The organism is Thioclava nitratireducens (assembly GCF_001940525.2).
Classification (GTDB): Bacteria; Pseudomonadota; Alphaproteobacteria; order Rhodobacterales; family Rhodobacteraceae; genus Thioclava; species Thioclava nitratireducens.
The window spans coordinates 2,888,364-3,109,484 of record NZ_CP019437.1 but is presented as its reverse complement, the minus strand read 5'-3'; the positions used below and the strand labels follow the sequence as shown (position 1 = coordinate 3,109,484).

General features: G+C 65.1%; 219 protein-coding genes, 4 tRNA genes, 1 other RNA gene, 7 pseudogenes and 1 riboswitch (2 of these 232 running past the window's edge). Of the genes and pseudogenes, 114 read left to right on the top strand and 117 right to left on the bottom strand.

Going from position 1 to position 221,121, the window contains the following annotated elements; all coding sequences use genetic code 11:
* The 4 genes from urtE to BMG03_RS14865 form a co-directional block, all read left to right on the top strand.
* Positions 1-246, top strand: the end of a protein-coding gene (urtE, locus tag BMG03_RS14880) for an urea ABC transporter ATP-binding subunit UrtE (protein WP_075776995.1). The gene continues 450 nt to the left of window position 1, outside the view; the window shows 246 of its 696 coding nt (coding positions 451-696); the start codon falls outside the window, past its left edge; its stop codon occupies positions 244-246.
* 322 nt (positions 247-568) lie between these two features.
* On the top strand, positions 569-1,042 hold the full coding sequence (locus BMG03_RS14875) for a c-type cytochrome (protein ID WP_075776933.1): 474 nt from the start codon (positions 569-571) through the stop codon (positions 1,040-1,042).
* An 86-nt stretch (positions 1,043-1,128) separates the two neighbouring features.
* Entirely contained in the window at positions 1,129-1,623 is a 495-nt protein-coding gene (locus BMG03_RS14870; protein WP_075776932.1) for a DUF6647 family protein, read from the top strand.
* A gap of 167 nt (positions 1,624-1,790) precedes the next feature.
* On the top strand, positions 1,791-2,354 hold the full coding sequence (locus BMG03_RS14865) for a CHAP domain-containing protein (protein WP_075776931.1): 564 nt from the start codon (positions 1,791-1,793) through the stop codon (positions 2,352-2,354).
* Positions 2,355-2,379: 25 nt separating this feature from the next.
* Here BMG03_RS14865 and BMG03_RS14860 read toward each other — a convergent pair whose 3' ends face one another.
* On the bottom strand, positions 2,380-2,781 hold the full coding sequence (locus BMG03_RS14860; RefSeq protein ID WP_075776930.1) for a hypothetical protein: 402 nt from the start codon (positions 2,779-2,781) through the stop codon (positions 2,380-2,382).
* 27 nt (positions 2,782-2,808) lie between these two features.
* A complete protein-coding gene (locus BMG03_RS14855) occupies positions 2,809-4,011 on the bottom strand; it encodes a pyridoxal phosphate-dependent aminotransferase (RefSeq protein ID WP_075776929.1) in 1,203 nt (400 codons plus the stop codon).
* Positions 4,012-4,094: 83 nt separating this feature from the next.
* Here BMG03_RS14855 and BMG03_RS14850 point away from each other — a divergent pair, with 83 nt between their 5' ends.
* The 5 genes from BMG03_RS14850 (at position 4,095) to BMG03_RS14830 (ending at position 7,071) form a co-directional block, all read left to right on the top strand.
* Positions 4,095-4,472, top strand: a complete 378-nt coding sequence (locus BMG03_RS14850) for a helix-turn-helix domain-containing protein (RefSeq protein ID WP_088720111.1) — start codon at positions 4,095-4,097, stop codon at positions 4,470-4,472.
* Complete coding sequence (locus BMG03_RS14845) at positions 4,472-4,747, top strand: FAD assembly factor SdhE (protein ID WP_075776927.1); 276 nt, start codon at positions 4,472-4,474, stop codon at positions 4,745-4,747. Before BMG03_RS14850 ends, BMG03_RS14845 begins: the two co-directional genes overlap by 1 nt.
* A gap of 131 nt (positions 4,748-4,878) precedes the next feature.
* Positions 4,879-5,388 carry a MarR family winged helix-turn-helix transcriptional regulator gene (locus BMG03_RS14840; protein WP_075776926.1) on the top strand — a complete coding sequence of 170 codons (510 nt, stop codon included), beginning with the start codon at positions 4,879-4,881 and terminating at the stop codon, positions 5,386-5,388.
* A 103-nt stretch (positions 5,389-5,491) separates the two neighbouring features.
* Positions 5,492-6,664, top strand: coding sequence for a serine hydrolase domain-containing protein (locus BMG03_RS14835; protein WP_075776925.1), 1,173 nt, complete (start codon positions 5,492-5,494; stop codon positions 6,662-6,664).
* Between the two features lie 17 nt (positions 6,665-6,681).
* Complete coding sequence (locus tag BMG03_RS14830; RefSeq protein ID WP_075776924.1) at positions 6,682-7,071, top strand: DUF2237 family protein; 390 nt, start codon at positions 6,682-6,684, stop codon at positions 7,069-7,071.
* Positions 7,072-7,074: 3 nt separating this feature from the next.
* On the opposite strand, the gene epmA is transcribed toward BMG03_RS14830, so the two are convergent.
* Positions 7,075-8,115: an EF-P lysine aminoacylase EpmA gene (gene epmA, locus BMG03_RS14825; protein ID WP_075776923.1), complete on the bottom strand. Its 1,041-nt coding sequence runs from the start codon at positions 8,113-8,115 to the stop codon at positions 7,075-7,077.
* Between the two features lie 99 nt (positions 8,116-8,214).
* Between epmA and efp the strand changes: the two genes are divergently transcribed.
* Positions 8,215-8,784, top strand: coding sequence for an elongation factor P (gene efp, locus BMG03_RS14820; protein WP_075776922.1), 570 nt, complete (start codon positions 8,215-8,217; stop codon positions 8,782-8,784).
* A gap of 70 nt (positions 8,785-8,854) precedes the next feature.
* Here efp and BMG03_RS14815 read toward each other — a convergent pair whose 3' ends face one another.
* Positions 8,855-9,745: a DMT family transporter gene (locus BMG03_RS14815; protein WP_075776921.1), complete on the bottom strand. Its 891-nt coding sequence runs from the start codon at positions 9,743-9,745 to the stop codon at positions 8,855-8,857.
* Entirely contained in the window at positions 9,742-10,566 is an 825-nt protein-coding gene (locus BMG03_RS14810) for an alpha/beta fold hydrolase (RefSeq protein ID WP_075776920.1), read from the bottom strand. The genes BMG03_RS14815 and BMG03_RS14810 overlap by 4 nt, the downstream gene beginning before the upstream one ends.
* 63 nt (positions 10,567-10,629) lie before the next feature.
* On the opposite strand from BMG03_RS14810, the gene BMG03_RS14805 reads away from it, so the two are divergent.
* Entirely contained in the window at positions 10,630-11,220 is a 591-nt protein-coding gene (locus BMG03_RS14805) for a hypothetical protein (protein WP_075776919.1), read from the top strand.
* Positions 11,221-11,227: 7 nt separating this feature from the next.
* On the opposite strand, the gene BMG03_RS14800 is transcribed toward BMG03_RS14805, so the two are convergent.
* From BMG03_RS14800 to fabA, 5 genes are all read right to left on the bottom strand, one after another.
* Positions 11,228-11,899, bottom strand: coding sequence for a haloacid dehalogenase type II (locus BMG03_RS14800; RefSeq protein WP_075776918.1), 672 nt, complete (start codon positions 11,897-11,899; stop codon positions 11,228-11,230).
* Between the two features lie 51 nt (positions 11,900-11,950).
* Positions 11,951-12,730 (bottom strand): pyrroline-5-carboxylate reductase family protein, encoded by a 780-nt coding sequence (locus BMG03_RS14795; RefSeq protein WP_075776917.1) that lies wholly within the window; start codon positions 12,728-12,730, stop codon positions 11,951-11,953.
* Positions 12,731-12,997: 267 nt separating this feature from the next.
* Entirely contained in the window at positions 12,998-13,786 is a 789-nt protein-coding gene (locus BMG03_RS14790) for an enoyl-ACP reductase FabI (RefSeq protein WP_075776916.1), read from the bottom strand.
* Positions 13,787-13,814: 28 nt separating this feature from the next.
* Positions 13,815-15,044 (bottom strand): beta-ketoacyl-ACP synthase I, encoded by a 1,230-nt coding sequence (gene fabB / locus BMG03_RS14785; RefSeq protein ID WP_075776915.1) that lies wholly within the window; start codon positions 15,042-15,044, stop codon positions 13,815-13,817.
* 31 nt (positions 15,045-15,075) lie between these two features.
* Positions 15,076-15,585, bottom strand: coding sequence for a bifunctional 3-hydroxydecanoyl-ACP dehydratase/trans-2-decenoyl-ACP isomerase (fabA, locus tag BMG03_RS14780; protein WP_075776914.1), 510 nt, complete (start codon positions 15,583-15,585; stop codon positions 15,076-15,078).
* 163 nt (positions 15,586-15,748) lie between these two features.
* On the opposite strand from fabA, the gene irrA reads away from it, so the two are divergent.
* A complete protein-coding gene (gene irrA, locus BMG03_RS14775) occupies positions 15,749-16,174 on the top strand; it encodes an iron response transcriptional regulator IrrA (protein ID WP_075776913.1) in 426 nt (141 codons plus the stop codon).
* 86 nt (positions 16,175-16,260) lie between these two features.
* Here the strand turns inward: irrA and BMG03_RS14770 are convergent, their stop codons facing one another.
* The 7 genes and pseudogenes from BMG03_RS14770 to BMG03_RS14740 form a co-directional block, all read right to left on the bottom strand.
* On the bottom strand, positions 16,261-17,208 hold the full coding sequence (locus BMG03_RS14770; RefSeq protein ID WP_075776912.1) for an AEC family transporter: 948 nt from the start codon (positions 17,206-17,208) through the stop codon (positions 16,261-16,263).
* Positions 17,208-18,009: pseudogene (locus BMG03_RS14765) on the bottom strand (MBL fold metallo-hydrolase). The gene BMG03_RS14770 and the pseudogene BMG03_RS14765 overlap by 1 nt, the downstream one beginning before the upstream one ends.
* On the bottom strand, positions 18,006-18,824 hold the full coding sequence (locus BMG03_RS14760; RefSeq protein WP_075776910.1) for a TatD family hydrolase: 819 nt from the start codon (positions 18,822-18,824) through the stop codon (positions 18,006-18,008). The pseudogene BMG03_RS14765 and the gene BMG03_RS14760 overlap by 4 nt, the downstream one beginning before the upstream one ends.
* A 22-nt stretch (positions 18,825-18,846) precedes the next feature.
* Complete coding sequence (locus BMG03_RS14755) at positions 18,847-19,971, bottom strand: DNA polymerase III subunit delta' (RefSeq protein ID WP_075776909.1); 1,125 nt, start codon at positions 19,969-19,971, stop codon at positions 18,847-18,849.
* A gap of 111 nt (positions 19,972-20,082) precedes the next feature.
* Positions 20,083-20,697 (bottom strand): dTMP kinase, encoded by a 615-nt coding sequence (gene tmk, locus BMG03_RS14750; RefSeq protein ID WP_075776908.1) that lies wholly within the window; start codon positions 20,695-20,697, stop codon positions 20,083-20,085.
* A gap of 6 nt (positions 20,698-20,703) precedes the next feature.
* Complete coding sequence (locus BMG03_RS14745; protein ID WP_077701284.1) at positions 20,704-21,879, bottom strand: D-alanyl-D-alanine carboxypeptidase family protein; 1,176 nt, start codon at positions 21,877-21,879, stop codon at positions 20,704-20,706.
* A 15-nt stretch (positions 21,880-21,894) separates the two neighbouring features.
* The gene (locus BMG03_RS14740) at positions 21,895-22,860 is read right to left on the bottom strand and encodes an SPOR domain-containing protein (protein WP_075776993.1); all 966 of its coding nucleotides are present in this window, start codon (positions 22,858-22,860) and stop codon (positions 21,895-21,897) included.
* A 182-nt stretch (positions 22,861-23,042) separates the two neighbouring features.
* Here BMG03_RS14740 and BMG03_RS14735 point away from each other — a divergent pair.
* The 3 genes from BMG03_RS14735 to BMG03_RS14725 all read left to right on the top strand — a co-directional run bounded on the left by BMG03_RS14735 (position 23,043) and on the right by BMG03_RS14725 (position 23,921).
* Positions 23,043-23,132: transfer RNA gene (locus tag BMG03_RS14735), tRNA-Ser, on the top strand.
* 247 nt (positions 23,133-23,379) lie between these two features.
* Positions 23,380-23,685, top strand: coding sequence for a DUF4342 domain-containing protein (locus BMG03_RS14730; protein ID WP_075776907.1), 306 nt, complete (start codon positions 23,380-23,382; stop codon positions 23,683-23,685).
* A gap of 47 nt (positions 23,686-23,732) precedes the next feature.
* Complete coding sequence (locus BMG03_RS14725) at positions 23,733-23,921, top strand: hypothetical protein (protein ID WP_075776906.1); 189 nt, start codon at positions 23,733-23,735, stop codon at positions 23,919-23,921.
* Positions 23,922-23,982: 61 nt separating this feature from the next.
* On the opposite strand, the gene BMG03_RS14720 is transcribed toward BMG03_RS14725, so the two are convergent.
* Both BMG03_RS14720 and BMG03_RS14715 read right to left on the bottom strand, forming a co-directional pair.
* A complete protein-coding gene (locus tag BMG03_RS14720) occupies positions 23,983-25,059 on the bottom strand; it encodes an alcohol dehydrogenase family protein (protein WP_244270957.1) in 1,077 nt (358 codons plus the stop codon).
* Positions 25,060-25,161: 102 nt separating this feature from the next.
* On the bottom strand, positions 25,162-27,456 hold the full coding sequence (locus tag BMG03_RS14715; RefSeq protein WP_075776905.1) for an arginine/lysine/ornithine decarboxylase: 2,295 nt from the start codon (positions 27,454-27,456) through the stop codon (positions 25,162-25,164).
* A gap of 398 nt (positions 27,457-27,854) precedes the next feature.
* On the opposite strand from BMG03_RS14715, the gene minC reads away from it, so the two are divergent.
* The 3 genes and pseudogenes from minC to minE all read left to right on the top strand — a co-directional run bounded on the left by minC (position 27,855) and on the right by minE (position 29,765).
* Positions 27,855-28,610 carry a septum site-determining protein MinC gene (gene minC, locus BMG03_RS14710; RefSeq protein ID WP_075776904.1) on the top strand — a complete coding sequence of 252 codons (756 nt, stop codon included), beginning with the start codon at positions 27,855-27,857 and terminating at the stop codon, positions 28,608-28,610.
* Positions 28,607-29,448 (top strand): annotated as a pseudogene (minD, locus tag BMG03_RS14705) (septum site-determining protein MinD). Before minC ends, minD begins: the two are co-directional and overlap by 4 nt.
* Positions 29,445-29,765, top strand: coding sequence for a cell division topological specificity factor MinE (gene minE / locus BMG03_RS14700; RefSeq protein ID WP_075776902.1), 321 nt, complete (start codon positions 29,445-29,447; stop codon positions 29,763-29,765). The pseudogene minD and the gene minE overlap by 4 nt, the downstream one beginning before the upstream one ends.
* Positions 29,766-29,770: 5 nt before the next feature.
* Here minE and BMG03_RS21270 read toward each other — a convergent pair whose 3' ends face one another.
* From BMG03_RS21270 to BMG03_RS14685, 5 genes are all read right to left on the bottom strand, one after another.
* Positions 29,771-30,196, bottom strand: coding sequence for a hypothetical protein (locus BMG03_RS21270; RefSeq protein WP_341865713.1), 426 nt, complete (start codon positions 30,194-30,196; stop codon positions 29,771-29,773).
* Complete coding sequence (locus BMG03_RS21265) at positions 30,193-30,684, bottom strand: EamA family transporter (RefSeq protein ID WP_341865712.1); 492 nt, start codon at positions 30,682-30,684, stop codon at positions 30,193-30,195. The genes BMG03_RS21270 and BMG03_RS21265 overlap by 4 nt, the downstream gene beginning before the upstream one ends.
* Before the next feature lie 132 nt (positions 30,685-30,816).
* A complete protein-coding gene (locus BMG03_RS20795; protein WP_157771600.1) occupies positions 30,817-30,981 on the bottom strand; it encodes a hypothetical protein in 165 nt (54 codons plus the stop codon).
* Entirely contained in the window at positions 30,978-32,096 is a 1,119-nt protein-coding gene (locus BMG03_RS14690; RefSeq protein ID WP_075776991.1) for a YeeE/YedE family protein, read from the bottom strand. The genes BMG03_RS20795 and BMG03_RS14690 overlap by 4 nt, the downstream gene beginning before the upstream one ends.
* Positions 32,097-32,110: 14 nt before the next feature.
* On the bottom strand, positions 32,111-33,052 hold the full coding sequence (locus BMG03_RS14685) for a sulfurtransferase (protein ID WP_075776900.1): 942 nt from the start codon (positions 33,050-33,052) through the stop codon (positions 32,111-32,113).
* Positions 33,053-33,401: 349 nt separating this feature from the next.
* On the opposite strand from BMG03_RS14685, the gene BMG03_RS14680 reads away from it, so the two are divergent.
* The 5 genes from BMG03_RS14680 (at position 33,402) to BMG03_RS14660 (ending at position 40,415) form a co-directional block, all read left to right on the top strand.
* The gene (locus BMG03_RS14680; RefSeq protein WP_075776899.1) at positions 33,402-35,030 is read left to right on the top strand and encodes an FGGY-family carbohydrate kinase; all 1,629 of its coding nucleotides are present in this window, start codon (positions 33,402-33,404) and stop codon (positions 35,028-35,030) included.
* Positions 35,031-35,164: 134 nt separating this feature from the next.
* Positions 35,165-35,899, top strand: a complete 735-nt coding sequence (locus BMG03_RS14675; protein WP_167733397.1) for a DeoR/GlpR family DNA-binding transcription regulator — start codon at positions 35,165-35,167, stop codon at positions 35,897-35,899.
* 99 nt (positions 35,900-35,998) lie between these two features.
* Positions 35,999-36,931 (top strand): ribokinase, encoded by a 933-nt coding sequence (gene rbsK, locus BMG03_RS14670; protein ID WP_075776897.1) that lies wholly within the window; start codon positions 35,999-36,001, stop codon positions 36,929-36,931.
* 103 nt (positions 36,932-37,034) lie between these two features.
* Positions 37,035-38,042, top strand: a complete 1,008-nt coding sequence (gene deoC / locus BMG03_RS14665) for a deoxyribose-phosphate aldolase (RefSeq protein WP_206184223.1) — start codon at positions 37,035-37,037, stop codon at positions 38,040-38,042.
* 12 nt (positions 38,043-38,054) lie between these two features.
* Complete coding sequence (locus BMG03_RS14660) at positions 38,055-40,415, top strand: aldehyde dehydrogenase family protein (protein WP_075776896.1); 2,361 nt, start codon at positions 38,055-38,057, stop codon at positions 40,413-40,415.
* Between the two features lie 159 nt (positions 40,416-40,574).
* Here the strand turns inward: BMG03_RS14660 and BMG03_RS14655 are convergent.
* The 4 genes from BMG03_RS14655 to BMG03_RS14640 form a co-directional block, all read right to left on the bottom strand.
* Positions 40,575-40,649: transfer RNA gene (locus BMG03_RS14655), tRNA-Glu, on the bottom strand.
* 27 nt (positions 40,650-40,676) lie between these two features.
* Positions 40,677-40,751, bottom strand: a tRNA-Glu gene (locus BMG03_RS14650).
* A 171-nt stretch (positions 40,752-40,922) separates the two neighbouring features.
* Entirely contained in the window at positions 40,923-42,665 is a 1,743-nt protein-coding gene (gene recJ, locus BMG03_RS14645; protein ID WP_075775728.1) for a single-stranded-DNA-specific exonuclease RecJ, read from the bottom strand.
* A 54-nt stretch (positions 42,666-42,719) separates the two neighbouring features.
* Positions 42,720-43,421, bottom strand: coding sequence for a DUF599 domain-containing protein (locus BMG03_RS14640; RefSeq protein WP_075775727.1), 702 nt, complete (start codon positions 43,419-43,421; stop codon positions 42,720-42,722).
* A gap of 81 nt (positions 43,422-43,502) precedes the next feature.
* On the opposite strand from BMG03_RS14640, the gene BMG03_RS14635 reads away from it, so the two are divergent.
* The 6 genes from BMG03_RS14635 (at position 43,503) to BMG03_RS14610 (ending at position 49,738) form a co-directional block, all read left to right on the top strand.
* Positions 43,503-44,936 (top strand): FAD-linked oxidase C-terminal domain-containing protein, encoded by a 1,434-nt coding sequence (locus BMG03_RS14635; RefSeq protein WP_075775726.1) that lies wholly within the window; start codon positions 43,503-43,505, stop codon positions 44,934-44,936.
* A gap of 74 nt (positions 44,937-45,010) precedes the next feature.
* Complete coding sequence (locus BMG03_RS14630; protein ID WP_075775725.1) at positions 45,011-46,090, top strand: FAD-binding protein; 1,080 nt, start codon at positions 45,011-45,013, stop codon at positions 46,088-46,090.
* Positions 46,090-47,367, top strand: coding sequence for a glycolate oxidase subunit GlcF (gene glcF, locus BMG03_RS14625; protein ID WP_075775724.1), 1,278 nt, complete (start codon positions 46,090-46,092; stop codon positions 47,365-47,367). The genes BMG03_RS14630 and glcF overlap by 1 nt, the downstream gene beginning before the upstream one ends.
* Positions 47,368-47,436: 69 nt before the next feature.
* A complete protein-coding gene (locus BMG03_RS14620) occupies positions 47,437-48,234 on the top strand; it encodes a trypsin-like serine peptidase (RefSeq protein WP_075775723.1) in 798 nt (265 codons plus the stop codon).
* 5 nt (positions 48,235-48,239) lie between these two features.
* On the top strand, positions 48,240-49,121 hold the full coding sequence (locus BMG03_RS14615; RefSeq protein WP_075775722.1) for a trypsin-like serine peptidase: 882 nt from the start codon (positions 48,240-48,242) through the stop codon (positions 49,119-49,121).
* Positions 49,122-49,273: 152 nt separating this feature from the next.
* A complete protein-coding gene (locus tag BMG03_RS14610; protein WP_075775721.1) occupies positions 49,274-49,738 on the top strand; it encodes an Hsp20 family protein in 465 nt (154 codons plus the stop codon).
* A gap of 69 nt (positions 49,739-49,807) precedes the next feature.
* On the opposite strand, the gene BMG03_RS14605 is transcribed toward BMG03_RS14610, so the two are convergent.
* Positions 49,808-50,272: a hypothetical protein gene (locus BMG03_RS14605; protein WP_075775720.1), complete on the bottom strand. Its 465-nt coding sequence runs from the start codon at positions 50,270-50,272 to the stop codon at positions 49,808-49,810.
* Positions 50,273-50,370: 98 nt separating this feature from the next.
* Positions 50,371-50,712, bottom strand: a complete 342-nt coding sequence (locus tag BMG03_RS14600) for a winged helix-turn-helix domain-containing protein (RefSeq protein ID WP_075775719.1) — start codon at positions 50,710-50,712, stop codon at positions 50,371-50,373.
* 152 nt (positions 50,713-50,864) lie between these two features.
* Here BMG03_RS14600 and BMG03_RS14595 point away from each other — a divergent pair, with 152 nt between their 5' ends.
* The 3 genes from BMG03_RS14595 to BMG03_RS14585 all read left to right on the top strand — a co-directional run bounded on the left by BMG03_RS14595 (position 50,865) and on the right by BMG03_RS14585 (position 53,777).
* Positions 50,865-52,055: an MFS transporter gene (locus BMG03_RS14595; RefSeq protein ID WP_075775718.1), complete on the top strand. Its 1,191-nt coding sequence runs from the start codon at positions 50,865-50,867 to the stop codon at positions 52,053-52,055.
* 9 nt (positions 52,056-52,064) lie between these two features.
* Entirely contained in the window at positions 52,065-52,679 is a 615-nt protein-coding gene (locus tag BMG03_RS14590; RefSeq protein WP_075775717.1) for a glycosyltransferase family 29 protein, read from the top strand.
* Between the two features lie 75 nt (positions 52,680-52,754).
* A complete protein-coding gene (locus BMG03_RS14585) occupies positions 52,755-53,777 on the top strand; it encodes an aspartate-semialdehyde dehydrogenase (RefSeq protein WP_075775716.1) in 1,023 nt (340 codons plus the stop codon).
* A gap of 235 nt (positions 53,778-54,012) precedes the next feature.
* On the opposite strand, the gene BMG03_RS14580 is transcribed toward BMG03_RS14585, so the two are convergent.
* From BMG03_RS14580 to BMG03_RS14570, 3 genes are all read right to left on the bottom strand, one after another.
* The gene (locus BMG03_RS14580; RefSeq protein WP_075775715.1) at positions 54,013-54,843 is read right to left on the bottom strand and encodes a C40 family peptidase; all 831 of its coding nucleotides are present in this window, start codon (positions 54,841-54,843) and stop codon (positions 54,013-54,015) included.
* Positions 54,840-56,264, bottom strand: a complete 1,425-nt coding sequence (locus tag BMG03_RS14575; RefSeq protein ID WP_244270956.1) for a leucyl aminopeptidase family protein — start codon at positions 56,262-56,264, stop codon at positions 54,840-54,842. Before BMG03_RS14575 ends, BMG03_RS14580 begins: the two co-directional genes overlap by 4 nt.
* 85 nt (positions 56,265-56,349) lie before the next feature.
* Positions 56,350-56,694: a hypothetical protein gene (locus tag BMG03_RS14570; protein WP_077701282.1), complete on the bottom strand. Its 345-nt coding sequence runs from the start codon at positions 56,692-56,694 to the stop codon at positions 56,350-56,352.
* A gap of 203 nt (positions 56,695-56,897) precedes the next feature.
* On the opposite strand from BMG03_RS14570, the gene BMG03_RS14565 reads away from it, so the two are divergent.
* The gene (locus BMG03_RS14565; protein WP_075775714.1) at positions 56,898-57,548 is read left to right on the top strand and encodes a carbonic anhydrase; all 651 of its coding nucleotides are present in this window, start codon (positions 56,898-56,900) and stop codon (positions 57,546-57,548) included.
* Positions 57,549-57,685: 137 nt separating this feature from the next.
* The gene (locus BMG03_RS14560) at positions 57,686-58,378 is read left to right on the top strand and encodes a hypothetical protein (RefSeq protein ID WP_075775713.1); all 693 of its coding nucleotides are present in this window, start codon (positions 57,686-57,688) and stop codon (positions 58,376-58,378) included.
* Positions 58,379-58,409: 31 nt separating this feature from the next.
* On the opposite strand, the gene BMG03_RS14555 is transcribed toward BMG03_RS14560, so the two are convergent.
* The gene (locus BMG03_RS14555) at positions 58,410-60,011 is read right to left on the bottom strand and encodes a DUF4139 domain-containing protein (RefSeq protein ID WP_075775752.1); all 1,602 of its coding nucleotides are present in this window, start codon (positions 60,009-60,011) and stop codon (positions 58,410-58,412) included.
* Between the two features lie 174 nt (positions 60,012-60,185).
* A riboswitch (TPP riboswitch) is annotated at positions 60,186-60,290 on the top strand.
* Between the two features lie 36 nt (positions 60,291-60,326).
* Here BMG03_RS14555 and thiB point away from each other — a divergent pair.
* The 3 genes from thiB to BMG03_RS14540 are packed head-to-tail and all read left to right on the top strand — an operon-like array spanning position 60,327 to position 63,536.
* Positions 60,327-61,319, top strand: a complete 993-nt coding sequence (thiB, locus tag BMG03_RS14550; RefSeq protein WP_075775712.1) for a thiamine ABC transporter substrate binding subunit — start codon at positions 60,327-60,329, stop codon at positions 61,317-61,319.
* Positions 61,295-62,857 (top strand): thiamine/thiamine pyrophosphate ABC transporter permease ThiP, encoded by a 1,563-nt coding sequence (locus BMG03_RS14545; RefSeq protein ID WP_075775711.1) that lies wholly within the window; start codon positions 61,295-61,297, stop codon positions 62,855-62,857. The genes thiB and BMG03_RS14545 overlap by 25 nt, the downstream gene beginning before the upstream one ends.
* The gene (locus BMG03_RS14540; RefSeq protein ID WP_075775710.1) at positions 62,841-63,536 is read left to right on the top strand and encodes a thiamine ABC transporter ATP-binding protein; all 696 of its coding nucleotides are present in this window, start codon (positions 62,841-62,843) and stop codon (positions 63,534-63,536) included. The genes BMG03_RS14545 and BMG03_RS14540 overlap by 17 nt, the downstream gene beginning before the upstream one ends.
* A gap of 124 nt (positions 63,537-63,660) precedes the next feature.
* Here BMG03_RS14540 and BMG03_RS14535 read toward each other — a convergent pair whose 3' ends face one another.
* Positions 63,661-64,791, bottom strand: a complete 1,131-nt coding sequence (locus BMG03_RS14535; RefSeq protein WP_075775709.1) for an S-(hydroxymethyl)glutathione dehydrogenase/class III alcohol dehydrogenase — start codon at positions 64,789-64,791, stop codon at positions 63,661-63,663.
* Positions 64,792-64,864: 73 nt separating this feature from the next.
* Here BMG03_RS14535 and BMG03_RS14530 point away from each other — a divergent pair, with 73 nt between their 5' ends.
* The 5 genes from BMG03_RS14530 (at position 64,865) to BMG03_RS14510 (ending at position 68,231) form a co-directional block, all read left to right on the top strand.
* The gene (locus tag BMG03_RS14530; protein ID WP_075775708.1) at positions 64,865-65,230 is read left to right on the top strand and encodes an I78 family peptidase inhibitor; all 366 of its coding nucleotides are present in this window, start codon (positions 64,865-64,867) and stop codon (positions 65,228-65,230) included.
* Between the two features lie 5 nt (positions 65,231-65,235).
* Positions 65,236-65,538: an I78 family peptidase inhibitor gene (locus tag BMG03_RS14525; RefSeq protein ID WP_075775707.1), complete on the top strand. Its 303-nt coding sequence runs from the start codon at positions 65,236-65,238 to the stop codon at positions 65,536-65,538.
* A 286-nt stretch (positions 65,539-65,824) separates the two neighbouring features.
* On the top strand, positions 65,825-66,172 hold the full coding sequence (locus BMG03_RS14520; protein ID WP_075775706.1) for a DUF2794 domain-containing protein: 348 nt from the start codon (positions 65,825-65,827) through the stop codon (positions 66,170-66,172).
* A gap of 107 nt (positions 66,173-66,279) precedes the next feature.
* Positions 66,280-67,380 carry a chorismate synthase gene (aroC, locus tag BMG03_RS14515; protein WP_075775705.1) on the top strand — a complete coding sequence of 367 codons (1,101 nt, stop codon included), beginning with the start codon at positions 66,280-66,282 and terminating at the stop codon, positions 67,378-67,380.
* A gap of 230 nt (positions 67,381-67,610) precedes the next feature.
* Entirely contained in the window at positions 67,611-68,231 is a 621-nt protein-coding gene (locus BMG03_RS14510) for a TetR/AcrR family transcriptional regulator (protein WP_075775704.1), read from the top strand.
* Between the two features lie 21 nt (positions 68,232-68,252).
* Here the strand turns inward: BMG03_RS14510 and BMG03_RS14505 are convergent, their stop codons facing one another.
* The 7 genes from BMG03_RS14505 to BMG03_RS14475 form a co-directional block, all read right to left on the bottom strand.
* Positions 68,253-69,035: an NYN domain-containing protein gene (locus tag BMG03_RS14505; RefSeq protein WP_075775703.1), complete on the bottom strand. Its 783-nt coding sequence runs from the start codon at positions 69,033-69,035 to the stop codon at positions 68,253-68,255.
* A 91-nt stretch (positions 69,036-69,126) separates the two neighbouring features.
* Positions 69,127-69,474: an antibiotic biosynthesis monooxygenase family protein gene (locus BMG03_RS14500; RefSeq protein WP_075775702.1), complete on the bottom strand. Its 348-nt coding sequence runs from the start codon at positions 69,472-69,474 to the stop codon at positions 69,127-69,129.
* A 77-nt stretch (positions 69,475-69,551) separates the two neighbouring features.
* Complete coding sequence (locus BMG03_RS14495) at positions 69,552-70,352, bottom strand: cytochrome c1 (RefSeq protein ID WP_075775701.1); 801 nt, start codon at positions 70,350-70,352, stop codon at positions 69,552-69,554.
* Positions 70,353-70,372: 20 nt separating this feature from the next.
* Positions 70,373-71,689: a cytochrome b gene (petB, locus tag BMG03_RS14490; protein WP_075775700.1), complete on the bottom strand. Its 1,317-nt coding sequence runs from the start codon at positions 71,687-71,689 to the stop codon at positions 70,373-70,375.
* A gap of 12 nt (positions 71,690-71,701) precedes the next feature.
* Entirely contained in the window at positions 71,702-72,262 is a 561-nt protein-coding gene (gene petA, locus BMG03_RS14485) for a ubiquinol-cytochrome c reductase iron-sulfur subunit (protein ID WP_075775699.1), read from the bottom strand.
* Positions 72,263-72,632: 370 nt separating this feature from the next.
* Positions 72,633-73,346 (bottom strand): response regulator, encoded by a 714-nt coding sequence (locus BMG03_RS14480; RefSeq protein WP_075775698.1) that lies wholly within the window; start codon positions 73,344-73,346, stop codon positions 72,633-72,635.
* Positions 73,346-73,843, bottom strand: coding sequence for a MarR family winged helix-turn-helix transcriptional regulator (locus tag BMG03_RS14475; RefSeq protein WP_075775697.1), 498 nt, complete (start codon positions 73,841-73,843; stop codon positions 73,346-73,348). The genes BMG03_RS14480 and BMG03_RS14475 overlap by 1 nt, the downstream gene beginning before the upstream one ends.
* A 152-nt stretch (positions 73,844-73,995) precedes the next feature.
* Between BMG03_RS14475 and BMG03_RS14470 the strand changes: the two genes are divergently transcribed.
* On the top strand, positions 73,996-74,865 hold the full coding sequence (locus BMG03_RS14470; protein ID WP_075775696.1) for a branched-chain amino acid aminotransferase: 870 nt from the start codon (positions 73,996-73,998) through the stop codon (positions 74,863-74,865).
* 87 nt (positions 74,866-74,952) lie between these two features.
* Here the strand turns inward: BMG03_RS14470 and BMG03_RS14465 are convergent, their stop codons facing one another.
* The 13 genes from BMG03_RS14465 to BMG03_RS21050 all read right to left on the bottom strand — a co-directional run bounded on the left by BMG03_RS14465 (position 74,953) and on the right by BMG03_RS21050 (position 84,476).
* Positions 74,953-75,138, bottom strand: coding sequence for a hypothetical protein (locus tag BMG03_RS14465; protein ID WP_075775695.1), 186 nt, complete (start codon positions 75,136-75,138; stop codon positions 74,953-74,955).
* A gap of 103 nt (positions 75,139-75,241) precedes the next feature.
* Positions 75,242-76,183: a DMT family transporter gene (locus tag BMG03_RS14460; RefSeq protein WP_075775751.1), complete on the bottom strand. Its 942-nt coding sequence runs from the start codon at positions 76,181-76,183 to the stop codon at positions 75,242-75,244.
* A 46-nt stretch (positions 76,184-76,229) separates the two neighbouring features.
* A complete protein-coding gene (gene queG / locus BMG03_RS14455) occupies positions 76,230-77,270 on the bottom strand; it encodes a tRNA epoxyqueuosine(34) reductase QueG (RefSeq protein WP_075775694.1) in 1,041 nt (346 codons plus the stop codon).
* Positions 77,271-77,352: 82 nt separating this feature from the next.
* Positions 77,353-78,018 (bottom strand): FtsZ-binding protein FzlA, encoded by a 666-nt coding sequence (fzlA, locus tag BMG03_RS14450; RefSeq protein ID WP_075775693.1) that lies wholly within the window; start codon positions 78,016-78,018, stop codon positions 77,353-77,355.
* 226 nt (positions 78,019-78,244) lie between these two features.
* Positions 78,245-78,844: a recombination mediator RecR gene (gene recR, locus BMG03_RS14445; protein WP_075775692.1), complete on the bottom strand. Its 600-nt coding sequence runs from the start codon at positions 78,842-78,844 to the stop codon at positions 78,245-78,247.
* Positions 78,845-78,848: 4 nt separating this feature from the next.
* A complete protein-coding gene (locus BMG03_RS14440) occupies positions 78,849-79,193 on the bottom strand; it encodes a YbaB/EbfC family nucleoid-associated protein (RefSeq protein ID WP_075775691.1) in 345 nt (114 codons plus the stop codon).
* A gap of 128 nt (positions 79,194-79,321) precedes the next feature.
* Positions 79,322-81,052, bottom strand: a complete 1,731-nt coding sequence (locus BMG03_RS14435) for a DNA polymerase III subunit gamma/tau (protein ID WP_075775690.1) — start codon at positions 81,050-81,052, stop codon at positions 79,322-79,324.
* A 63-nt stretch (positions 81,053-81,115) separates the two neighbouring features.
* Positions 81,116-81,796, bottom strand: coding sequence for an MBL fold metallo-hydrolase (locus BMG03_RS14430; RefSeq protein WP_077701279.1), 681 nt, complete (start codon positions 81,794-81,796; stop codon positions 81,116-81,118).
* Positions 81,793-82,026 carry a hypothetical protein gene (locus tag BMG03_RS14425; protein ID WP_077701278.1) on the bottom strand — a complete coding sequence of 78 codons (234 nt, stop codon included), beginning with the start codon at positions 82,024-82,026 and terminating at the stop codon, positions 81,793-81,795. Before BMG03_RS14425 ends, BMG03_RS14430 begins: the two co-directional genes overlap by 4 nt.
* A gap of 105 nt (positions 82,027-82,131) precedes the next feature.
* Positions 82,132-82,228: signal recognition particle sRNA small type (gene ffs, locus BMG03_RS14420), an RNA gene on the bottom strand.
* A 152-nt stretch (positions 82,229-82,380) separates the two neighbouring features.
* Positions 82,381-83,427 carry a YeeE/YedE family protein gene (locus BMG03_RS14415; protein WP_075775688.1) on the bottom strand — a complete coding sequence of 349 codons (1,047 nt, stop codon included), beginning with the start codon at positions 83,425-83,427 and terminating at the stop codon, positions 82,381-82,383.
* A 42-nt stretch (positions 83,428-83,469) separates the two neighbouring features.
* A complete protein-coding gene (locus tag BMG03_RS14410) occupies positions 83,470-83,778 on the bottom strand; it encodes an ArsR/SmtB family transcription factor (RefSeq protein ID WP_075775687.1) in 309 nt (102 codons plus the stop codon).
* 212 nt (positions 83,779-83,990) lie between these two features.
* On the bottom strand, positions 83,991-84,476 hold the full coding sequence (locus tag BMG03_RS21050) for a thioredoxin domain-containing protein (protein WP_233243116.1): 486 nt from the start codon (positions 84,474-84,476) through the stop codon (positions 83,991-83,993).
* Between the two features lie 111 nt (positions 84,477-84,587).
* On the opposite strand from BMG03_RS21050, the gene BMG03_RS14400 reads away from it, so the two are divergent.
* From BMG03_RS14400 to BMG03_RS14355, 10 genes are all read left to right on the top strand, one after another.
* The gene (locus BMG03_RS14400) at positions 84,588-85,325 is read left to right on the top strand and encodes a cytochrome c biogenesis CcdA family protein (RefSeq protein WP_233243118.1); all 738 of its coding nucleotides are present in this window, start codon (positions 84,588-84,590) and stop codon (positions 85,323-85,325) included.
* 25 nt (positions 85,326-85,350) lie between these two features.
* The gene (locus BMG03_RS14395; RefSeq protein ID WP_075775686.1) at positions 85,351-85,905 is read left to right on the top strand and encodes a thioredoxin family protein; all 555 of its coding nucleotides are present in this window, start codon (positions 85,351-85,353) and stop codon (positions 85,903-85,905) included.
* 234 nt (positions 85,906-86,139) lie between these two features.
* Entirely contained in the window at positions 86,140-86,616 is a 477-nt protein-coding gene (gene soxX, locus BMG03_RS14390; RefSeq protein WP_075775685.1) for a sulfur oxidation c-type cytochrome SoxX, read from the top strand.
* A 37-nt stretch (positions 86,617-86,653) separates the two neighbouring features.
* Positions 86,654-87,076 carry a thiosulfate oxidation carrier protein SoxY gene (gene soxY / locus BMG03_RS14385; protein ID WP_075775684.1) on the top strand — a complete coding sequence of 141 codons (423 nt, stop codon included), beginning with the start codon at positions 86,654-86,656 and terminating at the stop codon, positions 87,074-87,076.
* A gap of 28 nt (positions 87,077-87,104) precedes the next feature.
* Entirely contained in the window at positions 87,105-87,431 is a 327-nt protein-coding gene (gene soxZ / locus BMG03_RS14380) for a thiosulfate oxidation carrier complex protein SoxZ (protein ID WP_075775683.1), read from the top strand.
* Between the two features lie 114 nt (positions 87,432-87,545).
* Positions 87,546-88,406, top strand: a complete 861-nt coding sequence (gene soxA / locus BMG03_RS14375) for a sulfur oxidation c-type cytochrome SoxA (protein WP_075775682.1) — start codon at positions 87,546-87,548, stop codon at positions 88,404-88,406.
* Positions 88,407-88,561: 155 nt separating this feature from the next.
* Positions 88,562-90,253, top strand: a complete 1,692-nt coding sequence (gene soxB / locus BMG03_RS14370) for a thiosulfohydrolase SoxB (protein ID WP_075775681.1) — start codon at positions 88,562-88,564, stop codon at positions 90,251-90,253.
* A gap of 59 nt (positions 90,254-90,312) precedes the next feature.
* Positions 90,313-91,623: a sulfite dehydrogenase gene (soxC, locus tag BMG03_RS14365; RefSeq protein ID WP_075775680.1), complete on the top strand. Its 1,311-nt coding sequence runs from the start codon at positions 90,313-90,315 to the stop codon at positions 91,621-91,623.
* Positions 91,604-92,728, top strand: coding sequence for a c-type cytochrome (locus BMG03_RS14360; RefSeq protein ID WP_075775679.1), 1,125 nt, complete (start codon positions 91,604-91,606; stop codon positions 92,726-92,728). The genes soxC and BMG03_RS14360 overlap by 20 nt, the downstream gene beginning before the upstream one ends.
* Positions 92,729-92,922: 194 nt before the next feature.
* A complete protein-coding gene (locus BMG03_RS14355; RefSeq protein WP_075775678.1) occupies positions 92,923-94,158 on the top strand; it encodes a glycerate kinase type-2 family protein in 1,236 nt (411 codons plus the stop codon).
* A 232-nt stretch (positions 94,159-94,390) separates the two neighbouring features.
* On the opposite strand, the gene BMG03_RS14350 is transcribed toward BMG03_RS14355, so the two are convergent.
* The 3 genes from BMG03_RS14350 to BMG03_RS14340 all read right to left on the bottom strand — a co-directional run bounded on the left by BMG03_RS14350 (position 94,391) and on the right by BMG03_RS14340 (position 96,133).
* Positions 94,391-94,984: a retropepsin-like aspartic protease family protein gene (locus BMG03_RS14350; RefSeq protein ID WP_075775677.1), complete on the bottom strand. Its 594-nt coding sequence runs from the start codon at positions 94,982-94,984 to the stop codon at positions 94,391-94,393.
* Between the two features lie 71 nt (positions 94,985-95,055).
* Entirely contained in the window at positions 95,056-95,700 is a 645-nt protein-coding gene (locus BMG03_RS14345) for a MarC family protein (RefSeq protein ID WP_075775676.1), read from the bottom strand.
* Between the two features lie 40 nt (positions 95,701-95,740).
* On the bottom strand, positions 95,741-96,133 hold the full coding sequence (locus BMG03_RS14340) for a helix-turn-helix transcriptional regulator (RefSeq protein WP_075775675.1): 393 nt from the start codon (positions 96,131-96,133) through the stop codon (positions 95,741-95,743).
* A 187-nt stretch (positions 96,134-96,320) separates the two neighbouring features.
* Between BMG03_RS14340 and BMG03_RS14335 the strand changes: the two genes are divergently transcribed.
* The 4 genes from BMG03_RS14335 to BMG03_RS14320 all read left to right on the top strand — a co-directional run bounded on the left by BMG03_RS14335 (position 96,321) and on the right by BMG03_RS14320 (position 98,939).
* Positions 96,321-96,548: a twin-arginine translocase TatA/TatE family subunit gene (locus BMG03_RS14335; protein WP_075775674.1), complete on the top strand. Its 228-nt coding sequence runs from the start codon at positions 96,321-96,323 to the stop codon at positions 96,546-96,548.
* 77 nt (positions 96,549-96,625) lie between these two features.
* Positions 96,626-97,240 carry a Sec-independent protein translocase protein TatB gene (tatB, locus tag BMG03_RS21215; RefSeq protein ID WP_075775673.1) on the top strand — a complete coding sequence of 205 codons (615 nt, stop codon included), beginning with the start codon at positions 96,626-96,628 and terminating at the stop codon, positions 97,238-97,240.
* Entirely contained in the window at positions 97,237-98,100 is an 864-nt protein-coding gene (tatC, locus tag BMG03_RS14325) for a twin-arginine translocase subunit TatC (RefSeq protein WP_075775672.1), read from the top strand. The genes tatB and tatC overlap by 4 nt, the downstream gene beginning before the upstream one ends.
* Positions 98,097-98,939 (top strand): ATP-binding protein, encoded by an 843-nt coding sequence (locus BMG03_RS14320; protein ID WP_075775671.1) that lies wholly within the window; start codon positions 98,097-98,099, stop codon positions 98,937-98,939. Before tatC ends, BMG03_RS14320 begins: the two co-directional genes overlap by 4 nt.
* Positions 98,940-98,978: 39 nt before the next feature.
* Here the strand turns inward: BMG03_RS14320 and BMG03_RS14315 are convergent, their stop codons facing one another.
* The 3 genes from BMG03_RS14315 to rocF all read right to left on the bottom strand — a co-directional run bounded on the left by BMG03_RS14315 (position 98,979) and on the right by rocF (position 102,339).
* On the bottom strand, positions 98,979-100,289 hold the full coding sequence (locus BMG03_RS14315; protein WP_075775670.1) for an NAD(P)/FAD-dependent oxidoreductase: 1,311 nt from the start codon (positions 100,287-100,289) through the stop codon (positions 98,979-98,981).
* Between the two features lie 68 nt (positions 100,290-100,357).
* On the bottom strand, positions 100,358-101,413 hold the full coding sequence (locus BMG03_RS14310) for an ornithine cyclodeaminase (protein ID WP_075775669.1): 1,056 nt from the start codon (positions 101,411-101,413) through the stop codon (positions 100,358-100,360).
* Positions 101,413-102,339, bottom strand: a complete 927-nt coding sequence (rocF, locus tag BMG03_RS14305; RefSeq protein ID WP_075775668.1) for an arginase — start codon at positions 102,337-102,339, stop codon at positions 101,413-101,415. The genes BMG03_RS14310 and rocF overlap by 1 nt, the downstream gene beginning before the upstream one ends.
* A 121-nt stretch (positions 102,340-102,460) precedes the next feature.
* On the opposite strand from rocF, the gene BMG03_RS14300 reads away from it, so the two are divergent.
* On the top strand, positions 102,461-102,886 hold the full coding sequence (locus BMG03_RS14300) for an Lrp/AsnC family transcriptional regulator (protein WP_075775667.1): 426 nt from the start codon (positions 102,461-102,463) through the stop codon (positions 102,884-102,886).
* A gap of 50 nt (positions 102,887-102,936) precedes the next feature.
* Here the strand turns inward: BMG03_RS14300 and BMG03_RS14295 are convergent, their stop codons facing one another.
* The 7 genes from BMG03_RS14295 to gltX all read right to left on the bottom strand — a co-directional run bounded on the left by BMG03_RS14295 (position 102,937) and on the right by gltX (position 109,978).
* Positions 102,937-104,130 (bottom strand): LysM peptidoglycan-binding domain-containing M23 family metallopeptidase, encoded by a 1,194-nt coding sequence (locus BMG03_RS14295; protein WP_075775666.1) that lies wholly within the window; start codon positions 104,128-104,130, stop codon positions 102,937-102,939.
* A 54-nt stretch (positions 104,131-104,184) separates the two neighbouring features.
* Positions 104,185-104,841: a protein-L-isoaspartate(D-aspartate) O-methyltransferase gene (locus BMG03_RS14290; RefSeq protein ID WP_075775665.1), complete on the bottom strand. Its 657-nt coding sequence runs from the start codon at positions 104,839-104,841 to the stop codon at positions 104,185-104,187.
* Positions 104,838-105,623, bottom strand: a complete 786-nt coding sequence (gene surE, locus BMG03_RS14285; protein ID WP_075775664.1) for a 5'/3'-nucleotidase SurE — start codon at positions 105,621-105,623, stop codon at positions 104,838-104,840. Before surE ends, BMG03_RS14290 begins: the two co-directional genes overlap by 4 nt.
* Before the next feature lie 135 nt (positions 105,624-105,758).
* A complete protein-coding gene (locus BMG03_RS14280; protein WP_075775663.1) occupies positions 105,759-106,433 on the bottom strand; it encodes an SDR family NAD(P)-dependent oxidoreductase in 675 nt (224 codons plus the stop codon).
* A gap of 223 nt (positions 106,434-106,656) precedes the next feature.
* Positions 106,657-107,019 (bottom strand): DUF1284 domain-containing protein, encoded by a 363-nt coding sequence (locus BMG03_RS14275; RefSeq protein ID WP_088720176.1) that lies wholly within the window; start codon positions 107,017-107,019, stop codon positions 106,657-106,659.
* A 189-nt stretch (positions 107,020-107,208) separates the two neighbouring features.
* Positions 107,209-108,504, bottom strand: a complete 1,296-nt coding sequence (gene gltA, locus BMG03_RS14270; protein WP_075775661.1) for a citrate synthase — start codon at positions 108,502-108,504, stop codon at positions 107,209-107,211.
* 79 nt (positions 108,505-108,583) lie between these two features.
* Positions 108,584-109,978, bottom strand: coding sequence for a glutamate--tRNA ligase (gene gltX / locus BMG03_RS14265; RefSeq protein WP_075775660.1), 1,395 nt, complete (start codon positions 109,976-109,978; stop codon positions 108,584-108,586).
* Positions 109,979-110,091: 113 nt separating this feature from the next.
* Between gltX and BMG03_RS14260 the strand changes: the two genes are divergently transcribed.
* Positions 110,092-112,215: a ComEC/Rec2 family competence protein gene (locus BMG03_RS14260; RefSeq protein ID WP_077701277.1), complete on the top strand. Its 2,124-nt coding sequence runs from the start codon at positions 110,092-110,094 to the stop codon at positions 112,213-112,215.
* 109 nt (positions 112,216-112,324) lie between these two features.
* Here the strand turns inward: BMG03_RS14260 and lexA are convergent, their stop codons facing one another.
* The 6 genes from lexA to BMG03_RS14230 form a co-directional block, all read right to left on the bottom strand.
* Positions 112,325-113,041 (bottom strand): transcriptional repressor LexA, encoded by a 717-nt coding sequence (lexA, locus tag BMG03_RS14255; protein ID WP_075775659.1) that lies wholly within the window; start codon positions 113,039-113,041, stop codon positions 112,325-112,327.
* Between the two features lie 91 nt (positions 113,042-113,132).
* On the bottom strand, positions 113,133-114,317 hold the full coding sequence (locus BMG03_RS14250; RefSeq protein WP_075775747.1) for a molybdopterin molybdotransferase MoeA: 1,185 nt from the start codon (positions 114,315-114,317) through the stop codon (positions 113,133-113,135).
* A gap of 2 nt (positions 114,318-114,319) precedes the next feature.
* Positions 114,320-114,805: a cyclic pyranopterin monophosphate synthase MoaC gene (moaC, locus tag BMG03_RS14245; RefSeq protein WP_075775658.1), complete on the bottom strand. Its 486-nt coding sequence runs from the start codon at positions 114,803-114,805 to the stop codon at positions 114,320-114,322.
* Complete coding sequence (trpC, locus tag BMG03_RS14240; RefSeq protein ID WP_075775657.1) at positions 114,802-115,599, bottom strand: indole-3-glycerol phosphate synthase TrpC; 798 nt, start codon at positions 115,597-115,599, stop codon at positions 114,802-114,804. The genes moaC and trpC overlap by 4 nt, the downstream gene beginning before the upstream one ends.
* Positions 115,596-116,618, bottom strand: coding sequence for an anthranilate phosphoribosyltransferase (trpD, locus tag BMG03_RS14235; protein WP_075775656.1), 1,023 nt, complete (start codon positions 116,616-116,618; stop codon positions 115,596-115,598). Before trpD ends, trpC begins: the two co-directional genes overlap by 4 nt.
* Positions 116,619-116,626: 8 nt before the next feature.
* Positions 116,627-117,220 (bottom strand): anthranilate synthase component II, encoded by a 594-nt coding sequence (locus BMG03_RS14230; RefSeq protein WP_075775655.1) that lies wholly within the window; start codon positions 117,218-117,220, stop codon positions 116,627-116,629.
* A gap of 181 nt (positions 117,221-117,401) precedes the next feature.
* Here BMG03_RS14230 and BMG03_RS14225 point away from each other — a divergent pair, with 181 nt between their 5' ends.
* Positions 117,402-119,285 carry a divergent polysaccharide deacetylase family protein gene (locus tag BMG03_RS14225; RefSeq protein ID WP_075775654.1) on the top strand — a complete coding sequence of 628 codons (1,884 nt, stop codon included), beginning with the start codon at positions 117,402-117,404 and terminating at the stop codon, positions 119,283-119,285.
* Between the two features lie 36 nt (positions 119,286-119,321).
* Here BMG03_RS14225 and trpE read toward each other — a convergent pair whose 3' ends face one another.
* From trpE to fabI, 7 genes are all read right to left on the bottom strand, one after another.
* Complete coding sequence (trpE, locus tag BMG03_RS14220; RefSeq protein WP_075775653.1) at positions 119,322-120,833, bottom strand: anthranilate synthase component I; 1,512 nt, start codon at positions 120,831-120,833, stop codon at positions 119,322-119,324.
* A gap of 11 nt (positions 120,834-120,844) precedes the next feature.
* A complete protein-coding gene (locus tag BMG03_RS14215) occupies positions 120,845-122,686 on the bottom strand; it encodes a peptidylprolyl isomerase (RefSeq protein WP_077701276.1) in 1,842 nt (613 codons plus the stop codon).
* A 64-nt stretch (positions 122,687-122,750) separates the two neighbouring features.
* On the bottom strand, positions 122,751-123,932 hold the full coding sequence (locus BMG03_RS14210; RefSeq protein WP_075775652.1) for an aminotransferase: 1,182 nt from the start codon (positions 123,930-123,932) through the stop codon (positions 122,751-122,753).
* A 170-nt stretch (positions 123,933-124,102) separates the two neighbouring features.
* Positions 124,103-124,621 (bottom strand): DUF2127 domain-containing protein, encoded by a 519-nt coding sequence (locus BMG03_RS14205; protein ID WP_075775651.1) that lies wholly within the window; start codon positions 124,619-124,621, stop codon positions 124,103-124,105.
* Positions 124,622-124,624: 3 nt separating this feature from the next.
* Positions 124,625-125,131: a xanthine phosphoribosyltransferase gene (gene gpt / locus BMG03_RS14200; protein ID WP_075775650.1), complete on the bottom strand. Its 507-nt coding sequence runs from the start codon at positions 125,129-125,131 to the stop codon at positions 124,625-124,627.
* Between the two features lie 11 nt (positions 125,132-125,142).
* Positions 125,143-125,760 carry a LysE family translocator gene (locus BMG03_RS14195; protein WP_075775649.1) on the bottom strand — a complete coding sequence of 206 codons (618 nt, stop codon included), beginning with the start codon at positions 125,758-125,760 and terminating at the stop codon, positions 125,143-125,145.
* A gap of 1 nt (position 125,761) precedes the next feature.
* A complete protein-coding gene (gene fabI, locus BMG03_RS14190; RefSeq protein WP_075775648.1) occupies positions 125,762-126,583 on the bottom strand; it encodes an enoyl-ACP reductase FabI in 822 nt (273 codons plus the stop codon).
* Positions 126,584-126,748: 165 nt separating this feature from the next.
* Here fabI and pdxH point away from each other — a divergent pair, with 165 nt between their 5' ends.
* From pdxH to BMG03_RS14145, 9 genes are all read left to right on the top strand, one after another.
* Entirely contained in the window at positions 126,749-127,372 is a 624-nt protein-coding gene (pdxH, locus tag BMG03_RS14185; RefSeq protein ID WP_075775647.1) for a pyridoxamine 5'-phosphate oxidase, read from the top strand.
* A gap of 121 nt (positions 127,373-127,493) precedes the next feature.
* On the top strand, positions 127,494-128,048 hold the full coding sequence (locus BMG03_RS14180) for a cold-shock protein (protein WP_240496975.1): 555 nt from the start codon (positions 127,494-127,496) through the stop codon (positions 128,046-128,048).
* Positions 128,018-128,509, top strand: coding sequence for a DUF192 domain-containing protein (locus tag BMG03_RS14175; RefSeq protein WP_075775646.1), 492 nt, complete (start codon positions 128,018-128,020; stop codon positions 128,507-128,509). The genes BMG03_RS14180 and BMG03_RS14175 overlap by 31 nt, the downstream gene beginning before the upstream one ends.
* 40 nt (positions 128,510-128,549) lie before the next feature.
* Positions 128,550-128,626: transfer RNA gene (locus BMG03_RS14170), tRNA-Pro, on the top strand.
* A gap of 523 nt (positions 128,627-129,149) precedes the next feature.
* On the top strand, positions 129,150-132,809 hold the full coding sequence (locus tag BMG03_RS14165; RefSeq protein ID WP_075775645.1) for a vitamin B12-dependent ribonucleotide reductase: 3,660 nt from the start codon (positions 129,150-129,152) through the stop codon (positions 132,807-132,809).
* 129 nt (positions 132,810-132,938) lie between these two features.
* Positions 132,939-133,184, top strand: a complete 246-nt coding sequence (locus BMG03_RS14160) for a hypothetical protein (protein WP_075775644.1) — start codon at positions 132,939-132,941, stop codon at positions 133,182-133,184.
* Positions 133,185-133,195: 11 nt separating this feature from the next.
* Positions 133,196-133,720 (top strand): ImmA/IrrE family metallo-endopeptidase, encoded by a 525-nt coding sequence (locus BMG03_RS14155; protein ID WP_075775643.1) that lies wholly within the window; start codon positions 133,196-133,198, stop codon positions 133,718-133,720.
* Between the two features lie 249 nt (positions 133,721-133,969).
* Complete coding sequence (locus BMG03_RS14150; RefSeq protein ID WP_075775642.1) at positions 133,970-134,584, top strand: HD domain-containing protein; 615 nt, start codon at positions 133,970-133,972, stop codon at positions 134,582-134,584.
* 94 nt (positions 134,585-134,678) lie between these two features.
* Positions 134,679-135,020 (top strand): zinc ribbon domain-containing protein YjdM, encoded by a 342-nt coding sequence (locus BMG03_RS14145; RefSeq protein ID WP_075775641.1) that lies wholly within the window; start codon positions 134,679-134,681, stop codon positions 135,018-135,020.
* Between the two features lie 456 nt (positions 135,021-135,476).
* Here BMG03_RS14145 and BMG03_RS14135 read toward each other — a convergent pair whose 3' ends face one another.
* Together BMG03_RS14135 and BMG03_RS14130 are read right to left on the bottom strand one after the other, a co-directional pair.
* Positions 135,477-136,502 carry an SH3 domain-containing protein gene (locus tag BMG03_RS14135; RefSeq protein ID WP_075775639.1) on the bottom strand — a complete coding sequence of 342 codons (1,026 nt, stop codon included), beginning with the start codon at positions 136,500-136,502 and terminating at the stop codon, positions 135,477-135,479.
* Between the two features lie 74 nt (positions 136,503-136,576).
* Positions 136,577-137,968 (bottom strand): oligosaccharide flippase family protein, encoded by a 1,392-nt coding sequence (locus tag BMG03_RS14130; protein WP_075775638.1) that lies wholly within the window; start codon positions 137,966-137,968, stop codon positions 136,577-136,579.
* 198 nt (positions 137,969-138,166) lie between these two features.
* Here BMG03_RS14130 and BMG03_RS14125 point away from each other — a divergent pair, with 198 nt between their 5' ends.
* From BMG03_RS14125 to BMG03_RS14105, 5 genes are all read left to right on the top strand, one after another.
* A complete protein-coding gene (locus BMG03_RS14125) occupies positions 138,167-139,405 on the top strand; it encodes a Coenzyme F420 hydrogenase/dehydrogenase, beta subunit C-terminal domain (RefSeq protein ID WP_077701274.1) in 1,239 nt (412 codons plus the stop codon).
* Entirely contained in the window at positions 139,402-140,565 is a 1,164-nt protein-coding gene (locus BMG03_RS14120) for a polysaccharide pyruvyl transferase family protein (RefSeq protein ID WP_077701273.1), read from the top strand. The genes BMG03_RS14125 and BMG03_RS14120 overlap by 4 nt, the downstream gene beginning before the upstream one ends.
* Positions 140,565-141,425: a glycosyltransferase family 2 protein gene (locus BMG03_RS14115; protein WP_077701272.1), complete on the top strand. Its 861-nt coding sequence runs from the start codon at positions 140,565-140,567 to the stop codon at positions 141,423-141,425. Before BMG03_RS14120 ends, BMG03_RS14115 begins: the two co-directional genes overlap by 1 nt.
* A gap of 133 nt (positions 141,426-141,558) precedes the next feature.
* Positions 141,559-143,700, top strand: coding sequence for a right-handed parallel beta-helix repeat-containing protein (locus BMG03_RS14110; RefSeq protein WP_075775637.1), 2,142 nt, complete (start codon positions 141,559-141,561; stop codon positions 143,698-143,700).
* Positions 143,700-145,100, top strand: a complete 1,401-nt coding sequence (locus BMG03_RS14105; protein WP_075775636.1) for an O-antigen ligase family protein — start codon at positions 143,700-143,702, stop codon at positions 145,098-145,100. Before BMG03_RS14110 ends, BMG03_RS14105 begins: the two co-directional genes overlap by 1 nt.
* Here the strand turns inward: BMG03_RS14105 and BMG03_RS14100 are convergent.
* The 3 genes from BMG03_RS14100 to BMG03_RS14090 form a co-directional block, all read right to left on the bottom strand.
* Positions 145,097-146,080, bottom strand: a complete 984-nt coding sequence (locus BMG03_RS14100) for a glycosyltransferase family 2 protein (protein WP_075775635.1) — start codon at positions 146,078-146,080, stop codon at positions 145,097-145,099. The genes BMG03_RS14105 and BMG03_RS14100 overlap by 4 nt on opposite strands.
* Positions 146,081-146,091: 11 nt before the next feature.
* Positions 146,092-146,652, bottom strand: a complete 561-nt coding sequence (gene ilvN, locus BMG03_RS14095) for an acetolactate synthase small subunit (RefSeq protein ID WP_075775634.1) — start codon at positions 146,650-146,652, stop codon at positions 146,092-146,094.
* Between the two features lie 86 nt (positions 146,653-146,738).
* A complete protein-coding gene (locus BMG03_RS14090) occupies positions 146,739-148,484 on the bottom strand; it encodes an acetolactate synthase 3 large subunit (RefSeq protein ID WP_075775633.1) in 1,746 nt (581 codons plus the stop codon).
* A 549-nt stretch (positions 148,485-149,033) separates the two neighbouring features.
* Between BMG03_RS14090 and BMG03_RS14085 the strand changes: the two genes are divergently transcribed.
* The 4 genes from BMG03_RS14085 to BMG03_RS20560 all read left to right on the top strand — a co-directional run bounded on the left by BMG03_RS14085 (position 149,034) and on the right by BMG03_RS20560 (position 151,871).
* Positions 149,034-149,606 carry a TRAP transporter small permease subunit gene (locus tag BMG03_RS14085; RefSeq protein ID WP_075775632.1) on the top strand — a complete coding sequence of 191 codons (573 nt, stop codon included), beginning with the start codon at positions 149,034-149,036 and terminating at the stop codon, positions 149,604-149,606.
* Positions 149,606-151,357, top strand: coding sequence for a TRAP transporter large permease (locus tag BMG03_RS14080; protein ID WP_075775631.1), 1,752 nt, complete (start codon positions 149,606-149,608; stop codon positions 151,355-151,357). The genes BMG03_RS14085 and BMG03_RS14080 overlap by 1 nt, the downstream gene beginning before the upstream one ends.
* A gap of 76 nt (positions 151,358-151,433) precedes the next feature.
* The gene (locus tag BMG03_RS20890; protein WP_166504604.1) at positions 151,434-151,604 is read left to right on the top strand and encodes a hypothetical protein; all 171 of its coding nucleotides are present in this window, start codon (positions 151,434-151,436) and stop codon (positions 151,602-151,604) included.
* 99 nt (positions 151,605-151,703) lie between these two features.
* A complete protein-coding gene (locus tag BMG03_RS20560) occupies positions 151,704-151,871 on the top strand; it encodes a hypothetical protein (RefSeq protein ID WP_157771598.1) in 168 nt (55 codons plus the stop codon).
* A gap of 76 nt (positions 151,872-151,947) precedes the next feature.
* Here the strand turns inward: BMG03_RS20560 and BMG03_RS14075 are convergent, their stop codons facing one another.
* From BMG03_RS14075 to BMG03_RS14055, 5 genes are all read right to left on the bottom strand, one after another.
* Positions 151,948-153,060, bottom strand: a complete 1,113-nt coding sequence (locus BMG03_RS14075) for a TRAP transporter substrate-binding protein (RefSeq protein WP_075775630.1) — start codon at positions 153,058-153,060, stop codon at positions 151,948-151,950.
* Between the two features lie 292 nt (positions 153,061-153,352).
* Complete coding sequence (locus tag BMG03_RS14070; RefSeq protein ID WP_075775629.1) at positions 153,353-154,450, bottom strand: TRAP transporter substrate-binding protein; 1,098 nt, start codon at positions 154,448-154,450, stop codon at positions 153,353-153,355.
* A 234-nt stretch (positions 154,451-154,684) separates the two neighbouring features.
* Positions 154,685-155,515 (bottom strand): arginyltransferase, encoded by an 831-nt coding sequence (locus BMG03_RS14065; protein ID WP_075775628.1) that lies wholly within the window; start codon positions 155,513-155,515, stop codon positions 154,685-154,687.
* Positions 155,516-155,654: 139 nt separating this feature from the next.
* Positions 155,655-156,110, bottom strand: coding sequence for a DUF2852 domain-containing protein (locus tag BMG03_RS14060; protein WP_075775627.1), 456 nt, complete (start codon positions 156,108-156,110; stop codon positions 155,655-155,657).
* A gap of 126 nt (positions 156,111-156,236) precedes the next feature.
* Positions 156,237-156,704 (bottom strand): YbaK/EbsC family protein, encoded by a 468-nt coding sequence (locus tag BMG03_RS14055; protein ID WP_075775626.1) that lies wholly within the window; start codon positions 156,702-156,704, stop codon positions 156,237-156,239.
* 126 nt (positions 156,705-156,830) lie between these two features.
* Between BMG03_RS14055 and BMG03_RS14050 the strand changes: the two are divergent.
* Positions 156,831-159,604, top strand: a pseudogene (locus tag BMG03_RS14050) ([protein-PII] uridylyltransferase family protein).
* A gap of 15 nt (positions 159,605-159,619) precedes the next feature.
* A complete protein-coding gene (locus BMG03_RS14045) occupies positions 159,620-159,886 on the top strand; it encodes a hypothetical protein (RefSeq protein WP_075775741.1) in 267 nt (88 codons plus the stop codon).
* Between the two features lie 8 nt (positions 159,887-159,894).
* Here the strand turns inward: BMG03_RS14045 and eda are convergent.
* Both eda and edd read right to left on the bottom strand, forming a co-directional pair.
* Positions 159,895-160,535: pseudogene (eda, locus tag BMG03_RS14040) on the bottom strand (bifunctional 4-hydroxy-2-oxoglutarate aldolase/2-dehydro-3-deoxy-phosphogluconate aldolase).
* Between the two features lie 133 nt (positions 160,536-160,668).
* A pseudogene (edd, locus tag BMG03_RS14035) lies at positions 160,669-162,473 on the bottom strand (phosphogluconate dehydratase).
* Positions 162,474-162,713: 240 nt separating this feature from the next.
* Here edd and BMG03_RS14030 point away from each other — a divergent pair.
* From BMG03_RS14030 to BMG03_RS14000, 7 genes are all read left to right on the top strand, one after another.
* Complete coding sequence (locus tag BMG03_RS14030) at positions 162,714-163,922, top strand: RSP_2647 family RNA methyltransferase (protein ID WP_075775622.1); 1,209 nt, start codon at positions 162,714-162,716, stop codon at positions 163,920-163,922.
* Positions 163,922-164,464: an RSP_2648 family PIN domain-containing protein gene (locus BMG03_RS14025; protein WP_075775621.1), complete on the top strand. Its 543-nt coding sequence runs from the start codon at positions 163,922-163,924 to the stop codon at positions 164,462-164,464. Before BMG03_RS14030 ends, BMG03_RS14025 begins: the two co-directional genes overlap by 1 nt.
* A gap of 64 nt (positions 164,465-164,528) precedes the next feature.
* Positions 164,529-165,029 (top strand): DUF2478 domain-containing protein, encoded by a 501-nt coding sequence (locus tag BMG03_RS14020; RefSeq protein WP_075775620.1) that lies wholly within the window; start codon positions 164,529-164,531, stop codon positions 165,027-165,029.
* Positions 165,030-165,135: 106 nt separating this feature from the next.
* On the top strand, positions 165,136-166,590 hold the full coding sequence (gene zwf / locus BMG03_RS14015; RefSeq protein ID WP_075775619.1) for a glucose-6-phosphate dehydrogenase: 1,455 nt from the start codon (positions 165,136-165,138) through the stop codon (positions 166,588-166,590).
* Positions 166,587-167,258 (top strand): 6-phosphogluconolactonase, encoded by a 672-nt coding sequence (gene pgl / locus BMG03_RS14010; RefSeq protein WP_075775618.1) that lies wholly within the window; start codon positions 166,587-166,589, stop codon positions 167,256-167,258. The genes zwf and pgl overlap by 4 nt, the downstream gene beginning before the upstream one ends.
* A 16-nt stretch (positions 167,259-167,274) precedes the next feature.
* A complete protein-coding gene (gene pgi / locus BMG03_RS14005; protein WP_075775617.1) occupies positions 167,275-168,882 on the top strand; it encodes a glucose-6-phosphate isomerase in 1,608 nt (535 codons plus the stop codon).
* Between the two features lie 113 nt (positions 168,883-168,995).
* Positions 168,996-169,316: a hypothetical protein gene (locus BMG03_RS14000; protein ID WP_075775616.1), complete on the top strand. Its 321-nt coding sequence runs from the start codon at positions 168,996-168,998 to the stop codon at positions 169,314-169,316.
* Here BMG03_RS14000 and BMG03_RS13995 read toward each other — a convergent pair.
* Entirely contained in the window at positions 169,313-169,738 is a 426-nt protein-coding gene (locus BMG03_RS13995) for a DUF1489 family protein (RefSeq protein WP_075775615.1), read from the bottom strand. The two genes, BMG03_RS14000 and BMG03_RS13995, sit on opposite strands and share 4 nt — an antisense overlap.
* Positions 169,739-169,897: 159 nt before the next feature.
* On the opposite strand from BMG03_RS13995, the gene BMG03_RS13990 reads away from it, so the two are divergent.
* Positions 169,898-172,162, top strand: a complete 2,265-nt coding sequence (locus BMG03_RS13990) for an adenosylcobalamin-dependent ribonucleoside-diphosphate reductase (protein ID WP_075775614.1) — start codon at positions 169,898-169,900, stop codon at positions 172,160-172,162.
* 109 nt (positions 172,163-172,271) lie between these two features.
* Here the strand turns inward: BMG03_RS13990 and BMG03_RS13985 are convergent, their stop codons facing one another.
* The 6 genes and pseudogenes from BMG03_RS13985 to BMG03_RS13965 all read right to left on the bottom strand — a co-directional run bounded on the left by BMG03_RS13985 (position 172,272) and on the right by BMG03_RS13965 (position 176,618).
* Positions 172,272-173,405 (bottom strand): ABC transporter permease, encoded by a 1,134-nt coding sequence (locus BMG03_RS13985; protein ID WP_075775613.1) that lies wholly within the window; start codon positions 173,403-173,405, stop codon positions 172,272-172,274.
* Positions 173,402-173,758, bottom strand: a complete 357-nt coding sequence (locus BMG03_RS21260) for a hypothetical protein (RefSeq protein WP_341865736.1) — start codon at positions 173,756-173,758, stop codon at positions 173,402-173,404. The genes BMG03_RS13985 and BMG03_RS21260 overlap by 4 nt, the downstream gene beginning before the upstream one ends.
* Positions 173,759-173,833: 75 nt before the next feature.
* A pseudogene (locus BMG03_RS21255) lies at positions 173,834-174,273 on the bottom strand (ABC transporter ATP-binding protein); the annotation flags it as partial.
* Between the two features lie 98 nt (positions 174,274-174,371).
* Positions 174,372-175,325, bottom strand: a complete 954-nt coding sequence (locus BMG03_RS13975; RefSeq protein ID WP_075775611.1) for an HlyD family secretion protein — start codon at positions 175,323-175,325, stop codon at positions 174,372-174,374.
* A complete protein-coding gene (locus BMG03_RS13970) occupies positions 175,318-175,974 on the bottom strand; it encodes a TetR/AcrR family transcriptional regulator (protein ID WP_075775610.1) in 657 nt (218 codons plus the stop codon). Before BMG03_RS13970 ends, BMG03_RS13975 begins: the two co-directional genes overlap by 8 nt.
* A 248-nt stretch (positions 175,975-176,222) precedes the next feature.
* Positions 176,223-176,618 (bottom strand): (R)-mandelonitrile lyase, encoded by a 396-nt coding sequence (locus tag BMG03_RS13965; RefSeq protein ID WP_075775609.1) that lies wholly within the window; start codon positions 176,616-176,618, stop codon positions 176,223-176,225.
* A 664-nt stretch (positions 176,619-177,282) separates the two neighbouring features.
* Between BMG03_RS13965 and BMG03_RS21335 the strand changes: the two are divergent.
* The 15 genes and pseudogenes from BMG03_RS21335 to recN all read left to right on the top strand — a co-directional run.
* A pseudogene (locus BMG03_RS21335) lies at positions 177,283-177,507 on the top strand (cyclophilin-like fold protein); the annotation flags it as partial.
* A 54-nt stretch (positions 177,508-177,561) separates the two neighbouring features.
* Positions 177,562-178,800: an FAD-binding domain-containing protein gene (locus tag BMG03_RS13955; RefSeq protein WP_244270955.1), complete on the top strand. Its 1,239-nt coding sequence runs from the start codon at positions 177,562-177,564 to the stop codon at positions 178,798-178,800.
* A gap of 150 nt (positions 178,801-178,950) precedes the next feature.
* Entirely contained in the window at positions 178,951-180,117 is a 1,167-nt protein-coding gene (locus tag BMG03_RS13950; RefSeq protein WP_075775608.1) for a peptidoglycan glycosyltransferase FtsW, read from the top strand.
* An 18-nt stretch (positions 180,118-180,135) separates the two neighbouring features.
* A complete protein-coding gene (locus tag BMG03_RS13945) occupies positions 180,136-181,239 on the top strand; it encodes a UDP-N-acetylglucosamine--N-acetylmuramyl-(pentapeptide) pyrophosphoryl-undecaprenol N-acetylglucosamine transferase (protein ID WP_075775607.1) in 1,104 nt (367 codons plus the stop codon).
* Positions 181,236-182,645 (top strand): UDP-N-acetylmuramate--L-alanine ligase, encoded by a 1,410-nt coding sequence (gene murC, locus BMG03_RS13940; protein WP_075775606.1) that lies wholly within the window; start codon positions 181,236-181,238, stop codon positions 182,643-182,645. Before BMG03_RS13945 ends, murC begins: the two co-directional genes overlap by 4 nt.
* Before the next feature lie 84 nt (positions 182,646-182,729).
* Positions 182,730-183,920 carry an APC family permease gene (locus tag BMG03_RS13935; protein WP_075775605.1) on the top strand — a complete coding sequence of 397 codons (1,191 nt, stop codon included), beginning with the start codon at positions 182,730-182,732 and terminating at the stop codon, positions 183,918-183,920.
* Entirely contained in the window at positions 183,917-184,168 is a 252-nt protein-coding gene (locus tag BMG03_RS13930) for a DUF2484 family protein (RefSeq protein ID WP_075775604.1), read from the top strand. Before BMG03_RS13935 ends, BMG03_RS13930 begins: the two co-directional genes overlap by 4 nt.
* Before the next feature lie 48 nt (positions 184,169-184,216).
* Entirely contained in the window at positions 184,217-185,149 is a 933-nt protein-coding gene (murB, locus tag BMG03_RS13925) for a UDP-N-acetylmuramate dehydrogenase (RefSeq protein WP_075775603.1), read from the top strand.
* A 66-nt stretch (positions 185,150-185,215) separates the two neighbouring features.
* Positions 185,216-186,130, top strand: coding sequence for a D-alanine--D-alanine ligase (locus tag BMG03_RS13920; RefSeq protein WP_075775602.1), 915 nt, complete (start codon positions 185,216-185,218; stop codon positions 186,128-186,130).
* The gene (locus BMG03_RS13915; protein ID WP_077701269.1) at positions 186,118-187,083 is read left to right on the top strand and encodes a cell division protein FtsQ/DivIB; all 966 of its coding nucleotides are present in this window, start codon (positions 186,118-186,120) and stop codon (positions 187,081-187,083) included. The genes BMG03_RS13920 and BMG03_RS13915 overlap by 13 nt, the downstream gene beginning before the upstream one ends.
* Entirely contained in the window at positions 187,080-188,405 is a 1,326-nt protein-coding gene (ftsA, locus tag BMG03_RS13910; protein WP_075775601.1) for a cell division protein FtsA, read from the top strand. The genes BMG03_RS13915 and ftsA overlap by 4 nt, the downstream gene beginning before the upstream one ends.
* Before the next feature lie 269 nt (positions 188,406-188,674).
* Positions 188,675-190,378, top strand: a complete 1,704-nt coding sequence (ftsZ, locus tag BMG03_RS13905) for a cell division protein FtsZ (RefSeq protein ID WP_075775600.1) — start codon at positions 188,675-188,677, stop codon at positions 190,376-190,378.
* Between the two features lie 234 nt (positions 190,379-190,612).
* A complete protein-coding gene (gene lpxC / locus BMG03_RS13900) occupies positions 190,613-191,533 on the top strand; it encodes a UDP-3-O-acyl-N-acetylglucosamine deacetylase (RefSeq protein ID WP_075775599.1) in 921 nt (306 codons plus the stop codon).
* A gap of 179 nt (positions 191,534-191,712) precedes the next feature.
* On the top strand, positions 191,713-192,561 hold the full coding sequence (locus BMG03_RS13895) for an outer membrane protein assembly factor BamD (RefSeq protein WP_075775738.1): 849 nt from the start codon (positions 191,713-191,715) through the stop codon (positions 192,559-192,561).
* 21 nt (positions 192,562-192,582) lie between these two features.
* Positions 192,583-194,232 carry a DNA repair protein RecN gene (recN, locus tag BMG03_RS13890; RefSeq protein WP_075775598.1) on the top strand — a complete coding sequence of 550 codons (1,650 nt, stop codon included), beginning with the start codon at positions 192,583-192,585 and terminating at the stop codon, positions 194,230-194,232.
* 55 nt (positions 194,233-194,287) lie between these two features.
* On the opposite strand, the gene BMG03_RS13885 is transcribed toward recN, so the two are convergent.
* The gene (locus BMG03_RS13885; RefSeq protein WP_075775597.1) at positions 194,288-194,680 is read right to left on the bottom strand and encodes an SgcJ/EcaC family oxidoreductase; all 393 of its coding nucleotides are present in this window, start codon (positions 194,678-194,680) and stop codon (positions 194,288-194,290) included.
* The gene (locus BMG03_RS13880; RefSeq protein ID WP_075775596.1) at positions 194,677-196,053 is read right to left on the bottom strand and encodes an FAD-binding oxidoreductase; all 1,377 of its coding nucleotides are present in this window, start codon (positions 196,051-196,053) and stop codon (positions 194,677-194,679) included. Before BMG03_RS13880 ends, BMG03_RS13885 begins: the two co-directional genes overlap by 4 nt.
* 178 nt (positions 196,054-196,231) lie before the next feature.
* Here BMG03_RS13880 and BMG03_RS13875 point away from each other — a divergent pair, with 178 nt between their 5' ends.
* Together BMG03_RS13875 and BMG03_RS13870 are read left to right on the top strand one after the other, a co-directional pair.
* Entirely contained in the window at positions 196,232-197,620 is a 1,389-nt protein-coding gene (locus tag BMG03_RS13875) for a bifunctional enoyl-CoA hydratase/phosphate acetyltransferase (protein WP_075775595.1), read from the top strand.
* On the top strand, positions 197,617-198,789 hold the full coding sequence (locus tag BMG03_RS13870; protein ID WP_075775594.1) for an acetate/propionate family kinase: 1,173 nt from the start codon (positions 197,617-197,619) through the stop codon (positions 198,787-198,789). Before BMG03_RS13875 ends, BMG03_RS13870 begins: the two co-directional genes overlap by 4 nt.
* Positions 198,790-198,922: 133 nt before the next feature.
* On the opposite strand, the gene BMG03_RS13865 is transcribed toward BMG03_RS13870, so the two are convergent.
* Entirely contained in the window at positions 198,923-200,722 is a 1,800-nt protein-coding gene (locus BMG03_RS13865; protein WP_075775593.1) for an aminopeptidase P family protein, read from the bottom strand.
* A complete protein-coding gene (gene cobT, locus BMG03_RS13860) occupies positions 200,722-202,599 on the bottom strand; it encodes a cobaltochelatase subunit CobT (protein WP_075775737.1) in 1,878 nt (625 codons plus the stop codon). The genes BMG03_RS13865 and cobT overlap by 1 nt, the downstream gene beginning before the upstream one ends.
* Positions 202,600-202,855: 256 nt before the next feature.
* Between cobT and BMG03_RS13855 the strand changes: the two genes are divergently transcribed.
* Complete coding sequence (locus BMG03_RS13855) at positions 202,856-203,455, top strand: NADPH-dependent FMN reductase (RefSeq protein WP_075775592.1); 600 nt, start codon at positions 202,856-202,858, stop codon at positions 203,453-203,455.
* 108 nt (positions 203,456-203,563) lie between these two features.
* On the opposite strand, the gene BMG03_RS13850 is transcribed toward BMG03_RS13855, so the two are convergent.
* Both BMG03_RS13850 and cobS read right to left on the bottom strand, forming a co-directional pair.
* Positions 203,564-204,148, bottom strand: a complete 585-nt coding sequence (locus BMG03_RS13850) for a hypothetical protein (protein WP_075775591.1) — start codon at positions 204,146-204,148, stop codon at positions 203,564-203,566.
* A complete protein-coding gene (gene cobS / locus BMG03_RS13845) occupies positions 204,148-205,119 on the bottom strand; it encodes a cobaltochelatase subunit CobS (protein ID WP_075775590.1) in 972 nt (323 codons plus the stop codon). The genes BMG03_RS13850 and cobS overlap by 1 nt, the downstream gene beginning before the upstream one ends.
* 175 nt (positions 205,120-205,294) lie before the next feature.
* On the opposite strand from cobS, the gene BMG03_RS13840 reads away from it, so the two are divergent.
* From BMG03_RS13840 to BMG03_RS13830, 3 genes are all read left to right on the top strand, one after another.
* Positions 205,295-205,693, top strand: coding sequence for a DUF4177 domain-containing protein (locus BMG03_RS13840; protein WP_075775589.1), 399 nt, complete (start codon positions 205,295-205,297; stop codon positions 205,691-205,693).
* A 259-nt stretch (positions 205,694-205,952) separates the two neighbouring features.
* A complete protein-coding gene (locus BMG03_RS13835) occupies positions 205,953-206,573 on the top strand; it encodes a DnaJ domain-containing protein (RefSeq protein ID WP_075775588.1) in 621 nt (206 codons plus the stop codon).
* A 211-nt stretch (positions 206,574-206,784) separates the two neighbouring features.
* A complete protein-coding gene (locus tag BMG03_RS13830) occupies positions 206,785-207,909 on the top strand; it encodes a PQQ-dependent sugar dehydrogenase (protein WP_075775587.1) in 1,125 nt (374 codons plus the stop codon).
* 231 nt (positions 207,910-208,140) lie between these two features.
* Here BMG03_RS13830 and BMG03_RS13825 read toward each other — a convergent pair whose 3' ends face one another.
* Together BMG03_RS13825 and BMG03_RS13820 are read right to left on the bottom strand one after the other, a co-directional pair.
* Positions 208,141-208,893, bottom strand: coding sequence for an SDR family oxidoreductase (locus tag BMG03_RS13825; RefSeq protein ID WP_075775586.1), 753 nt, complete (start codon positions 208,891-208,893; stop codon positions 208,141-208,143).
* Positions 208,894-209,119: 226 nt separating this feature from the next.
* The gene (locus BMG03_RS13820; RefSeq protein WP_075775585.1) at positions 209,120-210,052 is read right to left on the bottom strand and encodes a hydrogen peroxide-inducible genes activator; all 933 of its coding nucleotides are present in this window, start codon (positions 210,050-210,052) and stop codon (positions 209,120-209,122) included.
* Between the two features lie 189 nt (positions 210,053-210,241).
* On the opposite strand from BMG03_RS13820, the gene BMG03_RS13815 reads away from it, so the two are divergent.
* Together BMG03_RS13815 and BMG03_RS13805 are read left to right on the top strand one after the other, a co-directional pair.
* Positions 210,242-210,466 carry a DUF465 domain-containing protein gene (locus tag BMG03_RS13815; protein WP_075775584.1) on the top strand — a complete coding sequence of 75 codons (225 nt, stop codon included), beginning with the start codon at positions 210,242-210,244 and terminating at the stop codon, positions 210,464-210,466.
* Positions 210,467-210,803: 337 nt separating this feature from the next.
* Entirely contained in the window at positions 210,804-211,631 is an 828-nt protein-coding gene (locus BMG03_RS13805; RefSeq protein WP_075775582.1) for a DUF6544 family protein, read from the top strand.
* A 25-nt stretch (positions 211,632-211,656) separates the two neighbouring features.
* Here BMG03_RS13805 and BMG03_RS13800 read toward each other — a convergent pair whose 3' ends face one another.
* Together BMG03_RS13800 and BMG03_RS13795 are read right to left on the bottom strand one after the other, a co-directional pair.
* A complete protein-coding gene (locus BMG03_RS13800) occupies positions 211,657-212,568 on the bottom strand; it encodes a CPBP family intramembrane glutamic endopeptidase (RefSeq protein ID WP_244270954.1) in 912 nt (303 codons plus the stop codon).
* A gap of 31 nt (positions 212,569-212,599) precedes the next feature.
* Positions 212,600-212,935: a DnaJ family domain-containing protein gene (locus BMG03_RS13795; RefSeq protein ID WP_075775581.1), complete on the bottom strand. Its 336-nt coding sequence runs from the start codon at positions 212,933-212,935 to the stop codon at positions 212,600-212,602.
* 487 nt (positions 212,936-213,422) lie between these two features.
* On the opposite strand from BMG03_RS13795, the gene BMG03_RS13790 reads away from it, so the two are divergent.
* On the top strand, positions 213,423-215,039 hold the full coding sequence (locus BMG03_RS13790; RefSeq protein ID WP_077701266.1) for a Na/Pi cotransporter family protein: 1,617 nt from the start codon (positions 213,423-213,425) through the stop codon (positions 215,037-215,039).
* Positions 215,040-215,122: 83 nt separating this feature from the next.
* Here BMG03_RS13790 and BMG03_RS13785 read toward each other — a convergent pair whose 3' ends face one another.
* From BMG03_RS13785 to BMG03_RS13775, 3 genes are read right to left on the bottom strand one after another with little or no spacing between them, the layout of a single operon-like run.
* The gene (locus BMG03_RS13785) at positions 215,123-215,920 is read right to left on the bottom strand and encodes an SDR family NAD(P)-dependent oxidoreductase (RefSeq protein ID WP_075775579.1); all 798 of its coding nucleotides are present in this window, start codon (positions 215,918-215,920) and stop codon (positions 215,123-215,125) included.
* Between the two features lie 21 nt (positions 215,921-215,941).
* Positions 215,942-216,913, bottom strand: a complete 972-nt coding sequence (locus tag BMG03_RS13780) for a Gfo/Idh/MocA family protein (RefSeq protein WP_075775578.1) — start codon at positions 216,911-216,913, stop codon at positions 215,942-215,944.
* A 27-nt stretch (positions 216,914-216,940) separates the two neighbouring features.
* Positions 216,941-218,047, bottom strand: a complete 1,107-nt coding sequence (locus tag BMG03_RS13775; protein ID WP_088727787.1) for a mechanosensitive ion channel family protein — start codon at positions 218,045-218,047, stop codon at positions 216,941-216,943.
* Between the two features lie 436 nt (positions 218,048-218,483).
* On the opposite strand from BMG03_RS13775, the gene BMG03_RS13770 reads away from it, so the two are divergent.
* A complete protein-coding gene (locus BMG03_RS13770) occupies positions 218,484-218,801 on the top strand; it encodes a hypothetical protein (RefSeq protein WP_146696204.1) in 318 nt (105 codons plus the stop codon).
* A gap of 58 nt (positions 218,802-218,859) precedes the next feature.
* Here BMG03_RS13770 and BMG03_RS20955 read toward each other — a convergent pair whose 3' ends face one another.
* Both BMG03_RS20955 and BMG03_RS13760 read right to left on the bottom strand, forming a co-directional pair.
* Complete coding sequence (locus BMG03_RS20955) at positions 218,860-219,204, bottom strand: hypothetical protein (protein ID WP_075775576.1); 345 nt, start codon at positions 219,202-219,204, stop codon at positions 218,860-218,862.
* Between the two features lie 124 nt (positions 219,205-219,328).
* Complete coding sequence (locus BMG03_RS13760; protein WP_075775575.1) at positions 219,329-219,556, bottom strand: hypothetical protein; 228 nt, start codon at positions 219,554-219,556, stop codon at positions 219,329-219,331.
* Between the two features lie 372 nt (positions 219,557-219,928).
* On the opposite strand from BMG03_RS13760, the gene BMG03_RS13755 reads away from it, so the two are divergent.
* The gene (locus BMG03_RS13755; RefSeq protein WP_233243130.1) at positions 219,929-220,429 is read left to right on the top strand and encodes a sigma-70 family RNA polymerase sigma factor; all 501 of its coding nucleotides are present in this window, start codon (positions 219,929-219,931) and stop codon (positions 220,427-220,429) included.
* A gap of 33 nt (positions 220,430-220,462) precedes the next feature.
* Here the strand turns inward: BMG03_RS13755 and BMG03_RS20790 are convergent, their stop codons facing one another.
* Together BMG03_RS20790 and BMG03_RS13750 are read right to left on the bottom strand one after the other, a co-directional pair.
* Positions 220,463-220,621 carry a hypothetical protein gene (locus BMG03_RS20790; RefSeq protein ID WP_157771597.1) on the bottom strand — a complete coding sequence of 53 codons (159 nt, stop codon included), beginning with the start codon at positions 220,619-220,621 and terminating at the stop codon, positions 220,463-220,465.
* A gap of 185 nt (positions 220,622-220,806) precedes the next feature.
* Positions 220,807-221,121, bottom strand: partial view of a BON domain-containing protein gene (locus tag BMG03_RS13750; protein ID WP_075775574.1) — the 3' portion only. 273 nt of this gene lie beyond the right edge of the window; only the last 315 of its 588 coding nucleotides appear in the window; its start codon lies beyond the right edge, outside the window; its stop codon occupies positions 220,807-220,809.

Genomic DNA, 221,121 nt, shown 5'->3' with positions numbered 1-221,121 from the left:
CCGAAGCTACTGCTGCTGGACGAGCCGACCGAGGGCATCCAGCCCAACATCATCCAGCAGATCGGGAGGGTGATTTCCTACCTGCGCGAAAAGGGGGATATGGCGATCGTGCTGGTCGAGCAGTATTTCGACTTCGCGCATGATCTGGGCGATAGTTTCTACGTGCTCAAACGCGGCGCGGTCGCAATGGAGGGCACGAAGGAGACGCTCACCCGCGAGGCGCTGCGCGAGGTAGTGAGCGTCTGAGGCGGCGGGCGGCGTCCGAGCGTCGGATAGGCGTTTTGACAGCTTCGCCGCTTCCTGCTTTCGCTTTGATGCCTGCATTTTGGTCATGCTCGCGCGGTATCTAAATCGCGCGCTCCCGTGGGGAGGATGGGCGCGACCCCGGGGCAGTCGATGCCAGGTCACCATGGCGGCGCTGAAGGGGGGTGTCATTTCATCGCTTGCCCGACTCGCCCCTCCGGGCGCATCCTTTCCCTTAGGTCAGGTGACTTTCGCAAAAGCCCCGACCACAGGGAGAAACGACCCGGGAGAGGGTCGTCTGTCAAAAGGGAGAGGGGGAATACCCATGAAACGCGTCATCATTCTGGCCGCGCTCGCCGCGCTGGCCGGGTCTTCGGCAGGGCTCGCGCAGGAGGTCTCGGTCGAACGAGGCAGACTGGTCTCGATCACCTCGGGATGTCACGACTGCCACACGGCCGGTTACAACGAATCCGGCGGCAAGATCGATCCGGAGGCGGCGCTCAAGGGCGTACCGCTCGGCTGGCAGGGTCCGTGGGGCACGACCTATGCGGTCAATTTGCGCGACGAGATCAAGGATATGGATGAGGACGGTTTCGTGGAATTCGCGAAGACCTTCGACGCGAAGCCGCCGATGCCGTTCTACAACGTGCATGCCATGCCCGAGAGCGATCTGCGCTCGCTCTACCAGTATATCAAGTCGCTCGGCGAGCCGGGGGATCCGATGCCAGAGGCCTTGCCGCCGGGGGAGGCGCCCAAGACACCCTATATCGTGATGGCACCGCCGATGATGCCAAACTAGGGGCCGGCTCGAACGATCCGGCCCAATGACCGGCGTCATTTCCGAGGGCATCCGGTACCTGCTATCCTGTGCTCAGAGGAGGCGGGATGATCCGAGCCATCGTCATAGGGCTTGCTCTGGTATGTCCGGCAGCGGTCGGGGCCTGTCCCGCGCCGCTGCCGATCGCTGTGCCAAAGGCGGTGATGGCGCCGCTCACCGCGTGGATCGCAGAGCATAGCGACTACGCCGCGCCGGAGGGCGCGCCTGCGATTTTCCTTTGCCAGAGCGGAGAGGTCATCACCTATGAAGGGCGAGATCTCCTCGTCGATGCCGATCTGCGCGCGGCCTACGATTTTGTCGAGGACCGGATCTTCCTTGTCGCGCCTTGGTCGGAGGACGATCCGATGCTGCTTTCCTCGCTTTTGCATGAGCTCATTCATCGCGCTCAGTTTCGAGCCAAGGACTGGCCCTGTCCTGCGGCGGCCGAGCCGGAAGCCTATCGCCTGCAGGAGGCATGGCTCGCCGAACGGGGGATCGATCCGGGCTTCGCGTGGGCCGAGATTTACCTGCGGGCGCGTTGTTCCTCGGACCATCGGCGCTGAAGTCGCGCCGCGCGAGGCTCGAAAAAGTTCCCTACATTACATTTCTGTAAGCGGATATTCGCCAACCCGCTGATCTGCGCCGAATTTCTTCTTCGGTCAAAGCCTGATTCAGGGCTATGCAACGAGGTAACGAAGACGCAACAATTCGACATCGACAGTGATCGCCCATGCTCTCCATCTCTGACCTTGCGGGCCGTGCAGCCCCTCTCTCGCTTGTTCTGATCGCGGCGCTGACCGTCTCGGCCTGTACCCCGACCACCGGCGACAGGATGGGCTTCGCAAGCGCACGGGATGAGGTGGGCGCCGTCAATCTCGAACGCCGTGCATACGCGGTCGAGGTGGCCAAGCAGATGCGCGCCAAGCGCCAGCGGGTCTGGTGCGTGCCGTTCGCGCGCAATGCCTCCGGTATCGACATTCGCGGCAATGCCAAGACGTGGTGGTCGCAGGCGAAGGGGCTCTATGCGCGCGGTCACCAGCCGAAGGTCGGCGCGGTGATGGCCTTCTCGGCGACCCGTCGCAATCCGCTGGGCCATATCGCGGTCGTCTCGGGCGTCGACTCGCCGCGTCAGATCCGGGTCGATCACGCGAACTGGGAGCGTAACAAAGTGTCGCTCGACATGGTCGTGGTGGATGTCTCCGAGAAGAATGACTGGAGCGCCGTGCGCGTCATGAGCAACCCCGGCGCGCTGGGCCGCGTCTATCCGATCACCGGGTTCATCTCGAAAGGCTGAGGTCGATGGGCCCGAGCCGCAGGGCTCAGCCCTCGCTCGTCAGCCGCTCGGCCTTCTTGCGCACGAGAACACTGCGCAGGTCGTGCATCGTCAGCAACAGCGTATCCGTGATCTCTTCGAGTTGCGCGTCGGTCGCCTTCGACTGCGCCCATTGCGCTACGAGATTGAGGTGATCGACCGCGCGCAGAATATCGTCGACATCGCGCTGGGCGAGCACCTCGCGGCGATGCGCCATCCATGCTTCGATCTCGGCGCGGTCTTGCTCGGTCAGAACCCGGTCGCCCTGCGGTTTGATCTCGCCGTTGCGGATATTGATATTGGCGATCGGGTCCATCTCGATCCGGCGCTGACGGTTCTCGGTATCGACGCGAAACACCGTCGCGCCATTCTCCTTCACCCGGAAAAAATACTCGGGCAAGTCAGTCATTCGCCAATCTCCCTTGGATAGTCCGCCTTATGTCAGCCCTTCGCAGAAGGCCTTGATGCGGGCGCAGGCCTCGGTCAGGGCCGCGTCCGATGTAGCGTAGCTGATGCGGAAATTCGGTGAAAGCCCGAAGGCCGCGCCGAATACCACGGCGACGTCGTTTTCCTCCAGCAGCGCGTTGGCGAAATCCTCGTCGCTCTCGATCTTGCACCCGCCTGCGGAGGTCTTGCCGATGCAATCCTTGATCGAGGGGTAGACGTAGAACGCGCCCTCGGGCGTCGCGCAGGAGATGCCGGGGCAGGCGTTGAGCCCGGCCACCACCAGATCGCGACGCCGCTTGAAGGCCGCGCGGAACGTGTCGATGAAATCCTGTGGTCCGTTGAGCGCCTCGACTGCCGCCCATTGCGAGATCGTGCAGGGGTTCGAGGTCGATTGGCTCTGCACCTTGCGCATCGCCGCGATCAGCTCTTTCGGGCCGGCCGCATAGCCGATCCGCCAGCCGGTCATCGCATAAGCTTTCGAGACGCCGTTGACCGTCAGAGTACGGTCATAGAGCGCGGGTTCGACCTGCGCGGGCGTGGTGAACTCGAACCCGTCGAAGGTGAGATGCTCATACATGTCGTCGGTCATCACCCAGACATGGGGGTGGCGCAGCAGCACGTCGGTCAGCGCCTTCAGCTCGTCGCGCGAATAAGCAGCTCCCGAGGGGTTCGACGGCGAGTTGAACAGGAACCACTTGGTGTTCGGCGTGATCGCGGCGTCCAGCGCCTCGGGGCTGATCTTGTAGCCCATCGCGGGATCACCTTGCACGAAGACGGGGGTGCCGCCGCCGATCAGCACCATATCCGGGTAGCTGACCCAGTAGGGCGTCGGGATCACCACCTCGTCGCCGGGGTTGAGCGTCGCCATCAGCGCGTTGAACAGCACCTGTTTGCCGCCCGAGGAGACCGAGACCTGCTCGGGCGTGTAGCGAAGCCCGTTCTCGCGGGCGAACTTGGCGCAGATCGCCTGTTTCAGCTCGGCGATGCCATCCACTGCCGTGTATTTCGTCTTGCCCGCCGCGATCGCGGCTTTCGCGGCACCCTTGATCGACTCGGGCGTGTCGAAGTCGGGTTCGCCGGCGGACAAACCGATCACGTCGCGGCCCGCAGCGCGCAGTTCAGCCACCTTCCCGGTCATCGCGACTGTCGGAGAGGGTTTCACCCGCGCAAGCGTGTCGGAAAGGAATGCCATCGGGTCGCCCTTGATTTGTAACTCGTTCGGCAAACTTCTAGGCTTGGGGCCAAGAGCGTTCAAGTGAAAGCGGGAGAGAGATCATGGTCGACGATTGGTATGGCGAGGCGAGCGCAACATTCGGCGACCGGCTCGCGGGGGCGCGCGAAGCGGCCGGGTTGAGCCAGGAGGACCTGGCGACGCAGCTCGGCGTCCGGCTCGAGACGTTGCAGGCTTGGGAAGAGGATGTGCTCGAGCCGCGCGCGAACCGGCTGCAGATGCTGTCGGGCATGCTCAACGTCACGCTGATGTGGCTGCTCACCGGGTCGGGCGAAGGGCTTGACGGCCCGCCCGAACAGGGAGAAGACGCAAAGGCGGAACGCGCCCTTGTGCGCGAGATCCGGGAAGTGCGGTCCGGTCTCGAGGAACTCGACGTTCGGCTGGCGCGGCTGGAGAAGCGTTTGGTGGCAGGAGAGAGTTGATGGCAGAGACGCGAGAGGCGCGGCTGAAACGGATGAAGATGCGCAGCTGGCGGCGCGGGATCAAGGAAATGGACCTGATCCTCGGGCCTTATGCGGATGCGCGGCTGCCCGAGCTGGATGCCGACACTCTCGAACTCTACGATCAGCTGCTCGAAGAGAACGATCAGGACCTCTACCCATGGGTGTCCGGCGCGCAGCCTTGCCCGCCGCAATATCTCGATCTGCTCTCCGAAATCGGCCAATTCGCGCGCGAGCGCCACATTACCAAAAGCTGAAAACCGCGCGGAAACCCCGGATTTCATCGGGTTTTCCGCGAATTTTCAGAGATTTCGGCCCGATTAACGGTATCTTTTCCATTTCCCGCCACTGTCCTGCCTGAGGGGCAGCGCAACTGGCGGAGAGTGCTATGACCGTGCAGAAATCTGCAAGCGACATGACGTCCGTCCCGGCGAGCCCGGGGCTGATGGCGGGATATCTGGACAGCCTATCGCTGCTGGAGCGGCTGCACCGCTTGCTGCTCGATGTGATCAAGGACGAGTTCGAGCGGCTGGGCATCCTCGAGATCAACCCGGTGCAGGCGCTGTTGCTGTTCAACGTGGGCGAAAACGAGGTGACCGCGGGGGAGTTGAAGACCCGAGGCTATTACCAGGGCTCGAACGTCTCCTACAATCTCAAGAAACTGGTGGAGGCGGGCTATATGCACCATCAGCGCAGCGAGATCGATCGCCGCTCGGTCCGGGTGCGCCTGACGCCGAAAGGACGGGGCTTGCGCGACAATGTCGCGGACCTGTTCGAGCGGCATGCCTGCGGGATGGAGACGCGCGGCGTCATCACCTTCGAAGCGATGGAAGAAATGAACCACACGCTGCGCCGGATGGAGCGCTACTGGACCGACCAGATCCGCTATATCTACTGACCCTTGGGCAGGTCGCGTTTGCGCGATGACGCCCGGTTCTCCTTGCCGCGGCGGCGTGCTGCGTGCTTGCTTGCCGTGACGACATGCGGTGAGGGGACGTGCGATGAAACAGCTTGGACAAAAGGCGATGCGCGGAGCGATCCGTGTCGGCATGGCGGCGGCGCTGCCGATTGCGGGGCTCGCTTGGTGGAAGCGCGACGAGATCGCGCGGCTGCGCGCGGTGAACCGGCTGTTCGAGCCCGACCGGATTGTCGGCAATTTCTCCAACATGCCCGCGCTGTTTCATTCGCGCGAGATTGCGCGTGGCGACGGGCCGGTGTCGGACCTGCCCCGCGGGGCGGAGGATGCGCTGCCCGATGGTGTCGACGACTGGATCGAGCGGCGCTGGATCACCGCGCTGGTGAAGCTGCGCCATGGGCAGATCACGCATGAGCGCTATTTCCGCGGCACTGCGCCAGAGGATCTGCGGATCTCATGGTCGATGGCGAAAAGCTTCCTCTCGGCCACGCTGGGGATCCTGCACCATCAGGGTGTCATCCCCGATCTCGACGCGCCGCTCACCCGCTTTGCGCCGCAGCTGAAGGGGTCGGGCTATGACGGCGTCACGATTCGAGATGCGCTGGTGATGTCCTCGGGCGTGGCGTTCAACGAGGACTATCTAGATTTCCATTCGGATATCAACAAGATGGGTCGTGTGCTGGCGATGGGGCGATCGATGGACGCCTTCGCAGCCTCGCTCAAGATCCGCGAGGCGGAGCCGGGGGCGCGGATGCTCTATGTCTCGATCGACACGCATGTTCTGGGCATGGTCATTGCGGGCGCGACCGGGGCCGACCCGGCGCAGGTGATGGGCGAATTGCTGATCGTGCCGATGGGGCTGGAGGCCGCGCCCGTGATGCTGACCGACGGGCTGGGCGTCAGCTTCGTCCTTGGCGGGCTGAACCTGCGGACGCGCGACTATGCGCGCTTCGGCCAGATGTTCCTGCAAAAGGGCTTCTGGAACGGCCGCCAGATCGTGCCCGAGGACTGGGTTACGAAATCGACCGCGCTGCAGGCGCCGAAGGGCGAGGGCTACGGCTATCAATGGTGGGTGCCCGTCGACACGGCGGATCACGGCGGCGACTATTTCGCGCGCGGCATCTATGGCCAGCATATCTATGTCAGCCCCGCGACCGACGCGGTGATCGCGATTAACGCCGCCGACTGGCGTTTCAAGGAGGAGGGCGTCGAAGAGGAAAACCTTGCCATGTTGCGCCGCATCGCCGAGGTTTCCTGAAAGGGGAGGGCCGCGCGATGCAGATGTATGAGGCGATCAACGTTCTGGGCGGCCCCTTGCAACCCTGTTCGCTCGAGCCCCGGACCGGGTTTTTCCGTGATGGCAGCTGCAACACCTGCTGGGAGGATAGCGGCTCGCATACGGTCTGCGCGGTGATGACGTCGGAGTTCCTCGCCTTCTCGAAATATCTCGGCAACGACCTGAGCACGCCGCGCCCCGAATACGACTTTCCGGGGCTCAAGCCGGGCGACCGCTGGTGCCTGTGCGCGTCGCGCTTTTTGCAGGCGGTGCAGGAGGGCTGCGCGCCCGAGGTGATGCTGGCCTCGACCCATCGCGATGCGCTGCGGGTGGTGCCGTTCAAGGTGCTGGCCGATCATGCGGCCGAGAAGAAGGGCGGGAAGGGCTGAGCCTCAACCCGTCGCGCCGCCCACCGGAACCCAGAGCACATCCTCGATCTTCGGCGCGCCGGTCGCGAGCATCACCAGCCGGTCGAAGCCGAGCGCGATGCCCGACGCTTCGGGCATGATCTCGAGCGCTGCGAGGAAGTCTTCGTCGATCGGGTAACGCTCGCCGTAAAGCTGTTCCTTCAGGTCCATATCGGCCTCGAAGCGGCGGCGCTGCTCGACCGGATCGGTCAGCTCGCCGAAGCCGTTGGCGAGTTCTACCCCGCAGGCGTAAAGCTCGAACCGTTCGGCCACGCGGGCGTCATCCGGGGCAGGGCGGGCCAGCGCGGCCTCGGCCAGTGGATAGCGGTCCAGAATCATCGCGCGGCCATGGCCCAGATGCGGTTCGACCTTCGCGACCAGCAGTTTCGAGACGATGTCGGACCAGCTATCCGCATCGGCAACCGCAAAGCCGATCGCCTCGCATTGCCCGCGCAGGGCCGCCACGTCCGTTTCCGCTCCGTCGCAGGTGCCGAGCAGGTCGATCCCGGCATGGCGTTCGAACGCGTCGGCCACCGACCACCGCTCAGGTTCGGCGAAGGGATCGCACTCGGCGGTGCCATAGCGCAGCACGGGCGATCCCGCTGCCTCCGCGGCCAGCCGCAGCATCGCCGCGCAATCCGCCATCAGCGCGGTGTAGTCTTCGCCCGCGCGATACCATTCGAGCATGGTGAATTCGGGCGAATGGCGCTTGCCCGCCTCGCGGTTGCGCCAGACATGGGCGAAGGCGGCGATGCGCGGCTCGCCCGCCGCCAGCAGTTTCTTCATCGCGAATTCGGGCGAGGTGTGCAGATACATTCGCCGCGCCGCGCCGTCATTGCCGATCATGTCGGTGGCGAAGGCGTGCAGATGCGCCTCGTTGCCGGGCGAGACCTGCAGAGCGCAGGGATCGACTTCGACGAAATCCTCTGCCGCCAGCCAGCCGCGGATCGCGGCCTGAATGCGGTTGCGCGCGAGCAGGGCAGGGCGGCGGTCGGCGTGGCGCTCGGGCGTCCAGAACGGGGGCATGGAAGGCCTTTCAGGCTGGAAATCGGGGCGCAAATGGTTTAGGCGCTCTGCAATCCGGGCGCCAGAGCCTGTTTTATCCGAATTCAAAGGGGTCCTTTCATGGCGAAAGTCATCGCTTCCTCTGTCCGCAAGGGCAACGTGCTAGAAATCGACGACAAGCTTTACGTCGTGATCACCGCGCAGAACATCCATCCCGGCAAGGGCACGCCCGTGACGCAGGTCGACATGCGCCGCATCTCGGACGGCACCAAGGTGTCGGAGCGTTGGCGCACGACCGAGCAGGTCGAGCGCGCCCATGTCGAAGAGCGTGAATACGATTTCCTCTATGAGGATGGCGAAGGCTACCACTTCATGGACCCCGAGACCTACGAGCAGCTCGCGGTTCAGGAAGACGTGATCGGCGATGCGAAGGTATTCCTGCGCGACGGGATCCGCGTTCATCTCAAGACCTTCCAGGAAAACGCGATCGCGATCGACCTGCCGCAGAAAGTCACTGTCGAGGTCGAAGAGACCGAGCCGGTCGTGAAGGGTCAGACCGCCTCGTCGAGCTACAAGCCCTCGATCTGCACCGGCGGGATCCGCGTGATGGTGCCGCCGCATATCGGAGTCGGTACGCGCATCGTGATCAACACCGAAGACACCACCTATGTGGAGCGCGCGAAGGACTGATCCTCGCAGCGATCTGATAGAAAAGGCGCCCTTCCGGGCGCCTTTTTTGTTTACGGATGGGAAGTGTAGGTCAGGCGGGGCGTTGCGCGGGGCGGGCGGGCCAGACTTCCAGCAGACCGGCTGCGAGTACGAGCGCGCCGCCTGCGATCTCCATAGCGGAGAGCAGCTCTCCTGCGATCAGCGCGGCGGAGACCGCGCCCACCAGGACCTCGCTCATCAGCAAGATTCCGATCCGCGCCGGTTCGAGCCGGACGGTGGCCCACATCAGAGCTGCCGTCGCAGCGCCCCACCAGAACACCCCGGCGGAGATGGTCAGCCCGAGTGCGGCGGCCCAATCGACCCCGCTCGCGGGAAGGGGCGCGAGGAACGGCGCGAGGCAGAGCGCGGTGAGGGCCGCGCCAGCCGCGAAGGTGAAGGTGGCCGGGCCGGGCGAGAGCGTCGATCTGGTGCGCATCCCGGTGGTCGCGACCGACCAGATCACGCCGCCGACGAGGGTCATCCATTCGCCGAGGCTGCTCGGCAGGGGCAGGCCGCCGCCCGCGCCCAGCATCAGACCGAGCCCGGAGAGACCCACGACGATCGCAGCCATCCGCAGCCGCGAGACCGGCCAGCCCATCACGAACCGTCCGATCAGCACCGACCAGACCGGGGTGAGAAACCACAGCAGGATCACCAGCGCGACGCGGCCATAGAGGAAACCGATCGAATAGAGCGCGAAGGCCGCACCGCCGAGCGCGACCGAGGCCAGCGCTGCGGGCGTCGCAGTGGCAAGCTCGGCACGTTTGGCCCATGCGACCGGCGCCATTGCCGCGCAGGCGACCACGGTGATCGCGACCGTGCCCCAGGCGCCCGCCAGACCATGGCCGTCCAGCGCGCGCACCGGCAGCCAGTAAAGCCCCCAAAGCGCGCCCGTGATCAGCGTGATCGCGCTGGCGATGAGGGTGACGCGGGCCTCGCTCACCCTTTGATCCGCTCGATCCACGCTTCCAGCGCGGCCAGCGCCTCGGGTTCGTCGAGGAAGGGGATATGGGCGCGGTCGGCGACGCGGGCATAGATCATGTCCGGGCGACGGCGCTGCATCTCTTCGACGGTGGCGTCGCTCAGCAGATCGGAATTCGCGCCGTGGATCAGGACGAGCGGCAGCCCCTCGGTCGCCTCGAAGAGCGGCCAGGCGGGCTCCACGCCGCCCTTGAAGGCGCCGAGGAAAGCCTCGCGCAGGGCGGGGTCGTAATTGATCTTCAGCCCCGTCTCGGTCTCGACGTAATGGTGACGGACCTCCATCGCCCAGCGGTTGGGTGGGACGTCGGCGAAGCCGGTCATCGCCTCGGGCAGCTTCTCGGCCATTTCCGCGTAGCTCTTCGCCGCCGGGTTGCGCCCGATATAGTCGAAGATCTTGTTCAGCCCCGTCTCGTCGAGAACGGGGCCCACGTCGTTCAGCGCAAGCCCGGTCATCCGCTCTTTCGCGGTCAGCGCGAGATACATGCCTACGAGCCCACCGCGCGAAGTGCCGAGGATCGCCGCCTTCTCGATCCCGAGATGATCGAGAAGCTGGAGCGCATCCGCCGCTTCGCGCGGCACGGTGTAGGTTTCCTGTCCGGTCCAGTCGCTCTCGCCGCGGCCGCGATAATCCATGCAGATCAGCCGCACGTCCTTCAGATGCGGGGCGACATAGTCGAAATCTCGGGTGTTCCGCGTCAGACCGGACAAAGCCAGGATCGGCACGCCGCTGCCGCTGTCGCGATACGCGATCTTCGCACCATCATCCGCGGTAAAGAAATCCATTACGCCGCTCCTCTCTGGATTGCTGACCTGTCCGCGATCATAGTGCGTCAGAGGGAGATCGCCATGGCTGACACGCTGGAAAGATTACACGAAAGACTGAGCGCGCTCGAAGACGAGATCGAAGCGGAATGGGACCGTCGCCGCGAGGCGATGGCATTCCGGCTCGATCATAACCGGGTGGTGTTCGAGGCGGGCGTGCGCGATGCGCACCGGCAGGCGCGTGTGGGCCTGTTGCGCTTTCTGTCCTACGCGCGCCCGATGGTCATTTTGACGGCTCCGGTGATCTATTCGCTGATCGTGCCCTTCGTGCTGCTCGATCTTTTCGTGAGCCTCTATCAGGCAATCTGTTTTCCGATCTACCGTATCGCCAAGGTGAAGCGCTCCGATCATATCGTGGTCGACCGTCAGCATCTGGCCTATCTCAACGCGCTGCAGAAGCTGAACTGCGTCTATTGCGGCTATTGCAACGGGCTTCTGAGCTATGTGCGCGAGATCGCCGGCCGGACCGAGCAGTACTGGTGCCCGATCAAGCACGCGCACCGGGTGAAGGGGCCGCATCTGCGCTACCGCGATTTCGTGGAATACACGGATGCCGAAGGGTTTCAGGCGCAGACGATGCGCCTGCGGCGCGCGCTGCGCGAGATGGAGGAGTGAGCGCGGCTCAAAGGTGGTCGGGCACCGCGCGCAGGTCCGTCAGGATCGCAGCGGGTTTATAGGGCAGCCGTTCGACCGGAGCGTTTGCGCGGTTGACCCACAGCACCCGGAAGCCCGCCTTCGCCGCCCCCGCCGCGTCCCAGCCATTCGACGAGATGAAACAGGTATTCTCCGGTTCGACGCCCATTTTCTGCGCGATCATGTCGTAGACGGCGGCGCGCGGTTTGTAATGGCCGATCTCGTGGATCGAGAGCACCTCGTCGAGCAGATGCCCCACGCCCGCCGCATGAACCGCAGCCCCCAGCATGTCGGGCGCGCCATTCGACAGGATCGCACGCCCGACACCGCGATGGTGCAGCGCATCGAGCATCTCGGGCACTTCCGGGAAAGCGGGCAATTCGCGGTACAGTGCCATCAGCCGCTCGGCCAAATCGGGATCGTCGAGATCCTGCGCCGCCATCGCCCAATCGAGCCCGTCGCGGGTCAGCTGCCAGAAATCGACGTAATCGCCCATCACCTCCCGCAGCCAGCTATATTCGAGCTGCTTGCGACGCCAGTCTGCTGCAAGGCGCGGCCAGATCTCGGTCAGGCGCGGTTCCTCGGCGGCCAGATTGCGCGCGGCGGCGTCGACGTCGAAGAGCGTGCCGTAGGCGTCGAAGACGCAAAGCTGAATGGACATGATATTTCCTCCCGAGCTTCACCCTAGCGTCGGTGAGGCCGGGTGCAAGGGTCAGTAGATGTCGCGCGAGGCTTGCGTCGCGGCGACGAGCCCTTCGGCGAGACGCTCGGCAAAGCCATTGTCGCGCAGCGTGGTGAGGCCCTTGGCGGTCGTGCCCGCGTAGTCGATCATCTCCTGAACATGGGCCTGAGGGGGCGGACCCTCGGCCATTATCTCTCCGGCCGAGAGAAATAGCTGGCGCACCGCGCGGTCTGCGATCTCGGGCGGGACGCCCTGATCTTCGGCATGACGCGCCATCGCAGCCGCGCAGGCGGCGACGAATCCCGGCACCGGGCCGGTCATCGCGGTGAAGAGGTCGATCTGGGCGTCGTCGGTGAGTTCATCCGTCTGCCCGCAGGCCTCAAACAGGACGCGAGTGCGGGCGCGGTCGTCCTCGGTCACGGCATCGCTCGCGAACCATGGGCTATAGGCGAGGCCCTTTGCGGCGGCGGGGCTCGACATGGCGCGGATCACGCGGGGGCTGGCGCTGATGCGGGTGAGGTCGGCCAAAGGCACGCCCGCCATGACGGAGATCACCAGCTTGTCTTTCGCATCGATCCTGAGGTCTCGGGCGGCGGCGGGCGGCACGCAGAGGATCACCACGTCGCAAGCCTCTGCCAGTGCCTGCGGATCGGTCAGCACGTTCTGGGGTGGGAAGCCGTCAATGCCAGGCACGGTGCCGGAGCGGTTGGCCATCAGAAGCGACCTGGGTTCCGCGCGCCAGAGCGCCTCCGCGATTGCCGCGCCGAGCATGCCCGAACCGATGATGCCGATGGAGAAATCGAGTGCCATGCGCGCCTCCCTGTGTGCTCGCGGCAGCCTAGCGCGGGGCAGGGGATGGGGGAAGGGAGGGAGGTCCGCTTCAAACACGAGACTGCGCCCGGAACGCGGCGAAGCCGCAGGGCGCTCGCCGGCCCGTCCCCGCCGGCTGGCGCCTTGGCCAACCGCGCGAAACGCAGCCATGTTCAAGGTATGTGGCTTGGATAAAGCGCTGCCGCACAGAGCGTGAGCCGCGCCACCCCACGGGCCGGCGCGCGCCCTGCTTGCGATTGGCTGAGCTTACAGGTTTTCCGCCGCGGGCATGCCCATGACGTGATAGCCGCTATCGACCGAGATGATCTCCCCGGAGGTGCAGGCACCATAATCCGAGAGCAGATAGACAGCCGTACCGCCGATCGCTTCCAGAGTCGCGTTGTGGCGCAGGGGCGAATTGTGCTCGGTATGGCGGAAGGTCTTGCGCGCGCCGCCGATTGCGGCCCCGGCCAGCGTCTTCATCGGGCCGGGCGAGATCGCGTTCACGCGGATGCCGTCAGGGCCCAGATCGGCTGCCAGATAGCGCACCGCCGATTCCAGCGCCGCCTTCGCCACGCCCATCACGTTGTAATAGGGGGTCACGCGCTGCGAGCCCATATAGGTCAGCGTGATCATCGAGCCGCCCTCGTTCATCAGTTCCGAGGCACGCTTGGCCACGTCGATGAAGCTGTAGCAGGAGATCGTCAGCGAGTTCTTGAAGTTCTCGCGGGTGGTGTTGATGAACCGTCCCGCGAGTTCGGACTTGTCGGAATAGGCGATGGCGTGGACGACAAAGTCGATCGAGCCCCATTCCTCTTTCAGCTTGGCGAAGGCGGCGTCCATCGAGGCGTCGTCATTCACGTCCACATCCAGCAGGAATTTCGAGCCCACGCTCTCGGCCAGCGGTTCGACCCGTTTGCCGAAAGCCTCCCCTTGGTAGGAGAACGCGAGTTCCGCGCCTTGCTCGGCCAGTGCCTTCGCGATCCCCCAAGCGATCGAACGCTCGTTGGCGACCCCCATCACGAGGCCGCGCTTACCCTTCATCAGTTCCGCCATTCCCGTCCCTGCCGCCGTTATAAATTCGTTAGTCCAAATATTTGCTCATCACGAGCGACGCGTTGGTGCCGCCGAAACCGAAGCTGTTCGAAAGGACCGAGTCGAACTCGACATTGTCGATCCGCTCCATCGCGATCTCTTCGGCTTTGATCGCCGGGTCGAGTTCGGTGATGTTGGCCGAGGCCGCGATGAAGTTGTTTTCCATCATCAGCAGCGAATAGATCGCCTCATGCACGCCGGTCGCGCCGAGCGAGTGCCCGGTGAGCGATTTGGTCGAAGAAATCTTCGGCACGTTTTCCTCGCCGAAGACGCGGCGCACGGCCTGCACCTCGGTCACGTCGCCTGCGGGCGTCGAGGTGCCGTGGGCGTTGATATAGGAAATCTTGCGGCCTTCGGGCAGGGTGCCGACCGCGAGCTTCATCGAGCGCTCGCCGCCTTCGCCCGAGGGGGCCACCATGTCGTGGCCGTCCGAAGTCGCTCCGTAGCCGGTGACTTCCGCGTAGATCTTCGCGCCGCGTGCCTTGGCGTGCTCGAGTTCTTCGAGCACGACGACGCCTCCGCCACCCGCGATGACGAAGCCGTCACGGGTCGCGTCGAAGGCGCGCGAGGCCAGCTCGGGCGTGTCGTTATATTTCGACGACATCGCACCCATCGCGTCGAACAGACAGCTCAGCGTCCAGTCCAACTCCTCGCCGCCGCCGGCGAAGACGATGTCCTGCTTGCCCATCTGGATCAGCTCGGTGCCGTTGCCGATGCAATGCGCCGAGGTCGAGCAGGCCGAGGTGATCGAGTAGTTCACGCCCTTGATCTTGAACGGCGTGGCCAGACAGGCCGAGTTCGTCGAACTCATGCAGCGGGTCACCATGAACGGCCCCATCCGCTTGGGCGAGCCCTTCTCCATGACGATGCGATGCGCCTCGAAGAAGTTCGAGGTGGACGGACCGCCCGAGCCCATGATCAGGCCGCTGCGCGGATTCGAGATGTCGCTCTCTTCGAGGCCGCTATCGGCCAGAGCCTGCTCCATCGCGATGAAGTTGTAGGCCGCGCCCGGGCCCATGAAGCGCAGGTTGCGCTTGTCGATATGGTCCTCGAGCGTGATCTTCGGCTGGCCTTTGACCTGGCTGCGGAAGCCGCGCTCGGCATAATCCTCGGCGAATACGATGCCGGATTTGCCGGCCTTCAGGCTGGCGGTGACTTCTTCGGCATTGTTGCCGATGGGCGAGACGATGCCCAAACCGGTGATGACGACGCGGCGCATGCGGGCCTCCTGTCTTATCTCTCTATGGGGGTCAGCTCTCGGAGAGCGCGACCTTCATGTCCTTGACCTCGTAGATCACGTCACCGTCGGCCTCGACGATCCCGTCGGCGACACCCATGGTCAAGCGACGCGTCTGAACGGCCTTGGTGAAATCGACCTTGTAGGTCAGCATTTTACGATCCGGGCGGACCATGCCGGTGAGCTTAACTTCGCCCACGCCCAGAGCATAGCCGCGACCCTGCCAGCCACGCCACCCCAGGTTGAAACCGGTCAGCTGCCACAACCCGTCGAGGCCGAGGCAGCCCGGCATGATCGGATTGCCGGGGAAATGGCATTCGAAGAACCACAGGTCCGGGGTGATGTCGAACTCGGCGACAACGTGACCCTTGCCGTGCTTGCCGCCATCGCCCGAGATATCGGTGATGCGATCCATCATCAGCATCGGCGGCGCCGGTAGCTGCGCATTGCCGGGGCCGAACAGCTCCCCGCGTGCACATTTCAGAAGATCTTCTTTCCCGAAGCTCGTCGGAAACCCAGCCATCGGCGCTCCTTCCCGGTTTTGGCGTGCTTTTGCATCCCTCTATCACCGCGTGGCCGCGCGGCGCAAGGGCGACGGTCGTCGGTCGCGCGCTCGGGCCCGCGCTCGCGCGGTTGCATTGAAACCTGAGTGGAAAAGTCTCATATAGGTAGCGAGGAGACATGACATGGCTGTGACGAATTCGACCGAACAGCGCCGCGGACAGGAATGGCTGACCCGTGGCGGGCTGCGTCCCACCCGTCAGCGACTGGCGCTGGCCACATTGCTCGTGGGCGATGGGGAAAATCGTCACGTCACCGCCGAAAGCCTCTACGCGGCCGCGTGCGACGCTGGCGAAAAGGTCTCGCTCGCGACCGTCTACAACACGCTCAAGGCGTTTTGCGATGCCGGGCTGATGCATGAGATCACTGTCGATGGCGCACGCAGCTATTTCGATACGCGCATGGACGATCACCCGCATTTCTTCTGGGAAGACGACAATCGCCTGTCGGATGCGCCGGCCGAGGAACTGAAACTCGCCTCGATCCCGCAAGCCCCGGAAGGCGCCGAGATTACCCGCGTCGACGTCGTGATCCGCGTCCGCAAGGCCTGATTGCCGCTTCTTCTTGGCGAAAATATCCCGGGGTGAATGGCCGTAGGCCAGAGGGGCAGAGCCCCTGTATTGCGTCGGCCTAAATCTCACGGCAGGATCGCGAGCCATCCCCAGATCGTCAGGATCGACAATGCCGTCGCGATCAGCACGGCCGAGGCCGCGACTCTGCGCGCTACCCCGTAGATATTCGCGAAGAGATAGGCGTTCACACCGGGTGCCATCGCCGCTGTCAGCGTGGCCGAGCGAAGCGACGCGGTGTCGACGCCGAAGCCGAAATGCGCAAGGCCGTAGGTGATCGCCGGATGCAGACCCAGCGACAGGCCGGTGATCATCGCGATGGCTTTCGCGTCGCCTTCTGGGCGGTAGCGATAGAGCACGCCGCCCAGCCCGAACAAGGCCGCTGGCAGGGCCGCGCGGGCCATCATGTTCATCGCCTCCATCAGAGGATGGGGCAGGGGCTGACCGGTCAATGTGGTGAGTATCTTGATCACGAAGCCCGTCAGGATGCCGATCACCAGCGGCGTCCGGATCACCCCGATCAGCGCGTTGAGGCCGACGCGCCCGAGCGACGTGCCGGTGCCGGACGACCGCACCATCTCCATGGCGAGGATGCCGATCGTGTAGAGGAAGGGCGAATGGACCGAGATGATAGCGAAGTTGCCCGACAGCGCATCGGTACCATAGGCGCGCTCGGTGATCGGGACGCCCAGCAGCAGAGAATTCGAGAACAGGCAGGCGAAGCCGATGGCGACGCTTTCGGGGCCGTTGCGGCCCATCGCGCGCGCGCCGGCGATGCCGATCGCGAAAGAGATCAGCGCCCCCGCGTAGAAGGCGGCCATCATCGACCAGTTATAGCTCTGCGTCAGGTCCAGATTCGCGATCGAGCGCGCCAGAAGCACGGGCACCGCGAAATTCTGCGCGAAACGCATCAGCCCGTCGACCGCGCCCTCGGAGAACAGCCCGCGCAAGGCCACGACATAGCCGAAGCCGATCACGAGGAAGACCGGCAGGATGACGTTGATCAGGACGCTCATTAGAGACCGAAATCCAGAACCATTCCGTCATGGGCAGGGCGGATGTGATCGGGCGTCTCGTTGGCGACCGCATCGTGGTCGAGGTCGATATGCATGTTGGTGAGCACCGCGCTTGCGGGTTGGGCGCGTTCGATCCATTCCAGCGCGCGGGCCAGATGGGCGTGCGTCGGATGCGGCTTGCGGCGCAGCGCGTCGAGCACCCAGCAATCCAGACCGTCGAGATGTTTCCAAGCCTCTTCGGGATGTCCGAGACGTCGGGCAGATAGGCCAGCCCGCCGATCCGGAAGCCGAGCGCGTCGATATTGCCATGCTCGACCCGGAAGGGCTGAAATTCGATCGAGCCGCCCGCGCCGGTGACCTGGAAAGGCCGCTCGCGATGGATCGATTTCAACTCGCAGATTGGTTTGTAATTGCTGTCCGAGGGCTGAACGAAGGCATAGGCGAAGCGGTCCAGAAGCGCGGTCTCGGTATCGGAATCGGCCCAGACGGGCAGGCGGGTGCGCATGTTGAAGACGATCTGGCGCAGATCGTCGAGCCCGTGGACGTGATCGGCATGGCTATGGGTGTAGACCACCGCGTCCAGCTCGCCCACGCCCGCGGTCAGAAGCTGCTGGCGCATGTCGGGCGTGGTGTCGATCAGAACCCGCGTCGTGCCCGATTGCGACACGCGCTCCACCAGCATCGAACAGCGCAGCCGGTGGTTCTTCGGGTTCGCCGGGTCGCACTCGCCCCAGTTGTTGCCAAGGCGCGGCACGCCCCCGAGGAGCCACAGCCGAGGATCGTGAAGCGCATCCGGCTCATGCAGCGACGCTCCCGCGTTCGCCATGTTCGGCGGCTTTCCAGAACAAACGGTCGAAATTGGCCTGCGTCGCGGCGGCGAATTCCTCCAGCGGCAGGCCGAATACATCGGCGCCGACCTTGGCGGTGTGGGCGGTATAGGCGGGCTCGTTGCGCTTGCCGCGATAGGGCGGCGGCGCGAGATAGGGGCTATCGGTTTCCACGAGGATCCGGTCGAGCGGCGCGGCGGCGAAGATGTCGCGCACTTCCTGGCTTTTCGGGAAAGTCGCGATGCCGGACATCGAGAGATAGAAGCCCAGATCGACAGAGACCTGCGCGAGGCGCGGCCCCGACGAATAGCAATGCATGACACAGGAATAGGGCTTGGCCTTCATCCCCTCGGTCAGGATCGCTTCCATGTCCTCATCGGCGTCGCGCGAATGGATGATCAGCGGCAGGCCGGTTTCCTGCGCGGCTTCGATATGCAGGCGCAGGGAGGTTTTCTGCACCTCGGCACTCTCGGCGGTGTAGTGATAGTCGAGCCCGGTCTCGCCGATACCCACGAATTTCGGGTGCTTCGCCAGCGCCACCAACTCGTTCACGGTTGCCATCGGTTCTTCGGCCACGCTCATCGGGTGGGTGCCCGCGGCGTAGAAGACGCCCTTATGCGCCTCGGCGATGGAGCGCACGGAGGGCTCGTTCTTCAGCTTGGTGCAGATCGTCACCATCCGGGTCACGCCGGCGGCGTTCGCGCGGGCGATGATGTCATCGCGCTCACCGTCGAAATCGGGGAAATCGAGATGGCAATGGCTGTCTGTGATCTCGGGCGGGAGGGTCAAAATCGGCTCCTTTCGCGCCGCATCAGGAGGCGGCGGCTGTGATCTCCAAGACGATATCCATCACGAGCGCGGCAGGGTCAAGGTTGACCGCCCGGCCGTGGGCGGCGCGTGCGCCCATGCTCTGATGAAGGGCGGCCCATTTCATCGCTGCCTGATCGTCGGGCGACAATCGTGCGAGAAGCTGTGCCTCGCCGGGGGCGGCCTCGGGGTGGGGCGGTCCCATCACGCCCGCGCGCGCGGCACGCGAGAGAAAGAGGTCGATCAGGTTGAGCACGAGGATGAAGCGGTTCTCGTTCGCCTTGCCCACGCAGCTTTCGGCCAGCGCCAGCGCGCCCAGACGGTCGAGCCGGGGAAGGGTGCCCATCAGGTCGACGAGCTTGGCGTAGGTCGTCATGCCGTCCTGATTGATCAGCCGGATCGCGGCGCCGACGGAGCCGCCCGAGAGCGCGGCCAGCGCGTGGTGGTCGAGGTCCGGTGGCTCGCCATCTTCCTCGGCGGCGGCAATCGCGGCTTCCATCTGCTCGGCCGAGAGCGTGCCCAGCCGCAATTCGCGACAGCGGGAGCGGATCGTTGGCAGCAGCCGCGCCGGCTGATGCGCGATCAACAGGAAGGTCACCCGCGGCGGCGGCTCTTCGAGTAGTTTCAGGAGCGCGTTAGCGGCCTGCGTGTTCATCTCGTCGGCAGCATCGACGATCACCACGCGTCGCCCGCCCTCGGCGGCAGACAGATGCAGGAAGGAGCGCAGCTTGCGCACCTCGTCGACACGGATGTCCTGCGACAGCGCGGATTCGGTGGCGTTGGGCCCGCGTTTGAGCACAAAGATACCGGGCTCCGATCCGGCGTGGATACGACTGAGCGCCGGGTGGTTCGGATCGGGCTCGAGGCTGGTGGGGCGTTCCGGTTCGCCGAACAGGCCCGGCCCATCCTCTTCGGGTTGGGTCATCAGAAAGCGGGTGATCCGCCATGCCAGCGTCGCCTTGCCCACGCCGCGCGGTCCGGTCAGCAGCCAGCCGTGATGCAGCCGTCCCATGTTGTACGCGTCGAGAAAGCCCTCTTCGGCCCGCGCCTGACCCACCAGACGCGGCGTGTCGCGCGGGTGTCGCGCACCGGGCGCAAGGGTCGGATCGGGGAGATCGGCGAGGCTCATGGCGGCACTCTAAATGCGCGCGCGGGCGGTTTCCAGCGGGGTTTTCGCGTAAGGCTCGGGGCTCGGCTATCGGCGCGGGGCGAGCAGCCCCGGGTCGCACCCTCTCGGCCCCTAGTTGTGCAGTTCCGCCTGCACGGCGCTCAGCACATCGGCGGCAATTTCATCCGCCTCTCGCGCACCGTCGATCACGCGGAAGCGCTCCGCGAATTCCTCGGCCAGAGACAGGAACCCCGCGCGCATCTTTTCCTGCAAGCCGACCCCGAAATCCTCGAAACGTTCTTCGGTGCCCTGGCGCCCCTTGGCGCGGGCGAGGCCGGTGGCGGGGTCGATGTCGATCAGCACGGTCAGGTCCGGCTCGCGCCCGATCATCAGGGCGTGCAGCTGATCGACGACCGCGCGCAGATCGCCGCGCGAGAGGCCCTGATACATCCGGGTCGAATCTGCGAAGCGGTCGCAGATCACGACCTTTCCGGCGGTCAGTGCCGGTTCGATCACGCGCTCCAGATGGTCGCGGCGCGCGGCAGTGAACAGAAGGATCTCGGTCTCGGCCGACCAGCGGTCGGGATCACCCTCAAGCACCAGCCGACGGATTTCCTCGGCCCCCGGGGAGCCGCCGGGTTCGCGGGTCAGAACGACTTCGCGCCCCGCAGCTCGCAGGGTTTCGGCCAGCATCCGCGCCTGTGTGGATTTACCCGATCCGTCGATCCCCTCGAAGCTGATGAACATGCGCGTTTAGCTGTTCACCCGTTCCATCGCCGCTTCGAACGCCTTGCCCGAGAGCCGCGCCAGAGCCGCTTTCACGCGCACGACGAAGCCGCCCTTCTTGACGTCCTCGGTGGCGACCAGCGGGATTTCGTTGGCATTGTCGAGGCCGGGCACGGTGATCACCAGCTTGCCGACCTCCTGACCCTGCTTGATCGGCGCCTGCAGCGGGCCTTTGAACACGGCCTCGGCGCTGACCTTGTCCTTCGCGCCGGCGGGGATCAGCAGCGACAGATCGGTTTTCGGCGCGAGACCGACGGTCGACTTCCCGCCCAGCCACACCGGCGCTTCTGCGAGCTTGGTGCCCGCTTTGGCAACATCCTTCATCACGAACTGACGGAAGGCCCAGTTCGCGACCGCTTCGCCTTCCGAGCGACGTGCCTGTTCGGAATCCATGCCCGCGAGGACGAAGACGATGCGACGCTCGCCCATCACGGCGGAGCCCACGAGGCCGTAGCCCGCTTCCTGCGTGTGACCGGTCTTCATGCCGTCGGCCTTCCAGTCGGCGGCGCGGATGTCCAGAAGCGGATTGCGGTTCTCGGCATTGGCCGGGGCGCGATCCTTGTAGTTGAAATGGGTCTCGCTGAAGAAGTGATAATATTGCGGGAAATGGGTGATGATCCGGCTTGCGACGATCCCGAGATCGTGGACCGACATGCGCTGACCGGGGTCGGGCCAGCCATTCGAGTTGGCGAACATCGAGTTCTTCATGCCCAGTTCATGCGCGCGCTTGGTCATCAGATCGGCGAAGGAGGACTCCGAGCCCGCCAGCCCCTCGGCCACCACGACGCAGGCGTCGTTGCCCGAGTTGATGATGATGCCCTGGATCAGGTCGCGCACGGTGGGGCGGTCGGTCGTGTTGAGGAACATCGTCGAGCCGCCCATCGATTGCGCATGCTCGGACACCGGGAAGGTCGTGTCCATCGTCACCCGACCGTCTTCCAGCGCCTCGAACAGCAGATCGAGCGTCATCAGTTTCGACATCGAGGCCGGCGGCAGCGGGATATCCGCGTTCTTCGCCATCAAGACGGTCTTGGTCGAGAGGTCATAGACCCAAGCGGCATGAGCCTTGGTGTCGAAAGCGGCGGCGGGCAGGGCGAACAGGCAGGCTGCAAGTGTGGCGGCGATCAGGCGAATGAAGGTCATATCTTCTGCGTAGTCCTATTTCGAGACGGGATAGGCGTCGGGGTAGCCCAGCCCGTGAATTTTGGTCTTGAGCGCGTCGAGGTCGGATTTCGTGGGCGCAGGGCCCGCGATCACGCGCCAGAAGGTCTTGGAATGGCTTTGTTCCTTTACGATCTCGGCGATCACGCCGGCCTTCGCCATCTGGCTCTGGGCGCGTTTCGCATTCGCCTCGGCGGAAAAGATACCGATCTGGATATAACCAGCGCCAGTGCTCATCTTCGGCTTGCTGGGTTGTGGAGCCGCTGCGGCCACCGGTGCCGCCGGGGCCGGTGCCGGGGCGGGCGGCGCGCCGATCGCGGGTTTGACCGGCTTGGCCGTGGGCTTCGGCGTGCCCTGCGCCTTGGCGATCCCGGCCGCGGCAGTCGAGGTTACCTCGTCGAGCGACTTCTGTTCCACCGCCTCGGGGGCCGCGATCACCGGCTTGTCGACGAGCGGCGCGGGGTTGTCTTGCTTGACCGGAACCGTCTCTCGGCGCAGCGCCACCACGGACAGCTCGGTCGGCGCGCCCGCCAGAAGTCCCAGCGCATTGGCCGCGTCGGAACTGACCTGCAGTTTCGGTCCCGGATTGTCGTTTTCGCGCTTGAACAGGGCCCCGATCACGAATTTGCCGTTCGACGGGTTGCGGATGATCACCCGCTCGGGATCCTTCACGTTCGGATGCGCGACCCAGACTCCGCCGAGCGAGGGACGCCCGTCCCACAGGCCCTTCTCGTCGACCGAGAAGACCTGCGGCGCTTCGACATCTCGCTCGATCATCTTCTGGCCGTTCTCGGTGACGGCCTCGGCCGCACCGGGCGCCGCGGTCTCATCGGTCGGCTTCTTCTTGAAAAGCCCGAACGGGGAGCCGCCGCTCTCCTGACAGCCCGCCAGCGCGATCCCCGCGCCCAGCATAAGGGCAAAGCCCGTTACACGCTTGCGCGTCATTCCCGTCTGCTCACTCATCCTGTGCCCCTTCTCGCGCGGTTCGCCCGCCTCTTGCCTGCGCGTCTGCACCGCTTGCGCCATGCCTTGCGCGCGATCCTAGCGATTTGCAGAGCCCGTGAAAAGCGGCCCCAACGCCCACGCGCGGAAATCGGCGCGCGAGACTTTCAGAATCGCGTGAAGCGGTCTAAGCGAGACCCGTCGGAGGAGTGGCAGAGTGGTTTAATGCACCGGTCTTGAAAACCGACGTAGGTGAAAGCCTACCGTGGGTTCGAATCCCACCTCCTCCGCCACTTGCATGCAAACCTGCAATCTGACCGGGCAGCGGGGCCGTTCCGGAGGGAGAGTGACTGCGATCTCCCGATCTGCGAGTGGCCCTTTCCGGCCTTGCCTGACGAAGATCAAGGCGGAAGTCGCAAAATCGTGTTTCTCTCCATCTGCGCAGTGGGAAGCGGTCACCTGTGATCGCGCTTTCGCATCAACCTGTCGCAAGCGCTGCTACAATCGCATCTATGTTACCCCTTGAAGAGGAACAGTTCGATGGAAGACGACAAGAAGTCCGACCGTACCGCCTGGGAAGAAATCGAGGTCGCGGGAAGCCAACTCGTCGATCGCATCAAGGAATTGGCGAAAGAGGGGAGCGTGCGCCAGCTGCGGATCAGCTCCGCCGACGGGGATCCCTTCGTGGAGGCACCCCTCAATCTCAGCCTCGCCGTCAGCGGGGTCGTGGTGCTCGCCGCGCCTTGGCTGGCCGTCCTCGGTGTGATCGCGGGGCTCGTCACCCGGGTCAAGGTGGAGATCGAGCGGGTCAAGGAGGCCGATGAGGACGATCAGAAGAACGCGTAGGGGCCGGGCCGGACGGCCCGGCAGAGCATGAGGACGGGGGCAGACCGATGGGCTTTCGCCAGAAAAGACATGAGTTGGTCGGGCTCGTCGGCGCCATCGGCGTCGTGATCGCGCTGGCCGGCTTTGTCGGCGGTTACCTGAGCACCGGCGCCACCATCGTCTTGACCTTCGGAGTGTGGATCGTCGGCACGATGCTGGTGCGGGTGTTCACCGATCCCCCCGATCCCGGCAAGTGACGACCGATACCGGGTAATATCCGCAAGGCCGATTCCGACCCGGGTCTGCCGTTTCGACGCTTTACGGCCCCGGGATCAGTACGATCTTCCCGGCGTGTCGCTTTTGCTGAAACACTTTCTGCGCCTCGGCGATCTGATCGAGCGGGTAGGTGGCCGCCAGCAAGGGGCGGATTTCGGCCTTCTCGACATAGGAGATCAGGTTGCCGAAGACGGGTTCGTCCCATGCGGTACAGCCGATCAGGGTGATGTCCTTGAGATACATGTCGCGCATGTCCAGCTCCACGATTGGTCCGGCAATCGCGCCGGAGGAGGCATAGCGCCCGCCGCGCCGGAGCAGTTTCAGCATCGTCCCGAAACCCGGCCCTGCGACGTTGTCGATCACGACATCCACGCAGCTTTCGCCGATTGCCGCTACGGGATCGTCTTCGTGACAGAGCACCCGATCCGCTCCGATCTTCAGCACCATCTCGCGCTTGGCGGCGCTGGTGACAGCGATCACCTCCGCGCCGCGCCGTTTGAGAAGCTGGATGAGCGCCGAGCCCACGCCGCCCGAGGCGCCTGGCACCAGCACCCGCTCGCCCGCGGTGACTCCTGCGCGGTGGATCATGTTCTCGGCGGTGCCATATGCGCAGGGCAGGGTGGCGAGTTCGGCGTCGCTCCAGTCGCTGTCGATGGCGAAGACCTCGCCTGCGGGCACTTTGACGTATTGCGCGAAGGCCCCGTCGAAATTCGAGCCGAGCCAGACGGTGTCCATCGAGGAGAAACCGTTTTGGCGCATGCAGGACCGCACCAGTACGCGAGTGCCGATCAGGGCTTCATCGCCACCGTCTCCCACCGCGATGACCCGCCCACAACAATCGGTGCCTTGGATGAGCGGGAAGGGCGTTGCCCCGCTCCAGCCGCCATCGGCATGCTCGGCGTCCTCGCGCGACTCCTGCGTGCCGGATTTGACCTCAGAAGAATACCAGCCCAGTCGGGTGTTGATGTCGGTGTTGTTGATGCCCGCCGCCAGCACCTGCAGCAGCACCTCGCCGGGCCCCGGCTCCGGCATCGCAACCTCGCGGTATTCGAGCCGCTCGTAGCCACCCGTGCCGGTCGTGACCACGGCCATCATCGTGCCCTTCGGGATGTCGCTCATGCTGCTTTCCTCTCGAAACCGATCCGTCTGTGAAATGAGTTAGGGCGCGGTCGGGATAAACCGAGCCGCGCCCCTTGTTCGTTCGACCTTAGGCGTGCCGCCTCAGCGCGCCACGCAATCCGCGAAGTAATGCGTCTTGCCGTCCTCGCCGGTCTCCGTCACGAGGCCGTGGATGTCGGTCTCGAAGCCAGGGCATTCATGCGCGAATTCACGATTGAAGCGCAGGTATTCGACGATCTTCGAATTGAAGACCTCGCCCGGGATCAGCAGCGGGATGCCCGGCGGGTAGGGGGTCACGAGGCTCGTCGTGATCCGACCTTCCAGCTCGTCGATCGAGACACGTTCGGTCTTGCGCCGCGCGATATGCGAGAAGGCCTCCGACGGCGTCATCTCGGGGTGATGATCGGTCAGGTAGATCTCGGTCGAGAGCCGCGCGACGTCGTATTTCGCGTAAAGCGAATGGACGTGCTGGCTGAGATCTTTCAGCCCCATGCGCTCGTAGCGCGGGAATTTCGCGGAAAACTCCGGCATCACGCGCCACAGCGGCTGGTTCTTGTCGTAATCGTCCTTGAACTGCTGCAGCGCCGCTAGGAGCGTGTTCCAGCGGCCCTTGGTGATGCCGATCGTGAACAGGATGAAGAAGCTGTAAAGCCCGGTCTTCTCGACCACGACGCCATGCTCGGCGAGGTATTTCGACACGATCGAGGCCGGGATGCCGCTGTCGTCGAAATGCCCTTCGATGTCGAGGCCGGGGGTGATGATCGTGGCCTTGATCGGGTCGAGCATGTTGAAGCCCGGCGCCATGTCGCCAAAGCCGTGCCAGCTATCCGACCCGGTAGTCTCGACGCCCTCGGCATCGGTCTTCTTGAGAACCCAGTCGCGGGTCTCGGCCATCCCGTCGCCATCCGCGCGGAAATCGGTCGGGCCCCATACCTGAAACCACCAGTCCTCGGGGCCGTATTCCTCTTCGACCTTCACCATGGCGCGGCGGAAATCGAGCGCTTCGACGATGCTTTCCTCCACCAGCGCGGTGCCGCCCGGAGGCTCCATCATCGCCGCCGCCACGTCGCAGCTTGCGATGATCGAATATTGCGGGCTGGTCGAGGTGTGCATCAGGTAGCTCTCGTTGAAGAGATGCCGGTCGAGTTTTTCCTCCTGACTGTCCTGCACCAGCACGTGGCTCGCCTGGGAAATCCCGGCGAGCAGCTTGTGCACCGATTGCGTCGCATAGGTGATCGACTTGGCCGTGCGCTCACGCTTGCGGCCCATCGCGTGATACTGGCCGTAGAACGGGTGGAAGGCGGCATGGGGGATCCACGCCTCGTCGAAATGCAGGTTGTCGACCCAGCCGTCGAGGAGCCCCTTGATCACCTCGGTGTTGTAAAGCACGCCGTCATAGGTCGACTGCGTCAGGGTCATGATCCGCGGCTGCACAGCGTCGATGTCGTAATCGGCCAGAAGCGGGTTCGCGCGCATCTTCGCCTTGATCGCCTCGGGCTCGAATTCCGAGCGCTGGATCGGGCCGATGATGCCCCAGTGGTTCCGCGTGGGTTTCAGGAAGACCGGGATCGCGCCGGTCATGATGATCGCATGCAGGATCGACTTGTGACAGTTGCGGTCGACCACGACCACGTCGCCCGGGGCCACCGTGTGGTGCCAGACCATCTTGTTCGAGGTCGAGGTGCCGTTGGTAACAAAGAAGCAGTGATCGGAGTTGAAGATCCGCGCGGCGTTGCGCTCGGACGCGCCGATCGCGCCGTTATGGTCCAGCAGCTGGCCCAGCTCCTCGACGGCGTTGCAGACATCGGCGCGCAGCATGTTCTCACCGTAGAACTGGTGATACATCTGCCCGATGGGCGATTTCAGGAAGGCCACGCCCCCCGAGTGCCCCGGGCAGTGCCACGAGTAGGAGCCGTCCTCGGCATAGTCGAGAAGCTGCTTGAAGAAAGGCGGCTGGATGCTTTCGAGATAGCTTTTCGCCTCACGGATGATGTGTTTGGCCACGAAATCCGGCGTGTCCTCGAACATGTGGATGAAGCCGTGCAGTTCGCGCAGGATGTCGTTGGGCAGATGGCGCGAGGTCTTCGTCTCGCCATGCAGGAAGATCGGCACATCGGCGTTTTTCCAACGCACTTCCTCTATGAAGGCGCGCAGCTTCTCGACCGCCGGGTCGAGTTCGGGACCGGCGGAGAATTCCTCGTCGTCGATCGCCAGCACGAATGCCGAGGCGCGGCTCTGCTGTTGGGCGAATTGCGACAGGTCGCCATAGCTGGTGACGCCCAGCACTTCGAAACCTTCGGCCTCGATGGCCTGTGCGAGTGCCCGGATGCCAAGGCCGGAGGTGTTTTCGGAGCGAAAATCCTCGTCGATGATGACAATCGGGAAGCGGAATTTCATCAGGTGGGTCCTCTCTCGGGCCAAGCTGGGTCAGGCGAATGGGCGGCATGCGCCGCGCCCCGTTCATTTCAGTCGAATATAGGCAAGGTCAAGCCCGCGCGGGAGACCCTCTCGGCGAGTCAGGGGCAGATCAGCTTTGGACGGGCGCGGAGGCTTTGACCGGAACTGATCGGGGCTGCGCTCCGGCCTTTCGACGTTGGGTCAACCGAGGATCTCGGTCAGAGCGTACGTCTTTACACGAAAACTTCGTCCACTTCCGGTTGACGGCAGGATTTAGCCGAGTAGAGAGGCCATCGCGATTTTGTGCTGGCAATTGCAGTGCGCGATCCGACACAACAAAGAAAAACAAGGCGGGTGCACCCTGCATCCCCACACCTGAGCAGAAGCGAGTTACCCTCGTGTCCGATTCCCTATCTCAGACCGGGCAGAAGCCTGCGCCGGTCTCGGTTCAGCCTTTTCAGTTCCGCGGTCTTTTCCTGACCGCTATCGCGCTTCGGCTCGAGACCGACGCGCCCGATGGTGCGTTCTATGCCGCGCTCGACGCACAGCTTGCGAAAACGCCGCATCTGTTGGCCGGTGCGCCGATGGTGCTCGATTTCGCGCAGGTGCCGGAGTTTTCGAAACCGGCCGACGTGCGCGACATGATCGACAACCTCTTCGCGCGCGATCTGCAGATCTTCGGGGCGCAGAACGCCACCGACGCGCAGCTAAGCGCCGTGAAAGGTTACGGAATTATCCCGATCAAGGTGGGCCGCGAAACCGCGATGCCCGAGCCGAAGCCGCAAAAGCCGCAGCCCGCGGCGAAGCGGACGGCGCCGCCGGTCGCGCGTAACAAGATCGTGCGCTCGCCGGTGCGGTCTGGCCAGATGATCGTGGCCGAACATGGCGATCTGACGGTGGTCGGCTCCGTCGCCTCGGGCGCGGAACTGGTCGCGGCGGGCAATATCCACGTCTACGGCGCGCTGCGGGGACGGGCGATGGCAGGCGCACATGGCGACGAGAGCGCGCGCATCTTCTGCCGCCAGCTCGACGCCGAACTGCTCGCGATCGCGGGCCTTTACAAAACGAGCGAAACCATTCCCGCGGAGCTTCGTCACAAGTCCGTGCAGGTTTACCTCGACGATGACAAACTTTGTGTGGAGGCGTTCGAATGACGCAACTCAAGGATGATAAGCCGCTCGGCAAGGTGATCGTGATCACCTCGGGCAAGGGGGCGTGGGCAAGACTACCTCGGCCGCCGCAATCTCTGCCGGTCTCGCCAAGCGCGGCCACAAGACCGTCGTGATCGATTTCGACGTGGGCCTGCGCAACCTCGACATGATCATGGGCTGCGAGCGCCGTGTCGTGTTCGACTTCATCAACGTCATTCAGGGCGATGCCCGTCTGAAGCAGGCGCTGATCAAGGACAAGCGGGTCGAGACGCTCTCGATCCTGCCGACCTCGCAGACCCGCGACAAGGATGCGCTGACGCAAGAGGGCGTCGAGAAGGTGCTCGACGAGCTGCGGCAGGAATTCGACTACATCATCTGCGACAGCCCCGCCGGGATCGAGCGTGGTGCGCAGCTGGCGATGTTCTTCGCCGATGAGGCGGTCGTCGTGACCAACCCCGAAGTCTCCTCGGTGCGCGACAGTGACCGGGTGCTTGGCCTTCTGTCGTCGAAGACCCGTCGTGCCGAAACCGACGGCGAGCCGGTCAAGGCGCAGGTGCTGCTGACCCGTCACGATCAGTCGCGCATTGACAAGGGCGAGATGATGACGGTCGAAGACGTGCTGGAGCTTCTGGCAGTCCCGCTGCTGGGCATCGTGCCCGAAAGCACCGCCGTCCTGCGCGCGTCGAACACCGGCATGCCGGTCGTGCTCGACGAGCCGTCGAGCGCCTCTGCCGCCTATGACGACGCTGTCGGCCGGCTTCTCGGCGAGGACATTCCGATGCGCATTCCGGGCGAGAAGCGTCCGGGCTTCATCGGACGGCTCTTCGGGCGGTCCGCATGAGCCTGTTCGGTTTCTCGCTCAAACCCCGCCGCGCGAAATCGGCGCAGACGGCCAAGGACCGTTTGCAGATCCTTCTCGCGCATGAACGCGGCAGCGGGTCGGCGCAGGCCGACTATCTGCCCGATCTGCAACGCGACATCCTCGCCGTGATCCGCAAGTACATGGAGATCGAGGAGGACGGCGTCGATATCCGGATGGAGCGCAACGACGATATCTCGAGCCTCGAGATCAATATCGAGATGCCGTCGGATGCGGAAAAAGCCGCCAAATCCGCGAAGCCCGCGAAACCGGCTGCCAAGCCGGCAGCCCGGAAGTAAGCGGTTCAGAGATGCTCCGGCGCGGCTGACTGGCTGCGCCGGAGGACGCTTTGCCGACGATGGCCCGCGTGCCAGAGATAGAGCGCAAGGCTCCCGATCACGATCGCCCCGCCTGCCAGCATTGCGCGGCTCGGGGCCTCGCCAGTGCCCCACCAGACCCAGATTGGTCCGAGGATCGTCTCGAGAAGCATCAGCAGGCTCACATTCGAGGCCGAGGTGTAGCGCGAGGCGAACGAGAGCGACATGAAGGAGACCGGCAGCACGACGCCGCCTGCCAGCGCGATCGCCCAGACCTGACCGCCGGTCACGGCAGCGCCCCCCGTCCAGATCAGCGCCGCGAGCCCGGCCAGCCCGGCCCCGGAGCCCACGGCGAGCAGGATCGGCAGATGCGGATTGCGCCGGATAGTGACGAAGGTCGTCGACAGGCTCAACGCCACGCCGAGACCGGCAAGCGCGCCCAGGATCGGATTGCCGCCAACGCTCGGCGGGCGGGGCCGAAGACCGCAAGCCCGATCCCGCTGAGCACGGCCGCGATGGCGAGCCATGTCGACCAATGCGTCGTCTCGCGCAGGATCAGCCGCGACAGCAGCGCCGCGAATACCGGCACCGTCGAGACGCTGAACAGCACGATAGACACGGGCGCGGCGGCGATCCCCACCGCGAACAGCGTCATGTTCGAGAAATGGCATGCGACCAGCGCCAGCCCTGCGCCGCTGGCAAGCGCCTTCAGGTCGTGTTTCAGGTGACGCCTGCGCACGACGATCGAGATTAGCCACATCGCGCCGCCCATCAGCAGGCCGCGCCACATCACCATCTGCGCGCCGCTCATCTCCGACCAGCGCATCAGCAGCGTGTCGGGCGAAATCGCCAGCGCGCCGAACAGCGCGAGCAAGATGCCGAACATCGGATGTCTGGTCATGATGGGCTCCCTTCGCGCGGATGGCGCGTCAGGTGATCTCTAGCTGGCCGCGCACGGGGTTCCAAGGTCGGGCAGGAAAACACCGGCCCGAGGGAAGCGGGCCGGTGTTCCAGATCGCAAGGATTTGGGAGATCAGTTCGGCAGCGCTCCGCAGAACCCGCCGCTTGCGACCTGACCGGATCCGAAGGCGAAGGCCGGAGGGGCTTGGTAGGGATTGAGCGGTGCGCCCAATAGATCCGCGCAGATCAGTAGGAGCAGTGCCGCCATCGCGGTGAAGGCTGTCGCTTTCCGGGTCATGCGCGCGCCTCCAGTCCAAGGCGAGGCCGCAGCCAGATGCCGAGATAGGCGCCCGCGAAGGCGGCCGCGAACCAGACCCAGCCGTGCAGGCTGCCTGTCGAGATGCCCGAGAAGAAGGCGCCGACGTTGCACCCGAAGGCCAGACGCGAGGAATAGCCAAGCAGGAAACCCGCCACGACGGTCGCGACCCAGGCGCGCGCCGGATAGCTAGGCAGTTTCTGCGACAAGCCGCCCTGACGCCATGCCGCCACACCGAATGCGCCGGCGATCAGGCCGATATCGGTGAGCGAGGTGTAATCCGTCAGCAGGCTCTCATTCACGCGGGTGATCGAGCCGGGGGCTGCATAGAAGGCCGATTGCGTCAGATCGAAGCCCATCCCGTTCACGCCTTTCGCGACCCAGAGACCCAGCCCGTAGACGACGCCCCAAGGCTGCCCGGCGACCAGCAGGTTCGCGATGGCGAGCGCTGCGAGGACGAGCGCTGCGATGACGTAGCGCCGCGGCAGGCTCCGCGAGCCGCGCTTGCCGAGGAAGAAGACCGTGGCGGCTACCAGCGCCAGCAGGATCAGCGTCACCGCGAGCCCGCTCGTGCCGCGCAGGGTCAGGATCGGCAGCGCTCCGAGATTGGTCCACCAGATCAGGCCGTAAGCGCCGAAGAAGCTGCCGATCGCGAAGAACGGGAGCGCGAGCAACCCGATCGGGTTGCCAGAGCCCGCATTGACCAACGTGCCCGAGCCGCAACCCATCACAACCTGCATCGCCGCGCCGAAGACGAAGGCGCCGCCGACCATCGCGAAGCCGATCGGGGCCTGCGCGCCGGTCAGCTCGCCCGGATGGCTGGTGATCGCGGGGATCGCGACGATGGAGACGAGACCGATCGCCAGAAGCTGCGCGAGGATGCCCGCCGGTTCGCGGCGCACGATCATCGCCCGCCAAGGGCCCGCGAAGCCGAAGCGCAGCCCCTCCAGCGCGATGCCGAAGCCGAGGCCGATCGCCAGCATGAAGCCGTAGCGCGCGCCGCCGAACAGCGCGAGCGCGCCGATGGCGACGAGAGCGGCGAGGATCAAAGCACTGCGCCGGGCGATCCCGCCCGACGCTGCCTGTTTCTCAAGAATGGCCGTGGACACTCTTAGCCTCCGGTGAGTTGGTTCAGCAGGTTCTGCAACAGGCCGGGCGTGTTCGCCATCTTACCGTCGGTCTGGGAATATTCCACCATCGAACCGGGATAGAGCTTGACGTTGTCGATGCCCGCCAGCTCGGACATGGCGAACCAGTCGGTCGCCGCCCAGTGCCCGGTATTGCAGAAGGACACGACCTCTTCGCCGTCCTTGATGCCCAGTTTCTCCTTCAGTGCGGCCGCATCGGCTTTCGCGTCGATCACCGTCGCGCCGGAGCGGAAGAACTTGGTATAGGGCAGGTTTTCGGCGCCGGGCAGGGTGCCGGGACGCGAGGCGGCGGAGTGCGCTTTCTTGCCTTCGAAGAAGGCCGGCGGGCGCGCATCGACGAGCACCGCCTTGCCCTTGCCATTGACGACATCGCTCACGGCCGGGGTTTCCGCCGTCCAGCGGTCATTCCACGTCAGATCGAGATCGGTCGGCATCAGGTTCTCGGTAACGTCCGACATCGGCAGCCCGGCATTGGCCCAGGCGGTCGTGCCGCCATTCAGGATCGACAGCTCGGTGAAGCCGGTGCTCTTCAGCGTCCAGTAGACGCGCGCAGCGGCGCCGAAATCGGTGTCCGTGTCGCCCTGTGCGATAATCACGATCGGACGGTCGGGCTCGAGGCCGATCTGCTCGAAGGACGCCTGCAGCTTCGCGATCGGCGGCACCTGGCCGGGGTTGTTGTCCGGGCCACGGAAGAGCGAATAGGGCGCATAGACGGCGCCGTCGATATGGCCTTTCTCATAGCTGCCGGTGCGGATGTCGAGCAGCACCGGATCGAGCGTGTCGATCTCAGCGTTCAGCTCGCTCGGGGTGACGAGCGGGCCGAGATCGCTGGCCATCGCGGCGCTGGCGGCGAACAGGGCAGCGCCGGTGGCGACGGCTGCGGAAATTCGTGCGAGACGGGTCATGGGTAACCTCGCTGGTTAGGGATTTTGTCCCAAATTGTTCAGGATTTTTGCGATGGCAAGCTTTGGCGGTTCGCTGGTTCTATTGCGCGCGGGGACAATGTTCCAAATACGTGATCGATCGTGAGATATGCGTCCCTTTCCTCGTGGTGGGGTGGACGCGCGGTCCATCGCGACGCTGAACCGCGCGACCGCGTTTTTATTCGCAGCGGAACGCCTTTCGGCCTCGATATCGGGGGTTCGGCGGCGTGACAGCTCTGTGCTGCGAGAATCGTCTGCCCCGGCTCGGGTTGGCAGTCCCCGCCCGATACCGTTAAGGATTGGGCAAAATGCGCGTCTGGGGAGGATCAACGTGAGCAAGCTTTTCGTCGGTGTCGATGTTGGAACCGGTTCGGCGCGTGCCGGGATTTTCGACCGGGAGGGCACGCTTCTCGGTGTCGGCAAGCATCCGTTGGAGATGTGGCAGGACGATCATGGCCATGTCGAACAATCGAGCGCCCAGATCTGGCAGGCGGTCTGCGATGCCGTGACGGGAGCCCTCGCCGCGTCCGGGGCGGACCCGCGCGATGTCGCGGGGATCGGATTCGACGCGACCTGTTCGCTCGCCGTGATCGGCCCGGAGGGCGGGTTGCCCGTGGGCGATCCTGATGCGCCCGAGCGCGATGTCATCGTCTGGATGGATCACCGAGCCCGCGATCAGGCGGTGCGGATCAATGCGGGCGACCACGCGGTGCTGCGCTATGTGGGCGGCCGTATTTCGCCGGAGATGCAGACGCCGAAGCTGATGTGGCTGCGCGAGGAGCGCCCCGAGATCTATGCGCAGGCGCTTCATTTCTTCGATCTCGCAGATTTCCTGACATGGAAGGCGAGCGGCGCGCTGGAGCGCTCCGCCTGCACGGTCACCTGCAAATGGACTTATCTCGCCCATGAGAACCGCTGGGACCCGGAGTATTTCCATGCGATCGGCCTTGGCGATCTGGCCGAGGGCGGCTTCGAACGGATCGGCGCGCGGATCGTTGATCCGGGCACGCCGCTTGGGGCGGGGCTGACCGAAGAGGCCGCCGCGCAGATGGGCCTGGCGCCCGGAACGCCGGTCGCCGCCGGGCTGATCGACGCCCATGCCGGTGGGATTGGCACAGTCGCGGCGCAGGGCGGGTCGGGCGATCCGGCGCAATGTCTGGGCTATGTGTTCGGCACGTCCTCCTGCACCATGACCTCGACGCGCGAGCCTGCCTTCGTGCCCGGCGTCTGGGGGCCGTATTTCTCGGCGATGATCCCGGGGATGTGGCTCAACGAGGGCGGCCAATCCGGCGCGGGCGCTGCGATTGCGCAACTGGTGCAACTGCATCCGGCCGCCCAGGAGGCACGAGACCGGGCGCAGGCCGCGGGCAAATCCGTGCCCGAATTTCTCGCTGATCTCGCGCTCGAGAAGGTGGGGTCACCCTCGGAGGTCGCGACGCTTGCCGAGGCGCTGCACGTGGTGCCGGAATTCCTGGGCAACCGTGCGCCCTTCGCCGATCCGGACGCACGGGCGGTGATCGTGGGGCAGGGGATGGAGACCGGGCTGGACTCGCTCGTGGCGCTCTATGTCGCGGGGGTCTGCGGGCTGGCCTATGGCCTGCGCCAGATCATCGAGGTGCAGGCCGAACACGGCGCGCCGATCTCGGAGATTTCGATCTCGGGCGGCGCGGGTGCGCATCCCGTCACCCGTCAGATCATCGCCGATGCAACGGGGCGCGATGTCGTGGTCACGCGCTGCGAAGAACCGGTGCTGCTGGGCGCCGCGATGCTTGGCGCGGTCGCGGCGAACGGGTTCGATGACCTACAAGCCGCGATGGGGGCGATGTCGCAGGTTGCGACCCGGTTCGCGCCCGCAGGCGGTGTGATAGAACGTCTGCACGCGGCGCGGTTCGACGCCTTCCTGACGCTGCAATCAACCGCCCGATCAGTGCGCGAGAGCATGGCCAATGCGGTCGGGTGACGCGACTGGCTGACGAGGCGTGACGCAGCGGCGCAGCGCGGTCTGGAACGCAGGTCTTGCTTTCGTGGGGTCGGATACGGACACTCTGCAGATTATGGAACGCGTTTCGAAATCCTGATCTTGAAAGCCAAATCGTGACCAGACCCAGCCGCCAGCAAGAGCGGATCGACCAGATAACCGCCTTGCTAGATGTCTCGCCCGCCCTGCGTTTGCGGGATTTGTCCGAGCAGATGGGCGTGACAGAGATGACGCTGCGACGCGACGCGGCCCAGCCCGAGGCGGGGTTTGCCTGCCGGGGTGGCTATATCGTCACCACCCGCACGACCGAGCATTACGACTTCGACGCGCAGATGAACCGCGCCATCGACGCCAAGCGCGCGGCGGCGGGCCATGCGCTCGACCTGGTGCCCGAAGGCGCGGTCGTGTTCCTCGATACCGGCACCACGTTGCCCCATCTCGCGCGGCTCCTGGCGCAGGGCAAAGCGCGGCGAATCATCACCCATTGTCTGACCACGGCGGAGATCCTTCAGGGGCGCAGCAGTGTCCCGGTCGAGTTTCTCGGCGGGGAGATCAAGTCGAGCACACGCTCCTGTCATGCCGGAAATCCGCAGGAGAGATTGGCGCCACTCGGAATCGACGTGGCGTTCCTCTCGGCTGGTGGCGTCGGTTCTGACGGTGCGCTCAGCTGTTCGCACGAGTACGAAGTCCCGTTGAAACGCGCGGCGATCGAGGCTTCGAAACAGTGTTTTGTGGTGGTGGACGCCAGCAAGATCGGCCAGCGCAAGCCGGTCGTTTTTGCGACGCTCGACGAGATTTCGGGCGTTGTGACCGAGGCCGGGCTTCTCGCCGGGATGAGCTTCACGTTGTAGTTGACACTCGCTGCGTCGCGCGAGAAGGTCCGAGTTATGTTGCGATCGTAACATTATCGGGCGGAGCCGCGAGAATTTTCGAACTGACGGAGAAAGAGAATGCCTGAGAAGATTGCCGTCGTCGGCTCGAACATGATGGATCTGGTGACCTATATCGACCGGATGCCGGGTCGCGGCGAAACCTTGGAGGCCCCCGATTTCGTGATGGGCTTCGGGGGCAAGGGCGCGAACCAGGCGGTGGCCGCCGCGCGGCTGGGCTCGGATGTGGCGATGGTCACTTGCGTTGGCGATGACGGCTTCGGCCCGCAGGTCCGTGCCAATTTGGAAGCGAACGGGATCGACACGACCCATGTGCGGACGGTGGAAGGGGCAGCGTCGGGAGTGGCGCCGATCTTCGTCGAGCGCGATGGCGAGAACGCGATCCTCATCGTGAAAGGCGCCAACGCGGCGCTCGCCCCGGCTGACGTCGATGCGGCAGCCGAGACGCTGCGCGCCGCCTCCGCGATCCTGATGCAGCTCGAGGTCGATCTGGAGACGGTCTATCACACCGTGGCCTTCGGGGCGCGCGAAGGCGTGACGACGATCCTCAATCCGGCGCCCGCGCATCCCGACCTGGATATCGAGCGGCTCGACGGGCTCGATTGGTTCTGTCCGAACGAGAGCGAGCTGGCAATGCTCTCGGGGCTGCCGACAGGCACCGAGGATGAAGTGATCGCCGCCGCGCGCAGCCTGATCGAGCGCGGCATCCACAACGTCGTCGTGACGCTCGGCGGTCGCGGTGCGCGTCGGATCACGGCGGACACCGTCGAAGAGATCGCGCCCGTCTCCGTGACCCCCGTGGACACGACCGGCGCAGGCGACGCCTTCATCGGCAGTTTCGCGCATTTCCTCGGACAAGGGATGGAGCCCACCGCGGCGCTGACCCGGGCCGCGCGTTATGCAGCCCTCTCGATCACCCGTCGCGGTACGCAAATCAGCTACGCGACGCCCGCCGAATTCGACGACTTTCTTTCCGAGCATGGGCTCGGCTGAAGTATGCTGATCTTGTCCCGATCGCGCGCCCCGGAGATGTCCCCGGACGTGATGGCGAGGCTGTGACGAGTCCCGATTTAGGAGACACGCAATGAAGACCGAAATGAAAACCGAGACGCAGGCGGAAGGGGCTTTGGTGCCCACCGCCAACGCGGCGGGGGAGCATGTGCGCAACCCCGGCATGGCGCTCGATGTGGGGATGTTCGAGGGGCACCGGGTGAACCGCGCCGCCGCCGAACGCCGCTGTGCGACGCTCACTGCCCGGCGCAGCGTGAAGAAGGCGCATCAGGCGGCATGGCTGGTCAACGCGGTGCGTTGCATCGACCTGACGACGCTTGCGGGCGACGATACCGAAGGCCGGGTGAAGCGGCTCTGTGCGAAGGCGCGCAAGCCCTTGGCCTCGCATATCGAAGCGGGTCTCGGACTCAGCCCGGGCGAGCTGACTGTGGGCGCGGTCTGCGTCTACCCGACGATGGTGCCGCATGCGGTCAAGGCACTGGAGGGCACGGGGATTCCCGTGGCCTCGGTCGCGACGGGCTTCCCGACGGGTCTGATGCCGCTGCATCTGCGGCTCGAGGAAATCCGCTGGGCGGTGGCGCAGGGCGCGGCCGAGATTGACATCGTGATCAACCGCGAACTGGCGCTGACCCGGAACTGGCAGGGCCTGCATGACGAGATTGCGGCGATGCGCGAGGCCTGCGGTGACGCCCATATGAAGGCGATCCTGGCCACCGGCGAGCTGGAGACGCTCAACAACGTCTATTCCGCCTCGATGGTGGCGATGCAGGCGGGCGCCGATTTCATCAAGACCTCCACCGGCAAGGAAAGCGTCAACGCGACGCTGCCTGTCAGCCTGACCATGCTGCGTGCGCTGCGCGATTACGGGATGGCGACCGGCCACCGCATCGGCTTCAAACCCGCAGGCGGGATGAAGCAGGCGAAAGAGGCGCTGGCCTGGCAGATCCTGATGAAAGAAGAGCTGGGCCGCGACTGGCTCAACCCCGACCTGTTCCGCTTCGGCGCAAGCTCGATGCTGGGTGATATCGAGCGCCAGCTGGAGCACTACGTCACTGGCCGTTACGCCGATAGCAGCCGTCACGCGCTGGCCTGAGGAGAGACAAAAATGAGCATTCAGAGCATCCTCGAAACCATGGAGTACGGCGTGGCCCCCGAAGACGACAGCCAGGCGCGCAAGTGGCTCGCCAAGCATGAGGGCGGCTTCGGCCATTTCATCGACGGCGCGATGACCAAGCCGGGCGATCTGTTCGAAGTCCGCGATCCGGCAAGCGACACGGTGCTGGCGCGCGTCACGCAAGGTTCGGCGTCGGACGTGGATGCCGCCGTCTCAGCCGCGCGCAGGGCGCAAAGCGGTTGGGCGAAGCTGTCGGGCCATCAGCGCGCGAAGCACCTCTACGCGCTCGCCCGTCACATCCAGCAGCATTCGCGCCTGCTCGCCGTGCTCGAGACACTCGACAGCGGCAAGCCGATCCGCGAGAGCCGCGACATCGACATCCCGCTGGTCGCACGCCATTTCTATCACCATGCCGGCTGGGCGGAGATCCTCGAGGACGAGCTGCCGGGCCATACGGCGCAGGGCGTCTGCGGCCAGATCATCCCGTGGAACTTCCCGCTTCTGATGCTGGCGTGGAAGGTCGCACCGGCACTGGCGGCTGGCAATACGGTCGTGCTGAAGCCCGCCGAATACACGCCGCTGACCGCGCTGGCCTTCGCCGAGATCGCGCAGGAATGCGGCATCCCGAAGGGCGTGATCAACATTGTCACCGGCGACGGCGAAACTGGGGCTGCGATCGTCGGCCATGAGGGCATCGACAAGCTGGCCTTCACCGGCTCGACCGATGTGGGCCGCATCCTGCGCGAGCGCACGGCTGGTTCGGGCAAGGCGCTGACGCTGGAGCTGGGCGGCAAATCCCCTTTCATCGTCTTCGAAGATGCCGATCTGGACGCCGCCGTCGAGGGCGTGGTGGACGCAATCTGGTTCAACCAGGGTCAGGTCTGCTGCGCTGGCTCGCGCATCCTCGTGGCCGAGGCGGTGGCCGAACGGTTCGAGACGCTGCTGCGCGCCCGGATGAAGACGCTGCGCACCGGCGATCCGATGGACAAGAGCACCGATATCGGTGCGATCGTGCATCCCTCGCAGCTCGCGCGCATCCGCGATCTGGTCGAGAAGGGCGCAAGCGAGGGGGCAACGCTGACCCAAGGCTCTGCCCCGCAGGGCTGCTACTTCCCGCCGACGCTGGTTACGGATGTGGAGCCTGCGAGCGTTCTCGCCACCGAAGAAATCTTCGGCCCCGTGGTCACGCTCACCACCTTCCGCACGCCGTCTGATGCGGTCGCTCTGGCCAACAACACGCGCTACGGGCTCGCGGCCAGCATCTGGTCGGAGAACGTGAACCTGTGCCTCGACATCGCGGGGCAGGTGAAGGCCGGGATCGTCTGGATCAACTCGACCAACATTTTCGACGCAGGCGCGGGCTTCGGCGGCTATCGCGAGAGCGGCTTCGGTCGCGAGGGCGGTCGCGAAGGCATGCGTGCCTATCTGCGCAACCCGGCGGCGGCCACCGGCAATGGCAAGGGCACGACGCCCGCCGAGCTGGAGACCGGCCCCGCCGACACGATCAAGGGCGGCGAGATCGACCGCACCGCGAAGCTCTATGTCGGCGGCAAGCAGGCGCGGCCCGATAGCGGTTACAGCTATCAGGTGAAGGGTGGCAAGGCGGTCGTGGGGCTCGCAGGGCTCGGCAACCGCAAGGACATCCGCAACGCGGCCGAGGCGGCGCATAAGGCGAAGGGCTGGGGCAAGGCCACGGGCCATAACCGGGCGCAGGTGCTCTATTACATCGGCGAGAACCTCTCGGCGCGCGGCGCGGAATTCGCCGCCCGTCTGGAAAGCTTCGGCGCCTCGCGCAAAGCCGCCGAGGCCGAAGTCGAGACGGCGGTGGAGCGTTGCTTCTGGTATGCCGCCCAAGCCGACAAGTTCGACGGCGCGGTGCACGCGACGAAGTCCGAATTCGTGACCCTCGCGATGAACGAGCCGATCGGGGTGATGGGACTTGTGGCCCCGACCGCGCAGCCGCTTCTGGGGGCGATTTCGCTGGTGCTGCCTGCGATCGCCATGGGCAACCGGGTCGTGCTGGTCCCGAGCCAGACCCACCCGCTGGCCGCGACCGATCTCTATCAGGTGCTCGATACCTCGGACGTGCCGGACGGCGTGGTCAACATCGTCACCGGCCCGCGCGACGAGCTGGCGAAGACGCTGGCGGCGCATGATGGCGTCGATGCGATGTGGTATTTCGGCAATGCCGAGGGCTGCCGGATGGTCGAGGCGCAAAGCGCCGGGAACCTCAAACAGACCTGGGTCGAAGCCGACGACGCACGCGACTGGGGAGCCCGTGCGGGGCAGGGGCGTCTGTTCCTCGACCGCGCGACGCAGGTGAAGAATATCTGGGTACCATACGGCGCGTGAGGCCCCAGGCCCCTGACAGGGATACGAGAAAGCGGCCCCGAAATGGGCCGCTTTTTTTGATGAGGGATCGGCGCGCGCAGAGCCGCGCTGTGCCACGAATGGAAACACACGCGACCAAGCGGCGCGCGTGGTGAAATCGCTTTGAAATCGGGGGAGTAGTGGCAGTCCGTAGGGGAATCGAACCCCTCTTTCCAGGTTGAAAACCTGGCGTCCTAACCGATAGACGAACGGACCGCATAACGCTCAGTCAGGGCTCGGAAGTGGCAGTCCGTAGGGGAATCGAACCCCTCTTTCCAGGTTGAAAACCTGGCGTCCTAACCGATAGACGAACGGACCACTCTGAACCTTCCGGGCATACCTGCCTAAGGTGGAGCGGTGTTTAGGCCAGAGAACCGTGACTCGCAAGAGGGTATTTGCGGATTTTTGGAAAGTTTTTGTCCCTCCGTTACGGCAGTCTCGAAGCCTTGGAATTACAGCCCTTTTCTGTGTGCAATCGTGGGGCGTCGCTTACGCTTCGGACGCGTCCTCGAGCCGCAGCTGCACCTTGTTGCGCCCGCCCCATGTGTTGATCTCCAACCGTCCGGCGAGGTGGAAACGCTTCGCGCCCGGCTGGCTCAGCGCGGGGCCGAGCGGGCAGTCGAACGCGCCGAAGCAGACTGTCTCGATCCGCGCGCCCATACCGTCGCCGAACATGAAGCGCAGATGGCTCTCGCCGATCCGGCGCGCGCCCACGACTTCCATATCCGCAAAGGCGAAACGCGGGGCAGGAGCGCCTTGGCCGAAGGGGCCGGCGCGGTCGAGGTCTTCAATCAGTTGCGCGGTCGCCGCGCCCGGCATCAGCATCCCGTCGAGACGCAGGTCGCGCGGGCCGATCTCTCCCGCACCCTGTTTGGCCAGAAGCTCCGACAGGCGCGCCATCGCAGGCTCCAGCTTGTTTTCCTCCACCGTGAGGCCCGCCGCCATCTTGTGCCCGCCGCCTTTCAGCAGCAGCCCCTCGGCGGCGACGCGCTGGATCGCGGCCCCGATATCGACGCCGGCGACGGAGCGGGCCGAGCCTTTGCCGATCCCGTTCTCCACCCCGATCACGACCGAGGGGCGGTTCGTCGCCTCTTTCAGCCGCGCGGCCACGATGCCGACGACGCCCGGGTGCCAGCCAGCGCCCGCCGCCCAGACCAGCGGCGCGTTGAGTCCGCGTTCCTCGGCCTGCGTCAGCGCCGCCTCCCGCACGGCGTTCTCTACCTCTCGGCGCTCGGTGTTGAGCTGATCGAGCCGTTCCGCGATGGATTGCGCCTCGTGCGGGTCGGTTGTCGACAGCAGACGCGCGCCCAGATCGGCCGCGCCGATCCGCCCGCCTGCATTGATCCTCGGTCCCAGCACGAAGCCCAAGTGATAGGCGGCGGGCGCACGGTCGAGCCGCGCCACGTCCGACAGCGCCACGAGGCCGGGCCGCTCGCGCCGCGCCATGATCTTGAGCCCCTGCCGCACCAGCGCCCGGTTGCAGCCCGTAAGCGGCGCGACATCGGCCACCGTCGCAAGTGCCACCAGATCGAGAAGCGTCATCAAGGGCGGGCCCTGCACACCTTCGTCGCGCAGCTGCCGGTTCGCCTCCACCAACATCAGGAAGACGACTGAAGCCGCGCAGAGATGACCCAGCTCGCCGGTCTCGTCCTGTCGGTTCGGGTTCACCACGGCCAGCGCGGGGGGCAGGGTCTCGCCGCCAAGGTGGTGATCGAGGATGACGACATCGGCGGGCTTCGCGGCGGCTACGGGCTCGTGGCTCAGCGTGCCGCAATCGACGCAAACGATCAGCGGATGCTCGGCCCCGAGGCTTTCCATCGCGGGCACGTTCGGCCCGTAGCCCTCGTCGATCCGGTCGGGAATATAGAGCGTCGCCTCGCGCCCCATCGCGCGCAGCCAGTTGATCAGCAGCGCCGCCGAGGCGCCGCCATCGACGTCGTAATCCGCGAAAACGGCGATCTTCTCACCCGACTTCACCGCTTTCAGGAACCGCGCCGCCGCCTGCTCCATGTCGCGCAAGGATCGGGGGTCGGGGAGAAGTTCGCGGATCGTGGGTTCGAGGAAGCCCTCGCTCTCCTCCGGCGTCACACCGCGCGCGACGAGGATGCGGGCGAGGGGCAGGGGCAAGCGCGTCTGCTGCGCCATCGCCTCGGCCAGCCGGTCGGCCTCGGGTGTGGGGCCGATCCAGCGGCGGCCTGTCAGGGATTGCTCGACGGAAAGGAAACTGCTCATGGCGTCGGGTTTAGCCAAATCATGCGGAGGCTGCCAGAGGCGAGCGCGCCGCGCCTAGTCGGGGATGTTCTCCAGCAGCGCCTGGCGCGAGTCCGAGGCGAATTCACGCCGCCAGAGCATCGCCGTGGTGAACAGCGTCGCCGCAATGAGCGCATAGGGCCCGAGCAGCCATGCCAGCGTCGCCAGCGCGAAATAGACGGAACGCAGCCCGCGATTGAAGCTCTTCGCCGCGTTGATGTTCACCTGCGCCGCCTGTTCGGCGCGCGGATAGGCCAGCGGGTCCTCGGGCTCGTTGGGCACCGCCGCCATTGCGATCGCGGCGTAGGAGAACAGCCGATGCGACCAGACGAATTTCAGAAACGCATTCGCGCCGAAGAGCACGGCCGTCAGGATGCGCGCCTCCCACAGCAGGTCCGGGCCGCGCGCGATGTCGAAATCATCGGCGAGATTCGTCAGGGGCTGCGGGTTCGCGATCAGCGCCAGCCCCGCGCCGATGGCGATCAGCGAAGAAGAGGCGAAGAAGGTCGTCGATTGCCGCAGCCCGTCCACCATGGCCGAATCGAAGATCCGCGGCTGGCGCGTCACCAGCTGGCGCATCCATTCGCGACGGTAATTTTCCATCAGCTTGCCCATCGAAGGGCGGCCGGTGCTCGGATGTTCGGTCGTCCAGCCGATCACGAGCCAGCAGGTGACGAGAAGCGCAAGCGCCGCGAGATCGAGAGGCCCGAGCGGGCCGATATGAAACATCGTCGTCATATCGACAGTTAGCGCGATGCGGCTTCCCTTGTCACCGGGGCTTATTGGTTATATTTTCTGACCAACCGGGAGGAGTTTGCCATGGAAATGCCCAAGCCGAAGGAGGATCTGCTGGCGCGCAAGCCGCAGATCATCGCCCGCCTGCGCGAGGTTCTGCCCGCGGATGCGGTGATCGACGATCCGAGCGAGACGCGCGCCTATGAATGCGATGCGCTTTCGGCCTATCGCTGCCAGCCGCTGGGCGTGGTGCTGCCGCGCTCGACGGCGGAGGTCGCGGCGGCGCTGAAGGCCTGTCACGAACTGGGCGTGCCGGTGGTGCCGCGCGGCGCGGGCACCTCGCTTGCGGGCGGGTCGATGCCGCAGGCGGATTCGGTGGTGCTGGGGCTCGCGCGGATGAATGCCGTGCTGGAGACCGATTACACCAACCGCTTCATCCGGGTCGAGGCGGGACGGACGAACCTTTCGGTGACCGGGGCGGTGGAAAGCGATGGCTGGTTCTACGCGCCCGATCCGTCCTCGCAGCTCGCCTGCGCGATCTCGGGCAATATCGCGATGAATTCCGGCGGTGCGCATTGCCTGAAATACGGGGTGACGACGAATAACCTCCTCGGCGTGACGCTGGTCACGATGGAGGGCGAGGTGGTCGAGATCGGCGGACCGTATCTGGATGCGGGCGGGCTCGATCTGCTGGGGCTGATCTGCGGCTCGGAGGGGCAATTGGGCGTCGTGACCGAAGCCACGCTTAAGATCCTGCCGAAACCCGAAGGCGCACGCCCCGTGCTGATCGGATTCAACTCGAACGAGGTCGCGGGCGCCTGCGTCGCCGATATCATCAAGGCGGGCATCCTGCCCGTCGCGATCGAGTTCATGGACCGCCCCTGCATCCGCGCGACCGAAGCCTTCTGCCATGCGGGCTATCCCGATTGCGAGGCGCTGCTGATCGTCGAATGCGAGGGCTCGGAAGCCGAGATCGACGAGCAGATCGGCATGATCCGCCAGATCGCGACCCGTCACGAGCCGGTCGAGTTCCGCGAGGCGCAATCGGCCGACGAGGCCGCGCGGATCTGGCTGGGCCGGAAGTCGGCCTTCGGCGCGATGGGGCAGATTAACGATTACATGTGCCTCGACGGGACGATCCCGGTCTCGGAGCTGCCCTTCGTGCTGCGCCGGATCGGCGAGTTGTCGAAGGATTTCGGGCTCGACGTCGCAAACGTCTTCCACGCGGGCGACGGCAATATGCACCCGCTGATCCTGTATAACGCCAACGAGCCGGGCCAGCAGGAGCAATGCGAAAAGCTGGGCGCGGAGATCCTTAAGCTCTGCGTCGAGGCGGGCGGCTGCCTGACCGGCGAGCATGGCGTGGGCATCGAGAAGCGCGACCTGATGGATGTTCAATTCGAACCCGCCGATCTGGAAGCGCAGATGCGGGTGAAGGACGTGTTCGACCCGAAATGGCTTTTGAACCCGGCGAAGGTGTTCCCGCTCGGCGCGAGCGCGAGCCGCCGTGCGAGCTGAAAAGGGAGAGGGGCGCTGCCCCGCTCGCTGACGCGAGCCCCCGGGATATTTTTGCCAAGAGGAAGGCAGATTTCATGAGAGTTGAAAGCGAGGCGCAGCTGGCCGAGGCCGTCCGGGATGCGGGTGGCGCGCTGGCGGTGCGTGGAGGCGGCACGCGGCCGGTTGGACGTTGTCTGGGCGAGCCGCTGGAAGTCGGGATTTCGGGCATCACGCTCTATGAGCCGGGCGCGCTGACGCTGGTCGTCGGCGCCGGAACGCCCCTCGCCGAGGTGGAGGCCGCGATTGCCGCCGAGGGTCAACGTCTGCCCTTCGAACCAGCGAATTGGGGCCCGGTCCTGGGCGTGCGCGGTCAGAGCACCGTAGGCGGTGTCGTGGCGGCGAACGTCTCGGGGCCGCGCCGGGTGCAGGCCGGGGCCTGTCGCGACAGTCTGATCGGCACGCGTTTCGTCGACGGGCGCGGGCAGATCGTGAAAAACGGTGGCCGGGTGATGAAGAACGTCACCGGCTACGATCTGGTGAAGCTGATGGCGGGAAGCTGGGGCACGCTCGGCGTGATGAGCGAGGTGGCTTTCAAGCTGCTGCCCGCCGCGCCGTCTCAGGCGACGGTGGTGATCGACCTTCCGGCAGGGGCCGCGCAAGTTGCGCTGGCGGCGGCGCTTGGTTCGCCCTTCGACGTGTCCGGTGCGGGCTGGTTGCCCGGCACCGGCGCGGTGGTCCGGGTCGAAGGCCTCGCCGAATCCGTCGCCTACCGGGCGGAACAGTTGCGCAGACTGATGGAGCCGTTCGGCCCGGTTCGGGTCGAGGAAGAGGGCTCGGCCGCGATCTGGCAAAGCCTGCGCGATCTGGAGCCGTTTATCGGCAAGGACGGCGATCTGTGGCGGCTCTCGGTGAAGCCTTCGGAGGCGTCTGACCTCGTGGCAAGGCTCGGCGGCGAGGTGCTGCTCGACTGGGGCGGCGGGCTGATCTGGGCGCTTCTGCCAGAGGGGAGCGATGTCCGTGCGCTGGCCTCGCCCTATACCGGCCATGCGACCTGCATGCGCGGCGCGGCGGGCGTGACCTTCGAGCCCGAACCCGCGCCGATCGCCACGCTCACCACCGCGTTGCGGGCGCAATTCGACCCCAAAGGTATTCTGAACCCCGGAAGGATGAGCTGATGCAGACGAATTTTTCGCCCGAACAGCTGAAAGATCCCGGCGTCGCGCGCTCCAACGAGATCCTGCGCGCCTGCGTCCATTGCGGGTTCTGCACCGCGACCTGCCCCTCCTATCAGGTGCTGGGCGACGAGTTGGACAGTCCGCGCGGGCGCATCTACCTGATCAAGGACATGCTGGAGAATGACCGGCCCGCGGATGAGAAGACGGTCAAGCATCTCGATCGTTGCCTGAGCTGCCTGGCCTGCATGACGACTTGCCCCTCGGGCGTGCATTACATGCATCTGATCGACCATGCGCGCGCCCATGTAGAGAAGACCTACAAGCGCCCGATGATGGACCGGCTGCTGCGCTGGACGCTGGCGAAGATCGTGCCCTATCCGGGCCGCTTCCGTCTTGCGATGGGCGGCGCGAAGTTGGCGAAGCCCTTCGCGGGGCTGCTGCCCGACAAGCGCCTGCGCGCGATGGTGGGCATGGCGCCGAAAACCATCCCGCCGGTCAGCCGCAACGATGACGCTCAGGTTTTCGCGCCTATGGGCGAGAAGAAATACCGCGTGGCGCTGCAGATCGGCTGCGCGCAGCGGGCGCTCAACACCGATATCAACGATGCGACGATCCGGCTGCTGCGGCGGTTGGGCTGCGAGGTGGTGATACCGAAGAACCTTGGCTGCTGTGGGGCGCTGTCGCATCACATGGGCCGCGAGAAAGAGAGCCATGCGCAGGCCGCGAACAATATCCGTGCCTATCTGAGCGAGCGCGATCTGGATGCGGTGATCATCAATACGTCGGGCTGCGGCACTACGGTGAAGGATTACGGGCATATCTTCCGCAACGATCCGATCGCCGAGGATGCGGCGAAGGTGGCTGGGCTCGCCTGCGACATCTCGGAATTCCTCGTGAAGATCGGTCTGCCCGAGGGCAAGGGCGGGATGCGAGTCGCCTATCACGCGGCCTGTTCGCTCCAGCACGGTCAGCAGATCAAATCCGCGCCGAAGGATCTTCTGAAACGCGCCGGCTTCGAGGTGGTCGAGCCCGCCGATAGCCATCTGTGCTGCGGCTCGGCGGGCACCTACAACCTGCTGCAGCCGGAGATTTCCGACGAGCTTAAGAAGCGCAAAGTGGCGACGCTCGAGGCGAAGCAGCCGGAGGTGATCGCGGCGGGCAATATCGGTTGCATGGTGCAGATCGGCGGCGGCACGGAGGTGCCCGTTGTCCACACTGTCGAACTTTTGGATTGGGCCACGGGCGGGCCGAAGCCACCCGCGCTTGCGCAAGCGTGATCCACGCCACAATCTGGCCGCATCGGGGCGCTAAGCAGGACGAAACGCCCCGCAATCTTCGGAGCCCCGATGCGCCTTCTTGCTCTCGCTCTTGCCTGTCTGACCGCCGTTCCTGTGCTTGCGCGGGCCGACACGATCACCCATGCGACGTCCTTGCGCGCGCTGGAAACCGGCGACGATACGCGCGGCTGGCAGGCGGTCGGGCGGCTCGATCTGGGTCATGGCAGCTTTTGCACCGGCACGCTGATCGCGCCTGATCTGGTGCTGACGGCGGGGCATTGCCTCTATGACAAGCGCAGCGGTGCGCTGATAGACGCGCGGGAGATCGAGTTCCTCGCGGGTTGGCGCAACGGCCGCGCCGAAGCCTATCGCAAGGTGTCGCGCGCGGTGCTGCATCCCTCCTATCACTATGGCGGGCCGGTCGGCGTGAAGCGTTCGGAATTCGATCTGGCGCTGATCAAGCTCGCCCAGCCGATCCGCCTGCCACAGCTTCAGCCCTTCGAAGTGTCGCGCAGCGCGCCTTATCGTGGCGAGGAAGTCGGCGTGCTCTCCTATGCGCAGGGCCGCTCGGAGGCACCGTCGCTGCAACGAAACTGCTCGGTGCTGGAGCGCGCAGGCGCGACGGTCGTGATGAGTTGCTCGGCCGATTTCGGGGCCTCGGGCTCGCCGGTCTTCAGCTTCGCCAACGGCCGCCCCGAGATCGTCTCGGTGGTCTCCGCCAAGGCCGAGATGGGCACGCGCCCGGTCTCGATCGGGGCGCTGGCCAATGGGGTCGCCGATCTGCGGCAGGCCATCGAGAGCCGCGACAACGTCGCCACTACCCGCGAAATTCGCGCGGGCGGGGCCAAGTTCATCAAGGCGAACTGAGCGCGATGGGCGTGAAGCGGGTCATCTTCGGCGTGATCGCTCTGGCACTGCTTGGCGGCATGGGCGAGGCGCAGGAGGCGCGCAACTCCGCGCTCGATCGCCTGTCGCAACGCGCGGATCTCTTCGGCTGGGAGGCGGTGGGCAAGGTCACCATCGGGGCCGAGGGCTATTGCACCGGCGTGCTGATCGCACCCGATCTGGTGCTGACCGCTGGCCATTGCATCTTCGACCGACGCGCGCAGGGGCCGCGCGATCCCGCGACGCTGGGTTTTGCAGCCGCGCAAACCGACGGGGCGGAGGTGGCCGCGCGCCCGGTCGTCGCGATGGTCGCCGATCCGGACTATAACCCGTTCGTGCCGCTCTCGATCGACACCGTGCGCCACGACGTCGCGCTTTTACAGCTCTCCGCGCCGATCCCGACGTCGATCGCCGCGCCTTTTCGCGTCGGCGACGTGCCCGCCGCAGGGGCGGAAGTATCGGTGGTATCTTATGCGCAGGGCCGGGCCGATGCGCTGTCGTGGCAAAAGGCCTGCCGCGTGTTCGGGCGGGCCAAGGGGCTGATCGGCTTCGATTGCGATGTCGATCACGGCTCCTCGGGTGCGCCGGTTTTCGACCGCTCGGGGCTTGCTGCTGGCGGGCGGGCGCAGATCGTGTCGCTGGTTTCCTCGGGCTCGCGCAGGAATGGCGTCTCGCGCGCCTACGGGATGGAATTGCCCGCGATCGTCGCGCAGTTGAAATCCGCGCTGCGCAGCGGGCGCGGCGTGATCCGCGCCGCCTCCCCCAGCGTCTCCGCCGCGCCGCAGATCCGTCGCACGGAGCCCGGGCAGGGCCAGCCGCGTATACTGTCTGGCGGGCGCACAACCGGCGCGAAATTCCTGCGTCCCTAAGGGCTTGGCCCGAAGCGGCGCCCCTCTTGAAACGTCGCGAGAGATTTCCCAAATTTATGAGTGCCGGAATGCCTGATGAGGGTTCTGGCGCCTAACTGCCCGGCCCCGCAAGGGGCGGGTTTCATAACCATCGCTCAAGAGAGGATGATGATATGCGAAGCTTTGATCTTTCGCCCCTTTACCGCGCCACCGTGGGCTTCGACCGCGTGGCTGATCTGATGGACCGTGCGCTGACCAGCGATCTCGCGCAGCCGACCTATCCGCCCTACAATATCGAGAAGACCGACGAGAATGCCTATCGCATCTCGATCGCCGTTGCGGGCTTCGGTTCGGATGAGCTGAGTGTCGAACTCAGAGAGGGCGCGCTGATCGTGACCGGTCGCAAGGCCGAGGACGATTCCGGTCGCACCTATCTGCATCGTGGCATCGCGACCCGTGCCTTTGAGCGCCGCTTCGCGCTGGCCGATCATGTCAAGGTCACCGGAGCCACCCATGAGGATGGGATGCTCCACCTCGATCTCGTCCGTGAAGTGCCCGAGGCGCTGAAACCGCGCCGGATCGAGATTGCGGGCCCGACCAAGTCCGAGGCCAAGCAGGTCGAGACGGTCGACGCCTGAGGCATCTGCCATCGTTGAAAAATGACGGGCGCGGGGGGAAACTCCCGCGCTTTTTGCTGTCTGGGATCGTCAGGGTGGAGTGAGGTCCTCGCCACCGCGCCTGAACACCATCACATGGTCGCCGCTGCCGGTGAAAGTAACGGCCGAACCATCAACCTGCGCCTGCTTCATGTCGAAGAACAGCTGCGCGAGGCCCGCATCGGCCTTGAACTCCGGCGTCTCCTGCTCGCAGGCGAACGTGGGCGAGGCCGAGGTCGGCCGGATGCCAAGCGCGGGGTAGGGGGCGAACATCACCCCGGTCACGCAAAGACAATGACCGCAGACGGCGAAGCGCGAATTCTCCCCGATATAGAAGCGGATCGCGCGGGTGGGTGCCTTGCCGTCCACCGTCGCGAGGTCATAGGCGCGCCGGGTCTCCACCTTGGCGGCAAGCGTCTGGGCGTCCGAGACACCGCCCGGCATACAGGCCGCGAGCGCGGCTGCGAGACCAAGGGCGGTAACGCGCGCGGCGGTCTTCGTCGAAAAATCGCTCATGGTTCTGGTCCGTGACTGGGCCGTTTCCGGCAGCTCTCAGCAGGATGCGCGGACTGAGGACCCATCCGCATTGATCCGGCGCAAGGCCCGCCGCGGCCTCAATCAGCGACCATTGCGCCGATCAGCGCGATCTCCTCGGCGCCAGCGTCGCGGGCTTTCTGTTCCAACCGGCGGTAGGCTGCGAGGACCGCTTCGCCCTCGGGGGTGAGCGAGGCGCCACCGCCCTTCGCGCCGCCGCGCGAGCGATCCACCAGCGGTTCCTTGAATACGGCGTTCATCTCTTCGACGAGCGACCAAGCGCGTTTGTAGCTCATCTTCATCGCGCGGCCCGCCGCCGAGATCGAGCCGTGTTCGGCGATCTCTTCGAGCAGCCGGACCTTGCCGGGGCCCAGCATCGCCTTGTCGAAATAGAGGCGCATCATCAGGCGGGTCAGTTCCATTCGGGCATCTCTCGGGCTCGTCACGTCGTGCGGCGTTTATCCTGAGCCTGTGCCCGGGCCAAGACAAGGGGGCGGGGGCGCGAATGCACAGGGGCATGTGCTCTTGCCATTGCCCGCGCCTTGGGCGAGCGTGCGCGCGAAGGAGCCCCCGCATGTATATCTCGATCGCCTCGCTTGTGGGCGCCTATCTTCTGAGCCAGTTCTACCGCACCTGCTTGGCCGTTCTGACGCCCGTTCTGGGCAAGGAGATCGGCGTGACGCCGGGCGATCTCGCCGTGTCGCTGGGGCTTTGGTACGGGGCCTTCGCGCTGATCCAGATCCCCATCGGCGAGGCGCTGGACCGGATCGGGCCGCGCCGCACCGTGGGCGTGCTGATGGCGCTTGGCGGGGGTGGGGGCGCCGCCGTCTTCGCGATGGCGCAGGGACCGATGGGCATTCACATCGCGATGATCCTGATCGGGGCGGGCTGTGCGCCTGTGCTGGTGGGCAGCTATTTCATCTTCGCACGCAGTTTCAAGCCGGCGCTGTTCGGCACGCTCGCGGCCTCGATGATCGGGGCGGGGAGCCTTGGCAATCTCGCGGGCGCGGCCCCGCTTGCAGCCTCCATCGAGGCTTTCGGCTGGCGTCCGACGCTTTGGGCGCTCTCGGCGCTGACGCTGCTGGTGGCGGCGCTGATCCTGTGGCTCGCGCGCGATCCCGAGCGGGTGGAGCAGCCTGCAGGCCGCCGGGGTACCGCGCTCGATGTGCTGCGTCTGCCGGGCTTCTGGGTGCTGCTGCCGCTGACGGTCGCGAATTACACCGCCGCTGCCGGGATTCGTGGCGTCTGGGCGGGCTCCTATCTGGCTGATGTCTTCGGCGCGGATGCGAATCTGATCGGCCGAGTGACGCTGGTGATGGGCCTCGCGATGATCGCGGGCAATTTCGCCTACGGGCCGGCGGACAAGATTTTCGGCAGCCACAAGCGCGTCGCGCTTTACGGCAATGCGGTGCTGGCCGTGGCCTTGGCGATGCTCTTCGTGTTGCCGGGACAGTCGCTGTGGCTGGCGACGGTTCTACTGGCCGCGATCGGCTTCTTCGGCGCGTCCTTCCCGGTGATCATGGCGCATGGCCGCACCTTCTATCCGCCGCATCTGACGGGACGGGGGGTGACGCTGCACAACATGTTCTCGATCATGGGCGTGGCTGGGATGCAATTCGCCTCGCGGCCCGTTTTCGATGCGGTATCGGTGGGGCACACGCCCGCCGTGGCCTATGGGCTGCTGTTCGCGTTCTTCCTTGCACCGCTGGTGATCGGGCTGGCGTTCTACGTTTTCGCCCGCGACAGCGGCGATGGCTTGAGCTAAACCCATCGCATGACCCGGCTCGGATTTCTGATCAGTCGAACGTTGCGGCGCGAGGCCCCGCTTGCCGCGCTCTCCGTCTCGCAAAAGGCGTTGCTGGACGACCTTGCCGGCAAAACCGTCGCGCTTGTCGGCAATGCCCGCGCGCTGGCCGAGGGACAGGCGGGGGCGGAGATCGACGCGCATGACGTGGTGATCCGGATCAACCGCGCCCCGATGCCGTCGGCGCAGAGCCACGGCAAGCGCACCGACTGGCTGGCGCTCGCGACCTCGCTGCCCGAAGCCGAGCGCGCCCGCATCGCGCCGTCACGCATCCTTTGGATGAGCCACAAGCGCAAGCGGCTGGACTGGAAAACGGCGACCAACCCCGGTTTCTACCTGCATCCGCTCAACGATTACGAGGGGCTGAAGGCCAAGCTTGGCGCGCAGCCCACGACCGGAGCGATGCTGATCGACATGCTCGCGCGCTCTGATCTGGCGCGGCTCGATCTATACGGGTTCGATTTCTTCGCCTCGCTATCTCTGTCGGGGCGGCGCTCGGCCGACAAGGTGCCCCATGATTTCGTCGCGGAAGCGGAGATGGTTGGCGGGCTTCTTGCCTCCGATCCGCGCATCATTCGGAACTGACTGCGCGTCGAGCCCCTTTCATTTCCTGACGTAAAGCGGTAGTAAGCCGCGTTCTATTGGAGCAAGGAGGTCCTCATGGGCTATAAAGTCGTCGTTGCGGGCGCCACGGGGAACGTGGGCCGCGAAATGCTGAACATCCTGGCCGAGCGTCAGTTCCCGGTCGATGAACTGGTGCCGCTCGCGTCGCGCCGGAGCCTCGGCACAGAGGTCAGCTTTGGCGATCAGACCCTGAAGACCAAAGACATCGAAGGGTTCGACTTCACCGGCTATGACATCGCGCTCTTCGCGATCGGCTCGGACGCCACGAAGAAATACGCGCCGATCGCCGCCAAGCAGGGCTGCATCGTGATCGATAACTCGTCGCTCTACCGCTACGACCCGGACGTGCCGCTGGTCGTGCCGGAGGTGAACCCGGAAGCCGTGGACGGTTACGCGAAGAAGAACATCATCGCGAACCCGAACTGCTCGACCGCGCAGATGGTCGTGGCGCTCAAGCCGCTGCATGACCGCGCCAAGATCAAGCGCGTCGTGGTCTCGACCTACCAGTCGGTGTCGGGCTCGGGCAAAGAGGCGATCGACGAGCTTTGGGACCAGACCAAAGGCATGTATGTGCCGGGTCAGGAAGTGGAGCCGAAGGTCTACCCCAAGCAGATCGCGTTCAACGTGATCCCGCATATCGACGTGTTCCTCGATGACGGGTCCACCAAGGAAGAGTGGAAGATGGTCGCCGAGACGAAGAAGATCGTCGATCCTGCGATCAAGCTGACCGCGACCTGCGTGCGCGTGCCGGTCTTCGTGGGCCACTCGGAGGCGATCAACATCGAGTTCGAAGAGTTCCTCGACGAGGACGAAGCACGTGACATCCTGCGTGAGGCGCCCGGCATCATGGTCGTCGACAAGCGCGAAGATGGCGGCTACATCACCCCCGTCGAATGCGTCGGCGATTTCGCCACCTTCATCTCGCGCATCCGTCAGGACTCGACCATCGAGAACGGCCTGAACATCTGGTGCGTGTCGGACAACCTGCGCAAGGGCGCGGCGCTTAACGCGGTGCAGATCGCCGAGACGCTGGGCAAGCGCGTGCTCAAGAAGGGCTGAGCGTTCGGCCTTATTTGAATTGGGAAACGCCCGGTCGGAAGATCGGGCGTTTTTCTTTTCGGGCAAAGCGATGAGGGACGCGCCCGAGCCTCGGGCGGGCGCTTTGCTCCGTCTGTGGCTGGGCGCTTTATCTCGCAAGCCCGAATGTCGCTTGTGCCCGCGAGGCCATCGCCAATGCGCCCTCCCGGGGGAGGGTCGGGCGCGGCCCGGGCTGGTCGCCCCGCGCTACAAAGCCTTACCGCGCGAGCCGCTTAACCCCGAGATACGGCCCTTCGCGCGCTGCCGCGATACGTGCCTTGGCGGCCTCGATGCTCTCATAGGCCACGCTCATCGTTTGGCCGTTGGCATGGATCATCGTCTCGCCATCGCAGGCGAGCGCGACATGGCCTTTCCAGAACAGCAGGTCACCACGTCGCAGGGGCGCACCTTCGGGCACGGTCTCGCCCATCTCCGCCCATTGAAGATCGCTGTCGCCCGGCACGGATTGCCCGCACAGCGCGAAACCGATCTGCACCAGCCCCGAACAGTCGATCCCCGCACGGCTGTTGCCGCCCCAGAGATAGGGCGTGCCCAGCAGTCGCTCGGCCACCGCGAGGGGATCGTCCCCGGGCCGATCGAGCGCGCGCAGATGCTGCCGCGGAACGAAGCCCTCGGCGGTCACCGCGAACATGCCGGTTTCCCCCGTCACCGCCAGCCGCGCGCCCATCGAGAGCTGCATCACTTCGCCGCGCTTGATCGCCGCCTCGCGATAGACATGCGTGGCGGGCGCGGTGACGACATGCGTGGCGGGCTCGGGCGTGGCGAAGGCGTCAGCGGCAATCCAACCGCAATAGCCGTCCCATGCCGCCTGCACGAAGGCGAAGCCGTCGCGCTGATCGATCACCGTCACCTCGGCTCCGAAAAGAAGCTGTCGGTCGCGCAGGCTGCCGGGCTCGGGGCAGAGATCGGTCACGGGTACGATGATCCGCGCGGGCATCCCGTGGGTGAAACCCTCGGCCTCGACCTGTCCTCGCAGCGCCTCCAACGCGAAAGCACCCGAAAAGGGCAGGCGGCGACGGTCGGTCATTTCAGCACCTCGGGCAGAGCCGCGAAGATCGCCCGCGCACCTTGACCGACGCCGCCTTTCGGCCGGGCGGGGGCGGCCGCGGGCTGCCAGCCGTAGATGTCGAAATGGGCGAAGCGCTTGGTCTCGGTCACGAAGCGGCGCAGGAAGAGTGCCGCGGTGATCGAGCCCGCCATGCCGCCCGAGGGCGCGTTATCCAGATCGGCGATGCCGGGTTCGATCTTCGCCTCGTAGGGCGCCCAGAACGGCATCCGCCAGAGCGGATCGGCCACCGCCCCCGAGGCCTTCGCCAAAGCCTGCGCGACGCCCTCGTCATCTGTGTAGAACGGGTGAATGTCCGGCCCAAGTGCGACCCGCGCAGCCCCCGTCAACGTTGCCATGCAGACCATCAGGTCGGGTGGGGTTTCATCGGCATAGGCCAGCGCATCGGCCAGCACCAGCCGTCCCTCGGCATCGGTATTGTTGATCTCGACGGTCAGCCCCTTGCGGCTGGTCAGGATGTCGCCGGGGCGGAAACTGTCGCCGCCGACCGAGTTCTCGACCGCCGGGACCAGCACCCGCAGGCGCATCTTCGCGCCGGTCGCCATGATCATATGCGCGAGCCCCAGTACGGTGGCCGAGCCGCCCATATCCTTCTTCATCAGCCCCATCGAGGCGCCGGGCTTCAGGTTCAGCCCCCCGGTGTCGAAACAGACGCCTTTGCCGACCAGCGTCAACGCCGGCCCTTCGCTGCCCCAACTCAGCTCGATCAGCCGCGGCGTGCGCGGCGAGGCGCGACCGACGGCGTGGATCATAGGGAAGTTCTGCGTCAGAAGGTCGTCGCCCTTCACGACCTTGACCTCAGCGCCGTGGCGGTCGGCCAGCAGGCGCGCCGCGCCCTCCAGTTCCTCCGGTCCCATGTCGGAGGCGGGGGTGTTGATCAGGTCACGCGTAAAAGCCTCGCCCTCGGCGACGGCCTCGATCTGCGCAGCATCCATCCCGTCCGGGCAAACCAGCCGCGCTTTCGGCGCTGCGGCTTCGGCGTAGCGGTCGAACCGATAACCTGCGAGCAGCCAGCCGAGCGCCGTCTCTGCCCTCAAAGATTCCGGCAAATCGCCCTCGATCCGCCACGCGCCTTCGGGAAGGGTCGACGCCGCGCGCGCCAGCGAGAACCGCTCTCTTGCCCGTGCCGCCGCGGTCCCGAGGCCCAGCAGCGCCGCCTCCGCGCCGTCCGCCCCCGGCAGAAGTGCGACCTGGCCGGCCTTCGCCTTGAACCCCGTTGCCTCGACGAAGGCGCGCTGCGCGGGCGGCAGATCGGCCAGAGCCTGCTCCATATCCTCGGGCGCGACGGCGATCAGGGCGCGGGCAGGCGCGTCGGCTTCGGCGAAGCGCATTGCCGGGCGCGGGGCGAGAAAGGAAAAATCTGCGGGTGCGTCTGCGCTCATGGGGGCGGCTCCTTGGCTCTGGTGGTTTCTTCGCCCCAGAGCCTAGCGCCGCGGCGCCTGCCCGCAAGGCCCGATTGCGCGCACTTCAGGAGGACAGGCCGCCGATGTCCCAGACCTCGGTAAGAGATCGTTCCGCGATCCGGCCCAGCCGCGCCATTACCGCCGCCTGCGCCACCGCATCGCCGGTCGCGATACACTCGGACAGGTCGCGCGCGGTGCGCACCATCGACACCAGACCCACATGTTCCGAGAGGTCGATCACCTTGACGATTGCGCACCGCATCTTGGCGCGTTGGCGCGATTTCGCGGCTTCTTCCAAGGCGGCGAGTTGCACGGCGAGATCCTCGACCGTGGCGCAGATGACCCGCTCCGCATCGACCTGTCCCAGCTCCACGTAGAGCACCGATAGCCGCGTCGTATCCAGCGACATCCGTTCCTTGCAACGCAAACGAGACACCTGTGTCACCACGACACCCCCCTTTGATTTCGCCATCACCCGGGCGGCAATATGGCCGACAGGTCTCAAGATTTCATTGAGCGACGCGGAGAAACCTCTCGTAACCCGGCCTGCATCGCGGTATTTGACGCTGCGATAAGACGCGAGACACCAGACCCAAAAACACCGGGGGACCGATGAGAGAGCATGTGAAGCCGCTGCCGAGCTACCTTGTGAACCGTTATCAGGGATGGCACGCGACTGCGTATGACGAGAACCGCGCCTGGTATCGCCGTCTCGCCTCCGAAGGGCAGCGTCCGCGCTCGATGATCATCGCCTGCTGCGACAGTCGCGTGCATGTCACCTCGATGTTCGGTGCCGATCAGGGTGAGTTCTTCATCCACCGCAATATCGCGAACCTCGTGCCGGAATTCACGCCCGATGGCGATCACCATGGCACGTCGGCGGCGGTCGAATATGCCGTGACCAGCCTGAAGGTCGCGCATCTGATCGTGTTGGGCCACAGCAATTGCGGCGGCATCGCGGGCTGCCACGCGATGTGTTCGGGTCATGCGCCGGAACTGGAGGAGAAAAGCTCTTTCGTCGGCACCTGGCTGAACCTTCTGCGTCCGGGTTACGAGCGCGTCACCGACCTGCCCGAGGATCAGCAAGTGCTGGCGCTCGAGCGTGAGGCCGTGAAAGTCAGCCTCGAGAACCTGATGACTTTCCCCTTCGTGCGCGAGGCGCTCGACGCCGATCGGATGACGCTGCACGGGCTGCGCCACGACATCGGCGAGGGTACGCTCGAGCAATACGTCTCCGGCTCGGATCGGTTCGAGAAGCTCTGAGGCTTTGCAAATTCGTTGCTCCCCTTCGCGAGGTCGATTGCTCCGCCTTGGGGAAAACCAATTGGCATTCACGGGCTGTTAAGCTTGATGCGCGAGGCTGTGGGTACCCCGCCCACGCCAACGAGCTTTGACCCGACATGTCACCTGCATCCCGACCGCATTCCCAGCATCGTCTCGTCTCCCTGCGGCTGCCGCTCGATATGATCGATCGCATTGCGGCGGAGGCGCGCGCGTTCGACCTGCCTCCGGCAGAGCTGATCCGGCGCGTCCTGCAGGAGGGGCTGGCGGAGGAGCCAACCTCCGCCCTCCCCACCACGAAAGAGCCGCTGCCGGAAATGGCGGCGGTGCAAGCGGCGCTGGATCAGGCGCGCGATTGGTTCGATCTGCAACATCGGCTGCGGGATGCGGGCTTCGTGCTGCGGCTTGCGGGCGGGGGTGCGCTGGGTCTGCATGCCTGGCCGACGAACCGCTTCCTGTTGCTGCTCGACGAGATCGGGCCGAGCCTGACGGAGTTGGTGCTGCGCTTCGCCGCGCCGTTTCCGGGGGACGATGGTGGGCGCACCAAGATCGTCGGCGCGAGGTCTGGGCAGGGCGCGGCGGAAACGGTGACGGCACAGGCTGCCGCCGCCGAGTATGCCGCGGCGCAGGCGGCGGGGGCGCAAGCCGTGCCGGAGGAGAAGGCGGCCAAGGCGGCCGAAAAGACCGGCGGTGCAGAGACACATCCCCCCGAGGCGGCGAAGGCCGAACCGCCCGCGCGCGGGTTCCTGCGCCTGTCGCCAGCGTTGCTCGCGAAACTGCGGGCTGCGGCGAACCCGCGAAACGCAGCCTGATCGCGCGCGGAGGCCTTTGCGTTACGCTGACCTAGCGCAGCACCTTGTCGGTGGGCCAACTCAGCGTGGTCTCGGTGCGGATCGTCTTGGTCTCGTCCGCGCCCAGGTCGAAGCGCCATGCGAGCACGCCGCGGCGATGGTCGTAATCGGTCTCGCTCGCGGGCGGGGTCGCCTTGGTAGTGATTTTCAGGTCTTCCTGTTCGGAATAGGGTACCCGGTCGATCACCCGCATCGGCCAGCCTTTGTCCGTCAGGTTCTTCACCTCGATCTCGACGACTTCGCGGCGCTCGTTCGACTTGGAAATGAAGCCGCTATCGCCCTCCATCGTGTCGGGCATGCGGCGGTCCACGCGAATGCCCTCGATCGGCCCGAAGCCCAGCGTCAGGTCATCCCCTGCCGCCACCATCGGCAGATGCGACTGGCCGACCAGCGCGCCATCGGCATAGAGGTTCGCGGGGCCGGGCAACAGGATCTCGCCGGTCCCGTTCTTGCCCTCGGCCACGCGATAGGCCTGCGGATCGGTCAGCGGGGCGGCTTCGGCGAAGACCTCCATCGGGAGGGTCTTGGAATCGAGGCTCAGGCGGAGATCGTCGACCCCGTCGCGCAGATCGACCGCGCTCGGGTAATGGTAGGTCACCGTTTCGCCCTGCATCTGAAGATCGGCGCGGTCGCTGATCGCTGCTTCCGCCATCGGCGCGGCGGCGCCATCCGATGCCGCGAGGGAGCGCTTCATCGGCACCGGTGCGGGCGGCGCATCCGGGTCGCCGATGTGCGCGAGGCGCGGATAGACTTCGCCTGGCTCTGCGCGCCCGCCGGGGCGAGCGGTCGAGAGCGTCAGGTCGACGTTACGCCAGTCCTCGCCGGTGGCCTGATGGACCGAGACGAAGCGCTCCATATCCACCGCGCCCTTGTCGCGGTCGAGCCGCAGATCATAGGAGGGCTGCCACCCGGCATTGTTAACGTAAGAGGTGATCGTCAGCGTGCCCGAGCCCTGCACCTTCGCGCTGAGCATCTCTCGATCTTTCGCCGGGTTCAGCAGCGCATCGAGCGCCGCTCGCGCCTGTTTCACCGCCTCTTTCGCGGGGTCGAGCGCGGCTTCCGCGCGGCGCGCTTCCGCTTCGGCGGCGATTGCGCGTTCGGTGGCCGAGAGAATCTGATCCTCCACCATCTGCGCCAGCGCGCGCAGCTGTTCGGGCGCGGTGACCTGCGAGTCGGTGTTCTTGAGATATGTGATCTGGTCGCGCGCGGCCTGCGCCTTGGCGCGGATCACGGCCACCGCGTCTTCCTTTTCCGCAAGGGCTTCCTTTGCAGAGGCTAGCCGGTCACGCGCAGCCTTCACCGCTGCGCTTTCGGTTCCGCTGGTCGCCGGCGCGCGCCCTGAGATCAGGCTCACCGCGCCGATCTGCACACCGTCACCCGACACCCGCAGCGTCGAGATGTCGGTGCCTTCGGGAAACCCCGGAACCAGCAGGTCATGGCTGCCCTCGGGCGCCTTCACCTCCACCTGCCGCACCACCTGCGCGCCCTGCGGAAAGAGCGTCACGGCCGTGATCTTGCCCGGTGCCTCGATCGTGTCGGCCAAGGCGGGCAGGGCGGTCGCGGCCATAAGGGCCGCCGTCAGGGTGATGCGCATCGGTTCCTCCCACATCCGTTCCGGATTGAGCCTGCGTCGGCCTGCGCGCAGTTGCAAGCCATTGAAATCCGGCGCGGGTCGTCACTGGCGGGAACTCGCCAGAGCGTTCGTGCTAGGCGTCGGGGGGCTACGACTGCTTGCCCTTGCGTCCGAAGCCCCGCGCGCATAGGTTGCGCCCCAACCTCGGGGTGCCGGATGATCCGGCTGAGATGCGATCCACGCGAACCCGTTGAACCTGAACCGGTTAAGACCGGCGGAGGGAAGGTAGCCGGATAGTCCGGCCCCACTCCGCCCGGCAAGCCCAAGGAGTGAGGCATGAAAACCCACCTGATGCTTGCGGGAGCCCTGAGCCTGATCGCCACGATGGCGGCGGCCGAGGACAAGCCCGTGCTCACCGTCTATGCGCCTGATTATTTCACGAGCGAATGGGGCCCCGGTCCCGCGATCGAGAAGGGGTTCGAGGCGACCTGCGATTGCGATCTGAAATTCGTGGCGGGCGATGTGTTGCCGCGCATCCTGCTCGAAGGCGACAAGACCTCCGCCGATGTCGCGATCGGTCTGAACACCGACGTGACCGCGAAGGCGCGCGCCACGGGCCTGTTCGCCCCGCATAACGAGGACACGTCCGACCTGACCATGCCGGTCAAATGGGACGATCCGATCTTTCTGCCCTTCGACTGGTCTGAACTGGCCTTCGTCTATGACAAGACCAAGCTGAAGAACCCGCCCACGAGCTTCCAGGACCTGCTGGATGCGCCCGACGACGCCTACAAGATCGTCATCGAGGATCCGCGCAGTTCGGTCGCGGGTCTGTCGCTGCTCTTGTGGGTGAAGGACATCTATGGCGACAAGGCCGAAGAGGCGTGGACGAAGATCGCGCCCAAGGTACTGACCGTGACGCCGGGCTGGTCGGAGGCCTACGGGATGTTCACCGACGGCGAGGCGGATATGGTGCTCAGCTACGTCACCTCGCCCGCCTATCACATCATGGCCGAGGAGGACGACAGCAAGGCTGCGGCGATCTTCCCCGAGGGGCATTACTTCACCCCCGAACTGGTCGCGCAGCTCAAGACCTCGAAACATCCCGAGCTGGCGCAGAAATTCATGGATTACGTGCTGAGCCCCGATTTCCAAGGCATGATCGCGACGGCGAACTGGTCCTTCCCGGCGAAACTGCCCCACGATCAGCTGCCTGAGGTGTTCCAGAAACTCCCGATGCCCGACAAGACGCTCTACCTGGGTGAGGCCGAGGCCGAGAAACTGCGCGGTCCGGCGCTGGAAGAATGGCAACGCGCCTTCTCCAGATAAGAGGCACGCCCATCTGGGCGGTGCTGGCGGGTGCGGCTTTGGCCGCGCTTGTCCTTGGCACTTTGGCGGCAGTGGCGCTCCGGGCAGGCGGGCTGACCGGCTTGCGCGAAACCGATCTCGCCGCGATCCGCTTCACGCTCTGGCAGGCGGCGGCCTCGGCGCTGATCTCCTGCGCGCTGGCGGTGCCGGTCGCCCGTGCGCTGCATCGCCGCCGCTTCGCCGGGCGCGGACTGCTGATTTCGCTCCTGGGGGCTCCCTTCATCCTGCCGGTGATCGTCGCGGTCTTCGGGCTGATCGCGGTCTTCGGGCGGCGCGGGCTGGTCAATGCGGCCCTCGCCCCGCTCGGCATCGATCCGATTTCGATCTACGGCGCGCAGGGCGTCATCGTGGCCCATGTTTTCTTCAACCTGCCGCTTGCGACCCGGATGATCCTGCACGGCTGGGAGGCGATCCCGGCCGAGCGGTTTCGCCTTGCCGCGACCCTCGGCTTCGGCCCTGCGGAGGTCACGCGTCACCTCGAACGTCCGATGCTGCGCAGCGTTCTGCCCGGTGCTTTCCTCGCGATCTTCCTCGTCTGCCTGACGTCCTTCGCTGTGGCCCTGACCCTTGGCGGCGGGCCGCGCGCGACCACGGTGGAGCTGGCGATCTATCAGGCCTTCCGCTTCGATTTCGACATGGGCCGCGCGGCGAGCCTTGCGCTGGTGCAGGTCGCGATCTCGGTCGCGGCGCTGCTGATCGCGGCGCGCGCCACCCTGCCGTCGAGTTTCGGCGCGGGGCATGACCGCCGCGCCGCGCCGATCCCGCAGCTGTCCGGCGGGATAGGGCGTGCGCTCTTCGACGCGCTCGCGATCGGGCTCGCAAGCGCCTTCCTGCTGTTTCCCATCGGCACCGTTTTCGCCCGGGGCCTCCCGGCGGTGGCCAACCTGCCCGAGATGGTCTGGCCCGCGACGCTGACCTCTTTGGTGATCGCGCTGCTCTCCACGGTTGTGACGCTCGCCATCGCCCTGCCGCTCGCACTGGTGGCGACCCGGCAGCGCTGGGCGGAGATCGCGGCGATGCTGCCGATGACAGCGTCGAGCCTCGTGATGGGCACCGGCGCCTTCCTGATCGCGCGGCCCTTCGTGAACCCGACGAGCCTCGCGCTGCCAATGGTGCTGCTGAGCAACGCCGCGCTGTCGGTGCCTTTCGCGACCCGCATCCTGATGCCCGAGATCCGCACGCTGCAGGCCGATTACGACCGGCTCGCCGCCTCGCTCGGGCTGCGCGGCATTGCCCGGCTTCGTCTGCTGACGGTTCCGCGCCTTGCCCGGCCGCTGGGGTTCTCGGCGGGGCTGACCGCGGCCTTCTCGATGGGCGATCTGGGCGTCATCACGCTGTTCTCGGATGGCCAGACCCGCACCCTTCCGCTGGCGCTTTTCCAGCTCATGGGCTCTTATCGCATGGATCAGGCGGCGGGCGCTGCGAGCCTGCTGCTGATCCTCACTTTCGCGCTCTTCTGGGCGCTCGACCGCGCGGGGCATCATGCTGACCCTCGATAAGCTTCTGATCGAACAGGGCGATTTCCGCCTCGAAGCCGATTTCACGATCCCGGCCGGCGCGCGGGTCGCGCTGATCGGGCCCTCGGGGGCGGGCAAGTCGACGCTGCTCTCGGTACTTGCGGGGTTTCTTGGGCCGACCCAGGGGCGGGTGCTCTGGTGCGGCGAGGACATCACCGAGGCGCCGCCCGGCGAGCGTCCGCTCTCGATCCTGTTTCAGGATCAAAACCTCTTCCCGCATCTGCGGCTGGAGACCAACCTCGCGCTCGGCTTGAACCCGAAAGGCAAGATCGACGCCACCGATCGCGCCCGGATCGAGACGGCGCTGGCGCGTGTGAGCCTTGAGGGGATGGAAAAACGCAAACCCGGCGCGCTGTCGGGCGGGCAGCAAAGCCGCGCAGGCCTGGCGCGGACGTTGCTCCGCGGTCGCCCGATCCTGCTGCTGGATGAGCCCTTCGCAGCCCTTGGTCCGGCGCTGAAATCCGAGATGCTGGCTCTGGTCGCCGAGATCGCCCGCGAACAGGGCACGACGGTCCTGATGGTCAGCCACGATCCCGAGGATGCGCGTGCGCTCTGCCCGCAGACGGTTCTGGTGGCCGAGGGCCGCGCCCATGCGCCGCAAGCGACCGGGCCGCTTCTCGACGATCCGCCGCCCGTGCTACGGGACTATCTAGGAGAGTAGGGGCTCTGCCCCTCTTCGCTGGCGCGAATTCACCCGGGGATATTTGAACAAGCCCGAAACGGTCTGCGCTTCGGGCTTGTTCAAATATCCCGGGGGGCCGGGGGCAACGCCCCCGGCCTTGGGGTCAGTAGATCACGACCGAGCGGATCGACTCGCCCGCATGCATCAGATCGAAGGCCTTGTTGATGTCTTCGAGCGGCATAGTGTGGGTGATCATCGAGTCGATCTCGATCTTGTCGTTCATGTACCATTCGACGAATTTCGGCACATCGGTGCGGCCCTTGGCGCCGCCGAAAGCGGTGCCTTTCCATGTCCGGCCCGTGACGAGCTGGAACGGGCGGGTGGAGATTTCCGCGCCCGCGGGTGCGACGCCGATGATGACCGAGACGCCCCAGCCGCGATGCGAGCACTCGAGTGCGTCGCGCATGACCTTCACGTTGCCGGTTGCGTCGAAGGAGTAATCCACCCCGCCGATCTGGTCGCGCTCGGTCTTGGTCAGGTTGATGATTTCCTGCGTGACCGAGTGGTCGAGCTTGGAGGGATTCACGAAATGGGTCATGCCGAACTTGCGCGCCATGTCCTCTTTCGCGTCGTTCAGATCGACGCCGATGATCATATCGGCACCCGCCATGCGCAGGCCCTGGATCACGTTCAGACCGATCCCGCCGAGGCCGAAGACGGCGGCGGTCGAGCCGATCTCGACGCCTGCAGTGTTGATTACCGCGCCGATGCCGGTGGTGACGCCGCAGCCGATATAGCAAATCTTGTCGAACGGCGCGTCGTCGCGGACCTTGGCGAGCGCGATCTCGGGCATCACGGTGTGGTTCGCGAAGGTCGAGCAGCCCATGTAGTGATAGATCGGCGTGCCATCGAGCATCTTGAAGCGCGTCGTGCCGTCCGGCATCAGGCCCTGACCTTGCGTGTTGCGGATCGCGGTGCAGAGGTTCGTCTTGCCCGACAGGCAGGACGGGCATTCGCGACATTCCGGCGTGTAGAGCGGGATCACGTGGTCGCCCGGCTTCAGCGTGGTGACACCTTCGCCGACTTCGAGCACGACGCCCGCGCCCTCATGGCCGAGGATGGTCGGGAAGATGCCTTCGGGATCGGCGCCAGAGCGGGTGAATTCGTCCGTGTGGCAGATACCGGTCGCCTTGATTTCGACGAGCACTTCGCCTGCTTTCGGGCCGTCCAGTTCCACTTCCATGATTTCGAGCGGTTTTCCCGCTTCGAGCGCGACTGCGGCACGGGTTCTCATAAGCGCATACTCCTTGTATAAATTCGGAGAGAGCCTGCGTTATCGGCGCGGCCAATGCAATGAAGGGTGCGACATGTTGAAACGATTTTTCGTCATGGGGTCGATGCTGGCGCTTGCGGCCTGCGACCCCGCCGGTCCGATGAGCGAGACACCCACCGGTGGGGCATACCCCGCGCCCCAGCCCTATGCGCCCGCGCCCTATGTCACCCCGGTGAGCGTCACGAAGGGCGGTTTGCAGGAGCGTGAGCCCGACACTTGCGGGGCGGTGAAATATACCTCGGTTCTGGGTCAGCCGGCGGCGCAGATCCGGACGCTCGGGATTACCAAACCCTATCGCATCGTCGAATGGCGCGGCGTCGAGGATCAGGTCTACAACCCGCAGCGCGTCGTGTTTCGTCTCGACTCGCGCGGGAACGTCTACAACATCGATTGCGGGTGAGCCTGATGGAGCGCGGCAGGGCGCGGATCGGGCTCATTGTCACGTTAGGGGTCGCAGCGTTCGGGTTGGCGGCCTGCCAACCCCGCGTTTCGCCGCCTCGGTCGGGCCCGCCCGGCGCGGGAACCTGTCCGCCGCCCGGGCTCGCGGCGCTCCAAGGGCGGCCTGAAACCGTGCTGGCGGCGCTCGATATCGCGCGGCCGCATCGCATCATTCATCCGGGCGACGCGGTGACGATGGATTACGCCCCCGGCCGGGTGAATTTCGAGATCGACGAGAACGGCACGATCGAGGCGGTGCGCTGCTACTAGGCAGGGGGCCGCTGATGCTCTGCACATGAAAGAGCCCCGTGTCTGACCAGGACGCGGGGCTTCTTCTGCAGGAGGGAAAAGCGCCCGACGATACGTACTGGGTGGGGGCTGTTAACCGCACCGTCGGGCTTTAGCGTTTTCCGCTGACTACAGGATGTCGATGAAACCCGGCAGGAAGGCGCAGGAAATCAGGCTTTTTCTAGGTCATAATCCGGCGCGGCGAAGGCGCGTTCAACCTTAGCGCGGGTGGGCTTGATTTGCGCCGCGCGCGATGTACCCTTTATAAATGACGGTTCAAACGCCTTCCCCCTATCCGAACCCTTCCGGCGCACCGGAGCAGATCGCTTTCGACCGCTCCGAGCTTGGCGTGATCCTGTCACTTTACGGGCGCGCCGTCGCGGCCGGGGAGTGGCGCGATTACGGGATGAGCTTCTTGCGCGATGTCGCGGTGTTCTCGATCTTTCGCCGCGCCGCCGAAGTGCCGATCTACCGGATCGAGAAGCGGCCCGCGCTGCGTGCGAAACAGGGGCAATATGCGGTGATCGGTCAGCAGGGGCAGGTGCTGCGGCGCGGCCATGATCTGCGCCAGGTGCTGCGCGTGCTCGAGCGCAAGCTGATCCGCGCGGTGGAGTAGGGGCGCTAAGCGCCTTGAGAGAGTGTCGCCCCACTGCCATGCACGTTGCCTCGCAGCCCCCGACTTGCTAAGCCAGCGCCGAAGGAAACCTGCGAGGCGCGCGTCCCATGTCGTTCAACACTTTCGGTCATCAGTTCCGCGTCACCACCTGGGGCGAAAGCCACGGGCCTGCGCTTGGCGCGACGGTGGATGGCTGCCCGCCCGGCATCGAGATCGACGAGGCGTTCATCCAGCAATTCCTCGACCGTCGCCGTCCGGGCCAGTCGAAGGAGACGACCCAGCGCAAGGAGCCTGACGCGGTGCGTATCCTCTCGGGCGTGTTCGAGGGCAAGACGACCGGCACGACGATCCAGCTGATGATCGAGAATACCGATCAGCGCTCGAAGGATTACGGCGAGATCGCGCGGCAGTTCCGCCCCGGCCATGCCGATATCACCTATCACCAGAAATACGGTATCCGCGACTATCGCGGCGGCGGGCGCTCGAGCGCGCGCGAGACGGCGGCGCGGGTGGCGGCTGGCGGTGTGGCGCAGGCCGCGCTTCGCCAGTTGGTCCCCGATCTGCAGATCTACGGCTACATGGTGCAGATGGGCGCGAAACATCTCGATCGCGCGAAGTTCGACCGCAACGCGATCCTGCAGAACCCGTTCTTCCTGCCCGACGCCGAAGCAGTGGATGAATGGGCCGATTACCTCGCGGCGATCCGCAAGGGCCAGAATTCGGTTGGCGCTGCGATCGAGGTGGTGGCCGAGGGCTGCCCTGCGGGGCTGGGCGCGCCGATCTACGCCAAGATGGATACCGAGCTGGCCGCCGCGATGATGTCGATCAACGCGGTCAAGGGCGTCGAGATCGGCGAGGGCATGGCCGCGGCGGCGCTGACTGGCGTGGAGAATGCCGACGAGATGGTGATGGGCGCCGATGGTGTCGAATATCTTTCGAACCGCGCGGGCGGTATCTTGGGCGGGATCACCACCGGCCAGCCGATCACGGTGCGCTTCGCGGTCAAGCCGACCTCGTCGATCCTGACGCCGCGCCGCTCGGTCAATGTCGCGGGCGAAGAGGTGGAGGTGATCACCAAGGGCCGCCACGATCCCTGCGTCGGCATCCGCGCGGTACCGGTGGCCGAGGCGATGATGGCTTGCGTGATCCTTGACCAGTTCCTGATGGACCGGGCGCAGACCGGCGGTATTCGCGGCACGATCGGCTGAGGGGCGCCGCCCCCGTCGACGGAAGGCGAGATGACCGAGGAAAGAGGGGCTCTGCCCCCGCTCCTGCGGAGCCCCCCGGGATATTTGGTGCCAAGCCGAAACAGGGCGGGAGCTTTAGCGGATTGCCGCGCGCGTGCCGCCATGACGTGACGTTGTGCGACCTTGCGGGATATAAACCGCGCGGTTTATTCTGCGGACCCCGGGGGTCGTTTCCCGGAACCGGAGGACAGATGTCGCAGGCAGATCAGATCAATCGCGGACGCAAATTCGACCAGGTGCTCGAAGGCGCGCGCACGATCTTTCTGCGCGACGGGTTCGATGGGGCCTCGGTCGACGATATCGCCAAGGAAGCGGGTGTGTCGAAAGCCACGCTCTACAGTTATTTCCCGGACAAACGGCTGATGTTCGTCGAAGTCGTGCGCTCGCAACTGAAAGAGCAGACGGACAGCGCCGTCGCCACGATCGATTTCGGCGCAGCCCCCGAAGTGGTGCTTTCGCTTGCCGCGTCGCAGATCGTCGAGTCGATGAGCTGCAAGATGAACGAAGGGCTCTACCGGCTCTGCGTTTCCGAATCCGAGCGGTTCCCCGAGCTTGGCCGCGCCTTCTACGCGGCGGGGCCGGCGCTGGTGCACGAATTGCTGATGGATTACCTGCGCTGCGCGGTGGAGCGGGGCGAGCTGGTGATCGACGATATTGACCTCGCCGCTTATCTGTTCATCGAGCTGTGCAAGTCGGAACTGCATCCGAAGCTGCTGTTCGGGATTTGCGACAGCTTCAGCCGTGAAGAGAAAGAGCGCGTGATCCGCGGCGCGGTCGCGATGTTCCTTGCGCGCTACGGCGTCCCCACCTGAGCGCGGCCCGATCTGGCCCGATCAGGCCAGATCGCGCACCATCCACTGATTGCCTTCGCCGCGCTGCAGCTGGAAACGGCCCGTCTTGATCAGCAGGTCGGAAAGTTTCGCGCTGCCATAGGTGCGGGTGTCGAAATCCGGGTTTGCCTGCGTGATGAACTGACCGAGCTGGCCCAGCGAATACCATTCCTCTTCCAGACCGATCGCCTTCATCGCGTTGACGATGATCGGGATCGCGGCCTTCGGCTCCTGCTTGCCACTCGAGGATTTCGGGGCGGCGGCGCTGGTCTTGTCCGAGGCGGGCTTAGTCGCGGTCTCCGCGGTGCTCTCGCCATTGCCGAGGTTCTCGACATAGATGAAGCGTTTACAGGCCTTGCGGAAGGCTTCGGGGGTCTTCTGCTCGCCGATGCCGTAGACATCGAGCCCCTGTTCGCGGATGCGAGCGGCGAGGCGGGTGAAGTCGCTGTCCGAGGAGACCAGCACGAAACCATCGAACAGGTCGGAATGCAGGAAATCCATCGCCGCGATGACGAGGCCGATATCGGAGGCGTTCTTCCCCTTGGTATTGGCAAATTGCTGATCCGCGACGAGGCCGAGTTCGGCGACGCGCTTGGCCCAGCCCGCGAGGCGCTGCGCCGACCAGTCGCCGTAGATCCGGCGCACCGAGGCTTCGCCGAGCGAGGCGATCTCTTCGAAGATCGCTTCGGCATATCCGGCGGGCACGTTATCGGCGTCGATCAGCACGCACAGACGCGGGGCGCGGGAGGCGGGGCTGATATGCGGCAGGTCGGAAATGTCGGGCATTGTTACTCCTCGTGTCCCCTTCCAGATAGCCCGCTTGCCCCCGACATCCAAGAGCGCAACCACATTGCGCCGCGTCAGCGGCAGGCGCGGTTCAGCGCCCCTCCGGACCTTCATACTGGCGTTCGACCTTGGCGACGCGCAGCGCGTAGTGGAGATACCAGCGATCCTTGCCGAGGCGTTGGGCGAGCTGGTGCTTCGCCACCGCCTTCCACGCAATCAGAGCGGTCTCGTCGGCCCAGTAGCTGACGGTGAGGCCGAAGCCTGTCCCGTCGCGTGCGCTCTCCACCCCGAGATAGCCGGGCTGCCGAGCGGCAAGCGCGGCCATCTCCGCGGCCATCGCGCCATATCCGTCGTCGGGTGCACCGCGGAGAGAGGCGAAGATCACCGCGTAATAGGGCGGGTCGGGCAGCGGCGCAAAGCCTGGCGGCGGGATAGACATCGGGCAGCTCCGGGAAATGGAAAACGCCCCCTCGCGGGCGAGGGGGCGTTCATCAGTCTAGCAGGTCGGGCCCAGGCTTACAGATCGAACTGCTTACCCTTGTGGGGCGCCCAGAGCTTCTTGTTGGTCAGGTAAAGCAGCGTGCTCAGCACGATCAGCATCATCACCGCCACGAAGCCCCAGCGCTTGCGCGATTCCAGCTTCGGTTCAGCCGTCCACATCAGGAATGCGGAGACGTCCCGGGCCATCTGGTCGACGGTTGCGGGCGTGCCGTCCTCATACTCGATGAGGTCTTCCGAGAGCGGAGGGGGCATCGCGATCCAGCCACCCGGGAAGGCGTGGTTCTCGTAGAAGATCGAGCCCGCTTCTTCCTTTTCCTCGCCGGTGAAGCCGGTGAGCACCGCGTGGATGTATTCGGGGCCACCGATGCCGCGGAAGAACTGGTTGATGCCGAGGCCGTAGGGGCCGTGGAAGCCCGCGCGCGCTTTCGCCATCAGCGACAGGTCCGGACCCATGCCCATGCCGGAGATGAACGGGAAGTGGTCCGTCTCCTTGCCGGGGCGCTCTTCGCCGGTTTCCTTGTCCATCACGGTGAACTCGGCCGCGTAGGCACGCACCCAAGCCGGGTCCATCATCGGGCCGCCCTGATCCGCAAGCGTGCGGAACGCGACGTAGCGCAGCCCGTGGCAGGCCGAGCAGACCTCCCGGTAGACCTGGAAGCCGCGACGCAGCTGCTGCTGGTCGAAGGTCCCGAAGGGGCCCTCGAAGGAGAAGCTGATATCCTCGATGTGGCCGCCTTCGGCCGCCACCGCCGGGTTCACCAGGGTGCTCGCCCCGATCACCAGCGCCGAGAGGGCAGAGATCAGAAGATGTTTCATTTTGTGTCCCTCTTCCTTACTCATTCAGCCGGTTTGATATTGTAGTGGTGGTTGAAGTCTTCCTCGATCGTCGCCGGCATCGCTTGCGGCTTCTCGATCAGGCCCAGGAGCGGCAGGATCACGAGGAAATAGACGAACCAGTAGGTCGCGCCGATCAGCGAGATGTAGGGATAAATCCCGTCGGTCGGCATCGCGCCCACCCACATCAGCACCATGAAGTCGATCGCCAGCAGCCAGAACCACCATTTGAACATCGGGCGGTACGAGCCCGAACGCACCTTCGAGGTGTCGAGCCACGGGGCCAGCGCCATCACGAGGATCGCGCCGAACATCGCGAGCACGCCGAAGAACTTGGCGTCGACGATACCGAAGGTGATCCAGTTGACGAACATCACGGCCCAGACGTCCGAGGTGAAGGCGCGCAGGATCGCGTAGAACGGCAGGAAGTACCATTCGGGCACGATGTGTGCGGGCGTCGCCAGCGGGTTCGCCTCGATGTAGTTGTCGGGGTGGCCGAGGTAGTTCGGCATGAAGCCCACGACAGCCGAGAAGACCAGCAGGATCACGGCGAGCGCGAACAGGTCCTTGATCACGAAATAGGGCCAGAAGGGCAGGGTGTCCTTCTCCGCTTCCGCTTTCGAGCCGGTGCGGACCGGAACGCCCGTCGGGTTGTTGTTGCCCGTGGTGTGGAAGGCCCAGATATGCACGATCACCAGGGCTGCGATCACGAAGGGCAGCAGGTAGTGCAGCGAGAAGAAGCGGTTCAGCGTCGCGTTGTCCACCGCCGGGCCGCCGAGCAGCCATGCCTGGATCGACTCGCCGATGCCCGGGATCGCGCCGAACAGGCCGGTGATCACCGTCGCGCCCCAGAAGGACATCTGGCCCCAGGGCAGAACGTAACCCATGAACGCCGTGCCCATCATGCACAGATAGATGATCATGCCGATGATCCAGGTGATCTCGCGGGGCGCCTTGTAGGAGCCGTAATAAAGGCCGCGGAAAATGTGGATATAGACGGCGAGGAAGAACAGCGAGGCGCCGTTCGCGTGGATGTAGCGCAGCATGTAGCCGCCATTCACGTCGCGCATGATGTGCTCGACCGAGGCGAAGGCCAGGTCGACATGCGGGGTGTAATGCATCACCAGAACGATGCCGGTGACGATCTGCAGCACGAGGCAGAACGCCAGCACGATGCCCCAGATCCACCACCAGTTAAGGTTCTTGGGGGTGGGGATCATGATCGTGTCGTAGATCAGCCCGATGATGGGAAGACGCTTGTGCGTCCACTTTTCGAAGCCCGTCTTGGGCTCGTAATGGTCGTGGGGAATGCCCGACATCTAACTGCCTCCTCAGCCCAGTTTGATCGTGGTGTCATCGGTGAACTGGGCCACCGGGATGTTCAGGTTGCGCGGGGCAGGACCTTTGCGGATCCGGCCGGCGGAGTCGTAATGCGACCCGTGGCAGGGGCAGAACCAGCCGTGGTAATCGCCCGACTCGTTGCCGATCGGCACGCAGCCCAGGTGGGTGCACACGCCGATCATCACCAGCCATTCGCCTGCCTCGTCGAGGGTGCGGTTCTGGTCGGTCGCCTCGGCGCCCGGCTTGTTCGCGTTCTCGGCCGAGGTGTCGACCAGTTCGGACAGCGGAACCTCCCGGGCGTATTGAATTTCCTCTTCGGTGCGGCGGCGGATGAAGACTGGCTTGCCGCGCCATTTCACCGTGAGCTGCGTGCCGAGCTCGACGCCGGAAACGTCGACGAAGATCGACGAGAGCGCCTTGACGTCGGCCGATGCATTCATCTGGTTCACCAGCGGCCAGACGGCCGCGCCGGTCACCACCGCGCCGGTGCCGGCGGTGGCGTAGTAGAGGAAATCCCTCCGGGTGCCTGCGTTATTATCTGCGTGGGACACGTTGTCTCTCCTTCCCGGGCCCGCGAGGGGGCCGATAGTGACGTGCCGGGGCACGTCGCGCGGTGCCGCCAAACATGGCCGCTCTCATACCAATCACGAATTTGTCAGTCCAGAACACAATCAACTGAATTTGTGCTGAGGGGCAGTTAAATGTCGCTCTTGCAACAGATCACCCCGGGTCAATGGCCGTGCGTGCCGGGGAAGGGGCCGCCCGGCAAGTTCAATGCACAAATGCCGCTCCCGATTGAGGAAAAGCGATTCGTGGCGTTTTGAACATGGAAAAGTTTCACATGCTTTAGCGTGAACTGACCAGAACCGCCGCCTGCCATGCCACTGCGAGGCGCAATCAAGATGTAGTGTTCGCCTCCGCTCAGTCGGGCGCGAGCATGTAGCCCAGACCGCGCACCGTCTGCAGGTAGCGGGGTTCGCGCGGGTCGCGCTCTATCTTGCGGCGCAGGCGTGTGATCTGCACGTCGACCGCCCGGTCGCCGCCGCCTTCTTCGCCATTGCCCCGCTCGCGGCCCAGTTCCTCGATCAATTCCGTGCGGCTGACCACGTCGCCCGCATGAGTCGCGAAGATGCGCATCAACTGCACCTCTGTCGCGGTCAGCTTCACCGGCGTGTCGCCATCCCACAGCTCGCCCCGGTCCTGATCGTATTTCAGCGGCCCCAGCGAGAGGTATTTCGGGCCGCTCTCGGTTTCCTGCGGAACCCGGCGCAGGATCGCGTTGATCCGCAGCAGCAGTTCCTTCGGCTCGAACGGCTTTGCGAGATAGTCGTCGGCGCCGGCTTCGAGCCCCTCGATCCGCTCGCGCGTCTCGCCCCGTGCGGTCAGCAGCAGGATCGGCGTGCTTACCGATCTGCCGCGCAGGTCACGGGTCAGGCTGAGCCCGTCATCGCCCGGCATCATCACATCCATCACGATCAGATTGAACTCCAGCCCCGCCAGCAACGAGCGCGCATGGCCCGCGTCGCGCGCCGCAGTGACGAGAAAGCCGTGTCGCTGCAAAAAGCTTTTCAGCAGCGTCCGGATGCGTTCGTCATCGTCGACGATAAGCAGATGAGGTTCGGCCGAGTAGGGCATCAGTCGTCTTTCATCATTTGATAGAGCTTGTGCAGATCGGGGCCCATCATCGCCTCGAGCACCTGCCGGAAACCCGCCACCGCCTGCGGCCCCGCGGCGCGATAGGCAGAGCGCATTCGCCCCCGCTGCGCCTCGGACAGTGCGCGTTCCAGCGTCTCGCCCTCGGCCGTCAGATGCAATCGCCGCTCGCGCTTGTCGCGGGTACCGACGCGGCTTTCCACCAGCCCGTCCTCGATCAGCGTGCGCAGCACCCGGTTGAGTGATTGCTTGGTTACGCCCAGAACTGCGAGCAGCGTCGTCACCGTCAGCCCCGGCTGGCGGTTGATGAAATGCAGCGCGCGGTGATGCGCGCGTCCGTAGCCGTATTCTTCGAGCAGTCGGTCAGGGTCGGCGGTAAAGGCGCGATAGGCGAAGAACATCGCTTCGATGCCCTTGCGCAATTGCTCGTCCGTCAGGAAAAGAAGTGTCTCGCCCCCGGGGCTGCCGCTATCTGCCATATCGTCCCTCTCTTTTGCGTGACTTTATGTCAGCCTTGTTGACTTTCCAAGACTCAACTGTTACCGCAAAGCAGTTTTCGCGCAAGAAAATGTCCACTTCGGACGTAGGTTGCGCAATAATCGTAAATTGGCGTGGCTGCAAGGAGAGTAAGATGTCGGGCTCGTATGAGGATCGTGACGGCAAGATCTGGATGGATGGACAGCTTGTGGATTGGCGCGACGCCAATGTCCACATCCTGACCCACGCGCTGCATTACGCGTCCTCCGTCTTTGAAGGCGAACGTTGCTACAACGGCAAGATTTTCAAAGGCGAAGAGCATTCCGCCCGCCTGCGGAAGTCGGCGCAGCTGCTCGATATGGAAATCCCCTATTCGGTCGAAGAGATCGAGAAGGCGAAATACGACATGCTGAAGGCCAATGGCTGGACCGACGCCTATGTGCGCGCGGTCGCATGGCGTGGCGCGGGCGAGGATATGGGCGTCTCGGCGCGCAAGAACCCCGTGCGTCTGGCGATCGCCGGCTGGGAATGGGGCAACTATTACGGGGACGCGAAGATGAAGGGCGCCAAGCTCGACATCGCGAAATGGCGTCGCCCCGATCCGCGCACGATCCCGGCCGAGGCCAAGGCCGCCGGTCTCTACATGATCTGCACCATGTCGAAGCACGCCGCCGAAGATCGCGGCTTCTCGGATGCGCTGTTCATGGATTGGCGTGGCTACGTCGCCGAGGCGACCGGCGCGAACATCTTCTTCGTGAAGGACGGCGAAGTGCACACGCCCAAGGCTGACGTCTTCCTCAACGGGATCACGCGGCGTACGGTGATCGGGCTGCTGGAAGAGAAGGGTATCAAGGTGCACGAGCGCCTGATCGAGCCGACTGAACTGGCCGAGTTCGAGCAGTGCTGGCTCACCGGAACCGCCGCCGAGGTGACCCCGGTCAGCCAGATCCGTGAGTTCAACTTCGAGGTCGGCGCGCTGACCCGCGACATCGCAGAAACCTACGAAAAGCTCGTGCGCACCTGATCCACGTAACGCTTTGAGAAAACAGAAGGGCGTGCTTGACGGCACGCCCTTTCGCGTTTTCGATGCTCTCGAGCGCTGACAGGACGGTCAGGTGACTTCGTTCCGTTCGATACGCAGGAACTGTTTCATGCGCGCGCCGTTATCCGGCCGCCCACGCTTGCTGAGCTCCTTAATTGCCGGGTGGATACCTTCGCGCCGCTGCAGTTCGAGAAACCGCTTCACGCGCGGCCCTTCGGCCTTGAGTTCGGCGCGGTCGATGATGTGACGGGACATGTCTTCCTCCTCTCGTCATCGCCTCTGATCCTTTAAGTATAACACGGTTCGACCGAGTCGTGTTTCAATGACAGGAGATTTTTTGTCGCGGGCGGATCGGCGCTCAGCCCTGCGGCGTCGCGGCTTTGCGCGCGCGCTTGCGCTCCAGCCCAAGCCAGTGCTCGCGCAGAATGATCGCGATGCCAGCGACGATGATCAGCGCAGCCCCCGCCAAGGTGGCATGGCTCGGCACTTCCGAGAAGACCGTATAGCCGATCACCAGCGCCAGCAGCATCGAGGCATAATCGAAAGGTGCCACCAGCGAGGCATCGGCGAAGCGATAGGCCGAGGTCAGCATGATCTGCCCGGTGCCGCCGATCAGCCCCGCGAGGATCAGAAGTGTCGCTTCCCACGCTGTCGGCATCACCCAGCCGAAGGGCAGCGAGGCCAGTGAGAGCACCGAGGCGGTGCAGGAGAACCAGAACACGATCGCGGAGGTGCGCTCGGAGCCGACCATGCGGCGGATCTGGATCTGCGCCAGCGCCGCGCATGTGGCCCCCGCAAGCGCCAGCCCCGCGCCAAGCGCTTCCGCCCCGCCTTCGGGTCCGCTGCCGCCCAGCCGGGGCCACAGCACGATCAGAACACCTACCATCCCCAGCCCGACCGCCGAGAAGCGGAAGATCCGCACCGTCTCGCCCAGCAAGAGCGCCGCGAAGACGACCGTCAGCAGTGGTGCCGCATAGCCCAGAGCGGTCGCCTCGGGTAGCGGCAGGAAGGCGAGCGCTGCGAAGCTCAGCGCCATCGCGGTGGTTCCCACGACGCCGCGCATGACGTGGTTGATCGGTTTCTCCACCCGCAATCCGCCCTGCAACTCACCGCGCCACAGCAGCCAGAGCAGGATCGGCACAATGCCGAAGAAAGAGCGGAAGAACACTGCCTCGCCCGGTGGCACCCGGTCGGAGACCGATTTGATCAGTGCCTGCATGATGACGAAACCCGTAACCGTGCCGAGCTTCAGCGCGATTCCAAGGAGCGGGCGAGGGGTCTGGGTGGTGACGGGCATCATGACCGCGATGAGATAGGCCGCGACGGGACCGGGGCAATCGGTTTCGTCATGCGACGCGCTCGAGTCGATCAAGAGCCCATCGCGCGGCCTCGGCCACCACCGGATCGGGATCGCTCAGGTGCGGGCGCGCGGCCTCGGCCAGCGCCGGATCGCCGGAATTTCCGATCGCGTAAAGCACGTTGCGCAGGAAACGGTCGCGCCCGATCCGCTTGATCGGCGAGCCCGAGAACCGCGCCCGGAACCCGGCATCGTCGAGTGCGGCCAGTTCTGCCAGGGGCGGCGCGCCGACGCCGCCGTGATAGCGCGCCTCCCGCGCCTCTGCGGCGAACTTGTTCCATGGGCAGACGGCCAGACAATCGTCGCAGCCATAGATGCGATTGCCCATCTTGGCGCGCAGCTCTTCGTCGATCGGGCCCTTATGCTCGATCGTCAGATAGGAGATGCAGCGCCGTGCGTCGAGCTGGTAGGGCGCGGGAAAAGCCTCGGTCGGGCAGATGTCGAGACAGGCCGTGCAGGACCCGCAATGGCTGATCTCCGGCACGTCGGGCGGCAGCTCCACCGTGGTGAAGATCGCGCCGAGGAAGAACCAGCTGCCCAGATCGCGCGCGAGAAGATTGGTGTGCTTGCCCTGCCAGCCGAGACCCGACGCCTCGCCCAAGGGCTTTTCCATCACCGGGGCGGTGTCGACGAAGACCTTGATCTCCGCGCCCTCTGGTGCCTGGTCGAGCAACCAGCGCCCGACGCGCTTGAGCCTCTTCTTCACCAGATCATGGTAATCCTTGCCCTGCGCATAGGCAGAGATCACCCCGCGATCGCGCGCCTCCAGCAGGTCCAGCGGGTCGTAATCGGGCGTGTAGGTCTCGGCCAGCATCACGACCGAGCGCGCCTCGGACCACAGCGCCGCCGGATCGCCGCGCCAGCCCATCCGCTCTTCCATCCAGCCCATCTGGCCATGCCTGCCCGCACCCACAAAGGCGGCGAGCCGCTCGGCCGCCTGCGGGATCGCGTCCGGCGTGGTGATGCGCGCCTTCGAGAAACCCTCGGCAAGGGCCGTCTCGATCAACCGCGCTTTCAACTCCGCATTCATGGCTTCGCCTTGGTGCAAATATCCCGGGGGGGCCGCGCCGCAGGCCGGCGGGGGCAGAGCCCCCTCGGCGCGCGCGAAGTCCTCAGAAATCCAACTCCGCATATTGCGGAGCGGGCGGCATGCCGGGCAGCTGATCGGCGAGAAGCGAGCGGAAGGCCGGGCGCGACTTGATCTTCGCATACCAGTCCTTCACGGCCTCTTGTCGGTTCCAGTCCACGTCGGAGATATAATCGAGGCAGCTCAGATGCGCGGCCGCAGAGAAATCCGCAAGCGTCATCACGTCGCCAGCAAGCCAGCGCCGCTGCTCCAGCAGCCAGCCCATGTAATCGAGGTGATACTTGATCGCGGACAGGCCCGCCTTGACCGTCTTGCTATCCGGATATCCTTCCTTGCGGACCTTCTTCCAGACCCGCTCGCCCATGATCCGCTGCGTGACTTCGGTGTTGAACTTGTCGTCGAACCACGAGCACAGGCGGCGCACCTCGTAGCGTGCGGCGGGATCGCGCGGCATCAGTGGCGCGTCAGCATGCGTCTCGTCGATATATTCGCAGATCGCCTGACTCTCGGCCATCATCATGCCGTCCATCTTCAGCACCGGCACCTTGCCCGCCGGGTTGCGACGGAGGAAATCGGCCTGCTGCTCCCAGTATCGTTCCTCGACCAGTTCCACCTCCAGCTTCTTCTCGGCGAGCGTGAGGCGGACCTTGCGGCAGAACGGGGAGAGGGCGACATGGTAGAGGCGGATCATCGGGGCGACGCTCGCAATTCTCGTTGGGGATTTGGGGGAAGTGATAACGGCGGGCGCGGGCGGGTTCAATGGCGACGAGCCCGCTGATGGGCGCTCCCTTGCCGGGAGGGCGCGCGGGCCGCGTGGGGCGGATGCCTCCGGCGGGGATATTTTTCCCAAGCCGAAAGGAGCGCTCAGCGCCGGGATATCGGTTTGGACTTCGGTTTCGGGGCGGGTAGGGAGGCCGTCAGAAACTTTTACGCGCGCGCAGCGCCGCTTGGATCGTGCCGTCGTCGAGATAGTCCAACTCGCCCCCGATCGGCACGCCCTGGGCGAGGCTGGTGACCGCGATGCCGCGCCCTTCGAGCGCCTCGGCGATGTAATGGGCGGTCGTCTGACCCTCGACGGTGGCGTTGAGGGCGAGGATCACCTCGGTGATGCCTTCCTCTGTGGCGCGTTCGAGCAGGTCGGGGATGCGAAGGTCTTCCGGGCCGATCGCATCGAGCGCGGAGAGCGTGCCGCCAAGGACGTGATAGCGGCCCTTGAAGGCGTGGCCGCGCTCCATCGCCCAGAGATCGGCCACATTCTCGATCACGCAGATCTCGCCGGTGGCGCGTTTCGGGTCTTCGCAGATGTCGCAGATCGGCGCGGTGGAGATATTGCCGCAGCGCTGGCATTCGCGCGCGCTGCGGGCGACCCCGGCCATCGCCTCGGCCAAGGGGCCCATCAGCTGCGCGCGTTTCGAGATCAGATGCAGCACCGCACGCCGGGCGGAGCGGGGGCCAAGCCCCGGCAGCCGCGCCATAAGGGCGATCAGCGCCTCTATATCGTCGCGCGCGCCGCTCATAGGATCAGACCGGTAGGTCCATGTTCTCGGGCAGGCCCAATTCGCGCAGAAGGCGTTTCTGCTCTTCCTGCTCGCGGAACTTTGCCTTTTCCTGCGTGTCCTTGATCGCAGCGAGGATCAGGTCTTCGACGACTTCCTTCTCGGACGCCTGCAGGATCGAGGGATCAATGGAGAGCCCGGTCAATTCGCCCTTCGCGGTGGCGCGGGCCTGTACGAGACCGGCCCCGGCCTCGCCGGTGACGACGATGGATTTGAGCTCTTCCTGGAGCTGACCCATCTTCTCCTGCATTTCCTTGGCGGCCTTCATCATCTTGGCCATGTCGCCCATGGCGCCCAATCCCTTGAACATCGCTTTCTCCGTCACGTTTGGCTTGAGTGAGAAATACGCATCGCTGCGCGGAGGAACAAGGGACAAGCTGGGAAAACGGCGCGGCAGGGACCGCGCGTGCGATCGCGCGGGACCGCCCCCGGCGCGGCTCAGCCTTCCTCGAAGGGATCCCATTCGTCTTCGACCTCGGCCAGGGCCTCGGCCTCGATCGCGGTGGTGTCTTCCTCGGGCAGGATTTCGATCTTCGCGCCGGGGAAGCGTGCGAATATCTCTGCGACCAGCGGGTTCTTCATCGCCTCGGCCTCGGCCTTCGCGAGCTCTTCCGCCTTCACCTCGGCTATGGTCGGCGCGCCGCCTTCGGAGACGACCGAGACGCCCCAGCGCGCGCCGGTCCAGCCCTGCAGCCTTGCCGAAAGCGTCGCGGCGAGGTCGCGCGAGGCCTGTGGGGTCGGTTCGAACTCGATCCGGCCGGGGCGGTAATTCACGAGGCGCAGGTTGCTCTCGACCTCCAGCAGCAGGGTCATGTCGCGCATCCGGGCGATCAGGTCGACCACGTCGTCGAAACTGGCGAAACGGGCAAGCGCGTCGGCCATCGGATCGTGTTGTTGGGCAGGGGCGGCGGCGGCAACAGCGCCGCCACCGGCACGCCGGGCGCGCAGCGTCGCGCCATGCACCGGCCCGGTCGAAGGCGCGGGGCCCCGGCCTGCCGCTTGGGTCTGGGTGTTGCCTTGCTGGATCTTCTTGATCAGCGTTTCCGGGTCGGGCAGGTCAGCCACATGGGTCATGCGGATCACGGCCATTTCGGTCGCCATCATCGCATTGGGCGCGCCTGCGACTTCTTCGAGCGCCTTGAGCAGCATCTGCCAGAGCCGCGACAGCACACGCATCGGAAGCGCGGCCGCCATCTCCTGACCGCGATTGCGTTCCTCGGGCGGAACGGTCGGGTCTTCGGCGGCTTCGGGCGTGACCTTGATGACGGAGACCCAATGGGTGATCTCGGCCAGATCGCGCATGATCGCCATCGGATCGGCGCCGTCGGCATATTGCGCGGCAAGCTCGGTCAGCGCCTCGGCGGCCTGACCGTGCAGGATCATGTCGAAGAGATCGAGGACGCGGGCCCGGTCGGCCAGACCCAGCATCGCGCGGACCTGTTCCGCCGTAGTCTCGCCTGCGCCATGCGCGATCGCCTGATCGAGCAGCGAGGTCGCATCCCGCGCGGAGCCTTCGGCGGCGCGGGTGATCAGCGCGAGCGCGTCATCGGCGATCTCGGCACCTTCCGCATCGGCGATCCGGCGCAGCAGCGCGATCATCTCCTCGGGCTCGATCCGGCGCAGGTCGAAGCGCTGGCAGCGCGAGAGCACGGTGACGGGCACCTTGCGGATCTCGGTGGTGGCAAAGATGAACTTCACATGGGCGGGCGGTTCCTCGAGCGTCTTCAGGAGCGCGTTGAACGCGCTCGTCGACAGCATGTGAACCTCATCGATGATATAGACTTTGTAGCGCGCCGAGGCCGCCCGGTAATGCACGCTCTCGATGATCTCGCGGATGTCGCCCACACCGGTGCGCGAGGCGGCGTCCATCTCCATCACGTCGACATGGCGGCCTTCCATGATCGCGCGGCAATGTTCGCACACGCCGCAGGGATCGGTCGTGGGGGTGCCGTTGCCGTCGGGGCCGATGCAGTTCAGCCCTTTGGCGATGATCCGCGCCGTGGTGGTTTTCCCGGTGCCGCGAATCCCGGTCATGATGAAGGCCTGCGCGATCCGGTCGGCCGCAAAGGCGTTCTTGAGCGTGCGCACCATCGGTGCCTGTCCGATCAGATCGGCAAAGGTCTCGGGGCGGTACTTGCGGGCGAGAACCTGATATTGGGTGTCGGTCATCGAAGCTCCGGTATCATAAGCAGCCGCCAGACTAGGCGCCCCGGGCGTCGACGTCCACCCGGCTCATTCCCACTCCATCTGGCTGAATACCGCCTGCGCGTTGCGTTTGGCGAGCGTGTCGAAGTCCGCGAGATATTCGAATTGCGACTGGTCCACGTCGACCGAGCCGATGATGTCGCCGCCGTCATCGATATAATCGGCCATCCGGCTGCGCAGATTGGTCAGGTAATCATAGGTGTCGCGAGTCGCCGTCGCGAGATCGGTGGCGGGGCCGTGGCCGGGAACGACATGGGTGGGCTCATAGGCGGCCATCGCCTCGAAGGCTTCGACCCAGCCTTTCGAGGACGACATGTCGAGCACGCCGAGGATGCGGCCCACGAAGACGATATCGCCGGTGAACATCACTTTTTCCGCAGGCAGCCAGACGAAGCTGTCGCCAGGAGTGTGGGCCGGGCCGGGATGGGTAATCTCGATCTCGCGCCCGCCGAGGGTGAGCGTGTAGCGTTCGTCGAAGGTGGTGTCCGCGTAGACCGGCTCCGTGCCGGCGAGCGCGTCCTTGCCGACCAGCGCGTCGAGCATCGTCAGTTCCAGCGAGGCGCGGGCCTTCTGGTCGGCGAGCGCATCCGCCGAGGTGATGATCTCGGCGCCATGCTCTTTCCAGTAACCATTGCCGAGCCAGCGGTGATCCTGCCCACCGGTGTCGATCACGAATTTCACCGGCTGATCGGTCAGCGTGCCGATCACCTCGTCGAGCGCCGCCGCCCCTTGTAGGTGCCGCCCGCATCCACCAGCACCGCGCCCTCATCCGTGACGATCAGCCCGAAGGTCGCGTTATTGCCGAGGTTCTCGGCATCGCGCTGCCCGAAGGGGCCCTCGATCGCATAGGTGTTCGGTGCGACTTCGACGGCGGTAAGCGTCCCGGCAAAGAGCGGCACAGGCAGAATGGCCAGAGCGGCCAGAGCAAAACGAAACATGGTGAAACCTCCCCTTTGACGGGAAGCTTAACGCGGCGACATCAGCCCACAATCGGGCATGGTGACGCGCCGACAAGTTTGGTGCGTTTCGTGGAGGAGGAGGGGGGTGAGAGGCTGGACAGCGACCCAAGCGGGGCTCGTTGCGGCTGCTTCCTTCCGGACCTGACCGGGTTGGCGAGGCGCTCGCCCGCGCCAACCTCTCGAGGGGCGATATAGGAAACTCGGATCAGATTCGCAAGCGTTGTGCGGCAAGACTTCGCGGGGAGAGGGGGCGCTGCCCCCTCGACGCGTCCGCGCCTCACCCCCGGGATATTTCGGCCAAGCCGAAAAGGGGAGGGGACGTGCGGCTCCGGCCTATTCGGGCTGGAAGCCGTGGATCAACTGGCGCAGGCCGATCAACCCGCCGATCACGATGGAGGCCAGCGTGACGGGCGCGGAGAAGGCGAGCACGGCCATCGCGCTTACCCCCTGGCCGATGGAGCAGCCGACGGCGATCGTGCCGCCGATGCCCATCAGGGCGGCGCCGCTGACCTGACGGCCCAGTTCGCGCGGATCTTCGCAGGCTTCCCATTTGAAGAGGCCGCGAATGGCCGAGCCGAGGAAGGCCCCGCCGAGAACGCCCGCGACGAGCCCGACGGAGAAGGTGAGCCCTCCCGCGGTGGAGGTCATGAAATACAGGATCGTGCGCCCAAGCGGGGCGGTGAAGGAGGGGGCCTCGACGCCGGTCGCGCCCATGCTCTCTCTGAAGAGGTAGGAGGTGCCGACGAAGCACCAGACCACGGCAAGTCCCGCAGCCACGCCCCAGGCGAGCCGGCGTTTGTCTGCGCGCAGCGGCTGATAGCTCAGCGCCCATGCGAGGAAGCCTGCGGCGACGGGCAGGGCGAAGGTCAGCGGCGGCAGCCCGGTCCGCGCCGAGAGCCAATGCGCGATGCCTTGAGGGGAGGTGGCGGCCTGCTGGTCGAAGATCAGCAGGCGCAGATGCGCGAGGGGGCCGGACAGCGTCACGAAGGCGAAAATCCCCATCACGACGACGATCACCATCGCGCGCAGGTCGCCGCCGCCGAAACGCACCAGCGCCCCGAAGCCGCAATTTCCGGCGAGCGCCATGCCGTAGCCGAAGACCAGCCCGCCCACGATCGAGGCCAAGGGCGACCACTTGATCGTTTGATAGAAGCTGTGGGTGATGTCGGCATAACCCAGAGCCTCGGCTAGGAAGGCGCCGGAGATCGCGACACCCAGCACCACGCCCCAAAGGCGCAGACGCCTCTGGTCATCGCCATAGGCGGCGCTTTCCAGTGCGCCGAGGGTGCAGAAATCGCCCAGGCGCGCGGCGAGGCCGAGAATCATACCGCCGAGCGCCCCGACCAGGGCCGCCATGGCGCCCATCGGAATCTGTTCCATTGCCCTTCTCCCCCCGGATCACTCAGCGTCCGGTCTCATGGCTCACCGCGTTCCGTCGGTGGCGCAGAACATATCGTAAATCGTTTCGACAAGGCGGCGCGCGCGCGGGTCCGAGAGCGTGTAGTAGATCGCCTTGCCTTCGCGGCGCGCGCTGACGAGTCCCTCGAGACGCAGCCGCGCCAATTGCTGGCTGACCGCGGCCTGGCGCGATTCCAGCAGGTTTTCCAGCTCGGTCACCGATTTCTCGCCCGAACTGAGATGGCACAAGATCATCAGCCGTCCCTCATGGGCGAGCGCCTTCATGAGGTTGGAGGCGTCTTGTGCGCGATCGAGTAGCTCTTCTGCATCCATGCGGGCACATCTCGACTCGGCCGTGGCAGAGGCAAGCTTTTCGGCATGACCGTCAGGCACCAGATGCCGCACCGCATCGTCCTTCCTTGGAGCCGCGCGCAGCGCGACCGTATTAATCGAATGTTTCAGGCTTTAGCATGACGATTCGCCGGAACAAAGCCCGAGAGAACAAAAACCCGCACGGGGCGGGCCAAAAGCACGCACATCAAACCTCAGTTTGAGGGGGGCTGATAGTCCGCGCCATTCTTTTTCAGGGCCTGATCCAGCAGCCCCCAGAAGAAGTCCTCGCTCGCATAGCCTTCGATGCGGGCGACTTCGACCCCGTCCTGCAGCAGGATGAAGGTCGGTGTGAAGAGCGGTTTGCCCCCGGTGATCGTGATGTCGTCAGGGAAGGGCTTGTGCAGATCGACCCGCTGCAGGGGCGCGGTCTTGCCCTCGGGGGTCTTGGGGTAGATCGGCGCGAGGTCGTTGTTCCACATGCGGCAATAGACGCAGCCGACCTGCTCGACCATCAGGAGGCGAAACTCGCTCTCGGCCTTGGCTTCTTCGGTCGCGGAGCCGACATCGGTCGTCGTCTCGGCGGATTGCGACGTGGCGTCGGCCCCCGCGGCGTCGGCCCATGAGGCGTGGCCCGTCGCGCTCAGCGAAATCGCCAGCGCCGCAGCCATGGAAATCGTATGCCAAACAATGCGGAACATTGACGGACCCCTTTTTACATATAAAGATCGTAATGTGTTTGACGGGCCCCTTCAAGGACGGTTGGGAGACCGAGGCCATATAGGCTAGGGCGCGTCACGAGGGAGGAAACAGTGCCGATCGATATTACCTATGGCGGGGCGTTTTTTGCCGGCCTGCTGTCTTTTCTGACGCCGTGCATCTTGCCGATGGTGCCGTTCTACCTGTCCTACATGGCCGGGCTGTCGATGTCGGAGCTGCGCGGTGACGGCAAGATCGCCCCCGGTGCGCAGGCGCGGATGGTCGCCTCTTCGGTCGCTTTCGCGTTGGGCGTGACCACGATCTTCGTGCTGATGGGGATGGGAGCCACTGCGCTCGGGGCCGCGTTCCGCGAATGGATGGGACCGCTGAGCTGGGTGGCAGCCGCGATCCTTCTCGTCTTCGGTCTGCATTTCCTCGGCGTGATCCGGATCCCATTCCTCTATCGCGAGGCCCGGATGGAGGCGAAGACCGATCCGACGACCTTCCTTGGCGCTTACGTGATGGGGCTCGCCTTCGGCTTCGGCTGGACGCCCTGTGTGGGCCCAGCGCTCGCCGCCATCCTTATGGTGGCGTCGGGGATGGGGGATATATCGAAGGGCGGGCTGCTGCTTTTTGCCTACGGGATCGGGATGACCTTGCCCTTCATCATCGCGGCCTTCTTCACGCGGCCCTTCCTCGCGCTCATGGCAAAGCACCGCGCCAAGCTCGGCTATGTCGAGAAGGCGATGGGGGTTATGCTGATCCTGTTCGCGGTTCTCATCGTGACCGGGGGGCTGCGCTACATTGGTGAGTTTCTGATCGACGTCATGCCGAGCGGGAGTCTTGGCTGAGGATCTGTTTCAAGGGAGGACGATTATGCGTCATTTTCTGACTGCCGCTTTCACCGCGGCGATGCTGGCCCTGCCGGGTCACGCCGCCGAGATGGGCGATGACGGGTTGCACAAGGAGCCGTGGTTCCACGACACGTTCAAGGACATGTCGGACGATCTCGCGACGGCCAATGACGAGGGCAAGCGCTTCATGGTCATCTGGGAGCAGCGCGGCTGCCTCTACTGCAAGAAGATGCACGAGGAGGTCTTCTCCGATCCCGAAATCGCGCAATACATCACCGACAACTACTATGTCGTGCAGATGAACCTGTTCGGCGATGTCGAAGTGACCGATTTCGACGGCGAGGCTCTGCCCGAAAAAGAGATGGCGATGAAGTGGGGCGTGATGTTCACGCCGACCATGATGTTCTTCCCCGAAGAGGCCTCCGATCAGCCCGCCAACAAGCAGGCCGTTGCACAGATGCCGGGCGCTTTCGGCAAGGGTACGACGATGGCTTTGCTCGAGTGGGTAAAGACTCACGGCTACGAGAGTGGCGTGAATTTTCAGAAGTACGTTGCCGACAAAGTTATGGCGAAGTGATCGCGAGTTTCGCGAATCTGACAGAGTCGTGATCTCGTGCTCGCGGGCGCAGCATTCGTGCTGCGCCCGCGAATGTTTCTGATTTCGCTTAAGAAATCTTGGGTATGCTGCGGTATACGCCGATATGTTCCGGAGAACATATTGGAAAATATGCGGATTTTTGAATTTATCCATTGCGCCGCTGTGATGCGCTCGCTTAAAAGTGAGTCAGGGAGAGAATTTGGGAGGACTTCTATGAAACGCCACGTTGCGTGGGCCGCAATGGCCGCCACCTTCGCAGCCAGCGCCGCGATCGCAGAAACCGCGCCGATGGATGTCAAATTCACCGATGTGGGCGCGGTGACCGAGTCGCTGACCGGTCAGCCGGGCGATCCCGCAAAGGGCGCAGAAGTCGCGGCGACCAAGTCGCTGGGCAACTGCGTGGCCTGCCATAAGGTCTCGGCGCTCGACGCGTCGTTCCAAGGTAATGTCGGCCCGGAGCTGAACGGCGCGGGCGACCGTTGGGACGAGTCGCAGCTGCGCGGCATCGTCGTCGACGCCAAGCACACCTTCGAAGGCACGGTAATGCCGGCGATGTACAAAACCGGTCCCTTCATTCGCCCCGGCGACGGGTACACCGGCAAGGCTGCGCCTGCCGATCTGCCGCCGATCTTGAATGCACAACAGGTTGAGGATGTGGTCGCTTTCTTGATGACCCTCAAGGACGAGTGACCCTCTGAACGACAAACCCGAGAGGAGAAGATACAACATGACCATGACCAGACGTGACGCGCTGGCGCTGGCGATGGGCGGCGTTGCCGCTTCCATGCTGCCGCTGCCCGCGCTGGCCGATGCCGGTGCTGACGCCATCGCCAAGTTCACCGGCGGCGCAGATGCCGCAATGGGTGACGGCGTCACCCTGACCGCGCCGGAAATCGCCGAGAACGGGAATACCGTTCCGATCTCCGTCGATGCGCCCGGCGCAACCGAGATCGCGGTCTTCGCGCCCGGCAACCCGACGCCCGACGTCGTGACCTTCAAGTTCGGTCCGCTGGCCGGCTCGCAGATGGCCTCGACCCGGATTCGCCTCTCGAAGACCCAGGACGTCATCGCTGTCGCCAAGATGGCCGACGGCAGCTACGTCCAGGCGAAATCGACCGTGAAGGTCACCATCGGCGGCTGCGGCGGCTAATTTTTTCGGTATCTGAGGAGACAAGACCATGAAAGGCGTGAGACCCCGCGTAAAAGTGCCGAAAAAAGCTTCGGCCGGTGACACGATCACCATCAAGACCCTGATCTCGCACCCGATGGAATCGGGTCAGCGCAAGGACAAGGACGGCAACGTCATCCCGCGCGAGATCATCAATCGCTTCACCTGCGACTTCAACGGCGAGAACGTCATCGACGTCACCCTCGAGCCGGCGATCTCGACGAACCCCTACATCGAATTCGAGGCGAAAGTCCCGGAATCGGGTGAGTTCAAGTTCACCTGGTACGATGATGACGGTTCGACCTACGAAGACAGCCAGAAGATCGAAGTGAGCTGATCGGCCGAACGGCCAGCGGCGCGTGAGGGAGCGCGCCGCCTCACCAAGAACAGAGAACCGCGCCTGTTTGGGGAGATCGATGGGCGCGGGGCACACCCAGGGAGGACACAGAATATGACGTTGCGCACCAGCCGCACCATCCTTGCCGCCACTGCAGCCTTCGCGCTCAGCACCGCGGCGCTGCACGCCGAAATGGCGGATGACGAGCTCGTCATCAACGGCGACACCCCGATCACGGTGAAGGCGCCCGCCGCCGATCACCTCAAAGGGCATCTCGACGAGGTCTATTCCGGCTGGCTCTTCCGCACGGACGAGACCCGCGCGATGGAACAGGACGACTTCGACAACCCGATCATGATCTTTGCCGAGCAGGGCCAGGAAGCCTGGTCGACCGCCGACGGCTCCGAGGGCAAATCCTGCGCGGATTGCCACGGCGACATCAGCGAAGGCATGAAGGGCGTGCGCGCCTCGATGCCTAAGGTGAACGAAGCCGGCAAGCTGTGGTCGGTCGAGGATTACATCAACGATTGCCGCACCAACCGCATGGGCGCCGAAGCCTGGGGTTGGGACAGCGCTCCGATGCACAACATGACCACCGCGATCGCGGTCGAGTCGCGTGGCATGCCGGTTGCGGTCAAGATCGACGGCGAGGCCAAGCCTTTCTGGGAGAAAGGCAAGGAGATGTACTACACCCGCTATGGCCAGCTCGAGCTGTCCTGCGCGTCGTGCCACGAAGAGAACTACGGCAACTACATCCGCGCTGACCATCTTAGCCAGGGCCAGATCCAGGGCTTCCCGACCTACCGTCTGAAGAACGCGGGCGTCGTGTCGATCCACAACCGCTTCAAGGGCTGCATCCGCGACACGCGCGCGGAAACCTACAGCCCCGGTTCGGACGAGTTCCGTAATCTCGAACTCTACGTCGCTTCGCGCGGCCTGGGTCTCGACATCGAGGGTGGCGGCGTCCGTCCCTGACCTGTGAATTGATGCGCGGGGCAGGGCCTCCCTGTCCCGCGCGTTTCGTTTCAACATATTCAAAATTTCATATCTGTCTGAATTCGTTTGTCTATTTACCCGAATGAAACGACCGCCGGGCGCACTGGCCCGGTGAGAAGAAGGAGACACATCGCATGATATCCCGGCGGGAATTTCTTCAGGCGAGCTTGGCCGCCTCGACCATCCTCGGTGCTTCGGGCCTGTCGCGCTGGTCGCGCGCCATGGCGCAGCAGTCGATTACCCAAGACCAGCTCCTGCAGTTCGAGCCGCTGGGCAATGTCACGCTGATCCACATCACCGACATCCACGCGCAAGCGATGCCGATCTATTTCCGCGAGCCGGAAATCAACCTCGGCGTGGGTGGGGCGAAGGGACGTCCGCCGCACGTCACCGGCGCGGATTTCCTCAAGATGTTCAACATCGAGCCGAACACGCCCGATGCCTACGCGCTGACCTACGAGAACTTCACCGATCTCGCCAAGAGCTACGGCAAGATGGGTGGCATGGACCGCGTGGCGACCGTCGTGAAGGCGATCAAGGCCGAACGCCCCGACGCGCTGATCCTCGATGGCGGCGACACCTGGCACGGTTCGATGGTCGCGCTGAAGACCAAGGGCCAGAACATGGTCGACATCATGAACAAGCTCGGCGTCGAGGCGATGACCTCGCACTGGGAATGGACCTATGGCCAGGACCGGGTGAACGAGATCGTCGACGGCCTTCCCTTCCCCTTCCTCGGTGCGAATATCTTCGACGCCGAATGGGACGAGCCCGCTTACGAACCCTACAAGATCTTCGAGCGCAACGGCACGCAGATCGCGGTCATCGGTCAGGCCTTCCCCTACATGCCGATCGCGAACCCCGGCTGGATGTTCCCCGACTACTCCTTCGGCATCCGCGAAGAGCGTATGCAGGCGATGGTCGACGAGGTTCGTGCGAAGGGCGTCGATCTGGTCGTCTGCCTGTCGCATAACGGCTTCGACGTGGACCACAAGATGGCGAGCCGCGTGAAGGGCATCGACGTGATCCTCACCGGTCACACCCACGACGCCGTTCCGGAGCCGATCCTCGTAGGCGAGACGATCCTGATCGCCTCGGGTTCGAACGGCAAATTCGTCTCCCGCGTCGATCTCGACGTGCGCGACGGCAAGATGATGGGCTTCCGCCACAAGCTGATCCCGATCTTCTCCGACGTGATCGAGCCCGACAAGGAGATGACCGACGTCATCATGGGCCATCGCGAGCCCTACAAGGCCGAACTCGAGGAAGTCGTGGGCGAGACCAACTCGCTGCTCTATCGCCGCGGCAACTTCAACGGCACCTGGGACGACCTGATCTGCGAGGCGATGCTCGAAGAGCGTGACGCCGAGATCGCGATGAGCCCGGGCGTGCGCTGGGGACCGTCGCTGATCCCCGGTCAGAAAATCACCATGGAAGACGTGCTCAACGCCACTTCGATGACCTATGGCGAGAACTATCGCTCCGAAATGTCGGGCGAGATGATCAAGACCATCCTCGAGGACGTGGCCGACAACATCTTCAACTCCGACCCCTACTACCAGCAGGGTGGGGACATGGTTCGAGTGGGTGGCATGGGTTACCACATCGACGTTTCGAAGCCGATCGGCGAGCGGATTTCCAACATGACGCTGCTGAAGGACGGCTCCGATATCGACCCGGCACGCAACTATGTCGTGACGGGCTGGGCCTCGGTCAACGAAGGTACCGAAGGGCCGCAGATCTGGGACGTGATCGCCGATCACCTGCGCAAGATCAAAACCGTTGACTTGAAACCGAATGACTCGGTGGTCGTGACCGGCATCTGAGCCGGTCCCGCCCGTCGATGATTACGCCCCGCAGGGGGTTAGAGACTGGAGGAAAACACATGGACGACAAGGAACGCCAGGGCAACCCGGCCACCAATGCCGCCCTCAGCCGCCGCGGATTCCTCCGCGCAGGGGCTGCGGTCGGTGCGATGGCCGCAGGGGCTGGTGCCGCGCGCGCAGAACAGCAACCCGATCCGTTGATCACCGAAGTTCAGCCTTGGGCTTCGGGCTGGGGCGACGGCGTCGATGCCACCCCCTACGGCCTGCCGATCGAATTCGAAGATGACGTCATCCGCCGCAATGTCGGCTGGCTGACCGCGGACGTGATCTCGTCGATCAACTTTACGCCGATCCACGCCCTCGACGGCACGATCACTCCCACCGGCTGCGCCTTCGAGCGTCACCATTCGGGCGCGATCGAACTGAAGAAGGAAGACTACCGTCTGATGATCAACGGCCTCGTCGACAAGCCGCTGGTCTTCACCTACGAGGATCTGGAGCGTTTCCCGCGTGTGAACCGCACCTACTTCCTCGAATGCGCCGCGAACTCGGGCATGGAATGGGCCGGTGCCCAGCTCAACGGCGCGCAGTTCACCCAGGGCATGATCCACAACATGCAATATTCGGGCATCCCGCTGCGGACGCTGCTCGAAGAAGCGGGGATCACCAATCTCGGCGACCAGATCAAGGACAAGTGGGTCTATGCCGAAGGCGCCGACGCGTCCTCGAACGGCCGCTCGATCCCGCTGGAGAAAGCGCTCGACGACTGTCTCGTAGCCATCAAGGCGAATGGCGAGGCGCTGCGCAAGGAGCACGGTTATCCGGTGCGCCTCGTGGTACCGGGTTTCGAAGGCAACATGTGGGTGAAGTGGCTGCGTCGTCTCGAAGTCACCGACGAGGCCGTGCAGTCGCGCGAAGAAACCTCGAAATACACCGACACGCTCGCCGACGGCACGTCGCGCAAGTGGACCTGGGTCATGGACGCCAAATCGGTCGTCACCTCGCCCAGCCCGCAGATGCCGATCAAGCACGGCAAGGGCCCGCTGGTCATCACCGGCATGGCCTGGTCGGGTCGCGGTCACATCACCAAGGTCGACGTTTCGCTCGACGGCGGCGCGAACTGGCAAGAGGCCCGTCTGGCCGAGCCGGGCGCCGACAAGGCGGTCTCGCGCTTCTATCTCGAGATCGACTGGGACGGTTCGGAAATGCTCCTGCAGTCCCGCGCTACCGATTCCACCGGCTACGTTCAGCCGACCAAGGACGCGCTGCGCGCGATCCGCGGGGAGAATTCGGTCTATCACAACAACGGTATCCAGACCTGGTGGGTCAAGGAAAACGGGGAGTCCGAGAATGTCGAAGTGTCGTCGTAATCTGCTGCTGGCCACGCTTCTGGCCGCTCCGCTCGTCGCGACGCCCGCCCTGGCCGAGAAATTCGGTCTGGGACGCGAAGCGCTGCCCGAGGAAATCAACGCCTGGACCGTCGAGGTCTTCCCCGATGGCAAGAACCTTCCCGAAGGCTCGGGTTCGGTCGCCGACGGTGAAAAGATCTTCGCCGACAACTGCGCGGTCTGCCATGGCGACTTCGCCGAGGGCGTCGACAACTGGCCGAAACTGGCCGGGGGCGAAGGGACGCTGGCCAACAAGGACCCGGTGAAAACCGTCGGTTCCTACTGGCCCTACCTGTCCACCGTCTGGGACTATGCGCACCGCTCGATGCCGTTCGGCAACGCGCAAACGCTGACCGTCGACGAGACCTATGCCATCGTCGCCTACATTCTCTACTCGAACTACCTCGTGGAAGACGATTTCGTCCTCACGAAGGATAACTTCCTCGACGTGGAGATGCCGAACGCGGACGGGTTCATCGTGGATAACCGCGACGAGGTCGAAGTGCCGAAGTTTTCGGAAGCCGCTTGCATGAGCGACTGTAAGACCGACGTGCACATCACCAAGAAAGCCACCGTGCTCGACGTGACGCCCAACCAAGGCGGCGGCGAAGATACGGCGGCTGCGGACGATAGCGCTCCGGCCGACGTCGTCGTCGCAGGCGACGCTACCCAGAGCGACGCGGCCGAGGCGATGGCGCAGGACGCTCCGGCGGCGGCGCAGGTGGAGAAAACCACCTCCGAGCCGAAGGAGACGCTCTCTGCCGATCCGGCGCTGGTCGAGGCTGGCGAGAAGGTCTTCAAGAAGTGCAAGGCCTGCCACCAAGTCGGCGAAGATGCGAAGAACCGCGTCGGCCCGGTGCTCAACAACCTGATCGGTCGTCAGGCCGGGACGGCTGATGGGTTCAAATACTCGAGCGCGATGAAGCAGCACGGTGAAGACGGTCTGATCTGGACCGAACAGACGGTCGAGGAATATCTCGCCGACCCGAAGGGCTACATTCCGAAGAACCGGATGTCCTTCGCCGGCCTGAAGGACCCCGAAGACGTCAAGGCGGTGCTCGCCTATATCGAAAGCCAAGGTGGCTAAGACCCTCCCCGGGCGGGGGCCTCGGCTCCCGCTCACTTAAACCGACAGGGCCCTTCCGCCTGATCGTGTTTCGACGCCCGCGCTCCCCGCGGGCGTCTTTTCGTTTCTGCGCCACCGCGAGGACTGCCTTCGCCTGGCGCACTTGCACCCCGGCGCCCCCCGGGCATAGTTGGGCAAAAGCGAAGGGAGAGGGCATGGATCTGGATGCACGCGCACGCGAGCTGTTCGATATCGGAGTGAAGGCGGCCGATCCAGCGGCGGGTGTGTCCCGCGCGATGGGATGGGCGATGGAGACCCCGCCGGGGCCGGGCGGGCGCTGGCAGGTGATCGCGCTCGGCAAGGCGGCGCTGGCGATGAGTGCTGCGGCGCTGGAGGCTTTGCCCGAAGATGCGCAAGCGCTCGTCGTGACCAATCCCGAGAATGCCGAAGCGGCCGCGCCTCGTGCGGGTGTCACGCTGATCGCGGGCGATCACCCTGTGCCGGGGGAGGGCAGTGAACGGGCAGGGCGCGCGATCCTGCAGTGCCTGCAAGCCTGTGGCCCGGAGGATCGCGTTCTTGCGCTGATTTCCGGTGGCGGCTCCGCGCTCGCGGTCGCACCCGCAGAGGGGCTGAGCCTGTCGGACAAAGCCGAGGTCAGCCGACTTCTCCTCGGTTGCGGGGCCGATATCACGCAGATGAACCTGATCCGCCAGCAGCTGTCGCAGCTCAAGGGCGGCGGCTGGCTGTTCGCTTGCGCGGCCCCCGTGACGGGGCTGATCCTTTCAGATGTGCCGGGCGATGATCTGCGCGTCATCGCCTCGGGGCCCACTGTCGAGCCGATCGGCACGCGGGCCGAGGCAGCGCAGCTGTGCCGTGATCTCGGGATCTGGGACGCTTTGCCCGCGCCTGTGCGGGCGCATCTGGAAGCCTCCGGCGCGGAGCCAGCTCTGCCTGCGGCGCGCAACCGTCTGATCGGGGCGAACGGGCTGTCGGTCGCGGCGATGGTGTCGGCCGGAGCCGAGGCCGCGCCCTTCGCGCTCGACGGGGACGTGGCCGACCTTGCGCCGCAGATCGTGGCCCTTCTGCGCGATATGCCCTCAGGGGCGCTCGTCATGGGGGGCGAGACCACCGTGACGATCAAGGGCGACGGGCTGGGCGGTCGCAATCAGGAACTGGCGCTGCGGGTGGCTTGTGTGGCGGAGGCGGCGGGTCTCGAGGGTGATTGGCGCTTCCTGTCGGGCGGTACCGATGGCCGCGATGGGCCGACGGATGCGGCGGGCGGTCTGGTGGGGCCGGGGACCTGCGCGGCGGCGCGGGCGGCTGGCGTCGATTGCGACGCGGCGCTCGCCCGCAATGACAGCTATCACGTCCTGCAGGCGGCGGATGCACTGCTGATGACGGGAGCGACCGGCACGAATGTGGCCGATCTTGCGGTTCTGGTGAAAGGCTAGCTTAGCCGCGCTCTGCTTCGGCAGAGCGCATCATCGGGCGCAGACGGAGATAGGCTTCGCGGATGACGGCGACGGTGATGATCGCAAGCGCGAAGGTGTCGAAGGCAACCATGGGCGTTTTCCTCGTAACGAAGCCTGGAGGGCCGAGCCTGAACGGCGGCCACCTTGGGACCCTCGACAAAGATTGAGGCGCAAAAAAGGCACGATCACGGCGATTGAGGGCCGGGTCCGCTTAGCGTTCGAGGATCAGCGTGCCCCGCGCGAATTCCACTTTCGCGAAGCGGGTGAGGTAGGTCATCCCCAGCAGTGACGTGTCCATCGATCCGCGATTGACCACGGCGCGCAGGTTGCTGTCGTGGATCGGGCCCAAATCGAAGCGCTCCAGCCGCACCGGCGCAGTCGCGACGATGCCGTTGGCTGTGCGCGCCTGCCCGATATAGGCGAGATCGGCGGTCTTGATGCCTGCGCGCTCGGCGGCGCGCTGGGTCAGGACGATCTGGCTCGCGCCGGTATCGACGACGAAGCGGATCGGCGTGCCGTTGACCTCGGCGGTGAGGTAGTAATGCCCGTCGGGCGCTTGCGGCACTTCGATCCGGCCATCGCGCATCACGGCCTGATCGGGGATCGAGACCTGTCGCTGGATGTCGGTCCAAAGCCCGACCGCGGCGAGCGTGCCCAGAAAGATCAGCCCCCAGATCGCGGTCTGTTGCAGCGTGCGCCCCGGACGGCGACGGATTTCCAGCAGGAAATACCCGCCCACGGCGACGAGCAGGAGGCCCAGATAGACGAGCCGTCCCCAATTCTCGCTGATGATCGTCTCGACCATGATCCTCGTTACCCCTACCAACCTAATTCAGATAGGATCGCCTGCGCGGCTTTCCCAGAGGGCGGATTGCCTCAGCTTACCGGGCTCCCGCCCATCAGCCCCGCGCCATGCAGCCCGTCGAGGATGAACTGGATCGCCAGCGCCGCCAACAGCATCCCCAGAAGCCGGGTGACGACCATCGTGCCGGTGCGACCCAGCGCGCGCTCGATCGGCGTGGCGAGCAGGAACATCACGAAGACGCAGCAAAGCACCAGCAGCATCATCGCGATGATGACCACGACATGCAGCCAGTCGCCGCCCTCGCGGCCGGCCAGCAGGATCATCGTCGCCATCGCGCCGGGCCCGGCGAGAAGGGGCGTCGCCAGAGGGAATACGGAAGGGTCTGTTTCGGGGTCGGCCTCGTGCTCCTCGCCCTGCGCCTCGCGGCGTTTGGTGCGGCGTTCGAACAGCATGTCGAGTGCAGTGAGGAACAGCAGCACCCCGCCCGCGATGCGGAATGCGGGCATGGAGATGCCGATCCCGGCGAGGATCTTGTCGCCGAAGATGCCGAACAAGGTCAGCAGCACGGCGGCTATGATGAGGGCGCGCAGGGCGATGCGCAGTCGCGCGCGATGGCTTTCGCCCAAGGTCAGTGCGATGAAGACCGGGGCCAGCCCGATCGGATCGATGATGACGAAAAGTGTCACGAAAGCAGTGATGTATTCGGCACCGATCACGCAGGGGCATCCCTTCCAAGTTTCGCAGTCGAGCCTAGCCTCATCCCCGACCGCCCGCCAGCCCTTCCCCGGCGTCTTCGGCAGACGGCTCGGGCGGCGCGGAGGGCAGGGCGGCGCGGATCTTAGCGGCCAGGCTCGCGGCGCCTCCGGCAAGGCGCGGATCCTCCATCGCTTCGGCGAGATCGAGCAGATGATCGAGCGCGGCCAACTCCTCGCGGGTCAGCACAAGAGGCGGCAAGCCAACCGCCCGGCGCAGGATATAACCGACGCCGCGTTCGCCCTCGACCGGCACGCCATAGGCCGAGATTTCCGCCATGTCGCGCCAGATCGTGCGGACCGAGACTCCCAGCCGCTCAGCCAGATCGCTGGCACGGTGCATCTTGCCGTCGCGCAGGATGGCGATGATCTGTTGCAGCCGCTCGTCGCGGGTCATGGGTCTCTCCCGTGAGGTCAAGCTAAGGGTAGCGCGGGGCGGGGCAACTGACAATGAACTGTCAGTAATCTGCGCCTCACAGCGCCGTTTGGGCGGAATCGGTCTAGGATTGAGGCCCGCATGATCCTAAAACTCGGGACCGACATAAGGCGCGGGCGGCGGGCCCGTGACCAGAGGAGAGACAACAATGCTCAACAATATCGGCCTTCCCGGTCTGCTTCTGATCGCCGTCGTGGTTCTGGTTCTTTTCGGCCGCGGCAAGATTTCCTCGCTCATGGGTGAAGTCGGCAAAGGCATCACCGCCTTCAAGAAAGGCGTGAGCGACGGCACGAAGGAAATCGAAGACGGCTCCGTCGACGAGGCACGCGACGTGACCCCGGCTGACGAAGTTCAGAAAGAAAAAGACAAGGCCTGAGCCTGATCGCTTTTAGGGGTTGCGGGCTGATGCCCGTTTGCCTTTGCGTCCTCATTTGGCCGGAGGCCTGAGCACTCATGTTAGACATCGGTTGGAGCGAGCTTCTGCTGATCGGCGTCGTGGCGCTGATCGTCGTGGGGCCGAAGGATCTGCCCAAGATGTTCCACCAGCTTGGCCGCATCACCGCGAAGGCCAAGTCGATGGCGCGCGAATTCTCGCGGGCGATGGAAGATGCGGCGAAGGATACCGGGCTCGACGAGGCCGCGGGCTCCGTGCGCGACCTGAAATCGCTGGCCTCGAAGAAGTCGCTCGGGCTCGACGCGCTGGAAAAGGCGACCGACGCTTTCGAGAAATGGGAGCCGGGCCGGTCCGAGCGGACCTCGCTCAAGCCCGATCCCGAGGCGGAGCCGCCCAAGCCCGAGGCTGCCCAACCCGAGGCGACCGCAGTTGAGACGGCCAAACCCGAGACTTCCAAGACGGCAAGCAAGCCGGCGGCCAAGCCCGCTGCGAAGAAAGCCGCGTCGAAGACCGCAGCCAAGACTGGCACGAAGACGGGCGCTTCGACCGCAGCGAAATCCAGCGCCAAGCCGGCGACCAAGTCGAGCAGTAAACCTGCCGCGAAAACCGGTGCCAAACCGGCGGCCAAGAAGACGGCGGCGAAGAAACCCGCCGCGAAGAAGGGTGACGCATGAGCGACCATGACGAAATCGAGGACAGCGCCGCCCCGCTGATCGAACACCTCGCGGAACTGCGCACGCGCATCCTCTATTCGCTGGGGGCCTTCATCGCGGCGATGGTGGTCTGCTACACGGTCTGGAACCCGATCTTCAACTTCCTGACCCGGCCGGTCTGCTCGGCGCTGGAATCGCGCGGCGAGCAATGCGGCCTCTATCTGATCAAGCTGCAGGAAGGCTTCTTCGTCGCGATCAATATTTCCTTCCTCGGCGGTTTCGCCCTGGCGTTCCCGATCATCGCCTACCAGATGTGGCGTTTCGTGGCGCCGGGCCTTTACCGCAACGAGAAGAACGCGTTCCTGCCGTTCCTGATCGCCTCGCCGGTGATGTTCTTTCTTGGCGCGGCGTTCGCTTATTACATCATCCTGCCGCTGGCCTTTAACTTCTTCCTCGGCTTCCAGCAGGGCGAGATCGGCGCGACGTCCGGCGCGAACGAGATGGCCGCCATCGGCTTCCAGGGCTCGGTGCAGGAATATCTCAACCTGACGATCAAGTTCGTCATGGCCTTCGGGATCTGCTTCCAGCTGCCCGTCCTTCTGTCGCTGATGGGCAAGGCGGGTCTGGTCTCCTCGCAAGGCCTCGCGAATATGCGCAAATACGCCGTGGTCGCGATCCTTGTCGTGGCCGCGATCGCGACGCCTCCGGACGTGATTTCCCAGGTCATCCTGTTCTCGGTGGTCTACGGTCTCTACGAGATATCCATCCAACTCGTGAAGCGGATCGAGAAGACCCGTGAAGCTCGAATGCGCGCCGAAGGCACCTGGATCGATCCCGACGAATGGGATGAAGACGAAGACGACGAGGATACCAAGGGATGAATGACGCGACGCTGACCCGGATCGCCACGGCACTGGAGCGGCTCTCGCCCGCGCCACAGCCCGCGCCGGATTTCGCCTCGGCCAGCGCCTTCATCTGGCACACCGCGCCGGATCGGCTGGAGCCCGTGCCTCAGGTGAACCGCGTCGACCTGAGCCTGCTGCACGGCATCGACCGCTCGCGCGATACGCTGCTGGCCAACACGCTGCAGTTTGCGCGCGGTGCGGCGGCGAATAATGCGCTTCTCTGGGGCGCGCGCGGGATGGGGAAATCCTCGCTCGTGAAGGCGGCCCATGCGGCGGCGGTGGCCGAGGGGCTGCCGCTCAAACTGGTGGAGCTTGCGCGCGAGGATCTGCCGTCCGTCGGGCGTCTGCTCGCGCATCTGCGCGACGCGCCGGAGATGCGCTTCATCCTGTTCTGCGACGACCTGTCGTTCAGTCATGACGACCAGCATTACAAATCGCTCAAGGCGGTGCTGGATGGCGGGATCGAGGGGCGGCCCGCGAACGTGATCCTCTATGCCACGTCGAACCGGCGTCACCTGATGCCGCGCGACATGATCGAGAACGAGCGTTCGACTGCGATCAGCCCCTCCGAAGCGGTGGAGGAGAAAGTCTCGCTGTCCGATCGGTTCGGGCTTTGGCTGGGCTTCCATCCCTGCAGCCAAGACGAGTATCTCACGATGATCCGCGGCTATTGCGACAGCTATGGTGTAGAGATTTCCGACGAGGAGTTGCGCGCCGAAGCCATCGAATGGCAGGCCACGCGCGGGGCGCGTTCGGGCCGCGTGGCATGGCAGTATTTCACCGATCTGGCCGGACGGCGCGGGATCGCGCTGTAAGCGCGTCCCTCCGCATCGTCCAAGGCGCGGGTAGGGGGCTTACACCCCCAGCCGATCGCGCAGAGCATACCACCACGACCCCGCGACGGAGTAGGGCACGCGGAAAGTGCGCCCGCCGGGAAACGGAATCCACGGCAGTTTCGCGAACGTATCGAACCGGGTCAGGTCGCCGTTGATCGCCTCCGACAGGATGCGCCCGAAAGTATGCGAGCCGGTCACGCCATGCCCCGAGTAGCCATGCGCGAAATAGGTGTTCTGCCCGATCCGTCCCATCTGCGGCACGCGGCTGAACGAGAGCGCGAAATTGCCCGACCACGCGTAGTCGATCTTGGTGCCTTTGAGCTGCGGGAAGACTTTCTCGAGGTTCTTCCAGAGCTTCGCCTTGATGTCTTTCGGGTCTGCCCCGCCATAGACTGTGCCGCCGCCAAACAGCAGGCGGTTGTCGGCGGACATGCGGTAATAGTCGAGGATGTAGCGAACGTCCTCGATGCAGACATCTGACGGCATCAATTCGCGTGCCTTGGCCTCGCCCAGCGGCTCGGTCGCCATCACCTGCGTCGAGACGGGCATCACACGGCGCTCCAGCGTGGGCACGACATGGCCGAGATAGGCGTTGCCGCACAGAACCAGCGTCTTCGCGGTGATCTGCCCCTTCGCGGTCCTGATCACCGGGCGCGTGGCTTCGGTGTCGACGAAATTGACGGGGGACATCTCGTAGATCGTGCCGCCCATTTTCTCGACCGCCGCCGCCTCGCCAAGCGCGAGGTTCAGCGGATGCAGATGGCCGCCCTTGTGGTCGATCATGCCGCCCGCATAGAGGTCGGAAGCCGCGTGCTCGCGCATCTGCTCGCGGCTCAGCATCTCCTGGCTTTCGATGCCGTAGCTGCGCCAGAGTTTCCAGCGCGCTTCCAGCTCCTGCATATGCTTGCCGGTGAGCCCCGCGAAGACGTTGCCGGGCTTCAGGTCGCATTGGATGTCGTAGGTCGCGACGCGCTCGCGGATGATGTCGCCGCCTTCCATCACCAGACCGGCGACGAAATTCGCGGTGTCCTGTCCGTAGCGGCTCTCGATCACGTCGAGGCTCGCGTTCAGCCCGTTGACGACCTGACCGCCATTGCGGCCCGAAGCGCCCCAGCCGATGCGTGCGCCTTCCACGACGGTGACGCTATAGCCCTTTTCGGCCAGATGCAGCGCGGCCGAGAGGCCCGAAAAGCCCGCGCCCACGACGCAGATATCGGCCTCCACCGCGCCTTCCAGTTCCGGACGGAGCGGGGCCGGGTTGGCCGAAGCCGCGTAGTAGCTGTCGGTGTGTCTGCCGTCGCCCGCATAGGGGTGGGTCTTGTCGGTCATGTCGCGCTCTCGTCTGAAAGGGGCGTTTCGCTTTCGGTGCCACGCGCGCGCGTCAAGCGCAAGCGGGCTCAGCCCGCCCGCGTCAGCATCCCGAACAAATCGCGCGGATCGTCGGGGTCTGCCATAAGATCGAGCATCTGCGCATAATCGCCACCCTTCACGCGGTCATGGATGTAGCGCAGCGCGCTGAAATCCTCGATCGCGAAGCCCACGCTATCGAACAGCGTGATCTGTTTCGCGTCGCTGCGGCCCTCGGCCTCACCGCGCATGACCTTCCACAGTTCGGTCACCGGGTGATCCTCGTCGAGCGCCTGAATCTCGCCCTCGATGCGGGTCTGCGGCGGGTATTCGACAAAAATCTCCGAGCGGGTGAGGATGTCGCGATGCAGTTCGGTCTTGCCGGGGCAGTCGCCGCCGATCGCGTTGATGTGGACGCCCGAGCCGACCATGTTGTCGGTCAGGATCGTCGCATATTGCTTGTCGGCGGTGCAGGTGGTGATGACCTGCGCGCCTTCGACCGCTTCCTCGCCGGAGCGGCATTTGGTGACGTTGAACCCCTGCGCGATCAGGTTCTTCGCGGCTTTCTCGGTCGCGCTCGGGTCGATGTCGTAAAGCCGCAATGTGTCGATGCCGCAGATCGCGCGGAAGGCCAGCGCCTGAAACTCGCATTGCGCGCCATTGCCGATCATGCCCATCACCGTCGCGCCTTTCGGGGCGAGGTATTTGCCCACCAGCGCCGAGGTGGCGGCGGTGCGCAGTGCGGTCAGTATCGTCATCTCGGTCATCAGCAGCGGATAGCCCGTCGCGACCGAGGACAGCACACCGAACGCCGTCACGGTCTGGTGCCCGGTGCGGCCGTTCTTGGGGTGCCCGTTGACGTATTTGAAACCGTAATTTTCGCTATCCGCGGTCGGCATCAACTCGATCACGCCCTCCGCAGAATGGCTCGCGACGCGCGGCGTCTTGTCGAAATCCGGCCAGCGGCGGAAATCCTCTTCGATATAGGCGGCGAGGTCGCGCATCACCTGTTCGGGGCCGATCTCGTTCACCAGCTTCATCATGTTGGCGACGGAAACGAAGGGCACGAAGGCCAGTTCGGAGGGGGCGAGCGGGGACTTGTCCATCAAAAACTCCGTGTCATGCGGTCAAGAACGCGGCGGCCGAAGAGGCTGGCCGCGAGGTCGCACAGCAGTTTCGCCGTTCGGCCGCGTTCGTCGAGGAAGGGGTTAAGCTCGACAATGTCGAGCGAAGTGACGAGGTCGCTGTCGCCGACCTCTTCCATGATCAGATGCGCCTCGCGGAACGTGGCGCCGCCCGGCACGGTCGTGCCCACGGCTGGCGCGATCCCGGGGTCTAGGAAATCGACGTCGAAGCTGACATGCAGAAGGCCGTTGGCTTTGCGCACGCGGTCAAGGAAGGCGCGCAGCGGAGCCAGCACGCCGGTCTCGTCGATGGCACGCATGTCATGGACTTCCAAGCCGATCTGCTTGATGCGCTCGCGCTCTGCCGGATCGACAGAGCGGATGCCCATCATGCAGAAGTTCTTGGGATCAATGCTGGCTTCCAGCGGCGGGAAGGCCTCGAAATCCGGCTGTCCCGTGACGTAGGCCACGGGCGTGCCATGCAGGTTGCCGCTGGTCGTGGTTTCCAGCGTGTGCAGGTCCGGGTGGGCATCGAGCCACAGAACGAAAAGCGGGCGATCCTGGGTTTTCGCATGACGTGCCAGCCCGCTCAGCGTGCCGGCAGCCAGCGCGTGGTCGCCACCGATGAAGATCGGGCGGTCGTGCTTCTGCGCGGCGTCGAAGGCTGCGTCCGACAACGCCTCGATCCAGGCGCGGGTCTCGGCCAGATCGTGGATCGCGGGGTTCTTGTGCGGCACAGGGTCTTGCGCCGGGATCGACAGGTCGCCCAGATCGTTCACCTCCCAGCCCAGCTCGGTCAGGATGTCGCCCAGCCCGGCGATGCGCAGGCTGGCCGGTCCCATGATGCAGCCGGGTTGCGAAGCGCCAGTTTGAATAGGCGCGCCCAGAATCGATACTGTGCGTGTCATCGTGATCTCCCTTGTTGGACTCAGTCTGACGAAATGGCGCAGAGGTTTCGCTTGTCAATTTGCGCAAATCGGAACTAAATTTGATCAGTTTGGCTAATTGATTGATCAAAACGGAGGGGCGATGCAGCTCGACGATACGGACCGCGCGATCCTGACCGCATTGCGGGCGGACGCGCGGCTCTCGGTGACTGATCTTGCGCTGCAGGTGGGAGTGTCGCGCACCACAGCACGCGCCCGGCTGGAGGCGCTGGTGGCTTCGGGGCAGATCCGGCGCTTTACCATCGAGACCGAGACCGATGTCGAGGGGCAGGTGCGTGCGATCACGCTGGTCGAGTTACAGGGCAAGATGTCGCGCGCTGTGATCCGGGCGCTGCACCGGATCCCGGAGGTCACGACGGTTTTCGCGACCAATGGAAACTGGGATCTGGTGGCGGAAATCCGGGCCGAGACTCTGGGCGAGTTCGACCGGGCCTTGCGCGATATTCGGGAAATTCCGGGGGTGCTCAACAGCGAGAGCTGTCTGCTGCTCGCGCCTGTTGCGGGCTAGGCGGGCAGGGGCGCGGGCGGACCGGAATATCTCCGGCCCGCCGCGCAAGATCAGTTGAGATACGGCATCGGATCGACGGAATCGATCCCCTTGCGGACCTCGAAATGCAGATAGCCCTGATCGCCGGACGCGACCTTCGCGATGGTCTGGCCGCGCTTGACGCTCGCGCCTTTCTTCACCGTGATGCCGGTCACGTTGTAATAGACCGTCACCAGATTGTCGGGATGCTTGATCGCGAGGAAGGCGACATCGTCGGTGTCCTGGCTGATCAGCAGTACGGTGCCGCTCTCGGCGGCTTTGACCGCAGTTCCGGCCGACGCGGAGATATCGACACCGTCGTTCTTGCCCTTCTTGTAGGGGCGGATGATCGAGCCGGGAACCGGCATCATCATCTTCGACGTGTCCGACGCCTTGGTGCGATCGGTGCTCATGTCCGGGGTCTGCGTCTTGACCGGCTCGGAGGCCTTCGGCGGCGTCTTGTCGGGCAGGGGCTCTGCCGCGGAGGGCGGCACCGGGGTCGGCGAGCCGGTGCCGGGCGCCGTCGTAGCCGTAGCGGTCTCGACCTTCGGAGGTTGGCGGCCGGAGGCGACCGGGATGATCAGCATCTGACCTTCACGCACGCGTAGATCGTTGGGTAGCCCGTTCCATTCGGCCAGTGCCTTCACCGGCACCGAATAGTAGCGCGCGATGGAGTAGGCGGTCTCGCCACGCGCCACCTTGTGGCGGATCGGCTCGGGGCTGGTTGTGGAGACCGGGGCCGAAGCCGGGGTCGCCTTCGCGGGCTGGTTCGCCTGCGCCTTGTCGATCGCGTTCGACGCGAGCGAGGTGATGTCGATCGTCTCCGAGGTCAGTGCACTGGAATTGCCCGGCGCCGCGGTGCCGGCTGTCGTCGCGACCTTGTTGGGCAGGGCCAGCACTTCGCCCGCGTTCAGCACCGCGTCGGGCGCGACCGCGTTATAGCGGGCCAGCGCGCCGGGATCGGTGCCGATGCGTTGTGCGACGGAGTTGACCGTATCGCCGCGGCGCGCCACGACGACCTGATAATTCGGGTAGGTGATGATGCCCTGCGCATTCGGGCGCGGGCGATCCTGTACGGCCTGCCGGGCAGCCGCGCTCGTGTCGAGCCCGCCATTGCCGTAGCCGCGCATGTCCAGATCGAACCCGTTCGGGTTACAGGCGGCCAGCGCCGTCAGCGCGACTCCACCTGCCAGGATCAGCCGCAGCCGGGAATTCTTCGTTGCCATCCGCTCGTCCTCACTGTCTCTCAGACCTCTACGGGGTCCGTTCTTGCCTGCCACTCAGTCGTTTGCCACGCCCTCTACAAGGGGGACGAAGCGCACCGGACGCAATTCTTCGTAATCGAAGCCCGTCTCGAGCCGGCGCACCCGGATCAGGCTTTGCACCGTGTCCGACTGGCCCACGGGCAGAACCATGATACCCCCGATCTTCAGCTGGGCCAAGAGCGGCCCGGGAGGGTCTTCCGCGGCGGCAGTCACGATGATTCGATCAAAGGGCGCCTGATCGGGCAGCCCATGCGAGCCGTCGCCGGAAATCGCAACGATATTGGTGAGCCGCAGCGCCGTGAAGACGCCCTCGGCCTCGCGCACGAGGCGCTTGTGGCGATCCACCGTGTAGACCCGTCGGGCGAGCTGACTCAGGATGGCTGCCTGATAGCCCGATCCGGTGCCGATCTCGAGCACGGTATCGCGCGAGCCGACATCCGCGGCCTGGGTCATCAGCCCCACGATCGAAGGTTGCGAGATGGTCTGTCCGCAGGCGATCGGCAGGGGCATGTCCTCATAGGCACGATCGGCGAAGATACCGCGCACAAACTGGCCGCGGTCGATCCCCTCCATCGCGTGCAGCGTGCGCGCGTCGGTCACGCCCTTGGAGCGCAGTGCGAAGAGGAACCGCATCTTGCGCTCGGCCAGATCCTCTTCCGCATCCTCGCTCATCCCAGACGGGCCTCCAGATCGGCGATCACGTCATGCGCCGTCAGATCGGCGCGCATCGGCGTGACCGAGATATAGCCGTCGAGGTTGACGGCGGCATCGGTGCCCGGCTGCGTCGGCGTATGCTGCGGGCCACCCTTGATCCACAGGAAGCGCCGCCCCGAGGGCGCGTGGTGCGCCTCGGTCGAGAAGAAGCAATCCTTGCGGAAGCCTTGGGCGGCGACCTTGTGGCCCTTGACGTCGGCTGCCAGCACCGGCGGGAAATTGACATTGTAGAACACCCGGTAATCGCCATCGTCCCAGATGCCCTGATCGAGGAGCTTGCGCACGAGCCCCGCGCCATGCACCCGCGCCGCCTCGAACATGTCGGGGGCATTGAAGACGTCGGGTCCGATGAATTGCGACAGGGCGATCGCGGGTACGCCTTGCAGCGCCGCCTCCATCGCACCGCCCAACGTGCCGGAATAGAGCGCGTTGTCGGCGGAGTTGTTGCCCCGGTTCACGCCCGAGAGCACCAGATCGGGCCGCTGCCCTTCCAGCACGTCGTAAAGCCCGGCCATCACGCAGTCGGCGGGGCTGCCTTCGGCTGCGAAACGGCGCTCTGCCAGCTTCGAGATCATCATCGGCCGGGTGTAGGAGATGCAATGGCCCACGCCCGATTGCTCGAAGGCGGGCGCGACCGTCCAGACCTCGCCATCGGGACCTGCGAGTTCTTCGGCGATCTCGAGAAGAACGGCCAGACCCGGCGCGTCGATGCCGTCGTCATTGGTGATGAGAATACGCATGTTGCCCCCAGTTCCCCGTCGCGTCACCCGATGCTTACCTTGCAGTGGATGAAGGGTAAAGCGGGGGCAGGCAACAGCCTGGATGTGTCGCCAAAGCGCCGCAGGCCAAGCGGTCCGCGGCGTTTGGCCGGGGCGTCAGAGCGTGTCGAGGATACGCCGTGCTTCGGCATGGCGATCGGCGAGAGCGTCGCGATCCTCGCCGGGGAAGAACCGCCCGCGCAAGGCGGTCGCCATCGGCGCAGGCTCGGCGATGACCACGCGCGGCCCGATCTTCACGGTCTCCGCCTGCCACGAGCGCAGCATCGCCATCTGTGCCGCTTTCGTCGCCCCGTAGATGCCGAAGAATTTCTGGCCCGCACGCGGATCGTCGAAGGCCAGCGCGGTGCCTTGGCGGGCGAGCAGCAGCGGCTCGATCAGCCCGATCAGCTGCGCGGTCGCGTTCACGTTCACCTTGACCGAATTGGCCAGTTCCTTGGCGTCGATATGCCCCGTCGGCGAGAGCGGCGCGGCATGGATCGCGGTATGCACCCAGAGATCGAGCCCGCCCCAGCGCGCGCCGATCGACTGCGCGAGATGCGCCATCTGATCGGGGTCGGTCACGTCCAGCGGGCCGAGCGAAGCGGTGCCGCCCTTCGCCTGAATCCGGTCGTCGAGTTCTTCCAGCGCGCCGGTGGTCCGCGCGACGGCCATGATATGCCAGCCGTCTTCGGCCAAGGCCTCTGCAATCGCCCCGCCGAGGCCACGCGAAGCGCCGGTGACTAGCGCCAGTTTCTTGCCCTGCGAAGGGTCTTGGGTCTGATCCGTGCTCATGGCGCGTTTCTTGCCACCACGCCCGCCTTCGCGCAAGCGTCAGATGCACGATCCGCGCCTCTCCCGATGATTTGCGAATTTGCGCGCGGGCGAGTCGGCCCGCTTAGCAATGCTGCGCAATGGCGGCTGCGCCACTCGCCGTCGCGGGCAACTGGTCGGCGCCGCGCAGACGCGGCGGGACCCTGCCTCGAAATCGAAGCGCTGCCCCCGGCTGGGAATGGCGTTACGCTTTGCCCTGAAGCCGAGCGAGAGCGGCTTCGCACATGCCCTCGCTCAGCCATTGGCACTCGGCGCAGATCGTCTGGTGGACATCGGCGGGCAGGGCGGCCATCCGCTCCAGCGCCTCGCCCCAGCTGAGCACATCGCCCGGCGCAATTCCCAATGCCTTCGCATGGGCTGCATCCAGCCGGTCGATCTTCGCCTGCCCGGTGCAACCGGACCCGCGCCGCGACGGGCAGGGACCGCAGATGTCATCGGCCGCGCCCACCACTTCGATCTCCACCGCCGCCCCTTCCGCACGCCGCAGTCGCCCCTCGACGATTTCGGTCATGTTCGCAGTGAAGGCATCCGAATATCCCTTCCCCACGAACCCGAGCGAGCAGAGAAAATGATGCGGGCGGTATGTCAGACGGTCAGCTATGTCTTCGCTCTTTCGTGATTATCCCGGGGGGAGGCCGGCGCAGCCAAGCGGGGCGCCGTCCCCTGTCACCGGGGTAGCAGAATGGAAAACGGGCCGGAAGGTTTCCCCTCCGGCCCGCAATGATCTGGTCTATGCTCAGCGCTTCTCGAGATCGACGTAATCGCGGTAGGTCGCGCCGGTATAGAGCTGACGCGGGCGACCGATCTTGCCGGTCGGATCCTCGATCATCTCTTTCCACTGCGAGATCCAGCCGACGGTGCGCGACAGCGCGAAGATCGGGGTGAACATCGAGGTCGGGAAGCCCATCGCCTCGAGGATGATGCCCGAGTAGAAGTCGACGTTCGGATAGAGCTTCTTGGAGACGAAATATTCGTCCTCCAGAGCGATCTTCTCCAGTTCCTTGGCGACCTGAAGCGTCTCGTTGTCGTGGATGCCGAGCAGGTCGAGCACCTCGTCTGCCGATTCCTTCATGACCTTCGCGCGCGGGTCGAAGTTCTTGTAGACGCGGTGACCGAAGCCCATCAGGCGGAAGGGATCGTCCTTGTCCTTGGCGCGCTTGATGTATTCCGGGATCTGGTCGACGGTGCCGATTTCGCGCAGCATCTCGAGGCAGGCTTGGTTGGCGCCGCCGTGGGCGGGGCCCCAGAGGCAGGCGATGCCGGCCGCGATACATGCGAACGGGTTCGCGCCCGAGGAGCCCGCCAGACGCACGGTCGAGGTCGAGGCGTTCTGCTCGTGATCGGCATGGAGCGTGAAAATCCGGTCCATCGCACGGGCCAGCGCAGGCTCGATCTTGTAGTCTTCGGCCGGGACCGAGAAGCACATGTGCAGGAAGTTCTCGGCGTAGCTCAGCTCGTTCTTCGGATAGACGAAGGGCTGACCGATCGAATACTTGTAGGCCATCGCGGCGATCGTCGGCAGTTTCGCGATCAGGCGGATCGAGGCGACTTCGCGTTGCCACGGGTCCGAAATGTCGAGGCTGTCGTGATAGAAGGCCGACAGCGCGCCCACGACGCCGACCATGGTCGCCATCGGGTGGCTGTCACGGCGGAAGCCCTGGAAGAACTGCTTCATCTGCTCGTGGATCATCGTGTGACGCGTCACGCGGAACTCGAAATCTTCCATCTGCGCCTTGGTCGGCAGTTCCCCGTAGAGCAGCAGGTAGCACACTTCGAGGTAATGCGACTTCGACGCGAGTTGGTCGATCGGATAGCCACGATACAGCAGCTCACCCTTGGCACCGTCGATGAAGGTGATCTTGGATTCGCAGGCTGCGGTCGAGGTGAAGCCCGGATCGTAGGTGAAGACGTCGGCTTGGCCATAGAGCTTGCGGATATCGAGCACGTCGGGACCAGCCGAGGGCGAGAGCACGGGAAGCTCATAGGTTTGTCCGTCAAGCGAGAGCGTGGCGGTCTTCGAGTTGTCTGCCATGTAAATTCCCTTTCATCCTCCGGCTGGGCCGCGCCGGTCTATCGCGTCCGGACAGTCGTCCGGAGAGGGCGGCCAGGCCTCAGGCCGCCTGATCGTCGAGTCGAGCCAGAGTCTCCTCCCGGCCCAAAACGAGCATCATATCGAATACGCTGGGGGTTGCCGCACGTCCCGCCAAGGCCGCCCGCATCGGAGCTGCGACCTTCCCAAGGCCAAGCCCGTGCGCTTCGGCAACCTGTCCGACAGCGGCTTCCAGGTCTTCCCGCGACCAATTAGCGCGTTGCAGCGCAAAGGTCAATTCACTCAGTATACCACGGGATACATCATCCAGTGCCTTGGCCGCTTTCTCTTCGATCTCGATCGGGCGCTGCGTCAGAGAGAAGTGTGCCTTTTCAATGAGTTGCGGCAGAAGTTTCGCTGATCCCTTTACCACGGGAAGCGTGCGCATAAGCGCAGATTTCTGTGCGTCATCCAGCGACGGTTTTTCTGCAGCTGCGAGATAACCTTCGATTTCGCGCAGCAATTCGGCCTCGTCGGTGACCGCGATATGCTGGCCGCAGATATTCTCGAGCTTCTTGAAATCGAGCCGCGCCGGCGCCTTGTTGATGCCGGTGATGTCGAACCATTCCTTCGCCTGTTCGTCGGTGAAGAATTCGTCGTCGCCATGGCTCCAGCCGAGCCGCGCGAGGTAGTTGCGCATGCCCGTCGCCGGGTAGCCCATCGCCTGATACTGCTCGAGGCCCACCGCGCCGTGGCGCTTCGACAGCTTCTTGCCGTCGGGGCCGTGAATCAGCGGGATATGCGCGAAGGTCGGCACGTCCCAATCCATCGCGCGATAGACCAGCATCTGCCGCGCGGCATTGACGAGATGGTCGTCCCCGCGGATCACATGGGTCACGCCCATATCATGGTCATCGACGACAACGGCCAGCATGTAGGTCGGTGTGCCATCCGAACGTAAACAAATCATGTCATCGAGCTGATCGTTGCGGATCGTCACTTCGCCCTGCACCGCGTCCTGGATCACGGTCGTGCCCTCGCGCGGGGCTTTCAGCCGGATCACGTAGGGCGCGTCCGGATGGGTCGCGGGATCGGCGTCGCGCCACGGCGAGGGGAACATCTGGCCCTTGTTCGCCGGGTCCTCGCGGAAGGCCGCGATCTCTTCCTGCGTGGAGAAGCACTTGTAGGCGTGGCCTTTCTCCAGCATCTTATGGGCGACCTCGGCGTGGCGGGCCGCGCCCGCGGCTTGGCTCACCACCTCGCCGTCATAGTCGAGCCCCAGCCATTCGAGCCCCTGCAGGATCGCTGCCGTCGCCTCCGGGGTCGAGCGTTCACGGTCGGTATCCTCGATACGCAGCAGGAATTTACCGCCGCGCCCGCGTGCATAGAGCCAGTTGAACAGCGCCGTGCGCGCACCGCCGATATGCAGATAGCCGGTGGGCGAGGGGGCGAAACGGGTGACAATCTGGTCGGACATGTCGGAGCCTTTCTTCGCGGGCTCTCACCGGCCCGCCTTTACCTTTCGGAAACCATCAAGCGCATAGGCTTTCTCGGCTCGATGCATAAGCAGGGACGGGGCCGAGGACAAGCATGGCGATCAATGCGGAACCGGGCGACTGGGCGCTGCCGGAGGGCGCAAAGGGCGCGGGCCGCAGCTCTCGTCTGATCGCGGCGCTTTTCGCTGGCCTCTCCGATCCGCTTGGTGCCTTGGTGCGGGCGCGGGCGCAGCTTTTCCTGTGGATGCCGGTGGCGCTCGGGGGCGGGGTCGGTGCGTATTTCACGCTCAAGGTGGAGCCGGGCTGGCTTATCTACCTGACCGCGCTCGCGATCTGCGCGATCTCTCTGACGCTTTGGCTGCGTGGCTCGGTATGGTTTCGGCTGCCGGCGGCACTCATTGCCCTCGCGGCTCTGGGCCTGTTGCTGGCGGGACTACGCGCCCATCTCGTCGCCGCACCGGTGCTGCACTACCGCTATTACGGCCCCGTCGCCGGGCGGATCGTTAAGATCGACCGCGCGCGCTCGGACCTGATCCGGCTGACGCTGGATCAGGTGCGGATCGACCGGGTCGCCCCCGGAAATACGCCCGCGCGGGTTCGGGTCACGCTGCATGGCGATCAGAGCGAGTTCACCCCTGAACCCGGCGCGCAGGTCATGCTCACGGCGAATCTCTCGCCCCCGCCGCCGCCAGCCGCGCCCCGGGACTACGATTTCCGCCGCACCGCCTGGTTCGATCGCCTCGGCGCGATCGGCTATACCCGCGCGCCGGTGATGCGGGTCGCGCCGCCCGATCCCGGTGATTGGGCGATGGCGGCGCATCGCGCGCGGATGCGGCTCTCTACGGCGATCCAGTCGCGGATCGCGGGCCAGCCCGGCGCGGTCGCGGCGGCGCTGATGACCGGCGACCGCTCGGGTCTGAGCGAGGCCACGCGCGAGGCTATGCGCCGCTCCGGCCTCGCGCATCTGATCGCGATCTCGGGGCTGCATATGGGAATCCTCGCGGGTTTCGTCTTTGGACTCGTGCGCTACGGGCTGGCGCTTGCAGGCCAACCCGCGCTGATCTGGCCCACGAAAAAGTTGGCCGCCATTGCGGCGCTGATCGCGGCCAGCGCCTATCTGTGGCTCGCGGGGCCTGCGGTCTCGACCCAGCGGGCCTGGATCATGGTGTCGATCATGCTCCTCGCCGTTCTTTTCGACCGGCGCGCGCTGAGCCTGCGGACCGTTTCACTCGCCGCCACGCTCTTGCTGATCTGGCAACCAGAGAGCCTGACCGCGCCCGGCTTCCAGATGTCCTTCGCGGCGACGACCGCGCTGATCGTGATGCTCGGGCCGTGGACCCGCGCCGCGCGCTACCTGCCGCGGCTTCTGAGGCCCGCGCTGATGCTAGTCGCGACCTCGCTCATCGCTGGAGCGGCTACGGCGCCGATCGTGGCCGCGCAGTTCCACCGGCTGTCGGAATACGGGGTTCTGGCGAACCTGTTCGCGGTGCCCGCAATGGGGCTGGTGATCATGCCGATGGGGGTCCTCGCGGCGCTGCTGGCCCCCTTCGGTCTGAGCGGCCCCGCGCTTTGGGCGGTGGGGCAGGGTACGGCGTGGATATTGCGCGTCGCGCGATGGGTCAGCGACCTCGATGGCTCCGTTCTCGCCATCGTTCAACCGGGGCCTTGTGTGCTGCCGCTGATCGCGCTTGGCGCTTTAGGGCTGATCCTGACCCGCGGCGCGGGACGGACAGCGAGCATCGGCCTGATTGCGACGGCTTGCGTGTTTTGGCTGCGCGCTGACGACGAGCGACCTGCACTTCTGATCGCACCCGAGGGCCGGCAGGTCGGGGTGATGACGCCGCTAGGCCGAGCTCTGTCGAAACCCGGCGCGGGGTTCATCTCGGGCCGCTGGCTTGCGGCGGATGGCGACGCGGCGACGCTGGAGGTGGCGGCCGCGCGGCCTGCATTCTCCGGGCCGCGCGGCGCGCGGATTGCGCAGTTTCGCGGGGCGCAGCTTGCCCATTTCACGGGAAAAGCCGTGCAATACGCCTTGCCTGCGGTCTGCGCCAAAGGCGGAATTGTCGTAACCTCCGCCAAATTCGACAGCGCCACAGGCCCTTGCGATCTGTGGGACGCGCAGCGCCAGCGCGAAACCGGCGCGGTCGCGATCAGTGCAGCCGGGGAAATCACGACGACCGCGCAAGTCAAAGGTCGCCGTCTCTGGACGCGCCCCTGACCTTCGCTCTTCGCAAATATGCCCGCCGGAGGCTCCGCCCTCTGCCACCGGCGCAGCAAATGAAAAAGAGCGCCCCGCAGGACGCCCTTTTCCAGAAACTCAATGGATGTCAGTAGCTGCGGATCAGCCCGACGAGCCGACCCTGCACCTTCACCTGATCGTCGCGCAGCAGCCGCGTCTCATAGGCCGGGTTGGCGGCCTCCAGCGCGATCATTCCGCTGCGACGGTAGAAACGCTTCAGCGTGGCCTCATGGCCTTCGACCAAGGCAACCACGATATCGCCGTTATCCGCCGTGCCCTGTTCGCGGATCACCACGACATCGCCATCGTTGATCCCGGCCTCGATCATCGAGTCGCCTTTGACCTCGAGCGCGTAATGCTCTCCGCGTCCGCTCAGCATCGAGCCCGGAACGGCGACGTGATGCGAAACTTCCGAAATCGCCTCTATCGGGACACCGGCGGCGATCCGGCCCATCACCGGCAGTTCCAGCGCGTGGATCACGTCAACCGGCATCGCGCCGCGCGGCGGATCGGCCTTGTCCCCCTCGATCACTTTGGGCGCGAAGCTTCCTGTATCCTCGGTCGCGGGCGCGCCGAATTTCTTCTCGAGCGCCTCGGGCAGTTTCACGATCTCGATCGCGCGGGCCCGGTGAGCGAGACGGCGGATGAAGCCGCGTTCTTCCAGTGCGGTGATCAGCCGGTGGATACCGGACTTGGAGCGCAGGTCCAGCGCGTCCTTCATCTCGTCGAAAGAGGGCGGAACACCGTCCTTCATCATCCGTTTTTGAATGAATTCCAGCAATTCCAGTTGCTTGCGCGTCAGCATCCGCGACCCTCCGTTCCCCGGTCAAGGCACATGTTCAAGGATTGTTCTACCCTTGTTCACGGGGGCTGTCAACGGCCGAGGCGGGCGCGGCTCAGTCGAGCGGCAGGATCTCGACCGTCTCGCCCGCCTTGCGCGGCCCGTCGCCGATGGGGCGGATCAGCAGGCAATCGGCCTGCGACAGGAGGCTCAGCATCGCGGAGTCCTGGTTGTCGAAGGGCGTGACGCGGGGCAGGGGATCGCCGGGCACGAGCGTGGCGCGCATGTAATGCGTGCGCGGACCGGTGGGGCCGGTATCGGTCGCGAGGATTGCCTGTTTCACGCGCGTTTCGGGCGGCAGGCCCGAAAGCTTGCGCAGCATCGGGCGCAGGAACAGTTCGGCACAGACCGTTGCCGAGACCGGGTTGCCCGGAAGGCCCAGCATCGCGGCCTCGCCCATCCGGCCCGCCATCAAGGGCTTGCCCGGGCGCATCGCGATCTTCCAGAAGCTGCGTTCGAGACCCAGTTCCTCGGCCACGTCGCCCACAAGATCATGCGCGCCGACCGACGCGCCACCGGAGGTCACCACCATATCGGCGCCCTTCGCGAGGTCGAACACGGTGCGCAGACTGTCGCGGTCGTCGCGAGCGATCGGCAGCATGCGCGCTTCTGCGCCCATGCGCTCGGCCAATGCCGCGACGATGAAGCTGTTGGAGCAGATGATCTGGTCCGGCCCCGGCTCTTCGCCCGGCATCACCAACTCGTCGCCTGTCGCGATGATCGCGACGATGGGGCGGCGGCGCACGGTGACGGCGGGCACGTTCATCGCCGCCAGCAGCCCGAGGTCGCGCGCGGTCAGCGGGCGGTCGGGGCAGAAGCTCTCGCCTTGCGCGAAATCCTGACCCTTCGGCCGGATATTGGTATTGCTATCAATCTCTTGCGGCAGCGTGATCGTGTCGCCTTCGCGCGTCACGTTCTCCTGCAGCACGACCACGCCATTCGGCCCCGGCACTGGCGCGCCGGTGAAAATGCGCACCGCCTGACCGGGCTTGGGCTGACCCTCATAGCCGCGACCCGCGGCGGCTTCACCCTCGACGGTCAGCGTCGCGCCGGGCAGGTGGTCGGCCTTGTCGAGCCAATAGCCATCCATCGCCGAGCCCGAGAAGGGCGGCTGGGTCAATTGCGCGGTCGCGGGCTCCGCCATCACACGACCGAGCGCATGACGCAGGCTCACGCGTTCGGTACCCAGCGGTTCGACCAGCGTCAGAACCTTTTCAAGCGCTTCTTCGACGGGCAACAGGCTCATGTTGCGCTCCCTTCAGCCTCGTATTTGCCGGATTTCCCGCCGTCTTTCAGCACGACGCGGATACCCTCGATCTGCATGGATTTCTCGACCGCCTTGAGCATGTCATAGACTGTCAGCGCAGCCGCCGACACGGCGGTCAGCGCCTCCATCTCGACGCCGGTCTGACCCGAGGTTTTCACGGTGGCGCGGATGCGCACACCAGGCAGCGCCTCGTCGGGTTCCAGATCGAGCGTGACCTTGGTGATCGGCAGCGGGTGACAGAGCGGGATCAGATCGGAGGTCTTCTTCGCGGCCATGATGCCCGCGATCCGCGCGATGCCCAGAACGTCGCCCTTCTTCGCGGTGCCCTTCAGGACATAATCCAGCGTCTCGGGCAGCATTACCACGCGCCCCTCGGCCACGGCGATGCGGTCGGTCACGTCCTTATCCGAGACGTCGACCATATGGGCCTGACCGTCCTTGTCGAAATGCGACAGGCTCATGCGACCTCCAGAAGCGTCCGGGTGGCGCCCGCGACATCGTCCTGCCGCATCAGGCTTTCGCCGATCAGGAAGCGGCGCGCGCCGACCTCGGCCATCGCGGCCATGTCGTCGCGGGTGAAGATGCCGCTTTCGCAGACCAGATCGCGGCCCTCGGCGAGGATGCTCGGTGCAAGTTCGCGGGTCACGTCGAGCGTGACCTCGAAGGTCTTCAGGTTGCGGTTGTTCACGCCCAGAAGCGGCGATTTCAGATGTTTGAGCGCGCGCTCGGTCTCTTCCATGTCATGCACTTCGACCAGCACATCCATGCCCCAACCAAAGGCTGCGTCTTCCAGCTCAGCCGCAAGATCATCCTCGACCGAAGCCATGATGATCAGGATGCAATCGGCGCCCCAGGCGCGGGCCTCCGCGACCTGATAGGTGTCATAGAGGAAATCCTTGCGCAGCGCGGGCAGCGAGCAGGCCGCACGCGCCGCCGACAGGAATTCCGGCGCGCCCTGAAAAGACGGCGTGTCGGTCAGCACCGACAGGCAGGCCGCGCCGCCTGCCTCATAGGCTTTGGCCAGCGCGGGCGGGTCGAAATCGGGGCGGATCAGTCCTTTCGAGGGCGAGGCCTTCTTGATCTCGGCGATCAGCCCGTAGCCCGTTTCCGCCTTCGCGGTCAGGGCGTTGGCAAAACCGCGCGTGGGCGCCTGCGCCTTGGCCTGAGCTTCAACCTCGCTCAGCGGGCGGGCGGTTTTGGCCGCTTTGATCTCTTCAAGCTTGTAGGCCTTGATCTTGTCGAGGATCGTGCTCATCCGGCGACCTCCTGCGTGATGCGGGCCAGCGTTTCCAGAGCGGTCTTGGCCTTTCCGCTGTCGATGCTCTCGGCCGCCATTTCCGCCCCGGATTTCAGGTCCGAGACCTTGTCGGCCACGACGAGCGCGGCGGCGGCGTTGAAGATCACCGCGTCGCGATAGGCCGAGGGCTCCCCCTCGAGCAGTGCGCGCAGGGCGGCGGCGTTCTCGGCTGCGGTGCCGCCGATCAGATCGCGGAAGCGATGGACGGGCAACCCTGCATCCTCGGGGTGGATCTGGATCGACTCGATCCGGCCGTTTTCCAGCGCGGCGACTTCGGTCGTGCCGCAGATGGTGATCTCGTCGGTGCCGTCCGAGCCATGGACAAGCCATGCCTTCTCGGAGCCGAGCATCTGCAACGTCTCGGCCATCGGGAAGATCAGGTCGGGCGCGAAGGCCCCGGTCAGCTGTCGCTTCACGCCTGCGGGGTTGGTCAGCGGGCCGAGGATGTTGAAGATCGTCTTGCAGCCCAACTCCTGACGCACCGACCCGACATGACGCATCGCGGGGTGGTGGATCTGCGCCATCATGAAGCCGATATTCGCCTCGGCCAGACCGCGCTCTGTCGCCTCCGGCCCCGCCATCACGTCAATGCCGAGCTCGGACTGCACATCCGCCGTGCCCGATTTCGACGAGGCCGCGCGGTTGCCATGCTTTGCGACCGGAACGCCCGCGCCCGCCACGACGAAGGCCGCAGCCGTCGAGATGTTGAGCGTGTGCATCCCGTCGCCGCCGGTCCCGACGATGTCGATTGCGCCTTCGGGGGCTTTGACCGGCACGCATTTCGCGCGCATCGCGGCGGCGGCAGCGGCATATTCCGACACGGATTCCCCGCGCGCCCTCAGCGCCATCAACAAGCCGCCGACCTGCGCGGGAGAAGCTTCGCCGTTGAACAGGATTTCGAAGGCCATCTCTGCCTGCGCGCGGCTCAGCGGCCCTTCGGAGGCCGAGTAGATCAGCGGCTTCATCGCTTCGCTCATGGGCTGGCTCATGCGGGCACCTTCAGGCTGACGCCTGCCTCTGTCAGGAAATTCTTCAGCATCGCGTGGCCATGCTCTGAGGCGATGGATTCCGGGTGGAACTGCACGCCCTCGATCGGCAACTCGCGATGGCGCAGCCCCATGATCGTGCCGTCATCCAGCTCGGCGGTGATCTCGAGGCAGTCGGGCAGGCTCTCGCGCTCCACGATCAGCGAGTGGTAGCGCGTGGCTTTCAGCGGAGAGGGCAGGCCCTTGAAGCAGCCTTTGCCCTCGTGGCGGATCTCGCCCATCTTGCCATGCACGATCTCGGAGGCGCGCACGACTTTCCCGCCGAAGGCCTGACCGATGGTCTGATGCCCCAGACAGACGCCGAACAGCGGCAGCTTGGCCTCGGCCGCGGCCATCACCAGCGGCAGGCAGATGCCGGCTTGATCGGGATCGCAAGGCCCGGGCGAGAGTACGATCGCCTCGGCACCCATGCCCATCGCGTCCTGAACGTTCAGCGCGTCGTTACGCCAGACCTTCACATCGGCGCCCAGCTCGCCAAAATAGTGCACCAAATTGTAGGTGAAGCTGTCATAATTATCGATGAGCAGCAGCATGGCCGGGCCCTTTCGTTTGTTGGCCCCCGGTGTCCCCGATGCGGTCAGGCGCGGATGCGCCTATCAAGGGGGGTGAACCGGGGATCGGGTCGGGCTATAGATGCTATCAGCGAAGGGCCGGGGTCAAGGGCAGTCCCCGGGAAAAGCCGCGTATCAAGAGCGGTGAAGATGGAGGCAGGCAATGATGCGATCTGTGATGAAGGGCGGGCTGGCCGGTCTGCTGGTCGCGGTTTTCGGCACGGCGGTGATGTCGTTGATCTTCCCGGCCCCGAAAGAGCCCGGCGCGGAGATCAAGCTCGCCGGAAGCCCGACGCCCGAAGAACCCGCGAATGTGGACTTGCCCGCGGGCTCCGATTTCTCGCGTCCGGCGACCGATCGAACGCCCGCGATGCCGACCCCGGACGGGGCGCCGCTCTCGGCACCGACCCGGGCGCCCCGCGTGTCCGAGCCGCAGCCAAGCCTCGCGCCGCCCAGTGCCGACGAAATTCAAAGCGCCGCGCGCCCCGAGATGTCGACCGACATGGCCGAGCCGCGTCCCGAAGCGCAAGGCGAGACGGTCGCGCTCGCCGCGCCGATCGCGCCGGAGGCGGGCGCGCAACCGGCCAGCGTCCCGCCTTCCGCTCTGCAAGGTGCGCCTGCGCCCGACACCGCACCCGAGGTTGCGCCGGTGATCGAGCCCGCGCCTGCGCGCGAGACATCGCCGGAAGCCCCGAATGTCGCGTCGGCGATGAGCGCGCCGACAATGGACACACCTGCGACGACGCCCGCCGCCCGCGAGGCGCAGCCGGATATGACTGCAGAAAATGCGCCGGCAGCCGAGATGCCCGCCTTGCCGGAGGTGAGCTTGCAGCCGCCGGAAGCGCCCGAGAAAGCAATGCCGCCCGCCGATCAGGGGAATACGGCTGTCGTCGCGACCGATATGCCCGCACTGCCCGGGGCCAAACTGACGCCCCCCAAACCGGAGCCCCAAACGGCTCCGTCCCTGGCGGACATGCCCGCACCTGATCGGTTGCCGTCCGAAGGGGAGGGGATCGACACCGCGCAGGCGGATAAACCCGAGATTTCGACCGACCCATCGGCAAGCCCGGACCTGCCCGCTGGGCGCGCCCTCCCGCAAGGCGGGGATGCGGTGCCGACCAAGCCGCGCATCTTCTCGTTGCAGGATGTGCCCTCGATGCCGGGCAAGCCCGCGAGCGGGTTCAAATCAGCGCCCGGCGTCGTGGTGGATCGCTTGCCGCAGGTGACGCCTTCGGCGCCGCCCTCCCTCGGGGACGGACCTGACGGCGGCGGCGCGCAGGATGCGCCGGGGACCGCGCAGGTCGATGCGGCTGACCTGAGCCCGATCGAGAAATTCGCAGCCCCCGCGCCAGCCGGCGACAAGCCGGAGATTTCGCTGGTTCTGATCGATCCGGGCGTGGCGAGGGGCGGGCTCGATCCGGCGACGATCACGGCGAGCGATCTGCCGATGACCATCGCGATCGATCCAACCCGGGACGGCGCTGCCGAAGATGCCAAAGCCTTCCGCGCGGCGGGGTTCGAGGTCGCGATCCTTGCGTCCGGTCTGCCCGCCAATGCCGCCCCCGAGGATGTCGAGGTGGCGCTCGAGGCGTGGCGTCACGTGATCCCCGAGGCCGTCGCCGTCGTGGAGCCGCCGGAGCCGCAGTTCCAGAACAACCGTCCGCTCGCGCGTCAGATGGTCTCGGCGCTCGGGCGCAGCGGGCTGGGCGTGGTCACGCAGAAGAAGGGGTTCGACAGCGCCAACCAGATCGCGATCTCCGCCGATCTGCCGCGCGCGCAGGTCTGGCGCGTGATCGATGACGGGCGCGAGAAGGCTGCCGTGATCTCGCGGATGCTGGCGCGCGCCGATTTCGAAGCAGAGCGCAATGGCTCGGTAGTGGTAATGCTGTCCGCTTGGCCGGAGTCGTTCCAGGGGATCGAGGATTGGTATGTAGACGCGCAGGACAAGGTGACGCTCACCCCGGTCTCGGCGCTCGCACTTGATACCGTGACGCAAGCTGCGCCCGCCCCGGAGACCGAGCCGAAAATGGAAAACGCGGGCCAGTAAGCCCGCGTTTTCCATTTTCGCCTGTGGTGACGGTGCTCAGCCGTTGCCGCGTGTCGCCACGAACAGCCCCGCATCCTCGGCGGCCTTGCGCAGCGCTTTGGACTTATTGACCGTCTCCTGCCATTCCGCCTCGGGGTCGCTGTCATAGACCACGCCGCCGCCCGCCTGAATGTAGAGCGTCTTGTCCTTCACCACCGCCGTGCGCAGCGCGATGCACATGTCCATCTCGCCATTGGCCGCGAAATAGCCCACGCCACCGCCATAAATGCCGCGCTTCTCGGGCTCCAGCTCGTCGATGATTTCCATTGCGCGAACCTTGGGCGCGCCCGAGACAGTGCCCGCGGGCAGACCGGCCAGCAGCGCCGAGAGCGCGTCCTGATCGTCGCTGAGCTCGCCCACCACGTTCGAGACGATATGCATGACGTGGCTGTATCGCTCGATGATGAACTTCTCGGTCGGGTGCACGGAGCCGATCTTCGAGACGCGGCCGACATCGTTGCGACCGAGATCGAGCAGCATCAGGTGCTCGGCCAGCTCCTTCTTGTCGGCCAGTAGATCCTCTTCCAGCGCCTTGTCCTCGGCAGGGGTAGCCCCGCGCGGGCGGGTGCCCGCGATCGGGCGGATCGTCACCTCGCCCTCGCGGACCCGCACGAGGATTTCAGGCGACGCGCCCACGATCTGGAAGCCTCCGAAGTTCAGGAAGAACATGAAGGGGGAGGGGTTGGTGCGTCGCAAGCTGCGGTAAAGCGCGAAGGGCGGCAGCGGGAAATGCGCCGACCAGCGCTGCGCCGGAACCACCTGGAAGATGTCTCCCGCGCGGATGTAATCCTTCGCGGTCTCCACGGCGGACATGTAGCCCTCCTTGGTGAAGTTCGAGCGCATCTCGCCGACCTGCAGGCTCTCGCCCAGATCCCGGCTCTCGACCGGCGTGCGGTCGAGATCGCGCAGCGCATCCGAGACGCGCTCGGCGGCCTGCGCATACGCGGCGCGCGCCGACAGACCGGCCGACTGGAAGGCCGGCGCGCAGATGATCACGTCGCCCTTCACCCCGTCGAGTACGGCCACGACCGACGGGCGCAGCAGCATCGCGTCGGGTACGCCCAACGGATCGGGGTTCACGTTCGGCAGCTTCTCCACCAGCCGGATCGTGTCATAGCCGAGATAGCCGAACAGACCCGCCGCCGCGGCAGGCAGATCGTCGGGCATGTCGATGCGACTCTCCGCGATCAGCGCCCGCAGGCTATCGAACGGGTGGCCCGGAAGATCTTCCCATGCCTCGTCGAAGCGCGCCGAGCGGTTGATCCGCGCCTGCTCGCCCCGGCACTCCCAGATCACGTCAGGCTTCATGCCGACGATCGAGTAGCGTCCGCGCACCTCCCCACCGGTCACCGATTCCAGCATGAAGGAATTCGGCTGCGCCTCGGCGAGCTTGAGCATCAGCGAGACGGGCGTGTCCAGATCGGCCGCGAGCCGGGCGTAGACCAACTGATTTTCACCCTTGGCCCAGCGTTCCTCGAACGCCTCGAAAGAGGGGGAGAGAGCGACCACGACGGGCCTCCTTACTGCATCTGCGACTGCACCGCGGTCACGGTCTGGCTGTCGAGATCGAGCCCGGCCTCCGACTCCACGGCGGTCGCGTAGAAATTGAGCAGGTCATTGGCCAGCGAGTTCGACAGCTGTTTGCCGATCTGACCCGAGATCAGCTTGGTGTCAGCATCTTCCATATCCGCCGGGATGACCTTGTCGGTGACGAAGACATAGACCTTGCCGCTGGCGGTGATCTGCGCCGGCTTGCCCGGTTCGGTCTTGAAGACCTTCGAGACCACGGGCGGCGGCAGTTCGTCGGAATAGCCGCCGCGCCCGATGCTCGCCACCTTGGTGGTCAGCACGCCGGTCTCGCCCAGCGACTTGCCGCCCTCGACCGCAAAGACGATCTCCTTGGCGCGGGCCTCTTCCGCCTGCACGACCTGATCGGCGCGCCACGCATCGGCCACGTCGCTCTTCACCTCGTCGAAGGGCTTGGGCTGGGGCGGCACGATCTTGTTCAGGCGCAACGCGAAGACGCCGCCATCCGACAGGGTCTGCAGCTCGGGATAGGCGTCGGTCGTCGCCTCGTTCGCCGCCTTGCGGAATTCGTCATAGCCCGCGATGCCGTCGGTGCTGTCGGCGGTGAAACCGATCTGGCCAAGCTCCATGTCGGTTTCCTTGGCCATCTCCTCCAGAGTCGCGCCTCCGGCCAGACGGTCCTGCAGGTTTTCACTCATCTTGCCGATCTCGTTGCGCGCCTTCTCGGCCTCGGCATCGCCCGCCAGTTCGTCGCGCGCGTCGGCGAACGAGGTCTCCTGTGCATCGATGATGCCGTTCACCTTGAACAGCGCCGGGCCCAGATCGGTCTCGACGGGGCCGACCACGGTGTTGTTTTCGGCCGAGAAGACCGCGTCGGCGGCCTTGCCCAGATCGTCGCGAGTCACGTCGCCCAGATCGGCATCGTCCAGCGTCAGGCCGCGATCCTTCGCAAGATCGGCAAAGGTCGCGCCGCCGTCCAGCTTGGCTTTAGCGGCTTTCGCGGCATCCATGTCGGAATAGACGAGACGCTCCACGAGGCGCTTTTCGGGCTGCTTGAACTCGTCGATCCGACGCTCGTATTCGGCCTTCAGCGTGGCGTCGTCGATCTTCACCTTGTCGGCCAGCATCTCAGGCGTCAGCCATGCATAGGTGATGTCACGCGTCTCGGGCGCGGTGAACTGATCGATATGGTCGTTGTAATAGGTTTTGAGCTGCTCGTCCGTCGGATCCGGGATCGCCTTGGTCAGATCGCTCTCCGTCACTTCCGCCCAAGTGAAGCCGCGCTTCTCGCCTACATATTGCGTATAGGCATCCACGACGGGCTTGGGGGCATCCACGCCGCCCGCGACTGCGCCCTGAATGATCGAGCGGGCGAGATCGTCGCGCAGCTGCGCTTCGAATTGCTGCTCGGAATAGCCTTGCTGGCGCAGCGCGAACTTGTAGGTCTCGCGGTCGAACTTGCCCGAGGCGTTCTGGAAGGCCGGGATGTCGTAGATCTTCTGCTGCAGCTGCTTGTCGCCGACCGAGACGCCAAGACGCCGCGCGCCCTCACCGATCGCGGCCTGACCGATCAGCTTGCCCAGCACCCGCTGGTCCGCGCCCGACGCCTTCATCTGCGCCATCGTCACCGCCTGGCCAAGCTGCTGCGAGCGCTGCTGCATTTCCTGACGCAGCGCGCGAGCGTAATCGTCCACGGTGATCTTGGTCTCGCCGACCGCGCCGACCGACTTGGCCGAACCGGAGAAGCTGCGTAGCCCGAAACCGCCGAGACCAAGGATCAGCATGGCCAGCAAGATCCAGACGACGACACTCTTGCCGTGGCTGCGCATCTTCATCGGGGGTCCTCCTCGGGAATTGTCTTTTGGCGCTGTTTAGGGCTTTGATTACTGGCCTGCAAGGCTAGCTGCGCGCGAGGCTCGCCAGCCGGTCGCGCAGCGCCGCGATCCCGTCACTGTCGACATTGGCGAAGGCGATCCGCATCTGCTGCGCGGCTCCGTTTGCGCCCTGTGGCATGAACATCGTGCCGGGCAGCATCAGCACGCCCGCCTCGCGCACCAGAGCCTGCGCGAAATCAGGAGAGGGGCGCGGATCGGGATGGGTGACATAGGCGAAATAGGCGCCGCAGCCCAGCATCTTCCAGCCTTCGAGATCGGCGAAGGCCGCCTCCATCGCGGTGCGGCGACGCAGGATTTCCTCGCGCTCGCCCGCGACCCATTGCGACAGGTGAACCATCCCCCACAGCGCTGCCATCTGACCAAGCTGCGAGGGGCAGATGGCCACCGTGTCGAGAAATTTCTCCACTTCTGCGAGGCGCGCCTCGCCTGCGACGATGGCGCCGACGCGATGCCCAGTCAGGCGATAGGCTTTCGAGAAGGAATAGAGATGGATGAAATAGTCCGGCCAGTCGGGATCGGAGAACAGGTCATGCGGAGCGCCATTGCGCGAGTCGAAGTCGCGATAGGTCTCGTCCACGATCAGCGCGAGCTTGTGACGCTTGGCCAGATCGGCGAAGGCGCGCAGCAGCTCGGCCGGATATTCCGCCCCGCCCGGGTTGTTGGGCGAGACGAGCACGATCGCCCGGGTCTTGCCGGTGATCTTCGCGGCGGCCTCCTCGGGATCGGGCAGTAGCCCCGCGCCGGGGGCGAGCGGCACCGTGTGCACGCCCGCCATGTCGAGCCACATCTTGTGATTGAAATACCAAGGCGTCGGCAGGATCACCTCGTCGCCCGGGCCTGCGAGCGTGGCCAGCGTCGCGCAGAACGCCTGATTGCAGCCTTGGGTGATCGCGACCTGACGCGCCGCGACCTCGCCGCCATAGGCCAGCGACCATTGATGCGCGAGTTCCGCGCGCAGATCGGGAAGGCCCAGAACAGGGCCGTAGAGATGCGCCTGCGGATCATTCAGCGCGGCTTCGGCGATGGCTTGGCGCAGCGCCTCGGGCGGCGGATCGACGGGGGCTGCCTGCGAGACATTGATCAGCGGGCGATCGGCGGTGAACTCGACCCCGTCGAGCCAGCGCCGCGCCTCCATGACCGGGGGCGGGAAGGTGGCGGCGAGTGCGGGGTTGAGCGGATGGGGCATGAAGGTCCTCTTGGCTGATCGGCGCGAGATCAGCAGAGCGCCGCGCGCTTGGCAAGAGGCGGGAGCCTCCGGTGGGGATATTTGGATCGAGAAGAAGGGGCTGCGCTTTCTCTTGTCGGGAATATCCGGGGGTGAGGCGCAAACGGAGGCAGAGAAGGGGGCAGCGCGCCCTAGCTGCGTCCCTCATGGTGGTTGCGCCATGCGAAGCTGTGCCGCACATACCACTCGCGTAGGGTCAGCGCGATGACCACGAGATCCAGCACCGTCAGCGCCAGCATGCCCGCGCCATGGTTCAGACTGTAGAGATACATCTGGTAGGCCACGAAGCCGGTCATCATCACGATCGCCATCGGGTAGGCCCAGATCAGTCCGCGGATCAGCAGGATCACCACGACCAGCTTCAGCAAGCCGTGGCTGGTGAAGTAGAAGCCGTAGAAATCCTGAGTCTGGATCGAGAAGTGATGGGCCGCGTTGAGGAACGCATTGGCGATGCGGTCATTGGGATCCTCGCGCAGCTCGCGCGCGGTCAGCCAATGCGCGGCGTCGAAGACCGCATTCTTCGGCAGCCCGAGAAGCGCGAGGCCGGACAGCGTTTCCGCAATCTCGAAGATCGCCTTGATGATCAGGCTGACCTCGAAAAGCCAGTGCAGGAACCGCCCGAGAGGGGTTCCGGGTGCGCCGAACCGCACTGATCAGTCCGTGCCGCGATAGGGTTGCACATATTGCAGCGCCATGTCCCAGGGGAAGAAGATCCAAGTGTCCTGGCTGACTTCGGTGATGAAGGTGTCGACCAGCGGTGCGCCCATCGGCTTGGCGTAGACTGTGGCGAATTGCGCCTTCGGGAAGAGGTCGCGCACCAGCTTCAGCGTGTTGCCGGTATCGACGAGGTCGTCAACGATCAGCACGCCTTCGCCGCCGTTTTCCATCAGGCTCTCCTGCGTGGGCTTGATGACCTGCGCTTCGCGTTGTTCCTGATGGTTGTAGCTTTTGACCGAGATCGTATCGACCGTGCGGATGTCCAGTTCGCGCGCGACGATCGCCGCCGGAACGAGGCCGCCACGGGTGATGCCTACCACGGCGCGCCAGCTGCCGTCGCCCGGCCCCTTGCCGTCGAGGCGCCATGCCAGCGCACGGGCGTCCCGGTGGATTTGGTCCCAGCTGACGTGGAAGCCTTTTTCATGCGGCAGACGATCGGACATCGGGGGTCTCCTCAGCTCAGAGCGAGTTTCAGACCGAGCAGCGCCAGCAGGCCGCCGAAGCAGCGCTCGATCACGGTTTTCAGGTTCAGATAGGCCGCGCGCGTCTTCTCGAGCGAGAATATCCGCGCGACGATGACGTTCCATCCCGCATCGTTGAACATCACGATGCCGAGGATCGCGGCATAGGCCCATGCGGGCGCCGAGGGCGGGATGAAGGTCAGGAAGACGGTGCCGAAGAATACGGCGGGTTTCGGGTTGGCGAGCTGGGTCGAGATGCCGAGCCAGATCAGACGCGGAGCCGAGCGGGTGCGGGGCAGGTCGGGAATCTCATCGTCCATCGGATCGTCCGCATGGCGCCACATCTTGTATGCGAGCCACAGCAGATAGGCCGCGCCGGCGATTTTCAGCGTGGTAAGCAGGGCAGGGGCGATCTTGAAGACGAGGGCGAGACCGAACAGGGCCGCCGCCGCCCAGATAACCGCGCCCAAGCCGATCCCGAGTGCGAGCCAGATGCCGCGCTGGAACCCGTCGCGCAGTCCCGTGCGCGCGGCCAGCAGCACAGCTGGCCCCGGCGACATCGCCGCGGCCAGATGCACGAAATAGATCGCGGTGAGGGCCGCGAGGGTCATCTCATTCCTTCCGCTTGGTGACCACGTCGATATCGGGCGCGTCGACCGCTTTCATGCCCACGACGTGATAGCCCGCGTCGACATGCAGCGTCTCGCCGGTGGTGCCGGAGCCGAGATCGGAGAGCAGGTAGAGCGCGGCCTTGCCGACCTCTTCCTGCGTCACGTTGCGGCGCAGCGGCGAGTTCAGCTCGTTCCACTTCATGATGTAGCGGAAATCGCCGATGCCCGAAGCCGCGAGCGTCTTGATCGGACCGGCGGAGATCGCGTTGCAGCGGATTCCGTCCTTGCCGAGGTCCTCTGCGATATACATCACACTGGCTTCCAGCGCCGCTTTCGCCACGCCCATCACGTTGTAATGCGGCATGACCTGCTCGGCACCGTAATAGGTCAGCGTGAGCAGCGAGCCGCCCTCGTTCATCATCGCAGCAGCTTCCTTGCACACTGCGGTGAAGGAATAGACCGAGATGTCCATCGTGGTTTTGAAGTTGTCGCGCGAGGTGTCGACATAGCGCCCGCGCAGCTCCGACTTGTCGGAGAAACCGATCGCGTGGACGACGAAATCGATGCTGTCCCAATGCGTGCGAAGCGTCTCGAAAAGGCTCTTGATCGAGTCGCCGTTGGCGACGTCGCATTCGACGAGGATCTCGGAGCCGAGCTGTTCGGCCAGCGGTCCCACGCGCTTCTTGAGCGCCTCGCCCTGGAACGAGAAGGCGAGTTCCGCTCCCGCATCCGCGAGGGCCTTGGCGATGCCCCAGGCGATGGATTTGTCATTCGCAAGGCCCATGATCAGCCCGCGTTTGCCCGCCATCAGGTTGTTCGACATGTCAGGTTGCCCCCCGCTTCGCTCTGGTAAGTCCGAATGCTTTAGGCGAAAGGTGAAGACGCATCAAGGCTACTGACCTCCGGTCAAGCATGATCGTGTGGATCGTGTTGCCGATCGGAGCGTTGGGCACGGTGTGCCATGCGACGGGCCAGACTGGAGGCGAGTATGAGTGACAGAACCGGAATTTTCGCGGGCGACGATCCATTCGCGATCGCGCAGGCTTGGCTGAGCGAAGCCGAAGAGACCGAGATCAACGATCCCAATGCGATAGCGCTGGCGACGGTCGATCCGGACGGGCTGCCCAATGCGCGCATGGTTCTCCTCAAGGAAATAGAGGGGCGCGACATGCCCTCGGGCGGGGCGTTCGTCTTCTACACCAACTACGGATCGGTGAAGGCGCAGGAGATCGAGAGCGCCGGAAAAGCTGCTTTCGTGATGCATTGGAAGTCATTGCGCCGCCAGATTCGGGTTCGCGGTATGGTTGAGCGCGAGGAAGGGCCGCAGGCCGATGTCTATTACAAGTCGCGCTCCTTGAAATCGCGTCTCGGGGCCTGGGCCTCGCGACAAAGTGAGCCGCTGAGCTCGCGCAGCGCGCTGATGGCGGAGGTCGCGAAGGTGACGGCGGGTCATGGCACAAATCCGGAACGACCGCCTTTCTGGGGAGGGTTCAGAATCAAGCCCTTGGAGTTGGAATTTTGGGCGGACGGCGCATTTCGCCTTCACGATCGTTTCCGTTGGAGCCGGCAAACCCTTGCCGATGCGTGGGAAGTGACCCGCCTAAACCCCTGAAACTCGCGCTTCGTGAATTGCATAGGGTCTTGAAACTTTGAGAATTCTCTTGAAGTGTCGCGTGAATACCGCATCTCCTGAGTGAGGTGCGGGCGGAAATGCGAACAGGAAAGCCCGAAGTATGCAAACGGGATGGAAGATGCTGGGGGAGTCGGAGGCCGAGCCTCGCGAAGTCACCGGCACCGTTAAATGGTTCGACCCAGTCAAAGGGTTCGGCTTCATCGTCGATGGCGAAGGGGGGCCGGATATCCTTCTACACGCGAATGTGCTTCGCAATTTCGGCCAGGGCTCGATTGCTGACCGCGCACGGATTCGTGTCCAGATGCAGCTGACCCCGCGCGGCGCGCAGGCGGTCGAGGTCTTGGAGATTTTACCCCCGGAAGGCGAGCCCGTCGCGCCGATCGAAGATTTGGGTGACAACAGTTTCGACGATATCGCGGCCCTGCCGCTGGAGCCGGCTAGGGTGAAGTGGTTTGAAAAGGCCAAGGGATTCGGCTTTGCCAACATCTTCGAAAACGAAGAGGATATTTTCATTCACATGGAAGTTCTGCGTCGGTCGGGCTTCGCCGATCTCAGCCCCGGCGAAGCGGTGTGCCTTCGGGTGATCGAAGGCAAGAGGGGGCGGATGGCGGCACAGGTGCTCGCATGGGATGCTGGTTTGAAATCCGGGCGCTGAGCGCCGCCCTTCTTCTGAGTTTGGCGCCGGGCATCGCCGCGGCGGACGGAGCGCAATGCCGGGACGATCTCGCGATTCTGCGCACGGATGGCCAGTTGGTGAATTTCACCATCGAGATTGCCGATGACAGTGCAGAGCGTGCGCAGGGCCTGATGGGTCGGCGCGAGATGGAGGCGGGGGCAGGGATGCTCTTCATCTATGACCGCCCGCGCGAGGTCGCCTTCTGGATGCACGACACGCCGCTGCCGCTCGATATGGTTTTCATCGATCCGGCAGGACGCGTGGTGAAGGTCGCGGCGAACACCACTCCCAATGACGACACGCCGATTCCTTCCGGCGCGCCGGTACGCTACGTGCTCGAGATCAATGCCGGGATGGCCGCGCGCTACGGGATCGCGCCGGGTGCGGTGCTTGCGCATCCCAGCGTCGATCCGGCACAAGCCGCATTTCCCTGCGAATGACCCTTTCCTTGTGCCGAACCTCTTTGTAAGGAGAGGGCGTCGGGGCGTAGCGCAGCCTGGTAGCGCGTCTGTTTTGGGTACAGAAGGTCGTGAGTTCGAATCTCGCCGCCCCGACCATCCCTCCAAATTGCCGATTCCGGCCCTGACTACATCTAGTGGCAGGTCTTGATTGTGGCACTAGCGACACGATCCGCGAATTTGCCCATTTTTTGCGCAAAGCCAGCGCCGCTATCCACAAGATATTGCGTGCTGTGGATTGAAATTCCCAGATGAGCCGCAAACGCGCGGGAATCCTCAATGAAATTTGGCCCTTATTGGTGCCGCAGCGCGGCGTCCCAGCGTTAACCAAATGTGGAGGAATCGTGGAGTCCGCTTCCCTTGGGGCCGGTCAACTGAAAAATGGACTGACTCAAGGTGAAAGTTTCGTTGACGGCTCGGAGCGCCTACGGCAGGTTGTGTGGTGTCGGAGGCCGACCCACCAGATGTAGTGGGGCCTAGGGCCAAGGGACAGATTTCGGACATTGCACCCCCGAATCCGGGGCGCGCAGCCCTCGCGGTGTCGACTGCGAGGCCCGGGCTTTCTGTTCTCTGCGGCTCCCGCCGACACCGGATTTGACTGACTGCAAACGGGGACAGGGCAATGAAGATCGAACGCAAGTTCACCACCGACGAAACCGGCGCCTACGGCGCGCTTGAGTTCACGACGACCGCATCCGAGATTCGCAATCCCGACGGCAAGGTGGTGTTCCGCAACGAGTCGGTCGAAGTGCCCGGCGGTTGGAGCCAGGTCGCCTCGGACGTTCTGGCGCAGAAATACTTCCGCAAGGCCGGCGTCCCGGCGGCGCTGAAGAAGGTCAAGGAAAAGGGCGTGCCGGAATTCCTGTGGCGCTCGGTTCCCGATGAAGAGGCGCTGGCCCAACTCCCCGAAGAGGCGCGCTTCACGGGCGAAAGCTCGGCCAAGCAAGTGTTCGACCGTCTCGCCGGTGCCTGGTGCTATTGGGGCTGGAAGGGCGGCTACTTCACCACGGAAGCTGATGCGCAGGCTTACTATGACGAGATGCGCTTCATGCTGGCCGAACAGATGGCCGCGCCGAACTCGCCGCAATGGTTCAACACCGGCCTGCACTGGGCCTACGGCATCGACGGTCCCGGTCAGGGCCACTTCTATGTCGATCACAAGACCGGCAAGCTGACCTCCTCGACCTCGGCCTACGAGCATCCGCAGCCCCATGCCTGCTTCATCCAGTCGGTCTCGGACGATCTGGTGAAAGAGGGCGGGATCATGGACCTCTGGGTCCGCGAGGCGCGCCTGTTCAAATACGGCTCGGGCACGGGCACCAACTTCTCTAGCCTGCGCGCCGAAGGCGAGAGCCTCTCGGGCGGTGGCAAATCCTCCGGCCTGATGGGCTTCCTCAAGATCGGCGACCGCGCGGCGGGCGCGATCAAGTCGGGCGGCACCACGCGCCGCGCCGCGAAGATGGTGATCTGCGACATGGATCACCCGGATATCGAGGAATTCGTCAACTGGAAGGTCATCGAAGAGCAGAAAGTGGCCTCGCTGGTCGCGGGCTCCAAACTGCATGAGCGCGAGCTGAACGGCATCTTCGCCGCGATCCGCGAATTCGACGGCTCCGACGAGACCTCGGTCGATCCGACTCAGAACGAGGCGCTGAAAGCCGCGATCAAATCCGCCAAGCGCGTGATGATCCCGGAGACCTACATCAACCGCGTGCTGCAATATGCACGGCAGGGCTACAGCTCGATCGAATTCCCGACCTACGACACCGATTGGGACTCGGAAGCCTATGTTTCGGTTTCGGGCCAGAACTCGAACAACTCGGTGCGGGTCACCAACGCCTTCCTGAAAGCGGTGAAGGACGATGCCGATTGGGAACTGATCCGCCGCACCGACGGCAAGGTCGCGAAGACCGTGAAGGCGCGCGAGCTGTGGGAGCAGGTTGGCCACGCCGCATGGGCCTGCGCCGATCCGGGCATCCAGTTCCACGACACCGTCAACGAATGGCACACCTGCCCCGAGGACGGCCCGATCCGCGGCTCGAACCCGTGCTCGGAATACATGTTCCTCGACGACACGGCCTGTAACCTTGCCTCGATGAACCTGCTGACCTTCTACAAGGACGGCAAGTTCGACGCCGAAAGCTACATGCACGCCACCCGCCTGTGGACCGTGACGCTGGAAATTTCGGTGCTGATGGCGCAGTTCCCCTCGAAGGAAATCGCGCAGCGCAGCTACGACTTCCGCACGCTGGGCCTCGGCTATGCCAATATCGGCGGCCTGCTGATGAACATGGGTCTGGGCTACGACTCGAAAGAGGGCCGGGCGCTGTGTGGCGCGCTGACCGCCGTGATGACCGGTGTCTCCTACGCCACTTCGGCCGAGATGGCGGGCGAGTTGGGCGCGTTCCCGGGCTACGAGAAGAACTCGAAGCATATGCTCCGCGTCATCCGCAACCACCGCAACGCCGCTTACGGCAAGAGCGATGGCTACGAGAGCCTCGAGATCAAGCCGGTCGCGCTCGATCACAAGGGCTGCCCCGATCCGGAACTGATCGCGCTGGCCAAGCAATCCTGGGACGAGGCGCTGGCCCTGGGCGAGCAGCACGGCTACCGCAACGCGCAGGTGTCGGTGATCGCGCCGACCGGGACGATCGGTCTGGTAATGGATTGCGACACCACCGGGATCGAGCCGGACTTCGCGCTGGTGAAATTCAAGAAGCTTGCAGGCGGCGGCTACTTCAAGATCATCAACCGCTCGGTGCCGGGCGCGCTCGAAACGCTGGGCTATAGCTCGGCGCAGATCGAAGAGATCATCGCCTATGCCGTGGGCCACGCCAGCCTTGGCAACTGCCCCGACATCAACACCACCGCGCTGATCGGCCACGGCTTCGGCCCGCGCGAGATCGAGAAGGTCGAGGCCGCGCTGCCGACCGCCTTCGATATCCGCTTCGTCTTCAACCAGTGGACGCTGGGCGAGGAGTTCTGCACCCAGACGCTGGGCATCCCGGCCGAGAAGCTGAACGATCCGACCTTCGACATGCTGCGTCACCTCGGCTTCACCAAGAAGCAGATCGACGCCGCGAACGACCATGTCTGCGGGACGATGACGCTGGAAGGCGCACCGCACCTGAAGGACGAGCACCTGAGCGTGTTCGACTGCGCCAATCCCTGCGGCAAGAAGGGCAAGCGCTACCTCAGCGTCGAGAGCCACATCCACATGATGGCTGCCGCGCAGAGCTTCATCTCGGGCGCGATCTCGAAGACGATCAACATGGCGAACCACGCCTCGATCGAAGACGTGAAAGCGGCTTACGAGCTCAGCTGGTCGCTCGGGATCAAGGCCAATGCGCTCTACCGTGACGGGTCGAAACTGTCGCAGCCGCTGGCCGCCGCGCTGGTCGAGGATGACGAGGAGGCCGAGGAAATCCTCGCCACCGGCTCGACCCAGGAAAAGGCCGCCGTGCTCGCCGAGAAGATCGTCGAGAAGGTGCTGGTCAAGGAGATCGTCCGCAGCCACCGCGAGAAGCTCCCCGAACGTCGCAAGGGCTACACCCAGAAGGCGGTCGTGGGCGGTCACAAGGTCTATCTGCGCACCGGCGAATACCATGACGGCACGTTGGGCGAGATCTTCATCGACATGCACAAGGAAGGCGCTGGCTTCCGGGCGATGATGAACAACTTCGCGATCGCCGTGTCGGTGGGCCTGCAATACGGCGTGCCGCTGGAGGAGTTCGTGGACGCCTTCACCTTCACCAAGTTCGAACCGGCCGGGATGGTGCAGGGCAACGACTCGATCAAGAACGCGACCTCGATCCTCGACTACGTGTTCCGCGAACTGGCCGTGTCCTATCTCGACCGCACCGACCTTGCGCATATCAAGCCGCAGGGCACCAGCTTCGACGATCTGGGCGGTGGCGAGAACGAGGGCAAGCGCGCCGACGGCAATGTCGAGCCGATGTCCGAGAACGCTTCGAAGTCGCTCGAAGTGCTGCGCCAGATTTCCTCGACCGGCTATCTGCGCAAGCGCCTGCCGCAAGAGCTGATGGCTCTGCAGGGCGGCGTGGAAGTGGTGACCTCGCAGATGCCCGCGCAAAGCGCGCAGGCCCGTGCCTCCAGCTCCACCGCGGTCTCCTCGGGCTCGGTCCAGATGGATGCCCGCGCCAAGGCGAAGATGCAGGGCTACGAGGGCGAAGCTTGCGGAGATTGCGGCAACTACACGCTGGTGCGCAACGGCACCTGCATGAAGTGCAACACCTGCGGGGCGACCAGCGGTTGCTCTTGAGGGACAGGGGTCTCGGTCTGGCGGCCGGGGCCCCGACGACGACGGCGCGGTCCGGTCTGTCCGGGCCGAGGGAAGACGGGCGCGGCCCGAGGGACAGAAACGACCGCCAAAGGCGGCAAGGAGCGGAAATTGGACCTGATCGTCGGCAATAAGCGGGTGACCCCCAAAACGACGCGCCGCATCCCCGGTGGCATCGAGGCCGAGCTGGTGGGCGAGGGGCTGACCTCGCTGATCGACGCGACTTTCACGGGCACCGAGATCGCCTGCCTCGGCGGCGACCTCGATCACCACGCGCTCGACGTGACCGATATCCGGATGGGCGGCGGTGCGACCACCGTCACCCTGATGACCGCGCGCGAGATGGCGCTGCACTGAAGGAGGTGTGATTGAAAAGTTTACGAGACATCTTCAAGCGTCTTCCGCAAAGTGGCGAGCATCGTCATCTGCTGAGGAACTTCAACTTTGCTCCGTCAATCGATGGCAAGGCGAAGTCCGTACGGGTTCTGGCGGAAGCTTTGGGTTTCGATGTGGTTCGTACTCCGCTGCCTCGCAGAATGGCGGGGCGCTTGGTGCAGGATGCTTTCGCTCCAAATGGCTACCGCATCGAGGTTAACAGCGAGCAGTCTGTCACCGCACAGCGTTTCGCGGTTTTGCACGAAATCGGCCACTACTACCTGCACGCGGATCACACAGACCCGCTTGGCGCAGTCGCATATCTGGATCGCTCTGAAAGTATGTTCTACGCCGATCCGAAAGAAGAGCGCGAGGCCAATCAATTTGCGGCAACGTTGTTGTTCGGTGATGGAGCGCTTGAGGCTGCTCGCTCACTACATGGAAACGACGTTCCCAAGCTTGCGCATTATTTCGGGGTGTCAGAACGCACCATCGAGATTGCGATGAAACAATACTGAGATCCGGGGCGGGTGCGCTCGTCCCAGACGCCGAGAAGGCCCAGGCGAGACTAAAAACAGCTCGGGCGGTAAACTAATGAGCCTGATCGGCGAAACTGGCCCTCTCCGCCCCCGGAGAGGGCCTCTTTCCGTTCGGGGTGAAACTGGAAGGTGCGGCCGCGCTCTGGCCATTTTCGCCATCCCGCGTCACGATGTCCGGTGTGGCCCGAGGCGGCCAAGGAATGAAACCCGCAACCGGAAGGACCGCAGATGACCGCATCCGGACCGACAGTCTCCTTCATCCAGATGAAAGACGGCACCCGCGAAGATTACGAACTGCTCGAAGAGCTGGAGAAGCCTTTCCTTGCAGGAACGGCGGATCGGTTGTTGCGCGAACTCGCCGCGCAGGCGGAGGAGACGCTGTCGGGCTACCAGATCACGCGGCTCGAACACGGGCTGCAGGCGGCGACCCGGGCGCGGCGGGACGGGGCGGATCTTGACTGGATCGTGGCGGCACTGCTGCACGACATCGGCGACCGGCTCGCGCCCCAGAACCACGACCGGATGGCGGCGGAAATTCTGCGGCCCTATGTCCGCGAGGAGGTCTCGTGGGTGGTCGAACATCACGGCATTTTCCAGATCGCCTATTACGGCCATCACTACGGTTGGGACCCGGAGGAGCGCCAGAAATTCAAGGACCACCCCTGTTATCGCAGCTGCGAGCAATTCTGCGAGCGCTGGGATCAGTCGAGCTTCGATCCGGCCTATCCGATGGACCCGCTGGAGAGCTTCGTCGGGGACGTCCGCGAGGTGTTTTCCCGCAAGGCCTATGCGCCAGAGGTCCTGCGCGCTGGCGAGGTTCACGGCTTGCCTGATGCAGCCTGAGCGGGCCGGAGCCGCACAGATCGCTTCCCGCTTTTTCTCGCAGGAGAAAGATTTTTCTGGCGATAACAGGCGCGCGAGACTAAGGGCATGACCCATGAGCGATACCTTGCCCCCGTGCCCCGAATGCAACTCGTCCTTCACCTACGAGATGGACGCCCTGCTGATCTGTCCCGAATGCGGCCATGAATGGTCGGCCTCGGGTGACGCGGATGCGCCCGCGGAGGTGCGCGACGCGGTGGGCAACGTGCTGAACGACGGCGACACGGTGACCGTGATCAAGGACCTCAAGGTGAAGGGCTCCTCCTCGGTGGTGAAGGTCGGCACCAAGGTGCGCGGCATCCGTCTCGTCGACGGCGATCACGACATCGACTGCAAGGTGCCCGGCATCGGCCAGATGGGGCTGAAGTCGCAATTCGTGAAGAAGGTTTCAGAGTAAGCCTCCTCACTGTCGCGTCGCGACCCAGGTGCCGCTGCACCCGTCGACGTTTTGATAATCCCCCACGAGGCGCCCTTTGACGAGCTGCCCCTTGAGTGAGCCGACAGAGCGCGTTCGGAAGTAGAAATTCCCGACGATCCGGTCGGCTCCGACGACTTGCCCGGTTACCCTGTAGGAAGCTCCGTAGGTGTTGGTGGCCTGGCCCGAAACCCGGCCGTCCCGGATGAATATCCCGCCGTAGCCCGGCGTGCAGGGCCGATCCATCACACGCATGCTCTGAGGGGTGTACCTACCGACCCAGTGCCCGTCGAGCGGGCTTGGCCGTCCGTCGGGTGGCTCTGGAACGCAGGCTGCGAGCGCGCTCAGGGTCACGCCCGCCAGGGCCGCGGTGGCGGCCCTGCGTGTGAGTGTCGTCCTCTTGTTCATTGGATTGTCCTCCCGGGTTCGCGCCCGCGCTCACTCGATCCCGACGATCATCGTGAAGGGGGCAGGGGCGTCGCCGATATTGTACACCGTGATCCGGTTTTCGCCGTTGAGCCAGAGCTGTCCGCGATAGTCGCGCCTACCGCCGCGGCTCTCGTAGAGAAGCTGGCCGTCCGGGGTGAAGATGTTGAAATGCACCGCAGGCGAGCCTGTCTGGAGCTGTGCCGTCAGGAACTGCTTGGCCCGCGCGCCGAGCCGGTAGTTGACCGCAGCGCCGGGGGCGAGGGTCGATCTCAGCACCGCGCCGCTCGTGCCGGGGGCGAACTGGACCTGCTGATCGCGGGTCTCGGGTTCGGCCACGCGCGGTGGCGGGGCAGAGCCTTCTCGCAGATAGCGTCCTGCGACCCAGCCGGTCAGAGAGCCCTCGGTGGCCGCGACCTGGCACCAGCGCTGACCCTCGGCCATTCGGCAGCCCATGTTGCGCAGGATCGCCCCCTCGGGGAACCGGCCGAGGATCGTAGCCCCGGTCGAGGGCCCCGCGCGCAGGTTCAGCGGATCGTTGATATCGCCGGTCTGGACCTGCCAGAAATCCGGCCCGCCCTGCAGCCCGTCGGCATAATCACCCTGCACGATGGCGCCGGTCTTCCCGGTGATCCCGATCCGGATGTCGAAATTCGCAACCTCGTCGCGCCGCGCCGCCGAGCGCATCATGTAGACCGAGATCTTGTATGTCCCCGAACTCGGCAGCGTGCCGGTGTAGTGGTTCAGCTCGGGCGTGAACTGGCTGTTGATGATCGCCTGATCGCCGGGCCCGCTCCCGGGACCGTAGAGGTTGAAATACGTGGCGGTGTGGTTCGTGGACAGCTTGATATCGATCGTCTGACCGGCCTCGGCGCCGATCGTGTAGATCACGCTGTCATAGCCCTTGATGCGATCGCTCAGAACCGCGTTATCCGCTCCGGCTGAGAAATACACCGGAACCTCGCGCATCTCCTCCGCGAGGGCAGGCGTAGCGAATGAGAGCGCCGCGACGAAGACATAACCCAGAAATCGGTTCATACCGATCCTCCATCTTTGGTTTATGGCGCGCGTCATCGGAGAGTGTAGCACGAAAATCGTACAGAGGCGCGGAGTCAGGCAGTGCCGATCTGCGGGCGTCCGAAATAGGCCCGCAGATGGGGCAGGGCGACAAGTTGCGCCGCGATCAGGAGCAGCGCGATCGGCCAGATCAGCAGCGTGCCGGGCGCGGCAAGTGTAATCAGCGGGATCGCGACCAGCACGAGTGCGGTCGTCAGCGCAGCGCGGCCAACCTGTGGCAGCGCCATGACCCGCGACAGCCGCCAGAGCGCCACGCCGAGACCGATCGCCTCGCCCGTGACCCCGAGCCAGATCACCGGCACGACCGAGCCGGTCTGGGCAAGCGCCCAATAGCTCAGCGGGAGAACCGCGATCCGGGGCAGGTTCCCCCAAAAGCCATTATCGGTCTGCCCCGCCGAGAGCGCGACCGTGCTCGGCCCGTTCTTGATCGCGCGGAGCGCGTTCATAAGCGCGAAGGGGATCAGGAGCGGCAGGAGGCTTGCATATTTCGTCCCCAGAAGGGCGGTGACGACGAACGGTCCGATCAGGACCGTGCCCAGCAGGAGGGTCGATCCGGTGAGGAACATCCCCTCGAATGTCGCCCCGGCAAGCTGGCGATGCGCGGAGGCGTCCGCACGGCCATGTGCGACCGAGAGTTTCGGTAAAAAGAGGTTCTGCACCGACTTCGCGCCAATCAGCGTGGGCGTCAGCGTCAGTGTCATGCCCATCGCGAAGACCGCCAGCGCCTCCATTCCTGCCAGTCGCCCGACGATGATCTTGTCGCCCTGAAAGACGAGATACATCAGGGCCGCATTGGCCAGAAGCGGCGCGCCGAAACGCAGGTTCGCGCGCATCTCGGCGCGGTCGAGGCGCAGGCGGTAGCGGCGCTCGGCCATCAGGTGCGAGACCAGAACCCCGAGGGCCGCGTGCAGCAGGACCGCCCAAAGCGCCACCTGCCAGTCGTCGACGAGACGCGAGAGCGGCCAGATCGCGATCAGCGCGGCCAGTGCGGGCAGCGCCCCTGTCAGCAGCATCGGGCGATAGTGGCCCCTGCGCTGGGCGCGGTGGATGTCGAAATGCTGCGCCGCCGTCAGGAGCGGCACCAGCGCGAGCCAGCGATAGGCAGATGCGGCCTCCGGGATCGCGAGGAAGTCGGCGATCGGCCCCGCCAGCACGAACAGCGCCGCCGCCGCGATCAAGCCGCGCAGCAGTTGAAAACCTTGCAGTGCGGCCTGAAACGCCGGGTCGTCGCCGCGCTTCGACTGCACGATCTGCTGCTGCAGCCCCAGCGTCGAGCCCATCTCGATCACCGCCATCACCATCGCGAAGGTCGCGGCCACGCCGTAATCGGCGACCGGGATCAGCCGCGCGATTACGAGGTTGCGCGCGAGCATCAGCGCCGAGGTGGCGGCGTTCCCGCTGAGGATGAGGATCGCGGTGCGAAGCATGTACAGTCCGATATGGCGCGGGATTTCGCCGCCCGCGCATGTTTTGCGCCCATAATCCCGCCCCGGCTACCGCTTGGTCAAGCGCGGCATTACGGCTGTGGCCTGACAGCCACGTCAACCGAGGTCTCCGGCGGTGTGCCGCCTTGCCAGATTCCCGGCTTTGCTGTTCAACTTCGTGAAAAAGCAGGGCGGCCGAGCATGACCCATCACAACCCCATTTCGACGCCTTCGAGCGATGCGCTCGCGCATGTCGCGGCGGGTGATCTCTGTGCAGGCTGCGGGCTTTGCGCGGCGGTCGCGCCTGACGAGATCGCCATGGCTCCGGATACGCGCGGCTTCCTGCGCCCGCTGCAAAGCGCCGAGATTTCCGCCCGCGCCGAGGCCGCCATCGCCGCCTGTTGCCCCGGCTTGGGCCAGAGCGCGCAGCGCGTCGCGCCCGGAGAGGAGCCGCTCTGGGGGCGGTTCATGGAGATGAAGAGCGGCCATGCCACCGACCCGGACCTGCGCCACGCAGGCGCTTCGGGCGGGGCGCTCTCGGCGCTGGCGCTGCATCTGCTGCAATCGGGTCGTGTCGATGCCATCGCCCAGATCGAACCCGACCCCGAGAAGCCGATCGGAAACCGGATGCGGCTGAGTACCACGCGCGACGAGGTTCTGGGGGCTGCGGGCTCGCGCTATGCGCCCTCAGCCCCGCTGGCCGATCTGTCGGCGCTGATCGCGGATGGGCGGCGCTTCGCGGTGATCGGGAAGCCTTGCGATGCGGTCGCACTGCGGGCGCTTGTGGCGCGCGATCCGAAACTCGCGCGGACTTTCCCGGTGATCCTGTCCTTCTTCTGCGCGGGCGTTCCCAGCGCGGAGGGCGCGCGGGAGTTGCTGGCGGAGATGGGCGCGCCCGAGGATCAACTGACAGGCCTGCGCTATCGCGGCAATGGCTGGCCGGGCAAGACGGTGGCCACGCTACATGATGGCGCCACCCGCGAGACGAGCTATCACGCGGCCTGGGGCGGGGTGCTCTCGCGCCATGTCCAGCATCGCTGCAAGATTTGCGCCGATGGCACCGGGGTTGCCGCCGATCTGGTCTGCGCCGATGCGTGGGAAGCCGATGACGAAGGCTATCCGCTGTTCGAGGAGGCGCCGGGGCGCAGCCTGATCGTGGCGCGCACGCGGCTCGGCGCGGACATTCTAAGGGAGGCCGAGGCGGCAGAGGCGGTCGAGACCGCGCCGTTCGATGTGGCGGAACTCGCCGCGATCCAACCCGGTCAGCGCGAACGCCGCCGCGCCCTTTTCGCGCGTCTCGCCGCGCTCAAACTGATGGCCCGTCCGATCCCGCGCTATGAGGGGATGAACCTGCGCGCCTGTGCATTGCAGAACCCGGTCACGCGGAACCTGCGCAACTTCGCAGGCACGATGCGCCGCGTCTGGCGAGGACGGATATGAGCCGCACGCTGCGCGTCTGCCTGATCTTCCACTCGACGCGCTCGGACAATCTTGGCGTTGGCGCGCTGACCGTGTCGGAGATCGCCCTGCTGCGCGATCTGGCCACGAAAGCGGGGCGCGAGATCGCGATTACCGTGCTCGACTGGAAGGACCGGCGCGCGCCCTATGTCGCGGGCGATGACCTGCGGCTGATCGAGGTGGATGGCGCGTTTCTGAAATCGCCCAAAGGGTTGTGGGCCGAAGTTAAGGCAGCCGATCTGGTGATCGACATTGGCGGCGGCGACAGTTTCGCGGACATCTACGGCACCTCGCGGCTGGTGAAGATGTTCTGGATGAAGTTCGCCGCCCATCTCGCGGGCACGCCTTTGGTGGTCGCGCCGCAGACCGTGGGGCCGTTCACCAAGGGCTGGTCGAAGCGGCTGGCGCGGATGAGCCTCAACCGTTCGGCTTTGGTGGCGGTGCGCGACGAACGCTCGCGCGCGGCGCTGGACGATCTGGGCTATCGCGGCGCTCCAGTTCTGGCCTCCGATCTGGCGCTGCGGCTGCCTTTTGATCCGCCCGCGCCGCGTGATGGTGGGCCGGTGCGCGTCGGTCTCAATGTCTCGGGGCTGTTGATGGCGGGGGGCTATCACGGGAGCAATGATTTCGGGATGGCGCTGGATTATCCCGCGCTGATCGCGCGCGCGATCGACTGGTTCAAGGGGCAGGGAGCGGAGGTCCATCTGGTCCCGCATGTGATCGTGCCCGAAGGCCCGATGGTGATCGAGGATGACCTGCGCGCCTGTGAGACGCTGGCGGCCGAGCATGACGTGATCTGCGCGCCTGCCTTCGCAAGCCCCTCCGAGGCCAAGAGCTATATCGCCGGGCTCGATTTCTTCACCGGGGCGCGGATGCATGCCTGTATCGCGGCATTTTCGGCGGGTGTCGCGGTGGTGCCGCTTGCCTATAGCCGCAAGTTCGCGGGGCTTTTCGGCGCGCTTGGCTACGATCACACGGTCGATGCGACCACGGCGGATGCGGATACGGTGATGGCGGCGCTGGAGCGAGGGTTCGCCAATCGCGAGACGCTGGCCGCAGAGGCGCAATCGGCGCTGGCGCGGGGGATCGACCGGCTCGCCGCCTATGACGCGGCGCTGTTAAACCTGATGAAGGCGCTGTGATGGCCGAGGCCGCGATCATCATCCCGCATTTCAACGATGTCACGCGGCTCATGCGCTGCCTCGAGACGCTTGCGCCGCAGCTGGATGCGCGTTGCGAGCTGCTGGTGGTCGACAATGGCTCGACCGATGATCTTGGCCCCGTCCGCGCGGCCTATCCCGACCTTCGGATCGTCACCGAGACCAAGAAGGGCGCGGCAGAGGCCCGCAATCGCGGCGTGGCGGAGACGACGGCGGAGCGGCTGTTCTTCATCGACAGCGATTGCGTGGCCGACCCGGACTGGATCGCGACCGCTTTCGCCGTGGCCGGGCAGGGCGATCTGGTCGGCGGGCATGTCTTCGTCTTCGAAGAGACTCCGCCGCCGCGTTCCGGCGCGGAGGCGTTCGAGACCGTCTTCGCATTCGATTTCCGGCGCTATATCGAGGAAAAGGGGTTCTCCGGCACCGGCAACCTGCTGACCCGGCGCGATATTTATGAGGCCACCGGCCCCTTCATCGCCGGGCTGTCGGAAGATCTGGACTGGTGCCGTCGGGCGACCGCGAAGGGCTATTCGCTGGTCTATGCAGAAAGGCTGCGCGTGGGCCATCCGTCGCGGCAGGATTGGGCGGCGCTGTCGCGCAAATGGCGGCGCCTGACCGAGGAAGGCTTCGGTGTGAATGGCGCGAGCCTGCCCGCGCGGCTGCGTTGGGGCGCGAAGGCGCTGTTGATGCCGGTGTCGATACTCGCCCATCTGCCGAAGGTCCTGCGCCATCCCGAGCTGAACGGTGCGACCGAGCGTCGCCGCGCGGTGTGCACGCTCGCAAGGCTGCGGCTCGCGCGGATGGGCTGGATGCTGCGGCAGGCGATTTTCGGGCGGCTTTAGCGGCGCGAAGGCCACAAAGGCGACGTGAAAAGTTAAATCTGGGTTAAAGCGCTTGCTGCCTTGATCGCCCTCACGCTAGCGTGACGTCAAGACATCAGAGCCGCAAGAAGCGGCCCGGAACAGGCAGGCAGCGATGGAGCAGATCGCATTCACCACGAGGCATGCGGCCCGCGTCGGATGGCGTGGGCTTTTGGCCGTCGGATTTGTCATGCTCGGCGCATGGCCCGCAATGGCGCGCGATTGGCAGGTCTCGGATACCGAAGCACTCGCGCGGATCGGGGCGAAGCTGGAGCCGGGCGATACGGTCCTGATCGCGCCGGGCGACTATGACGCTCTCGAGCTGCGGGGTATGGCGGGGCGCGAGGATGCGCCGATCACCTTTCGCTCTGCCGATCCGGGCAACCCGGCGGTGATCGCGCGAATGGACCTGCAGGAGGTCAGTCATGTCGTGATCGAGGCGGTGATGTTCGACTATCGTTACGCAGAGGGCGACCGGTCCAACACGCGCCCGTTTCAGGTCTTTACCACGCGCAATCTGACAATCCGCAATGTGGTGTTCGACGGTGACCTCGCGCCGCCCGATCCCGAGTTGATCGAGCAGGGCCCGCTGCCGACTGCTTTCGGCCTCGCCGTGCGCGCCTCGACCGGGATCACGGTCGAGAGCTCCGAGTTCCGCCGCTTCTATCGCGGCGCGATCTTCACCGATTGCACCGATCTGAATCTGGTCGGCAACGATATCCACGACATGCGGATGGACGGGCTAAACTTCGCCCAGATCGAGCGCGCCGAGATCGCGGGCAACCACATTCACGATTTCCGTCGCGCGGTCGCGTCCGGCGATCATGCCGACATGATCCAGTTCTGGACCGCAGGCACCGAACGCCCCAGCCGCGACATCGCGATCCGGGGCAATCTGCTCAATTCCGGGGAGGGCGGCTTCACCCAGTCGATCCTGATGCGCAACGAGCTGGTCGATCGCGGCAAGGCCGGGGCGGAGATGTTCTACCGCAACGTCGAGATCAGCGGGAACGTCATCATCAACGCCCATCTGCACGGGATCACTTTGGGGGAGGCGGACGGCGTGAAGATCGCCAACAACACGCTCATCCATGATGTCTATTCCGAGGGCGAGAAACGCGACCCGGTTCTCTGGATCCCGCAGATCCGCGTGGCGCGCGACGCCCGCGCCGTCGAGATCGCCCGCAATGCGGTGAGCGAGATCGCAGGGCCTGCGGGGCAGCCCGACTGGAGGGTACGGGACAACCTGCTGATCCAGGACGTCACGCCGCAGCGGGCGGGCTATTACGACGATATTTTCGTCGCCGCGCGCACCGGTGCGCCGCGTGAGATCGGGAATTACGCCTATCTGCCGAGTGGTCCATTGGCCGGGAGCGGGATCGGTGCGCCGATGCTGGATATCCTCGGCGGTCCGGATGCGTTCCAGCCGGTCATGCGGTTTGCCCGAGGCGAGGGAGGCGGCACGACGCTGCAATTCGATGCGCGCGCGAGTGTGCTTCCCGAAGGCGTGGACCCCGCCGAGGTCGCCTATGAATGGCAGATCGACGGGCAGACCAGTCTCGATGGTGTGCAGGTGCCGGTGGGCTTCCGAATGCCGGGTCGGCACAAAGTGACCCTCTCGCTCACGCTGCCCGATGGGCGGAGCGCGCAGAGCACCGGCTACGTCATGGTCCGCGAGGACCGTATCCTCAGCTACGATCCGCAACTGGGCCGGGTGATCTCGCATGCCGGGTCGCAGCCGAAAGTGCTCGACTCGATCCCGCTCAGCCCCGGCGCATTGGAATTCGGGCTCGGCGGGGGCGCAGTGGTGATCCCGCGCGAGATGGTCGCCCCTCTTTTCGGAGCAGATCGCTTCTCGCTGCATATGAGCCTGCGAGCGATGGGCGATTACAAATCCGCGGGAGAGCTGTTGCGCCTGCATCAATCGCTGATCGTGCGGGTTACCGGGCGCGGTACCTTCGAGGTCGAGTTCTGGCCCGAGAGTGGGCAGCGGCTGTTCCTTCGCACCAAACGCGTGCCGATCTATGACGGAAAATGGCACGACATCACCTTCCGCTACGCCTCGGAGGATAGTCTTTTCGAGGTGCTGGCGGGCGAGGAGGTGATCGGCAAAGGCACCGTCTCGGGGCGGCTCAAGCCGATGGAATATTGGGGCCTTGCGCTGGGCAATCCCTTCGGCAAGGGCAGCTTCCACGGCGAGCTTGAAGCCCTTGATCTGACCGCGAGCCGCCCGGCGGTGAGCGGGGCGATGCGCTGATGCGCGCCGGGGCGATCGGTGGCACCATGCCGGAGCATGCGCGCCCGACACGCCGTGCGGGTGGGCGAAACCGCATTGCCGAGACCGCCGCGCTCGCGACCGCGAAACTGCCGTGGCCGGTGCTGCTGTTCGTGCTGTCGATCCTGCTGCCCTTCAAGTTCAACCTCGGCCCGCTTGCGATCACCGGAAGCCGTCTCGTGCTGATGTTCTTCATCCTGCCCGCCTTCGCGCGCGTCTTCAGCGGGCGCGCGGGGCGGATATTGCCGGTGGACTGGCTGTTCCTGTTCCATGCGCTGTGGCTGTCGGTCGCGCTCGCGGTCAACAACCCGGATCGCGTCATTCAGCAAGCGGGCTCGGTGGGGCTCGAGGTGCTGGGAGGCTACCTGATCGGGCGCGCCTATATCCGCTCGCGCGAGGATTTCGCGGCGCTGGGCAAGGTGCTGATCTGGTCGGTGCTGATCCTGACGCCATTTTCGCTTTACGAGACCAAGACCGGCACGACCCTGATCCCGACGCTGATCGACAAGCTGCCGGGAATGAGCACGATCACCTACAACTTTCAGGAGCCGCGCTTGGGGCTGGAGCGTGTGCAGGGCCCCTTCGCCCATCCGATCCATTTCGGGCTCTATTGCTCGGTCGTCTTCGCCTTCGCCTTCGTGGCCTTCGACGGGATCAAATCGCTCGGATGGCGGGTGGTGGCGAGCGGGATGATCCTGCTCAACGGCTTTCTCGCGCTGTCTTCGGGCGCGCTTCTGTCGCTGCTGCTGCAACTGGGGCTGATCGGCTGGTATATCACCTTCGTGCGGATCGAATGGCGCTGGTGGCTGCTGACGGGGCTCTTCGCTTTCGCCTATGTCACGGTGGACCTGCTGTCGAACCGCTCGCCGATCATGGTGTTTCTCAGCTACGCGACCTTCTCGGCCCATACCGCCTATTGGCGCACGATCATCTTCGAGTGGGGGCTGAAGAATGTCTGGGCCAACCCGGTCTTCGGGATCGGCCTGAACGACTGGGTGCGACCGTGGTACATGTATTCCGGCTCGATGGATAATTTCTGGCTGGTGATGGCGGTGCGCTATGGCATCCCCGGCTTCCTGCTGGTCACGAGCGGCTATGTCTGGGGGCTGTTCAAGGTGATGTTCCGGGATTTCAGCGGCGATACGCGGATGCAAAATTTCCGTCGCTCCTGGGTGTTCACCTTCGCGGGGATGACCTTCACGCTCTGCACCGTCTATGTCTGGGAGTCGATCTACGCCTTCACCTTCTTCCTGTTCGGCGCCGGCATGTGGATGCTGACCGAAGCGGTGAAAGAGCGGGCCGACGCCCCCGAGGACGCGGCGCGGCCTGAGGCGCGTGCCACCAGCTACACGCGGTTTGCACAGAGTCATCGGCGGGATTAACGGCCGATCTTTGCCCGTGCCTCCGGGCTGAGCGCGGCCAGAACCGGATCGGGCGGTGCCATTCCGAAGAAACCCCGCAACAGGGCCGCGGCTTCCGCTCCATGCCCCTGCGCCCGCAATTGCGCGGCTTTGGCAAGCGACCACGCCGCGCCGCCGATCAGCCCGGCGGGGAAATGGCGGCGCAGGAACATCGCGCGTGCGCGATGCTTGAAATATTGCGAAAATGGCGAGGCGACCGAGCCCATCCGCTGCGAGCCGATCGCCGTGCCCGCGACGTGATGAACGATTGCGCCTGCGCAATAGGAGATCGGCAGATTGCCCCGGCGCAGCGCCCAGTCGACCTCCTCGTAATAGAGGAAATAATCTTCCGTCAGAGGCCCCGCGCGCTCGAGATGGGCGCGGGTGGCGACTAGGCTCGCGCCGGTGACGAAGTCGATGTGCTCCGGGTCCGGGGCAGGGCTGTCCGCGGGGGCAAACTGGTTCAGGTTATGGGTGATCCCGGTGCGCCGGTCGATCACTCCGCCGTCAATCTGGATCGTATCGGGCGCGTCACCATAGACCACCCGATGCGCGATCATCGCGGCGCCTCGCGGTCCGGGATCATGCGAGGCGAGGGCGGCAGGCGTCTCGGGCAGCACTACGCAATCGGGGTTGAGCAGCCAGAACCGGTCGAGCGCGGGATTGGCCGCGAGCCGCGCGAGGCCAAGATTGACGCCCGCAGCAAACCCGCCATTGGCTCCCGCCTCGATCAGCGCAATGCCTTCCTGACCCGCCTCCGCAGCCCCCATCAGATCGGGGACAGCCGCGCGGATCACCTCGACCGTGTCATCGGGCGAGGCATTGTCGACTACCACCACATGCAGCGCCACGCCGGTCGCCGCCCGCAGCGAGGCGATGCAGGCCGCGATCACGTCCGAGGACCGATAGGTGACGATGACGACACCCAGAGCAGGATCGGTGGCGGGATGCGGCTCGGCCATGTCGCTCGGGCTCAGGCCCCGCGCGACAGCGCCGCGACCCCGGTGCGGGCCACTTCGGCCAGACCCAGCGGGCGCATCAGATCGGCGAAAGCGTCGATCTTCTCGGGCGTGCCGGTGATCTCGAAGACAAAGCTCTCCAGCGTCGAGTCGACCACATTGGCGCGAAAGATCTCGGCCAGACGCAGCGCTTCGATACGCTTGTCGCCGGTCCCCGCAACCTTGATCAGCGCCAGTTCGCGCTCGACCGGATAGCCCTCGACGGTCAGGTCCTTCACTTCGTGAACCGGCACGATGCGGCCCAGCTGTGCCTTGATCTGGTCGATCACGTTCTCGGTGCCGCGGGTGACGACGGTGATCCGGCTGCGATGGCCCTTATGGTCCACCTCGGCCACGGTCAGGCTGTCGATGTTGTAGCCGCGGCCCGAGAACAGCCCGATCACACGGGCCAGAACCCCGGCCTCGTTATCCACGATCACGGCGAGCGTATGGCTGCGCTCAATCTGATCGTGGCTGTCGCGCAGGTCGTAAGCGGAATGGCTCGAGGAGCCTTTCTTGATTTTCAGAGCGGCCATTGCCTCTCTCCTTTTCCTAGTTCGGACCCGATCTTCGGCTTGGTCCAAATATCCCGGGGGTCCGGGGGCAGAGCCCCCGGCGTCGCTCACACCAGCGCCGCGCCTTCCTTGAAGACATCGGCATCGGCCGCCAGCAGCATCTCGTTATGCGGCTTGCCGGACGGGATCATCGGGAAGCAGTTCTCGTGCTTCTCCACGAGGCAGTCGAACAGCACCGGGCCGTCATGCTTGATCATCTCCATGATCGCATCGTCGAGATCGGCGGGGTCGGAGACCTGCATCCCCTTCCAGCCGAAGCTCTCGGCGAGTTTCACGAAATCGGGCAGGCTTTCGGACCAGCTATGCGAGTACCGCTCGCCATGCAGCAGTTCCTGCCACTGGCGGACCATGCCCAGACGCTCGTTATTGAGGATGAATTGCTTCACCGGCACGCGGAACTGGGTCGCGGTGCCCATCTCCTGCATGTTCATCAGCCAGCTCGCCTCGCCTGCCACGTTGATCACGAGGCTCTCGGGATGGGCGATCTGCACGCCGATCGAGGCCGGGAAGCCGTAGCCCATCGTGCCCAAGCCCCCGGAGGTCATCCAGCGGTTCGGATCCTCGAAGCCGAGGAACTGCGCGGCCCACATCTGGTGCTGACCCACCTCGGTGGTGATGTAGCGATCCATGCCCTTGGTCAGCTCTTCGAGACGCTGTAGCGCATATTGCGGTTTGATCGTCTTTTCCGAGTTGGTGTAGGCGAGGCAGTTCACCTTCTTCCACTCGTCGATCTTCTTCCACCATTTCGCGATCGCGGGCTTGTTCACCTTGCGCCCGCGCGATTTCCAGACCTTGAGCACGTCTTCGAGCACATGGCCGATATCGCCGAGGATCGGCAGGTCGACGGCGATGATCTTGTTGATCGAGGAGGCGTCGATATCGACATGCACCTTGGTCGATTTCGGCGAGAAGTCCGCCACGCGGCCGGTGATCCGGTCGTCGAAGCGCGCGCCGAGGTTGATCATCAGATCGCAGCCATGCATCGCGAGGTTGGCTTCATAGAGGCCGTGCATCCCGAGCATGCCGAGCCAGTTCTTGCCCGAGGCAGGGTAGGCGCCCAGACCCATCAGCGTCGAGGTGATCGGGAAGCCGGTCGCGTCGACAAGTTCGCGCATCAGCTGGCTCGCGGCAGGGCCCGAATTGATCACGCCGCCGCCGGTATAGAAGACCGGCTTCTCGGCGGTCTCGATCATCTCGACCAGCTTGGTGATCGCGTCGAGATCGCCTTTCACCTGCGGCTGGTAATGGTCGACCTTCGCGGCTTTCGGCTCGCAGTAAGTGGCCACCGCGAATTGCACGTCCTTGGGCATGTCGATCAGCACCGGGCCGGGGCGGCCCGAGGTCGCCACGTGGAAAGCCTGATGGATCGTCTCGGAGAGTTTCGCAGGGTCTTTCACCAGCCAGTTATGTTTGGTGCAGGGGCGGGTGATGCCCACCGTGTCGGCCTCCTGGAAACCATCGGTGCCCACGAGGAAGGTCGGCACCTGCCCCGACAGCACGATCAGCGGGATCGAGTCCATCAGCGCGTCGGTCAGACCCGTCACCGCATTGGTCGCGCCCGGGCCCGAGGTCACCAGCGCCACGCCCGGCTTGCCGGTCGAGCGCGCATAGCCTTCGGCCATGTGGATCGCGGCCTGCTCGTGGCGGACGAGGATGTGACGGATGTCGTTCTGCTGGAAAATCTCGTCATAGATGGGAAGGACCGCGCCGCCGGGATAGCCGAAAATTACCTCGACCCCGTGATCCTTCAGCGCCTGAACCACCATCTTCGCGCCGGTCATCTGCCGTGCCATATGCTCACTCCATCCTTGCGCGAGGGCCACGCCGCCCGCCGCTACCTCTCAAGCGTCCAATCGTCCAATAAAAAGCCCCCGGCTTTGAGGCGGGGGCGCATGGGAACCTTCATGGTCTAACCGTTACCGGCCCATGCGCTTGGCTCCTACGACGACAAGAAGAATCGCATCCATTGCGGATCCCTTTCGGACTGCTTTGCGCGGACATTATGAGCGGGTGCAGGAGGCGTCAATGCCCAAACGCTGAATAAAATGTCGCGAAGGGAGGAAATTTCTTCCCGATTGTTGCGCATCGCGACCTGCGAGTCGCAACTTTGAGAAATCATAAGCGGCGTGCGACGCGGGTGCCGCTAGGTCAGTCGCATCAACGTGATCCCGTTGACGCTTCGTCAGTCGCCAGGTCGGCGCTGGGGAGCGATGTTTTTAGGTCGATCTGGTCAAGTGAACAGACCAGATAGGGCCTTAATTGCTTGACCTTTCGCCTCCACTCGGCCAATCACGGGCAAAGCCTCGGGCAGGCTTTCGGGACAAAATTAGGGAGGAAGTGAGATGGGCGCTTTGCTGGCCCTTTCACGCGCGATCGACCGGATAAACGAGACCATCGGCAAGGCGGTGTCGTGGCTTATTCTGGTGTCGGTCCTCGTGAGTGCGACCAACGCCATTGTACGCAAAGCCTTCGACATGTCGTCGAACGCTTGGCTGGAATTGCAATGGTATCTTTTCGGCGCGGCGTTTCTGGGCGCTGCCGCATACACGCTCAAGCAAAACGAGCATATCCGCATCGACATCATCTATGGTGCGTTCTCGCGGAAAGTGCAGCACTGGATCGATCTGCTCGGGCATATCTTCTTCCTGATGCCGTTCGTCGTGCTGATGCTGTTCAAGCTGACTCCCTTCGTGATGATCTCGATCCGCTCGGGCGAGATGTCGACGAATTCGGGCGGTCTGATCCTGTGGCCGGCCAAGCTCCTGCTGCTGATCGGCTTCTGGCAGCTGTTCTTCCAGGGCGTGTCCGAGATCATCAAGAAGATCGGCGTGATGCGTGGGTTGATCGCGGATCCCCATGCCGACAGCGCGGGCCATCACGGCCATGATCCCATCGCCGAAGAGGAGGGTCTGTAATGCTCGAGCTTATTGCTCAGAACATGGCCCCGATCATGTTCATCTCGCTGATCGTCTTCCTGCTGATCGGCTATCCTGCGGCCTTCGCGCTCGCGGCCAACGGTCTTTTGTTCTTCGTCATCGGCGTTGAACTGTCGGGCTATTCCGGCGGGACGATCAATCTTGACTGGCCGTTGTTGAATGCGATGCCGCAACGGTTCTACGGGGTCTTGTCGAACGAGACCCTACTTGCCATCCCATTCTTCACATTCATGGGCATCGTGCTCGAGAAATCGGGCATGGCCGAGGATCTCCTCGACACGATCGGTCAGTTGTTCGGTCCGGTGCGCGGCGGTCTCGCCTATGCGGTGATCATCGTGGGCGCGCTTCTGGCGGCGACCACGGGCGTGGTCGCGGCGTCGGTGATCGCTATGGGCCTGATCTCGCTGCCGATCATGTTGCGCTACGGCTATGATCGGAAGGTGGCCACAGGTGTCATTGCGGCGTCTGGGACATTGGCGCAGATCATTCCGCCTTCGCTGGTGCTGATCGTTCTGGCTGACCAGCTGGGCGTTTCGGTGGGTGACATGTACAAGGGCGCGCTGATCCCCGGTATGGTGCTGACCGGCATCTACCTCGGCTACGTGCTCGTGATGTCGATCATCAAGCCGAAGTCGATGCCGGCCCTGCCGAAAGAGGCGCGTACGCTCGGCTCGGGTGTGATGTCGCTCCTTGTCGCGCTGGCCGGCGCGGTCGCAGTCTTCATCTTCGCCGAGAAGTATTTCGAGGCGAGCGGGTCGAGCGTCAACAACTCCGAGATCCTGGCTGCCGGTGCGGCCGTGATCGTGGTCTATATCGTGGCCTTGCTCGACAAGGCGCTGAAGATCAACCTGATGAGCCGTCTGGCCCAGCAGGTGGTCATCGTGCTGATCCCGCCGCTGGCGCTGATCTTCCTGGTGCTGGGCACGATCTTCCTGGGTGTTGCGACTCCCACCGAAGGCGGCGCCATGGGCGCGGTCGGCGCGCTGGTGCTGTCGGCGGTCAAGAAGCGTCTGACCTTCCCCGTCGTGCGTGATGCGCTGGCGGCGACGACGCGCCTGTCGGCCTTCGTGCTGTTCATCCTGCTGGGCGCGCGGGTCTTCTCGCTCACCTTCTACGGGGTGAACGGGCAGGTCTGGGTCGAGCATCTGCTGACCTCGCTTCCGGGTGGCCAGTTGGGCTTCCTGATCGTGGTGTCGTTCCTTGTGTTCTTCCTCGCCTTCTTCCTCGATTTCTTCGAGCTGGCCTTCATCATCGTGCCGCTTCTGGCGCCTGCCGCGCAGGCGCTGGGGATCGATCTGATCTGGTTCGGCGTGATCCTGGGCGTGAACATGCAGACCTCGTTCATGCACCCGCCCTTCGGCTTCGCGCTGTTCTACCTGCGCTCGGTCGCGGCCAAGGTGCCCTATATCGACAAGGTTACCGGCAAGAAGATGGAGCCGGTGAAGACCTCGCAGATCTACTGGGGCGCCATTCCCTTCGTGTTCATCCAGGTTGCGATGATCGCCATCGTGATCGCCTTCCCGGCCATGGTGATGCACTACAAGGGGCCGCAGGTTGATCTGAAGGACGTCGAGATCAAGCTGCCCCAGATGCCGGGCATGGGCGATGGGGGCGGCCTCGGAGGACTGCCGTCTCTGGCGCCGCTCGGTGGGTCGACCTCTGGCGGGTCAAGCTCGGGAAGCGCGGCTCCGGGTGGGCTGCCCCCGCTTCCCACACCGGGCAGCAACTGATCGACCGTAAAATGAAAGATCGGGGCGGCCTTCAGGGGCCGCCCCTTTTTTATAGAGAGAGAGTGGAGGGCGAGGGATGCGGTATCCTCTTCTGGTGATTTTCGGGGTTTCGTTGCTTGCGCTGGCGGGCTGTGGTGAGACCAAGGAGCAGCGGGCGGCGACGGGCGGCGTGGCCGGTCTCGTCGTGGCGGGGCCTGTCGGAGCGGTCGTCGGGGCCGGGCTAGGTGTGGTGACGCGCAGGAACTGACGAGCAGCCTTTCACGGAGCTTGGGAACCGCGAAAGGCGTCTCGGCGTCTTGTCCTTGAGAAGGTCGCGCGTTGCGGCTGCTATCGAAAGGACGAGAAGATGCGAATTGCGACGATTGTGATGGCGGGCGGCCTGCTGGTTTCGCTCGCGGCCTGTGGAGATACCACCACCGAACGCGCAGCCACTGGCGGCGTCGGCGGGCTTGTCGTGGCCGGACCCGTGGGGGCCGTGGCAGGCGCGACGGCAGGGGCCGCGACCACGAAGTGAGGTCGGGCCGCACCCGGATCGAAAAAGGCCCCGGGGCGCGAACCCCGGGGCCTTCTCGTTTCACGCTGGGCGTGGTTCAGATCTTCAGATTGCCCGCCGCCTGCTGGCGCATCATGAAGTAGTCGAAGTTGAACTCCGACAGCTGCCACCAGCCATAGGCGTCGTTGCGGAAGCTGAACTGGCTGTCGTAGATCTTCTTGAACGCCTCGTTCGAGCTGTTGATCTCGTCGTAGACCTCGTTCGCGGCGTTGAAGCAGGCTTCGAGGATGTCCTGGCTGAACGGACGCAGCTGTGCCCCTTGGCCGAGGAGCTTCTTCAGCGCGGTCGGGTTCTTGTAGTCATAGGACGCCATCATATCCGAGTTCGCCGCCTGCGTCGCTGCCTGCAGTGCGACCTTGTAGGCCTCGGGCAGTTGCTCGTAAGCGTTCTTGTTGAACATGGCGTGCAGACAGGCGCCGCCTTCCCACCAGCCGGGATAGTAGTAATAGGGTGCGACCTTGTAGAAGCCGAGCTTCTCATCGTCATAGGGGCCGACCCATTCGGTGGCGTCGATCGTGCCTTTCTCGAGCGACGGGTAGATGTCGCCGCCGGCGATCTGCTGCGGCACGACGCCGAGCTTCTCCACGACCTTGCCGCCGAAGCCGCCGATCCGCATCTTGATGCCCTTGAGGTCTTCGGGCGTGTTGATCTCCTTGCGGAACCAGCCGCCCATCTGGGCGCCGGTGTTGCCACAGGGGAATGCGGTGATGCCGTAGTTCGCGTAGAACTCGTTCATCAGGTCGTTGCCGCCGCCATAGTAGAACCAGGCGTTCTGCATGCGCATGTTCAGGCCGAACGGCACTGCGGTTGCGAAGGCGAAGGTCGGATCCTTACCCCAGTAGTAGTAGGACGCGGTGTGGCAAGCCTCGACGGTGCCGTTCGACACCGAATCCATGGCCTGCAGGCCGGGCACGATTTCGCCCGCCGCGAAGACCTGAATGTTGAATTTCCCGTCCGTCATTCCCTTGACGTAATTCGCCATCGTCTCGGCGGCGCCGTAGATCGTGTCGAGCGATTTGGGGAAAGACGAGGTCATGCGCCACGTCACGGTAGGGGTTTCTTGCGCGATAGCAGGTGCGGCGAGTGCGCTACTGGCAGCTGCGGCTGCCCCGCCAAGCGCACCTTTGCGCAGGAAAGAACGACGATCCATATGGTTTCCTCCCAAGTCGTGGATGTCTGTCAATTTTTCTGACCACACCGCTCCATTGATGGCGTTCCCTCCGGTGTGGGCATTGCGGTCACTTTACTTGACCGGTTCCGGGTGTAAACCGGGCATCACGCAATTTTATGTCGTGTGTGGTCACAGTTCCGAAATCATGCTGCAATGTAGCATTGCACGCGCAGAATGTCCGCCCGGCGCCTGGTCTCGTGCAGGCATAGAAAAAGCCCCAGCGCGCAGCGCGCCGGGGCTTCGGTTCTCTGGCTTGACCAGTTTGGGCGGCTTACAGCTCGCCCTTGTTGGCTTCGCTCATCATGAAGTAATCGTAGTTGAACTCGGCCAGCTGCTCCCAGGTGAACCAGTCCTTGCGGAAGTCCTTGATCGAACCCCAGATCTTCGCGAATTCGGGGTTGTTCGCTTCCATCTCCGAATAGACCTCGTTGGCCGCCTTGAAGCAGGCCTGCATGATCTCCGGCGAGAAGGCGCGCAGTTGGGTGCCGTTGGCGACCAGGGTCTTGAGCGCCTTCGGGTTCTTCATGTCATATTTCTGCAGCATGTCCGCATCGGCGGCCTGAGCGGCGGTGTGGAGAAGTTGCTGATACTGCTTCGGCAGGCCTTCCATCTTTTCTTTCGAGAACATGAAGTGGACCGTCGGGCCACCTTCCCACCAGCCGGGGTAGTAGTAGTAGGGCGCGACTTTATAGAAGCCGAGCTTCTCGTCATCGTAGGGGCCGACCCATTCGGTCGCGTCGATCGTGCCTTTTTCGAGCGCCGGGTAGATGTCACCGCCGGCGATCTGCTGCGGCACGAGGCCGAGCTTTTCCATCACCTTGCCCGCGAAGCCACCAACGCGCATCTTGAGGCCCTTGAGATCCTCGACCGTCGAGATCTCCTTGCGGAACCAGCCGCCCATCTGTGCGCCGGTGTTGCCGCCCGGCAGACCGTAGAGGCCCTGCTTGCCGAGGAACTCGTTATAGAGCTCGATACCGCCGCCGTGGTAGTGCCAGGCGTTCATGCCGCGCGCGTTGAGCGAGAACGGCACTGCCGCGCCGAGCGCCCAGGTCGGATCCTTGCCCCAGAAGTAGTAACCCACGGTATGGCAGGCTTCGACCGTGCCATTCATCACAGCATCTGCGACCTGAAGGCCGGGGACGATCTCGCCTGCGGCGAAGACCTGGATCTTGAAGTTGCCGTCCGAGGCTTCCTCGACCATCTTCGACAGGACTTCCGAGCCGCCATAGATCGTGTCGAGCGACTTCGGGAAGGACGAGGCGAGACGCCAGGTGATCTGCGGGTTGCTTTGTGCGATCGCGGGGGCTGCCAGCGTGCTCGCAGCCGCACCACCCAGCGCGGCTTTCGTCAGAAAGGAACGACGGTCCATTTAGGATCCTCCCATTATTGCTCCGTTGCGCGAGGACGCGCCTCGCCACCCACCTCGTATCCTCCGTGGCGGGTCTGCCGGGACCGTTTCACCACAGGCCGGGAGTGTCCAGAGTTCACGCGCGCGTAATCAACGGAAGTCGTGGAAAAGTTTTAAAAAAATCATTTGACATACGGCGAGTGCCGAACGGTTGAGCAGTCGTCTGCGAGAGCGTGGGCGGCGCGTGGTGGTGGCTCAACTGTTGCGTGTGTCGGGGAGCTGGATTCGCGCGACCTGTTCTGCGATCGGCGGCACCGAGAGCGGATGCGTCTCGGTCTCGTGCTTGGCGGGATCACCGATATCGGTCCATTTGCCGCCCTTGTAGATCTCGAGCGCGGAGAAGTTCGCCTTGTAGTTCATCTTCGGCGAGCCGGGTACCCAATAGCCCAGATATACGTAAGGAAGGCCCACGCGCTTCGCGATCTCGACATGGTCGAGAATGAGGTATGTCCCGAGGGAGTCGCGGATGCGTTCAGGCTCGTAGAAGGAATAGACCATCGACAGCCCGTCATCGAGCACATCGGTCAGGCAGGTCGCGATCAGCGCGCGCATGCTGTCGGGAGTGGCCGCGGTCTCGCGATATTCGATGACCCGCGATTTCACGGGCGTCTCCTCGATCATCGCGGCGAATTCGAAGATATCCATGTCGGCCATGCCGCCATCGGCGTGGCGCGCATCGAGATAGCGGCGGAACAGGGCGAATTGCTCTTCTGTCGCCCAGGGAGACGTCGCGGTGCGCCGCAGGTCGCCGTTCTTCTTCATCACCCGGCGCTGCGATTTCGACAGTTTGAAATCGGCGACCCGTATGCGGGCCGACAGGCACGCGGTGCAATCGGCGCAGGACGGCCGATAGAGCACGTTCTGTGACCGGCGAAAGCCTTGGCGCGAAAGCGCGTTGTTGAGCTTCTCGGCGGACTCGCCCTGCAAGGCGGTGAACAGTTTTCGTTCCGACCTGCCGTCCAGATAGGGGCAGGGCTGCGGCGCGGTTACATAGAACTGCGGTGCAAGCGGAAGCGAATGGCGCATCAAAAGCCTCGTTGGGGAGGGGTGGCGGCAGGCTAGCAAAGGAGCGCTCACCCGCCAAGTGTTTCATGGTGACGACATAGAAAGCGCCCCGGTCAGGTCAACCGGGGCGCTGAATTCGCGTCGCGAACTGTCTATATGGTTAGGCTTTCGCCTCTTCGGAGGTGTTCTCCGACTGGGCCGCTTCCTTGGCGCGCTCTTCCATGTACTGGTCGAACTCTGCCTTGTCGCGGGCTTCGCGCAGACGGCCGAGGAACTCTTCGAATTCCTGCTGTTCGCGCTGCAGTCGCTCGAGCGTGTCGGCCTTGTAGGCGTCGAACGCGGCGTTGCCGGTCGAGCGCGAAACATGGACGCCACCGGCGCCGTAGCAGCCGAAGCCGCGTTTCTGCACCGCCTGACCCGTGCGCCAGCGACGCCCGAAGCGGCCGGTGAACAGGATGAAGGCGAGAATGACGAGGCCGAGGGGGCCTGCGAAGATGAAGCCGGCCACCATCAGCGCGATCCAGGCGCCGGGGCCGTTCCCATCCATCCAGTTAACGGCGCGGGTAAACCAGTTACCAACCGCGACGGGCATGGAGTTGGTGGAATAGGCGGACATTGGAACCTCCGGGTTGAGTATGTGAATTCCTTTCACATCTCCAAGATCGGAAGTCGGACCGTGTCTTGCAAGGGGGATGTAAACGATTTTTACATTTTTGCCGCAAGGCACCGAAATTGCTTTGTTTTATTCGGTGAAATCGGCCCGTTTCGCGCCGCTGATCCGTTCCAGGTCGGCCGGGGCGATGGCAAAAACGTGCCGAGGCGTGCCCGCTGCGGCCCAAACGGTATCGAAATCGAACAGCCGGGGGTCGAGGAAAGCCGTTACCGGCCCGACATGACCCAGCGGCGCGACGCCGCCGATCGCGAAGCCGGTCTCCGCGCGGATCAGCCCCGCGTCTGCCTTGCCCAAGGGCTGGCCCGCGACAGCGCTCGCCTTCTCGGCGCTCACCCGGTTGCCGCCTGCGGTAATGAAGAGCACGACATGGCCGCTGTCTTCTCCGCGAAAGATGATGGATTTCGCGATCTGATCGACCTCGCAGCCCACCGCCTGCGCCGCCATCTCGGCAGTTCGGGCCTCGCCCGGTTCGGTGATCTCGAAAGGTGCGCCCGCGGCTTCGAGGGCGGCACGAACGCGTTTCAGGGATTTGCTCATGGCGAGGCTCCGGACGGTCTGCGGTCAGGGCGCGGATGCGCCCCGGGGCGGGGTGTAGTTATGGCCAGATGGCGCGTGACAGCAATCCCCATTGACCGGCCCGCTTGGCGGCGTAAGCATGGCGCCATGCCGTTTGCCTCGCGTCTCACCCGTTCGCCCCTGCCTTTCGAGCCCGACCGCGCCGCCGAGGCCGAAGAGCTGTTTTCCGATTTCGCGCCGGAGTTGCGCGAATTGTTAGGGGGCACGGCGGGTTGCAGCCCATATCTCAAAGGCCTGATGGAGAAAGAGGCCGAGTGGCTGCGGTCTGCGCTTTCAGTCAATCCGGAAGCTGCGCTGGCCGATGAATTCGCGCGGATCACGCCCGTCAGCCTCGCCGATCTACCGAGCGAACTGCGCCGGGCGAAGCGGCGGGTCGCGCTGCTCGCGGGACTGGCCGATCTCGGTGGCGTCTGGTGTCTCGAGGAAGTGACCGGCGCCTTGACGCGGCTCGCCGATATCGCGGTCGATCTCGCGATGAAGCGGCTGGTGGCCGAGGAAATCCGCCGCGGCAAGATACCCGGTGCGAGCGACGATGATGTCGAGAGCGCCGCCGGGATGGTCGCGCTCGCGATGGGTAAGATGGGGGCAGGGGAGCTGAACTACTCCTCCGATATCGACCTGATCTGCCTTTTCGATGAAAGCCGGTACGACCCCGATGACGCGATGGAGGCGCGCAGCGCACTGATCCGGGCGACGCGCAAGATGGCGGCGATGCTAAACGATCGCACGTCCGAGGGTTACGTCTTTCGCACCGACCTGCGCCTGCGCCCCGATGCCGCCGTCACGCCGGTCTGCATCTCGATGGGATCGGCGGAGCTCTATTACGAGGCCGAAGGCCGGACATGGGAGCGCGCGGCCTATATCAAGGCACGTCCCTGCGCGGGGGATCTCGCGGCGGGAGAGCAGTTCCTTGAACGCCTGCGGCCTTTCGTCTGGCGCAAGCATCTCGATTTCGCGGCGATTCAGGACGCACACGACATGCGCCTGCGCATCCGCGAACATAAGGGGCTGCACGGTCCGATCGAGGTGGCAGGCCACAATATCAAGCTCGGTCAGGGCGGCATCCGCGAGATCGAGTTCTTCACCCAGACCCGGCAACTGATCGCAGGCGGGCGCGACGAGACGCTGCGCGACCGGACCACGGTGGGCGGGCTGCGTGCGCTCGCCGCGAAGACTTGGGTGGCCGAGGATGTCGCGGAGGAACTGATCGGTCATTACCGCGAGCATCGCGAGATCGAGCACCGTCTGCAGATGGTGGGCGACGCCCAGACCCAGATTCTGCCCGGCAATGAAGAGGGGCTCGCCCGGATCGCCGCTATGATGGGCGAGGGCGATGTGGCCCGCTGGCGCGATCGGCTGCGCGACCGGTTGGAGCGGGTCGAAAGCCTGACGAATGATTTCTTCGCCCCCGATGCCGCCGCCGAGCGCCCCGAACTGAGCGACGCCGCGCGTGAGATCGTCGAGGGCTGGACGGGCTATCCGGCGCTCCGATCCGAGCGGGGGCGCGCGATCTTCAAGCGGCTGGAGCCGGAACTGCTCGACCGGATGCGGCGCGCAGCAAACATGGAGGAAGCACTCACCCAGTTCGACGGCTTCCTCAAGGGGCTGCCCGCGGGCGTGCAGCTGTTCTCTCTGTTCGAAGCCAATCCGCAACTGGTCGATCTCATCGTCGACATCTGCGCCACGGCGCCGGGGCTCGCGAGCTACCTGTCGCGCAATGCCGGGGTGCTGGACGCGGTTCTCGGCGGCTCGTTCTTCGCGCCCTGGCCGGGAAAATCTGCGCTGGAAGCCGATCTCGCCCGGCTGATGGAGCGCGCCGACGATTACGAGGCCGCGTTGATTGCGGCGCGGCGTTGGGCGAAAGAGTGGAAATTCCGCGTGGGCGTGCATCACCTGCGCGGTCTCGTCGATGCGTCAGAAGCCGCGGGCCAATATGCCGATGTGGCCGGCGCGGTGCTGGGCGCGCTCTGGCCGGTCGTGCAGGGCGAATTCGCGCTCCGCTACGGGTCATGCCCGGGCAAGGGGCGGTGGTTCTGGGCATGGGTAGCCTCGGGGCCGAGCGGCTGAATGCGCAATCCGATCTCGATCTGATTGTGATCTATGACGCCGATGGGGAGGAGTTCTCGGATGGCAAGAAGCCACTTGCCTCAAGGGCTTACTATGCGAAGCTCACGCAGGCGCTGATCACCGCGCTCAGCGCGCCGATGCCGGAAGGGACGCTCTACGAGGTGGATATGCGGCTGCGCCCCTCGGGCAAGCAGGGGCCTGTCGCGACCTCGGTACAAAGCTTCGAGAGCTACCAAATGGAGGAGGCCTGGACCTGGGAGCATCTGGCGCTCACCCGGGCGCGCCCGGTCGCCGGCAGCGCCGATCTGGCCGATCGGGTCGAGGCGATCCGGCTGAAGGTTCTACAGGCGAAAGGCGGCGGCGCCGAGGTGCTGCGCGATCTGGCGCAGATGCGGGCGCGGATCTTCGCGGCCAAAGCCCCCGATGGCGATTGGGAGGCGAAGGTCGGCCCCGGACGGCTGCAGGATATCGAACTGCTCGCCCAGAGTTTCGCGCTCCGCGCGGGCGTCCCGGCGCGCAAGGTGGAGGCGCAGCTGCGCGCAGGCCCCCGCGGCGGGTTCGTGACCCGCGAGGAGGGTGAGGCGCTTGCCTCGGCCTATCGTCTGCTGTGGCGACTGCAGGCAGGCGGGCGCTTGCTGAGCGAGAAGCCCTTGGATATGGCGGCGATCGGAGAAGGCGGCCGCGCTTTCCTGTTGCGCGAGACGGGGCTGGATGATCTCGATGCTCTGGCGGCGCGTCTGAGCGAGGTCACGACCGAGACAGCCGCCATCGTGGACAGGGCTCTGGAGGGCTGAATGGCGCGCAAACTTATGGAATTGAGCGAGGCGGACCCGAAAGGGCTGATCCGCGAGAGCTTCAAGATCGACGGGATCACTATGGAAGAGTGCCGCTCGATCTTCATGGACTGGGCGTTGAGCCTCGGGCCGGGGATGGATGCGAGCGAAGCGATGCGCACCGTGCTCGCGGCGTATCAGGCGCCGCCCGAGCACCCGATGACCCGGGTGCTCGAAGAAGGTCTGACCCGCGAAAGCGCCCCACCGATGCGGCGCGGCGGCTGGCGGGCGCGTCGTCCCTAGCAGGGCGATTAGCGCGGCAGCGCCGCCGCCTCGCGCGCAAGCGCTTCGATCCCGGCCCAGTCGCCCGATTGCACCATCGCATCGGGCGCGACCCAGGAGCCGCCTGCGCAAAGAACGTTGGGCAGGCTCAGGTAATCATTGGCGTTTTTCATGCTGACGCCGCCCGTCGGGCAGAAGCTGACCTGGGGGATCGGGGCCCCGATCGCCTTCAGCGCAGGCGCGCCGCCCGAAGCTTCCGCCGGGAAAAACTTCAGCACGTCGTAACCCATCTCGAGAAGCTTCATCACTTCGGATGCAGTGGCCGCACCGGGCAGCAGCGGCAGGCCTTCGTCCTCGCAGGCCTTCACCAGGGTCTCGGTCGCGCCGGGCGACACGCCGAATTTCGCGCCCGCGGCTTTCGCGGCTTTCACATCGGCGGGGGTCAGCAGCGTCCCCGCGCCGACCACGCCGCCTTCGACATCGGCCATGGCGCGGATCGCGTCGAGCGCGCAGGGCGTGCGCAGCGTCACTTCCAGCGCAGGCAGGCCGCCCGCGACGAGCGCCTTGGCAAGAGGGCGGCATGGGCCACATCCTTCACCACGATCACCGGCACGATCGGGGCCAGTTCGCAGATCTTGCGGGCGGATGCGGATTGTTCACTCGGGGTCATCGGATCACTCCAGTCTGGGTCGCCCATGCGGGCGGAGAGGGAAGGACGCTCCGCGGGGGATATTTCTTGCCAAGCCGAAAGCAGAACCCTGTTTTCGCCTTGGTGGAAATATCCCCGCCGGAGGCAAGAAAACTCAAAGCACCACGGAGGCGCCTTTGGTGGACGGGCCGACATGGGTGCGGAAGGCGCCGAACAGCTCGCGGCCGAGGCCGAACTGGTTGCCGCTGAGGTCGGGCTCGACCGGCGCGCGGCTCTCGAAGCCTTCGCTCAGGCAGGTCAGCTCGCCCGTCGTCGCGTCGAGCCGCACCATATCGCCGTCCTGCAGCTTCGCAAGCGGCCCGCCATCGGCGGCCTCGGGGGAGACATGGATTGCTGCGGGAACCTTGCCCGATGCGCCCGACATCCGGCCATCGGTGACCAGCGCCACTTTCAGCCCGCGATCCTGCAGCACTGCGAGGGTCGGCGTGAGCGAGTGCAACTCCGGCATCCCGTTCGCCTTAGGTCCCTGGAAGCGCACCACGACGATCGTGTCCGAGGTGAATTCGCCCGCCTTGAAGGCGTCCTTCACCTCGTGCTGTTCCTTGAAGACGCGGACCGGCGCCTCGATCACATGGCGCTCCGGCGCGACGGCGGAAACCTTGATCACGCCGCGGCCGAGATTGCCTTCGAGCTGCTTCAGGCCACCGGTCTTCTGGAACGGATCGGCGGGTTTGCGCAGAATCTTTTCGTTCTGGCTCTCGGGATCGGCCTCTTCCCAGACCAGACCGTCCTCGGTGATCTTCGGCTCCTGCGTGTAGCGGGTCAGCCCGTCGCCCGCGACGGTCTTGGCGTCCTCGTGCAGCAGGCCCGCGTCGAGCAGATGACGGATCATGAATTGCAGACCGCCCGCGGCGTGGAAGTGGTTCACGTCGGCGAGGCCGTTGGGGTAGACTTTCGCCATCAGCGGCACGACCGAGGAAATCTCGTCGAAATCTTCCAGATCGAGCACGATCCCGGCGGCGCGCGCCATCGCCGGCAGGTGCAGCACATGGTTGGTCGAGCCACCGGTGGCCATCAGCCCCACCATTCCGTTCACGAAGGCCTTCTCGTCGAGCACTTCCGACGCCGGGCGGTAGTCATTGCCGAGCGCGGTGATCTCGGCGGCGCGTTTCGCGCCTGCGACCGTCAGCGCCTCGCGTAGCGGCGTGTTCGGGTTCACGAAGGAGGCGCCGGGCAGGTGAAGACCCATGAACTCCATCAGCATCTGGTTGGTATTCGCGGTGCCGTAGAAAGTGCAGGTGCCTGGACCATGATAGGAAGCCATCTCTGCGGCCATCAGCGCGTCGCGGCCGACTTCGCCGGCGGCGAATTGCTGGCGCACCTTGGCCTTCTCGTCATTGGGCAGGCCGGTCGTCATCGGCCCCGCGGGGATGAAGATCGCCGGGATATGCCCGAAGGTCGCGGCGGCCATGATGAGCCCGGGCACGATCTTGTCGCAGACGCCGAGGTAGAGCGCCGCGTCGAAGGTGTTGTGGCTGAGCGCCACTGCCGCGGCCATCGCGATCACGTCGCGCGAGAAGAGCGACAGGTCCATACCCGGCTGGCCCTGTGTGACGCCGTCGCACATCGCGGGCACCCCGCCCGCGACCTGTGCCGTCGCCCCCACCTCGCGCAGCGCAGCCTTGATCGTCTGCGGGAAGGTTTCGAAGGGCTGGTGGGCCGAGAGCATGTCGTTATAGGCGGTCACGATGCCCACGTTGGGGCGCGTTCGCCGGCGAGCTTGTCCTTGTCCTCTCCCATCGCGGCATAGGCATGGGCCTGGTTGCCGCAGCTGAGATGCGCCCGGGCGGGCCCTGCATCGGCGGCGGCCTGCATCCGGGCGAGATAGTCGCCGCGCGGGCCTTCGGAGCGGGCGCGGATTCGGTCGGTCACACGGGCGATTGTGGCATCGAGGGTCATCGGCGGGGCCTTTCCTTGCTATGCATCTGACGCGGAACATGCAGCCCGTAAGGGCCGCTCGCGCAGCGGGCGCGGATCGCGGTTGCGTCCTCGCTACCATGTTAGCGCTAACGCCGCAACCCGTTCCCTTTGTAGATTATCTGGGGCAGAGCGGGGATGCGGCAAGCGCGAGGGCTTTCGCGCCGGGTCGCTTGGCGCTAGGAAGGCCGCGCCTGAGACAGCGCGCGCAAGGAGCCCCCGATGAGCCAGTCCGAAGATCCCGCCACCCGTCCGACCGTCCGGCTGCGCCCGAAAGCCGAGGCCCGCGCGATCCGCCACGGCTTTCCCTGGGTTTATGCGGACGAGCTGGTGACCGACCGCCGCACCAAGGCGATCGCGCCCGGCACGATCGCGACGCTGGAGGATGGCGAGCGCCGTCCGCTCGCGACGGTTACGGTCAATCCGAACTCCAAAATCATCGCGCGGGTGATGAGCCGCGACGCCGAGGCGGTGATCGATCGCAACTGGCTCACTGTGAAGCTGGCCCGGGCGCTCGAGATGCGCGTGCGCCTGTTTGATGCGCCTTTCTATCGCTTGGTCCATGCCGAGGCGGACGGGCTGCCCGGTGTCATCATCGACCGGTTCGGTGACGCGGCGGTGATCCAGCCGAACGCGGCATGGTCGGAGGTGATGATCGCCGATCTCGAGGCCGCGCTGGCCGAGGTCACGGGCGTCACCACGATCATCAAGAACGGCGCAGGCCGGGCCCGCAATCTCGAAGGTCTCGACGAGGAGATGGTCACGCTCCGTGGCGGGATCGACGCCCCGGTCGAGGTGCCGATGAACGGAGCAATTTACCTCGCCGATCTGATGGGCGGGCAGAAGACTGGGCTTTTCTACGACCAGCGCCCGAACCACGCATTTGCGGCGCGGCTGGCCGAGGGCGCGCGGGTGCTGGATGTCTTCTCTCACGTGGGCGGCTTCGCCTTGGCCGCGCTGGCCGGTGGCGCGCAATCCGCTTTGTCGGTCGATGCGTCTGCGTCGGCGCTCGAGCTGGCAAGCAAGGGCGCCGAGGCGATGGGCGCCAGCGCCCGCTTCGCGACGCGTCAGGGGGACGCTTTCGATACGCTCGACGCTTTGGGTCAAGAAGATGAGCGGTTCGATCTGGTGATCTGCGATCCGCCCGCCTTCGCCCCCGCCAAGCCCGCGCTGCAAGCGGGGCTGCGTGCCTATGAGCGGATCGCCCGGATGGCCGCGCCGCTGGTCGAACCGGGCGGCTATCTGGTGCTGTGCTCCTGCTCGCATGCCGCCGATCTGTCGCAATTCCGCGCAGCTTGCACGCGTGGCATCGGCAAGGCGGGGCGGTCCGCGCAGCTGATCCACACCGGTTATGCCGGGCCGGACCACCCGATGCTGCCGCAACTGGCGGAATCAGGTTACCTGAAATCACTGTTCTTCCGGCTCGACTGATGCGGGTCGTGCTCGATGCCTGCGTGCTCTACCCGACGGTGCTGCGCGAAATTTTGATCGGGGCGGCGAAGGCGGGGCTCTATCGTCCGCTCTGGTCGGCGCGGATTCTCGAGGAATGGGCGCGGGCCGCCGCGCGCCGCGCGCCCGCCGACGAAGCGATCGCGCGGGGCGAGATCGCGCTACTGCGCGCCACCTTCCCGAAGGCCGAGGTGGCGGCGCAGCCGGGGATCGAGGACCGGCTGGTCTTGCCCGACGAAAACGATCTGCACGTTCTGGCCGTGGCGATCGCGGGCAGCGCCGATGCGATCCTGACCTTCAACGCGCAGGACTTCCCGCGCGGGACACTGGCGGGCGAGGGGCTGGAGCGGCGCGATCCGGACGGGTTCCTCTGGCAGCTTCTGTCCGAGCACCCCGAGCAGATGCGCGCCATCACCGAATCCGTACGCGCCGAGGCAGAGCGTTTGTCGGGCGAGCCGCAGCCGATCCGGGCGCTGATGAAACGGGCGCGTCTGCCGCGCTTCGGCAAGGCGTTGGCGGCGTGATCTTGCGCTCCGTCTCAGGGCGTGGCCCCTTGACCGCCCGCGAAAGCCTCGCCAAACAGGCGCAATGATCGGGTTCATCACATGCCAAGAGCGCGGCGCGGCCGACAAGCTCCTTGCCCAGCTCGCCGACAGGCTGCTGTCGCAAGGGCGCGACGTGATTGGCATGGTGCGCGCCGAGGTGCCGCAGCGGTTCGAGTGCGAGATGCATCTGCGCATCCTCCCCGAGGGCGAAACCCGCACAATTTCGCAGGATCTGGGGCAGGGCGCGGGGGCGTGTTCGCTCGACGCGGGTGCGCTCGAAGAGGTCGTCGCACAGGTCGGCCATGCGCTCGAGATGGCGCAACCGGGCACCATCGTGATCCTCAACAAGTTCGGCAAACAGGAAGCCGCGGGGCGCGGCTGTCGCGACCTGATCGCGCAGGCGATGGCCTCCGATTTTCCGGTGCTTCTGTCCGTTCCGCCAGAAACGCGCGCGGATTTCGCGGCTTTCACGGATGGTTTGGCCGAAGAAATCCTGCCGGATATTCAGGCGCTTGAGGCATTTCTCTCGCGTGAGAGCGCTTAATCCGCGCCCTTACGTTGTCTCGCGCCGCTGCCATGCTAGACTTGTTCCGCTAAGGTGAGTACAAGGGGGTCGTTAGCGCTAACGGACCCCAAACACGGAGCAGCCCATGGTTTCGCGCGTCATTCCCGTCGAACGTTTCGACCTGGTGATTTTCGGCGCCACTGGCGACCTCGCCAATCGCAAAATTCTCCCCGGCCTGTTTCGGCGCTATTGCGCGGGACAGATTCCCGAAGGCTCCACCATCATCGGTGCCGCGCGCTCGGAGATGACCCCTGATGAATTCCGCGATCAGGTCCGCGCGGCGATCGCCGAATTCGGTGGCAGCAAATGCGACGACGAAGGCGCGCTGGACGGGTTCTTGCCGATGCTCGACTATGTCGCGATCGACGCGAAAGGCGATGGCGGCTGGGATGATCTGAAATCGAAAGTCCGCGGCGACACGGTCAACGCGTTCTACTTCTCGGTGGCGCCCTCGCTGTTCGGCGACCTCGCGGAGCGGCTGCACAAGCGCGGGATCGCTGGGCCGGATGCCCGGATCGTCGTGGAAAAGCCCTTCGGGCGCGACCTCGCCTCTGCCAAGGCGCTCAACGCCGTGCTCGCGGAGTATTTCGACGAGACACAGATCTACCGGATCGACCATTATCTCGGTAAAGAAACCGTGCAAAACCTGATGGCGGTACGCTTCGCCAACATCCTGTTCGAGCCGCTCTGGAACAGCCAATTTGTCGATCATGTGCAAATAACGGTCGCCGAAACGGTCGGCGTAGGCGGTCGCGGATCGTATTATGACAAGTCGGGCGCGATGCGCGACATGGTGCAGAACCACCTTATGCAGCTTCTGTGCCTGATCGCGATGGAGCCGCCTTACCACTTCGACCCCGATGCGGTGCGCGACGAAAAACTCAAGGTGATCCGGGCTCTGCAGCCTGTCGCACCTGCCGATATCGTGCGCGGCCAATACGTGGCGAGCAAGGATGCGCCCGGCTATCTGGAAGATGCCGAGGACCCGGAGTCGACGACCGAGAGCTATATCGCGATGAAATGCCATGTCGCGAACTGGCGCTGGGTCAACACGCCCTTCTACCTGCGCACCGGTAAGCGGCTGCGGGCCCGCACGTCCGAGATCGCGATCACCTTCAAGCAGCCGCCGCACCAGATCTTCGACGAGGCCGAGGGCGAGTGGCGCGAGAACGTGCTCGTGATCCGGCTCCAGCCCAACGAGGGCATGAACCTGAAGATGATGATCAAAGAGCCGGGGCCGGGCGGCATGCGCCTCGTGCAGGTGCCGCTCGATATGTCCTTCGCGGACGCTCTGGGCGAAGAGGCCGACATCACCGACGCCTACGAGCGGCTGATCATGGACGTCATCCGCGGCAACCAGACGCTGTTCATGCGTGGCGACGAGGTTGAAGCGGCTTGGGCCTGGACCGATCCGATCATCGAAGGCTGGGAGTCGCGCGGCGACAAACCTCAAAGCTATGACAGCGGTTCGTCGGGCCCCGATGACGCGTTGATGCTGATGCATCGGGACGGCCGCCGCTGGCGGGAGATTCGCGAATGAATTTCGAAAGTTACCCCGATCGCGAGATGCTTATGATGGGGCTTGCGGACCGCATCGCGAGCCAGCTTCGCGCGGCAATCAACAACGAGGGCCGCGCGACCTTGTCGGTGCCGGGCGGCTCCACGCCCGGACCGATATTCGACATTCTCTCGGATATCGATCTGGACTGGTCCAAGGTCGCGGTGCTGCTCAATGACGAGCGTTGGGTGCCCGAAACCTCGGAGCGGTCGAATACGCGCCTGATCCGCGCGCGGCTCCTGACGGGCCGGGCGGCGGCGGCGACGCTGGTGCCGCTCTATGCCGAAGCGGAGCAGCCCGAGGACAAAATGACGGAACTGGCTGCCGGGATCGAGCCGCATCTGCCGATCTCCGTCCTGCTTCTGGGTATGGGCGCGGATATGCATACGGCGAGCCTGTTCCCCGGTGCCGACCGCCTGAAAGAGGCGTTGTCGAACGAGGCGCCGATCCTGTTGCCGATGCGCGCCGAAGCTGCGGGCGAGCCGCGTATCACGCTCTCGGCACCGGTGCTGCGCGATGCGATGCACACGCATATCCTGATCACCGGGCCGGAGAAGCGCGCGGCGATCGAAGCGGCGGAAAAGCTCCCCGTGGAACAGGCGCCGGTGCGCGCCGTTCTCAAGGACGCGACCGTGCACTGGGCTGAATAAGGGAGCACTTTCACCGATGACCATCTGGCAAGACCTCCTCGACAAGGCGCAATCCGTGCAGTCCCGCGAAATCGCGGAATTGTTCGAAAAGGACAATCGCGCGTCCGGTTTCAGCCGCGAAACCGGGCCATTCCTGTTCGATTTCTCCAAGACCAACATCGACTCGGAAACGCTCGACCTGCTGGTGAAGCTGGCCGAGGAGAAGGGCGTCGCGGCCCGCGCGGAAGCGATGTTCACCGGTGAGAAAATCAACGACACGGAAGGCCGCGCGGTGCTGCATACCGCGCTGCGCAATCTCGACACGGACGTGTTCGTCGATGGCGAGAACGTCATGCCCGAGGTCCGCGCAACCTATGCCCGTATGGAAGCGTTCGCCCGCGACGTTCGCGAGGGCAAGTTCAAGGGGGAGGGCGGCAAGATCACCGATGTGGTCAATATCGGCATCGGCGGCTCGGACCTTGGCCCGGCGATGGCGACGCTGGCGCTTGCGCCTTATCACGACGGTCCCCGCTGCCATTTCGTGTCCAATGTGGACGGGGCGCATATCCATGACACGCTGGCAGGTCTGAGCCCGGAAACGACGCTGGTGATCGTCGCCTCCAAGACCTTCACCACGATCGAGACGATGACCAACGCCGAGACGGCGAAGCGCTGGATGGCCGAGAAGGTCGCGGACCCGGCGCAGCAATTCGCAGCGCTCTCGACCGCTGCCGACAAGACCGCCGCCTTCGGCATCGACGAGGCACGCGTCTTCGGGTTCGCCGATTGGGTTGGCGGGCGCTATTCGATGTGGGGGCCGATCGGGCTGTCGCTGATGATTGCGATCGGGCCGGAGGATTTCGCAGATTTTCTCAAAGGCGCCGCTAAGATGGATGCCCATTTCCGCGCCGCCGATTACAAGGACAACCTGCCGGTTCTGCTGGCGCTGGTGGGTATCTGGCACAACCAGTTCTGCGACTACGCCACCCGTGCGGTTCTGCCCTATGATCAAAGGCTTGCGCGGCTGCCGGCCTATCTTCAGCAACTGGAGATGGAGAGCAACGGCAAGCGCGTGAGCATGGATGGCAAGAACCTGCCTTACAATTCGGGCCCCGTCGTCTGGGGCGAGCCGGGCACCAACGGCCAGCACGCATTCTACCAGCTGATTCACCAGGGTACGCGGGTCATTCCCTGCGAATTCATGGTCGCGGCCGAGGGGCATGAGCCCGATCTGGCGCATCAGCACATGTTGCTCGTGGCCAACTGCCTTGCCCAATCCGAGGCGCTGATGCGGGGGCGCTCGCTCGCCGAGGCGACCGAGATCATGCGCAAGAAAGGCTTCGAGGGCGATGAGCTGGACCGTCAGGCGCGGCACCGCGTCTTCCCGGGCTCGCGGCCATCGACGACGCTGCTCTATCCGAAACTGACCCCCGAGGTCTTCGGCGGGATCGTCGCGCTTTACGAGCATCGCGTCTTCGTCGAGGGCGTGATCCTCGGCATCAACAGCTTCGACCAATGGGGCGTGGAGTTGGGCAAGGAACTGGCGCTTGCGCTTGCGCCGGTGCTCAAAGGCGAGGATGCGGGAGAGGGCAAGGACGGCTCGACCCGGCAGCTTGTCGCCCGGGTCCAGTCGCTGCGCGGCTGATCCAAACGTGTTCGGCGGTCCCGCCTGCGGGCGGAACCGCGTCGGTTATCCTTCCGTTCATCTTGCAGGCCGGGACGCTCCACCCGCCAAGGTTCGAGTGAAGGATTTTCGCGATGATCGAGAAGATGGAAGATGGACCCGAAGGCGTCGCGGCACTCCGCGCGTCGGGCACCGTTCTCAAGCATGACGTGACCGAGGCGATGCGCCTCGTAGGCACGGCGGACCGGATGATGGTCGTCGTCGCGCCGCGCTTCGATGGCTACATGGCCGAACTGATCGGCGGGCTGCGCCAAAGCTGCGAAGACGGTCAGGCCGGGCGCTGCGCGCTGGTCGTGCCGGAGGATATGCGCTCCGAGGCGGATTTGCAGGGCGAGGGCGGCGCGTTCCGCATCTTTACCGTGCACGCGGAGGCGGAACGCTGGCTCGGCTCTTAGCGCAGGCCGATTTCCGAGAGCGCCACGGCAAGCTCGCGGGGCAGAGCCTCTTCGCGGGCACGGCCCTTGGGCAGATCGCGGGGTGCATCCTCGGGGCTGAGATAACGCCAGCCCTGGAAGGGGCGACGCGATAGAGCCTCTGTGCGGATCACCTCGCGGTCGAGCACGATGGCGCAGCGCGCGATCCCGTCCGCGCCCATCACCTCGGACAGTTCCAGAATGCGCTGGCGCGCCAGCACCGCGCCCTTGAAGACCCAGTACAGCGACCCGCCGTTGAGGATTTCGTCCGCGCGTTTCGGCCACATGCGCGTGACATGCATCGCCGGCCCTTTGCCATAACGGCTGGCCTGCCACGCGATCAGGTCTTCGACCTTCTCGGCACCGACGCACAGTTTTATCAGATTCACCACTTTGTCACCCATGCCCCTTAACTAGGATTTCGTTCCCGCGACGGCAATGTCCGATTTGCGTCTGGTCATGCGAAGAGGCCTTAGGTATAGTGTCAGTCCGCCCCCGACGCACGATATGCGGCGGGGGCTTTCGATTTCTGACCTCACTCGAACTGCTGCCACGAGGACCTCATGAGCCGTTTTGCCGCCCCGATTGCCGAACAGATCTGGGACATGAAATACCGCCTGAAAGAGCAGGACGGGACCCCGATCGACGCCACCGTGGAAGACAGCTGGCGGCGGATCGCGCGCGCCTTGGCCGAGGTCGAGGATAAGCCCGCGAAATGGGAGGAGAAATTCTACGGCGCGCTGGAAGATTTCAAATATCTCCCCGCCGGCCGGATCGCCGCAGGTGCCGGCACGGGCCGCGCCGTGACACTGTTCAACTGTTTCGTCATGGGCACGATCCCCGACAACATGGGCGGCATCTTCGACATGCTCAAGGAAGCCGCGCTGACGATGCAGCAGGGCGGGGGAATCGGCTACGACTTCTCGACCATCCGTCCGCGCGGGGCCGAGGTGAAGGGTGTCGCCGCCGATGCCTCCGGCCCGCTGAGCTTCATGGATGTCTGGGATGCGATGTGCCGCACCATCATGTCGGCGGGCTCGCGCCGTGGCGCGATGATGGCGACGATGCGCTGCGATCACCCCGATATCGAGAGCTTCATCACCGCCAAGCAGGATTCGGCCCGTCTACGGATGTTCAACCTGTCCGTGCTGGTGACCGACGCGTTCATGGAGGCCGTGAAGGCGGATGGTCCGTGGGATCTGAAATACGGAGACAAGGTCTATCACACGCTGAACGCCCGCGATCTGTGGAACAAGATCATGCGCGCAACCTATGACTACGCCGAGCCGGGCGTGATCTTCATCGACCGCATCAACAAGATGAACAACCTCAACTATGTCGAGCAGATCGCCGCGACCAACCCCTGCGGCGAGCAGCCCCTGCCGCCTTATGGCGCGTGCCTGCTGGGCTCGATCAACCTCGCGCGGCTCGTGACGAACCCGTTCGAGGCGGATGCCGGGCTGGATCCCGAGCAGCTCGACGAGATGGTGCGCCTTGCGATCCGCATGATGGACAACGTGGTCGATGCCTCGCGCTTCCCGCTGGAGCAGCAGCGCGAAGAGGCGCAGAACAAGCGCCGCATCGGGCTGGGTGTGACCGGTCTGGCCGACGCGCTCCTGATGCTGGGCCTGCGCTATGGCTCGGAAGAGGCCGCGGCACAAACCGAAGCCTGGATGAAGCAGATCGCGCGGGCGAGCTATCTCGCCTCGGTCGATCTCGCGAAGGAGAAGGGGCCGTTCCCGCTGTTCGACGCCGAGAAGTACCTCGCCTCGGGCAACATGATGCAGATGGATGACGACGTGCGCGAAGCGATCCGCGAGCACGGCATCCGCAATGCGCTGCTGACCTCCATCGCGCCCACGGGCACGATCTCGCTCTACGCGGGCAACGTCTCCAGCGGCATCGAGCCGGTCTTCGCCTATGCCTACAAGCGCAAGGTGCTTCAGCCCGACGGTTCGCGCACCGAGGAAGAAGTGGTCGATTACGCGGTGCAGATGTGGCGCGACAAGTTCGGAGACAAACCGCTGCCCGACTATTTCGTCAATGCCCAGACGCTCGCGCCGATGGACCACGTCCGGATGCAGGCGGCGGCGCAGAAATGGATCGACAGCTCGATCTCCAAGACCATCAACTGCCCCGAGGATATCCCCTTCGAGGCGTTCAAATCGGTCTATATGGAAGCTTGGGACACCGGCTGCAAAGGTTGCACCACCTACCGTCCGAACGACGTCACCGGCTCGGTTCTCAGCGTTTCCGAGAAGTCCGAAGACGCGCCGGAAGTCGATGAGGGCGCCGATGTGGTCTACCTGACCGAGCCGCTGGACCGTCCCGCGGCGCTCGAAGGCTCGACCTACAAGATCAAGTGGCCGGGCTCGGAGCACGCGATCTACATCACGATTAACGACATCGTCCAAGGCGGCCATCGCCGTCCCTTCGAGGTCTTCATCAACTCAAAGAACATGGAGCATTTCGCCTGGACCGTGGCGCTGACCCGGATGATCTCGGCGGTGTTCCGGCGCGGTGGCGATGTCTCCTTCGTGGTCGAGGAGCTGAAAGCCGTGTTCGATCCGCGCGGTGGCGCTTGGATGCAGGGCAAATACATCCCCTCCATGCTCGCGGCGATCGGCGGCGTCATCGAGCGTCACATGATCTCCATCGGCTTCCTCGAAGGCGAGGGCATGGGCCTGAAATCCGACCCCGAGGCCGACCGTATGGCCATCGGCGAAGCCCCCCGCGGCAAGGCCTGCCCGTCCTGCGGCTCCTACGCCCTCCGGATGGTCGAAGGCTGCATGACCTGCGCCGATTGCGGCCATTCGAAATGCGGCTGAGCTGATCCGGCTATTGATTTGAAAAGATCTGCCCCTGACCGTCTGGTCAGGGGCTTTTCTGTTCCAGCGGTTTACGATCTTCGATCTGATTTCATTCGCTGGACCGGCATCAATCCAGCGTCTGCCGGTAGCGCAGCAGCGAGATGACGATGATCGCCACGCCGATGATCAGGATCGCGCGCAGGTCGCCGGTGATGTCGGCCAGGTGGGCGCCTTTGAGCATCACCTTGCGCACGATCCGCAGGAAATGCGTGGCCGGGATCGCCGCGCCGATTACCTGTGCCCAGCCGGGCATGCCTGCATAGGGGAACATGAAACCCGAGAGCAGGATGGTCGGCAGGATCGTCATGAAGCTCGCCTGCATCGCCTGCATCTGGGTGCGCACGAGGGTCGAGATCAGGAAGCCGAGGGCGAGGTTCACCACGATGTAGAGGTTGAAGCCGATGAAGAAGGCCAGACCCGATCCGAGGAACGGCACCCCGAACAGAAGCTTCCCGGCGATCAGGAACACGATGGTCTGGATGTAGCCGATCACAACATAGGGCAGGATCTTGCCCAGCATCACCTCGAGCGGTCGGACCGGTGTAGCGATCAGGGTCTCCATCGTGCCGCGCTCCGTCTCTCGTACGATCGCGATGGCCGTGATCAGCACCATGGTCATCGCGAGGATCACGGCGATCAGCCCCGGCACGATGTTCAGGGAGGTTTCGCCTGCCGGGTTGAATTGCTTGTGCACGACGACCGAGAACGGCGGCGGTTGCCCCGCGACCGGGGCGAGGGGGCCCTCGAACGTTTGCTTCACCGCGGTGTCGACGATCCCCGACAGGGCGCCTACGGCCGTCCCCACCGCCGTCGGGTCGGAGGCATCGGCGCTGACCAGCAGCTTCGGCGAGAGGCCCCGCACGATGTCGCGTTCGAAATTGGGCGGAATGACCACGACGAAATTCGCGGTGCCGTCGCGAAGCGCGCGATCACCCTCTTCGGCGCTGGTCACGATGCCCTCGAATTTGAAGTAATCCGAGGTTTCCATGCCTGACAGCACCGCGCGCGCCACCGGACTCTCGTCGGCCATCTCGATCAGGGTTGGCAGGTGATGCGGGTCGGAATTGATGATGTAGCCGAACATGATCAGCTGCAGGATCGGGATGCCGATCATCATCGCGAAGGTCATCCGGTCGCGCCGCATCTGGATGAATTCCTTGTAGAGCACCGCTCCGAAACGCGACAGAGAGAACCAGCTCATGCGGAGGGGCCTCCGTTGACACCGAAATTGTCGGCCGCTGTCGCCATCAGGTAGATGAAGACCTCTTCAAGCTCGGCCTCTTTCTTCTCCCATTTGCGTGCGTCGTTTTCGTTCCGCTTTTCAGCGACGACCGCGTCAAGCCCGGCGCTGTCGGTCGAGGAGACATGCAGCTGGGCGCCGAACCGCGCCACCTGTTCGACCCTGGGATCGGCGCGCAGATCGTCTTCTAGCTGGATCAGATCGCGGCCGGAGACCCGCCAGGTGGTCAGGCCGACCTGATGGGGGATCTCGGCCGCCGGCCCGTCGATCAGCTTCTTCCCGTAGGCGATATAGGCGATGTAGTCGCATTGCACCGCCTCATCCATGTAATGCGTCGAGACCAGCACCGTGACGCCCTGCTTGCTGAGCTGGCGGATCTCGTCCCAGAAGTCGCGTCGCGCCTTCGGGTCGACCCCGGCGGTGGGTTCGTCGAGCAGGAGGAGCGCGGGTTTGTGCTGCATGCACGCAGCCAGCGCGAGGCGCTGTTTCCAGCCCCCGACAGCGTGCCTGCCAACTGCTTGCCGCGCCCGTCGAGGCCGAGCGTGCGCAGCGTCTCTTCCACCACCTTCTTGCGGTTTTTCACCCGATACATCCGCGCCATGAAGTCGAGGTTCTCGCGGATCGTCAGATCGCCATAGAGCGAGAACTTCTGCGTCATGTAGCCGACGTTTTCCTTGATCAGGCGCGCGTCCTTGCGGATGTCGTAGCCAAGGGTGTGACCTTCGCCACCATCGGGGGTGAGCAGGGCGCACATCATCCGGATCGTGGTGGTCTTGCCCGAGCCGTTGGGTCCGATAAAGCCGTAGATCGCGCCTTTCGGCACCGACATGTCCACCGCGTCCACGACCTTCTTGCCACCATAGATTTTCGTCAGCCCGCGCACCTCGATCGCGGGTTCGGTCTCGGAGGTCGCGGCGGGCCTCGTGGTCATTTCACTCGCCTCAGGCTGACCGGCTGGCCGGGCAGGAGCGTCGCGCCCGCAGGAATGCGCGCCTCGGCGCGGAACACGAGCCGCGACCGTTCTTCGCGGGAATAGATGATTGGCGGCGTGTATTGCGGCTCGGAAGCCATCTTGCTGATCGTCACCTTGATGCCGGTGTCACAGCCGTCGCATTCCATCTCCAGCTGATCGCCGAGCGCAAAGTCGGCGCGCTCGGCCTCGGGCAGGAAGAACAGGACCTTTAGCGCGTTCGGCGGCAGGATCGACAGCACGGGCGCCCCCGCTGCGGCCACTTCCCCGGCCTTGTAATAGACCGTCTCGATCCGCCCCTCCACCGGCGCGGCGACCGTCATGTCATCGAGTTGCGACCGCGCGAGATCGGCATCGGCCTGCGCTGCCTCGAGGGTTTTCTGGGCAGCCAGAAGCTGTGCGCTGCGCGCGGGCAGGGCGGCCACTTCGAGCTGAGCCTTGAGTTGGGCGACCTGCGCCTCGGCCTCTTCGAGCGCAGCGCGGTCGACATCCACCTTGGCCTGCGCGACGATCTCGCGGGCGAACAGATCTTCGGTGCGCTTCAAAGCGGATTCCGCGAGATTGCGATGCGCGATGGCCTGTTCCAGCGAGGCCTTGATTACCTCGATCTCCGGATCGCGAGAGCCGGTTTCGAGGTTGTTCAGATTGGCGCTTGCGGTCCCGATCTTGGCTTCGGCGGCGCGGACCGCAGCCTGCTGCTTGGTCGAATCCATGTCGAACAGGAACTGGTCGGCCTTCACCGTGTCGCCTTCCACCACCGCCAGCGTCTTGATGCGTCCGGTGACTGACGGGGCGACGTAGACGTATTCGCCTTCGACATAGCCCGAGTAATGCGGCACCGGGGCGTCCCCGTAGCCGGGAATGATCGCGGCGAGCAGTGCGCTGATCCAGGCGAGGATGGTATCAAGCATCGGTCGAACCTTCTGTGGACAGGAAAACGCCGTGGAACAGGATATCGAGGTGGTTCTCGATCAACTGGTCGATCGCGAGCCCCCCCTCCGGCACGACGTTGAAGATTTCCGCAAGCAAGAGATGCACGACGATCGGACCGATGACCGAGCGCAGGGTCAGTTCGGGATCGACCGGGCGTAGTTGGCCTGACGCGATGCCCTGCCGCACCATTTCAGTCGCTGCGGGCAGGACGTGGTCGAACACCTCGCGCCGATACATCGCGGCGATCTCGGGGGCGACGACGGCTTCGCGGATCACGACCTTGGGGATCGCCAGCACCTTCGGGTCCGAAAGCGAGGTCGCTATCAGCGAGAACAGCGCGCGCAACGTGCCGCGCGCGTCGTCGGAGCTCAGTTCGACAAGGGCTTGCGCCCGCGCGGCGATCGGAGAGACAGCCCGCCGCACCAAGCCTTCGAGAATGGCCTGTTTCGAGGGGAAATAGAGGTAGACCGCCCCCTTGGAGAGCCCTGCGGTCTTGGCGATCTGGGCCACGGACGTATGGGCGTATCCCTTCTCTTCGAAGAGCGTGAGGGCCGCGTCGAGCACCTCGTCGGGCCGCGCCTCGGCGCGACGGCGGAATTTGGGCTCGGGCGAGTCGGAGGTCGTCATGGAAAGAAAGTAACTGACCGGTCAGTCAGTAGCAATGACTTTGAATACTTCCTCGCCGGTTCAATGCAGTCCGCGTAAGAGTAGGGCTCGGTGCCGGCCACTCTGTGGTCGCTGGATAAAGGTGCGGTCGGGAGTGCGGGAGATGGAGAGCGGACCCAGCCGCTTGCGACGAGCGGTACTCGCGGAAGCTGCTCGCATCGTTTCGTTCTTGGAGAGAAGGCCGAGCCGCGCGGGCCCGGCCATCATGGTCAGCCGTTATAGTCTTCGTCGGCGACTTTCTCGAGCCATGTGACCGGCGAGCCGTCGATGCTCTCCTGAATCGCGATATGGCTCATCGCGGTCTCGGACGAGGCGCCGTGCCAGTGCTTTTCGTCTGCCGGGAACCAGACGACATCGCCCTGGCTGATCTCTTCGACGGGGCCGCCTTCGCGCTGGACGCGGCCGCGCCCGAAGGTGACGATCAGGGTCTGGCCCGCCGGGTGGGTATGCCACGCGGTGCGCGCGCCGGGCTCGAATGTGACATGGCTGCCCGAGGTGCGGCCGGGCTCTTCGGCCTGAAACAGCGGGTCGACGCGGACGGTGCCGGTGAACCAGTCTTCGGGGCCCTGCATCGAGGCGTTGGTGCCGGAGCGAATGATCTTCATGGGAAAACTCCTTTCTTGGGGTAGGGGAGTGCGGGGCTCAGCCGCGCAGGTTCTCGAAATCAGAGCTGCCCGCCATAGACGGGACGTTTGAAGTGCACGACTTCGGTTCATGCCCTGCAATCTAGTGCGGCAGGGGCGACAGGATAATCGGTGGAATCTTTACAGCACTCATGAGCAAGAGCCATGAATGTGCAGGTTCATTCAACCGAGCGTGATAATGGGAGCCCGGTCAACTGCGCTCCCGCAGGGCTTCCAGAACCGCCCCGAAGGCGGAGGACGGGCGCTGTCGGCTGGGGTAATAGAGGTGGCGCGTGGTTCATGACGTCCACGGATTATACAGTGCGTCATTTCAGGTAGCCTGCGTCGCTTGCCTGCGCGCCCCAGGTCGGCACAGATGAGCGCCGTTCATCTGTGGCAGTATTGCCTCCAGCAGCGTGAGGCACCGACCATGCGCTTTCCGAGGTTTCTCAGACCCGTCGCGGCGCTGTGCATCGTCGCGAGCATGGCCAGCGCTCAGGAAGCGAAAGGAGACAGCATGATCCCGATCATAGTGACCGTGACCGCAGGCGAGACGGTGCTGACCGCGAAGCTGGACGACACGCCCGCGGGAGCGCGATTTCGCGAGCCTGATCCGCTGGGTCTGACCCTGTGAGACGTCCACGGCGTCGAGAAGATCGCCGACCTTCCGCGCGAACTCGACGCGACCAACGCGCCTCGGAGCTATGAGCCGAAGACGGGCGACATCACGCTTGATGCGCCGTGGGGCAATTTCGCGATCTTCTACAAGCCCTTCGCCAACTCGCCGAGCCTCGTGCGGCTGGGTACGTTCGACGGGTCGGTCGAGGTGCTGATGAGCAACCCGACGGTGCGGTTCGAACTGGCCGAGTGATCGCATATCTTTTTCGCGGCGTAGATCGGTAGTCCTGACCCAAAAGGAGACGCCGTGACTGCAGCCGAGCCTTTGCCATGTTTCGCCGCCACCCGCGCTGCGGGCGAAGAGCGCCTCGCGCGCTTCACGCCGAGGATGGGCGCGGCTTACGCGCAGGGGCGCAATTTCGATCACGGGGCCGGTCGGCACAGGGATGTCTCGCAACTCTCTCCCTATCTGCGCCGCCGTCTTGTGCTGGAGCGGGATGCGGTGGCGCGGGCACTGGACGCGCATGGGGCAAAAGCTGCCGAGAAATTCGTGCAGGAGGTTCTCTGGCGAGGCTATTTCAAAGGCTGGATGGAGCATCGTCCGGCAATCTGGATGCGCTATCGCGACGGCTTGGCGCACGACCTCGCGACTCTCGAGGAGAGCCCCCAGCTAGCGGCGCGTGTGAACGACGCCGAGGCGGGACGCAGCGGTATCGCCTGTTTCGACGCATGGGCGACAGAGCTGCGCGAGACCGGTTATCTGCACAACCACGCCCGGATGTGGTTCGCCTCGATCTGGATTTTCACGCTTCGGCTGCCGTGGCGGATCGGGGCGGATTTCTTCTATCGCAACCTGCTCGATGGCGATCCGGCCTCGAACACGCTCAGCTGGCGCTGGGTGGCGGGGCTGCATACGCGGGGCAAGTTCTATGCCGCCGAAGCTGCCAATATCGCGCGCTATACCGGCGGGCGGTTCGCGCCCGATCCCGCACAATTTGCGGCGGTGAGTGCTGGGCTGGAGGTGCAAGAGCCAGAGGGGCTGCCCCCGGTCGCCCCGTTACGCGCGCCGCGCGCCCCGCAGCCGGGGCTGCCCACGGCGCTTCTGATTACCGAGGAAGACTGCCGCGTCGAGGATTTCGATCTGGGCGCGCTCGACCTGCGCGGGGTGGCGACCGTCAGCGCAAGCCATCTGCGCTCGCCGCGCGCGGTGGCCGAACATGTCGCCCGGTTCGAGCGTGACGCGCTCGCCGATGCTACGGTTCGCTCAGGAATCTCTGAAGGGCGGCCCATGGGGGCCGACGATCTGGCCGTGCTCGTGGAATGGGCGCTAAGCCTTGGTGCCAAGCAGATCGTCACGCCCTTTATCCCGGTCGGCCCGCTTGGCGACTGGCGGGAGAGGGCGGACGCGGCGCTGGGCCAGCACGGTATTGCGCTGTGCGAGGTCAATAGGGATTGGGATCGCGCTATCTGGCCCCATGCCACGGCCGGTTTCTTCAAGATCAAGAAGAAGCTCCCGCGCATCCTCGAGGAGCTCGACCTGACCTGAGGGCGGTGGCCATTGCGCCTGCCCTTGCCGATCATCGCCGAGTGATCGCGTCGCAGTTGAATTTTCCTAGTCATCTCAAAGCTTTTGGGCTACGATTCTATTCAGACCCGGGAAACGGGCGTATTCGAGGCAGTAACGGCAGTATAGCCCATGACAGAAATGGCATTCGGCACCGTCCCCGTGCGGGTCGGTGAACCCGTCTTACCGAAATGGTGGCGCACGATCGACAAATGGGCGCTCGGCGCCGTTTTGGCGTTGTTCGGCCTTGGCATGCTTCTGGGGCTCGCAGCCTCGGTGCCGCTGGCAGAGCGCAACGGACTCGAACCCTTCTATTACGTGAAACGACAGGCGGCCTTCGGCGTGTTGGCGCTGTGCGTGATGCTGGGCATCTCGATGCTCGATCCGAAACAGGTGCGCAGGCTCGGCGTGATCGGCTTCGTGGGCGCGTTCATCGCGGTGATGCTGCTGCCGGTGCTGGGCACCGATTTCGGCAAGGGCGCGGTGCGCTGGTATTCCTTCGGCTTCGCCTCGATCCAGCCCTCCGAATTCCTGAAACCCGGTTTCGTCATAATCACCGGCTGGTTCATGGCCGCAGCGCATGAGGTCGGCGGGCCGAAGGGGCGGCTCTATTCCTTCCTGCTGATGGTGATCATCGTCGTGGCGCTCGCGCTGCAGCCCGACTTCGGTCAGGCCTCGCTGGTGCTCTTCGCCTGGTCGGTGATGTATTTCATCTCGGGCGCGCCGATCGCGCTGCTGACGGGGATCGGGGCGATGACCGTCGCAGGCGGCTTCTTCGCCTATAACTTCTCGGAACACTTCGCGCGCCGGATCAACGGGTTCCTGTCGACGGATGTCGACCCGCGCACCCAGATCGGCTACGCGACGAACGCCATCCAGGAGGGCGGATTCTTCGGCGTGGGCGTCGGGCAGGGGTCGGTGAAATGGTCGCTGCCCGATGCGCATACCGACTTCATCATCGCGGTCGCCGCCGAGGAATACGGCCTCATCCTTGTCCTCGTCATCATCGCGCTCTACGCGACGGTCGTGATCCGGTCGCTGCTGCGCCTGATGCGCGAGCGCGACCCGTTCACCCGGCTCGCAGGCGCGGGTCTGGCATGCGCCTTCGGCGTTCAGGCGATCATCAACATGGGCGTCGCGGTGCGCCTTCTGCCCGCGAAAGGCATGACTTTGCCGTTCGTCAGTTACGGTGGCTCTTCGGTCATTGCTTCGGGGATTGCGGTGGGTATGTTGCTCGCGCTGACTCGGACCCGGCCGCAGGGGCAGATTTCGGATATTCTCGCCCGGCGCGGTCGCTAAAACCCTCAGGAGGGGGACATGGCCAAGGACACGACCCCGCTACTGCTGATCGCCGCTGGCGGCACCGGCGGGCACATGTTCCCCGCACAGGCGCTGGCCGAGGCGATGGTGCGCCGGGGCTGGCGCGTCAAGCTGTCCACGGATGCGCGCGGGGCGCGCTACGCGGGCGGCTTTCCTCATACGGTGACGGTAGAGCAGATCGCCTCGGCGACCTTCGCGCGCGGCGGGGCGCTCGGCAAGCTGGGCGTGCCCTTCAAGATCGCGGGCGGTGTGGCCTCGGCCATCCGCAAGAACCTGTCGGACAAGCCGACGGTGGTCGTGGGTTTCGGCGGCTATCCGACGATCCCGGCGCTGTCCTCGGCGGTCGCGCTCGGCATTCCGCGTGCGATCCACGAACAGAACGGCATCATGGGCAAGGTGAACCGCGTCTTCGCCAAGAGGGTGAACCGCTTCGCCTGCGGCACCTGGCCGACCGATCTGCCCGAGGGCGTGCAGGGCGAGCACACGGGCAATCCGGTGCGGGCTTCCGTGCTGGAGCGTGCGGGGGCTGCCTATATTCCACCGGGCGATTACCCGATGTCGGTCCTCGTGATCGGCGGCTCGCAGGGCGCGCGCATCCTGTCTGACACGGTTCCGGCCGCGATGGCGAGCCTGCCCGAAGCCGCTCGCGCCAATCTGCGCGTCTCCCATCAGGCGCGCCCCGAAGATCTCGACCGGGTCGTGGCCGCCTATGAGGCTGCAGGCATCACCGCCGAGGTCGAGCCCTTCTTCAACGACGTGCCGCGCCGCCTCAGCGAATGTCAGCTGGTGATCTCGCGCGCGGGCGCATCATCGGTCGCGGATATCTCCGTCATCGGGCGGCCCGCGATCCTGATCCCCTATGCCGCCGCCGCTGGCGATCACCAAGCGGCCAATGCGCGCGGTCTCGCGAAGACCGGCGGCGCGATCACCATCCCCGAAAGCCAGCTCTCGGCAGAGAGCCTCGCGGATCAAATTTCACTGGTGCTGGACAACCCCGAGGGCGCGCTGCAGATGTCGCGCGCGGCCCTCTCCTACGGGGTGCCGGACGCCACCGAGCGGCTTGTCGCCCTCGTCGAAGACCTAGCAGGAAAGACTCAATGAACGCGACCAAACTGCCCGGAGAACTCGGCCCCATCCATTTCGTCGGTATCGGCGGGATCGGCATGTCCGGCATCGCCGAAGTGCTGATGACGCAGGGCTTCACGGTTCAGGGCTCGGATGCGAAATCCTCGAAAATCACCGACCGCCTGGCCACGCTGGGCGCGACCATCTTCGAAGGCCAGCGCGCCGAGAATATCGGGGAGGCTGGAGTCGTGGTGATCTCCACCGCGATCAAGCCGGGAAATCCCGAGCTGGAAGAAGCGCGCCGCCGCGGTCTTCCGGTCGTGCGCCGCGCCGAGATGCTGGCCGAGCTGATGCGCCTGAAATCGAACATCGCGATCGGCGGTACCCACGGCAAGACGACGACCACGACACTGGTCGCGACGCTTCTGGACAAGGGCAATTTCGACCCGACCGTGATCAATGGCGGGATCATCCACGCCTATGGCTCGAATGCGCGCGCAGGCGCGGGCGAGTGGATGGTGGTGGAGGCCGACGAAAGCGACGGCTCGTTCAACCGTCTGCCCGCGACCATCGCCATCGTGACCAATATCGACCCCGAGCATATGGAGCACTGGGGGTCCTTCGACGCGCTGCGCAAGGGCTTCTACGATTTCGTTTCGAACATCCCGTTCTACGGGTTGGCTGTCTGCTGCACCGATCATCCAGAGGTGCAGACGCTGGTCGGCAAGCTCAATGACCGCCGCGTCGTGACTTTCGGCTTCAACGCGCAGGCCGATATCCGCGCGATCAACCTGCATTACGAGGCGGGCGTCGCGCATTTCGACATCGCGCTGCAGGGCGAAGAGGGAAAGCCGGTGATCGAGGGCTGTACGCTGCCGATGCCGGGCGATCATAACGTCTCGAACGCGCTGGCCGCCGTCGCGGTGGCGCGCCACCTCGGGATGAAGATGGGCGAGATCAAGGAGGCGCTTGCGGGCTTCGGCGGCGTGAACCGGCGCTTCACCAAGGTGGGCGACGTGCTGGGCGGGGTGACGATCATCGACGATTACGGTCACCACCCGGTCGAGATCGCCGCGGTGCTGAAAGCGGCGCGTCAGGCGGTGAAGCCCGGTGCGCGCGTGATCGCGGTCCACCAGCCGCACCGATATTCGCGTCTGCATTCGCTGTTCGACGATTTCTGCACCTGTTTCAACGAGGCCGATGTGGTCGCCATCGCCGAGGTCTTCTCGGCGGGCGAGGAGCCGATCGAGGGGGCGACGCGCGACGATCTGGTCGCCGGTCTGATCGCGCATGGTCACCGTCATGCTCGTGCCATCTTGTCGGAAGATGATCTGGCCCGGCTGGTGCGTGAACAGGCGCGTCCCGGCGATATCGTCGTCTGCCTCGGGGCGGGGACGATCTCGACCTGGGCGAACAACCTGCCTGCGAAGCTGGGGGGCTGAGCAGGCGCCGGGGTGACCCGGCACGACATCCAAAAGGCTTGCGGCGCTGCCACGTCGTCTCATGTGGGCAAGGAAAGCCGCGCTATGCGTGACGAGGCGCATCTGAAACGTCGATTGGGTCCGTGGCTGATGACCGGCTACGGGGTCGGCGTCATGGTGGGCGCGGGTATCTACGTGCTGGTCGGCGCGGTCGCCGCGCAGGCAGGGATCTGGGCGCCGCTGGCCTTCGTGCTTGCGGGGCTGATCGCGGCCCCCTCGGCGCTTTCCTATGCCGAACTCTCTTCGCGCATCCCCGAAGCCGCCGGGGAGGCGGCCTATGTCGAGGAAGGGCTGCGCAGCCATGCGCTGGCTCTGATCGTGGGGCTGGGCATTGTCGTGGCAGGCACGGTCTCCGCGGCGGCGGTGCTGCGCGGTGGGGCGGGGTACCTGACGCTGCTGGTGCCGTTGCCGGTCGAGGGCGTGATGATCGCCTTCGGGCTGGCGCTGATCGGCGTCGCATGCCTCGGCGTGCTCGAATCCGTCGGTCTCGCCGCGGCGCTGACGCTGGTCGAGGTGGTCGGGCTCGCGCTGGTCATCTGGGCGGGGCTCTCCGCCGATCCGAGCCCCGATCTCACGCCGCTGCCCGCGCCGCACTGGGCCGGGATCGCGGCGGCCGCCTCGCTCGCCTTCTTCGCTTTCATTGGTTTCGAGGACATGGTGAACATGTCCGAGGAGATGCGCGACCCCATCCGTGACATGCCGCGCGCGATCCTCGCCGCGCTCGCGATTACCGCCGTTTTGTATCTGACCGTGAGCTATGCCGCCGTGCGTGCGGTGCCGCTGGCCGATCTCGCCCGCTCCGAACAGCCGCTGGCGCTGGTATGGCAATCGGCGGGGCACGCGCCCGGAATCCTCGCCGCGATCGCGGTGGCGGCGGCGCTGAACGGGGTGCTCGCGCAGGTGGTGATGGCGGCGCGCGTGCTGTTCGGTCTCGGTCGCCGCAGCCCCGCGCTTTCGGTTTTTCATCAGGCGCATCCGCGCTTTGGCACGCCGGTTCTCGCGACACTTCTTTGCGGCGTGGCGATGATTGCGCTTGCGCTCGCCGCCCCGGTCGAGCAATTGGCCGGTATTACCTCGAAGGTGCTTCTGGGCGTCTTCCTTCTCGTTAACTTGTCGCTCGTCGCGCTGAAAAGCCGGTCCGACTATGCGCCGTTCAAGGTGCCGATGGCGGTTCCGGTGGTGGGCGCATTGGTCGCCGGAGCGGCCCTGATTGCAGCCTTGGGAGGTTTCTCATGACCGTCTCGCTCTTTCTCGCTTGTGTCTGGGCACTCATAGCCACGCTGATCGCGATGGGACCGCGGCGGTTTCATTGGCCGGGCGCGTGGGGGCTGATCGCGGTGGGCGTGCCGCTGGTCGGCTGGGTGACCTATCAGAACGGTCCGATCTGGGGGCTGCTGGTCATGGCGGGCGGGATGTCCGTGCTGCGCTGGCCGGTCATTTTTCTCGTCCGGGCGTTGCGCGGCACGCGCGACACCGCTGAGTGAGCTCACGATCGCTTGCTTCGCCCCGCGCGCGAGGCTACGAAACGCGCCATGACCGATTGCCCCTCGACCTATACTCCGCGCGGCGCTCTGACGCCGAACCGTCCGCTTGACTCGCTGACCTGGCTTCGCGTGGGCGGCCCGGCGGACTGGCTGTTCCAGCCTGCCGACGAGGATGACCTTGCCGCCTTCCTGAAAGGCCTGCCCGAAGAGATCGCGGTCTTCCCGATGGGCGTCGGCTCGAACCTGATCGTGCGTGATGGCGGTCTGCGCGCGGTCGTGATCCGCATGGGGCGCGGTTTCAACGGCATCGCCTGCGAGGGCGAGACCGTCACCGCAGGTGCGGCGGCGCTGGACGCCCATGTCGCGCGCAAAGCTGCGCAGGCGGGGCTCGATCTGACCTTCCTGCGCACGATCCCCGGGGCGATTGGTGGCGCAGTGCGGATGAACGCGGGCTGCTACGGCAGTTACGTGGCCGATCACCTGATCGAAGCGCGTGCGATCACGCGGGCAGGGCAGCGGGTCACGCTCACGCCCGCCGATCTGAACTTCGCCTATCGTCAGAGCGATCTGCCCGAGGGCTGGGTGCTGACGGGGGCGACTTTCCGCGCCGAACCCGGCGATCCGGCGGCGCTCGAGGCGCATATGGCTGAACAGCTGGCCAAGCGCGACGCAACCCAACCCACCAAGGAGCGCACCGCCGGATCGACCTTCCGCAACCCGGCGGGCTTTTCCTCGACGGGACGCGCCGATGACACGCATGAGTTGAAGGCGTGGAAGGTCATCGACGACGCCGGCATGCGCGGCGCGCGCATCGGCGGCGCGCAAATGTCGGAAAAACACAGTAACTTTCTGATCAACACTGGCGGGGCGACCGCGGCCGATCTCGAAAATCTCGGGGAAGAGGTGCGCAAAAAGGTTGTGCAATCGAGCGGAATTTCGCTAGAGTGGGAAATCATGCGTGTAGGAGAATTCGAGGCATAAGACCTCCACCCTACAACGCAATTACCGGACGGGGGCCAACCCCCGCATGAGGCGAAAGTAGCGGGTATGTCGAGCAGGGCATCCCACCGTGTGGCGGTTCTTCTGGGCGGCCCTTCTGCTGAGCGGGAGGTGTCTCTGTCCTCGGGGCGCGAATGCGCCAAGGCATTGCGCACGGCGGGTTTCGAAGTGATCGAGATCGACGCGGGAGAGGATCTTCCGCAACGGCTGAACGATGCCGCGCCTGACTGTGTTTTCAATGCTTTGCACGGGCGCTGGGGCGAAGATGGCTGCGTTCAGGGCATGCTCGAATGGCTCCGTATCCCCTATACTCATTCCGGCGTTCTGGCCTCTGCGCTGGCCATGGACAAGGCCCGCGCCAAGCAGGCCTATGCCGCCGCGAACCTGCCCATCGTGCAATCGGTGATCGCCTCCAGGGGGGACGTGATGGCGCGGCACGTGCTGCCCGCGCCCTACGTCGTGAAGCCGAATAACGAAGGATCGTCCGTCGGCGTCTACCTGGTGATGGACGGCGCGAATTCTCCGCCGCAGCTGTCGGCCGAGATGCCCGAAGAGGTGATGGTCGAGACCTACGCCCCGGGCCGCGAATTGACCGTTTCCGTGATGGGCGAGCGCGCGCTCTGCGTGACCGAAATCATCACCGAGGGCTGGTACGACTATGACGCGAAATACCGCCCCGGCGGATCGCGTCACGTCCTTCCCGCCGAAATCCCCGTCGAGATCACCGAAGCCTGCCTCGATTACGCAATTCGCGCACATCAGGTGCTGGGCTGCCGGGGGCTCTCGCGCACCGATTTCCGCTGGGACGAGGGCAGGGGGCTCGCCGGTCTCGTGCTGCTGGAAACCAACACCCAGCCCGGCATGACGCCCACCTCGCTTTCGCCCGAACAGGCGGCCCATTGCGGCATCGACTTCCCGGAGCTTTGCGCCTGGTTGGTGGAGGACGCCTCATGCGGCCGCTGAACGGGACCCCGCCGCGCGAAGTCCCCGGGCATCGCAAGGGCCCCTCGGGCGGCATGGCTCCTCGCGTTTACCAACGCTCCAAACGTCCCGCGCGCCGCGATCCCGCGCCGTCGCGGCTCGCTTTCAAGCTCGAACGCCTGTGGCTGACGCCCGCCGTGCGCGCCTTCACCCGGATCGGCCTTCCGCTCGTGTTGATCGTTGCGGGCCTTGGGGTATGGCTCGGCGATCCCGGCCGCCGCGCCGAGCTGGTCGCGCAGGTGCAGGATGTGAAGGACGCGATCGAGCATCGCCCCGAATTCATGGTCAAGCTGCTCAAGATCGAGGGTGCGAGCCCTGAGGTCGCGCATGCCGTGCGCGCGATGCTGCCGGTGGGGCTGCCCGCGTCCAGCTTCGACATCGACCTTGATGCCTATCGCGATACGATCCGCCGGCTCGATGCGGTGGCCGATGCGCGCCTCGTGATCCGCCCCGGTGGCGTGCTCGAGGCCGACGTGACCGAGCGCGTGCCCGCGATCCTCTGGCGGCAGCCAGCGGGTCTGGAAATGCTCGACGCCTCCGGCCACCGGGTCGCCACGCTGATTTCGCGCGACGCGCGCCCCGATCTGCCGGTGATTTCCGGCATGGGCGCGGACAAGGCGGTGCCCGAGGCGCTGGAGATCATCGCCGATGCCGGTCCGATCCTGCCGCGCCTGCGCGGGCTGGAGCGGTTGGGCGAGCGGCGCTGGGACATGGTGCTCGATCACGATCAGCGCATCATGCTCCCCGAGACCGATCCCGTCGCCGCACTCGACCGCATCCTCGCGCTCAATACCGCCGAGGATCTGCTCGCCCGCGATTTCACCGTGATTGATTTTCGAAACAAGGACCGTCCGACGATCCGGCTCAGCGATAACGCGCTCGCCGAATTCCGCCGGGTGCAGTCAGACATTCTCAAAGCGAGGGCCACGCAATGACCGATCTCTACGAGTTCCAGCGCGCAATGCGCAACATGCGTAAGGCAGCGATGCAACGGGGCGTGATCGCGCTCCTCGATGTCGGCAGTTCCAAGATCGCCTGCCTCGTTCTGAAGTTCGACAATCCCAACGGGACCGAGGATGAAGGCTCGCTGGCCGGGCACGCCTCGGTTCGGGTGATCGGGGCCGCGACGACCCGTTCGCGCGGGGTGCGCTTCGGCGAGATCGACGCGATGGCAGAGACCGAACGCGCGATCCGGACCGCCGTGCAGGCGGCGCAGAAGATGGCCAATACCCGCGTCGATCACGTCATCGCCTGTTTCGCGGGCGCCGAACCGCGCTCCTATGGTCTCGCCGGTGAGATCGAAGTGCAGGGCGATCAGGTCACCGAGGTGGATGTGAGCCGCGTGTTGGCGTCGTGCGATATCCCACCGCTCGGGGCAGGGCGCGAAGTGCTCCATGCGCAGCCAGTGAACTTCGCGCTCGACCATCGCTCGGGTCTGGCTGATCCGCGGGGCCATGCGGGGCAACGGCTCGCGGTCGACATGCATTTGCTGACCGTCTCCGACACCGCGATCCAGAACCTGATTTACTGCATCCGGCGCTGTGATCTCGAACTCGCGGGTATTGCGAGTTCGGCCTATGTTTCCGGCGTCTCCAGCCTTGTCGAAGACGAGCAGGAACTGGGCGCTGCCTGCATCGACATGGGCGGCGGTGCGACCGGCGTGTCGATCTTCATGAAGAAACACATGATCTATGCCGACGCGGTGCGTCTGGGTGGCGAGCATGTCACCCGCGACATCGCGGCGGGGTTGCGGGTGCCGATGTCGGTGGCCGAGCGGATCAAGACCTTCCACGGCGGCGTCGTGGCTACCGGCATGGACGATCGCGAGATGATCGAGCTGGGCGGCGACTCCGGCGACTGGGAGAAAGACCGCCGCCAGGTAAGCCGGGCCGAACTGATCGGCATCATGCGTCCGCGCGTCGAGGAAATCCTCGAAGACGTGCGTGCGATCCTCGATGCCGCAGGGTTCGAGCATCTGCCCTCGAAGCAGATCGTGCTGACCGGCGGGGCGAGCCAGATCCCCGGCCTCGACGGGCTGGCTGCGCGAATCCTCGGCCAGAACGTAAGGCTCGGGCGACCGATGCGGGTGCAGGGGCTGCCGCAGGCCGCGACCGGGGCGGGCTTCTCTTCCGTGGTGGGGCTCTCGCTTTTCGCTGCGCATCCGCAAGACGAATGGTGGGATTTCGAAATGCCCCCCGAAACGCTGGGCGGGCGCTCGCTGCGCCGGGCCATCCGCTGGTTCCGCGATAATTGGTGAAATGTTGCAAAAGTGAAAATCGACTGATCTCAGACGCCTGTCGCGCGAACTTCAAGTTCGCGTAGCGGCGGCGGTCTGACCGCACGATCCACACAATATCCTGACGTTTGCGCGAAATACCGCTGGTCACGGAATCTGGAGCTCCAGATTTTGTGGTTCGGGATGGTTTTTTGCGTGACGCTGCGGCGATTCATCGCTAAAATCGGTCTAATTTCCATCGAAATCGGCCTGGGACAGGGTCGGGCAGCAACAACAGGCGGACATACCACATGGCGTTGAATTTGATGATGTCAGAGCACGAGGACCTCAAGCCCCGGATCACCGTATTCGGCGTCGGGGGCGCGGGCGGGAACGCGGTCAACAACATGATCGAGCAGCAGCTCGAGGGCGTGGAGTTCGTGGTCGCGAATACCGACGCTCAGGCGCTGCAGCAGTCCAAGTCGCAGGCCCGGGTCCAGATGGGCACCAAGGTCACCGAGGGGCTGGGCGCAGGCGCGCGTCCCACGGTGGGCGCGGCCGCGGCCGAAGAGAGCATCGAGGCGATCGTCGATCACCTTGCCGGGGCGCATATGTGCTTCATCACCGCCGGCATGGGCGGTGGCACCGGCACCGGCGCGGCGCCGATCATCGCGCAGGCCGCGCGCGAGCTTGGCGTGCTGACCGTTGGCGTCGTGACCAAGCCCTTCCAGTTCGAAGGCTCCAAGCGGATGCGTCAGGCCGAGCAGGGCCTCGAGGAGCTCCAGAAGGTCGTCGACACGCTGATCATCATTCCGAACCAGAACCTGTTCCGTCTGGCCAACGAGAAAACCACCTTCACCGAAGCCTTCTCGATGGCCGACGACGTTCTGTATCAGGGCGTGAAAGGCGTGACCGACCTGATGGTCCGCCCGGGCCTCATCAACCTCGACTTCGCCGACGTGCGCGCGGTGATGGACGAGATGGGCAAGGCAATGATGGGCACCGGCGAGGCCACCGGCGAGGATCGCGCGGTTCAGGCGGCCGAGAAGGCGATCGCGAACCCGCTGCTCGACGAGATCTCGCTCAAGGGCGCGAAAGGCGTGCTGATCAACATTACCGGCGGCTACGACCTGACGCTGTTCGAACTCGACGAGGCGGCGAACCGGATCCGCGAAGAGGTCGACCCGGACGCAAACATCATCGTGGGTTCGACGCTGGATCCCGAGATGGAAGGCGCGATGCGCGTCTCCGTCGTCGCGACCGGCATCGACGCGCTGGCGAGCCCGGCGGAAATCCCGGTGCCGCGCCGCTCGCTGGCCGAGCCGCTGAAGCCCGCGGAAACCGCAGCCGAGGCCACCATCGAGCATGCGCCCGCCGCAGCCGCCGCTCCGGCGCCGCAACCGGCACCCCAGCCTGCGCCGCAGCACGCGCCGGCCGCTCAGGCAGCCCCGCAGCCTGCGCCGCAACCGCAGCAGACCGCGCAAGAGCGGACCCTGTTCGATGCGCCCGCGGCGCGCGCCACGATGGATCAGCCGCGCGCCCACGAGGCCGCCGACGATCTGCCGCCGCCGGCCTACCGTCCGCAGCCTGCGCCGACGCAGGACCTGCATGTCGAAGACGGCGCGCATGACTATGTCGCACCGCGTCCGCGTCAGCCCGGCACCCCTTCGCCGGAGGCGCTGCGTCGCCTCGAGGCGGCGGTGAACAAGTCCCCGTCGAACGCGCCCGCGCAGCGTCCGATGGCTGCGACTCGCCCCGCAGCGCAGCAGCAGCCGCAGCCGCAGGCAGAGCGTCCGCGTTTCGGAATCAACTCGCTGATCAACCGCATGACCGGTCACGGCCATGGCGAGCAGGGCCACGCGCCGCAGCAGCACGCTCCGCAGCAGCCTGCGCCGCAGCCCCAGCAGCAGCGTCCGCAGACCGCTCAGCCGCGCGCGGAAGCCTACGATGACGAGCAATCCGACGATCAGGATCGCATCGAAATCCCGGCATTCCTGCGTCGTCAGGCAAATTAATCGGTCACAAAGACTTCACGAAACATCGAAAAGGGCCTGCGCGAGCGGGCCCTTTTCTATTGGAGAACAAAGGTTTACGTCCTCATACGCGGTGTTCCGCCAGATCACGGTCGCAATGTTTCAGGCCGTTACAAAGAGTGAATTGTTAACCGCGCCCTCTCTGACTAACTGATGCTGCGGCTCCCGAACCCGTGTGTTCGTTGATCGCCAGAGAAAAAAGTTGTGAGGTCTATCGTGCAGACGACGCTTGCCAAATCCGTGGCCTTTTCCGGCGTTGGGCTCCATTCGGGCGCCCCGGTCGAGATGCATGTGCATCCGGCGCCGTCGGGCCATGGCATCGTGTTCCGTCGCACCGATGTGTCCGGCGTGAACCCCCGCGTACCCGCCTTGTGGAGCAACGTGCCGAGCGCGACGCTCTGCACGCTGATCGAAAACGAGGATGGCGTCCAGGTCTCGACGATCGAGCATCTGATGGCGGCACTCGTCGGTTCGGGCATTCACAATGCGCTGATCTCGCTCGACGGGCCTGAAGTGCCGATCCTCGATGGCTCATCGGCCCCGTTCGTCGCCGAGTTCTGCGAAGCCGGTCTGCGGCACCTCGCCGCGGAACTGCGCGCGATCCGCATCCTCAAGCCGGTCGAAGTGCGCAACGGCAAGGCCGTCGCGCGGCTCGAACCGGCCGCCAGCCTCGAGATCGATTTCGCGATCGACTTCACCGACGCCGCCATCGGCCGTCAGAGCAAACGTCTCAAGATGGCCAACGGCGCCTTCGTGCGCGAGCTGATGGACAGCCGCACCTTCTGCCGCCTCGCCGATGTCGATGCGATGCGCGAGAAGGGGCTGAGCCTCGGCGGCACCTTCGAGAATGCCGTGGTCGTCGATGGCGACAAGGTTCTGAGCCCCGGCGGTTTGCGTCACGCGGACGAACCAGTGCGCCACAAGATGCTCGACGCGCTTGGCGATCTCGCGCTCGCGGGCGCGCCGATCCTCGGTCGTTATCGCGGCAACCGCGCGGGTCACGCGATGACGAACCAGCTTCTGCGGGCGCTGTTTGCGCGCCCCGATGCGTGGTGCTGGGAAACCTGCTCGTCCGCACAGGCTTACAGCCTGCCCGGAGCTGGTGTATGCTCGGCAGCGGCACTGGCATCGGCCTGAACGCATCGCGGCCCGGTCACGGGTTCGCGGGCATCGGGAAAAGGGGCGTCAAAACCCGCAAAGGCATTTTGCGCCCCGGATTTTTCTGTGCTAGGACATGCCGAACGGCCTCCGAACCGGGGCAGTGATTGACGGGTCCGGGGCCTTTCTCCGGCAACGAAAGAGGGATGGGGCAGGGCATGGCGCGCGGCAAATTAGCGGCAGCGAAACTCGGGGCTCTTGGTCTTGTTATGGCGCTTTCCGCCTGCGGTCCTGATCCGAACAAAGCACCGAACCTCGAAAACTTCACGGCCAAGCAAATCTACGAGCGCGGCGAATACGAGCTCGAGGTCGGCAATCCGCGGCGTCCCAACACCGCGCTGAAATATTTCTCCGAGGTCGAGCGGCTTTACCCCTATTCGCAATGGGCCAAGCGCGCGTTGATCATGGAAGCCTATGCTCAGCACAAGGCGAAGAATTACGAAGAAGCCCGCGCCTCGGCGCAGCGATTCCTCGACACCTATCCGGGTGACGAAGACGCGGCCTATGCGCAGTATCTTCTGGCGCTCAGCTATTACGATCAGATCGACGAGGTCGGCCGGGATCAGGGCCTGACCTTCCAGGCGCTGCAGGCGCTGCGCGACGTGATCGAGAAATACCCCGATTCCGAATATGCCCAGTCGGCTATGCTGAAATTCGACCTGGCCTTCGATCACCTCGCCGGCAAGGAGATGGAGATCGGACGCTACTACCTCAAGCGCGGTAACTACACGGCGGCGATCAACCGCTTCCGCGTTGTGGTGGAGCAGTTCCAGACGACGACCCACACGCCCGAGGCGCTGGAACGTCTGGTGGAGGCCTATCTCGCGCTCGGCATCACCGATCAGGCGCAGACCGCCGCGGCGATCCTCGGCCACAACTTCCAGTCCTCGCCCTTCTATCAGGACGCGTACAACCTGCTGCAAAGGCGTGGGTTGAAGCCCGAGGCGAAGGGCGACGGGTGGCTGTCCAGCGTGTATCGACAGGTGATTCAGGGCAAGTGGCTCTGATCTGGGCCCTCATGGTCTGACATGCTTCATTCGCTGGATATCCGCGACATTCTGATTATCGAGAGGCTCGAGCTGGACTTCGGTCCCGGCCTCAACGTGCTGACCGGCGAGACCGGGGCGGGCAAGTCGATCCTGCTCGATTGCCTGGGCTTCGTCCTTGGTTGGCGCGGGCGCGCGGAACTCGTGCGTCAGGGCGCCGATCAGGGCGAGGTGACAGCGGTGTTCGAACTGCCCTCCGATCACCCCGCGCGCGACGTGCTGGCCGAGGCCGGCATTCCCGTAACTGACGAGTTGATCCTGCGTCGGGTGAATGCGCGCGACGGGCGCAAGACCGCTTGGATCAACGACCGCCGGGCGAGCGGCGACGTGCTGCGGCAAGTCTCTGCCTCGCTGGTGGAACTGCACGGTCAATCCGACGATGGCGGCTTGTTGAACGAACGCGGCCACCGCGCGCTGCTCGATGCCTTCGCGGGCCATTCCGAGCTGCTGGAGGCCACCCGCTCCGCCTGGAAAGCGCGCGCAGCTGCGGCGCGCAAGCTTGAGGCGGCGCGTAGCTCACTTGCGGCCGTGAAAGAGGAAGAGGAATTCCTGCGCCACGCCGTGAAGGAATTCGACTCGCTCGATCCCAAGCCCGGAGAGGAAGCCGAACTCGACGGTCAGCGCCGCCTGATGCAGGGCGCCGCAAAAATCCGCGAAGATGTGTCCCGCGCCTTTGCCGCTCTGGGCCCGGAAGGGGCGGAGGGGATGATGCGTGACGCCGATCGCTGGCTGCAGGGCGCTGCGGACCGGGCCGAAGGGCGCCTCGACGCGCCGCTGGAGGCCTTGGAGCGCGCGTTTCTCGAATTGGGCGAGGCAGCCCAAGGCGTGGAGACCGCGCTTGATGCGCTCGATTTCGACCCGCATGCCTTGGAGGCCTGCGAGGAACGTCTGTTCGCGATCCGCGGTTTGGCCCGCAAGCATGGCGTGCTGGCCGATGAACTGGCCGATTTCGCCGAAGGCCTGCGCGAGAAGCTTGCTGCGCTGGACGCGGGCGAGGAGGGGATCGGTGCGCTAGAAGCCGACCTCGCGAAAGCCGGTGCAACCTATGACAAGGCCGCCGTGGCCCTGTCGCAGGCGCGCGCCGAGGCCGCGGGGCAGCTCGATGCCGCGATGGCGGGCGAGTTGGCTCCGCTGAAGATGGACCGCGCCGTGTTCGAGACGCGCCTGTCCGAGGGCGAGCCCGGGCCGGAAGGCACCGATACCGTGCGCTTCACCGTCGCCACCAACCCCGGCGCGCCGGCGGGCCCGCTCAACAAGATCGCCTCCGGGGGCGAACTGTCGCGCTTCCTGCTGGCGCTGAAAGTCGTGCTCGCGCGCGGCACCGATACGCTGACCCTGATCTTTGACGAGATCGACCGCGGCGTGGGCGGAGCCACCGCCGATGCCGTGGGGCGCCGCCTCGCAAAGCTGGCCGAAGGGGCGCAAGTCCTCGTCGTCACCCACTCTCCTCAGGTCGCCGCCCGTGGCGCCACCCATTTCTGCGTCGCGAAATCGGTGACTGACGGCATGACCACGTCCGAGGTCCGCGCGCTGGCCACAGCAGAGCGCACCGACGAGATCGCCCGGATGATCGCCGGTGCAGAAGTCACCGACGCCGCGAAGGCTGCGGCGCTGGACCTGCTGAAGGGGTAGGGGAGCGCCGCTTCCGCTCACTCCAAGTCTATCGGATATTCGGTCGGAGCGAGGCTTACCCCGCCTCCACGACGAACTGCGCGGCGACGATTTGCCAGCCATTCGGCGTCAGTTCCAGCGTTGCGGCCAGCGTGCAGCCGATGCGGCCGGCATCGGCGCCGTTCTCGGTGATGATCCCGGTTAGGACGAAGCGCTGCAGTACGACCGCTGCCTCGGCGCCGACAGGGCGCGATTTGGCCTTGCCGGTCACCAGCCGCGCGCGCGAGAAGGCGCCGGCGAGTTCGCCTGCGAACAACTCCGCGATCTGGGTGCGACCGGAGGCGACTCCACCCGTCAGCGAGATGAAATCGGCATCTTCCGCGAAAAATCCCGCAAGCGCCTGCGCATCGCGCGCGCCCCAGGCTTTTGCGAAGGCGCGGGGCAGCGCGTCCGGAGTCTCGAAGCTCATTCGTCCTGCTCCACCAGTTTACCGGGATTGAGAATGTTCTGCGGGTCGAGCGCGCGTTTGATCTGGCCCATCACGTCCCAACCAGCACCATGCTCGTCGCGCATGTAGCCCGTCTTGCCCATGCCGATGCCGTGCTCGCCAGTGACGGTGCCCTGCATCTCGAGCGCGCGTTCGGCCATCTTCGCGGCCACTTTCTTGGCACGTTTGAACTCGTCCTTATCCTCGGGATCGAGCAGCAGGACAGAGTGGAAATTCCCGTCGCCGACATGGCCCACAACGGGACCGATCAACCCGGCCTCGATGATGTCGCGCTTGGTCGCGGCAACGGCCTCGGCCAGCCGCGAGATCGGCACGCAGATATCGGTCACCAGTCCCATGCAGCCGGGGCGATGCGCGATCGTGGCGGGGTAGGCGCCGTGACGCATCTTCCACAGCTTATTGCGGTCCTCGGTCGTCGTCGCCCATTGGAAATCTGCGCCGCCCATCTCGGCCACGACTTCGCCGAACCGCTCGGAGGCCTCGGCCACACCGCTTTCCGAGCCGTGAAACTCGATCATCAGATGCGGTTTCGCGGGGAAATCGGTGCCGTTGGCCTCGTTGAATATCTGCGCGGTGAGGTCGTCGACGAATTCGATCCGCGCCATCGGGATGCCCATCTGGATCGTCATCTGCACCGTCTCGACCGCCGCTTCCAGCGTATCGAAGGCGCAGACCGCAGAGGAGATAGCCTCGGGCTGGCCATGCAGGCGCAACGTCAATTCGGTGATGATCCCGAGCGTGCCTTCCGAACCCAGCATCAGCGCGGTCAGGTCATATCCGGCGGAGGATTTCTTCGCACGGCTGCCGGTCCGGATGATGCGGCCATCGGCCAGCACCACTTCCAGCGCCGCCACATTGTCGCGCATCGAGCCATAGCCCACCGTCGTCGTCCCGCTCGCCCGGGTCGCCGCCATGCCGCCAAGCGAGGCGTTCGCGCCCGGATCGACCGGGAAGAACAGCCCCGTCGCGCGCAGATTTTCGTTCAGCGCCACGCGAGTCACGCCGGGCTGGACGCGGACCTGCATATCCTCGGCCAGAACCTCCACCACTCGGTCCATCTTCATCAGGTCGAGGCTGACCCCGCCGCGCACCGGCACGGCGTGCCCCTCCAGCGAGGTGCCCGTGCCATAGGGCGTGATCGGCACGTCATGCGCGGCGCAGATCTTCACGATCTGGCTGACCTCTTCGGTGCTGGTCGGATAAGCCACGGCATCGGGGGGTGAGAAGGGAAACCACGTCTCGTTGCGGCCATGTTGGTCGCGCGCGCCTTTCGAGGTATCGAGCCGGTCGCCCAGCAAAGTTTCGAGTTCCGCCAGCGCCTCTGCCAGTGCCATGCAACGCCTCCCATGTCTTGCTGCCAAAGCTTTAGGCTCAGCCGCGCGGGAGTGAAAGGGTTTCAGCGGATTGTCGGCGGTTTTTGTCTCGGATCAAGGATTTGTCGCGAATCTTTGCCTAGGCAGCAGCGTGCAGGTCTCGCAGACTTGCAGTGCAGGAAAAAGAAGGAGCGCGCCAATGATGTTCGAGAGCCGGAAATGGGACGAGATCGAGGTCGGCCAGTCAGCCGAATTGAAGCGGCTATGCACTGCCGACGATTTCTACGTTTTCGCCGCCGCCTCCGGCAATCACAACCCGGTCCATCTCGAAGACGAGGATGGCGATGGCGATGGCCGGAAGGAGGCCTACGCGCCGGGCATGTTCGTGGCCTCTCTGATCACCGCCGTGCTGGGCAACCTGCTGCCGGGGCCGGGGACGCTCTACCGCGCGCAAAGCCTGCGCTTCCATGATCACGCGATGGCGGGTCAAGAGCTCTGCGCCCGCGTCGAGGTTCTCGAGAAGCTGCCCGGCGAGCTGCTGCGGATGAAGACGGAAGTGCGCCGTGTGGGCGATGACGCGCTGATCGTCGAGGGCGAGGCCGAAGTTCATGCCCCGCAGAAACACCTGAAATTCGATGCTCTCGAAGTGCCCGGCCTGATCTCGCAGCGCCACCGCCATTTCGAGAAACTGCTGGAAAAGGCCGAGCCGCTGCCCGATTTGGTCACCGCCGTCGTCTGCCCCGAAGAGCCGGTGTCGCTCGACGGTGCGCTCCTCGCCGCCGAGCATCACCTGATCGAGCCGCTGCTGATCGGCCATCCCGAAAAGATCATGTCCGTCGCGAAAGAGCTCGGCCGCGACGTGACCAAGTTCGAGATCCTGCCCGCCGAGACCGCCCGCGATGCCGCGCGCATGGCGGTGCAGCTGGTCAACGAGGGGCGCGCCGGCGCGGTGATGAAGGGCCATCTGCATACCGATGCGCTTTTGAAGCCGATGCTCGACAAGAATACCGGGCTGCGGATCGGCAAGCGCTTCACCCATGTCTTCGTCATGGATGTGCCGGGCGTTGTGCATCCGCTGATCGTCACCGATGCCGCGATCAATATCGCGCCCGATCTCGAGACCAAGGTGCATATCGTGCAAAACGCGATCGACGTGGCGATCTCGATCGGGATCGAGGTGCCGAAGGTCGGCGTGCTGTCTGCAGTCGAGACCGTGACGCCCGCGATCCCGTCGTCCCTCGATGCGGCGCTCTTGTCGAAAATGGCCGAACGTGGGCAGATCATCGGCGGCGAGGTCGATGGCCCGCTCGCGATGGACAATGCGGTCGATCTGGCCGCCGCACGCACCAAGGGCATCCGCTCGGCGGTCGCGGGCCGGGCCGAGGTGCTGGTCGCACCCGGGATCGACTCCGCGAATATGCTGGCCAAGCAGCTCGCTTACATCTCCCACGCGGAAGGGGCGGGGCTGATGCTGGGCGCGAAGGTGCCGGTGATCCTGAACTCGCGCTCCGATAGCGGGATGGCGCGGCTGGCCTCTGCCGCCGTGGCCTCGATCCACTACCACCGCACCTGCGGGGGCCGCGCATGAGCACCCGTGCGATCCTGACACTGAACTCCGGCTCGTCCTCGCTGAAGCTGGGGTTGTTCTCGGAAGACCTCGAGACGCTCGCGCTTGGTCATGTCGACCGGATCGGACGGCGCGAGGCGGCGATGAAACTCGGCGGACCCGATGGATCGCCACTGCCGCTGCCCGCCTCCGCGCCAGATGACTTCGTCACCAATGCGGCGGCGCTACACACTGCGCTTGCGGCCTTCCAGTCGGCCTTTCCCGGGCTGGAAGTGATCGCGGTCGGCCACCGGATCGTGCATGGCGGGATCGACCACGCCGCGCCGGAACCCCTGTCCGAGCCGCTCATGGCGGAATTGGCCAAGCTCGCCCCGTTCGCGCCGCTGCACCAGCCACATAACCTCGCCGGTGTCCGTGCCGCGGTCGATACCTTCCCCGGCACGCCGCAGGTCGCCTGCTACGACACCGCCTTTCATCGCGGCCATCCCTTCGTCAGCGACACATTCGCGCTGCCGCGCCGCTATTACGAGCAGGGGGTGCGCCGCTACGGCTTCCACGGGCTGAGCTATGATTTCATCAATGGCGAACTGACGCGGACCGAGCCCGAGTTGCACAAGGGGCGGATGATCGTGGCGCATTTAGGCTCGGGTGCGTCGATGTGCGCGATCGAGAACGGCCAGTCCGTCGCCTCGACAATGGGGTTCTCCGCGCTGGAAGGCCTGCCGATGGGCACACGCCCGGGCGAACTGGACCCCGGCATCCTGCTCTACATGATGGATCAGGAGGGGATGAGCCCGTCCGAGATTTCGACGCTGCTCTACAAGGAATCGGGCCTATTGGGCATGTCCGGCATTTCCAACGACATGCGCACGCTCGAGGCCTCGGACGATCCCAAGGCAAAAGAGGCGATCGATTATTTCTGCTTCCGCATCAAACGCCAGATCGGGGCGATGGCAGCGGCGATGGGCGGCCTGGACGGGATCGTCTTTACCGGCGGGATCGGGGAGAACTCGGCGCGCGTGCGCGCGCAGGCCTGCGAGGGGCTGGGCTTCCTCGGGGTCGCGGTCAATCCCGACGCCAATGCCGAAAATGCGCGCGAAATCGGGGCGGGCGCGGTTCGGGTTCTCGTAATCCCAACCAACGAGGAAATCGTCATCGCGCGGGCGGCGAAGGCGGTACTCGACCTTTAGACGACGGCGCATGCGGCCCCTGCGGGACGCTCCGCGGGGGATATTTAGACCAATACGAAAGAGGGGACCCAGCTTTTCGGCTTGGTAAAAATATCCCCGCCGGAGGCATCCCCGGCATACTGTGCGCGCAGCCTCAGATCGGCGCGCAGGCGGTTTGCAGCCACGCCTTGGCGCCCTCGCTGACCTTGGGCCCAATACGCTCCAGAACCTCGGCGTGATAGGCGTTGAGCCAGTCGCGCTCCTCGGGGCCGAGCAGATCGATGTCGATCAGCCGGCGGTCGATCGGCACCCAGGTCAGCGTCGAGAAAGAGAGCTGGTCGCGGTTGTCGCCCTTGGCCTCGGCCTCTTCGGTGAGGATCAGGTTCTCGATCCGGATGCCGAATGCGCCTTCGCGGTAATAGCCCGGTTCGTTCGACAGGATCATTCCGGGTTCGAGCGGCAGGGTCGAGACGCGCGAGATTCGCGCGGGGCCTTCGTGCACGCAAAGCGCAGCGCCGACGCCGTGGCCTGTGCCGTGATCGTAATCCCAGCCCTCGGCCCACAGGGGCGCACGGGCGAGCGCATCGAGATGGGCCCCCGCCACGTTGCGCGGGAAGCGCGTACGCGACAGTGCGATCATGCCCTGCAACACCCGGGTGAAGGGACGTTTGGCGTCTTCCGGTACATCGCCCACGGCGACGGTGCGGGTGATGTCGGTGGTGCCGTCGACATATTGCCCGCCCGAATCCACCAGCAGCAACTCACCCGGTTTCGCGGGGCGGTTGGTGTCCTCGTTCACGCGGTAATGGACGATCGCGCCATTGCCGCCCGCGCCGCAGATCGTCTCGAAGGAGATGTCGAGCAGCGCATTGGTATCGCGGCGGAAGCCCTCGAGGGCGGTGACCACGTCGATCTCGGTCAGCTGGCCTTTCGGGGCCTCCGCGTCGAGCCAGCTGAGGAATTCGACCATCGCGGTGGCGTCGCGCAGATGGGCGGCTTCCATGCCCGCGATTTCGGCTGCGTTCTTGCGCGCTTTCGGCAGAATGCAGGGATCGCGCGTCTCAACGATCTTGGTGTCGTGATCGGCCAGCAGCAGAGAGACGGCGAGCGGCGCGCTGTCGGGGTCGACCAGCACCGGGCCTTCGATCGCTTCCAGCGCGGCGGTCAGGCTGTCGGGCGGCAGGATCGAGACCCCGTCGCCCAGATGGGCGCGCAGATCGGCGTCGAATTTCGCGTCATCGGCGAAGAGCTTCACCGTGCCGTCGTCGAAGAGCACCGCGAAGGACTGAACCACCGGGTTGCGGGGGATATCCGCGCCGCGAATGTTCAGCAGCCAGCAGATCGAATCCGGCAGGGTGAGCACGGCGGCCGCGATATCCTCTTCGCGCAGGTCTTCGGCCAGACGCGTGCGTTTCTCCGCCGCAGTCTCGCCTGCGAATTCCGCCGGATGGATGCGGGCGGGCTCGGCGGGCGGGGCAGGGCGGTCGTCCCAGACGCGGTCCACGAGGTTCTCGCTTTCGATCAGCGCGATGCCGGTGCCTTCAAGCCCCTCGCGGATCTTCGCGATCTCGGATTTGGTGTGCAGCCACGGGTCGAAGCCGATCTTGGCGCCTGCATGGGCGTTTTCCGTCAACCAGTCGGCTGGTTTCACCTCGGGCCAGCTCACCGGCGTGAAGTGGTCGAGCGAGACCTCGGCGCGTACCTGCACCCGGTAGCGGCCATCGACGAAGACGCCTGCGATCTCGGGCAGCGCGATGCAGAAGCCCGCCGAGCCGGTGAAGCCGGTCAGCCAAGCCAGACGCGCATCGCAAGGCGCGACATATTCGCCCTGATGTGCGTCGGCCCGAGGAATGATGAAGCCGTCGAGCCCGGCGGCTGACATGGCTTCGCGCAGCGCCGCCAGCCGGGGCGGGCCCAGTTCGGGGCGCGATTGCACCGAGAAATCCTGAAACATCAGATAGCCTTCTTGATCCCGAGGAAGCGGGCGCGGGCCCGCGGATCGCTGTCGAAGAGGGAGGCGAGCTGTTCGGTCATGGCGCCCGCCAGTTGCTCCACATCGGTGATCGTCACCGCGTGCTGGTAATAGCGCGTCACGTCATGGCCGATGCCGATGGCGATCAGCTCCACCGCGCGGCGGCGCTCTACCATGGCGATCACGTCGCGCAGGTGTTTCTCCAGATAGATCGCGGGGTTCACCGACAGCGTCGAGTCGTCCACCGGTGCACCGTCCGAGATCACCATCAGGATCTTGCGCTGCTCGGTCCGGGCGAGCATCCGGCGATGCGCCCATTCCAGCGCCTCGCCGTCGATGTTCTCCTTCAGCAGACCTTCCTTCATCATCAGGCCCAGATTGGCCCGCGTCCGGCGCATCGGCGCGTCGGCCCGCTTGTAGATGATGTGGCGCAGGTCGTTGAGGCGTCCGGGGCTTTGCGGGCGGCCATCTGCAAGCCATTTCTCGCGCGATTGCCCGCCTTTCCAGGCGCGGGTGGTGAAGCCGAGGATCTCGACCTTCACGTCGCAGCGCTCCAGCGTGCGAGCGAGCACGTCGGCGCAGATCGCCGCGATCGAGATCGGGCGACCGCGCATCGAGCCGGAATTATCCAGCAGTAGCGTCACCACCGTGTCGCGGAACTCGGTGTCCTTCTCGACCTTGAAGCTGAGCGGCGTGGTCGGGTTCGCGACGACACGGGCCAGGCGGCCCGCATCGAGCATCCCTTCCTCGCGGTCGAATTCCCACGCACGGTTCTGCTGCGCCTGCAGGCGGCGCTGCAGCTTGTTGGCGAGCCGCGAGACAGCTCCTTTCAGCGGGTCCAGCTGCTGATCGAGATAAAGGCGCAGACGCTCCAGCTCGGCCGGTTCGGCCAAGTCCTCGGCGGCGATCTCCTCGTCGAATTCGGTCGTGTAGACCACGTAATTCGGGTCGGCCTGCGAATGCGGCGGGGGCGGCGGCGGCTCCAGCGGCGCATCGGCCTGCGGCATATCCATCTCGTCGCTCATTTCCTGATCGGCGAGATCGTCGGAGCTGACGGAGGTCTGGGTCTGGTCGTCCTGCGCTTCCTGGCTGGATTCGGGCGAGGCCTCGGCGTCGTCGTCTTCCTGCTCGTCGCGGGCCTGCTCTTCGCCCTGTTCCTCGTCGGCGTTCTCTTCCTGCTCGTCCTCGGCGTCGTCGCCCATCTCCTCGTCGGGATCGTCGCCCAACTGATCGGCATAACCGAGATCGGCGATCACCTTGCGGGTGAGGCGCGCAAAGGCGGCCTGATCGGCAAGGACGTGTTTGACGTTTTCCAGATCGTCGCCCGCCGATTGCTCGATGAAGGGGCGCCACAGATCGAGCACGTTATCCGCGCCGGGCGGCAATTTCCGGCCGGTTGCCAGTTCGCGCACGAAATACCCCGCGGCGACCGAGAGCGGCGCTTCCTCGGGAGCGCGAATCTGGGCGTAGCCCTTGCGCTCTGCCTCATGGGCGATCTTGGCGTCGATATTCGACAGGGTGCCCGGCATGTCGCGCGCGCCCAACGCTTCACAGCGCGCGGTCTCCATTGCCTCGTAGATCGCGCTCGCCAACTCGCCCGACGGGGCGTAACGGCTGTCGATCTTGGCGTCGTGGTGACGGCGGCGCATCGCCATCGCATCGGCCGTGCCGCGCGCCAGCAGAACCTCGTCGCGGCTCATCCGGCGCGAAACCTGCGGCAGGCGCATCGTATCGGCGGTCATTCCTGAAGGATCGACCGTGTAGCTCACCGTCATGTCGGGCGCGTCGGCCATCGTCTTGGTGGCTTCGGCCAGCGCCTTTTTGAAGGGATCCGCGGGGTTGTCGGAAGGCTTGCTCATGGCCTCAGATAAAGCACCGCGCGCGCCGACCCGCAAGAGCCGATCGCGTAAGCGGGTGATGCGGCGCAGACGGGCAGCGCCGCCGGCGCGGTTCCCGCATTTGACGCGCGACACTCGTTCGCATCCGCACATAACTCCCGGTTGGAAGCGGGCGATTACGTCTTAGGTTAACTCGCAACACGGACAGCACGTCTCCCCCCGTGGCCCTTCCTCCCCCGAGGGCCTTCCCGTGCGACATACCGGAAAGGAGTTCGACATGAGCGAGACCCTGAATATCGGCCTGATCGTCGGCACGACCCGCGAAGGTCGCTTCGCCGACCGCGCGCTCGAATGGTTCGAGACCAAGATCGGGGCGCGCGACGACATGCGCTACGAGGTTCTGGATCTGCGCGAAGCCGCGCTGCCCTTCTTCGACGAGGCAGGCCCGCCCGCCGCGAAAACCGTGACCAGCGAGAACGCGCGCGCTTGGGGCGAAAAGCTCAAGGAATTCGACGGGTTCATCGTGGTGACGGCGGAGTACAACCACTCAATTCCCGCGACGATCAAGAACGCTTTCGACTACGCGTTCGAGGGCTGGCGCCGCAAGCCGCTGGGCACCGTCGGCTATGGCGGCGTGGGCGCGGCCCGCGCGGTCGAGCATCTGCGCCTCGTCGCGATCAATTTCGGCATGGTGCCCGTCGCGGGTGCGGTCAGCATTGGCGGTGCTGATTTCGTGAAGGCCTCGCAGGGCACGCCGATCGCGGAACTGGGCGACCATCTCGACGGTCCGGCGAAAACGCTGCTCGACGACATGGCCTTCTGGGGTCAGGCGGCGAAACTTGCCAAGATCGAAGCAGAAAACCGTCAGGCCGCCTGATCCGACCCCGCCTGTTTTTCGTAGTTAGTTGAGTAACGAGTACCAGCCCGGCCTTTGTGCCGGGCTTTTTTTGCGCCGCTCCTCGCGAAGAGGTCGCAGCGCGAGCGGTTACTGGAAAAGCCCCGAGCAGATCATCGGCATCCAGTCCGCGCGCAGCGTACTCAGCGGGAAGGCGCGACGATCCTGCGAGCCTTTCGCCTCCTGCCCGCGCCGTGTCATGACGTAATCCCCATTGAGCAGGTTGACGTCGCAGGTGCCGGTATTCTCGTTATCGATACGGTCGTAGAAGCTGTAGCTGTAGCCCGAGACGACAAAACCACCATTGCGCCACGCGATGGAATAGGTGCTCTCCCACGGGTTGCGCCCGATGCCGATCTGCTCGGAATGCAGCCTGAACGCGCCGTTGGGAAGCGGCTCGAGAGATGGCGTCTGGCCGCCTGCCTGACCGGAGAAGACAACCCGCTCGACCGTCATCTCGCGCTTCAGTCCGAAGGTCGGATCGCCGAGATAGACCACCAGATCGGCTGCATCCGCACCGTTCTGCACCAGCATCGCCGCATCCTGCGTGCCGTCGCCGTTCCAATCGCCGGTCAGCGCCGCGAAAATCTCGCCATCCTTGGGCGCCTCCTGGGCTGCCGCCGCGAAGGGCAGCAGCGCCGCGAGAAGCACGCCCCGGATCGCGAGGCGCGGCATCACGAGGCGATGGCCGCCGCCGATTCCGGCAGCTCCTCGTCGAAGAGGCGCTGGTAGAACTCGGCCACGGTCTGACGCTCCAGCTCGTCGCACTTGTTGAGGAAGCTCAGGCGGAACGCGTAGCCGATATTGTCGAAGATGCGCGCGTTCTGGGCCCAGGCGATCACCGTGCGCGGCGACATCACCGTCGAGAGATCGCCATTCATGAAGGCGGTCCGCGTCAGGTCGGCCACGGTCACCATCTGGCTGATCACCTTGCGGCCCTCGGCCGTGTTGTATTGTGGGTTCTTCGACAGAACGATCGCGACTTCGGCGTCGTGGCTGAGATAGTTCAGCGTCGAGACCAGCGACCAGCGGTCCATCTGGCCCTGGTTGATCTGCTGGGTGCCGTGGTAGAGGCCCGTCGTGTCGCCCAGACCCACCGTGTTCGAGGTCGCGAACAAACGGAAATAGGGGTTCGGCGTGATCACTTCGTTCTGGTCGAGCAGCGTCAGCTTGCCGTCGGCTTCCAGCACCCGCTGGATCACGAACATCACGTCGGCGCGGCCCGCATCATATTCATCGAAGACGATCGCGGTCGGGTTGCGCAGCGCCCAGGGCAGGATGCCCTCGTGGAACACCGTCACCTGCTTGCCATCGACCAGCTTGATCGCATCCTTGCCGATCAGGTCGATCCGGCTGACGTGGCTGTCGAGGTTGACGCGCACACAGGGCCAGTTCAGGCGGGCGGCGACCTGTTCGATATGGGTCGATTTCCCGGTGCCGTGATAACCCTGGATCATCACGCGGCGATTATAGGCAAAGCCTGCGAGGATCGCCATCGTGGTGTCGGGGTCGAATTTGTAGGTGGAGTCGATCTCCGGCACGCGGTCGGTGCGCTCTGCAAACCCTTTGACCTTCATGTCGGAATCGAGGCCGAACACCTCGCGCAGGTCGATTTCTTCGGTGGGCTTGGCGGTCTGGTCGAGCATCGCGGACGTCCTTTCGTGGTTGGGTCGATTTGTGAACCATCGCGCGCAGGCGTGCAAGGGGGCGATGGTGCGCGATGCGCGGGGCTTTTATCGGCCCGTTCCCGCCAGTGTGGCTTGGAGTGAGTTGACCCGGACCCGGCATCCGCTAGAAAGACGCGAAAGCTTGAGGTGCATCATGCAGCATTACGAATACAAGGTCATCCCGGCGCCCGCGCGCGGCGACAAGGAGCGCGGCCTGAAATCCGGCGCCGACCGTTTCGCCCATGCGCTTTCCGGTGTGATGAACGAGATGGCGGCGCGCGGCTGGGAATACCTGCGCGCAGAGACCCTGCCTGCGGAAGAGCGCACCGGCCTGACGGGTAAGTCCACGGTCTATCACAACCTGCTGGTATTCCGCCGCCCGACCACCGCCGATCCGGCGCAGGCGATCGGTGCACATCCCGATCCCGAGGCTGCGGCGAATGACGAGGACGCGCCCGAGGCCAAGCGCCGCGCGCTTCTCGCCGATGCGCCCGAGGGCCGTGCGCCGAAACTGCGCGCCAGCCGCGACGGGTCGTCAGGCGACGGGGACTGACCGTTACGGACGGGGCGAAGGCAGGGCGGCTTGGAACCGGACCAATCCACCCGAAACGTGCCGCGCGCCCGCACCGGCGCGCCAGTCGCGTTGCCGTCGCGACGCTCCTTACTCGCCCTTGATCCGCGCAATTAGCGGCCCCATTTCCGCCCGACCCCCTTTCAACATCCGTCATTTCCAGTAGACTGCGTGACCCGACTCGGAGGCAGGCCCAAATGCCGCCCCGAAGTGGCATTCGGGTAGCAGGCAAGAGGCAAGCATGAGCAACAGCGATCCTTTCGGCTTCAACATTTCGGCCGCGGCGGACAAGAAGCGCCGCTCGCGTGGCAGACGCGGCATGTCGGGGGCTTTCGAGACCTCGACCCGGATCTGCGACAAGGAAGGCTGCAACGAGCCGGGCAAGTACCGTGCGCCGAAAAGCCCGAAAATCCTCGACGACTACTACTGGTTCTGCAAGGACCACGTCCGCGAGTACAATCTGAACTGGAATTATTTCCAAGGTCAGTCCGAGGAGGAATTCCAGGCTTTCCTGGATAATGCGACCGTCTGGGAGCGGCCCACGAAGCCCTTCAGCAAGGCCAAGGAAGAGGCGGGCTGGGCGCGTCACGGCATCTCGGACCCGCATGAGATCCTCGGCGACAACGCCACGAAGAACCCGGGCCGGACGATGGGGCGCAAGCTGCCGCCGACCGAACGCCGCGCGCTCGACATTCTCGAGGCGAAGGACTCGATGTCCAAGGCCGAGATCCGCAAGTGCTACAAGGCGCTGATCAAGGTGCTGCACCCGGATATGAACGGCGGCGACCGCTCGCAGGAAGAGATGCTTCAGGAAGTCGTCTGGGCCTGGGACCAGCTGAAGGACAGCCGCAACTTCAAGTGACGGCAGGGGGGCTCTGCCCCCCGCGCTGCGCGCGTCCCCCCGGGATATTTTCGCAAACCCGAAGCAAAGAGGCGCGCTCAAATCCTCGGGCTTGCCGAAATATCCCGGGGTGAATGCCGCAGGCAGAGGGGCTGCGCCCCTCGCACCCGTTGCCATCGCGCGCCCTTCCCATTCCGTGCCCCCGCCCCATCTCTAGGGGAGGAGGTGCTTCATGAACCCGTTTCCGAGTCTGCCCGCCGCTCTGGCGCTCGCCCTGACGATCCCCGTCCTCTCGAGCCTCGGCCTTGCGCCCCTTGCCGCGCCTGCCGCCGCGCAGAACGTGGGCGAGAAGCCGATAAGCCGCGATCTTCCTTTCGTCCTCAAGCCGGTGGCGCTGCTGGAAAACCCATGGGCGATCGCGCCCTTGCCCGACGGCTCGGTGCTGGTGACCGGCAAGGCGGGCAAGATGTGGCATGTCACGGGCGGAGAGACGCAGGCGGTGGCCGGCATGCCGGAGGTGCAATATAGCGGCCAGAACGGGCTGCTCGATGTTGCGGTGCCGCCCGATTTCGCTGAGACGCGCGAGGTCTATATCACCTATGTCGCGCCGGATAACGCGCTGCATCTGGCGCGTGGGGTGCTGGATGGCACCCAGCTCACGCAGCTGAAGACGATCTGGCAGCAGACGCCGGGCGGGCGTGGTCAGCCGGGCGGGATCGTCGCCTTCGGGCCCGACGGAATGCTTTATCTCACGGTCGGCGACCGGATGCAGCCCGACACCGCGCAGGACCCGGGCAACCCGCGCGGCAAGATCCTGCGCCTGACCCGCGAAGGTCAGCCCGCGCCCGGCAATCCCCATGAAGGGGCGGGCGGTGTGCGCGCCGAAACGTGGACTGAGGGGCACCGCAACCAATACGGCCTCGCTTTTACGCCGGACGGCAAGCTCTGGGAGCACGAGATGGGCCCGCGTGGCGGCGACGAGCTGAACCTGATCGAGAAGGGCAGGAATTACGGTTGGAACGCGGTCTCGAACGGCCGACACTATTCCGGCCAGCCGATCCCGGATCACGACACGCGGCCCGAATTCGCTGCGCCGAAGCTCTGGTGGACGCCGGTGATAGCGCCGGCAGGGCTTGCGGTCTATCAGGGCCGCGACTTTCCCGACTGGCAAGGCGATATGCTGATCGGCGGGCTCGCCGGGCAGGGGCTGACGCTGGTGGCGGGCGACGGATCGGACCAGATCGCGCGCTGGAATCTGCAGATGCGTGTGCGCGACGTGGCCGTGGGGCCCAATGGCGAGGTCTGGATCATCGAGGACGCGGGCGAGGGCGCTCTCTACCGGCTGATGCCGAAATGAGCTTGCCCGGCGCTTGACCGAAAACGGCGGTGCGCGCATCCGAGCGCGGCGCGGCCGGAATTGGCGAAGGTCGGGCAGGGATGCCCGGCCTTTCCGTTTGCGGGCTTATATTCGGCCCAGCCAAGGCGCGACCATATTCTCGCTCCGGCGCATCGCCAGATCGAAGCACCAGACGATGCCGCCGCACAGGGAGATGCCCACGAGCACGCGTTCCGACTGGCTTGCTTCGGACTATTCGCGGTGGATCTGGAACGGCGCCCAGCTCTGGCTCACCGGCATGATCTCGATCGAGTTGATGTTCACATGCGCGGGCAGGGCGGCGACCCAGTAGATGCTCTCGGCGATATCCTCGGGTTGCAGCGGATCGGCCCCGGCATAGAGCTTGTCATAAGCCGCCTTGTCGCCACCGGTGCGCACGAGGGTGAATTCGCTCTCCGATAGGCCCGGCTCGATCGAGGTCACGCGCACGCCGGTGCCCGACAGGTCCGAGCGCAGCCCAAGCGAGAACTGCTGCACGAAGGCTTTCGTGCCGCCATAGACATTGCCGCCCGGATAGGGCCAGTTCGCCGCGATCGAGGCGAGGTTCACGATCAGCCCGCGGCGCGCGATCAGCCGATCCAGCGTGAGCCGCGTCATCACCGCGAGCCCGGTGATATTGGTGTCGATCATCGCGCGCCAGTCATCCAGATCGCAGTCCTGCGCAGGCGCGGTGCCGCGCGCGAGGCCCGCATTGTTGATCAGCGCGTCGATCTGCGCGAAACCTTCGGGCAGGCTTTCGAGCGCTGCACGCGTCGCCGCCTCGTCGCGAATGTCGAAGCACAGGGGATGCGCGACCTCTGGTCCGCCGAGTGCCTCGACCAGCGCATCGAGCCGTTCCTGACGGCGCCCGGTCACGATGACCTTCCAGCCCTCATGGGCGAAACGGCGGGCGATTGCGTCGCCGAACCCTGCGGTGGCTCCGGTGATGAGGGCGGTCTTGGTCATGAAGGGGCCTTCCTGTCTTTCCGCCTGTCGGGCCACGCGTCTCGGCGCGGCGGTCGCGGCCCGCTTGTGTTCGTGGTCTGCCGGTGCGACAGGGCCAGTCGGGAATTTCCCATAGGGCCAGTCCTGCGCGCCTGATCGGCGGCTGCCGCGGCACGATAGGGGCAGGGGGCCGGAACTGCAATTTCACGGGCGCGTGACCGCATCCCTGTCGCCCGCGTCCCGGCAATCAGCTCTCGGGATGAAGCACCTTGGCAAAGTCTGTGCGCACGACCTCGCGGATCACCTCGGCGAAGACCGGCGGAATGCGCGCGCTGCGCCGGGTCACCAGCCCGATCGAGCGCATCACCCGCCCGCGCCGGAAGGGCACGAGGGCGATATCCCGTCCGGCCTGCTCGACCTCCGAATGGGCATAGAGCGCGGGCAGGAGCGTGATGCCCATATTCATCGCCACCATCTGGCGCAGCGCATCGAGGCTGCTTCCCTCGTAATCCTGCCGCAGGGTGGTTTTCATCTCGCGCGCCAGCTCGACAAGCTGGGCATGCAGCGAAAACCCGTTCGACAGAACGAGCAGCGTCTCGCCCGCGAGATCGGCATCCTCGACGTTTGTCTTCTCCGCAAGGCGATGATCCCCGGCGACGGCAAGCTGGAGCGGTTCGCGGAACAGTCGGGTGACGGTGAAATCCGACGAGAGCACCGGCAGCTGCGTCAGGACCAGATCGAGGCGGCCCGCGCGCAGATCGTCGAGCAGGGCGCTCGGCTGCCCGTCGCGGATGAACAGGCGCAGCTCGGGGTGCTCGGCGTGGAGCCGTCGCACCACGCTCGGCAGCAGATAGGGCCCGAATGTCGCCGATGCCCCGAGCCGATAGGTCCCGGCAAGGCCCGCGCGTGTATGTTCGGCAAGGCCCGCAAGGGCTGCGACCTCGTCGAGAATGCCGTCGATCCGCGCGCGCACCTCGCGCCCGGCAGCCGTCAGCACCGCGCCGCTGCGTCCGCGTTCGACGAGGGCTGCACCGAGCGTGTCCTCGAGATTGACGATCTGCTGGCTCAGCGAGGGCTGACTCACGCCGACACGCTCGGCCGCTTTGCGGAAGTTCCCGGCATCCGCGAGGGCGCGGAAATATTCGAGTTGGCGCAGGGTCGGCAGGCGCGGCTTATCCATAGGAATTTCCGATCACAACTTCAGGATACTTAGGATTGAGCTTACCAGCCCGCAACCCCAACTCTGATCTGTCGAGGGGGCCTTGAGGGAGCGCGAATGACGGAGGCGGCGGATAGTGTCCCCCCGCAGTCTCCCCGCGAGGATCCCCCCTCGGCACGAGTGAACCCCAATCTTTACAGGAGTTTAGAGATGAGCCTTTCGGATCGGACCCATGCCGCCATCGCGGCCCGTATCGCAGCCCTGCGGGCGCGGCATCGCGACCTCGATGCGCGTGTGGAGCAGGAGCAGAAACGGGCCTGGCGCGACATGAGTGTTCTGCAACGGCTCAAGCGGCGTCGCCTGCGTCTGAAGGACGAGCTGGGCCGCTACGAGGGGCTGCTGCGTACGCTCGCGCGTCGGCGTCTGCCCGGCTGATATCGTTTTTCTCCGGTCCCGGCGCGCGCGTGACGGGGCCCTTTTCGCGAAAGGAACTCACATGGCATCCCGAACCGACCCGTTCCTCCCCTACCGTTTTCTCAAGAGCGCGGAAGTTTCCGAGCTGGAAGAGGCGCTGTGTCACAGGCATATCAGGCGCGCCCCGGTCGCGCGCGCAACATGTTCCGAGGCGTGGTTCGATCTCTTCGATGACCCGTGCGAACGGGACGCAGAGGTCAGAGGGCGTGCCCTGCGCTGATCGCTTCATGCTATCATCCGGCTCGGGATGCGGCGGTTGCCGCGTGGTCGCTTGAGCGTGGAAAGGTAGGGAAGCTGCATGGCTCTTTGGATATTCGCCATCCTCGCCATCGGGCTTTTCGGCCTTTTCGCGAGGCGGCGTCTCGATCGGCGCGCCGACCGCGCAGAGATGGCGCGACTGAGCGCATCGCAGCCTGTCGATCCGCCGCGCTTCTCTGCCGATATGGTCGCCGATCTTCCCGAACCCGCGCGGCGGTTTTTCACCTTCGCCATCGCGGAGGGGACGCCGCTTTACACCGTCGCACGGCTGGAGATGCACGGACAGTTCGGCATGGGTGACAAATCCGCGCCGGGCTACATGCCGATGCGCGCCACGCAGGTGCTCGCCGCGCCGCACGGCTTTGTCTGGACGATGTCGGGCGGCTCCGGTGGAATGCGCCTCAGCGGCTCCGACAGCGACAAATGGACCCGGTTCTGGGTCGCCGGGCTCGCCCCCGTGGCCCGGTTCGGCGGCAACCCGGATCATAAACGCTCCGCCTTCGGTCGCTACGTGGCCGAGGCAGTGTTCTGGACGCCCGCGGCAGTGCTGCCGGGCCCGAATGTGACCTGGGAGCCGGTCTCGAGGAACATCGCCCGGATGACGATGCGCCGTGACGGGTTGGAGCAGGCGGTCGACCTCACCGTCGCCGAGAGTGGCCGGCCGGAGCAGGTCTGCTTCCGGCGCTGGAGCAATGCGAACCCGCAAAAGCGTTACCGCCTTCAGCCATTCGGCGGCTATCTCTCGAAGTTCCGTAATGTCGACGGGTTCCGATTGCCGACCCATGTGGAAGCGGGGAACAACTTCGAAACCGAGGACTATTTCCCCTTCTTCCTCGTCGATGTGACCGAAATCCGCTTTCCCAAGTGATTGTGTCTGCCTGTGCCACATCGCCTCATGGCCGTGCCTCACCGGGGACCACTTCAGTCACGGCGCCCGCGCGCGTGAACATCTTCTCGCGCTTCCACCAGACGACCAACGCGGCGACGCCCACCAGTATCCAGGTGTCCCAAGGCTGCGCATCCGGCCAGAACGGATTGATGAGCTGCCAGTGAAACAGCATCGGCAGCAGCAGGCTGCCACGCGCCGCGTTGAAAATCGGCGTGACCAGAACCGCGAGGGAGATATTGCCGATGAAGAAGGGCAGGAAGCTCCACTGCGCGAAGACCACGCCGGTGAGGTAGAAGGCGGGCAGGTGCCAGATGCCCCAGATCGCGCCGATCAGCACGCCGGCCCAGAACGGGGCGACATGGCGCTGCAAGAGCGGTTGTGCGACGCCGCGCCAGCCGAACTCCTCGATAGGTCCGAGAAGCAGCATCATGAACATCACGCTGACCGTCGCGCCCACGCCCTCGGGCGGCATCGGCGCGAGCAGGGGCCCGCCCTTGATCAGTGAGCCCGCCATGAAGACGAGCGGGATCACGAGCAGGATGAAGCCCCACCACGAGACCGGGCAGTGCCAGATCAGAAGGCGCGACAGGAACCGGCGCAAGCCGCCAAGCCCGGCAGAGAACAAGACCACCGTGAACCCTGCGATTGCCGGAGCCCAGGTTGCGAGGAAGAAAAGTGGGTGGGAGCCGCTGATCTGGCCGAACCGCGCGGTCATTTCTGCGGACAAGAAGATGTAGCTGCCGATCACGCCCCAGGTGATCGCGAAGGTCAGCGCGAGAAAGGCGAGCAAGGCGCGCGCGGTGGCGTGCAGGGGCAGGTCTTCGGGTGCGACTGGCATTCGGCTGACCATGGATGTGCGTTCAGGGGCCGCCCCACCATCGTCATTTTCCGCGCCGAAATCCTTGTTCTGGGTCAAGCGCATCGCGCCAACGATGACCCGGCGCGTCCTACGGCGCCATGAACCGCCGCCGCGCCTCGACCGCGATGTTGTAGCGCTGTTCCAGATCGGCGATCAGCGCCATAGCGACGCGCTTGGCCTCGTCTCCCTCCGCCTCCCGGTAGCTTTGCTTGGCCGCATCCAGCAGCTTCTTGAGTTTGAACTCCTCGGGCAGCGCGCCGGCTTCGGCCATGATCCGGGCGGCCACGGCGGTCGCCATGTCGGTAAATGCCTCGCCCGAGCGATCCGGGAGCGGCTTGCCCTCGCCGGAAAGCCCGCTCAACTGGCCCTCCGCAAGGGCCTTCTGGATTTGCCGCTCGACGAGGCGGTTCAAGGATTGGCTCATGCCGCGTTCCTACCGTTTCCGAGCACCGCGGGAGGCGCGGTACCCTCGCGAGCATAGCCCACTTCTGGCGATGCCAACACTCAGACTTCCGTGCGAAACCTGTGACAGGGCGGCGCGCGGGCTCAGGCTAGTCGCGCGAATTGCGGCAGTTCCCAAAGCCCGTCCGCGACCGCCGCGCCGACCTGCAACGCGCATCCATAGCTGCGACTAAGGATCGGCGTTCATCGAGGGGTCACGCAACAGCGGAGTGCCCCCGCGAGACATGTAGATAGGAAACCTCAAGCGCCGAAGCCCGGAATGAAGTGCTCTTTCGAATTCATCGCCCGCGGTTAGCCCGCGACTGCGGGGGCGCCGAACGTGCACTGCCGTCTTCGACGCCAGACGATCACGAATTCATCCGGCAAAACAGAACCTTGCGAGGCGTTCCTGCCGGCGCTTGAATTCCGTGTCGCGCGGCCGCATGCTCGATCGCGAGGGATGGAGAACCATGTCGGAGACACTGGCGGCACTTGGCGGAGTCGGGCTGTTCCTGCTCGGCATGAAGATAATGACCGAGGCGCTGCGCGAAGCCGCCGGGTCCAATCTGCGCCGCCTGCTGGCGCGGTTCACCACCACGCCGCTGAAGGGCGTCGCGAGCGGTCTGGTGACGACGGCGGTGATCCAGTCGTCTTCGGCGACGACGGTGATGACGGTCGGCTTCGTCGGCGCGGGACTGCTTAGTTTTCCGCAAGCGCTCGGCGTGATCTACGGCGCCAATATCGGCACGACGGTCACCGGCTGGATCGTGTCGCTGGTGGGCTTCAAGCTGAAACTGGGCGCGGTGGCGATGGGGCTTTTGTTCTTCGCGAGCCTGACGCTGTTTCTCTCGCATGGCCGGGCGGCGCGCATCGGGCGCGTCCTCGCCGGCTTCTGCCTGCTCTTCATTGGGCTCGACATGATGCAGCAGGGAATGTCCGGGGCGGAGGCCTGGATCACGGTGGAGCGCACGCCTGGAACCGGGGTGGGCGGCTTGCTCGCGATGGCGGCGCTGGGGATCGCGGTCACGGTGGTGATGCAATCCTCCTCGGCGGCGATCGCGGTTGTGCTGGTGCTGGTCAGCAACGGTGCGCTGCCGCTGATCCAGGCGGCTGCGGCGGTGATCGGGATGAACCTCGGCACCACCTTCACCGCGCTGATCGCGGCCCTCGGGGGATCGCGCGCGATGCAGCAGACCGCGATCGCGAACCTGCTGTTCAATTGCGGAACGATGGTGATCGCCTTTCCCCTCCTGCAACTGGTCGCGGCTCCTTTGGAGGGGCTGGCGGCGCGAACCGGGGTCGATACGGCGCTCGTGCTGTTTCACACCGGGTTCAACCTGCTGGGAACGCTGGTCTTTCTTCCCGTTACCCGCCAATTCGCCACGCTCGTCGCGAAATTGCGGCCCGATCTCGGCGGGCGGGCGCCCCCGGAACTGGACCGTCGCCTGTTGAGCGACGAAGGGGCCGCGATGCAAGCGGCGCATTCCATGGTGATCTGGGCCGCGCAGGAGATTTTCGCAGCCTATTCGCTGGCGATCGGCCCCGCGCGCGATCTGCGGCGGATGTCGACGCTGGGGCCACGGATCGCGATCGCTCTGGATGACTTGAAGGATTACATGGCGCAGATTTCGGTCCCGCGAGACCGGCCCGCCGAAGCCGCCGCCTTCGCCGCTCTGATGCATCAGGCCGACCATCTCATGCGTCTGGTGGAGCAGGCCGAGCACCGCGGCTACATCCCGATCCTGTTGCGCGGCAAGATCACGCCCAGACCCGCGCAATGGTTCGCCGCCTGCCTGTCACCCGAACGTCCGCTCGATCTGCCGCAGATCGGGGAGCGCATGGCGCGGATGGCCGACCCGGTCGCCCATCGCCTCGCGCGGCACCGGCGCGGCCTGTTGCTGGGCGAGCATGTTGGGCTCTACACGATGCAGGAGACGTTTCAGGCGACTGATGCGATGCGGTGGTTTGCGCGGATCATGCACAATGTCCAGCGCGTCGGCGAATACGAGCGCGAGGTGCAGGCGAAGCTGGGGCATGTGGCGGTCGCCTCTCCCGAGGCGGACTCGCCGCTTAGCGCCGGTTCCTGATCCTGAGGCGTTTTGCCATGGCGGCGTGGGCCCTCCGGCGACGGCTTGATCTACGCACCAAGCGCGTCTTCGACCCCCGACCGTCACACGGCGATGGAGGCGACCGAGCCGCCGTCCACGCGGTAATTGGCACCGACAACGAAACTGGCTTGCTCGGAACACAGGAAGGCGATGGTCGCGGCCACTTCCTCGGGTCTGCCGCGCCGCTCCAGCGCCAGCCACGGGCGATCCGATTTCAAGAAGCTCCGGACGGCTTCGTCATGGCTGATGCCTTCCGCATCCGCCTTCTGGGCCATCATCCCATCGGTCATGGGTGTCTCGATAAAGGCGGGTGAGACGCAATTGACCAGCACGCCCCGGCGCGCGGCCACCCCGCTCAGCCCCTTGGCGAAATTGAGAAGCGCCGCCTTGGCCACATTATAGACCGCCTCGTTCTCGTAGGGCTGCGCCGCATTCTCGGAACAGAGGATGACGACGCGACCCCAGCCGCGGTTTTCCATCGTCGGCTCGAAGGCGCGCACGGTGCGGACGACCGACATGAAATCGCTCTCCCACGCGTCGTGCCAGTCGCTGTCCGTCATCTCGAGCGGGTGCCCCTTGGCGCCGGTGACACCGGCCGCGCAGACGAGGATGTCCGGCATGGTGAAGCGCTCTTGCGTGGTGGCGGCGAGACCCTTGATCTGGTTCGGATCGCGCAGGTCGGCCTGAAGCGCGCAGGTGCCGTGGGCGAGCTCCTTGGCGGCGCGGGACACCTCGTCACCCTTGAGGTCCACGAGGATAACCTGCGCGCCCTCGGCCAGCAGCGTTCTGGCGGCGGCTTTGCCGATGCCCGAGGCGCCGCCCGTGATCAGGGCCGTTTTGCCTTGAAGTCCATAATCCATCGTCGTGCTCCTTTCGCGTGTTCAGTTGAGCCGAAGCCCGAGATCGTCCAGCACCCGGTTGACGCGCGCCGCCTCGGCGGCCGAGACCAGCCCCGGTGCGGCACGGCCTTCGAGCGCGCTCAGGAAAGGCAGGATTCCGGTGCCCGCGTCGAGCGGATCGAGCACCATGCGCTCGGTCGGGCTCTCGGCCCCGCGCGGGGTCAGCGTCATCTCGCCCTCCTTGAGTGAAATCGCACCAGCATCGCCCACGAGGTCCAGTTCGAGCCGCATCCGGGTGTCGGTCCAGCCCGCTTCGACAACGCCGGTGGCGCCGCTCGCAAAGCGCAGGATTGCGGCACCGTGATCGTTCAAGGGCCACCCCAGCGCGTTGCCGGTGGCCGCATGTCCCTCGCGGATCGGCCCGAGTATCCACTGCAAGGCGTCGATCGCGTGCACCGCCTCGTCGACGAACCCGTCGTAGCAGGCGAGCTCCGGGTCGGTCATCCAACTGTCGAGATTCAGCCAGTCCGCGTAGCCGCCGTCGTGATTGAAGAGCATTCTCGCCGATCGTACCTCGCCCAGCCGCCCCTCGGAGACCCAACCCTTCGCCTTGCGCAGGGCGGGCACGGTTCGGAAGAAATACGCAGTGTGCAGTATCGCTTCGGCCTTCGCGGAGTCCTGCGCCACGGCCTCAGCGTCGCGGGCGCTACCGGCGAGCGGCTTCTCCGAAAAGACCGGCAGACCCGCAGACATCGCCGCTCCGATATCGGTGGCATGGTGGGCCGTCTCGCTGCATACGACTGCGCCCGCCGTTTGCAGCCCCTGAAGGGCGTCGAGCGTCGCGAGGGGCTTGGCGTCAAGCTCGGCGCAAAGCCGGTCGCGGCGGTCCGGATCGCGATCATGCACGTAGCCGACACGAAAGCCGCGCGCCTTCATCTGCTGCAGGTGGTCCGGCAGATGAACATGCGCGCCGCCAAGCAGCGCAAGGGTCGAAATGTTCATGTCGTTATCCATGGCAGCTCTCCTGTGGTCGGTCGCGGATCAGGCCGGCGACGCGCCGGTGTCAGCGGGGGAAGAAAGGAGTTCCGCGCGCATCCTCGGGAGCGCCTCGGGGTAGGCTTCCTGCAGCCACGCGATCAGCTTCTCGCGCACTTCGCAGCGCAGGTCCCAAGCCTGCGGCGAGGTGCGTGCGCTCATCAAACCGCGCAGCGCAATCGTGTCCTTGTCGGCATCGGTGACCTGAAGGTTGATCACCTGGCCGTCCCAATGCGGCGACTCGCGGACGATCTCTTCGAGCTTTTCGCGCACTTCGGTCACGGGCACGGTGTAGTCGAGATACCAGTGCACGGCGCCGATGATCGACGCGCTTTCGCGGGTCCAGTTCTGGAACGGTTGTTCGATGAAATAGCTCAGCGGCACCACCATGCGTCTCCAGTCCCAGATCCGCACGATAACGTAAGTGGCAAAGATCTCTTCGATCCAGCCCCATTCGCCGTCGACGATCACTACGTCCTCCAGCCGGATCGGCTGAGTGATCGCGATCTGGATGCCCGCGATCAGGTTGGCCAGAACCGGGCGCGCCGCGAGCCCGAGGATCAGGCCGGCCGCGCCCGCCGAGGCGAACAGGCTGACGCCGTATTTCTGTACGGTCTCGAAGGTCAGCAGCACGCCCATGACGGTAAAGATGGTCAGCAGGATCGTCGCGGTGCGCCGCAGGACACGAAACTGCGTCACCAGTTTGCGCGCAGCAAGGTTGTCATCGAGGTCCATCCGCTGGCGACGGATCACCCGGTCGCTCAGGTTTCGGGTCAGCAGGATCGAGGTCCAGCCGATCAGCACGATCAGGAGGATCAGGAATATGTGCCCCAATACGTCCTGCAACCGCCACGGCAGGTCGGTGCGCGGCACCGCGATCGCCAATGCCGCGAGCAGAAATGCCAGCCGCATCGGTCTCTTTGCCTGTCGCAGCGCCGAGCCCGCCATGCCGCTGCCAGCGTCCACCCAGCGCCTAAGGGCGCGGAAAAGCAGCCAATGCAGCAGCAAGGACAGCAGGAGCGCGCCCAGAAGCACGACTGCGGGCCCGAGCCAGTCTGGCCCCCCGGCCATCGTCTGCCGGATGAAGTCGGAAATGCGACCTGCAAGCACCATGGCGTCACCCGCCTCCGCTCACAGAGCGGAGGATATCGGCCTCGCTTTTGCGCTCACGAGGGACGGGGAGCCCGAGCGTAAACCCGGCCGCGCGGGAAACGTGGCCGATCAGGCCCGGGTCGAACGTCGCATGTTCCACGCGTGTGCCTCCTGACTCATGGTGATCGATCGGAGCGTGTCCTTGCGTGCCGCGTTACGTCAGGGGATCTTCGAAATCCCCTGCCTATGCAGAGCCAACCCGCGTTCGCCGCTTCGGTTTCCCAAAAAGGTTCAATAGAGCTGAGGGCGCTTGTCGCAGCCGCATTTTCCCCGGCGGGAAATGGGGGCCTTCTTCGGTGAGCGATTGTCAGGGATACAATTTTACGCGTTGCCTAAAATTGCGGCAGGCGGCTTGCTGGGGTTTTGATGATGGAAGGCTTTGCAGATGGAGTCTCATTTGGAGGGGGAGCAGGCCGACCCGGTCGTGTCCCATAGAATGGTCGAAACGGCCCTGACGGGCTTGGACATGAACCGGGCCGAGGATGTGAAAATCGCAGTTGAGCGCGTGAAGGGGTTTCCGCTCGCAGATCTCTACCTCAGTTCGTCGCTCGGCGCGGAAGCACATCCCCACGAAGTCTGGATCGCGCGCATGGAAATTCATCGACAGGCAGATGAACGCCGCCGCGCGCATGAGAGGCGCCTCACTTTCGTTGCCGGGATATCGGCCGTGGTCGGTGGCGCGATCGGTAGCGCGCTGCATTTTCTCTGGTCTTGAGGGCCCGGGCCCTCGGCCGCGCCGACGGACTGCGCGGGATCCGGGCGGATCGGGCGAGTCAGCCGATCCACATCCAGGTCACCACGAGGACGACGAGGACCGCGACGGCGATCGCGACGGCGGTCCACTTGCTGATACCGCTGTTGCGTTCGGCCGGAGTCTGCTTTTCGATCTCCGCCTCGGACCGGCGACCCTCCAGACGCTGTGCCATACGTACCTGATCGGGGCTCGGAGGTGTGCCGGCCGCCTCGTCATCGGTGCCGAGAGGCGCGGCGGCGGGGTCGCTGAACCCCACCTTATCACCCGCGCCGCCTTTGTCGATGGTTTCGCGTAGCTGGCTGGCTTCCGCCGACCCTGAACGTGCCTTGCCGTCCACGTATTCGATATCTTCCTTGTTCGTCATCGAACGCCTTCCTTGGTCCTCGGGTGGGCGACGGGCCTGTCGCATGGAGCAACTGAATTTTCCTTGCGTAAAAGCCGAAACCGGCGAACGCGCCAACGCCATCCGGCAGGGGCGCGAAGCCGGTTCAGGTGACGCCGCTGCGCGAGGGCGACCGGTTCCAGTCCGGGTCCTCCCGTCTGATCTTGAACGTGTTCCAAAGGCCCGCCGGAACGCCCGCTAGCAGACCGATCAGGCCTGCCACGACGAAGGCCTGCCAGTTCATCCAGTCGAATGCGAGAAAGGCGGTCACAACGGCTCCGGCAATGCAGAGCACCCAGAGCGGAATGAAAAGAAGTCTCCATCCGTATTTCATGGCGTGTCTCCTGTCTGGTTCGGGAAATCAACAAACGGCTGACCTGTTCGGTTCCTGCTTGCGCGGCCCTTGGGGTATGACAGCAAGCCGCGAAGCTGACCTTTCTGCAACCGCGTCACCGCACAGCGCTCGATTGCCGGTCGGACCGGACAACCGCTGTCCCCGACGTTCGCGCGGGACTTATTCTGGCTTTCTGTCGGAACTTCCTGCGTTTTCGCCGCTTAGGCCCGAGCACATTTTGAACCAGACTTTTCCAGCTAGAGGGAGCCGCATTGCCGCCAACGTCTCAGCGGGTCGCTGCTCACACTTCGCTCGGCAGGAACTTCGCCCCCTCGCGTTTCATTGAGTCCTCAACGAGAAGGACAGGTTGGCGTGAGCAAGGAACGCGACATTATCGAACTCATACCGGCGCTGCGCTCCTATGCTTGGGCGCTGACCAAGCGGCACGAGGACGTGGACGACCTGGTTCAGGACACGTTGGTCAAGGCGATCGACAAGGTCGACAGCTTTCAATCCGGGACCAACCTGCGCGCGTGGCTGATGACGATCATGCGCAATACCTTCCTCAACAACATCGCGAAATCGAAACGCTCGACGACAGGCAAGAAGGATTGCGTCTCGACCACCTTGTCGACGCCGGCCACGCAGGATTGGTCGGTGCGGGGCGGCGAGCTGATGCGTGCCGTCGAACGACTGCCGCGTCATTACCGCGAGGTTCTGATCGTCGTCGTGATGCTGGGGGAAAGTTACCAGGACGCGGCAAATCTATTCGGTATCGAGATGGGAACGGTGAAGAGCCGCGCCAACCGCGCACGCGCGATGGTGGTCGAAGACCTCGAAGCCCGCGCGCCGAACGATCCCCTCGAAGATTAGAGTTGAACTCTAGGACGTTGCGGATCGCGCCGATTACTCGGGCTTGTCGCGTTCATCGAGGCGTTTGCCCAGGCGTCGTGCCAGCGACACGAGGCGTTCGGGAACATCCTTGTTCCAGACCTCGCCTGCCTGCTGCCGGAGCGCTTCATCCAAATCCTCGCCTGGAGGCTTTTTGTCGTGCTCTTTTTCCATGCCTTGCCTCCTTATGCCTTTTACGGCGGTCGAGGCAAACCGGTTTATATTTGGCGGATGCCTCCGTCGGATAAGCGCAATCCATGGCGAGGCTTCACACCGATGGCGCACCCGGCCATTCCGGGGCGTGGCGCAGCGGCGCCCGACGGCGCCGCCGCGCTTTGCGTTTCGTTGCTGCGACAGCGTCACTCCGCCGTCCGGACACGCAGATTGTTCTGCACATGGGTGACGCCGGAGACGCTGTCGGCGCAATCTTCGGCCCGGCGTTTGGCGCGGCGGGAGTCCACGTAGCCGTCCAGCGTGATCTCCTGATCCGCGACGCTGACGGTTATCTCGCGCGCGTCCACCAGCCGATCGTCGGTGAGCCGGTCGTGAACATCTTCCTCGATCCGGGCATCCGAGCGCCGGTAACCCTTCGGGCCGCGCCCGCGATGATCCTCTTCCCGACGCGCTTCGGCGTCTTCGTCCCCCAGCCATGAAGCGACCTCGTCGCCGGCCCG

Excerpts from the sequence above, each read along its gene's own strand:
- BMG03_RS14545 (WP_075775711.1), top strand. The coding sequence starts at position 61,295 with ATGGCAACGCGCCTTCTCCAGATAAGAGGCACGCCCATCTGGGCGGTG.
- pgl (WP_075775618.1), top strand. The coding sequence starts at position 166,587 with ATGAATTTCGAAAGTTACCCCGATCGCGAGATGCTTATGATGGGGCTT.
- lexA (WP_075775659.1), bottom strand. The coding sequence starts at position 113,041 with ATGCTGACGCGCAAGCAACTGGAATTGCTGGAATTCATTCAAAAACGG.
- BMG03_RS14600 (WP_075775719.1), bottom strand. The coding sequence starts at position 50,712 with ATGGAACTGACCCGCCTGATGATGCGCCTCTATTTCGACAAGGCGATG.
- BMG03_RS14465 (WP_075775695.1), bottom strand. The coding sequence starts at position 75,138 with ATGTCCCGTCACATCATCGACCGCGCCGAACTCAAGGCCGAAGGGCCG.
- BMG03_RS14495 (WP_075775701.1), bottom strand. The coding sequence starts at position 70,352 with ATGAAACATCTTCTGATCTCTGCCCTCTCGGCGCTGGTGATCGGGGCG.
- BMG03_RS13990 (WP_075775614.1), top strand. The coding sequence starts at position 169,898 with ATGAGCCGTTTTGCCGCCCCGATTGCCGAACAGATCTGGGACATGAAA.
- BMG03_RS14340 (WP_075775675.1), bottom strand. The coding sequence starts at position 96,133 with ATGACCCGCGACGAGCGGCTGCAACAGATCATCGCCATCCTGCGCGAC.
- BMG03_RS14000 (WP_075775616.1), top strand. The coding sequence starts at position 168,996 with ATGATCGAGAAGATGGAAGATGGACCCGAAGGCGTCGCGGCACTCCGC.
- ftsZ (WP_075775600.1), top strand. The coding sequence starts at position 188,675 with ATGGCGTTGAATTTGATGATGTCAGAGCACGAGGACCTCAAGCCCCGG.
- soxB (WP_075775681.1), top strand. The coding sequence starts at position 88,562 with ATGATATCCCGGCGGGAATTTCTTCAGGCGAGCTTGGCCGCCTCGACC.
- BMG03_RS14135 (WP_075775639.1), bottom strand. The coding sequence starts at position 136,502 with ATGAACCGATTTCTGGGTTATGTCTTCGTCGCGGCGCTCTCATTCGCT.
- BMG03_RS13985 (WP_075775613.1), bottom strand. The coding sequence starts at position 173,405 with ATGAGCTGGTTCTCTCTGTCGCGTTTCGGAGCGGTGCTCTACAAGGAA.
- BMG03_RS21265 (WP_341865712.1), bottom strand. The coding sequence starts at position 30,684 with ATGACCAGACATCCGATGTTCGGCATCTTGCTCGCGCTGTTCGGCGCG.
- rbsK (WP_075776897.1), top strand. The coding sequence starts at position 35,999 with ATGCCTGAGAAGATTGCCGTCGTCGGCTCGAACATGATGGATCTGGTG.
- BMG03_RS13870 (WP_075775594.1), top strand. The coding sequence starts at position 197,617 with ATGAGCACCCGTGCGATCCTGACACTGAACTCCGGCTCGTCCTCGCTG.
- BMG03_RS14165 (WP_075775645.1), top strand. The coding sequence starts at position 129,150 with ATGAAGATCGAACGCAAGTTCACCACCGACGAAACCGGCGCCTACGGC.
- BMG03_RS13780 (WP_075775578.1), bottom strand. The coding sequence starts at position 216,913 with ATGGATAACGACATGAACATTTCGACCCTTGCGCTGCTTGGCGGCGCG.
- BMG03_RS21050 (WP_233243116.1), bottom strand. The coding sequence starts at position 84,476 with ATGTTCCGCATTGTTTGGCATACGATTTCCATGGCTGCGGCGCTGGCG.
- BMG03_RS13865 (WP_075775593.1), bottom strand. The coding sequence starts at position 200,722 with ATGTTTCAGGATTTCTCGGTGCAATCGCGCCCCGAACTGGGCCCGCCC.
- BMG03_RS14100 (WP_075775635.1), bottom strand. The coding sequence starts at position 146,080 with ATGGCCGAGCCGCATCCCGCCACCGATCCTGCTCTGGGTGTCGTCATC.
- BMG03_RS14620 (WP_075775723.1), top strand. The coding sequence starts at position 47,437 with ATGCGCCTTCTTGCTCTCGCTCTTGCCTGTCTGACCGCCGTTCCTGTG.
- BMG03_RS14500 (WP_075775702.1), bottom strand. The coding sequence starts at position 69,474 with ATGTCTATCCCGCCGCCAGGCTTTGCGCCGCTGCCCGACCCGCCCTAT.
- BMG03_RS14720 (WP_244270957.1), bottom strand. The coding sequence starts at position 25,059 with ATGAGCGACATCCCGAAGGGCACGATGATGGCCGTGGTCACGACCGGC.
- minE (WP_075776902.1), top strand. The coding sequence starts at position 29,445 with ATGAGCCTGTTCGGTTTCTCGCTCAAACCCCGCCGCGCGAAATCGGCG.
- BMG03_RS14535 (WP_075775709.1), bottom strand. The coding sequence starts at position 64,791 with ATGAGAACCCGTGCCGCAGTCGCGCTCGAAGCGGGAAAACCGCTCGAA.
- soxZ (WP_075775683.1), top strand. The coding sequence starts at position 87,105 with ATGAAAGGCGTGAGACCCCGCGTAAAAGTGCCGAAAAAAGCTTCGGCC.
- BMG03_RS20560 (WP_157771598.1), top strand. The coding sequence starts at position 151,704 with ATGCGAATTGCGACGATTGTGATGGCGGGCGGCCTGCTGGTTTCGCTC.
- BMG03_RS14060 (WP_075775627.1), bottom strand. The coding sequence starts at position 156,110 with ATGTCCGCCTATTCCACCAACTCCATGCCCGTCGCGGTTGGTAACTGG.
- BMG03_RS14795 (WP_075776917.1), bottom strand. The coding sequence starts at position 12,730 with ATGGCACTCGATTTCTCCATCGGCATCATCGGTTCGGGCATGCTCGGC.
- recJ (WP_075775728.1), bottom strand. The coding sequence starts at position 42,665 with ATGAGCAGTTTCCTTTCCGTCGAGCAATCCCTGACAGGCCGCCGCTGG.
- gltX (WP_075775660.1), bottom strand. The coding sequence starts at position 109,978 with ATGTCCGACCAGATTGTCACCCGTTTCGCCCCCTCGCCCACCGGCTAT.
- BMG03_RS20890 (WP_166504604.1), top strand. The coding sequence starts at position 151,434 with ATGCGGTATCCTCTTCTGGTGATTTTCGGGGTTTCGTTGCTTGCGCTG.
- BMG03_RS14425 (WP_077701278.1), bottom strand. The coding sequence starts at position 82,026 with ATGTTTCGTTTTGCTCTGGCCGCTCTGGCCATTCTGCCTGTGCCGCTC.
- BMG03_RS14520 (WP_075775706.1), top strand. The coding sequence starts at position 65,825 with ATGACGGTTCAAACGCCTTCCCCCTATCCGAACCCTTCCGGCGCACCG.
- soxC (WP_075775680.1), top strand. The coding sequence starts at position 90,313 with ATGGACGACAAGGAACGCCAGGGCAACCCGGCCACCAATGCCGCCCTC.
- BMG03_RS14055 (WP_075775626.1), bottom strand. The coding sequence starts at position 156,704 with ATGAGCAAATCCCTGAAACGCGTTCGTGCCGCCCTCGAAGCCGCGGGC.
- BMG03_RS14355 (WP_075775678.1), top strand. The coding sequence starts at position 92,923 with ATGGATCTGGATGCACGCGCACGCGAGCTGTTCGATATCGGAGTGAAG.
- BMG03_RS14335 (WP_075775674.1), top strand. The coding sequence starts at position 96,321 with ATGCTCAACAATATCGGCCTTCCCGGTCTGCTTCTGATCGCCGTCGTG.
- BMG03_RS14845 (WP_075776927.1), top strand. The coding sequence starts at position 4,472 with ATGGCAGAGACGCGAGAGGCGCGGCTGAAACGGATGAAGATGCGCAGC.
- fabB (WP_075776915.1), bottom strand. The coding sequence starts at position 15,044 with ATGCGCCGCGTCGTCATCACCGGTTTGGGCATCGTCTCGCCCATCGGC.
- BMG03_RS13915 (WP_077701269.1), top strand. The coding sequence starts at position 186,118 with ATGCGGCCGCTGAACGGGACCCCGCCGCGCGAAGTCCCCGGGCATCGC.
- BMG03_RS14790 (WP_075776916.1), bottom strand. The coding sequence starts at position 13,786 with ATGGCGGAACTGATGAAGGGTAAGCGCGGCCTCGTGATGGGGGTCGCC.
- BMG03_RS14840 (WP_075776926.1), top strand. The coding sequence starts at position 4,879 with ATGACCGTGCAGAAATCTGCAAGCGACATGACGTCCGTCCCGGCGAGC.
- epmA (WP_075776923.1), bottom strand. The coding sequence starts at position 8,115 with ATGCCCCCGTTCTGGACGCCCGAGCGCCACGCCGACCGCCGCCCTGCC.
- BMG03_RS14310 (WP_075775669.1), bottom strand. The coding sequence starts at position 101,413 with ATGGACAAGTCCCCGCTCGCCCCCTCCGAACTGGCCTTCGTGCCCTTC.
- BMG03_RS14805 (WP_075776919.1), top strand. The coding sequence starts at position 10,630 with ATGGCTGACACGCTGGAAAGATTACACGAAAGACTGAGCGCGCTCGAA.
- efp (WP_075776922.1), top strand. The coding sequence starts at position 8,215 with ATGGCGAAAGTCATCGCTTCCTCTGTCCGCAAGGGCAACGTGCTAGAA.
- BMG03_RS14300 (WP_075775667.1), top strand. The coding sequence starts at position 102,461 with ATGCAGCTCGACGATACGGACCGCGCGATCCTGACCGCATTGCGGGCG.
- BMG03_RS13825 (WP_075775586.1), bottom strand. The coding sequence starts at position 208,893 with ATGACCAAGACCGCCCTCATCACCGGAGCCACCGCAGGGTTCGGCGAC.
- BMG03_RS14875 (WP_075776933.1), top strand. The coding sequence starts at position 569 with ATGAAACGCGTCATCATTCTGGCCGCGCTCGCCGCGCTGGCCGGGTCT.
- BMG03_RS13975 (WP_075775611.1), bottom strand. The coding sequence starts at position 175,325 with ATGCTTGATACCATCCTCGCCTGGATCAGCGCACTGCTCGCCGCGATC.
- BMG03_RS14360 (WP_075775679.1), top strand. The coding sequence starts at position 91,604 with ATGTCGAAGTGTCGTCGTAATCTGCTGCTGGCCACGCTTCTGGCCGCT.
- BMG03_RS14020 (WP_075775620.1), top strand. The coding sequence starts at position 164,529 with ATGATCGGGTTCATCACATGCCAAGAGCGCGGCGCGGCCGACAAGCTC.
- BMG03_RS13895 (WP_075775738.1), top strand. The coding sequence starts at position 191,713 with ATGGCGCGCGGCAAATTAGCGGCAGCGAAACTCGGGGCTCTTGGTCTT.
- BMG03_RS13855 (WP_075775592.1), top strand. The coding sequence starts at position 202,856 with ATGAGCGAGACCCTGAATATCGGCCTGATCGTCGGCACGACCCGCGAA.
- BMG03_RS14125 (WP_077701274.1), top strand. The coding sequence starts at position 138,167 with ATGACCCATCACAACCCCATTTCGACGCCTTCGAGCGATGCGCTCGCG.
- BMG03_RS14215 (WP_077701276.1), bottom strand. The coding sequence starts at position 122,686 with ATGAAGATGCGCAGCCACGGCAAGAGTGTCGTCGTCTGGATCTTGCTG.
- BMG03_RS13885 (WP_075775597.1), bottom strand. The coding sequence starts at position 194,680 with ATGAGCTTCGAGACTCCGGACGCGCTGCCCCGCGCCTTCGCAAAAGCC.
- BMG03_RS14070 (WP_075775629.1), bottom strand. The coding sequence starts at position 154,450 with ATGGACCGTCGTTCCTTTCTGACGAAAGCCGCGCTGGGTGGTGCGGCT.
- soxX (WP_075775685.1), top strand. The coding sequence starts at position 86,140 with ATGAAACGCCACGTTGCGTGGGCCGCAATGGCCGCCACCTTCGCAGCC.
- BMG03_RS14110 (WP_075775637.1), top strand. The coding sequence starts at position 141,559 with ATGGAGCAGATCGCATTCACCACGAGGCATGCGGCCCGCGTCGGATGG.
- BMG03_RS14745 (WP_077701284.1), bottom strand. The coding sequence starts at position 21,879 with ATGACCTTCATTCGCCTGATCGCCGCCACACTTGCAGCCTGCCTGTTC.
- BMG03_RS13820 (WP_075775585.1), bottom strand. The coding sequence starts at position 210,052 with ATGGATAAGCCGCGCCTGCCGACCCTGCGCCAACTCGAATATTTCCGC.
- pgi (WP_075775617.1), top strand. The coding sequence starts at position 167,275 with ATGACCATCTGGCAAGACCTCCTCGACAAGGCGCAATCCGTGCAGTCC.
- BMG03_RS14280 (WP_075775663.1), bottom strand. The coding sequence starts at position 106,433 with ATGAGCACGGATCAGACCCAAGACCCTTCGCAGGGCAAGAAACTGGCG.
- ilvN (WP_075775634.1), bottom strand. The coding sequence starts at position 146,652 with ATGGCCGCTCTGAAAATCAAGAAAGGCTCCTCGAGCCATTCCGCTTAC.
- BMG03_RS13920 (WP_075775602.1), top strand. The coding sequence starts at position 185,216 with ATGTCGAGCAGGGCATCCCACCGTGTGGCGGTTCTTCTGGGCGGCCCT.
- ftsA (WP_075775601.1), top strand. The coding sequence starts at position 187,080 with ATGACCGATCTCTACGAGTTCCAGCGCGCAATGCGCAACATGCGTAAG.
- BMG03_RS13840 (WP_075775589.1), top strand. The coding sequence starts at position 205,295 with ATGCAGCATTACGAATACAAGGTCATCCCGGCGCCCGCGCGCGGCGAC.
- BMG03_RS14530 (WP_075775708.1), top strand. The coding sequence starts at position 64,865 with ATGTTGAAACGATTTTTCGTCATGGGGTCGATGCTGGCGCTTGCGGCC.
- BMG03_RS14800 (WP_075776918.1), bottom strand. The coding sequence starts at position 11,899 with ATGTCCATTCAGCTTTGCGTCTTCGACGCCTACGGCACGCTCTTCGAC.
- BMG03_RS13795 (WP_075775581.1), bottom strand. The coding sequence starts at position 212,935 with ATGAGCCAATCCTTGAACCGCCTCGTCGAGCGGCAAATCCAGAAGGCC.
- BMG03_RS14585 (WP_075775716.1), top strand. The coding sequence starts at position 52,755 with ATGGGCTATAAAGTCGTCGTTGCGGGCGCCACGGGGAACGTGGGCCGC.
- BMG03_RS14470 (WP_075775696.1), top strand. The coding sequence starts at position 73,996 with ATGTCGGGCTCGTATGAGGATCGTGACGGCAAGATCTGGATGGATGGA.
- BMG03_RS14260 (WP_077701277.1), top strand. The coding sequence starts at position 110,092 with ATGGCGATCAATGCGGAACCGGGCGACTGGGCGCTGCCGGAGGGCGCA.
- BMG03_RS14740 (WP_075776993.1), bottom strand. The coding sequence starts at position 22,860 with ATGAGTGAGCAGACGGGAATGACGCGCAAGCGTGTAACGGGCTTTGCC.
- BMG03_RS14195 (WP_075775649.1), bottom strand. The coding sequence starts at position 125,760 with ATGACCCTCGCGGCCCTCACCGCGATCTATTTCGTGCATCTGGCCGCG.
- BMG03_RS20790 (WP_157771597.1), bottom strand. The coding sequence starts at position 220,621 with ATGGAAAAAGAGCACGACAAAAAGCCTCCAGGCGAGGATTTGGATGAA.
- BMG03_RS14315 (WP_075775670.1), bottom strand. The coding sequence starts at position 100,289 with ATGACCGACAAGACCCACCCCTATGCGGGCGACGGCAGACACACCGAC.
- BMG03_RS14510 (WP_075775704.1), top strand. The coding sequence starts at position 67,611 with ATGTCGCAGGCAGATCAGATCAATCGCGGACGCAAATTCGACCAGGTG.
- petB (WP_075775700.1), bottom strand. The coding sequence starts at position 71,689 with ATGTCGGGCATTCCCCACGACCATTACGAGCCCAAGACGGGCTTCGAA.
- BMG03_RS14685 (WP_075776900.1), bottom strand. The coding sequence starts at position 33,052 with ATGACCCGTCTCGCACGAATTTCCGCAGCCGTCGCCACCGGCGCTGCC.
- fabA (WP_075776914.1), bottom strand. The coding sequence starts at position 15,585 with ATGGCTGGGTTTCCGACGAGCTTCGGGAAAGAAGATCTTCTGAAATGT.
- BMG03_RS14080 (WP_075775631.1), top strand. The coding sequence starts at position 149,606 with ATGCTCGAGCTTATTGCTCAGAACATGGCCCCGATCATGTTCATCTCG.
- BMG03_RS14810 (WP_075776920.1), bottom strand. The coding sequence starts at position 10,566 with ATGGATTTCTTTACCGCGGATGATGGTGCGAAGATCGCGTATCGCGAC.
- BMG03_RS14635 (WP_075775726.1), top strand. The coding sequence starts at position 43,503 with ATGGAAATGCCCAAGCCGAAGGAGGATCTGCTGGCGCGCAAGCCGCAG.
- BMG03_RS13775 (WP_088727787.1), bottom strand. The coding sequence starts at position 218,047 with ATGGTGCTTGCAGGTCGCATTTCCGACTTCATCCGGCAGACGATGGCC.
- BMG03_RS14480 (WP_075775698.1), bottom strand. The coding sequence starts at position 73,346 with ATGCCCTACTCGGCCGAACCTCATCTGCTTATCGTCGACGATGACGAA.
- BMG03_RS14415 (WP_075775688.1), bottom strand. The coding sequence starts at position 83,427 with ATGGAACAGATTCCGATGGGCGCCATGGCGGCCCTGGTCGGGGCGCTC.
- BMG03_RS13995 (WP_075775615.1), bottom strand. The coding sequence starts at position 169,738 with ATGGGTGACAAAGTGGTGAATCTGATAAAACTGTGCGTCGGTGCCGAG.
- BMG03_RS14475 (WP_075775697.1), bottom strand. The coding sequence starts at position 73,843 with ATGGCAGATAGCGGCAGCCCCGGGGGCGAGACACTTCTTTTCCTGACG.
- BMG03_RS20955 (WP_075775576.1), bottom strand. The coding sequence starts at position 219,204 with ATGACGAACAAGGAAGATATCGAATACGTGGACGGCAAGGCACGTTCA.
- BMG03_RS14505 (WP_075775703.1), bottom strand. The coding sequence starts at position 69,035 with ATGCCCGACATTTCCGACCTGCCGCATATCAGCCCCGCCTCCCGCGCC.
- zwf (WP_075775619.1), top strand. The coding sequence starts at position 165,136 with ATGGTTTCGCGCGTCATTCCCGTCGAACGTTTCGACCTGGTGATTTTC.
- BMG03_RS14580 (WP_075775715.1), bottom strand. The coding sequence starts at position 54,843 with ATGACCGACCGTCGCCGCCTGCCCTTTTCGGGTGCTTTCGCGTTGGAG.
- BMG03_RS13950 (WP_075775608.1), top strand. The coding sequence starts at position 178,951 with ATGACAGAAATGGCATTCGGCACCGTCCCCGTGCGGGTCGGTGAACCC.
- BMG03_RS13875 (WP_075775595.1), top strand. The coding sequence starts at position 196,232 with ATGATGTTCGAGAGCCGGAAATGGGACGAGATCGAGGTCGGCCAGTCA.
- soxY (WP_075775684.1), top strand. The coding sequence starts at position 86,654 with ATGACCATGACCAGACGTGACGCGCTGGCGCTGGCGATGGGCGGCGTT.
- recR (WP_075775692.1), bottom strand. The coding sequence starts at position 78,844 with ATGAGCGGCGCGCGCGACGATATAGAGGCGCTGATCGCCCTTATGGCG.
- gpt (WP_075775650.1), bottom strand. The coding sequence starts at position 125,131 with ATGTCCGATCGTCTGCCGCATGAAAAAGGCTTCCACGTCAGCTGGGAC.
- BMG03_RS14555 (WP_075775752.1), bottom strand. The coding sequence starts at position 60,011 with ATGCGCATCACCCTGACGGCGGCCCTTATGGCCGCGACCGCCCTGCCC.
- BMG03_RS14030 (WP_075775622.1), top strand. The coding sequence starts at position 162,714 with ATGAGCCAGTCCGAAGATCCCGCCACCCGTCCGACCGTCCGGCTGCGC.
- BMG03_RS14460 (WP_075775751.1), bottom strand. The coding sequence starts at position 76,183 with ATGATGCCCGTCACCACCCAGACCCCTCGCCCGCTCCTTGGAATCGCG.
- BMG03_RS14725 (WP_075776906.1), top strand. The coding sequence starts at position 23,733 with ATGGGCTTTCGCCAGAAAAGACATGAGTTGGTCGGGCTCGTCGGCGCC.
- BMG03_RS14105 (WP_075775636.1), top strand. The coding sequence starts at position 143,700 with ATGCGCGCCGGGGCGATCGGTGGCACCATGCCGGAGCATGCGCGCCCG.
- tatB (WP_075775673.1), top strand. The coding sequence starts at position 96,626 with ATGTTAGACATCGGTTGGAGCGAGCTTCTGCTGATCGGCGTCGTGGCG.
- BMG03_RS14560 (WP_075775713.1), top strand. The coding sequence starts at position 57,686 with ATGTCACCTGCATCCCGACCGCATTCCCAGCATCGTCTCGTCTCCCTG.
- BMG03_RS14615 (WP_075775722.1), top strand. The coding sequence starts at position 48,240 with ATGGGCGTGAAGCGGGTCATCTTCGGCGTGATCGCTCTGGCACTGCTT.
- BMG03_RS14175 (WP_075775646.1), top strand. The coding sequence starts at position 128,018 with ATGGGATGCTGGTTTGAAATCCGGGCGCTGAGCGCCGCCCTTCTTCTG.
- deoC (WP_206184223.1), top strand. The coding sequence starts at position 37,035 with ATGAAAACCGAGACGCAGGCGGAAGGGGCTTTGGTGCCCACCGCCAAC.
- BMG03_RS14525 (WP_075775707.1), top strand. The coding sequence starts at position 65,236 with ATGGAGCGCGGCAGGGCGCGGATCGGGCTCATTGTCACGTTAGGGGTC.
- BMG03_RS14595 (WP_075775718.1), top strand. The coding sequence starts at position 50,865 with ATGTATATCTCGATCGCCTCGCTTGTGGGCGCCTATCTTCTGAGCCAG.
- BMG03_RS14630 (WP_075775725.1), top strand. The coding sequence starts at position 45,011 with ATGAGAGTTGAAAGCGAGGCGCAGCTGGCCGAGGCCGTCCGGGATGCG.
- BMG03_RS13815 (WP_075775584.1), top strand. The coding sequence starts at position 210,242 with ATGAGCCTTTCGGATCGGACCCATGCCGCCATCGCGGCCCGTATCGCA.
- BMG03_RS14575 (WP_244270956.1), bottom strand. The coding sequence starts at position 56,264 with ATGAGCGCAGACGCACCCGCAGATTTTTCCTTTCTCGCCCCGCGCCCG.
- BMG03_RS14115 (WP_077701272.1), top strand. The coding sequence starts at position 140,565 with ATGGCCGAGGCCGCGATCATCATCCCGCATTTCAACGATGTCACGCGG.
- cobS (WP_075775590.1), bottom strand. The coding sequence starts at position 205,119 with ATGCTCGACCAGACCGCCAAGCCCACCGAAGAAATCGACCTGCGCGAG.
- BMG03_RS14830 (WP_075776924.1), top strand. The coding sequence starts at position 6,682 with ATGCAGATGTATGAGGCGATCAACGTTCTGGGCGGCCCCTTGCAACCC.
- BMG03_RS14410 (WP_075775687.1), bottom strand. The coding sequence starts at position 83,778 with ATGGATGCAGAAGAGCTACTCGATCGCGCACAAGACGCCTCCAACCTC.
- BMG03_RS13790 (WP_077701266.1), top strand. The coding sequence starts at position 213,423 with ATGTCGGAGACACTGGCGGCACTTGGCGGAGTCGGGCTGTTCCTGCTC.
- murB (WP_075775603.1), top strand. The coding sequence starts at position 184,217 with ATGACCGATTGCCCCTCGACCTATACTCCGCGCGGCGCTCTGACGCCG.
- fabI (WP_075775648.1), bottom strand. The coding sequence starts at position 126,583 with ATGTCGAACAACCTGATGGCGGGCAAACGCGGGCTGATCATGGGCCTT.
- BMG03_RS14610 (WP_075775721.1), top strand. The coding sequence starts at position 49,274 with ATGCGAAGCTTTGATCTTTCGCCCCTTTACCGCGCCACCGTGGGCTTC.
- BMG03_RS13965 (WP_075775609.1), bottom strand. The coding sequence starts at position 176,618 with ATGAAGATCATTCGCTCCGGCACCAACGCCTCGATGCAGGGCCCCGAA.
- irrA (WP_075776913.1), top strand. The coding sequence starts at position 15,749 with ATGGCTGTGACGAATTCGACCGAACAGCGCCGCGGACAGGAATGGCTG.
- BMG03_RS14225 (WP_075775654.1), top strand. The coding sequence starts at position 117,402 with ATGATGCGATCTGTGATGAAGGGCGGGCTGGCCGGTCTGCTGGTCGCG.
- BMG03_RS14590 (WP_075775717.1), top strand. The coding sequence starts at position 52,065 with ATGACCCGGCTCGGATTTCTGATCAGTCGAACGTTGCGGCGCGAGGCC.
- BMG03_RS14230 (WP_075775655.1), bottom strand. The coding sequence starts at position 117,220 with ATGCTGCTGCTCATCGATAATTATGACAGCTTCACCTACAATTTGGTG.
- BMG03_RS14085 (WP_075775632.1), top strand. The coding sequence starts at position 149,034 with ATGGGCGCTTTGCTGGCCCTTTCACGCGCGATCGACCGGATAAACGAG.
- BMG03_RS14835 (WP_075776925.1), top strand. The coding sequence starts at position 5,492 with ATGAAACAGCTTGGACAAAAGGCGATGCGCGGAGCGATCCGTGTCGGC.
- BMG03_RS14295 (WP_075775666.1), bottom strand. The coding sequence starts at position 104,130 with ATGGCAACGAAGAATTCCCGGCTGCGGCTGATCCTGGCAGGTGGAGTC.
- BMG03_RS14150 (WP_075775642.1), top strand. The coding sequence starts at position 133,970 with ATGACCGCATCCGGACCGACAGTCTCCTTCATCCAGATGAAAGACGGC.
- queG (WP_075775694.1), bottom strand. The coding sequence starts at position 77,270 with ATGAATGCGGAGTTGAAAGCGCGGTTGATCGAGACGGCCCTTGCCGAG.
- BMG03_RS13935 (WP_075775605.1), top strand. The coding sequence starts at position 182,730 with ATGCGTGACGAGGCGCATCTGAAACGTCGATTGGGTCCGTGGCTGATG.
- BMG03_RS14715 (WP_075776905.1), bottom strand. The coding sequence starts at position 27,456 with ATGAAATTCCGCTTCCCGATTGTCATCATCGACGAGGATTTTCGCTCC.
- BMG03_RS14350 (WP_075775677.1), bottom strand. The coding sequence starts at position 94,984 with ATGGTCGAGACGATCATCAGCGAGAATTGGGGACGGCTCGTCTATCTG.
- tmk (WP_075776908.1), bottom strand. The coding sequence starts at position 20,697 with ATGTTCATCAGCTTCGAGGGGATCGACGGATCGGGTAAATCCACACAG.
- BMG03_RS14660 (WP_075776896.1), top strand. The coding sequence starts at position 38,055 with ATGAGCATTCAGAGCATCCTCGAAACCATGGAGTACGGCGTGGCCCCC.
- BMG03_RS14860 (WP_075776930.1), bottom strand. The coding sequence starts at position 2,781 with ATGACTGACTTGCCCGAGTATTTTTTCCGGGTGAAGGAGAATGGCGCG.
- murC (WP_075775606.1), top strand. The coding sequence starts at position 181,236 with ATGAACGCGACCAAACTGCCCGGAGAACTCGGCCCCATCCATTTCGTC.
- recN (WP_075775598.1), top strand. The coding sequence starts at position 192,583 with ATGCTTCATTCGCTGGATATCCGCGACATTCTGATTATCGAGAGGCTC.
- rocF (WP_075775668.1), bottom strand. The coding sequence starts at position 102,339 with ATGACACGCACAGTATCGATTCTGGGCGCGCCTATTCAAACTGGCGCT.
- BMG03_RS20795 (WP_157771600.1), bottom strand. The coding sequence starts at position 30,981 with ATGACCCGGAAAGCGACAGCCTTCACCGCGATGGCGGCACTGCTCCTA.
- BMG03_RS14045 (WP_075775741.1), top strand. The coding sequence starts at position 159,620 with ATGGAATTGAGCGAGGCGGACCCGAAAGGGCTGATCCGCGAGAGCTTC.
- trpC (WP_075775657.1), bottom strand. The coding sequence starts at position 115,599 with ATGAGCACGATCCTCGACAAGATCAAGGCCTACAAGCTTGAAGAGATC.
- BMG03_RS13930 (WP_075775604.1), top strand. The coding sequence starts at position 183,917 with ATGACCGTCTCGCTCTTTCTCGCTTGTGTCTGGGCACTCATAGCCACG.
- BMG03_RS14290 (WP_075775665.1), bottom strand. The coding sequence starts at position 104,841 with ATGAGCGAGGATGCGGAAGAGGATCTGGCCGAGCGCAAGATGCGGTTC.
- BMG03_RS14075 (WP_075775630.1), bottom strand. The coding sequence starts at position 153,060 with ATGGATCGTCGTTCTTTCCTGCGCAAAGGTGCGCTTGGCGGGGCAGCC.
- trpD (WP_075775656.1), bottom strand. The coding sequence starts at position 116,618 with ATGAGCGAAGCGATGAAGCCGCTGATCTACTCGGCCTCCGAAGGGCCG.
- soxA (WP_075775682.1), top strand. The coding sequence starts at position 87,546 with ATGACGTTGCGCACCAGCCGCACCATCCTTGCCGCCACTGCAGCCTTC.
- BMG03_RS14025 (WP_075775621.1), top strand. The coding sequence starts at position 163,922 with ATGCGGGTCGTGCTCGATGCCTGCGTGCTCTACCCGACGGTGCTGCGC.
- aroC (WP_075775705.1), top strand. The coding sequence starts at position 66,280 with ATGTCGTTCAACACTTTCGGTCATCAGTTCCGCGTCACCACCTGGGGC.
- pdxH (WP_075775647.1), top strand. The coding sequence starts at position 126,749 with ATGAGTGACAGAACCGGAATTTTCGCGGGCGACGATCCATTCGCGATC.
- BMG03_RS13785 (WP_075775579.1), bottom strand. The coding sequence starts at position 215,920 with ATGGATTATGGACTTCAAGGCAAAACGGCCCTGATCACGGGCGGCGCC.
- BMG03_RS14755 (WP_075776909.1), bottom strand. The coding sequence starts at position 19,971 with ATGAGCCTCGCCGATCTCCCCGATCCGACCCTTGCGCCCGGTGCGCGA.
- BMG03_RS14065 (WP_075775628.1), bottom strand. The coding sequence starts at position 155,515 with ATGCGCCATTCGCTTCCGCTTGCACCGCAGTTCTATGTAACCGCGCCG.
- BMG03_RS14435 (WP_075775690.1), bottom strand. The coding sequence starts at position 81,052 with ATGACCGACACCCAATATCAGGTTCTCGCCCGCAAGTACCGCCCCGAG.
- BMG03_RS14570 (WP_077701282.1), bottom strand. The coding sequence starts at position 56,694 with ATGTCGCTGGATACGACGCGGCTATCGGTGCTCTACGTGGAGCTGGGA.
- BMG03_RS14850 (WP_088720111.1), top strand. The coding sequence starts at position 4,095 with ATGGTCGACGATTGGTATGGCGAGGCGAGCGCAACATTCGGCGACCGG.
- gltA (WP_075775661.1), bottom strand. The coding sequence starts at position 108,504 with ATGGCAGACAACTCGAAGACCGCCACGCTCTCGCTTGACGGACAAACC.
- BMG03_RS14540 (WP_075775710.1), top strand. The coding sequence starts at position 62,841 with ATGCTGACCCTCGATAAGCTTCTGATCGAACAGGGCGATTTCCGCCTC.
- BMG03_RS14865 (WP_075776931.1), top strand. The coding sequence starts at position 1,791 with ATGCTCTCCATCTCTGACCTTGCGGGCCGTGCAGCCCCTCTCTCGCTT.
- BMG03_RS13880 (WP_075775596.1), bottom strand. The coding sequence starts at position 196,053 with ATGGCACTGGCAGAGGCGCTGGCGGAACTCGAAACTTTGCTGGGCGAC.
- glcF (WP_075775724.1), top strand. The coding sequence starts at position 46,090 with ATGCAGACGAATTTTTCGCCCGAACAGCTGAAAGATCCCGGCGTCGCG.
- BMG03_RS14130 (WP_075775638.1), bottom strand. The coding sequence starts at position 137,968 with ATGCTTCGCACCGCGATCCTCATCCTCAGCGGGAACGCCGCCACCTCG.
- BMG03_RS14770 (WP_075776912.1), bottom strand. The coding sequence starts at position 17,208 with ATGAGCGTCCTGATCAACGTCATCCTGCCGGTCTTCCTCGTGATCGGC.
- surE (WP_075775664.1), bottom strand. The coding sequence starts at position 105,623 with ATGCGTATTCTCATCACCAATGACGACGGCATCGACGCGCCGGGTCTG.
- BMG03_RS13850 (WP_075775591.1), bottom strand. The coding sequence starts at position 204,148 with ATGCCGCGCCTCGCGATCCGGGGCGTGCTTCTCGCGGCGCTGCTGCCC.
- BMG03_RS13945 (WP_075775607.1), top strand. The coding sequence starts at position 180,136 with ATGGCCAAGGACACGACCCCGCTACTGCTGATCGCCGCTGGCGGCACC.
- BMG03_RS13805 (WP_075775582.1), top strand. The coding sequence starts at position 210,804 with ATGGCTCTTTGGATATTCGCCATCCTCGCCATCGGGCTTTTCGGCCTT.
- BMG03_RS13970 (WP_075775610.1), bottom strand. The coding sequence starts at position 175,974 with ATGACGACCTCCGACTCGCCCGAGCCCAAATTCCGCCGTCGCGCCGAG.
- BMG03_RS13835 (WP_075775588.1), top strand. The coding sequence starts at position 205,953 with ATGAGCAACAGCGATCCTTTCGGCTTCAACATTTCGGCCGCGGCGGAC.
- BMG03_RS13830 (WP_075775587.1), top strand. The coding sequence starts at position 206,785 with ATGAACCCGTTTCCGAGTCTGCCCGCCGCTCTGGCGCTCGCCCTGACG.
- moaC (WP_075775658.1), bottom strand. The coding sequence starts at position 114,805 with ATGAGCCTGTCGCATTTCGACAAGGACGGTCAGGCCCATATGGTCGAC.
- BMG03_RS14565 (WP_075775714.1), top strand. The coding sequence starts at position 56,898 with ATGAGAGAGCATGTGAAGCCGCTGCCGAGCTACCTTGTGAACCGTTAT.
- BMG03_RS14210 (WP_075775652.1), bottom strand. The coding sequence starts at position 123,932 with ATGCCCCATCCGCTCAACCCCGCACTCGCCGCCACCTTCCCGCCCCCG.
- BMG03_RS14730 (WP_075776907.1), top strand. The coding sequence starts at position 23,380 with ATGGAAGACGACAAGAAGTCCGACCGTACCGCCTGGGAAGAAATCGAG.
- BMG03_RS14090 (WP_075775633.1), bottom strand. The coding sequence starts at position 148,484 with ATGGCACGGCAGATGACCGGCGCGAAGATGGTGGTTCAGGCGCTGAAG.
- tatC (WP_075775672.1), top strand. The coding sequence starts at position 97,237 with ATGAGCGACCATGACGAAATCGAGGACAGCGCCGCCCCGCTGATCGAA.
- BMG03_RS14120 (WP_077701273.1), top strand. The coding sequence starts at position 139,402 with ATGAGCCGCACGCTGCGCGTCTGCCTGATCTTCCACTCGACGCGCTCG.
- BMG03_RS14180 (WP_240496975.1), top strand. The coding sequence starts at position 127,494 with ATGCAAACGGGATGGAAGATGCTGGGGGAGTCGGAGGCCGAGCCTCGC.
- BMG03_RS14395 (WP_075775686.1), top strand. The coding sequence starts at position 85,351 with ATGCGTCATTTTCTGACTGCCGCTTTCACCGCGGCGATGCTGGCCCTG.
- BMG03_RS14440 (WP_075775691.1), bottom strand. The coding sequence starts at position 79,193 with ATGTTCAAGGGATTGGGCGCCATGGGCGACATGGCCAAGATGATGAAG.
- BMG03_RS14640 (WP_075775727.1), bottom strand. The coding sequence starts at position 43,421 with ATGACGACGATGTTTCATATCGGCCCGCTCGGGCCTCTCGATCTCGCG.
- BMG03_RS14855 (WP_075776929.1), bottom strand. The coding sequence starts at position 4,011 with ATGGCATTCCTTTCCGACACGCTTGCGCGGGTGAAACCCTCTCCGACA.
- cobT (WP_075775737.1), bottom strand. The coding sequence starts at position 202,599 with ATGAGCAAGCCTTCCGACAACCCCGCGGATCCCTTCAAAAAGGCGCTG.
- BMG03_RS14145 (WP_075775641.1), top strand. The coding sequence starts at position 134,679 with ATGAGCGATACCTTGCCCCCGTGCCCCGAATGCAACTCGTCCTTCACC.
- BMG03_RS14605 (WP_075775720.1), bottom strand. The coding sequence starts at position 50,272 with ATGAGCGATTTTTCGACGAAGACCGCCGCGCGCGTTACCGCCCTTGGT.
- BMG03_RS14870 (WP_075776932.1), top strand. The coding sequence starts at position 1,129 with ATGATCCGAGCCATCGTCATAGGGCTTGCTCTGGTATGTCCGGCAGCG.
- thiB (WP_075775712.1), top strand. The coding sequence starts at position 60,327 with ATGAAAACCCACCTGATGCTTGCGGGAGCCCTGAGCCTGATCGCCACG.
- fzlA (WP_075775693.1), bottom strand. The coding sequence starts at position 78,018 with ATGATCCGCCTCTACCATGTCGCCCTCTCCCCGTTCTGCCGCAAGGTC.
- BMG03_RS13760 (WP_075775575.1), bottom strand. The coding sequence starts at position 219,556 with ATGAAATACGGATGGAGACTTCTTTTCATTCCGCTCTGGGTGCTCTGC.
- BMG03_RS14320 (WP_075775671.1), top strand. The coding sequence starts at position 98,097 with ATGAATGACGCGACGCTGACCCGGATCGCCACGGCACTGGAGCGGCTC.